This is a genomic window from Streptomyces sp. NPDC058796 (assembly GCF_042745235.1).
Lineage (GTDB): Bacteria > Actinomycetota > Actinomycetes > Streptomycetales > Streptomycetaceae > Streptomyces.
Window position 1 is genome coordinate 282639 of the sequence record NZ_JBHYOP010000006.1, and the last position, 168641, is coordinate 451279.

Consider the following 168641-nt stretch of genomic DNA (forward strand, 5'->3'; position numbering starts at 1 on the left):
GCCGGGTCGCGGTGACCGACCTGGACGCCGGGATCCTGGCGTCGGCCGGCGGCCCGGTGGACATGGACTCGGGGCCGGAGCACGTCCTGCGGGAGGTGGACCGGCATTTCACGGCCGTACTGGAGCGGTCGGGCAAGGCGGCCGGTGAGGCGCAGGCCATCGCCCTCGCTCTGCCGGGTCTCGTCGAGACGGCGGCGGGCCGCGTCAACTCGCCGACCATGATGGGCAAGTGGCACGAGTTCGAACTGCGCGCGTTCTTCGCGGAGCGCTTCGCGGAGGTGCCGGTCCATCTGGAGAACGGCGCGCATGTCATGGCCCTGGGCGAGCAGCGCAAGCAGTGGCCGGACACCCCAGACCTGCTCATGGTCGACGCCGGGATGAGCGTCGGCAGCGGTCTGGTCCTCGACGGACGGCTCTTCCGCGGCTCGCTCGGCGCGGCGGGGGACATCGGGCACCTCAATCGCGGCGGCAGCAGGGTCTGCCGGTGCGGCAGTGTCGGATGCCTGGAGACCGAGGCCGCCGGCTGGGCCATCGCCCGGGACCTGCGGAGCATGGACCGCGAGGCGCGCACGGCAGCGGACATCGTGGCGCTCACGCGCGAGGGCGACCCCGACGCGGTCGGGCTGGTACGTCAGGCGGGGCGGGTCATCGGGGGTATGGTCGCCGATCTCGTCGGCGTCCTCAACCCCTCCGTGGTGACCATCGGCGGAGCGCTCGCAGAGGCGCGCGAGACCCTGCTGGCGGGCATCCGCGAGGCCGTCTACGCCGGTTCCCACCCGTTGGCCACGCGCGATCTGCAGATCACCCACAGCCTCCTGGGCCGCGACGCCGGTCTGGTCGGCGCCGCAACCCTCGCCTCCGAGCAGCTCCTCGCGCCCGAAGCGATCGACGCCCAGCTCAGCAACCGCTGAAGCGAGCCTGGCCGTACGTGCCGACATGACTGGCCCCGTCAGTCCCGCGCGGCGGGGCCGGGTCCTTCGTGCCTGCTCTTGGACACCGCGGTCTCGAACAGGCGGCCGTACCCGTCCTGACTCAGAGCGCCGGTCATCAGGCCGACCACGTCCGTCATCGTGACGTCGCCGGGCCGCACGACGGCGGTGCGGCGGCCGAGCCGGTGCACATGGACACGGTCGGCCACCTCGAAGACCTGGGGCATGTCGTGGCTGATCAGGATGACGGGGACGCCTCGGTCGCGGATCCTCCGGATCAGCTCCAGGACCTGGTCGGACTCCCGGACGCCGAGCGCGGCCGTCGGCTCGTCCATGATGATCAACTCGGTGCCGAACATGGCGGCGCGCGCCACCGCCACCGCTTGGCGCTGCCCGCCCGACAGTGACCCGACCAGCTGGCCGATGTCCTGGAGCGTGGCGATGCCGAGCGCGTCCAGTTGGGCCGCCGCTTCCTCGCGCATGGCGCGGTGATCGAGGAGTCGCAGCCAGGAGCCGAGAACGCCAGGACGGCGGCGTGGCCGTCCGAGGAAGAGGTTGGTCGCGATGTCCAACTGCGGTGCGAGCGCAAGCGTCTGGTACACCGTCTCGATGCCCATCACTCGGGAGTCGCGCGGGGAATGGAAGTGCACCGGTTTCCCGTGCAGCGTCATGGTTCCGGCATCCGGAACGAGCGCGCCGGACAGTGCCTTGATGAGGCTGGACTTGCCCGCGCCGTTGTCACCGACCACGGCCAGGACCTCGCCCACACGGATGTCGAAGTCCGACTCCCGGATCGCCACAACGTTTCCGTAGCGCTTCACCAGGCCCTCGGCCCGCATCACGATCCTGGCCTCATCCTCCGCGATCGCGGAAGGGGACGGGGAGGAATGCGAGCCTGATCCGGCCGGCGTCTTGCTCTCCATTACGTACCTCCGTCGTCGGCACCGCCTGCGGTGCCGGTCCAGGATGCGTCGCGCCGCCTCGGGCAGAACCCTTGGCGATCCCCGACGCTACTCCGCCCCGCGCCCTCTGCAAAGCTTTTGCGCAAAGCTTTGCCCAGCAGGATGACGTCGGAGCCGGGCAGCATGAGGGGGGGCGTCGGAGACAGCTTTGTTTTCCTTTGCGCAACGGTTGTTACGATGCCCGGCATGGCAGGCAGACGGCCGCGGCAGACGGCAACCATGAGCGATGTGGCCCGGTTGGCGGGTGTCTCGGTCTCCACGGTCTCCCACGTGCTCAACAAGACCCGGCCGGTCGCCCCCGACACGGTCCGGCAGGTACACGAGGCAGTGGCCGCGTGCGGCTATGTGCCGGAGCAGGCCGCCCGGCGGCAGCAGGAGGGCTCCGGCATCATCGGCCTGGCGATGTCCGCCATCTCCAACCCCTACTTCGCCGATGTGGTGCACGGCCTGGACCGGCGTGCGTCGAAGGAGGGGTACTCCCTGCTGCTGGCCGAGACGCACGACGACCCCGACGGCGAACTGCGCGCCGTGAGCGAGCTGTTGCGGCGCAAGGTCAGTGCCATAGTCCTGGCGCCCTCCGGGAACACCGAGCGCACCTTGACCTACGCGCGGCAGGCCGGAGTCCCCGTGACGGTCCTCGACCGGGCCGTACGGCACGACACCGACCAGATCAGCGTCGAGAACGTCGAGTCGACGGCCCGGCTGGTCGATCACCTCGCCGAGACCGGCCACACCCGGATCGCGATGATCTCCGGCCGTCCCGGGCTCGCCACCACGGAGGAGCGCATCCAGGGCTACCGTCTCGGCCTGACCCGCCGCGGCCTCACCGAGCGCGAGGAGTACCTGGTCAGCGGAGGCTCGCAGGCCGCTCCCGCGCAGCAGGCGATAACCGGGCTGCTGGGCCTGAGTGAGCCGCCCACCGCGGTGGTGGTCGGCAACAACCAGATGACCATCGGCGCCATGCGCGGACTGCGGGAGGCCGGTGTGAAGGTGCCCGACGACATCGCACTGGTCGCCTTCGACGACTTCGAGTGGTCGGATCTGTTCCAGCCCCGGCTGACCGCGATCGCGCAGCCCACCTCGCTGATCGGTGAACAGGCCTTCGAGCTCGCCCTGTCGAGGATCGCCGACCCCGGCATCGCACCGCGCCGCGTCCTGGTCCAGCCGGCCTTCCAGCACCGCGAGTCGTGCGGCTGCGTCGCCGGGGCGAACTGAACTATCACAACTCGCGTTCACGCGTACCAGCCCTTCAGCACCCGTGGTGCGACGGCACCCCGGCTATGCGGGTCCGGGGCGCTTCCGAGCCCCGCTCGCTCAGGATCCGGTCGGCGAAGTGCGCGGTACGGCGGATCAGCGCGCTGGTCCGCTCGTCGACGCCCTCGGTCTTCAGCCGCGCGTGGTGCGGGCTGAAGCCGTATCGGATGTAACGGTCCATCAGACGCTGGCGGCGCTCCTCCGGTGCCGCGTCGAGGAACCAGGTCTCCGTGAGCAGCCCGCGCACCTCGCCCCAGGGCGGCTGGGTGGCCAGCAGGAAGTTGCCGTCCACGATCACCAGCCTGTGCCGGGGCGCCACCTCCAACGACTGCGCGACCGGGTCCTCGATCTCCCGGCTGAAGTCCGGCCACCAGACCGTGTGCTCGGTCTCGTCCCGCAGGCGGCGCAGCATGGCGACGAAGCCGTGGCCGTCGAAGGTCTCGATGGTGCCCTTGTTCCGCGCCATTCCCCTGTCGTCGATGACCTTCTGGGCGAGATGGAACCCGTCCATGGAGACCGCCGTGGCGATTCCGGGCCGCACCGCCTCGATCCGCGCGAGCAGTTGCTCGGCGAAGGTGGATTTTCCGGCTCCCGGCTCACCGACGATGCCGAGAAGGGCACGGCGCGGCCCGATAAGTCGCAGGGCGCTCTCGGCAAGATCGGGGAGCGGCGGGTCGTGGTAGATCGGCTCGATCTCGCCGGGGTTGCCGAAGTCGGTGAAGGCGTTGTTCATGTGTTCTCCAGAGGAACGAAGGCGAAAGGGGAAGGGCTCAGGGCCCGTGGTCTTGGTCGCGCGGGCGGGGCCGGAAGGCGCACCGCGCCTCCCGGCCCCGCCCGGGGGTATGGGCGCCGGGTCATGTCGCCCGGCCTCGGACCAACCGGTCAACGGCGACCGCGACGATGACGAGGACGCCCGTGGCCACCTGTTGGTAGAGGCTGTCGATGCCGGCCTGGGTGAGTCCGTTGGCGAGGACGGTGACCACCAGGGCTCCCAGGATGGTGCCCGGGATGCTGCCCCGCCCGCCAAAGAGGCTGGTCCCGCCGATGACGACGGCCGTGATGCTCTCCAGGTTGCCGAGTTGGAAGGCGTTGGGGTCGGCGTTGGGAATCCGGCCCAGCCCTTGCCAGGCGGCGATGCCGTAGGCGAAGCCCGCGAGCAGGTACACGCTCAGTACGACCCGCTTGGTGTTGACGCCGCTGAGGCGGGCGGCCTCCGCGTCGTCGCCGACGGCGTAGACGTTGCGCCCCCAGGAGGTCTGGGTCAGGGCGAACCAGACGCCGGCGGTCAGAAGGACCATCACGCTCATCCCGACGGTGACCTCGATCCGCCCGAACAGGTAGCGCTTCTCCCCCAGCCAGGTCAGCAGCGAGGGCGTGACGGGGAAGCTCTGGCCGCTCGCGTAGAGCTGCGAGGTGGCCGTGAGCACGCTGAGCACGCCGAGGGTGACGATGAACGGCGGCAGGGCGAGCCGGGTGACGAGGGTGCCGGACAGTCCGCCGAGCAGCGTGCAGAGCACGATACCGATCACCAGGGCGGCCAGGGGCGGCATTCCGCTCTCCCCGGCGAGTCTGGCGATCACCAGGGTGCCGAGCACCATGATGGCGGCGTTGGCGAGGTCGATGCCCGCCGTGAGGATCACCAGGGTCTGCCCGACGGCCAGGGTGCCGACGACCAGCACCTGCTGGACGATGAGCGAGCCGTTGTCCACAGTGAAGAAGGTGTCGGTCGTCAGGGCGAAGACAGTGATCGCGATCAGGAGTGCGAGCAGGGGGCCCGCGGCCGCACTGGCGACGAGCCACTTCATCAGGGCGCGGCCGGGCGCCGTCGCGTGCCGGTCCTGTGCGGTGGTGCCGGTCACTGCTCACCCCCAGCAGTTCTTCAGGCCCCAGGCGGTGTCCTTGCTGGGCACACCGGGCACGGGGTCGTCGGTGATGAGCTGGGAGCCGGTGTCGATGAAGCCGGACGGCTCGGAGCCGTTGTCGGCGTACTCGACGACGACGTCCACGCCCATCTGTGCCATCTTGGCCGGGAACTGCATCACCGTCGCGGCGAACCGGCCGTCCTTGACGTTGCGCACGCCGGTGCATGAACCGTCGATCGAGCCGATGACGACATCGTCGGCCCCCGCCTTTCCTGCCAGCGCCTTGGCGGCGCCCGCGGCGGCGGGCTCGTTGATGGTGTAGACGGCGTTGACGTCCGGGTTGCGCTGGATCAGGTTCTCCATCGCTGTCTGGGCCTTGGTCTGGTCGCCGTTGGTGACGGCCGTGCCCTTGATCTCTGGCGACTTCTCGGTGAGGCCCATGCCTTCGAGGAAGCCGGTGTGGCGCTGGTCGTCCACGGTGGAGCCCGGAGTGCCGTCCAGGAGAAGCACGTTGGGGTTCTTGGAGCCGAGCGCGGCGCGGACGTAGGTGCCCTGTGCGACACCGGCGGCCTTGTTGTCGGTGGCGAATGTGGCGTCGACCGCGTCGGCGGGATCGGTCGCGGTGTCGAGGGCGATCACCATGATGCCCTCCGACCGCGCCGCGGCGATGGCCCCGAGCACGCCTTCGGAGCTGCTGGGAGTGATCAGGATGCCCTTGACGTTCTGGGCGACCAGGTTGTTGATGGCGTCGACCTGGCCCTGGTTGTCGCCGTCGAACTTGCCCGCGAGTGCGATCAGCTTGGCGCCGCGCTTGTCGGCCTGGGCCAGGGCCGCCTCCCGGAGTTCGACGAAGTAGGGGTTGGTGTTGGTCTTGGTCACCAGCCCGATCGCGACCTCGTCACCGGAGGAGCCGGAGGAGACGCTGCCGACCTTCTCGGACGTACAGGCGGCACTCATCGCCCCGCAGGTGGCTGCCAGGACCAGGGCTGTGAAGCCGGCCCGCACCTTCTTCCAAGACATGGAATACCTCCTGTTTACGCCGCAATCGGGCGTGACGAATGCGACGATACCGCCCCATGTTCAAGGGCGTACAGCTATTGCGCAAAGCATTGCGCGACGCGAACTGCGCCGCCCCTTCCCCCGTAGCACGGAGTGGAGGACGTCCCCGGGCTCCTGAGTGCCTTCCACGTCGACCCCTGTGGCGACCAGTCCCACGGCGCAGGCGGCTGCCTGCCGACTCATCGATGACCGCTTCGACCAGATCGGCCCACAAACGAGGAGACCACCGTCTTGCTGGTCGAGCACTTCAGCGCTTTCGGCCACCGTGGGATCGAGTTGATCAGCGGTAAGTCCGGGCTGGGCACGAGCCAGGGGCGTCTCGTCGGCTACCGGCTGGGCCTGACCCGTAGCGGGCTGGACTACCACCCTTCCTTCGACCGCCTCGCGCATCCGGAGACGGCAGCGCGCGTCGAGCGGCTCGAGCACACGGGCGGGGGAGGCGCCCCTTCCGTTTCGCCGACAGCGAGCAGCCTCCCTCCCCCCCCCCCGTGACCACGCACTCCGTGTGAGCACCGTGTACATCTCTGCGCATGGGCGTTCGCCTGCCGAACTGCGAGACACTTCAGAGAGGGTCGATGGACTCGAGTTCCGCGTCGAACTCGAAGCACTGCGGTGCCGGCGCCGACACATCGATCTCGGCACAGACTTGCGTGCCCTTCGCCGAGGACTCGACCGTGCACCTCGTGGCGTACGCGCGAACGATGTTCAGCCCACGCCCGTGGATTTCGTCTGCTTCCTGCCGGACCTCCGCCGACGGCATGGACGGCATCCAGGTACCGCTGTCCTTCACCTGGATGATCGCTGTGGTTCCACGGAGACGCATCGCCACTTCGACGTCGTCGCTGCCACTGTGCAGAACGGCGTTCGTCACCAGCTCGGAGACGGCCACCCGCAACGCATAGATCCCTTCCTCGGCGACCCCCCATCGTCGCGCCGTGTCCCGGGCGAAGGCCCGCAGGGCCGGCACGGCCTCGCCGGACGCGGACATCGAACAGACAGCGTGTGCTCGTGAGGGCGTGGAAGCGGTGCGCCTGCCGACCTCCGCCCGGCGTGCCGCGGCGGTCTGGTGCCGGGAAGCGGACGATGGGCCGTTGGGCTCTGCACGTGCGGACAGACCGCTGGTCATTAGAGGCATGGCGTTTCCCGAGCTCGATCCGAGCTGCGTGTGGTGCGTGTCCGCTGCGGAGTGAGTACCGCGGCGGTTGACTGCAAGGACGGGAGCCTTCGTGATCATGGTGGCGACCTCCTCGCCTGTCTCCTGCCTGGCGGCTCACTGGGACGCTACAGCGGCTCGCAAGTCGCCGTAAAGCCTTTGCGCAAAGCTTTTCGCGACGCACGGAGCAGCGGCTTCAGAGCGCCCGGAAGATTCGACGGCGTGAGGCACTGGATCCTGGACGTACCACCGAAAGCGCCCCCCCCCAGCGAGCCGGGGTGCAGCACGCACACACCCCAGACCAGATCGGGTGCCTTTTGCGCAAATTTTGCTAGAATGCCTCCATGGCAGGGAGACGGCCACGACAGACAGCCACCATGAGTGACGTGGCAGAGCTGGCGGGCGTTTCGATCTCGACGGTCTCGCATGTGCTGAACAGGACCCGGGCGGTAGCCCCGGACACCGCCCGCCTCGTGCACGACGCGGTGGCCGCCTGTGGTTACGTTCCGGAGAAGCTGGCGCGGCAGCAGCGTGAGGAGTTCGGCACCATCGGGTTGGCGATGTCCGCGATCTCCAATCCGTATTTCGCCGATGTCGTGCACGGCCTGGATCGGCGGGCGACCAAGGAGGGCTACTCACTGCTGCTGGCCGAAACGCACGATGACGCGGACACCGAACTGCGCGCCGTGGGCGAGTTGCTCAGACGCAAGGTCAGCGCGATCGTCCTCGCCCCGTCGGGCGATGCCGCACGGACGTTGAGTTACACGCGGCAGGCAGGTCTGCCCGTGACCGTGGTCGACCGCTTCGTCAGGGAGGAGGTCGACCAGATCGGCGTCGAGAATATCGAGTCCACGGCCCGGCTCGTCGACCACCTCGCAGAGATCGGCCATACTCGGATCGCGATGATCTCCGGCCGTCCCGGGCTGGCTACGACGGAAGAGCGTACCCGCGGCTACCGACGAGGCCTGGAACGCAACAGCATCCCCAGACGGGACGAGTACCTCGTCTCGGGAGGCTCTCAGGCGACACCGGCCCAGCAAGCGATCGCCAAACTACTGGGCCTGGCCCAGCCCCCTACAGCGGTCGTCGTGGGCAACAACCAGATGACCATCGGGACGATGCGGGGATTGCGTACGATGGGCATACGCGTCCCCGACGACATCGCGCTGGTCGCCTTCGACGACTTCGAGTGGTCAGATCTCTTCCATCCACGGCTGACAGCCATCGCACAGCCCACCTTGATGATCGGCGAGCAGGCATTCGAGCTCGCGCTGTCGAGGATCTCCCATTCCGACCTGCCGCCACGTCGGGTTCTGATCCAGCCCACATTCCAGCACCGCGACTCATGCGGGTGCGCCTCTGCGCAGGACAGCACGGCTTCGTCCTGACCACGGAGCCCGGCGGCAGCCAGGCGCCGGTCGAGGTTGATCAGTCACCGCCGGCGCGCCGCCCTGCGCAACACCGACGCCATTCCCGTCTCGCTGCATGACAACCTCGTTCCGTCCCGGACCTCACGACAACGTCAGGGCACTGGAAACCAGGCCGACAGGCGCTTTGCAATGACCGGTAGATCGGCGTTGTCCCGCGCGACGTCCTCGACAAACGGTCCGGCAACGGAGTGCAGCAGCACCGCCGTCCTCTCGTGCAGCGTGGGATACCTCGGCCTCGAACACGTTCGTCCGGGGGGACGCTCGATCGCCGACACCAGAGGGCCCATGTCGCGCACGCTGTGCCCGGTGCCGTCGACCGTGCGGGCGATGGGCAGGATCTCGTCGATCTGGGCGTAGCGCACGTTCGTCACTTCAGGTGGTCCAGAATCTCCGCATCGCTGTCCCATCGCCCTCCCGACGAGCCTGCTCGGTGAGCTTCGCGTCAAGGTCGTCGGGGAGTCGGAGTGTCATCGCCATGCCGCCACGCGCAGGTCAGCAAGGTTGCGAGGGACGCCGTTCCCGCTCGATCCGCTGCACGGCGAGAAACAGGTCGATCGCTCCACCAGAGCAACAAAACCGCAGGTCAGGCAGCCTTCTCAGCTGGCTCCAGGATCGCCACGCACTCCACATGATGCGTCATCGAAAGGACGTCAGCCGGAACCGCATCCGGGAAACTGCAGGTCAGATAGGTTTTCCCGCCTCATCGGAGAGTCCACGCGCGCCGCGAGCGTCATGCGAGCGTCACGACCAACGGAATCTGACGACACAGCCGGACAGATCCGACATCAGATCGGAAGGTCGTCGGGCAGCACCCGGAACGCCTTGTGCCGGCCCAACGGGCGCACAGCCCGGAAATCGCGACGGTCGAGCGTGAGTACCGCGTCGGTGTCGTACTCAGCGGCAAGGGCCACGTTCACCGCATCCGCGAGGTCCAGGTCCAAGTCGCGATAGCGGGCGCGCACCGACTGGGCGACACCCAGGTGATCCTCCGTGATCTCGGGCAGAACGACACGGCCGCGGCCCACCCAGTGGCGGATGTCGTCGACCGCACTGAGGGCCGCTTCACGACCGAGCTCGCGCGTGGCGACGTGGTCGATCTCTGCGAGCAGCAGCGGGGACATCACCAGGAGCCCTGCAACCATGATGGCTTCGTTCGACGCCTGGTGCTCGGGGTGGCAGGAGTCGAGCGCCGCAAGCAGCCCGGAGGTGTCCGCGATGACGACGATCACGCAGCGGTCCCGGTCCCGGTCTCGCGGCGCACCGCGTCGGCGACAGCGTCACGCACGTCAGGCTTACCGGGAGTGCGTCCCGCTCCCCGGAAGGTGCGGGAGAAGAGAGGCTCGTCCCATACACGGTTGGCCATGGCCGCGAGATGGATGCCCTGGCGGATGATCTCGGCCTCGCTGATACCGCGCCGCTTCGCAGCCTCTTTGATGATCGCGAGGTCTTCCGGATCGGCGTAGACGTTAGTGCGCTTCATCGACATGTACCAAGACTAGCGTATGTACCACAATGATGTATGCCTATTGCGCCCGAGCGCTTCATGAGCGATGCATCCCGATCGTGCAGCAGAACCGGCCCCCCGCCTGACGCATCCAATGCCGCAGCACCCGGCCGGCACCGAGCGTAAGAACCTGCGCAGCACAGAGCCGGAGCACCACACGCCGCCCCAAGGCTCCGCCCCACACTGCACTGATGTATCTGGAGGTGAGTCTGCCGCCCTTGGCGATGTCGGCAGTGCAACGCGCAGGCATTCCGATGGCGCATCTTGCATGCCTACGCGCCTCTGCGCGCCCCCCCCATGCACCCTCGTTGCGCCCCACGCTCCCCTCCTACGGTCGTGGAAAGCGAGGGCTGGAATGAAGTCCGGCCCCGACGGGAGCAAGGTGCGGCAGATAACCGCACCGACCTGACGTCGGCCGGATCTGCCCGCCTTGGGGATGGGGCGGTATGAGTGCCCGACGCAGGATCCATGACAGCTTCGAGCAGGCAGTCCAATCCGCTGTGTCCGCGTTTGGAGCGGAGGTCACGCCGAAGCTGAGAGGCAGCGGGTGGCAGGAGGACCAGCTTCGGGGGCCGCTGGAGAACATGATCCGGTCCGTGTGCCGTGGCCTCGGTCTGGACGTCACCCTCATCGGCGAGGTTCCGCTCGTCGACATGGGAGCCCGCCCTGACTATGCGGTTGAGGTCGGCGGCGCTCTCGTCGGTTACATCGAGCTCAAGAAGCCGGGCAGCCAGGCCGACCCGTCCGTCTACACAGGCCGCAACGCCGAACAGTGGGCGAAACTGCGGCTGCTCAACAACGTACTGCTCTGTGACGGAAACGAGTTCTCCGTCCACCAGCAGGGCCAGCAGATTGGCGAAGTGGCCTACCTGCGCGGCTCGGTCCTCACCTCCGGCGCCCGGCTTACGCCCGCCGACGGGGCGCTTGCGCGGGTGTTGTACGACTTCCTGACCTGGGAGCCGCAGACACCCCGCACCACCAGTCAGCTCATCCGAGCAGTCGCCGGGCTATGCCAACTTCTGTCGGAAGAGGTCGGTGAGGCGATCGAGCAGGAAAAGAGCCGACGCCGTCTGCCGGCCTTCACGAAACTGGCCAAGGACTGGCGGCACTTGCTGTTCCCGGAGGCTACCGACGCCGAGTTCGTCGAACAGTACGGTCAAGCCGTCGTGTTCGCCCTTCTGCTGGCTCGGGTGGAGGAGATCACCTTCGAGGGCGAGACCATGCACACTATCGCCACGAAGCTGGGCAAGAAGCACTCGCTGATGGGCCAGGCACTGGACGCCCTCGCCGGAGACTCGGTCGCTGGGCTGTCCACCACACTCAACACACTGCTCCGTGTCATCGACGCGGTCAGATGGGACGTGCTGGACGACGGAACGGGCGACGCCTATTTCCTGCTCTACGAGCACTTCCTCCATATCTACGACCCTGATCTGCGGATACGCACTGGCTCGTACTACACACCGCGTGGTGTCGTCTCGGCCATGGCACGGCTGGTCGAGGACGTCCTGAGACGGGAGGGATTCCGTATTCCGTCCGGCTTCGCTTCTCCCGATGTGGTCCTTGTCGATCCGGCCATGGGTACCGGCACTTTCCTCTTGTCGGCGCTAGAGCTCGCTGCCGAGACCATCGCCGAAGAAGAGGGTCCGGGCGCGGTGGGACCGCGTCTGCGAGAAATGGTGGGACGTCGGCTGGTCGGTTTCGAGATGCAGGTCGGTCCGTTCGCCGTCGCAGAACTGCGTATGCACGCCATGCTCAAGCAGTACGGGTCCGCGGCCCCCTCCCAAGGTCTCAGACTGCTGGTGGCTGATGCTCTGGACAGCCCGACAGCCGAGTTCAACTGGATCCCTCATACCTACCGGGCGCTCGCCGAATCCCGCCGCCAGGCCAACCAGGTCAAGCGGGACGAGCGTGTCATGGTCGTCATGGGCAACCCCCCTCACGACGCTGTAAGTCGAGGCGCCGGCAAGTGGGTGGAACGGGGGGAACCCGAGGCGGACATCCCCGCCCCGCTGAGGGCCTTCCGGCAACCCGGTAACGGTAGGTACGAGTCGAAGATCGCCAACCTTTACGTCTACTTCTGGCGCTGGGCCACGTGGAAGGTCTTCGACGCACACGACGACGCGCCATTCGGTGTGGTCGCGCTGATCACACCGAAGGCATGGCTCAAGGGGCGGGCGTTCGCCGGAATGCGGCGTTACCTGCGTGAAACCGCCGATGAGGGCTGGATCATCGACCTGTCCCCCGAGGGCCACCGCGCAGATGGCGCGACCCGTATCTTCCCCGAGGTCGCCCAGGAGTTGTGCATCGCGATCTTCGTACGATGGCGGGACAGCCCCAGGCCGCGGACAGACCGGCGGGCCGCAGAAGTAAGACACCTCAAGATCGGCGGGCGCCGCGGCGAGAAGGTCGAACGCCTGACGACCCTCAGGCTCGATGACCCGGAATGGCGCGAGTGCGCCACAGGCGAGACAGACGCCTTCCTGCCACCCGGCAGCGACCTGTGGGAGTCCTGCCCGCAGCTGAGAGACCTGATGCCGTGGTCGTCGCGTGGCGTCACCCCCGGGCGCATGTGGGTCTATACACCGGACGAGGGCACGCTCCATGAACGGTGGCGGCGGTTTGTCGCCGCGGACACCGACCGGCGCACCGAGATGCTCGGACCCTCTGGCGAGCGAACGCCTGGAGACAATGTCCCGCCCCTGCCCGGGGTTGAATCCCACGGGCGGATACCACTCGCCGCCGAGCACAGGACAAACACTCAAACGGTGCGCATCGGGTTCCGGTCGTTCGACCGGCAGTATGTACTGCCGGACAGTCGATTGATGGAACGAGGCAGGGCAGACCTCTGGCGAGTCCGCAGCGACCGCCAGATCTACACCGTGGAGCAGAACGCCCACCCGGTGGCCAACGGTCCGGCACTGGTCTTCAGCGCCCTCATTCCCGACATGCACTACTTCAACAACCGCAGCGGTTGCGCCCGTCCTCTCCACCGCAACGCTGCCGGTACGCTGCCCAACGTCACGCCCGGTCTGCTCCCCCTGCTCGCCGGGCGGCTCGGCATACCGGTCGTCGCCGAAGACCTGCTGGCCTACATCGCCGCGATCGCGTCCCACCCGGAGTACACAGCTCGATTCCGGGAAGACCTCGAAGTCCCGGGCGCGCGGATACCCCTCACCGCCGCCCCTTGCCTGTGGGAGCGGGCGGTTGCCATCGGCCGCCGAGTTCTGTGGCTGCACACCTACGGCGAGCGGTACGCCGACGAGACGGCCGGGAGGCCGTACGGCAGAGTGTTGCTACCACACGACCGCCCTCGATGCGTCACGGAGATCCCAGACGATGTGGAAGCCATGCCGGAGAAGCTGGCATACGACCCCGTGACGCAGGACCTGTGCGTCGGCAGTGGACGGATCAGTCCGGTACCTCGCACGGTCCGGGAATACGAAGTGTCCGGGATGAACGTTCTCGACAAGTGGTTCGGCTACCGCCGGAGGAATCCCGCCGGCAAGCGACGCCTCGAACTGGACCACGTGGTGGCTACGCGCTGGCTTCCCTCATGGACCACGGAACTGCTGGAGTTGCTGAACGTCCTCGGCCTGCTCAAACGGGAGGAGCCAGCGCAGGCTGACCTCTTGAACGAGGTGTGCGCGGGCCCACTGATCACAGTGACGGACCTGACCACAGCGGGCATCCTTCCCGTGCCCACAGAGGCAACCAAGGCACTGCAGGCGAAGTCGGACGCGGGCGACGCACTATTCGACCTGTGAGCGAAGCAGCGGCTCGTCGGCAGTGGACCGCTGATCATTGACACATGAGCCGAATGCCCCTGACCGTCGCCCTCATACACATCTGACGCCCCGGCAGAACGAGCGTCGAGATTGTCTTGCGCTGGCTCCGCGGTAACCGGAGGACATCACTGCGATCCCCCCGTTCCCTGGTCGAAACCGCAGGTCAGATGTGTTGCCCGACAAGCGACGCACGTTCACGTCGTATGCCCATGGAAACATGTGGGCGCGACCCACCCGAAACTGGACAATCAGCAAACTAGCAGGTCATCGGCCCTTTTCAGCAGGCTCAAGAATCGCCACGCACTCCACGTGCGACGTCATCGGAAGGGTGTCGGTCCGGACAAGGCCCGAAAAACGGCAGGTCATAGGCGGTTTCACGGCTCATCGCCGCTACGCTGAGGCGCCCAGAGCGTCAAACGAGCGTCACGGGGTTCGAAGACGACATCGCCCGGAGTGAGCAGACCCCCTCCGGCGCCGGCGGCTTCCGATCCGATGCCGAAGGGGGGCAGCTGAACCCGGCAGCCGACGCTCCGTTCACCTGCATGCACGGGGAATGTTCGCGGAGAGACCGCCCCCGACCGAGTAAGACGCGCCCGGCTGGGAACCCGGCCGGTACGAGGGGCAGCGTCACGATGGGCCGACGCGGCACCTCTCCGGTCAGCGTCCGCGACCGCCACCAGAACTCACTGGGCGGCGGCCCGGAGCCGCCTGCGCAGCTAGCAGAGAGTTTACCCAATCATGACGAGTGTCACCGTCCGCGCTCCGCGTTCCGAGAGTTCCGGCAGCGACTTCGCCCGGCTGTCGAGGAAAATCGCGGATGCCGGACTGCTGGAACGCCGCCCCGGCTACTACACACTCCGGATCACCGCGGTGGCCGGGCTCTACGCCACCGGATGGATCGCCTTCGCACTCGTCGGCCGCTCATGGTGGACGTTGGCGGTCGCAGTCTTCCTGGCTGTCGTCTTCGGGCAGGTGGCCCTGGTCGCCCATGACGTGGCCCACCGTCAGGTGTTCCGCCGGCGCAGGGCCAGTGAGGTGTCCGGACGGATCGCCGGAGCGGGCATCGGGATGGGGTACGGCTGGTGGCAGGACAAGCACACCCGTCACCACGCCAACCCCAACAACGAGGACCTCGACCCCGACGTCGCCCCCGACCTGCTGGTCTGGTCCCAGGAGCAGGCCCGCGCCGCCACCGGACTCCCCCGTCTCATCGGTCGCTGGCAGGCGTTCCTGTTCTTTCCCCTCCTCACGCTGGAGGGCCTCAACCTGCACGTGTCGAGCGGTAGGGCGGTCGCCAACCGCTCGCTCAAGCACCGGGCCCTCGACGGCGTTCTGTTGGCCGCGCACTGCGCGGCGTACCTGACCGCCCTGTTCTGGGTCCTGCCGCCCGGCATGGCCATCGCCTTCCTCGCCGTCCACCAGGGCTTGTTCGGCCTCTACCTCGGCTCCCTCTTCGCCCCCAACCACAAGGGCATGCCGATCCTGAAAGGCGACGACCGCCCGGACTTCCTCCGCCGCCAAGTACTCACCTCACGCAACGTGAACGGCGGCTGGTTCACCGACATCGCCCTGGGCGGCCTGAACCACCAGATCGAACACCACCTCTTCCCCAGCATGCCCAGCCCCAACCTGCGCAAGGCACGGCCCCTCGTCCGGCGCTACTGCGAGGAACTGGGCGTGGACTACCTGGAGACCGGACTGATCGCCTCCTACCGACAGGCACTCACCAGCCTCCATAGGGCGGGAGCGCCCCTCCGGCACAACCGCCTCCCCGCCTAGAAACTCCCGGGCGCCCGCGGCCGACGCCGGTCGCGGGCGCAGTACCGGTCCGCCGAAGCCCTCTCCTGCGCAGGTCAGGGGCATCAACGGAGCACTCCCCCGACCTCATGGCTCCTGCCCGCCATCGAGCGGTCAGCCCACAGAGCCCTCCGCGGTGGCCGGAACGTCGTGGGGCGGTCTCGGGCCAGGGCGGACGAAGTGGAGCAGGAAACCGGAGCCGGTGATCTCGGTGATACGCACCAGGGACCGCGGAGGCCGGTGCAGGCGCATAAGTGCTCCCGAACGTCCGGTGAGCTGCGCCATCTCCAGGAAGAGGTTGAACCCGCTGACGTCACAGAAGGTGACTGCGGAGAGGTCGATGTCGACGGTGCGGGTGTGGTCGCCGAGACCCTCGACCAGCACGCTGCGCACCAGCGGGATCGTGGTCAGGTCGATCTCCCCGGACAGGGCGATCAGAGCGCGCGGGCCGCGGTCCCGGCGGGGGACGTCCGGCAGTGGAGGGGACATGGCTCCTCGTTCCGAGAATCGTTCGAAGACGCCGTGCGACAGACAGAACCAGCTGCCGCCGTCACGGCCTCTCCGACTGGTCCGCCTGCACAGCGGCGGCCGTCCGGCCCGGTGCGCGAGCAGCCGGGTCCGAGGCTTCGCGTCCGCCTTCGGACTCCCAGGCCGCCTGTGCGGTCCGGTCGTCCTCGGTCACCGGCCGCGGGGCGTCCGCCGTCAGCCGGCTCGCGGAATCGCTGCGCCGCGGGTCGCTCGCAGCGGCCATCAGCCACGCGGCCCGAACCGGATCCGTCCCCGGAGGAACGACCAGCAGGTTCCAGCGGCCCACGCGGTACGAGAGCAGCAGCAGCTCGTACGGGTCCTGCTCGGCCCGGAACCAGCCCACCTTCACCACGTGCCCGGCGACGGTGACCTTGCGCGGTACAACCGGCCACCGGGCGGGGTTCACCGTGATCCGGGTGATCCGCCCCCACAGCGGATCGAGCACGGCCGCCAGTGCGGGCAGTTCGGCGTGGAGGTCGGACGAGCGCGGCCACCAGGCGCCGTCCAGCAGTGCCGGCACGGAGCCGGCCGGTGCGAGAGCAAGGCGCGGACGAGAGGGGGCCGGCCGACCTTCGGATGTCGTCGGGCGGGAGATGGTCACATTCATGACGCCGACCCTGCCCCGGACCGGTCGTAGCCGGCCCGGCGTATTCGATCGCCGAAAACGACACAGGTACGGATGCCGGTGCCCCAAGGATTCTCGGTGCTCCCTACCGTACTCCCCGAAACACCCGAACGGGCGGCAGCACCCGCCCCCGGCCCTCCGGGACCTTCCCCGCACGGTGTCCTCAGACCACCCGGCCCGAGGAGAGGCGTCGAGGTCCGAGGCGGGTGATGTGTGCGACTAGAGTGATCGGCGCTCTGGTCCGATCACATCCAGCCGCGCAGTGAGGTCGCCATGGAGTCCCAGGAAGCGCCCTCGGCCGGGTATGCCGAGGTTCACGTCGTCGCCGCGTCGCCCGAGGACGCACGGCGGGTGGCGGAAGTTCTCCGTCGTTGCTTCGCCGCCACCGAACAGCGCAGTTATCCGGCGAACGGCGAGGGCGGCACCCGTCTCGAACTCACCGTGGACACCACCCGCGCGGCCGAGCCCGCCCGTTCGTGGCTGGAGTCCAGCCGGTCGACCGGACACACCGGTCAGGAGCCCGGGTGCGACTGATCGTCCGCCCACCCCGTGTCGGGACGGCGTACGGCCTCGACCCGGCTCAGGTCGGATCGTCTGCCCCGGGCGGGATGAGCGTCTGATGCCCCCCTCCTCACCTGCGTCGTTTCCATGTGCGTGTCACGCGGGGGATCTCCTCGTAGAACAATCGGCCGACCAGCGCGCCACCGAAGATCACGACTCCCACGCCGAGCAGCCAGGACTCGACGACCAGGAGGGTTCCGACGGGTCCGTAGGCGACGGCGTTGGATGCGATCAGCGGCGAGAAGACGAGGGCGGAGAAGATCCTCAGACCGAGCAGCCCGATCACGGTGGCCACGGCACCCGGCAGCAGGGCGCGCCAGCGGATGCGCCCGCCGAGCAGCAGGTGCTGGGACCACCAGAGAAACGGGACAGCGCTCAGCGATGCGACAGCCCCGCCTGCCAGCGGTTCCGGCCGTAGTGTGGTGGTGGCGGAGGCGAAGAGGAAGACGGTGAGGACGCTGAGCCAGACCACGTGCCGCCACCTGGCCCACCAGCGAGCCGGCGGCAGGTCCCAGACCTTCTCGTAGCCGGTCTGCACCGCTGCCCCGAAAGCCAGGCCGAACAGGGCGAGGGCGGCGATACCGAACACGGTCGTGCTCCGCAGCGCCTGGCCGGGCCGAGCGAACAACCTCTCGACCTGCTCCCTGGCGGCCGTCGACACGCCCAGCCCTTCGCCCAGCCACTGCGCGAACCCCCGGCCGTGCTCGGGATCGGCAGAGGAGACGATGATCAGCAAAGGCACCAGCGTGAGCAACCCCAGCGCCGAAAAGCCCAGCGAACGCGACCCCAGCTCCATCTGCGCGCCCCGTCGCCATCCGCGCCCGACCGGCGAACGGCTGACGGCGCGGCGCAGCCGCCCGAACCGAAACGAACGGTCCGCGGCCTCGGGGGACTTTTCAGGCATGTCTGTCGATTATCACGGGCGATGCCTTCAACGGGTGAGGGCGCGACATGAGGTTCCCCGACAGGCTGCCTGATGGACGAGCCCGCCGGTCCGGGAGTCGGGCCACGCGTCGGGCTTTCCGGCGCCCCGGCCGTCCCGGTCCACAGCACCGGTCTGCGCCATCCTGCGACGGGAAGTGTCACCACGGCTGGTACGGGCACTCGGCGAAGTGCCCGTTTCGGGTACACCGCCGCGCGAAGGGAAGCCGAAGGATGATCCACAGTGCGGACATCCGCGAGTGGCGCGCCCACGACGTCGTCGACGCGGGTGGCCACAAGATCGGCACGCTGGAGGCCGTCTACGTGGACACCAGCACCGACGAGCCGGCCATGGGCACCGTTCAGGTCGGACTGCCCACCCGCCGCCATTTGGTCTTCGTCCCCTTGCACGGCGCGGTCGTGGGACCGGGCTACGTGAAGGTCGCCTACGAACGGGCGCTGGTGAAGAAGTGCCCGGCGATCGGGACCGACGACGTGCTGCCCGTCGAGGACGAGGCGGCGGTGTTCGCGCACTACGGCCTGCCCTATCAGCCCGGTGCGAACGGTGAGCGGCAACTCGCCCGACGCTGACCGACCCCGCCGAATCGAAGAGGTGCATTACCTCATGAGGCTCTTCCTCCTCCTCGTCATCGCGGCCATCGTGCTGGGCATCATCGGCGTGGCCGCAGAAGGATTGTTCTACCTGCTCGTCATCGGCATCGTGGTGCTGGTCACGGCCCTGGTGTACCTGGGCATGCACATGCGAGGCTCCGGCCGGCACCAGCGCCTGCGCTGAACGTCCTGAGGCTGCCGGGCCGGGAGGGGGCCCAATGCCCACCGGCCCGGTTCAACAGCTCCGGGCAGGCTTCCATCTCACCATCCGCCATGACGGTACGCGCGATGTCGCCCCCCGTGGGGCCCAGCACGTCTTCCTTGACGTCGCCCTACCGACGAAGGCCGCCCCCGCGCTACGCCTCCCCCACCCTTCGGCCTCGGACCACCCGGCGACAGGTCCTGACATGTCATCAGAACGAGCGTCGGATGAGCGTCACGAGGGGCCACCTGCCGTCCATGCGAATATCACGTTCCAGACCCGGCGCCCTCTTGGCCGCTGGCCGAAACTGCAGGTCGGAAGCGGTCCCGGACATACGGCAAGTCTCCACACCATGCACTTCGGGAAACAGGTCGAGCACCACCGGCCGCATCTGGAAAAGAGAATAAAGCCGCAGGTCAGAGCCCCTTTGCAGTAGGCTCCAAAATCGCCACGCACTCCACATGCGCAGTCATCGGAAACAGATCGAACACCCGCAACATGCGCACCCGATACCCCCCGTCCCGGAAGTACCCGAGATCCCGCGCCAGTGCCGCCGGGTCGCACGCCACGTAGGCGATACGGCGCGCCCCCAGGGACGCGAGGTGCTGCACCGTCTTCCGTCCCGCCCCCGCGCGCGGCGGGTCCAGGACGATCAGGTCGACCTCGTCGATGCCCGTGCGCGGCAGGACGGACTCCACCTTGCCCTGCTCGATCCGCACCCGGTCGAAGCCGGCGAGGTTGTGCCGGGCGTCCTCGACCGCGCGCTTGCCGGACTCGATGCCGAGGACGGCGCCCTTGTCGCCGACCCGGTCGGCGAGGGCGCCGGCGAAGAGGCCGACTCCGCAGTACAGGTCCAGGGCCATGTCGCCCTTGCGCGGGAGCAGGCCCTGCATGACCGCCTTGACCAGGGTGTCGGCCGCCTTCGGGTGGACCTGCCAGAAGCCGCCGCTGCCGACACGGTAGGTGCGGTCGTCCGCGCGTTCGCGGACGAAGGGGCGGCCGTGGACGCGGTGGACGCCGCCGTCCTTCTCCCCGACGCGCATCACCGAGACCGGGCGGTCCAGTTCGACGATGGGGAGTCTCGCACCCGGCCGGGGGGTCAGGATGACCTGGCGGTCCTGTGATCCGGACGCCGCGATCGCCTCGACGGACTCCATGCCCGTCCAGTCCCGAGCCTCGATGCCCAGCTCGCTGACGCCCTCCGCGGCGATCATGCAGTGGTCGATCGGCTGGACCTCGTGCGAGCGGTGCTTGCGCAGCCCCGCGCGGCCCTCGGAGTCGACGGCGTACTGGACGCGGGTGCGCCATGACGGGACCTGGCCGGCGGGCACCTTGTCGCCCTCGGCCGGCATCACCGTGCCGTCCCAGCCGGCCTCCTCGGGGGTGAGGCCCGCCAGGCGCTCCAGCTGCTCGGCGACGACCTCGCCCTTCAGGCGGCGCTGGGCGCCCGGCTTGGCGTGCTGCCAGTCGCAGCCGCCGCAGCGGCCGGGGCCGGAGAAGGGACAGGGGGCCTCGATGCGGTCCTTGGAGGCGTCCAGGACCTCGACCGCGTCGGCGCGCAGGAAGCGGGCGCCCTCCTCGCCCTCGGTCACCCGGGCCACGACCCGCTCGCCGGGCAGCGCGTGCCGGACGAACAGCACCTGCCCCTCGGACGTACGGGCGATGCAGTGGCCGCCGTGGGCGACGGGGCCGATTTCGACCTCGTACTCCTCCCCCACCAGCGATTTCTTCGGTTCTGCCTGCATGGTGGGGTGACTCCAGAGAACGGGACGACAAGGCACGGTCGCCGGAAGGCGGGCGCCGAAGGACAACAGCCGTCCAGTCTACTTCGACGGCGAGGACTCCTTCGCCCGGTCGGGGCCCGCGGGGCCGCGCCGGACCGCGCCGGGCGCGTTCCAGTCCTGGCGCTTGCCCGCGCGCCGCTTGGCGGCCTCGGAGGACTGGAGCTGGTACGGGACCGAGGTGACCATGACGCCGGGGGTGAAGAGCAGGCGGCCCTTGAGGCGCAGGGCGCTCTGGTTGTGCAGCAGGTGTTCGTACCAGTGGCCGACCACGTACTCGGGGATGATCACCGAGACCGCGTCACGCGGGGACTCCTTGCGCAGACTCTTGACGTACTCGATGACCGGTCGCGTGATCTCGCGGTAGGGCGAGTCCAGCACCTTCAGCGGTACGGCGATGCCGCGCCGTTCCCATTCGTCGCGCAGGGCCTTGGTCTCGGCCGGGTCGACGTTGACGCTGAGCGCCTCCAGGGTGTCGGAGCGCATGAGCTTGGCGTAGGCGAGGGCTCGGAGCGTGGGGCGGTGGATCTTGGAGATGAGGACGACCGAGTGGACGCGGGACGGGCGGACCATGTCGTCGGACTGCGGCTCGTCGGGGTCCTCGGGAGCGGCGATCTCCTCGGCGACGCGGTCGTAGTGCTTGCGGATGGCCGTCATCGTCGCGAAGAAGATGCACATGCCGAGCAGCGCCACCCAGGCGCCGTGCGTGAACTTCGTGGCCAGTACGACGACCAGGACCAGGCCGGTGAAGAAGGCACCGAAGGCGTTGATCGCGCGGGAGCGGATCATGCGGCGGCGCGCGGCCGGGGCCTTCTCGGCGGCCAGGTGCCGGTTCCAGTGACGGACCATGCCGATCTGGCTGAGCGTGAAGGAGACGAAGACGCCGACGATGTAGAGCTGGATCAGGCGCGTCGAGTCGGCGCCGTAGATGAAGACCAGCAGCATCGCCGCGCCGGCCAGCAGCACGATGCCGTTGGAGAAGGCCAGGCGGTCGCCGCGGGTGTGCAGCTGGCGGGGCAGGTAGCGGTCCTGGGCGAGGATCGAGCCGAGCAGCGGGAAGCCGTTGTACGCCGTGTTCGCGGCGAGGAAGAGGACGAGTGCGGTGGCTGCGGCCAGGACGATGAAGAGGAAGCTGCCCTCCCCGAAGACCGCCTCGGCGACCTGCGAGATCACCGGGTGCTGCACGTAGTCCGAGCCGAGCGCGACGCCGTCGTGGAAGAGGTCGGTGGCCGGGTTCTCCGACATGCGGACGTCGGTGGCGGCGGCCAGGGCGATGATGCCGCAGAACATGGTGACGGCGAGCAGGCCCATCAGGGCGAGGGTGTTGCCCGCGTTCTTCGACTTGGGCTTGCGGAAGGCCGGGACGCCGTTGGAGATCGCCTCCACGCCGGTGAGGGCGGCGCAGCCGGAGGAGAAGGCGCGCAGAAGGAGGAAGACCAGCGCGAAGCCCGCGAGGCCGCCGTGTTCCGGTTTGATCTCGTAGTCCGCGGTGGGGGCGCGCATGGTGTCGTCCAGGACCAGGCCGCGGAAGGCGCCCCAGGCGATCATGATGAAGACGCCCGCGACGAAGACGTACGTCGGGATGGCGAAGAGCGTGCCCGACTCCTTGACGCCGCGCAGGTTCATCAGCGTCAGCAGCAGGATGACGGCGATGGCGCAGAGGACCTTGTGCTCGACCACGAAGGGGATCGCGGAACCGAGGTTCTCGATGCCGGAGGAGATGGAGACCGCGACGGTCAGCACGTAGTCGACCAGGAGTGCGCTCGCCACCGTCAGGCCGGCCTTCGGGCCGAGGTTGGTGTTCGCCACCTCGTAGTCGCCGCCGCCGCTCGGGTAGGCGTGCACGTTCTGCCGGTAGGAGGCGACCACGGTGAACATCAGCACGACGACCGCGACCGCGATCCAGGGGCTGAAGTGGTACGCCGACACGCCCGCGATGGACAGGACCAGCAGGACCTCGCCGGGCGCGTACGCCACGGAGGACAGCGGGTCGGAGGCGAAGACGGGGAGGGCGATGCGCTTCGGCAGGAGCGTTTCCCCCAGCCGGTCACTGCGCAGTGCGCGCCCGATCAGAATCCGTTTGGGCACGTCGGTCAGTTTGGACACAACAGAGGATCGTAAGCCTTCGAACGAGCGCCCGCCCAACCGCCACCCCCGGTCGGCCCGGCCTCTGCTCTACGGGTGAACTCGGGGGCCGGTACGGCTGCGGATTCCGCAGGTCGCGCGGTCGGCGTGCCTGAATGTCCGACTGTATGAGGAAGATGCCCGATTGCCGACCGCTCCCCGGCCGTTGCACCGCCCCCTGGAGGTCCCATGCACCTGAGCGACCTGAGCGCAGAGCTGATCGGCGGCGCCGCCACGCTCGTCGGCCTCGGAATCCTGACTCTCGCCAGCATTCGCAGCATCGGCCGGCGGGGGTCCTCGGCCCGAGGGTGAGACGGCCCCCTGCGGCCCCCTGAGGCTTGGCGCTACGTTGGGGGCGGACGACGGGGAGACCCGGCTTCTGTTCGGGGTTCCGGACTTCCCGGGGCCCCGAGCGGCGTCAGGGCCGGTGCGCACCGGCATGATGTTCCCCTGCGGCCCGCACACCGGCCGCGGACGTGTCGCCAGGCGAGCCGAAAGAGAGACATGAGCAGGACATCCACTAAGGCCGGCGGGCCCGCAGGAAGCGGGGTGTGAGGCGATGCACATCGTGATCATGGGCTGCGGGCGTGTGGGCTCGGCCCTCGCGCAGAATCTGGAGCAGCAGGGGCACACGGTCGCCGTGGTCGACCAGGACCCCACCGCTTTTCGCCGCCTCGGTTCCACGTTCGGCGGCCGCAGGGTCACCGGTATCGGTTTCGACCAGGACACCCTGCGCGAGGCGGGCATCGAGGAGGCCGGCGCCTTCGCCGCCGTCTCCAGCGGCGACAACTCGAACATCATCGCCGCCCGGGTGGCCCGTGAGATGTTCGGCGTGGAGAACGTCGCCGCCCGCATCTACGACCCCCGCCGCGCCGAGGTCTACCAGCGCCTGGGCATCCCCACGGTCGCCACCGTCCGCTGGACCGCCGACCAGATGCTGCGCCGGCTGCTCCCCTCGGGCGCCGAGCCGCTCTGGCGCGACCCGACCGGCGGTGTCCAGCTCGCCGAGGTGCACACCTCGGCGTCCTGGGTCGGCCACAAGATCAGCCGGCTCCAGGAGGAGACCGGGGTGCGGGTGGCGTTCCTCACCCGGCTCGGGGAGGCGATCCTGCCCTCCTCGCAGACGGTGCTGCAGGAGGGTGACCTGGTGCACGTGATGATGCGCACCGACGAGGTCGACAAGGTCGAGGCGGCGTTCGCCCAGGGTCCTGAAGAGGAGGGCGGTCACTGATGAGGGTCGCCATTGCCGGAGCCGGTGCGGTCGGCCGTTCGATCGCGGGCGAGCTGCTGGAGAACGGCCACGAGGTCCTGCTCATCGACAAGGCGCCGACCGCGATCTCGGTCGAGCGGGTGCCGATGGCGGAGTGGCTGCTCGCGGACGCGTGCGAGATCACGTCCCTGGACGAGGCGGCGCTCCAGCGCTGCAACGTCGTCATCGCCGCGACGGGCGACGACAAGGTCAACCTGGTCGTCTCCCTGCTGGCCAAGACCGAGTACGGCGTTCCGCGCGTCGTCGCCCGGGTGAACAACCCGAAGAACGAGTGGCTGTTCAACGAGTCCTGGGGCGTGGACGTCGCCGTCTCCACGCCGCGGCTGATGTCGGCCCTGGTCGAGGAGGCGGTGAGCGTCGGCGACCTGGTCCGGCTGCTGCGCTTCAGCCACGGCGACGCCAACCTGGTGGAGCTGACGCTGCCGGAGGAGTCGGCGCTGGCCGGCACGCAGGTCGGGGACGTGGAGTGGCCCGAGGACACCTCGCTGGTCACGATCATCCGCGGCACCCGGGTGCTGACGCCGTCCAAGGAGGACTCCCTGGAGGCCGGCGACGAGCTGCTGTTCGTGGCGGCGCAGGCCCGCGAGGAGCAGCTGGAGGACCTGCTGTCGGCACGCAAGGGCAGTACGGCGCGCTGACCCGGCGCACGGCCCGCGCACGGCCGCGCATACGACGGTGGGGCGCCCGGAGGTCTCCGGGCGCCCCACCGTCGTATGCCGTCACCCCTCGGGTGCGTCAGCCCTTGCGGTGCCTGCCGCCGGGCGCGGGGTCCAGGGTGTCTTCGCCCCGGGCCTCGCGCTCGGCCTTCGCGCGCTCCTCGCGCTCCTTCTCGGCCTGCTCCGCCGCCTCCATCTCCGCGAACACGTCGATGGGGGCCGGCGCCTTGGCCAGGAAGACCCAGGTCAGCCAGACGGCGAGCAGGAAGGGCGGGATCTTCAGGGTGACCAGGACCCAGCCGAGCTGCTCGGTGTCCGCCCACCAGTACAGCGGGAAGAGGATCGCGGACTTGGCGAGCAGGATGAAGCCCCAGGCGTAGCTGGCCTTGGTGTAGGCCTTCTTGCGTCCCGGGTTCCGGGTGCGCCAGGAGAGGTTCTCCTTGAAGACCGGGCCGAGGATCAGGCCGATCAGGGGCACCCCGGCCAGCGCGGTGACGATGTACGCCAGGGCCAGGCCCAGGGTGTAGAGCATGCCCGGAAGGTAGAAGTTCTTGGCGTTGTCGGTCATCATCGCGAAGACCACGCCGAAGGCCACGCCGAAGACGCCGCTGAAGGCGTGCTTGACGGTGTCCTTCATCGCCAGCCGGACCACGACCAGCACCAGCGACACGGCCAGCGCCGCGATCGCCGACATGTGCAGGTCGTTGTTGAGCGTGAAGATGGTGACGAAGAGCAGGCCCGGCAGCACCGTCTCGACCATGCCCCGCACGCCGCCGAACGCCTCGAACAGCGCGGCCTCCGTCACCGCCCGCGCGTCGCCGGCTTCCGTGTCCTGGGTGTCTTCGGTCGGCTTGTCGAGCGACGTCACCGGCTACTCCCGTCCGAGGGGTCTCAGTTCGTATTTCGGGTTGAAGAGCACCCGGCGGCCCCGGCTCATGGAGATCCGGCCCGATGCGATGAGCTTGCGCCCCGGCTCTATGCCCACGATGGCGCGTCTGCCCAGCCACACCACGTCCAGGGCGGCGGAACCGTCGAACAGCTCGGCCTCCAGGGCCGGGACGCCCGCGCGCGGTCGCAGGGTGACCGTGCGCAAGGTACCAGTAACAGAGACGATCTGGCGGTCCTGGCAGTCGCAGATGCGGGTGCAGCCGGCGGTGTCGGCGTCCTCGCGCAGTTCCTCGGACTCCAAGTCCTCCTGCGACGAGGAGAGCCGGTCGAACATGCGCCGGAACCGGCCCACCGGCTTGTCGGAACGCGGAGCAGCACTCATGTCTGAAGCGTACCGGGACGGGCCGACAGGCAGACACCCTCTCCGGACCGGTATCGCGAGGCTCACTTTCGCGGCCTCTCGGCCACCGCCCGCCTCCCGCTCACTTCTCGAAGCGGTACCCCATGCCCGGCTCCGTGATGAAGTGGCGGGGGTGCGCCGGATCCGTCTCCAGCTTGCGGCGCAGCTGCGCCATGTAGACCCGCAGGTAGTTCGTCTCCGTCCCGTACGACGGCCCCCACACCTCCTGCAGCAGCTGCTTCTGGCTGACCAGGCGCCCGGTGTTGCGCACCAGCACCTCCAGCAGGTGCCACTCGGTGGGCGTCAGCCGTACGTCCCTGCCGCCCCGGTTCACCTTCTTCGCGGCCAGGTCGACGGTGAACTCGGCGGTGTCGACGATCACGTCGTCCTCGCCTCCGGGGAGGGGTTCGGCCCGGCGGACGGCGGCACGCAGGCGGGCCAGCAGTTCGTCCATGCCGAAGGGCTTGGTGACGTAGTCGTCGGCGCCCGCGTCGAGCGCCTCGACCTTCTCGTCGGAGGAGTGCCGGGCGGAGAGCACCAGGATCGGCACCCGGGTCCAGCCGCGCAGGCCCCGGATCACCTCGACGCCGTCCATGTCGGGCAGGCCCAGGTCCAGCACCACCACGTCTGGGTGGCGGGCGGCGGCGAGCTGGAGGGCGGTGGCGCCGTCGTGGGCGGCGTCGACCTCGTAGTGCCGGGCCTTGAGGTTGATCACGAGGGCCCGCACGATCTGCGGTTCGTCGTCGATCACGAGCACCCGGGTCATCGGGCGGCCTGCCTTTCTGCTGACGTGACGGGGAGAGCGCCGGTGTGTGTGCCGGCCGCGCGGAGGGTGAGCACCATGGTGAGGCCGCCGCCAGGGGTGTCCTCGGCGTTCAGGGTGCCGGACATGGCCTCGGCGAAGCCCCGGGCCACGGCCAGGCCGAGGCCCACTCCGGAGCCGCGCGGGGCGTCGCCGTACCGCTGGAAGGGCTCGAAGATGCGCTCCTTGGCGTCGTCCGGCACGCCCGGCCCCCGGTCGACGACCCGCACCTCGACCCGGTCCGCGAGCGCGCTGGCGGCGACCAGGACGGCCCGGCCGGCGGGGCTGTACTTGACCGCGTTCTCGATCAGGTTGGCCATCGCCCGCTCCAGCAGCCCCGCGTCGACGGCGACCATGGGCAGCGTCTCGGGGACGTCCAGCTCGACGCTGCCCTCGGGGACGCCGCCGAGGGCCATCGGCACCACCTCGTCGACGTCGATCTCGCGGATCAGCGGCGTGACGGTGCCGGTCTGCAGGCGGGACATGTCGAGCAGGTTGCCCACCAGGTGGTCGAGGCGGTCGGCGCCCTCCTCGATGCCCTCCAGCAGCTCGGCCTGGTCCTCCTCGGACCACGACACGTCGTCGGAGCGCAGGCTGGTGACCGCGGCCTTGATCCCGGCGAGCGGTGTCCGCAGATCGTGGCTGACGGCGGCCAGCAGGGCGGTGCGGATGCGGTTGCCCTCGGCCAGCGCGCGGGCCCGGTCTGCCTCCTCGCGCAGGCGCCGCCGGTCCAGGACGACGGCTGCCTGGGCGGCGAAGGCGGCCAGCACCCGGCGGTCCTCGGCGGGCAGTACCCGGCCGGTCAGCGCGAGAGCCATGTGGTCCCCGACCGGCATGTCGACGTCCGCGTCCTCCGGGCGCTCCACCGGCGGGCCCGTTCCGGCCTGTCCGGCGCAGGTCCAGGGCGCCACGTCGCCCTCCCGTTCCAGCAGGGCGGCCGACTCCATGCCGAAGGTCTCGCGGACCCGCTCCAGCAGGGTCTCCAGGCTGGTCTCGCCGCGCAGGACGTCTCCGGCGAGGAAGGAGAGGATCTCCGACTCGGCGCGCAGCCGGGCGGCCTGGTGGGTGCGGCGGGCCGCGACGTCGACGACCGAGGCCACGGAGAGCGCGACGCCCACGAATATGGCGAGCGCGAGCATGTTCCGGGGGTCGGCGATGGTGATCCGGTTGACCGGGGGCGTGAAGAACCAGTTCAGCAGGAGGGACCCGACGGCGGCCGAGGCGAGCGCCGGGTAGAGGCCGCCGAGCAGAGCGGCGGCCACGGTCAGCGCAAGGTAGAACAGGACGTCGTTGGCGAGGCCGAGGTGGACGGTGTTCAGCAGCAGGGTGAGCAGGACCGGGCCGCCGAGACCGGTGAACCAGCCCCAGACGATCCGGGAGCGGCCGAGCCGCGCGCCCCTGGCCACGGGCAGTCCGCGTCCCTTGGCGACCTCCTCGTGGGTCACGATGTGGACGTCCAGGTCGGGGCCGGACTCGCGGGCCACCGTGGCGCCGACGCCGGGGCCGAAGACGTACTGCCAGGCCTTGCGGCGCGAGGAGCCGAGGACGATCTGGGTGGCGTTGCTGCCGCGCGCGAAGTCGAGCAGGGCGGCCGGTATGTCGTCCCCGAGCACGTGGTGGAAGGTGCCGCCCAGGTCCTCGACCAAGGTGCGCTGCACCGCCAGTTCCTTGGGGGAGGCAGCGGTGAGCCCGTCACTGCGGGCTATGTAGACGGCGAGTACCTCGCCGCCGGCGCCCTTCTCCGCGAGGCGCGCGGCCCGGCGTATCAGGGTCCGGCCCTCGGGGCCGCCGGTCAGGCCGACCACGATGCGCTCGCGCGAGCCCCAGATCTTCGAGACGCGGTGCTCGCTGCGGTACTGCTGGAGGTATTCGTCGACCCGGTCCGCCACCCACAGGAGGGCCAGCTCGCGCAGGGCGGTGAGGTTGCCGGGGCGGAAGTAGTTGGACAGCGCCGCGTCGACCTTGTCCGGCTGGTAGATGTTGCCGTGGGCCATGCGCCGGCGCAGTGCCTGCGGCGACATGTCCACGAGCTCGATCTGGTCGGCCCGCCGCACCACCTCGTCCGGCACGGTCTCCTGCTGCCGTACGCCCGTGATCGACTCGACGACGTCGCCGAGGGACTCCAGGTGCTGGATGTTGACGGTCGAGATCACGTCGACGCCGGCGGCCAGCAGCTCTTCCACGTCCTGCCACCGTTTGGTGTTGCGGGCGCCGGGGACGTTGGTGTGCGCGAGTTCGTCCACCAGGGCGACCCGGGGGGCGCGCTCCAGCACCGCGTCCAGGTCCAGTTCCGTGAAGACGGCGCCGCGGTGCGCCAGCTCTCGGCGCGGCACCTGCTCCAGGCCGTGCAGCAGCACCTCGGTCCGGGACCTGCCGTGGTGCTCCACGAAGGCCACGACGCAGTCCGTGCCCCGCTCCATGCGGCGGTGTGCCTCGGACAGCATCGCGTACGTCTTGCCGACGCCCGGTGCCGCACCGAGGTAGATCCGAAGCTTGCCGCGTCCCATGGCCTCATTGTCTTCCGGTCAGCGCTGGCTGCGCAGCGTCGACCTTACGGCCAGCAATCCCGACAAATCAGGGCGGGATACGGGACGCGGGCGCTCCTTGACGGAACTCTGACGCCCGCGCTGTCACTCCGCGACGATCTCCCCGTCACGGAGTTCGAGCACCCGGTCGGCCAGGTCGAGCAGCGTGGCGTCGTGGGTGGCGACGAGGGCGGTGACCTGCTCGCTGCGTACGACGGCCCGCAGCAGCTCCATCACGGCGCGCCCGGTCTCCGCGTCCAGCTGGCCGGTGGGCTCGTCGGCGATCAGGAGCGCCGGGTTGTTGGCGAGGGCACGGGCGACGGCGACCCGCTGCTGCTGCCCGCCGGACAGCTCTCCGGGACGCTGGGCGGCGTGGTCGGCCAGTCCGACCAGGGAGAGGAGCAGCTCTACACGTTCCTCGCGTTCGCGCGGTGCGGTACGGCGCAGCCGCAGCGGGACGCCGACGTTCTCGGCGGCGGTGAGGACCGGGATGAGCCCGAAGGACTGGAAGACGAACCCGACCCGGTCCCGGCGCAGGGAGAGCAGGCCGCCCTCGTCCAGTTCAGCGAGGTCCCGGCCGTCGACCTCGACCCGCCCGGCGTCGGCCGCGTCGAGCCCGCCGACGATGTTGAGCAGCGTGGTCTTCCCGGAACCCGACCGTCCCTTCAGGGCGACCAGCTCACCGCGCGGCACTTCGAAGGAGACGCCGCGCAGGGCGTGCACGGCGGCGGCCCCGTGACCGTACGCCTTGCGCACGCCCTCGACGCGCACCATGGTGTCGGCGACCACCTGGCCGTGGCTCATGTGCCCTCCCCCGCCGGAAACCGGGCGCCAGTATCACCGGACGGCACCGGAACGTTCAAGGTCCGGCCCGGCTCGGCACCGGGGGCGCCGTGCCGGTGTGGCCCGTCGGGGCGGGTTCTGCCCGGTCCTGGCCGGTGTGGCCGCCACGGCCGGTGCGACCCGTCATGGCCCGTGCGGACCACGGCCGTTGTGGCCCGGCAGCGAGCAACGGCCGGGGGCGACGGCCCGGGGCGAGCGTGACAGTCCGTCGGAGTGTGCGGTCCGGGCGCACGTGATTCTCCGGGCCGGCGTGACGATCCGTGCGGGGGTGGTTCGGTGCGGGCCGGGCCGCACCGTCCCGGCGGACTGCCCAGTCCGGGCTCACCACTCAGACCGCACCGATGGTGACGGTCCGGACGAAGCATGCCCTCCGGACCGCAGAACCACGCTCCAGGCCGCCCTGGCGATCCGGACGGTCAGCCTCGCTGCGGGCCGGGCCGCACCGTCCCGGCGCAATGCCGTTCGGGCTGCCACGACAGTCCACGCCGTCCGGGCTGCCGTGACGGCCCAGACCGCGTGACAGGCCGACCGGGTGTGACCGTGTGGCCCCGGCATGGCGGAAGGGCCGCCGCCCGTGCGGGACGCGGCCCTCCGTAGCGAGTGATCGTCTAGCGGACCTCAGTGATCTCCGGGCCCCGCTGGAGCTGGCCCATGCCGCCGGAGAAGCGGGAGCCCTCCTCCTGCTGGACGCCCTCGGGGACCATCTGCGCGTCGTTGGGGAGCTTGAGGACGATCGGGTCGCGGGGGGCCATCGGGCCCTCGCCGCGGACCACGACCGTGTCCCGGAAGATCTGCTCCAGCAGACCGGCGGCCTGCGGCTGCACCGCGCCCTGGCCGGAGATCACGCCGCGCAGGAACCAGCGGGGACCGTCCACGCCGACGAAGCGCACGACCTGGAAGCCGCCCGTGCCGTCCGGCAGCTGCACCGGGACCTGCGCCCGCAGCTCCCAGCCCAGCGGGCCCTCGACCTCGTCGATGATGCCGCCCTGCTGGGTGATGCCGGAGCCGATCTCCTCCCGGACCTCGGCCCAGATGCCCTCGCGCTTGGGCGCGGCGAAGCCCTGCAGCTGGATGGCGCTGTCGCGCAGCACGACGGTCGCGGCGACGATCGCGTCGCCCGCGACCTCCACCCGCAGTTCCATGCCCTCGACTCCGGGTACGAACAGACCGCCCAGGTCCACCCGGCCCTCGGCGGGGTCGCGGACCTCGGTGCTGTCCCAGGGCCCGTCGGGCCGCGGTCCGGGCTCGAGCCGCACGCGCTCGCGCTCTTCGTCCGCCTCGGTGTCGACGCTGTCGACGACCTGCTCGGCCTCGCCGGCCGCGTCCTCGGCGGCATCCCTCTTCTTGCGACGTCCGAACACGTCACTGTCCTTCCCGGTCGGATACGACCGAAGCGTATCGATTCCCACCCGTCGGGCCGCCCTCGGCGACCTGACCGCTTGTGCCGCTTGCGCGGTCCGTCCCGGCGTGGCCGCCGGTGGACCCGAAGCCCCCTCCGGCCCGCGCCGAGTCGGGAAGCTCCGCGACCTCGTGGAAGCGGACCCTCTCGACCTGCTGGACGACCAGTTGGGCAATCCGGTCGAAGCGCTCGAACCGCACACTCTCGCGCGGATCGAGATTCACCACGATCACCTTGATCTCCCCACGGTACCCGGCATCAATCGTCCCCGGGGCATTCACGAGGGCGACACCGAAGCGGGCTGCGAGCCCGGAACGCGGGTGCACGAAGGCCGCGTACCCCTCCGGGAGCGCCACAGACACGCCGGTGGGAAGTACGGCCCGCTCGCCGGGCTTCAGTTCGCAGTCGACGGTGGTGCGCAGGTCGGCGCCCGCGTCACCGGGCTGCGCGTACTCCGGAAGCGGTACGTCCGGGTCGACGCGGCGGATCAGGACGTCGAGGTCGGGGCGGGGCTCGCGGCGCCCGGGGTCCGGCAGACTCACGGGTTCACCTCGAAGGCGCGGGCCCGGCGGACCTGGTCGGGGTCGTCCATGGCGGCGCGGATCTCCTCCTCGCGGCCGTGGTTCACGAAGTGTTCGACCTTGACCTCGATGAAGAGGGCGTCGGCGCGCACGGCCACGGGCCCGTCGGGGCCGCCGATCCGGCCGGTGGCGGTGGAGTAGATCTTCCGGCCGGCCACCGCGGTCACCTCGGCCTCCAGGTGCAGCGTGGTGCCGACGGGCACCGGCCGCAGGAAGTCGGTCTCCAGCCGCCCGGTCACCGCGATGGTGCGCAGCAGCCAGTTGAGCGAACCGAGCGTCTCGTCCAGTGCGCTGGCCAGCACGCCGCCGTGGGCGAGACCTGGGGCGCCCTGGTGGGCGGACTGCACGGTGAACTCGGCGGTGATCGACACGCCTTCACCGGCCCGCGCCTGGAGGTGCAGCCCGTGGGGCTGGTCGCCCCCGCAGCCGAAGCACTGGCCGTAGTGGGCACCGAGCAGCTCGCCGGGGGCGGGCGCGTCGGGGTGCCGTACGGGTTTCACGGCGTCGGCGGGGGGCTGGAGACCTGGGGAAGTACCACTCACAGGCGCAGACCTTACCCGCGCGTCGGCCGAACACCGATACCGTGCCAAGCTTGGTGCATGCAGCTCTCGACCGCCCCGTACGAAGAACGCCTCACCGCGCCCCGCTCCTGGTGGCTGGGGTCCTTCCTGGTGGGGCTCTCGTTCGCCCTGATCCTGCTGCCCTTCGGCACGCTGCCGATGCTGGGCGGCCTGGCCGGCGGAACGGCGGTGGCGGCGGTCGCGGCCAGTTCGTACGGCGCGGTCCGCATCCGCGTCGTGGGGGACTCGCTGATCGCGGGCGAGGCGAGGGTGCCGCTCTCCGCCCTGGGCGAGGCGGAGATCCTCGACCCGGAGGAGGCCCGCGCCTGGCGGACACACAAGGCGGACACCCGCGCCTTCCTGCTGCTGCGGGCCTACATCCCGAGGGCCGTGCGGGTGCTGGTCACGGACCCGGAGGACCCGACTCCGTACCTGTACCTGTCGACCCGCGAGCCGGAGCGGCTGGTCGAGGCCCTGAAGGCGGCGAAGGCGGCGGCGTGACGCCGCCGCGGGCGGGGTGTCAGTGCCCGTCGTCCCCGTCCCCGTCGGAGCGGTGACCGAATCCCTTGCGGCCACCGAGACCCTTGGGGCCGAGCTCCTTGGTGAGGGCGCCCATGTCCAGCGCGTCCTGCGGTCCCTCCAGGGCCGGCAGCTCGTCGAGGGCGCTCCACGGCACCTGCCTCTTGCGCAGGTCCGCCCGGATCCTGTCGGCGAGCTTCTTGGTGTCGCGGCGGTTCATGACGGCGCCCACCGCGGCACCGACCATGAACGGCATGAGGTTCGGCAGGTTGCGCACCATGCGCTTCATGATCTGATGGCGCAGCTGGCGCTTCATGTGGCTGTTCATCGCCGAGCCGAGGGTCGACGGTTTGGACACGTCGACTCCGCGCTCGTCCGACCAGGAGTTCAGGTACGCGGTGCTGCGCTGCGCGAGGCCGCCCGGCGGGCGCAGGCCGTACACCTCGTGCAGTTCGGCGATCAGCTTGAGTTCGATCGCTGCCACACCGGTCACCTCGGCGGCCAGCTCCGCGGGCATCGCGGGCGGTACGGGCATCATCGCCGCCGCGCCGATCCCCGCGCCGACGGTCGCCGTGCCCTTGGTCGCACCCGCGACCAGCCGGTCGGCGATCTCCTCGGGACCGAGGCCGGGGAACTGTCCGCGCAACGTCGCCAGGTCCCGTACGGGCACGCGCGGCGCCAGTTCGATGATCCGGTCGGCGAGGTGTGCCAGGGCGGCCCTGGCGCGCTGGCCGCCATTGCGGACGCCCTGGCCGGCCCTGTGCCGGAACGCCGCTGCCCGGCGCCGGGCAGCGGGTGCCGGCGGCTGCGCGGTCGCCGGGAGGTCACCCCGGTCGGCCACTGAGTCGAGCGGGGCCGTCCCCGTGTCGGTCGGGCCCCGCTCGTCGTCACGCGCGCTGTAGGAACCGTCGAACGGCCCTTGGTCCGCTTCCCGCCTGTGGAAGCGGCGCTTCCAGGGAGGGGTCGAGCCAGTCACGGCCGACCCCGCCTCAGTCGCAGTCGCGGCAGATCGGCTGGCCGTTCTTCTCCCGGGCCAGCTGGCTGCGGTGGTGCACCAGGAAGCAGCTCATGCACGTGAACTCGTCCTGCTGCTTCGGCAGTACACGGACCGCCAGTTCCTCGTTCGAGAGGTCGGCGCCGGGAAGTTCGAGGCCTTCCGCGGCCTCGAACTCGTCGACGTCGACGGCCGAGGCGGACTTGTCGTTCCGCCTGGCCTTCAGCTCTTCGAGGCTGTCCGAGTCGACGTCGTCGTCGGTCTTGCGTGGAGTGTCGTAATCGGTTGCCATGGTCGCTCTCCCCCTCTGGGTGTCTGCGGGTGTCTCCAGCGCACGTAACGCGTGAGAGGCCGGACTTGTGCCCGACCCGAGGCGGAGATTTTGCCTCACATCAAGGTCTGTTACTCAATCGACACCCAACCGGACTCCTCATGAGTGATCGGCTTGGATGGCGATGGGGACCGTACACGGTCCGAATGTCGCACTTCAAAGGCGCCTCACCGTGTACTTCCCGTGATCAGGGCCCTTGAAAACCAGGACTTTCCCGGCCTTCCGACAGGGTGCATGATCACGGAGAGTAGATGGCGAGAAAGCCCGTGCTGTGATCGATCACACAGGCAACTCCGGGGCCGTCGGCCTGGAAATTCCGCTCAAAGCGAACATCCTCGGGTGTCGGTGAGATGTCGGGGTCATGATCTCAGACGGGGAGTGTCACTCGCATCACGAGCCCCCCGCCCTCGCGCGGCTGAGCGTAGATGTGCCCGCCGTGCGCCCGCGCCACCGACCGCGCGATGGACAGCCCGAGACCGACGCCCTTGTCGCTCCCCGTGCGCTCGGTGCGCAGGCGGCGGAACGGCTCGAAGAGGTTGTCGATCTCGTACGCCGGCACGACGGGGCCGGTGTTGGTGACCACCAGGACCGCCTGGCCGTTCTCGACCGAGGTGGTGACCTCCACCCAGCCCTGTTCCGCCACGTTGTAGCGGACGGCGTTCTGGACAAGGTTCAGGGCGATGCGCTCCAGCAGGACGCCGTTGCCCTGGACCACCGCCGGGTCCCGGGTGCCGCGGATCTGCACACCCTTGGTGTCCGCCTCGGCGTGCACCTGGTCGAGAGCCTGGCCGGCCACCTCGGCGAGGTCCACCGGTTTGCGCTCGACGATCTGGTTGTCGCTGCGGGCGAGCAGCAGCAGGCCCTCGACGAGTTGCTCGCTGCGTTCGTTGGTGGCCAGCAGGGTCTTGCCGAGCTGCTGGAGCTCCACCGGGGCATGGGGATCGGACAGGTGCACTTCCAGCAGGGTCCGGTTGATCGCCAGGGGCGTGCGCAGCTCGTGGGAGGCGTTGCCGACGAAGCGCTGCTGGGCGGTGAAGGCCCGCTGCAGCCGCTCCAGCATGTCGTCGAAGGTGTCCGCGAGCTCCTTCAGCTCGTCGTCCGGGCCGTCCAGCTCGATCCGGCGGGACAGGTCGGAGCCCGCCACCGCGCGCGCGGTGCGGGTGATCCGGCCCAGCGGGGACAGGACGCGTCCGGCCATCGCGTAGCCGAAGGCGAAGGCGATCACGGCAAGGCCCAGCAGGGCCAGCAGCGACCGGCTCAGCAGCCGGTCGAGGGCTTCCTGGCGCTGTCGGTCGATGCAGTCGCTGATCGCGGCGTTGAACTGCGACAGCGACAGGTTGCCGTCCGTGATGCCCGGGCAGTCGTTGCTGGCGACCTGGAGGTCCTGGAAGTCGACGATCTTGTAGAGCGGCTGGTTGCCGGTCCGTACCGCCTGGGCGGCGAGCAGGTAGATGATCGACAGCAGCAGGATGCCGGCGATGAGGAACATGCCGCCGTACAGCAGCGTGAGCCTTATCCGGATGGTGGGCCGCAGCCACGGCATCGGGGTCGCCGAGCGCGGGTCCCAGGTGGGCTTCGGGGGCGCCCCGGGGGGCGCGGGTGTCGTCGCCACGGCCGGTCAGATCCGGTACCCGGAGCCGGGGACGGTGACGATGACGGGCGGCTCGCCCAGCTTGCGGCGCAGGGTCATGACGGTCACTCGTACGACGTTGGTGAACGGGTCGGTGTTCTCGTCCCAGGCCTTCTCCAGCAGCTGCTCCGCCGAGACGACGGCGCCCTCGCTGCGCATGAGCACCTCCAGCACGGCGAACTCCTTGGGCGCGAGCTGCACCTCCTTGCCGTCGCGGAAGACCTCGCGGCGGTTCGGGTCGAGCTTGATGCCGGCGCGCTCCAGGACGGGTGGCAGGGGCACGCTCGTACGCCGGCCCAGGGCGCGCACGCGCGCGATGAGCTCGCTGAACGCGAAGGGCTTGGGCAGGTAGTCGTCGGCGCCGATCTCCAGTCCCTCGACCCGGTCGCTGACGTCGCCGGAGGCCGTGAGCATCAACACGCGCGTGGGCATGCCCAGCTCGACGATCTTGCGGCACACGTCGTCGCCGTGTACGAGGGGGAGGTCGCGGTCGAGGACGACCACGTCGTAGTCGTTGACGCCGATGCGCTCCAGGGCGGCCGCACCGTCGTACACGACGTCGACGGCCATGGCCTCCCGGCGCAGTCCGGTGGCCACCGCATCGGCGAGCAGCTGCTCGTCCTCGACGACGAGTACGCGCACGTCGCTTGTCCTTCCTGTGTCCACCCGCGTAGCGCTTCCGGGGCGCACGAGGGCAGGGGCCGGCGGGGTGTGTTGCCTCCATCCTGCCCTTTTCGGCCATAAGTCGGCTGTAAGACGAGTGAAGGTCCGGGAGGAACACCGGTACGCAAGCGGGAATGCGAGATTTTCTCGCGTGGTTGAGGTTTCCGCGGGAGAGAGCAGGGGGAGGACGGCTTTACACCCCGCGATCACGCTCTGCCTGTACCGCGTCACCGCGCGGTATGCCGCGGTCCGCTTCCGCAGAGCGGGCGTGGGTGTCCGGCACCGTCGCCGCCCGGCTGGGCAGCGCTGGGCACTCCACCGGAGACGTGATCGTCCCTTCCGAACGGCACACCCCCGTGCCACCGACCCACGACCCAGGACGAGGGGGCGCAGCATGGACGCTTTCACCGCAGGACTTCTGCAGCGCATAAAGACGACCGAGTCCGACCTGTCCCGGGCCCGCGACGAGGGGGACGAGTTCCTCGTCGAGGTGGAGCTGGGAGAGCTCGACGACCTGCGCCGTCTCGCTGCCGAGCACGGCGTGGAGGTCGGCACGACCAGCGTCTGACCAGCCCGTGAGAGTCAGGGCCCCGGCGGGATCCAGCGCCGGGGCCCTGTCGTGTGCGGTGCCGTCCGGCGGCGGGCAGCCGGCGTGTCGCCGCCGACCCGGACGACGTCGGCGCCGGTAACGGGCCGCGGCGGGGGGCGCGCACACCGCCCCTCCCTGCCCGCCCAACCCGCCGGAGGCCTACGCTCCGAAGTCCGTCAGGAGCCGCTGGAGGGGCGCGAAGACCTCCGGCGTCGCCGCGATCGTCAGGTCGGCGGACGGACGCTCACCGGGGCGTCCACCGGTCACCGCGCCCGCCTCCCGGGCGATCAGGTCCCCGGCCGCGAGGTCCCACGGGTGCAGCCCGCGCTCGTAGTAGCCGTCGAGGCGGCCGGCGGCCACGTCGCACAGGTCGATCGCGGCGGAACCGCCACGCCGGATGTCACGCACCAGCGGGATCAGCCGCCGCGCGATCTCGGCCTGCTCGGCGCGGACGTCGGCGACGTAGTTGAAGCCGGTGGAGACCAGGGCCTGGTCCAGCGGGGCCGGGCCGCGGCAGGCGAGCCGGCGTTCGCCGTCCCACGCTCCCGTCGCCCAGGCACCGCCGCCGAGCACCGCGTGGTACGACTCGCCCCGCATCGGGGCGACGACCACGCCGGCCACCCGCTCGCCGTTCTGCTCGGCGGCGATGGAGACCGCCCAGGTGGGCAGCCCGTACAGGTAGTTGACCGTGCCGTCGAGCGGGTCGACGACCCAGCGGACGCCGCTGGTGCCCTCGGTGGCGGAGCCCTCCTCGCCGAGGAAGCCGTCGTCCGGACGGCGGTCGGCGATCAGGCCGGTGACCAGCTTCTCCGCCGCGATGTCCATCTCGGTGACCACGTCGATCGGGCTGGACTTGGTGGCGGCGACCGCCAGGTCGGCCGGGCGGCCGTCGCGCAGCAGCTCGCCCGCGCGGTGGGCGGCCTCGCGGGCGATCTCCAGCAGCTCGGCATGGAGGGGGTCGGGCGTCACGTCGGTCACGGGGCTCCTCACGCGTAAGGGCTGTCGGCGCCCGCGGCGGCGGGGCGGGGGGCGCGGGCGGGGCAGCAGCCGACCGGGCACAGGTTGTGGCTCGCGCCGAGCGCGCCGAGGGCGCACGGTGCGACTTCCCGGCCTCGCTCGTCGCCGGCCCGCTCCAGCACGAGGTCGCGGACCGCGGCGGCGAACCGCGGGTCGGCGCCCACGGTGGCCGAGCGGCGCACCGGCAGCCCCAGCTCCTCCGCCTTGGCCGTGGCCTCCGTGTCAAGGTCGTACAGGACCTCCATGTGGTCGGAGACGAAGCCGATGGGTGCCATCACCACGGCGGGGGCGCCGGCCGCGCGGCGCTCCTCCAGGTGGTCGCAGATGTCGGGCTCCAGCCACGGGATGTGGGGGGCGCCGGACCGCGACTGGTACACGAGCTGCCACGGGTGGTCGACGCCGGTGCGCTCGCGGACGGCGTCGGCGATCACCTGGGCGACGTCCAGGTGCTGGCGTACGTACGCCCCGCCGTCCCCGTGGTCCTCGACCGGTCCGGAGGTGTCCGCGGCGGAGTTGGGGATCGAGTGGGTGCAGAAGGCGATGTGCGCGCCGTCCCGCACCTCCTCGGGCAGCTCGGCGAGGGACCGGACGACACCGTCGACCATGGGCTCGACGAAACCCGGGTGGTTGAAGTAGTGCCGCAGCTTGTCGATCCTCGGCAGCTCCAAGCCCTCGGCCTCCAGGGCGGCGAGCGCGTCCGCGAGGTTCTCGCGGTACTGGCGGCAGCCCGAGTACGAGGCGTAGGCGCTGGTGGTGAGGACCAGGACGCGGCGGCGTCCGTCGCGGACCATCTCGCGCAGGGTGTCCGTCAGGTACGGCGCCCAGTTGCGGTTGCCCCAGTAGACCGGCAGGTCCAGGCCGTGCTCGGCGAAGTCCTTGCGCAGGGCGTCCAGCAGGGCGCGGTTCTGGTCGTTGATGGGGCTGACCCCGCCGAAGAGGAAGTAGTGCTGGCCGACTTCCTTGAGGCGTTCCTTGGGGATGCCCCGCCCGCGGGTCACGTTCTCCAGGAACGGGACCACGTCGTCGGGGCCCTCCGGGCCGCCGAACGAGAGCAGGAGCAGGGAGTCGTAGGGGCTTGCGTCGAGCACGTCTGGCATGTCTCGATCCTGCCACCCGCCACTGACAACCGACCAACGGCGGGGCCCCGCCGCGCGTCTCGCAACGACCGTGGACGTGCTCCCGGACGTCCTGCGGCGTCTTCGCGGAGTCTTTCCGGGTGCCCTGCGAGGGTGTTTCCCGCGCGTCTGCACGAGTAATCTGTATCAACTGCGTTCGGACCTTACCGAGCACTCCACTGAGCCGTTCCCGGAGACCGCGTTGCCCAGTCCCTACCGCGCCCTGTTCGCCGCCCCCGGCACCAAGGCATTCTCGACCGCGGGCTTCCTCGGCAGGATGCCGCTGTCGATGATGGGCATCGGCGTGGTGACGATGATCTCGCAGCTCACCGGGCGGTACGGGCTGGCCGGTGCCCTGTCGGCCACCATCGCGCTCGCCGCCGCCGTGGCCGGACCGCAGGTCTCCCGCCTGGTCGACCGGTACGGCCAGCGGCGGGTGCTGCGCCCGGCGACCCTGGTGTCGCTGACCGCGGCGGCCGTGCTGCTGCCGGCCGCGCACTACGGGTGGCCGGACTGGGTGCTGTTCGTGGCCTGCGTCGGCATCGGCTGCGTGCCCAGCCTCGGCGCGATGGTCCGCGCCCGCTGGGCGGCGCTGTACCGGGGCACCCCGCGGCTGCACACCGCGTACTCGTTCGAGTCCGTGGTGGACGAGGTCTGCTTCATCTTCGGGCCGATCATCTCCATCGGGCTGTCCACGGCCTGGTTCCCGGAGGCCGGGCCGCTGCTGGCCGCCTGCTTCCTGGCGACGGGCGTCTTCTGGCTGACCTCGCAGCGCGCCACCGAGCCCGAGCCGCACCCGCGCGAGGAGAAGGGCGGCGGCACCGCGCTGCGCTCCCGGGGGCTCCAGGTCCTGGTCGCCACCTTCGTGGCGACGGGGACGATCTTCGGGTCCGTCGACGTGGTCACCGTCGCCTTCGCCGAGGAGGAGGGCCACAAGGCCGCCGCCAGTCTCGTACTCGCCCTGTACGCGGCGGGATCGTGCACCGCGGCCATGATCTTCGGGCTGCTGCGCTTCGCCGGACCGCCCGAGCGCCGCTGGCTCCTGGGCGTCTGTGCGATGGCCGTGAGTATGATCCCCCTCCTACTGGTCGGAAACCTGCTGTTTCTGGCCGCGGCGCTGTTCGTTGCGGGTCTGTCCATCGCTCCCACGATGATCACGACGATGTCCCTCATCGACCAGCACGTACCACGCACGCAGCTCACCGAGGGCATGACCTGGGTGAGCACCGGCCTGGCGGTCGGCGTCGCCCTCGGCTCCTCCGCGGGCGGCTGGGTGATCGACGCCTCCGGGGCGCGTGCCGGGTACGGGGTTCCGGCGGTGGCCGGTGCCGTCGCGGTCGCGGTCGGTTTCCTCGGGTACCGCCGGCTCAAGCGGCCGGCTCAGCGTCGGGGAGGGACCGTTGAGCAGCACACGCACGGCACGCGGGACGGCGAGCGGGAAGAACGGCACATGGCGTAACTGGGGCGGCAACGTCTCCGCGCGCCCCGCGCGGGAGGCCACTCCGGCCTCCGTCGAGGAACTGGCCGAGGCCGTCCGCGGGGCGGCCGCCGAGGGGCTGCGGGTCAAGGCCGTCGGCACCGGCCACTCCTTCACGTCCATAGCGGCCACGGACGGCGTGCTCATACGCCCGCACCTGCTGACCGGGATCCGCCGCATCGACCGCGAGGCGATGACCGTCACGGTCGAGGCCGGTACCCCGCTCAAGCGCCTCAACCTGGCCCTCGCTCGGGAGGGCCTGTCGCTGACGAACATGGGCGACATCATGGAGCAGACGGTGTCCGGGGCCACCAGCACCGGCACGCACGGCACCGGCCGCGACTCCGCCTCCGTCGCCGCCCAGATCCGGGGCCTGGAGATGGTCACCGCGGACGGGTCGGTGCTGACCTGTTCCGAGCGGGAGAACCCCGAGGTCTTCGCCGCCGCCCGGATCGGCCTGGGGGCGCTCGGCGTCGTCACCGCGATCACCTTCGCCGTCGAGCCGGTCTTCCTGCTCACGGCCCGCGAGGAACCGATGCCCTTCGAGCGGGTCCTGGCCGAGTTCGACGAACTGTGGGCCGAGAACGAGCACTTCGAGTTCTACTGGTTCCCGCACACCGGGAACACGAACACCAAGCGCAACAACCGCAGCGCGGGTCCCGAGCAGCCGGTGGGCCGGCTGAAGGGCTGGTTCGAGGACGAGTTCCTGTCCAACGGCGTCTTCCAGGCGGCCAACTGGGTCGGCCGCGCGGCGCCCGCCACCGTCCCGGCGATCGCCCGGATCTCCAGCAGGGCGCTCTCCGCGCGGACGTACACGGACACTCCCTACAAGGTCTTCACATCCCCGCGCCGGGTGCGGTTCGTGGAGATGGAGTACGCCGTTCCGCGCGAGGCCGTGGCCGAGACCCTGCGTGAACTGAAGACCATGGTGGACCGGTCACGCCTGAGGGTGAGCTTCCCGGTCGAGGTGCGCACGGCCCCGGCGGACGACATAACGCTGTCCACCGCCTCGGGCCGCGACAGCGCGTACATCGCCGTCCACATGTTCCGGGGGACGCCCTACCAGGCGTACTTCACCGCGGCCGAGCGCATCTTCACGGCCCACGAGGGCCGGCCTCACTGGGGCAAGCTGCACACCAGGGACGCCGAGTACTTCTCCCGGGTGTATCCGCGCTTCGGCGAGTTCACGGCGCTGCGGGACCGTCTTGACCCTGACCGGCTGTTCCGGAACGACTACTTGCGCCGGGTTCTGGGACCGTAGCCGAGGCGTCGGGGGCCGGGCTCGCGGCGTCGCCCGAGCCGTCGTCCCCGGTGGCGTCCGGGGTGGGTGTCGGGCTGGCCGCCGTACCGCCGTCCTCCTCGGAGGTACCGTCCGGCGAAGTGTCGCCGCCGGTGCCGCCCGGAGTTCCGGACGGGGTGGCCGCCGGGGTGTCGCCGCCGGAGCCCGACTTCCCCGGGTCACCGGAGCCGCCGGAGTCCTCGTGCTCCTGTCCGTCTCCGGAGCCGCCGCCGGAATCGTCCGGCTCCCCCGCGCCGGAACCGGCCTTGTTGTGGCCGGAGAAAGCGCTGCCGACGGTGGTGCTGTGGCCGCCGCTCAGGGTCTCGCCGGAGGCGAGTTCGTACGCGGTGATCCCGGCCATGGTGACGCCGAAGACGAGGGCCGCCGCGACCAGGGGGCGTTTCCAGCCTCGGGTCCGCGCGCGGTAGAGGGTGCCCGCGGTGAACTCTCCCTGGGCCATGGCAGGCCCGGCACCCGTCGCCGGTGCGGCCCGCAGGCCGACGGTGCGCTTGACCCGCAACTGCTCGCCGGTGCGCTTGAAGAAGTGCTGGAGGACCGAGCCTCCGCAGGTGGCGATGACGCTGATCAGTCCGGCTCCGAGGATGGTGCCGTACACGCCGAAGGAGGAGGCGAGTTTGGCGGCCACCACCGCGGCCAGTGCACTGCCCGCGACCTGGGGCACGCTCAGGTCGATTCGCCTGGATCGCACCTCCGTTCGCGCATCCGTCTCGCCTGCGACATCGGGCTTTTCACGCATTCCCGGACCTTGCCTGTCTTTCCCGTACGCGATCGATCAACTGCACGAGAAAGGGACGAGCGGTCGAAACCATTAGTTCCGTTTCTGGTGATTGCGTGAAGTACGCCACGCCAAGATCACGGAAAACCCGTCAGGGGCGGCCAAGCGTCACCTCTTGCCAGAAGTTGGGCGGCGCGCCAATCCACGCACGTGGCCCGAATGGAGTACTGTTGCGAGCCCTGGGTCCGGTCTCCCGTCAGGGGGTCCGGGACCGCGAAGGACCGCCGGGAGGGGGCTAGTTGCACAGGGTGACGAAAGTCGTCACTCAGCGTTGCGAACAGGTAACCGTGCCATAACGGCGATCCAGGGCCCGTGCCCGACACGCCGGGCAACTCGGCAAGGTTGTGGCAGGCTGCACCCGGGCAGGCCACACTCGACAGAGCGGAAGCAGCGACGCACGTGACGTCGGCAGGCACCACCCGGGAGGTCCCCATGCCCGAACTGCGTGTCGTGGCCGTCTCGAATGACGGCACACGGCTGGTGCTGAAGGCTGCGGACAGCACGGAGTACACGCTTCCGATCGACGAGCGGCTCCGGGCCGCCGTGCGCGGCGACCGTCCCCGCCTCGGCCAGATCGAGATCGAGGTGGAGAGCCATCTCCGCCCCCGCGACATCCAGGCGCGCATACGTGCCGGCGCGACCGCGGAAGAGGTCGCCCAGATGGCGGGCATCCCCGTCGACCGCGTACGGCGCTTCGAGGGTCCCGTGCTCGCCGAGCGCGCCTTCATGGCGGAGCGGGCCCGCAAGACCCCCGTCCGCCGTCCCGGCGAGAACTCGGGGCCGCCCCTCGGTGAGGCCGTCCAGGAGCGGCTGCTGCTGCGCGGCGCCGACAAGGACACGGTGCAGTGGGACTCCTGGCGCCGCGACGACGGCACCTGGGAGGTCCTGCTGGTCTACCTGGTGGCGGGCGAACCCCACTCGGCGAGCTGGACGTACGACCCGCCCAGACGCCTCGTCCAGGCCGTCGACGCGGAGGCGCGCACGCTGATCGGCGAGACCGACGACCTCGCCGCGCCCGAGCCGAGCTTCCCGTTCGTCCCGCGCATCGCCCGGCTGCCGCGCGACCGGCCGCTGGACCGCACGCTCGACCGGGAGCAGCGGGAGCGGCCGAGCCTGCCCCCGCCGTCGGAGCCGGCCGAGGAGACCGCGGCCACGGCCTCGGCCGAACGCGAGCGCGACTCGCTCACCAGTCTGCTGGAGGCGGTGCCCAGCTTCCGGGGCGACCTGGTGGTGCCCGAGCGCGCGCCCGAACCGGCTGAGGAGCCGGTCGAGGAGCCCGAGGTGGAGGAGCCTCCGGCCCCCGCCGCGTCGGCCGGTTCCGCCTACGCCGACGTGCTCATGCCCCGCTCCGTGGGCAGCCACCGCGACCGCCTCACCGGCTCCACCGACCGCCAGGCCGAGGCCGACGGAGTACGGCCGGGCCGCCGGGCGGCGGTTCCCAGCTGGGACGAGATCGTGTTCGGGACGCGGCGGAAGAAGCAGGAGTAGACGGGCCTCTCCGCCCGACGAGGCTCGACGAGTCAGGGGCGCACCCCGCGTGGGGTGCGCCCCTGACTCGTCGAGCGGTCTGCGCCGACCGTCCGGCCCGGCAGCCCTACTGAGGATCGGGTCCCACGGCAACCGGTCGCTCCGGGTCCGCCGACCACTGCGACCACGAGCCGACGTACAGCGCCGCCGGGATGCCCGCCACCGCCAGCGCCAGCACCTCGTGGGCGCCTGACACGCCCGAGCCGCAGTACACGCCCACCGCACCGTTCCCGTCGGCGCCGAGGGACTCGAAGCGTGCGCGGAGTTCGTCAGCCGGCAGGAAGCGGCCGTCAGCCGCCACGTTGTCCGTCGTGGGCGCCGACACGGCGCCCGGGATGTGACCTCCGACCGGGTCGATCGGCTCGACCTCGCCCCGGTACCGCTCCCCCGCGCGGGCGTCGAACAGCACGCCGGACCGGGCGAGTGCGGCCGCCCCGTCGGCGTCCAGCAGGCCCGCCGCGCCCGGTTGCGGCGTGAAGTCGCCTTCCGCGGGGACGGGGACCTCCGTCGACAACGGCGCCTCCCAGGCCGGCAACCCGCCGTCGAGGACCCGCACGTTCGGGTGACCCGTCCAGCGCAGCAGCCACCAGGCGCGGGCCGCCGCCCACCCCTGTCCGCCGTCGTACACGACGACGGGCCGGCCCGCCGAAACGCCCGCCCTGCGCATCGCCGCGCCGAACTCCGCCAGGTCCGGCAGCGGATGCCGGCCGCCGGCGCCCGGAGGGGAGGCGAGCTCCTTGTCCAGGTCGACGAAGACCGCACCTGGAAGGTGCCCGGCGGCGTACTCGGCCCGGCCGTCGAACGGCGGGGCACCGGCGGCCTTGGCCGTGCTCAGCTGCCAGCGGACGTCGAGCAGAGCGGGCGGGTCCCCGCCCGCCAGTTCGTCGGCGAGTTCGGATGCGGAGATGATGGCGTTCATGGCTCCATCCTGGCGTACCGAGTGGCCGCCGCGCCGCTGTCGGGCTACTCTGCCCGCCGGACAGCACCGATCACGAGGCGTACGGGTTCGAGCACATGCTGTACCACCCGGGACAGCCGGCCTGCCCCGGCGGGCACGCCTGAAAGCGCCCGGCACCGGGTGCGGTGCCGGCATCGGCGCGAAGGTCCGTCGGAGCGGAAGCGGACGCACGGCCCGCGAAGGGCCGAGAAGAGAGTGACGATGAGCGACGCACGGGGGTCGGCCGGCCGGAACGGCGAGACGAACGCCCGGCGCGCACCCGGCACACCCTGCTGGGTGAGTCTGATGGTGCACGGGCCGGCCGCGACCCACGACTTCTACGGAGCTCTGTTCGGCTGGGAGTTCCAGCCCGGCCCCCAGCAACTGGGCCCCTACGCACGGGCGCTGCTCGGCGGGCGTGAGGTGGCCGGCATCGGCCAACTGCCCCCGGACCGGCACCTCCCCATCGCCTGGACGCCCTACTTCGCCTCCGACGACGTCGACCGGACGGCCGAAACGGTACGCCTGTGCGGTGGCACCATCGGTGTGGGGCCGCTGGACGCGGGCGAGGCCGGCCGCCTGGCCATCGGCTCCGACCCCGCAGGGGCCGTCTTCGGCATCTGGCAGGCGGCGGCCCACCTCGGCACGGCCGTCACGGGAGTGCCCGGCACACCGGCGTGGAACGAGCTGATGACGTACGAGTCCGCGAGTGTCGCCAAGTTCTACGAGACCGTGTTCGGCTTCGAACTGGTCCCGGAGGACCCCGCCGACCGGGACTACGTGACCCTGCGGCTCGACGTCCGCCCCGTCGCCGGCATCCACGGCGTCGGGGGCGCCCTGCCGCGCGACCGGGGGCCGCACTGGGTGACGTACTTCCAGGTGGCCGACGCGGAGGAGTCGTTGGAGCACCTCACGGCGCTGGGCGGCCACGTCCTCGAACCGGCCGGGGGCACCGTCCACGGCCGGGTGGCGATGGTGGCGGATCCGGAGGGGGCGCGGTTCGCGGTGCTCCAGGGCGGGCCGCCCCGGGGCACGGACGCCCCGGACCACCACCGGGAACCACGCCCGCGTGGGTGACCGACAGGTGCTTTCGCGGCCGGAATAGCCCTGGACGGCCCGCTGTTGCCGCGAGCATGACGACGAATGCAACGCGGCCCGAGGTTCTTCGCTACACCGCCTTCTCCGGCACCCCCGACGGCGGGAACCCTGCCGGTGTCGTACTGGACGCCGCCGGCCTCGACGACGGCGACATGCTGGCCGTCGCCGCCGAACTCGGGTACTCGGAGAGCGCGTTCCTGACCGCGCCCCCGGAAGGGCTCGGTGGCCAGGAGGGGCGGGCGTACGGGATCCGCTACTTCAGTCCCAGGGCCGAGGTGCCGTTCTGCGGCCACGCCACCGTCGCGGCCGCCGTCGCGCTGGCCGAGCGGATCGGGCCCGGGGAGCTGGTGTTCGCGACGCGCGCCGGCACCGTACCGGTGGAGGTCACCGAGGAGGCCGGGGCGCTCCGCGCCACGCTCACCAGCGTGGCGCCGCACGTCGAGGAGATCGCCGACACCGACCTCGCGGAGGCGCTCGCGGCGCTCGGCTGGCCGGCCGTCGATCTCGACCCGGCGTTCCCGCCCCGGATCGCGTTCGCCGGCGCGCGCCATCTCGTGCTCGCGGCGGCGACGCGCGCCCGCCTCGCGGACCTGGCGTACGACTTCGCGCGTCTGGAAGCCCTGATGCACCGCCTGGACCTGACCACGGTCCAGCTGGTGTGGCGTGAGTCGGCCACCGTCTTCCACGTCCGTGACCCGTTCCCCGTCGGCGGCGTCGTCGAGGACCCGGCGACCGGCGCCGCGGCCGCCGCGTTCGGCGCGTACGCCCGGGAGCTCGGTCTCGTACCCGAGGACACCGTCCTCACCCTGTACCAGGGCGAGGACCTGGGCCGGCCCGGCGAGCTCACGGTCACGCTGCGCGCGGGTGACCGGCGGGTGCGGGTGAGCGGCGCGGGAACCCGAGTCGCCTGAGGCCTGGCGGTCGGGCGGTCAGGCGGAGGACACCGGCAGCACGTCCGGTGACAGCGCCGCCGCGCGGGACGTCGCCGCCGTCATCCGGCGCCGGTGGTGGCGGCGGCACAGCACCTCGTAGCCGACCTCGTCGGCGGACCGGGCGACGTCGCCGACGACCACCTGGGCACCCTCGACGACCATGACCCCGCCGACCGTCCGGGCGTTGTGCGTGGCACGGGCGCCGCACCAGCACAGGGCCTCGACCTGGAGCACCTCGACGCGGTCGGCGAGTTCGACCAGGCGCTGGGAGCCGGGGAACAGCTTGGAGCGGAAGTCGGTGGTGATGCCGAAGGCGTACACGTCGACGCCGAGGTCGTCGACCACGCGCGCGAGCTGGTCGATCTGCTCCGGCGCGAGGAACTGCGCCTCGTCCGCGATCACGTAGTCCGCACGTCCGCCCTGGGAGAGGTGGTCGACGAGGTAGGCGTACAGGTCCTGGCCGTCCTCGACCTCCACCGCGTCGGTGACCAGGCCGAGGCGCGAGGAGAGCTTGCCCTCGCCCGCACGGTCGTCCCGGGTGAAGATCATGCCGGCCAGGCCGCGTGCGGAGCGGTTGTGCTCGATCTGGAGAGCCAGTGTCGACTTCCCGCAGTCCATCGTTCCGGAGAAGAACACCAGCTCGGGCATGAGGGGTTGAGCACCTTTCGGCATCGGGGTCGGTGGAGCGGAGGCGAGGGGTCAGGAGCGTACTTCGAGCAGCGGGACGAGTTGCTCGGCGGGGGTCATCGACCCGTGGTTGCCGACCATCGAGGATTCCTTCGGCTCCCGTTCCGAGGCGATGAGCAGGACGTCGTCCCGCGCGGCGGCGATCACGTCGCCGATGCGGTCGTACACCCGGTCGTCGATGCGCGGGCCGAACCAGCCCGCCTCGATCGCCTCGTCCCTCGACGCCACCCAGAACTGCTCGCCGAGCACCTCGCGCCAGCAGGTCAGCACGTCGTTGTGCGCGCCCGGGACCGCGTACACGTGCCGGGCGCGGCCCTCGCCGCCGAGGAGGGCGACGCCTGCCTTCAGCTCCCAGTCCTCGTCGAAGTCGATGCGGTGGTCCTCGTCGAAGGGCACGTCGATCATGCCGTGGTCGGCGGTGACGTACAGGGCGCTGCGCGGCGGCAGCTGCTCGGCGAGGCGCTGCACGAGCCGGTCGACGTGGGCGAGCTGGCCGCGCCAGGTGTCGGAGTCGACGCCGAAGCGGTGTCCGGCGCCGTCGACCTCGGCGTAGTAGGTGTAGACGAGGGCGCGGTCGGCGCCGGCCAGCTGCTCGGCGGCGAGATCCATCCGGTCCTCGCCGGACAGCCGGCCGTGGAACGCGCCGCCGCTGAGCGCGACCTTGGTCAGCGGGGTGTTCGCGAAGGTCGGGGAGGAGACCTGGGCCGCGTGCACTCCCGCGCGGTGGGCGAGCTCGAAGACGGTGGGGTACGGCTGCCAGGCGCCCGGCGCCGTCCACGGCTGCCAGCGCAGCTGGTTCATCAGCTCGCCGGTGTCCGGATTGCGCACCGTGTAGCCGGGCAGGCCGTGGGCGCCCGGCGGCAGGCCGGTGCCGACGGAGGCGAGAGAGGTCGCGGTGGTCGCCGGGTAGCCGGCGGTGATCGGACGTCCGGTGCCGCCGCGTGAGCTGCTCAGGAGCGAGCTCATGAACGGGGCGTCCCCGGGGTGGGCACGCAGCTGCTCCCAGCCGAGGCCGTCGATCAGGAACACGCAGTTGCGGTCGGCGGGGGTCAGTTCGGTGATGCCCGCGGTCGTGCCGGGGACGCCGAGGCCGGCGGCCAGGGTGGGCAGCAGGTCGGCGAGGGATCCGCTGCCGTACTCGGGTACGGGGGCGGAGTCGACGGGGAGCGGTTCCGGGTCGGTGTCCCAGGCGGCGGGCTGGACCATCAGCGGGTGTCCGCCGTCGCCTCGGAGAGGGCCTGCGCGAAGGCGAGCGCCTGGCGCACCGTCTCGGGGCCGTCCCCGGCCTCGCTGACCCGCAGGCTCAGGTCGTCGGCGGTCGAGCTGCCGGTGTAGCCGTGGTCGGCCTCGCAGTTGGGGTCACCGCAGGCGGCGGGCTCCAGGTCGAGGCGGGAGACGGCGCCCCAGCCGATGGTGAGCACGATCTCGCGGGGCAGGGTGCCCGGCTTGTACTGCTCCGGGTTGGCGACCACGCGGCTGACGACGATGGACGAGATCCGGCCGAGCTTCACGGACTCCGTGGACGTCGTGGCGTACGGCGTCGGGGAGGTGTCGTCGGCGGCCTGCTCGTCGGTGTGGCTGACGATGAAGCGGTTGCCGGTGAGCACGAGCACGGTCACGTGCCGGCGCACCTCGTTCTGGTCGAATGTCGTCTCCTGGTGGACCAGGTACGACCGCACGGGCTCGCCGCCCACGGCGGCCTCCACCGCCTCGGCCACGAGGGCCGGGTAGTAGCCGCTGCGCTCGATCGCCGCTCGCAGCCCCTGGGTCGTCGTACTGGTCTTGGCCATGCCGTCCATCCTACGGGGGCCCACTGACTGCGCGGGACGCCTGTGCGGCACCCGTCCCGGGCGGTGCTCGGTCAGTACGCGGGCAGGGTGCGCGGGCCGAGGTCGTCCCTGGCGGGAGGGGGCGCGAGGCGGACGGAGGCGCTGAGGACGCTCAGGCCGCGCGGTGCGACCACGACCGGTTCCAGGGTGACCGCGACGACCTCCGGATGGTCGTCGACCAGCCGGGAGACCCGTAGCAGCAACTCCTCCAGGGCGGCGGAGTCCACCGGGGCCGAGCCTCGCCAGCCGAAGAGGAGGGGTGCCGTGCGGATCGAGCGGATGAGCGAGTTCGCCTCACGGTCGGTGACCGGGATCAGCCGGTGCGCCATGTCGCCGAGCAGCTGGGTGGCCGCCCCGGCGAGCCCGAAGGAGAGCGCGGCGCCGGCCGCCGGGTCGATGACGGCCCGTACGACGGTGTCGACACCGCGCGGGGCCATGCCCTGGACCACCGGGCGCAGCTCGGCGGGCGTTCCGAACAGCTCGGTCAACTCGGCGTACGCCCGGCGCAGTTGCTCCTCGTCCGCCAGATCGAGGCGTACGCCGCCCAGGTCGGCGCGGTGGCGCAGGTGCGGGGCGGTGGCTTTGAGGGCGACGGGGTAGCCGATGGTGCGCGCGGCGGCGACCGCGTCGTCGGGGGTGGGGGCGGGCAGGGCGCGGTGGACGTGGATGCCGTACCTGGCGAGCAGCTCGCAGGTCTCCGCGTCACCGAGGGTGAGCCCCTGCCCGCGCGCGAGGTGCCCGGCGATCAGTCCGGCTGCGCCCTTCTCGTCGATGTCCTCGTACTCCGGCACCTTGCCGGGGTCGGCGGCGTCGCGCCGCCACTGGCCGTAGGCGACGGCATGGGCGAGGGCCCGGACGGCGCGTTCGGCGGCGGGGTAGGCGGGGATGAGGCGGGTGCCGTGAGGAGGGGCGTCCGCCGGGAGGGGGCCCTGCGCAGAAGTGCCGGGCGCGGGCGGGGTGGGCGGCTGCGACCTGGCGGGCGGCGCGGGGGGTCGGGCAGTGGCGGCTCGTGGTTCGGCGGTGGGTGCAGGGGGGCGAGGCTCCGTGGACGCGGTGGTCCCGGGCTCGCCGGGGTGCGGGGCCGTGGATCCAGTCGTCCGGGGGGTCGTGGGCGCGGTGGTCTGCGGGTCCGCGGACGGGGTGGACCGCCGGTCCGAGGACGTGGTAGCCCCAGACTCACCCGGCCCGGCGGTCCCCGGGGCCGAGGAGCCAGTGGCCCGAGGCCCACCGCTCTGGGTGCCCGCGAGGTCGCCGGCCCCCGGTTCCGTGGGCCCCGTCCGCGGCTCCGTCGGCTGGAGCGCCTGCGGTGCCGTGCTCGCCGCTGCCGAGAGGGCCTCCGCCAGGCCGCCCAGTTCCACGTGGACCACGAGGACCGGCTTGGCCGGCACCGCGGCGGCCGCCGACCGCAGAGCCGCCGCCAGCGCGGCGTCCCCGGCCGATCCCTCCCCCACCGTCGGGATCGCGGTCACCACCACGGCGTCGCACGTGTCGTCGGCCAGGGCGCGGGACAGAGCCGCGTGGAAGTCGTCCGCCGAGGCGGCCGTCGTCAGGTCCAGCGGGGGGTGCGGGCGCAGCCCTTCGGAGAGACACGCGTCGTACGTGAGCAGGCCCAGGGACTCGGAGTTCCCCAGGATGGCCACCCTCGGCCCGGGCGGCAGCGGCTGGCGGGCGAGCAGCAGCCCCGCGTCGACCAGGTCGGTGATCGTGTCGACCCGGATCACACCCGCCTGCCGGAGCAGCGCGGAGACCGTCGCGTGCGGGAGCCGCGTCGCCCGTACGGCGTGTCCCTGGGGCGCCACGCCCCCGTGCCGGGCCCCCTGCACCACGACCAGGGGTTTGACGGCCGCCGTGCGCCGGGCGAGGCGGGTGAACTTGCGGGGGTTGCCGATGGACTCCAGGTACATCAGCGCGACGTCGGTCTCCGGGTCGTCGTACCAGTACTGGAGGACGTCGTTGCCGGAGACGTCGGCCCGGTTGCCCGAGGAGACGAAGGTCGACACCCCTGTGACGCCGGTGACTCCGCCGCCGCGCCGGTGCAGCCGGGAGAGCAGGGCGATGCCGATGGCCCCCGACTGGGCGAACAGGCCGATCCGGCCGGGGCGGGGCGTCTCGGGGGCGAGGGAGGCGTTCAGCCGCACGTCCGCGGAGGTGTTGATGATCCCGAAGGCGTTGGGTCCGATGATCCGCATGCCGTACGTGCGCGCCTGCCGCACGAGGGCCCGCTGGCGGTCGCGTCCCTCGGGGCCGCTGTCGGCGTACCCGGCGGAGATCACCACCAGGCCCTGCACGCCGTGCTCGCCGCACTCGGTGACGACCTCGGGGACACGCTCGGCGGGAACCGTGACGACGGCGAGGTCGACCGGCCCGTCGATGTCCCGCACCGAGCGGCACGCGGGCACCCCGTCGACCTCCTTCCGGTCCTCGGGGAAGGCCTTGTTCACGGCGTACAGCCGACCGGTGTAGCCCGCGTCCCGGATGTTGCCCAGAATGCTGCGGCCGACCCCGCCCGGCGTGCGGCCGGTGCCGACGACCGCCACCGAGCCCGGCCTCAGCAGCCGCTGCACGGAACGCGCCTCCGCGCGCTGCTCGCGCGCGTACTGCACGGCCAGCGAGCGGCCGGTCGGTTCGAGACCGAACTCCAGGCGGACCACGCCGTCCTCGAAGCTGCGCTTCTGGGTGTACCCGGCGTCCATGAACACCTTGATCATCTTGGTGTTGGCGGGCAGCACCTCGGCGGCGAAGCGACGGATGCCGCGCTCCCGGGCGACGGCGGCGATGTGCTCCAGCAGCGCGGAGGCCACGCCGCGCCCCTGGTGGGCGTCCTGGACGAGGAAGGCGACCTCGGCCTCGTCGGCGGGCGCGGTGGCGGGCGCTCCGCCGGCGCCGATCCGGTCGTAGCGTACGGTGGCGATGAACTCGCCGCCGACGGTGGCCGCGAGTCCCACCCGGTCCACAAAGTCGTGGTGCGTGAAGCGGTGGACGTCCTTGGCGGACAGGCGAGGGTACGGCGCGAAGAAGCGGTAGTACTTCGACTCGTCGGAGACCTGCTCGTAGAAGCTGACCAGGCGCTCGGCGTCATCAACGGTGATGGGGCGGACGCGCGCGGTGCCGCCGTCGCGCAGCACCACGTCGGCCTCCCAGTGGGCGGGATACTCGTGCCGGTCCGACGAGGTCTGCATGGGCCCCAGAGTACGGCTCGCGTACGACAACGGCGCGAGGCAGTCTGTGGAGGACGGAAGGTCGGGCCGAGGCCGCGGTCCGACGATCACGCGGGGCGGCGCGCGGTGCCGTCCCGGCACGCTTCACGATGTGGGAAACTGGTCTAGACAAGACTGGTCTAGACAACACGAAATCTTGAACACCTGAAGGGCAGCATCACATGGCTGAGCGCCGCGTCAACGTCGGCTGGGCCGAGGGCCTCCACGCCCGCCCCGCCTCCATCTTCGTCCGAGCCGCCACGGCCACAGGCGTCCCGGTCACGATCGCCAAGGCCGACGGTTCCCCCGTCAACGCGGCCTCCATGCTGGCCGTCCTCGGCCTCGGCGCCCAGGGCGGCGAGGAGATCGTCCTCGCGTCCGACGCCGAGGGCGCGGACGCCGCCCTGGACCGGCTGGCGAAGCTGGTCTCCGAGGGCCTCGAGGAGCTTCCCGAGACCGTCTGACCGACGGAAAGAGGAAGACCGAACGGCCCGCCCGGAGCACCGGGCGGGCCTTTCTCTTCCCATCCAGGGATCGCGCCACCGCTTTTCGAGGACATTCGGAGGCAACGGAAAACGCCTCCGATGAATACCTCTTGTATACGGGCCGCGTGTTAATACCGCGGGCTCGGCGTGTTTACGGCACGTTGCGAATTCCTCACACCCTCGGTCCGCTCGCCCTCGGGGGCGAACCGCAGTCGGTACGCGGGAGCGGACCGCTCGGTGTGCAGTGCCATGAGCGCCCGCGCGCGCTCGCCGTCCCCCCGGGCCACCGCGTCGGTGATCGCGCCGTGCTCCGCCCAGCAGCCCGCCTGATCAGCCGGCGCCGCCACGGAGTACATCCAGGCGATCTTGCGGCGCAACTGGGTCAGCAGGGATGCCAGGGAGGGACTGCCGGCGGCCTGGGCGAGGGTCTCGTGGAACCATCCGTCCAGTGCGCGCAAGTCCTCGCCGTGGCCCTGCCCGGCGCGTTCCTGACCCAGCCTGACCAGCCCGCGCAGGACCTTGAGGTGGGCCTCGGTGCGGCGCCGGGCGGCCCGTGCGGCACCCAGGGGTTCCAGGAGGGCACGGGTCTCCAGCAGGTCGGCGGCCTCCTGTTCGGTGGGTTCCGCGACGCACGCACCCGCGTGCCGCCGGGTCACCACGAAGCCCTCGGCCTCCAGCGTGCGCAGGGCCTCGCGGACGGGGACGCGGGAGACTCCGTAACGGCGGGCGAGGAGTTCCTCGGTGAGGCGGCCGCCGCGCGCGTGGACACCGGCGACGATGTCGTCCCGGATCGCCGTGCACACCGAGTGCGCCGGAATACGCATGCCCGACCTCCGCCTTAATCCCCGTGAGACGTCGACGATTGACGCGTGTTCGGTGACTCTAGGCCAGGCGGGCGGATATTCCGACGCCGGGTCGGATTTCATGGCCATTTTTTGGACAGCGGTCGTGTTCCGCGACCGCACGCGGAAATGGGAAAGGCCCCGGCTCGGGGAGCCGGGGCCTCTCCAGGACCTTGCCGTCAGCGGTCCGTCGTCAGACGTTGACGCCGTGGGAGCGGAGGTAGGCGACGGGGTCGATGTCCGAGCCGTACTCGGCGCCCGTACGGGCCTCGAAGTGCAGGTGCGGTCCCGTGACGTTGCCGGTGGCACCGGAGAGGCCGATCTGCTGGCCGGCGGAGACCGACTGGCCCACCGAGACGCCGATGGACGACAGATGGCCGTACTGCGTGTACGTGCCGTCGTGCATCTTGATCACGACCTGGTTGCCGTACGCCCCGCCCCAGCCGGCCTCGACGACGGTGCCAACGCCGACGGCGTGCACGGTGGTGCCGGTGGAGGCGTGGAAGTCGATGCCGGTGTGGCTGCCGGAGGACCACAGGGAGCTGCCGGCCCGGTAGGCGGTGGAGACGTACGAGGCGGTGATCGGCGACACGAAGGTGTTGAGTCGCTCGCGTTCGGCCTCCCGCGCGGCGCGCTCCTTGGCCTCGCGCGCCTCCTCGGCCGCTTCGGCGGCCCGCTCCCGCGCGGCCTCCTGGGCCGCCTCACGGGCGGCGGCGAGCTGGGCGGCCTGCTCCTGGGCGGCGGCCTGCGCGTCGATCTCGTCGGCTATGGAGTCGCCGATGGAGACGACCGGGGTGATCCCGGTCTGCTCCGCCTCGGACTCGGCGGCGAGCGCCGGTGCGGCGAGGGTGCCGACGACGCCGGTGGTGGCGAGGGCCGCGACTCCCGCCGCGCGGGCGGTGGTGCGGTGCATCCGGCTGGGACGGCGGTGCTTCCCGGTGGCGCGCGTGAACGCCATGTAGAGGCTGGTCCTTTCCTTCCCTCTCGCCTACCGGGTTAGCTGACGGGTTCGGAGGTGGAAGGTCTCCTACGGACCCCCTCGCTGCACGCGCGGGCGTCCGATTCACCCCAGGGACTGCGATGGGTCCCCGGCTCCCCTGGCTCGCGCCGTACGGGGACTCGGCGATGGCTGTCCGGTGCCGCGGGTGCGGCGTACTGCCTGACGAACAGCCCGGAAGACGCTAAGCGCGGTTGCCTTCAATCCTCAAACGCAACAGGCTTTTTGTAGCGCATGCCACAGGGCAGACAGGCTGTCTCTCCCTCAATTCGGACAAACGGTGGCCCTGGTGACACTCGGGTCACCAGGGCCACCACGCGCGCGCGGCGCTACTCGGCCGACACCACGGTGACTTCACCGATGCCGAGGGCCTCGACGGGCGCCTTGATCTGCGCGGCGTCGCCGACGAGCACCGTCACCAGGCGGTCCACCGGGAAGGCGTTCACGACCGCCGCCGTGGCCTCCACGGTGCCGGTGGCGGCGAGTTGGCGGTAGAGCGCGGCCTGGTAGTCGTCGGGCAGGTGCTGCTCGACCTGGTCGGCCAGCGTGCTCGCCACGGCCGCCGCCGTCTCGTACTTCAGCGGCGCCACACCCACCAGGTTCTGCACGGCGACGTCGCGTTCGGCGTCGGTGAGTCCGCCTTCCGCGAGCGTGCGCAGCACCGTCCACAGGTCCTGCAGCGCGGGGCCGGTGTTGGGGGTGTCGACGGATCCGCTGATGGCGAGCATGGCGGCACCGGTGCCGTCGGGCGCGGAGAGCAGGACCTGCCCGAACGCCCGCACGCCGTAGGTGTAGCCCTTCTCCTCGCGCAGCACGCGGTCCAGGCGGGAGGTGAGGGTGCCGCCGAGGCAGTAGGTGCCGAGCACCTGCGCGGGCCAGACCCGGTCGTGCCGGTCGGCACCGGTGCGGCCGATCAGCAGCTGCGTCTGGACGGCGCCGGGACGGTCCACGATGACGACCCGGCCCCGGTCGTCGGCGGTCACCGGGGGCACGGGGCGCGGTTCGGCGGCGGAACCGGTCCACCCGCCCAGGGTGTCGCCGAGCAGCGCGCCGAGGTCGATGCCGGTGAGGTCGCCGACGACCACCGCGGTGGCCGTGGCGGGACGCACGTGCTTCTCGTAGAAGGCCCGTACGGCGGCGGAGTCGACGTTCGCCACCGTTTCCTCGGTGCCCTGGCGCGGGCGCGACACGCGCGAGCCGGCCGGGAACAGCTCCTTGGAGAGTTCCTTGGCCGCGCGGCGGGCCGGGTTGGCCAGCTCGTGCGGGATCTCGTCGAGCCGGTTGCGGACCAGGCGTTCGACCTCACCGTCCGCGAACGCGGGCGCCCTGAGGGCGTCGGCGAGCAGGCCGAGCGCCTTGGCGAGGCGCGAGGCGGGCACCTCCAGGCTCAGCCGGACGCCGGGGTGGTCGGCGTGGGCGTCGAGGGTGGCGCCGCAACGCTCCAGCTCGGCGGCGAACTCCTCGGCGGAGTGCTTGTCGGTGCCCTCCGAGAAGGCGCGCGCCATGATGGTGGCGACGCCGTCGAGTCCGGCGGGCTCGGCGTCCAGGGGCGCGTCGAGGAGCACCTCCACGGCGACGACCTGCTGGCCGGGCCGGTGGCAGTGCAGCACGGTGAGGCCGTTGTCGAGGCTGCCGCGCTCGGGGGCCGGGAACGCCCACGGCTTGGGCTCGCCGCCCTGCGGCTGGGGGTGGAAGTCCATGGTGGCGAGCTCGGTCACTTGGCCGCCTCCTCGTTCTCGTCGGTGGCGTCGTCCGCGTCGGCGGGGGTCTCGTCGGCGGGGGCGGTGGGCTCGTAGACGAGCACCGCGCGGTTGTCGGGGCGCAGGCGGGCCTTGGCGACCTCCTGGACCTCCTCGGCCGTCACCTCGAGCACCCGCTGCACGGCGGTGAGGGCGAGCTGGGGGTCGCCGAACAGGACGGCGTACCGGCACAGTTCGTCGGCGCGGCCGGCGACGGTGCCCAGGCGGTCCAGCCACTCGCGCTCCAGCTGTGCCTGGGCGCGCTCCATCTCCTCGGCCGTCGGGCCCTCCTCGGCGAACCGGGCGAGCTCCTCGTCGATGGCGGTCTCGATGACCGGCACCTCCACGTCACCGGACGTCTTCACGTCCAGCCATCCCAGGGAGGGCGCTCCGGCGAGCCGCAGCAGGCCGAACCCGGCGGCGACGGCCGTGCGGTCGCGGCGCACCAGCCGGTTGTAGAGGCGGGAGGACTCGCCGCCGCCCAGGACGGTGAGGGCCAGGTCGGCGGCGTCGCACGCGCGCGTGCCGTCCTCCGGCAGGCGGTAGGCCGCCATCAGGGCGCGGGCCGGGACCTCCTCCTCGACGACCTCGCGCAGCTGCTCGCCCATGATGTCGGGCAGCGAGCCGTCGCGCGGGGGCTGCTTGCCGTCGTGCGAGGCGATGGATCCGAAGTACTTCTCGATCCAGGCGAGCGTCTGCTCGGGGTCAATGTCACCGACGACGGACAGCACCGCGTTGTTCGGCGCGTAGTACGTGCGGAAGAACGCCCGCGCGTCCTCCAGGGTCGCCGCGTCGAGGTCGGCCATCGAGCCGATCGGCGTGTGGTGGTAGGGGTGGCCCTCCGGGTAGGCGAGGGCGGTGAGCTTCTCGAAGGCGGTGCCGTAGGGGACGTTGTCGTAGCGCTGGCGGCGCTCGTTCTTGACGACGTCGCGCTGGTTCTCCATGGACTCGTCGTCCAGGGCGGCCAGCAGCGAACCCATGCGGTCGGCCTCCAGCCAGAGGGCGAGCTCCAGCTGGTGGGCGGGCATGGTCTCGAAGTAGTTGGTGCGCTCGAAGCTGGTGGTGCCGTTGAGCGAGCCGCCGGCGCCCTGCACCAGTTCGAAGTGGCCGTTGCCCTTGACCTGGGCGGAGCCCTGGAACATGAGGTGCTCGAAAAGGTGAGCCAGGCCGGTACGTCCCTTGACTTCGTGGCGCGAGCCGACGTCGTACCAGAGGCACACCGCCGCGACCGGGGTCAGGTGGTCCTCGGAGAGCACCACGCGCAGGCCGTTGGCCAGGCGGTGCTCGGTCGCTGTCAGGCCGCCGGAGTCTGCCTGGGCTGTGGCCGTGTGACCCATGGGCATGTACGTCCCTTCGATCGCGGAATGCTGAGTGGGATCAGCTGGGTGGAAACATTGGCCGGAACTGCGGAATTCCGCCGATCCTGCCGATCCTGCCACTGTATGCAAGCGTGCGGGCGGCCGGTGGAGTTCCCGGTCCGCGTACGCCGAGAGCGAGAACGGGGTCGGCGGCCCGGGGACGGGTGTGCGGGACGAGGGCGTACCCTGCGGGCAGCGCCGGGCCGGGCAGCCCGTGACGGGTCCTGGTCGGTCGCTGTCAGTGCCGCGGTCCACAATGGACCGCGTCAGATCACCGTTCACGCTTCAGCAAGGAGCCGGCAGCGATGGCCCGCCGTAGTACGAAGACCCCGCCGCCCGACGACTCGTACGAGGAGAAGATCCTCGACATCGACGTCGTCGACGAGATGCAGGGCTCCTTCCTCGAGTACGCGTACTCGGTCATCTACTCCCGTGCGCTGCCGGACGCCCGGGACGGCCTCAAGCCCGTGCACCGCCGCATCGTCTACCAGATGAACGAGATGGGCCTCAGGCCCGAGCGCGGTTACGTGAAGTGCGCCCGCGTCGTCGGCGAGGTCATGGGCAAGCTGCACCCGCACGGCGACGCGTCGATCTACGACGCCCTGGTGCGCATGGCCCAGTCCTTCTCGATGCGCGTGCCCCTGGTGGACGGCCACGGCAACTTCGGCTCGCTGGGCAACGACGACCCGCCGGCCGCCATGCGGTACACCGAGTGCCGGATGGCCGACGCCGCCGGCCTGATGACGGAGTCCATCGACGAGGACACCGTCGACTTCGGCCCGAACTACGACGGCCAGGAGCAGGAGCCGGTGGCGCTGCCCGCCGCCTTCCCCAACCTGCTGGTCAACGGCGCCTCCGGCATCGCGGTCGGCATGGCCACGAACATGCCGCCGCACAACCTGCGCGAGGTCATCGCGGCCGCCCGGCACCTCATCCGGTATCCGAACGCCGACCTGGACGCGCTGATGAAGCACGTGCCGGGCCCCGACCTGCCCACCGGCGGCCGGATCGTCGGCCTGCCCGGCATCCGGGACGCCTACGAGACCGGCCGCGGCACGTTCAAGATCCGCGCGACGGTGTCCGTGGAGACCGTCACCGCCCGCCGCAAGGGCCTCGTCGTCACCGAGCTGCCCTTCGCGGTCGGCCCCGAGAAGGTCATCGCGAAGATCAAGGACCTGGTCGGCTCGAAGAAGCTCCAGGGCATCGCGGACGTCAAGGACCTCACCGACCGCGAGCACGGTCTGCGCCTGGTCATCGAGATCAAGAACGGCTTCGTGCCCGAGGCGGTCCTCGAACAGCTCTACAAGCTGACGCCGATGGAAGAGTCCTTCGGCATCAACAACGTCGCCCTGGTGGACGGCCAGCCGCTCACCCTGGGCCTCAAGGAGCTGCTGGAGGTCTACCTCGACCACCGCTTCAACGTCGTACGGCGCCGCAGCGAGTTCCGCCGCGGCAAGCGCCGGGACCGCCTGCACCTGGTCGAGGGCCTGCTCGTCGCGCTGGTGGACATCGACGAGGTCATCCGCCTCATCCGCTCCAGCGAGAACTCCGCCGAGGCCAAGCAGCGCCTGATGGAGCGCTTCTCGCTGAGCGAGGTCCAGACCCAGTACATCCTGGACACACCGCTGCGCCGGCTCACCAAGTACGACCGCATCGAGCTGGAGGCCGAGAAGGACCGGCTCAACGCGGAGATCGAGGAGCTGACCCGGATCCTCGACTCGGACGCGGAGCTGCGCAAGCTGGTCTCGGCCGAACTGGCCGCCGTCGCCAAGAAGTTCGGCACCGACCGCCGCACGGTCCTGCTGGAGTCGTCCGGAGCCCCCGTGGCCGCCGTTCCGCTGCAGGTGGCGGACGACCCGTGCCGGGTGCTGCTGTCCTCGACCGGCCTGCTCGCCCGGACGGTGAACGACGAGCCCCTGGTCACGGACGCCAAGGCCAAGCGGGTCAAGCACGACCTGATCGTCTCGGCGGTGCCGGCCACGGCCCGCGGTGAGGTGGGCGTGGTGACCTCCGGCGGGCGGCTGCTGCGGGTGAACGTGGTGGACCTGCCCCAGCTCCCCGAGTCCATGCCGACACCGAACCTCTCGGGCGGCGCGCCGCTCGCGGAGTTCGTGTCCCTGGAGGACGACGAGACGGTCATCTGCCTGACCACGTTGGACGAGTCCTCACCGGGGCTGGCGCTCGGCACGGAACAGGGCGTGGTCAAGCGGGTGGTGCCCGACTACCCGTCCCACAAGGACGAGCTGGAGGTCATCACCCTCAGGGACGGCGACCGGATCGTCGGCGGTGCCGAGCTGCGCACCGGCGAGGAGGACCTGGTCTTCATCACCGACGACGCTCAACTGCTGCGCTACCAGGCCTCCCAGGTCCGTCCGCAGGGCCGTGCGGCGGGCGGCGTGGCGGGCATCAAGCTCGCCGAGGGCGCCAAGGTCATCTCCTTCACGGCGGTGGACCCGGCCGCGGACGCGGTGGTCTTCACGGTCGCCGGGTCGCGCGGCACGCTGGACGACTCCGTCCAGACCACGGCCAAGCTCACCCCCTTCGACCAGTACCCGCGCAAGGGCCGCGCCACGGGCGGCGTGCGCTGCCAGCGGTTCCTGAAGGGCGAGGACTGCCTGGCGTTCGCCTGGGCCGGCGCCGTCCCGGCGCTCGCCGCGCAGAAGAACGGCTCCCCGGCCCAGCTCCCGGAGATCGACCCGCGCCGCGACGGCTCGGGCGTGTCGCTGCCGAAGACGGTGTCGGTGGTGGCGGGTCCGGCCTGACGACGAGGCAGGGTGTGATCAGGGCGTGAGCGGCGGCTCCTCGCCGCTCTGCTCCGCTCCCTCGGGGTCCGGCACGTAGCGCAGGACGCCCCACATGCCGTGCTCGTCGGCCGGCGGGGCGTCGTCGCCCCTGCGGCACGCGTCGAGTTGCCCGTCCAGGGCGGGGGCGTCGACGCCCGAGCCGATGAGCACGAGCTGGGTGCGGCGGGGCTCGCCGGGGGGCCAGGGCTCCGGATAGAAGCGCAGGAAGCGCCCGACGGCGTGGACGGCGTAGCGGTTGCGCGAGTCGTACGGGCCGAAGTCGACGTAGCCCTTGATCCGGTACAGGCCCTCGGGACGGCTGTCGAGGAACCGCATGAGCCCGCGGGGGTCGAGCGGGAGGTCGGAGACGAACGACAGGGTGTCGTAGGCGGCGTGCAGGTGCTCGGCGTACGCGCCGTGCGCGGAGTGGTCGTGCAGGTCGTCGAAGGACAGTTGCCCCACGCGCTCCTCGCTCGGGCGGCAGTCGTAGAGGAACTCGGGATCGATACGGCCGTAGGTCGCGGGCACGACGGCGGCGCGGTCGGCGAGCGAGCGGACGAGCGCGAGCACGCGCTCGGCGTCCGGGGCCCGGTCGGTCTTGTTGACGACGACCAGGTCGGCGAGCGCCAGATGCCGGTCGATCTCGGGGTGCTTCGCGCGCGTGTCGTCGAACTCGGCGGCGTCGACGACCTCGACCAGCCCGCCGTAGACGACGCGAGGCTGGTCGCTGGCGAGCAGCATGCGCACGAGTTCCTGTGGCTCGGCGAGGCCGCTGGCCTCGACGACGATCACGTCGATGCCGGCCTCCGGCCGCGCGAGCCGCTCCAGGTACCCGTCGAGTTCCGTCGCGTCGACGGCGCAGCACAGGCAGCCGTTGCCGAGCGACACGGTGGAGTCGCCGAGTGCGCCGGCCACGGCCATCGCGTCGATCTCGATCGACCCGAAGTCGTTGACGATGGCGCCGATACGGCTGCCTCCGCTGCGGTGCAGGAGGTGGTTGAGGAGTGTCGTTTTCCCGGAGCCGAGGAATCCGGCGAGTACGACGACCGGGATCTGCTGCGGAGTCGGGCGCTGCCCCACCGTGCGACCTCTCTCTCCACCACGCGTACGCCGGCCCGTGGCAGGGCGTACACCCACGTACGGAATTGCCTGATCAGGATACGAGCCGCTGCGGCCGGCGCGGCGTGAACGATTGTTAGCGCCACTCGCTGGGCAGATGTCTGGACAAGGTGCCGGAGTGTGCGACCCTCGCTTCCCTCCGCGCGCCTCCTCTCCGCCTCCCCGCCGATCAGCGCGGCTCGGCACTCTGGAGGCGGCCGGCGCCGCCCATCGCTCGCCGGTCCCCGTCAGCCGTCCCGCACTCGACGACCGGCGGGCGGTCGTCTGATTCGGGTGTTGACATGGTCACACGGATAAGGATCACGGGGAGGTTCGGCTCCGCCGCGGCGGGCATGCTGTTCGCCACGGCACCGCCCCCACTCGGCGCCCCACGCTGAGGCCTGGCGCCCGAACGGCACCAGGCCGCTCGCCTGCTCAGCCCGCCGCGGGCACTCCAACCGGCGCGCCCGGCCCCACATACCGCGCCGCAGGGCGGATGATCTTCGAGTCCCGCGCCTGTTCCAGGATGTTCGCGCTCCAGCCCACCACGCGCGCCGCCGCGAAGGTCGGCGTGAACATCTCGCGCGGCAGACCGCACAGTTCCATGACCACGCCCGCGTAGAACTCGACGTTCGTGTGCAGCTCGCGCCCCGGTTTCAGTTCCGCGAGGATCGCCTCGACCCGCCGCTCCACCTCGACGGCGAACTCCACGCGCGGGCCGCCGAACCGGCGCGCCACCTCGCGGAGCATCCGCGAGCGTGGATCCTCCGTGCGGTAGACGGCGTGGCCGAAGCCCATGATGCGGTCGCCGGCGAGCACGCGTTCACGGATCCAGGAGTCGATGCGGTCGGGCGTGCCGATCGCGTCCAGGGTGTCCAGCGCGCGGCTGGGTGCCCCGCCGTGCAGTGGGCCGGACAGGGCCGCCACCGCGCCTGCCAGGCAGGCCGCGATGTCCGCCCCCGTCGAGGCGATGACCCGCGCGGTGAAGGTTGACGCGTTGAATCCGTGGTCAATGGTGGAGATCAAGTACTGTTCGATCGCGCGTGCCCGTTCCCGGTCCGGCTCGGAACCGGTCAGCATGTAGAGGTAGTTGGCGGCGTAGGGAAGGTCCTCGCGGGGCTCCACCGGCCGGAGCCCGCGTCCCAGCCGGTACAGCGCGGTGAGCAGCGTCGGTACGGCCGCGGCGGCCACCAGCGTGTCCTGGCGGCGCTGCTCGGCCGACAGGTCGTAGACGGGCCCGAAGCCCTGGGCCGCGCCCAGCAGCGACAGGGCGGTGCGCATCCCGGCGAGCGGACCGGAGCGCCCGCCGGCGGCCGCGATGGCGGGCAGTGCCGAGCGCACCGTCCCGGGGAGCCGCCGCAGCGCCGCGGTCTCGGCGGCGAACGCGGCGCCGCGCCGGGCGTCCGGCAGCTCACCGTGGACCAGGAGATGCCAGACGTCCTCGAAGGACCGGCGCTCGGCGAGCTCGACGGCCGAGTACTGGCGGTAGTGGTAGAAGCCCTCCCGCCCTCGCACATCACCGACCTCGGTGTCGGCCACCACGACACCCGCGAGCCCTCGCGGCACTTCCACGAGCGGAGCGTCGGGTGCGGTTCTGTTCACGGTCACGATTGCCTCCCTGGACTTGAGTTCACTGTCCATACTTGATGCAATGTCTGTCAACATTGATTGAATCAATGCACTGGTCAAGTCTTTTCCTTCGGAGTCGATACGGTGACCCCCATGCGCGATCACGAACCCGGCCGCCCCGCCGACGGCGAGCACCGCCTGACCACCAGGGAGGCGGCCGAACTGCTCGGGGTGAAACCCGAGACCGTCTACGCGTACGTCAGCCGCGGCCTGCTCGGCAGCCGGCGCGTGCCCGGGGGCCGGGGCAGCACGTTCGACGCCGAGGAGGTGCGGGCGCTCGCCCGCCGTCACCGGCGCGACAGCGGCACGGCTCCCGCCCCCGGCCACGAGCCGGCCGTCCGCACGCGCATCACGCTCATCGAGAAGGACCGGTTCTACTTCCGGGGCGTCGACGCGGTGGAGCTGGCCGCGCGTCACAGCTACGAGGAGGTCGCCGAGTGGCTGTGGACGGGCCGGATGCGCCCCGGTATGGAGTTCACCGCGCCCGAGGCGTCCATGGCGGCCGCCCGGCGAGCCGTCGACGCCCTGCCCGAGCACGCGGGCCCAGCCGACCGCCTGCGCGTCGCCGTCGTCGCCGCCGCGGCCGCTGACCCGCTCCGCTTCGACCTGTCCGAGGAAGCCGTGCTGGGCACCGCGCGCACCCTCATCCCCACCCTCGTCGCCGCCCTTCCCCCCGAGCGGCATGCCGGGCACGACCGGGGCCCGCTCTCCCATCGCCTGTGGACGCGGCTCAGCGGGCTCCCCGCGGACGAGGCGTCGCTGCGTGCCCTCGACACGGCGCTGTCGCTGCTCGTCGACCACGACCTGGCCGCCTCCACGCTCGCCGTGCGCGTGGCCGCGTCGGCCCGGGCGCATGCCTACGCGGCCGTGTCCGCGGGCCTCGGCGTGATCGAGGGCCCGCTGCACGGCGCGGCGGGCGGACTAGCCCACCGGCTGCTGCTGGAGGTGCTCGACCGGGGCAGCGCGGCGCCGGTGGTCGCGGAGGAGCTGCGGGCGGGGCGCCGCGTCCCCGGACTGGGGCACCGCCTGTACACCGGCGAGGACCCACGCGCGCGTGCGCTCTTCGCCCTCCTGGAGGACGTCCCCCGGGCGGCGCCCGCCCTGGCGGCGGCCCGCGACGTCCAGGTGACCGCCGCTCGTCACACCCCGCTGCACGCCAACGTCGATCTGGCACTCGGAGTGCTCACCGCGTCCTGCGGCATGTCCTCCACCGCGGCCGAGACGATCTTCGCCGTCGCCCGTACGGCGGGCTGGATCGCGCACGCGCTGGAGGAGTACGGGGAGCGCCCGCTGCGCATGCGGCCGAGCGGGCTCTACTCGGGTCCCCGGCCACCTCAGCCACTGCCGGAGTAGCGCCGAGCGCGGCTGGAAGTCGCGGGGGCGCAAGTCAGGTTAGGCTCACCTCTGTGAGTACGTGCTCATCCGTCTCCCGGAACCTCGACGAACCCGTCGCGGGCACCGCGCCCGTCGCGAGGACCTGGCTGCTCCTGGAGCAGCCCGGCCCGTGGGGCGCCAAGGCCCTGACGTCGAGCCACCTGGATCCCGCGCTGGGGCGCGCCCTGGAAGCGGCCGCGAAGGGCACGGGCGTACGCGTCGCGCTCATCCGCAGGCCCGGACGCCACGCGGACCGCCACACCCTTGCCGAGCGCCGGGTGTACGCGGCCCACACCGTGCCCGGGAACGTGTGGTTGCACGTCACCACGCTCACCGATCCCCGCAGGCTGCTCGACCTGGATTTCGCGGCGCTCGGCGAGGGCGACCGCCGCGCCTTCGACTCGGTGCTCGAAGCCGCTCCCCACCTGGGTGATCCGCTCGCCCTCGTCTGCACCAACGGCAAACGCGACCGGTGCTGCGCGCTCCTCGGACGGCCGCTCGCGGCGGAACTCGCCGCTTCCGGTGACGGGGACGTCTGGGAGGTGACCCATCTGGGTGGTCACCGCTTCTCGCCGACCGTACTGGTGCTGCCGCACGGCTACGCCTACGGGCGGGTCCAGGGGCACGCGGTCAAGGAGATCCTGCGGGGTGCGCGCCAGGGGCGGATCGTGGTCGAGGACTGCCGTGGGAACTCCGCGTGGGAGCGACCCGCGCAGGCCGCCGAACTGGCCGTGCGCGCGGCCGTCGGCGAGGAAGCGGCCCAGGCGCTGGACGTCGTACGGACGGACGGTGCGGCGTCCCGCTGGGAGGTGACCGTGGCCCACACCGACGGACGGCACTGGCGGATCACCGTCGTGCAGGGCGCGGCGGCACCGCCGCGTCCGGAGAGCTGCGCGTCGTCGGTGCTTGGCTCGCCCGCGCGGATGGAGGTCACGGCGGTACGCGAACTGTCGGTGACGGCGGCGCTCGCGAGCTGACGTCCCAGCGGGAGCGCGGGACACCGGCCGACCTCATACGCCCTGCCGGGACACGCACGCCGGGTGCCCGGGAGATCCGCGCCACACCGCTCTGCGACACGTCGCCACGCCCACGTACCGTCATGGGTATGAGTTCCGCTGCCCCCGCCCGCCGTCTGCGCCTCGGCCTGCCCCGGCGGGTGTTCTCGCAGGTGCTGCTGATGCAGCTGGCGATCGCCGCGGGGGTCGCCGTCCTCGCGACCGGTCTGTTCCTGGCGCCGCTCGGCGACCAGCTGGACGACCAGGCGATGCGCCGGGCCCTCGCGATCGCGCAGACCACCGCACAGCAGCCGCAGATCGTCCGGGACCTGCGCGACACCGCGCCTACCGCGAGCGGCCCGGTGCAGCGGGAGTCGGAGCGGATTCGTGAGGCCACGGGGGCGGAGTACGTCGTCGTGATGGACCGGCGGGGTGTGCGCTGGTCGCACACCGATCCGGGGCGGGTGGGCGAGGTCGTCTCCACCGATCCGGGGCAGGCCCTGGCCGGACGTGAGGTCATGGAGATCGACGACGGCACCTTGGGCCGCTCCGCGCGCGGCAAGGTGCCGCTCCGCGACGGCGGGGGCGGCATCGTCGGCGCGGTGTCGGTCGGCATCGCCTACGACAGTGTCCGGGCGCGGCTGATCCACGCCATTCCCGGGCTGTTCGCTTACGCCGGCGGCGCCCTGGCCGTCGGCGCGCTGGCCGCCTGGCTCATCTCGCGCCGGGTGCAGCGGCAGACCCGGGACCTGGCCTTCTCGGACATCGCGGGGCTGCTGGCGGAGCGCGAGGCGATGCTGCACGGCATCCGGGAGGGCGTCGTCGCCCTGGACCGGGGTGGCAGGGTGCGCCTGCTCAACGACGAGGCGCAGCGCCTGCTGGGCATCGGCGGGGAGGCCGTCGGCCACTCCCCCGACGAGGCGCTGGGCGCGGGGCGCACGGCCGACGTCCTGGCCGGCCGGGTGACCGGGACCGACCTGCTGACCGTGCGCGGCCAGCGGGTCCTCGTCGCCAACCGGATGCCGACCGGCGACGGGGGCGCCGTCGCCACCCTGCGCGACCGCACCGAACTGGAACAGCTCGGACGGGAGCTGGATTCGACGCGCGGCCTGATCGACGCCCTGCGCGCGCAGGACCACGAGCACGCCAACCGCATGCACACCCTGCTGGGACTGCTGGAACTGGAGATGTACGACGACGCCGTGGAGTTCGTCGGCGAGGTCGTGGGCGACCACCGGGTCACCGCGGAGCAGATCACTGAGCGCATCGAGGACCCGCTCCTCGCCGCGCTGCTGGTCGGCAAGGCGGCCGTGGCGACCGAACGCGGTGTCGCCCTGTGGGTGTCGGAGCGTACGCGCCTGCCGGACCGCCTGGTCGACTCACGGGGGCTCGTCACCATCGTCGGCAACCTGGTCGACAACGCGCTCGACGCGGTCGCGGGTACGCCGCACGCGCGCGTGGAGGTCGAGTTGCGAGCGCGGGGGCGTGCGGCCACGCTCCGGGTGCGCGACACCGGGCCCGGCGTACCCGCGGAACACCGCGAGCTCGTCTTCACGACGGGCTGGTCCACCAAGGAGCCCCCGGCACACCGGCAGCGGGGCATCGGCTTGTCGCTGGTCCGCAGGCTGGCCGAGCGCCAGGGCGGCAGTGCCGCCGTCGGCGAGGCCCACGGCGGTGGCGCGGAGTTCGTCGTCGTACTGCCCGAGGCCCTGACGGAACGGGACCTGGCCGAGCCGCTCCCGGCCCGGCCGGACGGCGGGCCCGCCCGGGCCGCCCCGGCCGTCGCCGCCCACGTGAACACCGCTGCCGAGGAGGAGTCCCGATGATCGAGGTCCTGGTCGTGGACGACGACACGCGGGTCGCGCGGGTCAACGCCGCCTACGTCGAGAAGGTGCCGGGCTTTCACGTCACCGGGCAGGCGCACAGCGCGCTGGAGGCCCTTCGGGGCGTGGAGACACTGCCCCGCGTGGACCTGATCCTGCTGGATCACTACCTGCCCGACCGCACCGGCCTGGAGGTCGTCCAGGAGATGCGGCGCCGCGGCCACCAGACGGACGTGATCATGGTGACGGCGGCACGGGACGTGTCGACGGTCCAGGCGGCGATGCGTCACGGTGCGCTGCAGTACCTGGTCAAACCGTTCGCCTTCGCGGGGCTGCGCGCCAAGCTGGAGGCGTACGCGGAGCTGCGGCGCACGCTCGACGGCGGGGGTGAGGCGGAACAGGCGGAGGTGGACCGGATCTTCGGCGCGCTGTCGGCGCCGTCGGAACCGGGACTGCCCAAGGGACACTCCCCCACCACCGCCGAGCTGGTGCGCCAGTGCCTGATGAAGGCCGACGGTGCGCTCTCCGCCCAGGAGATCGCCGAACGGACAGGGGTGAGCCGGCAGACCGCTCAGCGCTACCTGAAGCTCCTGGAGCGCACGGGGCGGGCCAGGCTGACCCTCAAATACGGCGACGCGGGCCGCCCGGAGCACCGCTACGTGTGGGCGACCCGCGCCTGAGGCAGGACGGTACCGCCGTCTCCTACACGGCCCCAGCCCCGGTCAGTGACCGCACCTCGGTCTCGGCGTGCTTGGTTTCGTCCGGGACCTCGGGTGAGGTGACCGTGCCGATCCAGCCGGCCAGGAAGCCCAGCGGGATCGACACCAGACCGGGGTTCTGCAGCGGGAAGTACTGGAAGTCGACGCCCGGGAACAGCGACTGCGGGCTGCCCGACACCACGGGTGACAGCAGGACCAGCACCACGGCGGGGACGAGGCCGCCGTAGACGGCCCATACGGCGCCGCGCGTGGTGAAGCCGCGCCAGAACAGCGAGTAGAGCAGCACCGGCAGGTTCGCGGACGCGGCGACGGCGAAGGCGAGGCCCACCAGGAACGCGACGTTGAGGTCGCGGGCGAGCAGACCGAGCGCGATCGCGATCGCGCCGATGACGACGGCGGCGACACGTGCCACGGCGACCTCGCTGCGCGGCTTGGCGTCCCGGCGCCGCAGGGACGCGTACAGGTCGTGGGCCACGGACGCCGAGGAGGCCAGGGTGATGCCCGCGACCACCGCGAGGATGGTGGCGAAGGCGACGGCGGCCACCACCGCGAACAGCACCGTGCCCCCGGTGGATCCCGCGCCGCCGCCCAGGTCCAGGGCGAGCAAGGGCACCGCCGTGTTCCCGGCCGCGTTCGAGGACCGTACGGCGTCCGTCCCGACCAGGGCCGCCGCGCCGAAGCCGAGCACGATCGTCATCAGGTAGAAGCCTCCGATGAGGCCGATCGACCAGACGACCGACCGCCTCGCGGCCCGGGCGGTGGGCACCGTGTAGAAGCGGGACAGGATGTGCGGCAGCCCCGCCGTGCCCAGCACCAGGGCGAGTCCCAGGCTGATGAAGTCGAAGCGCGAGGTCCAGTCGCCGCCGTACGCCAGCCCGGGTGCGAGGAACGCCTCGCCGTGACCGCTGCGTTCGGCCGCCGTGCGCAGCAGCCGGTCGACGTCGCCCTGGAAGCGCACCAGCACCAGCGTGGTCAGTGCCACGGTGCCGCCGAGCAGCAGCACCGCCTTCACGATCTGGATCCAGGTCGTGGCCCGCATCCCGCCCAGCGACACGTAGATCACCATCAGGGCGCCTACGCCGATGACGGTCCAGGTGCGCGCCGCCTCGCTCGTGCCGCCGAGCAGCAGGGCGACCAGGCTGCCGGCACCGACCATCTGTGCCACCAGGTACATGACGGACACGGTGACGGAGGACGTTCCGGCGGCGATCCGGACCGGCCGCTCGCGCATCCGTGCCGCCACGACGTCCGCGAGGGTGAACCTCCCGCAGTTGCGCACCAGTTCCGCGACGAGGAACAGCACGACGAGCCAGGCGACCAGGAAGCCCACGGAGTAGAGCATCCCGTCGTAGCCGTAGAGCGCGATGACTCCCGAGATACCGAGGAAGGAGGCCGCCGACATGTAGTCGCCGGCGATGGCAAAACCATTCTCCATCGGGGAGAACAAGCGACCGCCCGCGTAGAACTCCTCCGCCGAGCCGCGCCGATGGCGGCTCACCCACGTGGTGATGCCCAGAGTGACGGCCACGAAAGTGCTGAACAGCAGCAGGGCCAGCGTCTGGTGGTCACCCGTCACGACGCATCGCCCCGCACACCGCGTGTCAGTTCCTGGGTGTCCCAGCGCAGTTCGAGCGCGGCCCGGTCCCGGCGCAGCCTCGCGTGCCTGGCGTACGCCCAGGTGAGCAGGAAGGTGCTGAGGAACTGGCCGAGCCCGGCGAGCATCGCCACGTTGACCGCCCCCGCCACCGGCCGTGCCATCAGCGCGGGCGCCGCGGTGGCGGTCACCACGTAGGCCACGTACCAGGCGAGGAACGCGGCCACCGCCGGGACCACGAACCGCCGGTAGCGGCTGCGGACCTCCTGGAAGGCCGCGCTGCGCTGCACCTCCAGGTAGACGTCGGACACGGCCCGCGGCGACGCCTCGGCCGGTTCCGAGCGCATCGGCGGCAAAGCGACCGGCTCGGGGGCACCGGCGCCGGCCGACTCGCCCCAGCCGGAGGCGAGGGCGTCGTACCACGGGTCGTCGTAGCCCGGGCTCCGGGACGCCTCGGCGCAGGACGGGTCGTTGCTTGACTGCATGCCCAAGGATGGACAGAACGGGAAGATCCCCGACTCTTCTTCCCCCGGCACTTCACCCCATCAGGTGACTGCGCCTCCTGGATCCCGGCTCAGGAGGCACGCGTCACGCACGGTCACGCGTCGATGCGCGACCGGTCCAGCGTCGCCGCCGAGCTGGAGATGAACTCCTTCCGGGGAGCGACGTCGTTACCCATGAGCAGGTCGAAGACCTGCTCCGCGGATTCCAGATCGGTGAGGTTGATCCGGCGCAGGGTGCGGCGCCGCGGGTCCATGGTCGTCTCCGCCAGCTGGTCGGCGTCCATCTCGCCCAGGCCCTTGTAGCGCTGGATGGAGTCCTTGTAGCGGACGCCCTTGCTCTGGAACTCCATGAGCTTGTCGCGCAGCTCCCGGTCCGAGTACGTGTAGACGTACTTGTCCTGGCCCTTCTTCGGCTGGATGAGCTCGATGCGGTGCAGCGGGGGCACTGCGGCGAAGACCCGGCCCGACTCCACCATGGGCCGCATGTAGCGGTGGAACAGGGTCAGCAGGAGGGTGCGGATGTGGGAGCCGTCCACATCGGCGTCGGTCATCATGATGATCTTGCCGTAGCGGGCCGCGTCGATGTCGAAGGTACGGCCCGAACCGGCTCCTATGACCTGGATGATCGCGCCGCACTCGGCGTTCTTCAGCATGTCGGTCACGGACGACTTCTGGACGTTGAGGATCTTGCCGCGGATTGGCAGCAGGGCCTGGAACTCGGAGTTCCGGGCGAGCTTCGCCGTGCCCAGCGCGGAGTCCCCCTCGACGATGAACAGCTCGCTGCGGTCGACGTCGTCGCTGCGGCAGTCGGCGAGCTTCGCGGGCAGCGAGGACGACTCCAGGGCCGTCTTGCGGCGCTGGGCGTCCTTGTGCTGGCGGGCCGCGATACGGGTGCGGGCCGCGGCGACGGCCTTCTCCATGACCACGCGGGCCTGCTGGGCCGCGTCACGCTTGGTGGAGGTCAGGAACGCTTTCAGTTCCTTGCTGATGACGTTGTTCACGATGCGGCGGGCCGCCGAGGTGCCGAGGACCTCCTTGGTCTGCCCCTCGAACTGCGGCTCGGCGAGCCGGACCGTCACGACCGCCGTGAGGCCCTCCAGGGCGTCGTCCTTGACGATGTCATCCTCGGCCACCCGCAGCAGCTTCTTGGCCCGCAGGGCCTCGTTCATCGTCCTGGCCACCGCCTGCTCGAAGCCGGCGACGTGGGTGCCGCCCTTGGGCGTGGCGATGATGTTGACGAAGGACTTGAGGGTGGTGTCGTACCCGGTGCCCCAGCGCATCGCGACGTCGACGCCGAGCTCGCGCGTGACCTCGGTGGGTGTCATCTGGCCGTGCTCGTCGAGGACGGGGACCGTCTCCTTGAAGCTGCCCTGCCCACTGAAGCGGAGGACGTCGCAGACGGGCCTGTCACTGGCGAGGAACTCGCAGAACTCGCTGATGCCTCCGTCGAAGCGGAACGACTCCTCGCCCTTGCTTCCGCCGTCGCCGAGGCCGAACTCGTCCCGGACGACGATGGTCAGCCCCGGGACCAGGAAGGCGGTCTGGCGGGCCCGCTGGTGCAGGTTGTCCAGGGAGAGCTTGGCGTCCTTCAGGAAGATCTGCCGGTCGGCCCAGTACCGCACGCGCGTGCCGGTGCGGGTCTCGGGCATCTTCTTCCTGGTCTTGCGCAGTCCGCTCTTCGCCTCGAACTTGGCGTCCGGGCCCGTCCCCGTGAACGCGCCGGGGACACCGCGCCGAAAGCTGATGGCGTGCGTGTACCCCCCGCGGTCCACCTCGATGTCCAGCCGGCTGGACAGGGCGTTCACCACGGAGGCACCGACGCCGTGCAGGCCGCCGGAGGCTGCGTAGGAGCCGCCGCCGAACTTGCCTCCGGCGTGCAGCTTGGTCATGACGACCTCGACGCCGGACAGGCCGGTCTTCGGCTCGACGTCGACCGGGATGCCCCGGCCGTTGTCCCGGACCTCGACCGACGCGTCGTCGTGGAGGATGACCTCGATGTGGTCGCAGTATCCCCCGAGGGCCTCGTCGACGGAATTGTCGATGATCTCCCACAGGCAGTGCATCAGGCCACGGCTGTCGGTCGATCCGATGTACATGCCCGGACGCTTGCGCACGGCCTCGAGACCCTCGAGGACGAGCAGGTGCCGCGCGGTGTAATTGGATCCGTCCCGGTCTGCTCCTGCCAGCAGCGCAGTGGACGGCACGGATGTCTCGGCGGTCACGCGGTTCGCTCCTCGCTGAATTTCAGATGGGGCCCCGCTGGGTAAGGGCGCGGCTCGGTTCACCGGTCAGAGGGTACCGAGGCCTGGTAGAGCCGTTGTAACGCCACCCTCGTCGATGACTCACCCTAGTCCAGCGTCGCATGCTTGTTCGATCCCTCGATGGGGTGAAGTGCACATCACGTTCCCATCGAGGCATGAACCATTTAGGCTCCGGGCACGTCCTCATGAACAAACCGGCAACCCAGCCGGCGGGACCGACACTGACCGACTGCGCGAACCCGTACGACACACAGACACGCAATACGGCACATTCGCCGCCAACCGGCAACAGCCGGCCCCTCGGAAATTTTTTTCGAGGAAAAGCCACGAGCGGGAACGTTTTGGGGCTGGTTGGATGTTGACCCTGGTACGACAGCTCGTCGAGCTAGAGAAGAGGCGACGTGACTACTGTTCTGACTTCCGCAAGCCCGCTGACGGCCGCTGATCGCTGCGACCGCTGCGGCGCCCAGGCATACCTGCGCGTCGTCCTGCTGAGCGGCGGAGAACTGCTCTTCTGCGCCCACCACGGGCGCAAGTTCGAGCCGGAACTCAAGAAGATCGCCGCTGAGATACAGGACGAGACGGAGCGGCTCACGGCCGTTCCGGGATCCTCCACCGAGGAAGAGCGCTGACGCGACGCGCCCGACGACGAGCCGACCCGGCACAAGCCGGTCAACGGGCGGCCACCCCTCCAGCCGAGGGGTGGCCGCCCGTGCGCGTGCCCGGCGGGCTCCAGCAGGCCGTCAGGCGCCCTCGGACTGCCGCGCGGCCGGGTTGTCCCAGCCCAGTGTCCGCAGCACGGCGGAGACGCGTGTGTACACCCCGGGACTGCCCGGACGCCCGCAGCCGCTCCCCCAGGACACGAGCCCGATGAGCCTCCCCTGGGCGACCAGCGGTCCACCGCTGTCCCCCTGGCAGGCGTCGCGGCCGCCGGCGTCCTCACCGGCGCAGAGCATGGTGTCCGCGAGGTAACGTCCGTCGTCGCTCCCCGGATACGCCCGCTCACATGCCGCGTCGGGCAGTACCCGTACGCGCGCCGCCCGCAGGCTGTTGGCGTAGTCCCCGGCCCCAGACGTGTCCCCCCATCCGTAGACGAGCGCGCCCGTTTCGGGTCCGTAGACGGGGTCGCCCTCGGCCGCCATCCCTATGGCGGAGCCGGCGGGCAGGGCTTCCGCCAGGGTGAGCACCGCGAAGTCGCCGGCGTTGCTGACGTCGTCGTGCGCCGGGTTCACCCAGACGTCGCGGACGGGGATCTCACGGCCTTCGTCGGAGAGCAGGTCGGTGCGGCCGGCGATGACCCTCAGGTCGCGCACCTGCTCGGGTGGCGAGCCGAGAACCTGCTCGCTCAGGCAGTGGGCCGCCGTGAGGACGGTGGTGCGGCCGACTGCCACTCCCCCGCAGAATTGTCCCGCCCGCGTACCTCCGAACCGGTCACGGCTGGACAGGGCGACGGTCCACGGGCTGTCGGACACTTCGACCGGAAAGCCCCCGACGACGATGCTGTCGGCGGACGCGGGCGCGGCGGACGCGAGCGGTATCGCGGTTGCCGCGGCCGCCAGGACCAGCGGCCGGGCCAGCGCCCGGGCAAAGAGGCGACGCATGCAGGCTCCTCACTCCTGGTGGTGATGGAACACCCAGAGTGATCCAGCCCGCCCCGGCGCGCACCCGCTGTGCAAGGCGAAGGCCCGGTTCCCCACCTGGTGGAACCGGGCCCTTGTCGCTCTGCGACCGCGATCTAGTCGAGGTAGTCGCGCAGCACCTGGGAGCGCGACGGGTGACGCAGCTTCGACATCGTCTTCGACTCGATCTGACGGATCCGCTCACGCGTGACGCCGTACACCTTGCCGATCTCGTCGAGGGTCTTCGGCTGACCGTCGGTGAGGCCGAAGCGCATGGACACGACGCCCGCCTCGCGCTCGGACAGGGTGTCGAGGACGGAGTGCAGCTGCTCCTGAAGCAGCGTGAAGCTGACCGCGTCGGCCGGGACGACCGCCTCGGAGTCCTCGATGAGGTCTCCGAACTCGCTGTCGCCGTCCTCGCCCAGCGGGGTGTGCAGCGAGATGGGCTCGCGGCCGTACTTCTGGACCTCGATGACCTTCTCCGGGGTCATGTCGAGTTCCTTGGCCAGCTCCTCCGGGGTGGGCTCGCGGCCCAGGTCCTGGAGCATCTGGCGCTGCACACGCGCGAGCTTGTTGATGACCTCGACCATGTGCACCGGGATGCGGATGGTGCGGGCCTGGTCGGCCATCGCGCGGGTGATCGCCTGGCGGATCCACCAGGTGGCGTACGTGGAGAACTTGTAGCCCTTGGTGTAGTCGAACTTCTCCACCGCGCGGATCAGACCGAGGTTGCCCTCCTGGATGAGGTCCAGGAAGAGCATGCCGCGGCCGGTGTAGCGCTTGGCCAGGGAGACCACCAGGCGGAGGTTGGCCTCCAGGAGGTGGTTCTTGGCGCGGCGGCCGTCCTCGGCGATGATCTCCAGCTCGCGCTTGAGCTTGGGGGCGAGCTTGTCGGAGTTCGCCAGCTTGTCCTCGGCGAACAGACCCGCCTCGATGCGCTTGGCGAGCTCGACCTCCTGCTCGGCGTTGAGCAGGGGGACCTTGCCGATCTGCTTGAGGTAGTCCTTCACCGGGTCGGCGGTGGCGCCGGCCGCCGCGACCTGCTGGGCGGGAGCGTCGTCCTCGTCGTCGTCGGACAGCACGAAGCCCGCGTTCTCGGTGCCCTCGGGCTCCTCCGTCGCGGCCTTCGGCTCCTCGATCGCCTCGTCCTCGAGAAGCTCGGCGTCGTCCTTCTTGGCGGCGGTCTTCTTGGCCGCCGTCTTCTTGGCGGTCGCCTTCTTGGCGACCGCCTTCTTCGCGGTCGTCTTCTTGGCAGCCGTCTTCTTGACCGGCGCCTGAGCCTCTTCCTCGGCGACGGCACCGGTTTCGGCGGCAGGCGCGGCCGGGGCGGCGGGCGCGGTGGCCTTCCTGCTGGTCACCGGCTTCGCCGCGACCGTCTTGGTGGCGGTCCGCTTGGCGGGACTCTTCGCTGCGACGCTCTTACGGGTGCGCTTGGGCTCCGCGGCACTGACCATCAGCGTCACACCCTCTTCCTCGAGGATCTGGTTGAGGCTGCGCAGTACGTTCTTCCACTGAGTGGCCGGAATCTGGTCAGCTTCGAAGGCCCGACGCACGTCGTCGCCGGCGATCTGCCCCTCAGCCTTTCCCCGCTCAATGAGCGCCATGACAGAGACGGACTCGGCGATCTCCGGCGGGAGCGTACGGGATGTGCTGGCCGACACGAACAACCTCTCGGAACGTTGGAAAACGGCTTCCGGCCCCGTCCACGGCGGACAGGGGCCGACCGCCGGCTTGGAATGGGCCGACGGCGCGGGCGGAGGCCGGGGAGTTGCACAGCGCCGTGAACGGCGTCCGTATTCCCTCCGCGGCTGTCACCTCTTAGGTCATCGCGTTGTTCCCACGAGCGTTACGCCCAATCCGCGTGGCCCGAGTCACACCCCGTAAGCGTTCAAAACCGGTCAGATGCGAATAAGAAGGGTGACTGGAGCAGTCCGACCCGGCCGCACCGGAACGCTCAGTCTCTCATCGCACCGTCGGACCCCGTGGGATCGCGAGGGATTCCACGGGGTCCGGGGGGACGGCGGCGGGCCGGTCACTGCCGTAGGAGGGGTCTGGCGTGTCCGGCCCGCGCCGGTCCGGCGGGACGCGGTCAGTGCTCGCGCGGGGCGGGTACCACGCGCTCCACCTCGGGGTGGACGGTCAGAAGCTGGCGCATGGCCGCCTCGGCCGCCGCTCCGTCCCCGGTGGCGAGGGCGTCGACGATCCTCCCGTGCTGCGCCAGGGAGACGTCGTTCGGCCGGTCACAGCCCGTGACCGGGCCGCCGGAGACGTGCAGGGCCGCGGAGACGATTCCGGAGAGGTGGTCCAGCATGCGGTTGCCCGCGATCTGGATGAGGAGCGTGTGGAACTCGGCATCGGCGCGCGCGAACGTCAGGGCGTCGCCCTGCTGCATGGCGTGCCCCATGATCCCGACCATGTCGGACAGGCGCTGCTGCACCTCCTCGCGCCCGTGCCCGGCGGCCAGGCGCGCGGCGAGCGGTTCGATCGTCGAGCGCAGCTCGCTGAGCTCGCGGCGCTGATCGTCACGCTGCGGCCCGAAGGCGCGCCATTCGATGATGTCCGGGTCGAGCAGGTTCCAGTCACTGACGGGGCGCACGCGCGTGCCGACGTTCGGACGGGCGCTGACCAGGCCCTTGGCCTCCAGGACCCGGAGGGACTCGCGCACCACGGTGCGGGACACCTCGAAACGCTGACCGATCTCCTCGGGCACCAGCGGACGGTCGGCACCCAGGTCGCCCGAAACGATCATCTGTCCCAGCTGCTGGACAAGTTGTCCGTGCAGTCCGCGCCCACGGCTGCCCGTGGCACGCCGGCCCACGCGGCCCAGCTCGGGCTCCACCCCTTCCCAGGCGGGTGCCCCGACGCGGTCGACGGCGGGCGTCTCGGCGTAGGGGTAGCGGTCGAGTTCGCCCGGGTTCGTGAGGCCGGAGTCGGCGGAGCGGGCGGCGGTCATCATGGAGTGCGCAAGGGTAGTCACGCATCCTTTGTCGGCGTCGTTCCCAACTCCCTTGAGGTCTTTGGTGAAAAGCACACGAAAGGGTGATCGCTCACCCCGTCGCAATTGACGCCTTATCGGAAAGAAATGGGCTTTCCCCGGGGAGTTGCGCGCACGGTCGGACCGGAAGGGTATGGCGAATGTCATTGGGGTCTGCTGCGCAGGGTCATGAGCAGGTATGCGCAGAGCAGCGCGGTCAGGGACAACGTCAGTGCGCTGCCGACGGGTTGGGCGATCATGCGCAGCACTTCGGCCACATACCGCTCGCCTCCGAAGGGCCACGTCGTCAGGAGGAGCTCGCGCGTCCTCATCGGGAGACCGGCGGCGGTCCGCACGGACGGGCCGTCCCAGACCCTCTGTACGAGCGGCACGACGAGCACGGGTACGGCCACCACCGCGGCCAGCCCGGCCGTGGTGGACCGGAAGACACCGGCGGCGAGCACGCCCGCCCAGCCGCATCCGACGACGAGGGCGAGCCAACCGGCGGTCAGTGCGGGCCAGTCGGCGGGAACGCCGGCGAGTTCCGGTCCGTAGAACAGGTGGAGCACTTCGGCGTTGCAGCCCACCGTGAGAAGGGCCAGCACCAGCGCGGTGGCCGCGGAAACGAGGAGCTTCGCGGTCAGCAGCCCCAGCCGCCGGGGGACGGCACCGCGGTCCGCCGCCAGCGCGGGGTGGCGGAACTCGTCGCCGGAGGCGAGCGCCCCGAGCAGTCCCGCGCCGAGCGCCGCGGGTGGCAACGGGAGCTCGTGCGGCCACGCGGCCAGCAGGCGCGGCTGCGGTGTGTGGCCGACTCGTGCCAGGACCACGGCGGTGACGATGGAGAGCACGAGGACGATCGCGCCGGTGACGAAACCGGTCCTGATGCCGGCCGCGCGGCGGAGTTCGTAGCGGAGCGGTCGCAGTGGGCTGGGAGCGGCGTGGACGGCGACGGGGGGCGGCAGCGAGGAGGCCGCCTCCTTGGTGCGGGCCGGGGCGGGGGTGAGGGAGGCGTGGCGACGCGGGGAGGGGCGGGGGGCAATGGCGTCGGAACGGGTGGAGCGGGTGACCGGCGTGCGGGGGTGATGGGGCGCCGGGATGCCGGTGACTGCGTGCGGGACGGGGTTGGCCAGGGCGTCGCTGTCGGCGGTTTCACGGCCGCCGGGCGGATGCGCGGCGGCATCGGTCGCCGGCCGTGGTGCGCCCGGCTGGGGCTCGGCGGCGGCGGGCGGGGATTCCGGGTCGGCACCCGCCGACGGTGCTCCGTCCTCGGCCGCCTCCGGCAATCCCTCGCCGGCGGCGCCTACCGCCGGTTCCCCGACGGCGTCGACCGCCGGCAACGCCGCGACAGCCGGGGGCGGCGCTTCGGCGGCAGTGCCGGGCGCCGTCGGTTCCGGTGGCGGCTGCGGGGAGTCTGCCCCGGGGAGAGCCTTCCCGGGGACCGGCTGCGCCGCGGCGTCGGCCGACGGCCTGGGCTCGGCAGCCGGCACGGGGCCGCCCTCGTGCCGCCGGGGCGCGGGCTCCGTGCCGGCTCCCGGCCCCATGTCGCCGACCTCGTCGGCCAGTTGGTGTACGAGGATCCCGTGCCGGAACGCGGTGTCACCGATGTCGGCGCACGTACTGCCGTACACCGCCAGGCGATTGCCGCCCTCACGCACGACCTCGACGGAACGTCTGCCCGCACGGGCCTCTTTGACCAGGACGGCGGCCAGCCGGGCGGCGTGCGGAGTGCGCACGGCGACGCGGGGACGCAGCCGGGTGCGCGAGAACTCCGCCGCTTCCTGGTCGGCGACGACTCTGCCCCGCTCCAGCGTCACGACGTGATCGGCGGTCCGCGCGGCCTCCTTGGGATCGGCCGTGCTGAACAGGACGGTCCCGCCGAGGGACGCGTAGGCGCGCAGCGTGGAGTGCACCCAGCCGGCCTCGCGGGCGGACAGTGCTCCGGCGGGGTCGTCGAGCACCAGGGTGTGCGGGTCGGGAAGCAGTGCGCAAGCGAGTCCGAGACGTCGGTCCATGCCGCGGGAGAGGGTGCCCAGGCGTTCGTCGCGCATACTGACGAGGCCGACCGACTCGAGGACTTCGTCGGCCCGCCGGACGGGAACTCCGGCCGCCGCACAGAGCATGCGCAGATGGCCGCGAACCGTGCGGGCCGGGTGCCCGGGCACCTCTCCCAGCACTGTGCCGACCTCCCGCGCGGGATGGGCGATGCGGTGCAGCGGGCGGCCTCTGAAGTAAGTGAGGCCGCGGCCGCGCTGGAGTTCGAGCATGAGTCTGAGCGCCGTCGTCTTACCGGCGCCCGATGCTCCGAGCAGTGCGGTGACGCGGCCCGCGCGCGCCTCGAAGGAGACGTCGTCGACGGCGGGCGGGAGCTCCTTGCGGGGGTTGCTGGTCAGTCCGAAGGCCTCGATCACCCGTAGCAAGATAGCGTGCTATGTCCGGTTTTTTGGGCATCGTGCGGCCTGCCGGGGCGTGGGAGGCCGAGCCTTGTCGCTCCTTTGTTCGCCGTTCACTCCGGGATTCTTTCCCGCAGCGGCCTCACACCTCCGGACGCAGCATCGGGGGGTTGAGGAGAGTGGCACCGCCTGCCCGGAAGAGCTGGGCGGGGCGGCCGCCCTGGCGGGTGGTCGTACCGCCGGTGGGAACGAGGAAGCCCGGGGTACCCGTCACCTTGCGGTGGAAATTGCGCGGGTCGAGCGCCACGCTCCACACCGCCTCGTAGACGCGGCGCAGCTCACCGACGGTGAACTCCGGTGGGCAGAAGGCGGTGGCCAGCGACGAGTACTCGATCTTGGAGCGGGCGCGTTCCACACCGTCCGCCAGGATCTGGGTGTGGTCGAAGGCGAGGGGTGCCGGCGGTTCGCCGTCGCGACCGTGACCGGCCTGCTCGAGCAGCTCCTCGACCGGCGCCCAGCGTGCGTTGCTGGCGTCGCCGCCCGCCCGGGGCGCGGGCAGGTCCGGGGCGAGCGCGAGGTGGGCGACGCTCACCACCCGCATCCGGGGGTCCCGATCCGGGTCGCCGTACGTCGCGAGCTGCTCCAGGTGGGCGCCATTGTCCTGGGTGGGCGCGGCGGGGTCGTGGACGCACAGCCCCGTCTCCTCGACCAGCTCCCGCGCCGCCGCCTGTGCCAGGTCCTCGTCGGCCCGTACGAAGCCACCGGGCAGCGCCCAGCGGCCCTGGAACGGAGGCTCGCCCCTGCGCACCGCCAGCGCGCACAGGGAGTGGCTGCGTACGGTCAGTACGACCAGGTCCACAGTGACGGCGAAGGGCGGAAAGGCTGACGGGTCGTAGGGCATGCGGCGATCATAGTCGTCTGCCTGACGATAAACACTCCTCTCACCGGCCGCATCGACGACCTGGTCCGTCGCCGTCGGACCTTCTTGACACCGGCTGCCCCCTGTCGTCCGGCGAGGAAGGGTCCCGCCTGGTCAAGCGCCTAGCCGCAGCCCGTCGGCGGCTTCTTCGACCATGGCCAGGCCGAGGCGGCTGACCCGCACGGAGAAGGGCTCTCCCGCCACCCTCAGCCCGGTCAGACCAAGCTCCCCCAGGGGCGCACTGCGTACGGGACGCAGGGTGACGGTCCCGGCCGGTGCGTCGGGGCGGATGCCCGCGAGCGTCGTCAGCATCAGTACACCTGCGGCTGCCGCGGTGGCGGCGGGGCGGCAGGCGGCCGGGTGCGGCAGCGGAGCGCTCGTGTCGGTGCGCTGCTCCCCCGCGAACATCTCCGGCAGGCGGTGGCCGAAGGCGCCGGCCGCGGCCAGTACGCCGCGCAGCAGCGATCCTGCTTCCTTGTCGTGCCCGGCGGCGGCCAGACCCGCCACGGCGATCGCCGTCTCCTGCACGTGCACCGCCCCGGCGCGATGCCCGAGGGGGTTGTATCCCGCTTCCGTGGCCGCCAGGCCACGCAGCCCCCAGCCCGAGTCCATGACCGGGTTGCCCAGCAACCGGGCGAGCCGGCCGGTCTGGACCGGGTCGAGCAGGCCTGGTGCGACCGTGCCCCCGCCGAGCAGCCCGGTGTCGAGGAGGTGGGCGGCGGCCGCGCTCAGATGCGGCACGAGGCCTCCGTCCGGGCTGCGGGCCGCCGCGGGTCTTCCGCCCGTCGCGTCGTCGATCCAGAAGTCGCGCCGGAACGCCGTGCGCAGCCGCTGGGCCCACTGCCGCAGCCAGTCGCCGCCCGGCCTGCCGAAGTCGTCGAGCAGTTCGGCGCCGAGCAGGGCGGCGCGGTGGGCCTGGGCCTGGGTCTCGCAGCGGACGGGGCCGTGGGGGTGCGGGTCGGGTACGTACGTGCCGTCGCCCACGGTGGCCCGCAGCCAGGTCAGACACCCCTCGGCGGCGGGCAGCAGCTCCTGCGTCTCCTGTGCGCCGAGCCCCCAGCGGCGGGCCTCCGCGAGGACCACGGGAAAGAGCAGGGTGGCCTCCGTGCCGGTGCAGCCCGGCGGCAGGTGCGGACCGGTGCCGCGCCCTGGCCCGGGAATCATGCCGGACCTGGCTCCCGGGCCGGGCTGCTGGGTGCGCGCGAGGGCGCGCAGAGTACCCGCGGCGAGCCGGGTGCCGAGGGGAAGCGCCATCCGGGCCGCGGTGAGGGCCTCGGCGGGGGCCGGGCCGCAGCGCCAGGGAACGCCGGCAGCCGGGTGAACGTCGGCGGGATGCGCGGGATCGCGCACCAGGAGGGCCCTGAGGTCCTCGACGCTGGTCCGCAGAAGAGCGGAGACCACGGGGTCGTCACCGGTGGCCTGTGCGGAGGCCAGCGGATCGGCGGCCGTACGGCCCACTGCCCGGACCGGCCCGGCGCCGTCCGGCCGTACGCGCAGTTCGACGTCGGCGCTGCCGCCCGGGGGCAGGACGAACTCCCATCGCAGCAGTCCCGCGGAGGCCAGTGCCTCGGCGGGCGGTGGGACCGCCGTCACCGACGCGCCGCCCGTGCCGCGGGTCCACCGCAGCCCGGAGCCGTGAACGGTGGCCGGCAGGTCCGGCCCCGCTTCGCCCGCGGCGATCGCTCCAAGGCCGGCCAGGTCGCTACCGAGCACCACCTCGACCGGCAGGCGCAATGGGACGGACGCCCAACTGCGCAGCGTGATCCGCTCCGTGCCGTCGGCGTGGCGGCTCCGCTCGATCATCACGTCCGGGTCCGGTCCCGGCGCAATGGCCGTCCGAAGCGTGGCGACGAAGCGGGTACCGTCGGCGCCGGTCATCCGGGCCTGGGACGGAAGCGGTTCACGTCCGGCCACGCGAAGGCGGCACCGGGACAGCAGGCGCCGGCCCGCGCGGTAGAACCCCTCAAGGCCCAGGCCGTTCAGCTGGCCCTGCTCGGTGGAGATCACGAGGCCGGGGAGGGCCACGCCGATCATGGTCGTGTGGGTGGGCGGCAGTTCCCCGGGCCTGTGCGGCTTTCCGGACGGCGTGCGCCGAGCAGGGGGGCGGTCGGGGGGAACACGCGCAAGGCCGGTGCCCGCCGCCTCCCCACCGGACCGTGGGACCGACAACGCCGACGGTGGTCCGCCCCGGGCAGCCGGTACGCCGGGATTACGCCCCGGCCCCGGACCGCTGCTTCTGACCGGCACCGCGGGCCCGGCGAGTGACGGCACCTGGGTGCCTCGCCGGCCGCTCACGTTGAGGTCCGTGACGGCGGACGAGGACGGGATCGACTGGTGCACGGGAGACCTCCCTCTCTCTGCCTCGACGCCCCTCGAACGGAGCGACGCCGTGTGGTGGTTGCGACCGGACGGTGCGGTGCCCCGGCCGGTCCGGGCATTCGGCCACTCAGGTGAACGGGAGGGAGGACCTCCAGGTCACGCCAATGGGGCCGAGGCCGTGACGTCCCACCGCCCTGTGCGCGCTCAGAGTCGCTCGCCGCCCCCTTCGGCCCCGCGGTCTCCCGTGCGGGCGCCGCCCGCGCAGGTACCCGTCCGACCCACGCCCTTCTCCTCCACGGCCCGCGAACGCGCACGGGCCGTCCGCGCGGGCCCCGGACGCTCACCCGACCCCGGCGTGCGAGGCCGCACGAGCTTTCCGCCCGGTTCACGGCCACGCGCCGCCCTCACACGACGGGGGACTCCGCCGGCCGTCACGCCGGAGCGGGCGCGACGCCGTCGGCCGAGGGGTGCCCGCGGTGCCGGGGAAGGGTCTGACGGCTCGCGTTCCGCTGCCCCGTCTTGCTTCTCGCCGTCCGGCACGCCACCCTCCGGAGCCTCCCGACCTCCACGCTCCGCGCGCAGACAGCGACGGACCGACTCCGGGTCGAGCCCCTCGTTGCACGCCTGGTGCAGGAGCCGGGCGAAGAGGTAGTCCGGATCCGCGCCGAGTGCCATGGCCAAGGCCTCACGGGCCTCCAGTCCGTCCCCTGTGGACCAGGCGACCCATCCCGCGAGGGTGAGCGGTGCGGCCGCGTGTTCGCCGTACGATCCGACGCAGCGACGGGCCAGGGCCCGCCAGAGGCGCAGCGCGGGTGGTGCCTCGTCCCCCTCCATCCACTCTGCTGCCCGGTCACGGGTCGTACGGTCCTGGAGACCGAGGATCAGCGTCGCCGCCTCGTCGTGTCCGAGTAGTTGGTCGTCGCGCAGGTCCTCGGCGGCCGTTCCGGACACGGGCGGGGCTTCCGCGAGGCGTCGCATCACCCGCTGTGCCAGGTGCAGCGTCTCCTCCGCCACCTCCGAGCGGCCGGCGTCGTCGAGGATCCGCGTCACCAGCGGCACGGCCGCCGCGTCCAGGGCGGCCTCCTGTTCCAGGGCCACGTCGCTCTCATGGGGCAGGAGCCTGGCGCGCAGTTCACCGAGCGTGCCGCGCACCTGGATTCCTGCGTACGTGGCCGCCGCGGCCAGCACGGACGTACCTGGCAGCCCCATGGGCGTGCCTTCGGCCGGGCAGCAGGCACGGTCGTCGCAGACGTACGACCAGAAGCGTCCCGCCGAGACGCAGAGCGCCTCGACCACCGGCACGTCGAGGGCGCCGCACTCGACGCGCAGTCGCTGAGCCAGCGGCCGCAGCCGTTCCATCACGTCCCGGCCGGTCTCGCCCGGTGCCGGTTCCTGGCAGAGGTAGGCCACCATCTGCTCGACGCGGACCCCTCGGCGCTCGCTGCCGGTCACCAGGCCGTGGGCCAGCTGTCCGGCCGCGCCGGCCCAGTCGTCCGGGTTCGCGGGAATGCCGAGCCTGGCCCGGCCGCCGAAACGGCCACGTCCGTCCCGGTCGCGCAGGGCGACCAGGACGATGCTGTCCTCGGGGCGGTATCCGAGCAGGTACGGCAGGGCGTCGGCCAGTTCGGCAGGGGTGCGGAGGGTGACCTGGGGCTCGTCGTGGGGCTGGTCGTCCGGGAAGCGGGCCGTCCGGCCGGAGTGCTCGAATCCCTCGATGTCACCGTTGTCGGAGGGTCCGGTCGTTTCGCTGTGGTTCGTCATGGCCCGACGATCTCGCGGATCTTGAAGTTCCGCTTTGCCCTGTGGATAAGTCCGGTCAGGGACGCGTCACCGGACAATCGGCGACCGCGTCCCTTCCTCCCGCACGCCCGGCTGTCAGTCCCGTCCTGTTGTATGGAACGCATGGAGCACACGAGCAACGCGGATCTCCGGACAGCCGCCGACGCGGTCCTCGCCCGCCTCGTCGGGGACGCGTCCGGCGGCGCCCGGCTGCGGGACGACCAGTGGCGGGCGATCGAGGCGCTGGTCGCCGAAGGGCGCCGAGCCCTGGTCGTTCAGCGCACGGGGTGGGGCAAGTCCGCGGTCTACTTCGTGGCGACCGCCCTGCTGCGCGAGCGCGGCGCCGGTCCCACCGTGATCGTGTCCCCGCTGCTCGCGCTGATGCGCAACCAGGTCGAGGCGGCGGCGCGGGCGGGCATCCGCGCCCGTACGATCAACTCCTCCAACACCGAGGACTGGGACGCGATCCAGGACGAGATCGCCGCCGGTGAGGTCGACGTGCTGCTGGTGAGTCCCGAGCGGCTCAACAACCCGGACTTCCGTGACCAGGTGCTCCCCAAGCTCTCCGCCGCGACCGGGCTGCTCGTGGTGGACGAGGCCCACTGCATCTCCGACTGGGGCCACGACTTCCGTCCGGACTACCGGCGACTGCGCACGATGCTCACCGACCTCCCGCCCGGTGTACCGGTCCTGGCCACCACCGCCACGGCCAACGCCCGGGTGACCGCCGACGTGGCGGAGCAGCTCGGCACCGGAGGCACCTCGGACGCGCTGGTGCTGCGCGGCCCGCTGGACCGGGAGAGCCTCAGCCTCGGCGTGCTGCGGCTGTCCGACGCCGCGCACCGGATGGCATGGCTCGCCGACCACCTCCACCAGCTGCCCGGCTCCGGGATCATCTACACGCTCACCGTGGCCGCCGCCGAGGAGGTCACCGCCTTTCTCCGGCACCGCGGCCACACCGTCGCCTCCTACACCGGCAAGACCGAGAACGCGGACCGGCAGCAGGCCGAGGACGATCTGCTCGCCAACCGGGTCAAGGCACTGGTCGCCACGTCGGCGCTGGGCATGGGCTTCGACAAGCCCGACCTGGGTTTCGTGGTGCACCTGGGGTCGCCCTCCTCGCCCATCGCGTACTACCAGCAGGTCGGCCGTGCCGGGCGCGGTGTGGAGCACGCCGAGGTGCTCCTCCTGCCGGGGAAGGAGGACGAGGCGATCTGGGAGTACTTCGCCTCGCTGGCCTTTCCGTCGGAGGAGCTGGTGCGGCGCACCCTCGACATCCTCGCGCGCGCCGAGCGGCCGCTCTCCCTGCCTGCCCTGGAGCCGTTGGTGGAGCTGCGGCGCTCTCGTCTGGAGACCATGCTCAAGGTCCTCGACGTGGACGGCGCGGTCAAGCGGGTCAAGGGCGGCTGGATCGCGACCGGGCAGTCGTGGACGTACGACTCCGAGCGGTACGACTGGGTGGCGCGGCAGCGGAAGGCCGAGCAGCAGGCGATGCGCGACTACGCCTCGACGAGCGAGTGCCGGATGGAGTTCCTGCAACGCCAGTTGGACGACGAGGGGGCCAAGCCCTGCGGCCACTGCGACAACTGCGCGGGCCCGCGCTTCACCCCGGACACCTCCACCGACAGCCTCGACGCCGCGCGGGTCGATCTGGGCCGGGCGGGCGCGGAGGTGGAGCCGCGCCGCATGTGGCCGACCGGTCTGCCGGCGATCGGAGTGGACCTGAAGGGGCGCATTCCAGCCGGTGAACAGGCCTCGACAGGCCGGGCCCTGGGCCGGCTGTCCGACATCGGCTGGGGCAACCGGCTGCGACCGATGCTCTCGGCGCAGGCTCCGGACGGCCCGGTGCCGGACGATGTCGCCCAGGCCGTCGTGACCGTACTGGCCGACTGGGCCAAGGGGCCGGGCGGCTGGGCTCCGGGCGCCACCGAGGGACGGCCCCGTCCGGCCGGGGTGGTGACGATCGCCTCGCGGACCCGGCCTCAGCTGATCCACTCCCTGGGGGCACACATCGCCCAGGTCGGAAGGCTGCCGTTGCTCGGCTCGGTCGAGTACACGGGCGCGGCGCCCACGGCGTCCCGCAGCAACAGCGCGCAGCGGCTCAAGGCACTCGACGGCGCGTTGACGGTGCCGCCGGCCCTCGCCGCCACCCTGGACGGTCTTGACGGCCCGGTCCTGCTCGTGGACGACTGTACTGAGACCGGCTGGACCCTGGCGGTGGCGGCCCGACTGCTGCGCCGCGCGGGCGCTCAGGAGGTGTTGCCGCTGGTCCTGGCTGTGCAGGGGTGACACCCGCCGCGAGCGCGCTTCGCGGGGCCAGGGCCTCGCGCGGCTGCCGGTGGTGCGTTCCGCGCGTCACCCGCCCGCGCTCTGGGTAGGGATATAGGACGCGCATCATCCGATAACGGTCGTCGGCCCCAATTGCTCGTTGCCGCATCCCAGTTCGACAGGAAGAATTGAAGTCCGCTCCCCGCACGGCTCGTCCGTGATCCGGCAGGGCTTCACTGCGGTGCGCGCTCCCCCGAATCCGACCCCGCCCGCAGTGTGGGCGCGTAGCCGAAGGGAGGAACGTGACCTTCGGATTCGCTCCGTCCCCGGCGGCATCCTTGTCGTCGTCCGCCGCAACCGCCACTCGTATGCTCGAACCGGCGGAGTGGGCCGCCGCCGGAATCCCACTGCTGCGCAATCCGCGAGAGGTCGTCAGCGGACTCCATTCGCGACACCGCCCGGGGCCCGCGACCGCGATCGTGGCCGTGCTCGATCCCGACGAACGACTGCGTGCCAGCGCCTCGTTCACCAGCCGCCGGGCCGCGGCCGACGGCTGGATGTTCCGCAACGCGCTGCTCGCCCAGTTGCGTCGCGTCATCCCGCACGATCTGCGGCGCCGCACTCCGGTGCGCACCGCCGTGCTGCTCTACTGCCGTGAGGGCGACGCACGTTGGACGGAGGAGGACGGCGCGTGGATGTGGGGGTTGCGGGACGCGTGCACGTTGCACGGGCTGCGCTGCGGCGCGTACATCACGCTGACCCGGGACGGCTGGCAGGTCCTGGGCGAAGGCCGCGGCGGCCGTCGGCCCAACGCCGCCTCGGCACCGGAGCCGTTCGCCACGTCTCAGGCACCGCTCCCGCCACCGCGTACCGGCGGCGTCGCCTCGGACGTACTGCGTCGCGCGGCGGCCCGCTGACCCCCACGGGCACGGTGCACCCGAGCACCGCGCCACGGAGTGCTGTGCGGCGTCAGGTCCGTGGAAGAGACTGACAGCGGCCCTCGCGGTGCGAGGAGCACGGCGGCCACCCGGGCATGAGGAGCCCCGCACCGTGCGGGGCCGACGGAGCGGCCCCGCATCACACCGGTGTCCGGCACCCCCGGCCGAGCGGACTCAAACGCCCGCGCCCAGCACCGAGTTGATGCGCTGCGGGTCACCGCAGACGATCAGCAGGGCGCCGGCCCGGGCGTGTGCCGCGGACAGGGCGGTGACGGCGGAGGCCTCGGGACCGCCGTTGAGCGCCACCACGACCACCGGCCGCGACGTGGCACGGCTCGCGACGGCGGCGTCCGCGTAGAAGACGTCGTCGCCGGCGTCGTGCTGCGCCCAGTAGGCAGCGTCACCGAAGGAGAGTTCGTGGGCGGCCCACGGGTGCGGATCGCCAGTGGTGATCACCAGCACGTCACCGGGGGTGCGGCCCGAGTCCAGCAGCAGGTCCACGGCCTCCTCGGCCGCGTCGAGCGCGCCCTCGGGAGAAGCCGGGATCAGCTGGATCTGCACACTGGCCGGGGCGGCGGCCGGCGCAGCCGGGCCTGACGGGCCGGGCTTGGCGGCGGACGAGTCACGCGACGCGCGTTGCGCCGGCGGCGCCGGCCGCGCGGGACCGGGACGGCCGGGGCGCGGCGGAGCCGCGGGGCGGGGGCCGGGTACGGGGCGAGGGGTCGGCGCGGTGCGGCCGCTGGCCGGAGTGGCGCGGGGACCCTGGGCCTTCTCGTGAATCTGAGGCTCCTCGGGAATGAGAGGCATGGGCTGATATTTATCAAACGTTGGTGCGGCTCGCGTCGGCGGGTGGCACGTGCCTGCGAGCGGAGCGGTCAGAAATCGAATCCGAGCTGGCCCTCGATTTCCGGAACGCTTCCATCCACCCAACTGCGGACCTTCTTGAGGTGCCGCCACTGGGGCAGCGCATCAAGATACGCCCACGACAACCGGTGGTGCGGGGTGGGCCCCCGCTCCTCCAGTGCGGCCTTGTGCACGGGAGACGGGTATCCGGCGTTGTCCGCGAAAGCGAAGTCTGCATGGTCGATACCCAGTTCGGCCATCATTTTGTCGCGCTGGACCTTAGCGAGCACCGAGGCGGCCGCGACAGCCACACAGGACTGGTCGCCCTTGATCACCGTACGGACCTTCCAGGGCGCCCCGAGGTAGTCGTGCTTGCCGTCGAGGATGACGGCGTCGGGGCGGATCGGCAGACCCTCCAGAGCGCGCACCGCCGCCAGTCGAAGCGCGGCGGTCATCCCCATGGCGTCGATCTCTTCCGGCGAGGCGTGCCCGAGGGCGTGAGACGTCACCCAGGTCCGCAGTTCCTCGGCGAGTTCGGTGCGCCGCTTGATGGTGAGCAGCTTGGAGTCGGTGAGGCCAACCGGGGGCCGTCGCAAGCCGGTAACCGCGGCACAGACCGTGACCGGCCCGGCCCACGCGCCGCGCCCCACCTCGTCGACACCGGCAATGATCTTCGCTCCGGTCGTGGCGCGGAGTGAGCGCTCGACTGTGTGGGTAGGCGGTTCGTAGGGCATGACGCCCTTAGCCTACGCCGCCCCGAACCGCCGGCGACACCCCGGTTCCCCAAACTGGCCTGGGTCCGTGCCGCCCGGGGATCAGGTGCCGTCGGGCCGCAGCAGCGGCACCATCATCCGGTCGATCATTTCCTCGATCTCCTGGTCCGTCCATTCGCTTCCACAAACCTTGGAGCGGTACATCATCATTGCCGGGATGGCGTCGAAGACGTATGCGTTCGCTGCGTCGCGTCGCACTTCACCCCGCTCTATTCCACGGGTGATGACCTCGCGGAGCATCGCGAGGGTCGGCTCGATCACTCCCTTGAAGATCACCGCATGGAAGCGTTCCGCCTGCACGCTGTCGCATTCGTGAATGACTGACCGCAAGGCGAATCCCGGGCGCGAGAACATCGCGTCGCGCGCTCTGCGACAGAGCGCCAGCAGGTCGTCGCGCACACTCCCCAGGTCCGGCACCGTGTCGAAGCGCGGCAGCCCGGACCGCAGCGCGTCCGCGACGAGGTCCTCCTTGGACGGCCAGCGGCGGTAGACGGCCGCCTTGCCGGTCTGCGCGCCGGCGGCCACGCCCTCCATCGTCAGACCGTTCCAGCCGACGGTTCCGAGCTGCTCCAGCGCGGCGTCGAGGATCGCACGTTCCAGGACAGCACCACGCCGACGGGAGGGCGTCGTCCGGGCGGAGGCGGCCCCCCAGCGTGAAGCAACCATGTCGAAGGTCTCCAATGAGCGGGGACAACGGGTTTTCGGGGACGCAGAGCGCGCCGGGCGGCCACAGCGGGGGACGGACCGCACGACAGCCCAACAAGTGAACGCTTGCGTTCACTGTCCGGGAGTCACTAACGTTGAAGCAACAGTGAACGCGAGCGTTCACTAAATCGTTCGTGGGGGACACATAGTGACAACCTCTCTGATACCGGACCAGAAGCCGGGAGCTGCCCGCCGGGAGGGGCGCCCCGGCATCGCGCTCACGGTCATCGCGGCCTGCCAACTCATGGTGGTACTCGACGCGACGATTGTGAACATCGCCCTCCCGCACATTCAAGAAGCGCTCAGCTTCAGCACCACCGACCTCACCTGGGTCGTCAGCGCCTACACGCTCACCTTCGGCGGTCTGCTGCTGCTCGGCGGCCGGGCCGGTGACATCCTCGGCCGGCGCCGGGTCTTCATGACCGGCATCCTGCTGTTCACCTTCGCCTCGCTGCTCGGTGGCTTCGCCCAGGAACCCTGGCAGCTGCTGGCGGCTCGCGTCCTGCAGGGTGTGGGAGGCGCGATCGCGTCGCCCACGTCGCTGGCCCTCATCACCACCACCTTCCCCGAAGGACCGGAACGCAACCGGGCCTTCGGTGTCTTCGCTGCAGTGTCGGCGGGCGGTGGCGCCATCGGTCTGCTGGCGGGCGGCATGCTCACCGAGTGGCTCGACTGGCGCTGGGTCCTCTTCGTCAACGTGCCCATCGGCGTACTGATCGCCGTGCTCACCCCGCTGTACATCAACGAGTCCGAACGGCACTCCGGCCGTTTCGACATAGCCGGGGCGGTGACCTCGACGGCGGGTATGGCGTCCCTCGTCTACGGCTTCATCCGCGCCGCGGACGAGGGCTGGCGGGACAACCTGACCATCGGCTCCTTCGCGGCCGCCGTGGTCCTGCTGCTGGCCTTCGTGTTCATCGAGCGACGGGCCAAGGAGCCGATCACCCCGCTGAGGATGTTCGCCGACCGCAACCGCTCCGGCACGTACGTGATCATGCTGAGCCTGGCCGCGGCGATGTTCGGCATGTTCTTCTACATCGTGCTGTTCGTGCAGAACGTGCTGGGCTACACCCCCATCGAAGCCGGCCTGGCCTTCCTGCCGGTCACGGTGGTGATCGCGCTGGGTGCGGGCCTGTCCCAGCGGTTCCTGCCGGTCTTCGGCCCCAAGCCGTTCATGATCGCGGGCTCGACGCTCGCCGCGATCGGCCTCGGCTGGCAGGCCCTGATCAGCTCCGACAGCTCGTACGTCGGCGGCGTCCTCGGCCCGATGCTGATCTTCGGGTTCGGCATGGGGCTGAACTTCGTGACGCTGACACTGACCGCCGTCTCCGGGGTCGCCCCGCACGAGGCGGGCGCCGCGTCCGGTCTGCTCAACACGATGCAGCAGGTGGGCGGATCGATCGGTCTCGCCATCCTGACGACGGTCTTCGGCACGGCCAGCAGGAACGAGGCGGAGAAGCAGGTGCCGGACTTCCTCGCCGACGGCTCGGCGGAGCAGAAGGCGGAGTTCGCCCGGACACAGCAGCTGCCGGCACCCTGGGGGCACGACGTGCTGGCCCAGGGCATCTCGGCGGCCTTCGTCCCGGCCGCGGCCATGGCCGTCCTCGCCCTGGCCACGGCGTGGCTGGTGATCCGGGTACGCAGGAGCGACCTGGAGGCCCTGTCCGGCTCGGCCGGTCCGGGGATCGGCTGACTCCGGGGTACCGGCGGCCGGGCGGATCGCATCGGCGGGCGGCACGCCTGCCCCCCGATGCCCGGCCGGCCGGTGCCAGCCCGGTCCGCCCCCTCCCGCCCGCACGCCAGACCGCGCGCGGAACACCGAGAGCGGCAGCGCGACGAGCGGCATCCACAGCGCTTCCATCTCCCCCGCTTCCCCCTTCTCCGGCATCCCGGCCCCGTACGAGGCTGCCTGGCCTCGCACGGCGGATGTCATGAGAACGGACAGCGGTCACGCAGAGTTCCCGGCATGCACGGAGCGTGGCTACGGGGTCGTGGACATCCACCCGGGCAGAGCCTCGACCCGCTCCGCCCAGCCGGCCGGCGGAGCACCCGCCTCGCCCGCGGCGACCACGCCGCCCACGATGGCGCACGTGGTGTCCACGTCCCCGCCGACCTGGGCGGTCGTCCAGAAGGCACGCTCGTAGTCCCCGAGGGCCCGCGCGGCCGACCAGAGGGCGAAGGGAACGGTGTCGTGGGCGGTGGTACGCCTGCCGCAGCCCAGTACGGCCGCGACGGTCGCGGCATCGCCGTAGTCGAGCATGTCCCGGGCACGTCGCAGCCCGGCGGCGACCGCGCTCTTCGGCACCAGCGCGATCACGCCGTCCAGGAGCGCGTGCGCGGTGGGAGACCCGCCGGGGTCCGCGGCCAGCGCGGCGGCAGCGGCGACCGCCATGGCACCGACCACCGCCTCACGGTGCTGATGCGTGGGGTAGGCGGAGATCTCCGCCTGGTGGGTGGCCTGTTCCGGGTCGTCCGCGTACCAGGCACCCAACGGGGCGATGCGCATCGCCGCACCGTTGCCCCAGGATCCCTGGCCGTTGAACAGCGCGGCGGCGAGCTCCCGCCAGTCACCGCCCTCGCGGACCAGGCGCAGCAGCCGGTTGACCGCGGGACCGTAGCCGCGGTCGAAGTCGTGGTGGTGGGCGAAGGAGTGGGCCAGCGCGTCCTGGTCGATGCGGTGGTGGGTGGCCAGGACGGAGACCACGGAACAGGCCATTTCCGTGTCGTCCGTCCACTGCCAGGTGCCGGGCGGCAGCGCACGGTCCTTGAGCAGCGGGTAGTTGGCGGGCACGAAGAACTGTGATCCCAGCGCGTCCCCCACCGACAGTCCGCGCAGGCTGGAGAGGGCGCGGTCCAGGCGCCCGTCGGGAGTTGAATGAGCGGTCATCGCCTCGCCACTCTATCCGGTGGTCCCGTACGGTTCCGGATCTCGCCAGCGTTCGAAGGGCCGGTCAAGGCTGTACTTGCCGTCCTCACCGAGAACGAGCATCCGCATCTCGCCGTTCCCGGGGTTCGACAGCGACTCGAACTCCGCGACCGTCCAGTGGAACCACCGCATGCAGAACAGCCGCATGGCCAGACCGTGGGTGACCAGGAGCACGTTCGGCGGATGGTCGGGGTCCTCGAAACTGCGGAACAGGCTCTCCAGGAAGCCACCGACCCGGTCGTACACGTCGGCACCGGACTCGCCCTGGGCGAAGCGGTAGAAGAAGTGGCCGTAGGCGTCCCGGTAGGCCTTCTGCAGGCGCACGTCGTCACGGTCCTGCCAGTTCCCCCAGTCCTGCTCACGCAGCCGGGGCTCCTCCCGGATCCGTATCAGCCCAGGATCCAGGTGGAAGGCGTGCAGCGTCTGGTGCGTGCGGCGGTACGGGGAGACGTACACGCTGACCCGCTCACGGCCGAACACCTCGCGCAGCGCCTTCCCGGTCTCCTCCGCCTGCGCCCGGCCCTGCTCGGTGAGGGCGAGGGCGTGATCGGGTTCGCGCTCGTACACGGAGTCGTCGACGTTGCCGGTCGACTCGCCGTGCCGGACCAGAACGATGCGCCGTGGTCGTGCCATGCCTTGAACCCTAGATCGAGACGGGCGGAATTGAGCACTCGAGGGGGCCCCGTACGGCGTACGTCACATACTTCTCACACCTGGTGTCGTCACGGCTCGCACGTCGTCACCGGGGGTGCCGGCCGTACCCTCAGACGGTCCAGGAGGGTTCCAGCCGCACGATGTCCCCCGTCAGCGCCGCGATGTCGGCCTCCGTCTGGGCGCGCAGGGCGAGCCGCTCCACCCGCTCGGTGCGGTACTTGCCGTGCTCGGCGGCCGACCGCCACATGGACAGCACCAGGTACTCGTTCCCCGGCGCTTCGCCGAACATCCCGCGGATCATGCCGGGCGAGCCGGCCATCGCCGGGTTCCAGACCTTCTCCTGCATGAGGACGTAGTGCTCGGCCCGCTCCTCGTGCACGCGGCAGAGCGCCACCCGCAGCAGGTCGGCGTCCGCGAAGCGGGGTTCGAATCCGGTTTTCACGTCGAAGCGGTGGTCGAAGAGCCTGACCTGCGCGTCCTTGAAGGTGCCCGCCTGGGCCGAGGCGAGCCGGTCGTGGGAGCGGGCCATGAAGGAGTCGTAGAAGGCACGGCTCTCCCAGAAGGCGAAGACGTGCGCCACGTCCGGTCGTCCCCGGCTCCAGCCGCCCCCCTGCCCCCGAAAACCCGGCTCCCCCGGAAGCCCCGCCCACTTTCGCTGCCCCCGCTCGAACCCCCGGCGGTCCACCACGGTGCAGCGAATCCACTTGACCAGCACCGCGCCATCGTAAGGCCAGGAACGTGGCACCGGTCACTGTCCGGCGGACCGCTTGCCCGCACCGGCGTCGCCGTGCGTGGCAGGATGGACAACCGGCCGTCACCGCTCGGCAGTTGAGGTGGCCGGGCAGGGGCGGGGACCTGGAAGGGGAAGTCTGTGAACGGCCTCAGCAAAGGCATGGGCAAGGTCGAGGTCGCGCTGCGGTGGGATCCGAACCCGGCGGGGCAGCCACCCGCCGACCTGGATGTCGTCGCCGGGACCTACTTGGCCGACGACCCGTACGGTGCTCCCGCCTACGTGGTGCACCACGACAGCCGCTCCCCCGACGGCACCATCTATCTCAACCGGGACAGCCAGGACGGCAAGGGCTTCGGCTTCGACGAGGTCATGATCCTGGAGCTGGAGCGGCTCGACGCACGGTACGCGCGCGTGGTGGTCGGGGTCGCGATCCAGCAGCGCACCGAGGGCCGGACCTTCGGTGACGTGACCAACCCGGGCCTGCGCATCCGGGAGGGCTACACCGACCTGGCCACGGACGACTTCGGCGGAGTCCTGGGCGCGACCGCGGCGACGGTCGCGGAGTTCGTGCGGGGCGAGACGGGGGCGTGGGAGTTCCGGGCCGGCGTGCACGGCTTCGAGGGCGACCCCGCGGCCTTCGCCGCCACCATGGGCGCGATGCGCCGGTCCTGACGGCGCTGTGCATGTGTAAGGGGCGTCCACCGGGGTGGACGCCCCTTACACATCGCGCACTACAGGTCAGCTGCAGCCGCTCGTCGAGCCGCAGCCCTCGCAGATGTAGCAGGAACCGGCGCGCTGCATCTTCGTACCGCAGGAGAAGCACAGCGGGGCGTCGGCCTGGATGCCCAGCTGCATCTCCACCAGCTCGGCGCTGGTGTGCGCCTGCTGCGGAGCGGGCTTGGCCGCCTCGACCTCGGCCTTCGGCGTGACGACGGCCTTCAGCTCCTGGGCGCGCGGCGCCGACTGGGCCAGGCCCTCGACGTCGAGCTCGTCGTCGGACGGCTCGTACGAACCGGTCTCCAGGTGGCGCTGGCGCTCCTCGGCGGAGTGGATGCCGAGCGCGGACCGCGTCTCGAAGGGCAGGAAGTCCAGCGCCAGGCGGCGGAAGATGTAGTCGACGATCGACTGCGCCATCCGCACGTCCGGGTCGTCCGTCATGCCGGCCGGCTCGAAGCGCATGTTGGTGAACTTCGAGACATACGTCTCCAGCGGAACGCCGTACTGGAGGCCGACGGAGACCGCGATGGAGAAGGCGTCCATCATGCCCGCGAGGGTCGAGCCCTGCTTGGACATCTTCAGGAAGACCTCGCCGAGACCGTCGTCCGGGTAGGAGTTGGCGGTCATGTAGCCCTCGGCGCCGCCGACGGTGAAGGACGTGGTGATGCCGGGGCGTCCCTTCGGCAGGCGCTTGCGGACCGGGCGGTACTCGACGACCTTCTCGACCGTCTCGCGGATGGCCGCCTCGGTCTTCTCGGTGATCTCCGCCTTCTCCGTGTCCTTGACCGACTTGCTCTTGGCGGAGAGAGGCTGGCCGACCTTGCAGTTGTCGCGGTAGATGGCGAGCGCCTTGACGCCCATCTTCCACGCCTCGAAGTAGACCTCTTCGACGTCCTCGACGGTCGCCGACTCCGGCAGGTTGACCGTCTTGGACAGGGCACCGGAGATCCACGGCTGGATGGCGGCCATCATGCGGACGTGGCCCATCGCGGAGATGGAGCGCTCGCCCATGGCGCAGTCGAACACCTCGTAGTGCTCGTGCTTGAGGCCGGGGGCGTCGATCACGTTGCCGTGCTCGGCGATGTGGGCGACGATCGCCTCGATCTGCTCCTCCTGGTAGCCCAGGCGGCGCAGGGCCTGCGGGACGGTGCCGTTGACGATCTGCATCGAGCCGCCGCCGACCAGCTTCTTGAACTTGACCAGGGCGAGGTCGGGCTCGAGGCCGGTGGTGTCGCAGGACATCGCGAGACCGATGGTGCCGGTCGGGGCGATGACGGACGCCTGGGAGTTGCGGAAGCCGTTCTTCTCACCGAGGCGCAGCACGTCCTGCCAGGCCTCCGTGGCGGCGGCCCAGACCGGCGTGTCCAGGTCGTCCATGCGGACGGCCTTGGCGTTCTCGTCGGCGTGCTGCTTCATGACCCTCAGGTGCGGCTGCGCGTTGCGGGCGTAGCCGTCGTACGGGCCGACGATCGCGGCCAGTTCGGCGGAGCGCCTGTACGACGTGCCGGTCATCAGGGAGGTGATGGCGCCGGCCAGGGCGCGGCCGCCGTCGGAGTCGTACGCGTGGCCGGTCGCCATCAGCAGGGCGCCGAGGTTGGCGTAGCCGATGCCGAGCTGGCGGAAAGCGCGGGTGTTCTCGCCGATCTTCTGCGTCGGGAAGTCCGCGAAGCAGATGGAGATGTCCATCGCGGTGATGACGAGCTCGACGACCTTCGAGAAGCGCTCGACGTCGAAGGACTGGTTGCCCTTGCCGTCGTCCTTCAGGAACTTCATCAGGTTCAGCGAGGCGAGGTTGCAGGACGTGTTGTCCAGGTGCATGTACTCGCTGCAGGGGTTCGAGCCGTTGATGCGGCCGGACTCCGGGCAGGTGTGCCAGTGGTTGATGGTGTCGTCGTACTGGATGCCCGGGTCGGCGCAGGCCCAGGCGGCCTCGGCCATCTTGCGGAAGAGCGCCTTGGCGTCGACCTCCTCGATGACCTCGCCGGTCATGCGGGACGTGAGGCCGAACTTGCCGCCGTCCTGCACGGCCTTCATGAACGTGTCGTTCACGCGGACCGAGTTGTTGGCGTTCTGGTACTGGACGGACGTGATGTCGTCGCCGCCCAGGTCCATGTCGAAGCCCGCGTCGCGCAGGGCGCGGATCTTCTCCTCCTCCTTGACCTTGGTCTGGATGAAGTCCTCGATGTCGGGGTGGTCGACGTCGAGGATGACCATCTTCGCGGCGCGGCGGGTGGCACCACCGGACTTGATGGTGCCGGCGGAGGCGTCGGCGCCGCGCATGAAGGAGACCGGGCCGGAGGCGTTGCCGCCGGAGGAGAGCAGCTCCTTGGAGGAGCGGATGCGGGACAGGTTCAGGCCGGCGCCCGAGCCGCCCTTGAAGATCATGCCCTCTTCCTTGTACCAGTCGAGGATCGACTCCATGGAGTCGTCGACGGACAGGATGAAGCAGGCGGAGACCTGCTGCGGCTGGGGCGTGCCGACGTTGAACCAGACCGGGCTGTTGAAGCTGAAGATCTGGTGCAGGAGGGCGTAGGCCAGCTCGTGCTCGAAGATCTCGGCGTCGGCGGGCGAGGCGAAGTACTTGTGGTCCTCACCGGCCTTCCGGTACGTCTTCACGATGCGGTCGATGAGCTGCTTCAGGCTCACCTCGCGCTGCGGGGTGCCGACGGCGCCCCGGAAGTACTTGCTGGTGACGATGTTGACCGCGTTCACCGACCAGAATTCGGGGAACTCGACGCCACGCTGCTCGAAGTTGACCGAGCCGTCGCGCCAGTTGGTCATGACGACGTCACGACGCTCCCAGGCCACCTCGTCGTAGGGGTGGACGCCGGGAGTGGTGTGGACGCGCTCGACGCGGAGTCCCTTGCCCGCCTTGGTGGCCTTGGCGCGGGAACTCCGTGCCGGACCGCTCGCCGTCTCTGTCATGCCGCCTCCCTGTACGGGCGAAAACGCCCTGAAGTGCCCCGATTGTTCCCGTGGCACGGTGTTCTGTCTGGTGTCGCGGGCGTCTCTCGCTCCGCCCGCGACAGGTCTTCTCATTCGCCGCCGACCGGCCGGGCCCGGGCGCCGAAGTCCGGGTCCGGCCCGCCGGTCAGTCGGCGGCGCCTGCGGGCTCGGGGACCTGTGCCGCCCCCGTGGACCCGCGGTCGTTCTCCTGGCTCCCCGCACCGGCGTCGCCGTCGCCGTCCGCGCCGGGACGCCCAGTCGCCGCCCTGAGCTCCGCGATCGCCGCCTCGAAGTCGTCGAGCGAGTCGAACGCCCGGTAGACGGAGGCGAATCGCAGATAGGCGACCAGATCGAGTTCCTGCAGTGGGCCGAGGATGGCCAGCCCCACGTCGTGGGTGGTCAGCTCGGCACTTCCGGTGGCCCGCACCGCCTCTTCGACCCGCTGGCCGAGCTGCGCGAGCGCGTCCTCGGTGACGGGCCGGCCCTGGCAGGCCTTGCGCACGCCGTTGATCACCTTGGTGCGGCTGAACGGTTCGGTGACCCCGGACCGCTTCACCACCATGAGCGAGCACGTCTCCACGGTCGTGAAACGACGGGAGCAGTCGGGACACTGGCGGCGCCTGCGGATCGACGTGCCGTCGTCGGTGGTGCGGCTGTCGACGACACGACTGTCGGGGTGCCTGCAGAAGGGGCAGTGCATGAACTCCGAACCCTCCTCACAGCAGACCCAATAGCCACGAAGGACCTTTCAGGCCCCTCGAAGCAGCCCCAAGCATAGGCGATCGCGGCGGGCTCGAAGACCCGGGGGACCACAACTTGTGGGCTGCTCCCGCAATCCAACCACTAGATGTGGGGATTGGCTCATACATACACGCCCTGCACGCGTGTCGCGCCGACCCGCACGGACCCGCACGGGCGCGACGACCCCGCGGCCGTACACACGCACCTGCGCGCACACGCACACACATGCACACGCACGGCCGTATCCGGCGAGGGCATGCGGAGATACCGTGGCCGCCACGGGGAGGGGGCGTGGGACTACCGCACAGATGGAGGGACCCGCACCGTCGAACGGGATGCCGGATGGCAGACTGGAGCGACATCCCCGAGGTTGTCACCACGGCGGTGAAGAGTACAGCAATGAGCGCTTTTGTCCGTCGGGCATCGCGGTAGCCATACACCCAGACACGCAATACAGGCGAGCGATTCGCGTTTTTTCACTCGAACGTGTGTTTGGCGCAACCTTTCGAAAGCTACTACCGTTGGGCAGCAGGGAGACCATCGAGAGGGGCCGACGTGACCACCACCGCCGACAGTGCCGCCATCACTGCCCAGGACCGCCCCCAGGGCCGACCTGAGCCGATGCACGCGATGAGCGACGCCGCGAGTCCAGAGGCGCACAAGCGCTCCCTGCCGGGCCGACCTCCCGGCATCCGGGCGGACAGCTCGGGACTGACCGACCGGCAACGCAGGGTGATCGAAGTCATCCGCGACTCCGTGCAGCGGCGCGGCTACCCCCCGTCGATGCGCGAGATCGGCCAGGCCGTCGGCCTTTCCAGTACCTCATCCGTCGCGCACCAGCTGATGGCACTCGAGCGCAAGGGTTTCCTGCGTCGCGACCCGCACCGCCCGCGCGCCTACGAGGTTCGCGGCTCCGACCAGGCCGCCCCCGTGCAGCCCACGGACACCGCCGGCAAGCCCGCCGCGTCGTACGTGCCGCTCGTCGGACGCATCGCCGCCGGTGGCCCGATCCTCGCCGAGGAGTCCGTCGAGGACGTCTTCCCTCTGCCCCGGCAGCTGGTCGGCGACGGCGAGCTGTTCGTCCTGAAGGTCGTCGGCGACTCGATGATCGAGGCCGCCATCTGTGACGGCGACTGGGTCACGGTCCGCCGCCAGCCGGTCGCCGAGAACGGCGACATCGTGGCCGCGATGCTCGACGGTGAAGCCACCGTCAAGCGCTTCAAGCGGGAGGACGGCCACGTGTGGCTGCTCCCGCACAACGCGGCGTACGAGCCGATCCCGGGTGACGACGCGACCATCCTCGGCAAGGTGGTGGCCGTACTGCGTCGCGTCTGAGCGCCACGGCGGGCGGGTACGCGAGACAGCGACCCGCCGACCCGACCGGGCCCCGGAACCTCTGCGCCGGTTCCGGGGCCCCGCGCTGTGCGGGCGCCCGTCCGGCCTCCGCACAGCGCACGGCCCGGTACTCAGTCGCCCTCCGACTCCGTCCGCCGGGCCGCCGCGTCGATCGCGGCGAGCGACTTGCGGACCTGATTGCGGTCCGTGGTGAACCAGAAGTCGGGCAGTGAGGCCTTCAGATAGCTCCCGTACCGCGCCGTGGCCAGTCGCTGGTCCAGTACGGCGACCACACCGCGGTCGCCCGACGCCCGTACGAGACGCCCCGCGCCCTGCGCCATCAGCAGCGCGGCGTGCGTGGCGGCGACCGCCATGAAGCCGTTGCCGCCGGCCTCCTCCACCGCCTTCTGGCGGGCGCTCATCAAGGGGTCGTCCGGCCGCGGGAACGGGATCTTGTCCATCACGACCAGCTGACAGCTCGGCCCGGGGACGTCCACGCCCTGCCAGAGCGACAGCGTGCCGAAGAGACAGGTCTCCGGGTCGGCGGCGAAGTTCTTGATCAGCTCGCCGAGCGTCTCCTCGCCCTGGAGCAGGATCGGGTACTCCGGGATGCGGGAGCGCAGCTCCTCGGCGGCCAGCTGGGCCGCACGCATCGAGGAGAACAGGCCCAGCGTGCGTCCGCCGGCCGCCTGGATCAGCTCGGTGAGCTCGTCGAGCATGTCACCGCGGTCACCGTCCCGGGCGGGGCGGGCCAGGTGTTTGGCGACGTACAGGATGCCCTGCTTGGGGTAGTCGAAGGGCGAGCCGACGTCGACGCCCTTCCACTGGGGCACGTCCTCGCCCTCGGTGCCCTCGGGGGCGAGGCCCAGTGAGGCCCCGACGCCGTTGAAGTCGCCCCCCAGCTTCAGGGTGGCGGAGGTCAGGATGACCGAGCGGTCCGCGAAGAGCTTCTCCCGCAGCAGGCCCGCCACGGACATGGGGGCGACGCGCAGGGAGGCGCCGAAGCGGTCGTGCCGCTCGTACCAGACGACGTCCCACTCGGAGCCGTTCGTGATGCGCTCCGCCACGTCGTGCACGGACTCCACGGAGGCGAGTGCCTGCTTGCGCACGGCGTCCTCGTCCTGCACGGACTTGTCCCGGGTCGCGCCGATCGCGGAGATGACCGTACGGCAGGCGTCACGCAGCGCCATCAGCGCGTAGCCGAGGTCCTCCGGGATCTCCTCCAGGCGGCCGGGCAGCGCCAGCTCCATCAGCCGCTCGAAGCCCTCGGCGGCGGTCTGGAGCTGGTCGGCGGCCTTCTCGTTGACCAGCTTCGCGGCCCGGCGCACCGCCCGGTTGACCTGGCCGGGGGTCAGTTCACCGGTGGCGACCCCGGTGACCCGGGAGACCAGTTCGTGTGCCTCGTCGACGATCAGCACCTCGTGCTGCGGCAGGACCGGGGCGCCCTCGATGGCGTCGATGGCGAGGAGGGCGTGGTTGGTGACGACGACCTCGGACAGCTTGGCGCGCTCCCGGGCCATCTCGGCGAAGCACTCCGCGCCGTACGCGCACTTCGAGGCGCCCAGACACTCCCGGGAGGACACCGAGACCTGCGACCAGGCCCGGTCGGAGACGCCGGGCGTCAGGTCGTCGCGGTCGCCGGTCTCGGTCTCGTCCGCCCAGTCGCGCATCCGCAGCAGGTCCTGGCCCAGCCTGCTGGTGGGCGCGGCGGCCTCGAACTGGTCGAAGAGACCCTCCTCCTCGTCCTGCGGCACTCCCTCGTGGAGCCGGTGCAGACACAGGTAGTTCGACCGGCCCTTGAGCATCGCGAACTCCGGGCGGCGGCGCAGCTGCGGGTGGAGCGCGTCGACCGTGCGGGGCAGGTCGCGCTCGACCAGCTGGCGCTGCAGGGCCAGGGTCGCCGTGGCCACGACGACCCGCTGCCCCTGGGCCAGCGCGGGCACCAGGTACCCCAGCGACTTGCCGGTGCCGGTGCCGGCCTGGACCAGCAGATGGGAGCCGCCGTCGATGGCTTCCTCGACGGCTTCGGCCATGGCCACCTGGCCGGGACGCTCCGTACCGCCGACGGCGGTGACGGCGGCGTGCAGGAGTTCGGGGAGAGAGGGCTTCGTCATAGCGCGACCACCCTACGGCCCGGGACTGACAAACGGGTGCGGAAGGCGGCTGCGAGGGGCGGGTGGGGCGGTGGGGACGGCGGCGGCACGGGTGGCTCCTGGGCGGAATGGTCGGCGAGCGGGCTGCGCGGCGTTACGGCACCTCCCGCGGGGACCGGTCGCGGATCATCAGGGCGGCACGCTTGGCGGGCAGGTCGATCTCGCCGGACAACCGGAAGCCGGCGCCGAGGAACGCGGCAACGGACGGACGGTTGCGGACGTCGGGTTCGGCGAGCACGCGCGTGCAGGCGGGCCGCCTGCCGAGGACGAGCTCGGCGACGGCCCTGATCAGGGCGGTCCCGATGCCCCGGCCGCGGTCGGCGGCATCGCCGATCAGCAGGTGGAGGCCGGTGTCGTGCGGTCGTACGGGAAAGTACCGGGCCAGCGGGTCGAGGTCGGCGCGGTACAGCTCCCAGTAGCTCATCGGCACCCCCTCCAGCAGGCCGAGGCACGGGACGCTGCGGCCGTCACCGGCCAGCTGGGCCCGTACGTGGTCCTCGGTCACACGCTGCGGTCCGGTCAGCTCCCAGAACTCGGCGACGGCGGGGTCGTTCATCCAGCGGCCGATGAGCGGCAGGTCCCGCTCGGCGTGGACGGGCACCAGGTGGAACTCGCCCGCCGCGGTGGCGACCGGGCCCCAGTCGGTGACGCGGTCGAGCAGGTCGCCGCCGGTCCGCCGGGGCGGCGTCTCGTCGGGCGCGCGCCTCCCGTCCTTCTCCTTCCCGTCCTTCCCGATGAGGGCGATGAACTCCGCGGGCAGGTGCAGGTCCAGGGTGTCGTCGGCGCTCGCGTCGGTGGAAGTCACGGTGTCGCTCTTTCGGGGGACGGGGACGAGGAGGGGAGGCGCAACGGCTTGCTCAGGCGTGCAGCGGGTTGGCGATGGTGACGTAGACGGACTGGGTGTCCACCGGCCCGACCAGCTCGTCGAGGCCCTGCAACCGGGTGAGCAGGTTGGCCTTGCAGCGGAGTACGGGCGAGTCGAGGAGCAGTGCGGGCAACGGACTGCCCAGTGGGCCGGGACCGGAGGCGGCGTCTTCGAGGAAGAGGCGGAAGGCCGCGAGCAGCAGTCGTTCGTCGGCGAGTCGCTGGGAGCCGAAGGCGCCGATGAGGCCGAACACGTTGTTGATGGCGAGGTAGTACGCGAAGCGTTCGTCGGTGACCTGGTCGGCGACGAACGTGTCGCTGTGCTCACCGATGCCGGGCAGCCGGGCGTCGAGTTCCGCGCGGCGCGACTCGCGGAAGTAGTAGCCCTGGTTGTCGCGGTAGCGGCCGCCGGCGGGCCAGCCGTCTGCGTCCAACAGGAGCAGCGTGTTCTGCTGGTGCGCCTCCAGGGCGATCCCGGCGTGGGCGTCCAGCCACAGGACGGGCCGCACGACGTGGTGGAGGTACCGCAGGAACCACTCGGCGGCGACCGCGTCGCGGGCACGGCCGGTCCGCCCCGCCACCCGGGTGACGAGCTCGGCCAGCCGGGAACGCGGGACGCGGGTGGTGGGCCCGTCGCGGCCGGCCGGCCGGGGCGCGACGAGACCCGCCACGCAGCAGACGTCGTCCGAGGGCCGGAACGGGTTGTGCCGCACAACGACGTCGAGTCCTCGGACGGGCCTGCCGTCCGGTCCGTCGACGGCGAGCCAGGCCGGGTCCCGGACGATGTCGAAGCACGGATGGGCGGCCCGCCACTGAACGGACAGGCCCCTGCGCAGCAGACGGTGCACCTCGACGCCGCGGTGGAGTTCCTTGCGGAGGTTCTCCCGGCGTGAGTTGGTGATGTGCAGGGCCAGGGAGAGCTTGAGCATGGCGGGGGCGCCGGTGCGGTGGACGGTCCGCAGGGAGGAGGTGGGGTACCAGGGGACGCCCTGGACGCCGAGGTCCCTGAGCAGCCCCGCGTCCAGCAGTGCCTCGGTCTCCGGCCGGTGCCGTACGGCGCGGAACTGCCAGGGGTGCAGGGGCAGGACGGCGTGTCCGTCCGGCGGTGCCGCCCCGTTGCCGAGGAGGCGCGCGGTGAGCCGGGGCGCGGCGACCGGGCGGCCCCCTTCCGTCCACGCGGAGTCGGTGGCGAGGACGGAGGGGGCGACGGCCAACCAGTGCAGGGGGAAGGCGCCGCGCAGTTCGGGTGCGTACTGCCGCGCTTCCGCCTCGGTGAGGCCCTCCCGGCTCTTCGGCGCGGGGTGCAGCGGATGGCCGAGGACGAGGGCTTGTTCGGCGGCGAGGAAGAGGTCCGGGGCGGCAAGGGTGCCCGCGGTGTCGCGGGCGCCGGGGGCGTGCGTCGGGCCCTTCGGCCGTTCGCGGAGGATCGCGGCGGTACGACGGACGGAGTCCGCGACGCGGGCCACGAGGTCGGTTCCGTCGGCCTCCCGGCCGTCGGCCCTCTCCCGTGCGAGCAGCGCGGCGACGGTGACGGCGTCGACGGGTGGGGCCGAGGCGGGCGCGTCGGCCAGGCGCGGGAGGCCGAAGCGGTGCCATCCCGTCGGCGACCAGTAGAGGACGGGAACGGCCAGGGCGGTACCGCTCGACGGCAGCGGTACGTCGAGGTCGCCGTTGTCGGGAGCACGGGCGTCGGTCTCGCGCGCCCAGCAGCGCAGCAGGTTCTCCACGGCCGCGGCCTGCGCCTCGGCGTACGGGTCCGGACCGCTTGACGCGTCGGCGGGGGTCGCGGGCGCGGGAACGACGCCGGAAGCCGGCCCGGAGGAGGACAGGGCGCCGGAGGGCGTCGCGTGGGCGGCGGCGGACGGACCGGCGTCCGTGGTGGCGGCCGGTTCCGGTGGGGGGGTGGTGTGCAACGCGGTTCCTCGTGACGTGCGGGGGCCTGGGCTGCGGGTCGCTACAGCCGGCGTGCGGCGTGCACCCCGTGCGGTGGGGCGTGACCGCTCGGGCCGCGCTGCACCGCCTGCACCGCGTCGGCGAGGCGGTCCAGCACCGCCGACATCTGCTCCTCGGTGACGATCAGCGGCGGCAGCAGTCGTACGACGTTCCCGGACGGGCCCGCGAGGTCGACGATCAGTCCTCGGCGCAGGCACTCCCGCTGGACGGCGGCGGCGGCATTGAGGCGGGTGCCGCGCGGGGCGGCGTCGGCCGTACCGTCCGGTGCCGTCAGCTCGATGCCGATCATCAGACCGAGCCCCCGCACGTCGCCCACGCACGGGAAGTCATCCGCCAGGCCGCGCAGCCGGGCCAGCGTCCGGCCGCCCAGGGCCGCGGCGTGTTCGGCGAGACCGTGCTCGCGGACGTGGGCGAGAGTGGCGGCGCCCGCGGCCATGGCGAGCTGATTGCCGCGGAACGCGCTCCCCTCTTCCGTGTGCAGGTCGTCGCGGTACACCACGGCGGCGAGGGGCAGTCCGCCGCCGATGGCCTTGGAGAGGACCAGGACGTCGGGGACGACACCGCTGTGTCCGACCGCCCAGAAGGCCCCGGTCCGCCCGACACCGGTCTCGGTCTCGTCGACGATCAGCGGAACGGACCGCTCGGCCGTGCCGTGGCGCAGGCGGCGCAGCACGGCGTCCGGTGTGGGGAGCACGCCGTCCCGGCCCCGGACCGGTTCCAGGAGCATTCCGGCGGGCAGCGCCTCTCCCGGCCTCGGGTCGGCGAGACCGGTCCCGGCCGCCCGGTCCGCGTCGGTGGAGTGGATCACCCGGGTTCGGCCGGTGGCCGCACGGACCAGTCCGGCGGCGGTGGCGACCGGGTTCTTCCCGGCCGGATCGCAGAACCGCACCCGCGCGCGGTCGGCCAGTCCGGGCGGCAACGTACGCATCAGTTCGGTGACGAAGGCCTCCTCGACCGGAGTGGTGAGGCCGGCGACCTGCAAGGGGGCGCCCGCGTCCAGGACTTCGCGGATCGCCCGCAGGGCGACCGGGTGGTTGTGCCCCAGCGGCAGAGCCCCCGCCCCGGACACACAGTCGAGGTAACGGCGGCCGTCGGCGCCCTCGATGGTGAGCCCCCGGGCCCGGACCGGTACGACCGGAAGGACGCTCGCCCCGGTGCGTGCCGCGGCGTCGCGCACCGGCCCGCGTCCCGGAGCACACTCCCGCGCGGTTCCCCTGCGTACTGCGCTCTTCGCCACGGCTGCGACCTCCCGCTGTCCCCGCGCGTCCGGCTCGCCGGCCGCTCTCGGCACGGGGGCCGCGCCCGGACAGCGGGCCCCCCACCGCTACAACCGCGGACGGTCGGCCGGGTTACGGGTGATCGTCCGGCTCCTCGCCGCAACGGGCGTTCCAGGTCAGGCCGCTTGTGTCCGAACCGTTGCCGTACCGTCGGAACTCCCCCACAGCGACCGCATAGTGTGTGGCCCGTTCTTATGCAGTTCACACCAGGGGGAGTCACCACCATGCGATCCATACGGCCGTCGTTCACCACGCGCGGACACGAGCGCGGGCGGCGCAGGACCTCCCCCGCACCGATCGCCGTCGCGCTCGTCTCGGCGCTCGCGCTCACCGCCACCGCGTGTGAGTCCGGCGACCCCGAGGCGGGCGGCGACGCCTCGGCCTCCGCGTCCGCCGCGGACGCGGGCAACGGCGAGATCCGGATCCCGGACCACATCAAGGACAAGCTCAAGGAACACGGCATCGACGTCGACAAGTGGCGGGACGGCGCCTGGAAGGACTGGAGCAAGGACGACTGGCTGCGCGAGGCGCAGGACTTCGTCAACCCGATCATCGAGGACCTGTGGGACCCGGACCGGATGCGGGACGCCGAGGAGCCGGACCAGGAGGTCGACGAGAACGACCTCACGGGTGACCAGGGCGTCACCGACCCGGAGCCGGCGCCCGTCCAGGCGGCGGCCGTGCCGCCGAAGTACCACGACAGCGCCGCCACGGCCGGCAAGCTGCTCTTCGACTCGCCCAAGGGCTCGATGGTCTGCTCGGCCACCGTCGTGAAGGACCCGGCCAACCCCGGCAAGTCGAACCTGGTGTGGACCGCGGGACACTGCGTGCACGCCGGCAAGAACGGCGGCTGGTACCGCAACATCGCCTTCGTGCCGTCGTACAACGACGCGGGCATGTCGACCGAGGAACTGCAGAACGCCACCAAGGAGGACGTCGCTCCCTACGGCGTCTGGTGGGGCGACTGGGCGCAGACCTCGGACCAGTGGATCGAGCAGGGCGGAGCGACCGGTGGCGACGGTGCCTCGTACGACTTCGCCGTCATCCATGTGACGCCGGAGAAGGGCGGCGACGGCAGGTCGCTGGAGGAGACGGTCGGTGCGGCGCTTCCGGTCGACTTCGACGCGCCCGCCGTGCCGGAGATCGAGAGCATGAAGGCGATCGGCTACCCGGCCGCCCCGCCGTACGACGGTCAGAAGCTGTTCCAGTGCGAGGACAAGCCCGGACGGCTGTCGATCAGCGCCTCGGACCCGACGATGTACCGCATCGGATGCACCATGACCGGCGGTTCCTCCGGCGGCGGCTGGGTCGCGAACGGTTCCGACGGCGAGCCGGCGCTGGTGTCCAACACCTCGATCGGCCCGGTGACGGCGGGCTGGCTGGCCGGTCCGCGGCTGGGCGAGGAGGCCAAGGGCGTGTTCGACGCGGTGAGCGGCAAGTTCGCCGGTCAGTGAGCGCGGGCTGAGCGCGGCACTCGACGACATCTGCACGTTCCACAACCACACGTTCCAACGGGGGTCGATCCACCATGCGTTCCGTACCCATGCCCGCCGCGCCACGTCGGCGGCGCACCGTCCTCGCCGCCACCGGCCTGGTCACCGCCCTGGCGCTGACCGCCACCGCGTGCGGCGGTTCGGAGAAGGACGAGGCCGACGCGAAGCCCAGCGGCGGCACTTCCCAGGCGGCCGGCACCGGCGACACCGGTGGCGGCGGGGTCCAGCTCCCGGGCGATCTCGCGGACCGGCTCAAGGAGCACGGCATCGACGTCGACCGGTGGAAGGACGGCGGCTGGAAGGACTGGGACAAGGACAAGTGGCTCAGTGAGGCCAAGGACTTCGTCAATCCGGTGATCGAGGGCCTGTGGAAGCCGGACCGGATGCGGTCCGCGAAGGAGGCCGACAAGACGGTCACCACCAAGGACACCGCCGCCGACCGGGGCGCCACCGATCCGGAGCCGGCACCCGTCGAGGCCGTGGCCGAGAAGACGCCGTACCACGACAACGCGGCGCCGGTCGGCAAGGTGTTCTTCGACTCCCCCGAGGGGTCGATGGTCTGCTCCGGCACCGTCATCAAGGACGTGAACAACCCGGGCAAGTCCAATCTGGTGTGGACCGCGGGACACTGCGTGCACGCCGGCGGCAGCGGCGGCTGGTACCGCAACATCGCCTTCGTGCCCTCGTACAACGACCTCGGCAAGTCCGAGGCGGAGCTGGCGGGCGCGACGACCACCGAGATGGCCCCGTACGGCACCTGGTGGGCCGACTGGGCCTCGACGTCGAACCAGTGGATCCAGGGCGGCGCGGAGGACGGCGGTGACGGCGCCGCGCACGACTACTCCGTGCTGCACGTGAAGCCGGAGCAGGGCAGCAAGTCCCTGGAGGAGACGGTCGGCGCGGCGCTGGAGGTGGACTTCTCCGCACCCTCCGCGACCGAGGTCAACAGCATGGGCGCCTGGGGTTACCCGGCGGCCCCGCCGTACAACGGCCTGAAGATGTTCAAGTGCGTCGACCGGCCCGGCCGGCTGTCGCTGAGCCCGTCGCTGCCCACTATGTACCGCATCGGCTGCACCATGACCGGCGGTTCCTCCGGCGGTGGCTGGTTCCGGGTGGTGGACGGCGAGACGAAGCTGGTCTCGAACACGTCGATCGGCCCGCTCGACAACACCTGGCTGGCGGGCCCGCAGCTCGGCCCGGAGGCCGAGGCGATGTACCAGAACATGAGCCGGGCGTACGGCGGGCAGTGACCCGCGGCGAGCAGTGATCAGCACATGACGAGGGCCCGTCCCCTGCCAGGCAGGGGCGGGCCCTCGGTCGTCGTACCGTGCCGGAACCTCAGGCGAGCGGCGCGGGAACGTACGGCGTGAGCTCCGCCGCCAGTTCCTCGTGCACGCGCACCTTGAGCAGGGTGCCCTCCGGGGTGTGCTCCTCGGAGATCACCTCACCCTCGTCATGGGCGCGGGCGACCAGCTTGCCGTGGGTGTACGGCACGAGCGCCTCGATCTCGACCGACGGGCGCGGCAGATCGTTGTCGATCAGGGCGAGCAGCTCGTCGATGCCCTGGCCGGTGCGTGCCGAGACCGCGATGGACCGCTTCTCGACCCGCAGCAGCCGCTGGAGCACCAGCGGGTCGGCCATGTCGGCCTTGTTGACCACGACGATCTCGGGTACGTCGGTGGCGCCGACGTCCCTGATCACCTCGCGCACGGCGGCCAGCTGCTCCTCCGGAGCCGGGTGCGAACCGTCCACCACGTGGAGGATCAGGTCGGAGTCGCCGACCTCCTCCATCGTGGAGCGGAACGCCTCGACCAGGTGGTGCGGGAGGTGCCGGACGAAGCCGACGGTGTCCGCCAGCGTGTACAGGCGGCCGCTCGGCGTCTCGGCGCGGCGCACGGTCGGGTCGAGGGTGGCGAACAGCGCGTTCTCCACCAGCACTCCCGCGCCCGTGAGGCGGTTCAGCAGCGAGGACTTGCCGGCGTTGGTGTAGCCCGCGATGGCCACGGACGGCACCTTGTGACGCCGGCGCTCCTGGCGCTTGATCTCGCGGCCGGTCTTCATCTCCGCGATCTCCCGGCGCATCTTCGCCATCTTCTCGCGGATCCGGCGCCGGTCCGTCTCGATCTTGGTCTCACCGGGACCACGGGTGGCGAGGCCGCCGCCCTTGCCGCCGCCCATCTGCCGGGACAGCGACTGACCCCAGCCGCGCAGCCTCGGCAGCATGTACTGCATCTGCGCGAGCGCTACCTGCGCCTTGCCCTCTCGGGACTTGGCGTGCTGGGCGAAGATGTCCAGGATCAGGGCCGTGCGGTCGATGACCTTGACCTTGACGACGTCCTCGAGGTGGATCAGCTGGCCCGGGCTGAGCTCACCGTCGCAGATGACGGTGTCCGCGCCCGTTTCGAGGACGACGTCCCGCAGCTCCTCGGCCTTGCCGGAGCCGATGTAGGTGGCGGCGTCGGGCTTGTCGCGGCGCTGGACGACGCCGTCGAGCACGAGCGCACCGGCGGTCTCCGCGAGGGCGGCCAGCTCGGCAAGCGAGTTCTCCGCGTCCTGCACGGTGCCCGAGGTCCAGACGCCGACGAGGACGACCCGCTCCAGGCGGAGCTGGCGGTACTCGACCTCGGTGACGTCCTCGAGTTCGGTGGAGAGGCCCGCCACCCGGCGCAGAGCCGCGCGGTCGGAGCGGTCGAACTGCTCGCCGTCCCACTCCGAGTCGATCTCGTGGCTCCAGGCGACGTCCTCTTCCATCAGGGCATCGGCCCGAAGGCCCTCGGGGTAGGTCTGCGCGAGACGCTTGGTGTCCTGGGAAGGGGAAGAAGAGGAGGTCATTGGATCCTTACGTAGCTGGGGAAACGAATCGCGCGGCGATGCTGCTGCGACACTCTTCACAACGCACGAACCACCGGGGAGATTCCCGCGGCCCGTACCGCGCCGTCCCCAAGATGGTCGCACGGCACGGGCCGTCTCGTCATCGGCTTATTCCCCGGCCACCGGCTTCCAGTCGGGGTGTCCGGGCATCGGCGGGGTCTTCGCTCCGTACAGCCAGCCGTGGAGGAAGTCGCCCAGGTCGCGGCCGGCGGTCTCGGAGGCGAGCCGGACGAAGTCGGCGGTCGTCGCCGTGCCGTCCCGGTGGCGGGTGACCCAGGCCCGCTCCAGGCGCTCGAAGGCGGGGCGGCCGATCTCCTGGCGCAGGGCGTAGAGGACGAGGGCCGCGCCGTCGTAGACGTTGGCGCGGAAGATGCCGGTCTTGCTGCCTGAAGTGGGCGGCTTCGGGGCGGCGGGCGGTCCGCCCTTGGCGCGCCAGCCGTCGGAGGCGCCGTAGGCGGCCCTCATCCGTGCCTGAAGGGGCTTGTCGGCCGTCTCCTCCGCGTAGAGGGCCTCGTACCAGGTGGCGTGGCCCTCGTTGAGCCACAGGTCGGACCAGGTGGCCGGGCCGACACTGTTGCCGAACCACTGGTGGGCCAGCTCGTGCACCATGATCGACTCGACGTACCACTTCGGGTAGCCCGGCTCGGTGAACAGCTCCCGTTCGAACAGGGAGAGCGTCTGGGTCTCCAGCTCGTAGCCGGTGGTGGCGTCGGCCATGAGCAGCCCGTAGGTCTCGAAGGGGTAGCGCCCGACCTTCTCCTCCATCCAGGCGATCTGGTCAGGCGTCTTCTCCAGCCACGGTTCGAGCGCCGCGCGGTGCTCGGTCGGCACGACGTCCCGTACGGGCAGCCCGTGCGGGCCGGTGCGGTGCAGCACCGTGGAGCGGCCGATGGACACCTGAGCCAGTTCGGTGGCCATGGGGTGCGCGGTCCGGTACGTCCACGTGGTGGTTCCGTCCGTCCGGTCGACGCCCGTCGGCAGGCCGTTCGCGACGGCGGTGAGGCCTTCCGGGGCGGTGACGCGGAAGGTGAAGCTCGCCTTGTCGGAGGGGTGGTCGTTGCAGGGGAACACCAGGTGGGCGACGTCCGCCTGGTTGGCCATGGCGAGCCCGTCCGAGGTGCGCACCCAGCCGCCCTCGCGGTCCTCCGGGTACACCGGGTCGCTGGTGTGCCGCACGGTGATCCGCGTCCACTCGTCCTCGTCGAGCGGGTCCTCGGGCGTGACGACGAGGTCCTCACCGGCGGTGGCGAAGGCCGCGGGCTCACCGTCGACCTCGACGGAGTCGACCTTGCCGTGGGCGAAGTCGAGGTTGACCCGGTCCAGGCCGGCCGTCGTCCGGGCGTCGATGACGGTGACGGCCTGCAACGGCTCGCTGTTGCTGCCGGAGTAGGTGAAGGAGAGGTCGTACGCCACCACGTCGTACCCGGGGTTGCCCAGGTGCGGGTAGAGGCGGTCGCCGACGCCCAGGGGGGTCGGCGGGGCGCTCGCGGCGACCAGGCATACGGAGACTGCCGAGGCGAGCAGCGCGGCGGCCCTGAGCCGACGGCGGGCTCGCGCGCGGGGGCGGGAAGCCGGGGGGTGCGGGGTGTGCAGCATGCCCCACGGCTATCAGCGCACACCCTGGCCGCGACGCCGACGCGCGCCCGGGGCACCCGAACGGGTGCGTTCCGGCCGGGGGGCGGAGATGCCGACCCGGCGGCGCCGGGGGGAACGGCGAGGCGATGGCCGACCGTGCGGGCACGCCCCGGCCGTCGGCCGGTCGGGGCGGTGCGGCTCAGACCGCCGTGGTCTGCGGCTGCGCCCGGCTCACGTCGTACACCCCGGGCACGTCCCGCATCGCGCGCATGAGGCCGGGCAGCCGTGCCGCGTCGGGCAGCAGGACGGTGTAGGTGTGGCGGACCCGCTGCCGGTCGGGCGGCTCGATGGTCGCGGAGACGATCTCGGCGCCTTCGACGGCCATCGCCTCGGTGAGATCGGCCAGCAGATGCGGCCGGCCGAACGATTCGGCGAGCAGGGTGACCCGGCACTGGCTGCTCTCCCCCCAGCGCACGCCGATCTCCGGTCGCCCCGCGCCCTTCATGCGCGCCACCACGGCGCACTCCGCGCGGTGCACGGTCACCACTCCCCCGCGCACGGCGAAACCGGTGATCTCGTCGGGCGGTACGGGAGTGCAGCAGCCGGCCAGCCGTACGGCCGCCCCCGGCCGGTCGGCGAGGACGTCGGCGGAGGCGGGGCGGGGTGCCGGTCCGTCGGACGCCGGGCGGGCGGCGGGTGCGTCACCGGTCGGAGAGGTGCGGGGCGCGTCCGCCGGTTCGGCGGACGTCTGCTCCGGGCGGGCCGCGAGCCGGCGTTGGATGGCGATCCGCGCGGCCGGTGTGCGGGCGTGCTCCAGCCACTCCCTGGAGGGCTCGGAGGCGGGGTCCTGCCCCATCAGGAGCTGCACGGTGTCGCCGTCCCGCAGCACCGTGCTCATGGTCGCCAGACGGCCGTTGACCCGCGCGCCCATGGCCGCGTGCGCGTCCTCGCCGTACTGGGCGTAGGCGGCGTCCACGCAGGTCGCGCCGTCGGGCAGGCCGAGGGTGCCGCCGTCGGGGCGGAAGACGGTGATCTCACGGTCCTGGGCGAGGTCCTCGCGGAGGGTGGACCAGAAGGTGTCCGGGTCGGGAGCGCCGCGCTGCCAGTCGAGCAGCCGCGACAGCCAGCCGGGCCGGGTCGGGTCGGCACGCTCCCCGTCGCCCGTGCTCTGGTCCTCCGTCGGCTGGGCGTAGGGGTTGCCGAGGGCGACGACGCCGGCCTCGGCGACCTTGTGCATCTGGTGGGTGCGGACGAGGACCTCGACGACCTGGCCGTCCTGCGGGCGGGCGAGGGCGGTGTGCAGCGACTGGTACAGGTTGAACTTGGGTACGGCGATGAAGTCCTTGAACTCCGAGACCACCGGGGTCATGCAGGTGTGCAGTTCACCGAGGACGGCGTAGCAGTCGGCGTCGTCCTGCACCAGCACCAGGAGGCGGCCGAAGTCGGCGCCGCGCAGCGGGTCGCGTTTGCGGGAGACGCGGTGCAGGGAGACGAAGTGGCGGGGCCGGATGAGGACTTCGGCGTTGATGTCGGCCTCGCGCAGCACTTCGCGCACGTCCTCGGCGACCTCGGCCAGCGGGTCGTGGGCGCGGGCGGCGTTCGCGGCGACGAGCTCACGCGTGTGCTCGTACTCCTCGGGGTGCATGACCGCGAAGACCAGGTCCTCGAGCTCGGACTTGAGCGCCTGGACGCCGAGCCGTTCGGCGAGCGGGATGAGGACGTCGCGGGTGACCTTGGCGATGCGCTCCTGCTTCTCGCGGCGCATGACGCCGAGGGTGCGCATGTTGTGCAGCCGGTCGGCGAGTTTGATCGACATCACGCGGACGTCGTTGCCGGTGGCGAGGAGCATCTTGCGGAAGGTCTCGGGCTCGGCGGCGGCGCCGTAGTCGACCTTCTCCAGTTTGGTGACGCCGTCGACGAGGTAGCGGACCTCCGCGCCGAACTCCTCGCCGACCTGGTCCAGGGTGACGTCGGTGTCCTCGACGGTGTCGTGGAGGAGGGACGCGGTCAGGGTGGTGGTCTCGGCGCCTAGCTCGGCGAGGATCAGGGTGACGGCGAGGGGGTGGGTGATGTACGGCTCGCCGCTCTTGCGCATCTGCCCGCGGTGCGAGGACTCGGCCAGCACGTAGGCGCGGCGGAGCGGGTCGAGGTCGGCGTCGGGGTGGTGGGCGCGGTGTGCCTCGACGACGTGGCCGATGGCGTCGGGCAGCCGGCCACGGGCGGTGGAGCCGAGCAGTGCGGCGCGGCCCAGGCGGCGCAGGTCGATCCGGGGGCGGGCCTTCCTGCGGGGCGCGGACGGAGCGACGGCGCCGGTGGTCGCGGGCGGCACCGGTCCCGGGCTCGCTGGATTCACGGCCTCCGCGTTCATGGGCACCTCCGGCTGCGTGGACCGGCGGACGGGGCATCCCGGGGCGGACGCGGCTCAAGGGATGGTGTCGTTCCCCCGTCCGGGCCGGTGCTTGATGCTATCGAGCCCATCATGTGCGGCCGACCGCCTCTCGCGGAGCGTGAAACGGATCACCCATTCGAGCGATGGACCGAGGGTTTACGTTTTCGCACTGAGTGTCATGGACCGGGCTGTGGTTCAGGCGAGCACCCCCTCGAGCCATTCCGCGTCGAACTCGCCCTCGGCGACGATCACCGCGGGTCCGGTCATCTCGATCTCGCCGTCGGGGTGCTCGGTGATCACCAGAGTGCCGCCCGGCACGTCGACCGTGTACGTCACCGGGGTGCCCGTGACGGCCGGGTCGGCGCCGTCCCGGCGGGCGGTGGCGACGGCGACGGCGCAGGCGCCGGTACCGCAGGAACGGGTCTCCCCGGAGCCGCGCTCGTGCACGCGCATGGCGACGTGGCGCGGGCCGCGGTCGACGACGAACTCGACGTTCACCCCGTCCGGGTAGGCGGTGGCCGGCCGGAACGGCGGCGCGGTGTACAGGTCGCCCGCGTGGTCGAGGTCGGCGACGAAAGCCACCGCGTGCGGGTTGCCCATGTTCACGTTCCGCGCGGGCCAGCCGCGCTCGCCGACGCTCACCTCGACGTCGCCCTCGGGGAGCAGCGCGCGGCCCATGCCGACGGTGACGTCTCCGTTCTTGGCGAGGTGGACGGTCTTCACGCCGCCGCGCGTGGCGACGGCGAGGTCTCCCTCGGTGGCGTACCCGGCGCGCTGGAGGTAGCGGGCGAAGACGCGTACGCCGTTGCCGCACATCTCGGCGACCGAGCCGTCGCCGTTGCGGTAGTCCATGAACCACTCCGCCTCGGCCGCCATGTGCCGGGCCTCTGGGTGCGCAGCGGACCGCACGACGTGCAGCAGACCGTCTCCGCCGATGCCCGCGCGGCGGTCGCACAGGGCGGCTGCGGCAGCGGGGGGCAGTTCGACGGCGTTCTCCGGGTCCGGGACGATCACGAAGTCGTTCTCGGTGCCGTGGCCCTTGAGGAAGGCGATCCGCGTGCTCATTCCTCGATCGTACGGGGTGGGCGCGGCGTGCCGTCGTGGGCGGGCGCCTGGGCACGGTCCGGCCGGGTGGCGGTGGACCCGGATCGATGGGGCCGGGTGGCGGTGGACCCGGGTCAGTGGGGCCGGTGGGCCCGTGTCCCGTGTGCCGGTGAGCTCCTGTTCACCCGCGCAGACGGGCGACCCGCCACACGGCCAGGACGACGACGGCGGCGACCGCCAGGGCGTACACGAGGATCATCCGCCAGTCGGCACGGCGTCCCGAGCCGCGCTGCGGCAGCCCCGGCAGGCTGTAGCCGACGCGGCGGGCGGCCATCATGCCCCAGCCGGCCGCGCAGGAGCAGATCAGCAGACCCAGCATCGCGATCACGGCACCGCTGTCGCCGAAGTCGAAGGCGAGCGGGAAGGCGAACATCAGGGAGCCGACCGCGGCCAGGCCCACGATGGGCGCGAGCTGCCAGATGCGCAGCCGTCGCTGCGGGCGCAGCTCGACCTCGACCTCGTCGCCGTACATCTCGGCGGGTTCGGGGCCGTCCGTCGTCACGCCCTCCGGCGCCTCGTCGGGGCCGTCGGGGCTCAGGGCGGCTCCGTCCGGCTCCGGGCCGCCGCCGTCGGCGGCGCCGTGCTCGGTGCTCGGTGCGGTGTCGCGAGGGCCGGCCTCCATCGCCACGCGCCCTCCCAACTAGGACTCACTCGGTCGATCGAAGCTCGATGATGGCACGCCGTCGAAGGCCCGGATGACGGCCGGGGCGTCCCGATGCCATCACGTGATCAGGCTGTAACCGGTCGTTCGACCAACGACAGCGCGAGCTGCGGAAGTTCCGTGCGATCCGCCACAGCCCCACTCAACCAGTGCACCCGCGGGTCGCGCCTGAACCATGAATCCTGGCGGCGCGCGAAGCGTTTGGTGGCACGGACGGTCTCGCTCCGCGCCTCCTCCATGGTGCACTCGCCGGCGAGCGCCGCGAGCACCTGCTGGTAGCCGAGCGCGCGCGACGCCGTACGCCCCCCGCGCAGCCCACGCGCCTCCAGGGACCGCACCTCGTCCACCAGACCGTCCTCCCACATCCGGTCGACGCGGCGGGCGATGCGCTCGTCCAGCTCGGGGCGCGCCACGTCCACGCCGATCTGGACCGTGTCGTAGACGGAGTCGTGTCCGGGGAGGTTGGCGGTGAAGGGCCTGCCGGTGATCTCGATCACCTCGAGGGCTCGTACGATCCGGCGTCCGTTGCTGGGCAGGATGGCCCGGCCCGCCTCCGGGTCGGCCGCGGCCAGCCGGGCGTGCAGCGCGCCCGGACCGTGCACGGCGAGCTCCTCCTCCAGCCGGGCCCTGACCTCGGGGTCGGTACCGGGGAACTCCAGGTTGTCGACGGCCCCGCGGACGTACAGGCCGGAGCCGCCGACGAGGACCGGCCAGCGCCCCTCGGCGAGCAGCGCGTCGATCCGCTCGCGGGCCAGCCGCTGGTACTCGGCGACGGAGGCCGTGACCGTCACGTCCCAGATGTCGAGCAGATGGTGCGGGATTCCGCCGCGCTCGTCCGGCGTCAGCTTCGCGGTGCCGATGTCCATCCCGCGGTAGAGCTGCATGGAGTCGGCGTTGACGACCTCGCCGCCGAGCCGCTGGGCCAGGAATACGCCCAGATCGGACTTTCCGGCTGCGGTGGGTCCGACTACGGCGATGACGCGGGGGGCGGAGGGTGTGCTGCTCACCGCACCAGTCTCCCAAACCTCTCGCCCTGCCCTCGAACGAGTTACGTGACGGCGCGGGACCGGAGTCGTTGCCCGTTGCGAAGTCCCCGCTCCCCGGGCCACCGGGGCCACGGCCCCGGCCGCGCAAACGGACGCACCGGATGCCGCGGGATTTCGCCCGCACGAGTAACGTATGGAGTTGATATGGGCGTTTTTGCACGGCTTCTTCGGAGGTCGAAGACCACCGAGGAGGCGTCGGCCGAGGAGGCACGGACCGGCACCCCGGACACCGGGCGGGCTGCGGCGGAGACGGCACCGGCCGGGGAGACGGCCGATTCCGGCCCCCGGAACGCGCCGGACTCCGCGGAGGCCGACGAGCCCGCCGAGGCCGCCGACGCGGAGGGCGTCGGCATCCCCAAGCAGCAGTCCGCCGGGGAGGCCGTCGACAACGAGGCCGACAAGGGCGCCCGCACCTGACCGCCCCGTGAGGGAAGGCGAACCATGGGTCTGATGGACAACTTGAAGGCCAGACTGGGACCGGCGAAGGGCAAGGTCTCCGACCTCGCGCAGCAGCACGGGGACAAGATCGATCGCGGTCTCGACAAGGTGGCGAGGACCGTCGACGAGAGGACCAAGGGCAAGTACAGCGACCGGATCCAGACGGGCACCGGCAAGGCCAAGGGCGCCATGGAACGCCTCGCCCACAAGGACGACGACGGCCCGCCCGGAGGCGGAGGCACACCGGGAACCACCCCGGGCGGCCCCCCGCCCGCCGGTCCCCCGCCGGCTTCCTGAGAGTCATCCGTCGCCGCGCGGACGGCCGCACGCGCGTCGGCAGACGGTCACGAGCCACCCGGCTCCGGGCCGTCCGCCGGCGCGCGTGCGGCCGGTCGCGGCGGACGCGACCAGGCGACGGCCGCCGCTACGACCAGGCCGCCGCCACGTACCCCACCCCGTACGGCGCGTCCTCGTACAGCAGCGCTCCCGCGAGGCCCGCGTCCTCGGCCGCGCCCGCGAGGACCTGCCACGGTGCCCTGCCGGATGCCTTCAGCTCGCGCGACAGCGACACGTCCAGCGCCGTCAGGGCAGCCGTGTCCGCCGTCGCCAGCGCCCGCGCGACCTCGGCGTCGAAGGGCGCCGCCCGTTCGTCGAGGTAACCGGGGGCCTTGAGGGTGCGGCACGCACTGGCGTCGCCCAGCACCAGCAGCGCGAGCCGTCCGGGCCGGGCGGCGAGGTCCCGTCCGACGGCGGCACAGCGCTCGGCGGGCAGTCCCTCCCCCACGCCGACCCCTTCGACGGGGCTGTCGGCCCATCCGGCGCGCCCGAGCAGCCAGGCACCGACGGCCAGCCCGTACGGCAGCTCGTGTCCGGTCCCCTCCGTCCCGAGGCCACGCCCAGTGCCCAGGCGGACGTCCACGCCCACCCCGAAACCCCGGAAGGACCCCGGGGTGCCCTGCGGATAGATCTCGGGCCCGGCGTCGTCGGCGGGCCCGACGACCACCAGCCGGTCGGGCCGCGCGGCGGCGAGCACGCCCAACGCGTCCGTGCACGCGGCACGCGCGGCATCCAGCTCGGGTGCGGCGCCCGCGGCGATCTGCGGCACGAGGAGCGGCGGGCAGGGACAGACGGCGGCTGCGACAAGCATGATCGGCAGCGTATCCCCGGACCGCCCGCCGCAACCGCACGCCCTGCGGTCAGTCGCAGCCGCAGCCGCTCGCCACGGCCGGCTGGGGCTCGGGGACACCGATCTTCGGCAGGCCCAGCATCACGCCGGCGGGCTTGGCCTGCTCGGCCGCGTTGCGCTTCTCCCAGGCGTCGCCCGCGCGGGTGCGGCGAACGCCGAGCACCGCGCCCTCGGCGAGGAGGTGGTGCGGGGCGGCATAGGTGACCTCGACGGTCACCACGTCGCCCGGGCGGACCTCCTGGTCGGGCTTGGTGAAGTGCACCAGCCGGTTGTCCGGGGCGCGGCCGGAGAGGCGGTGGGTGGTGCCGTCCTTGCGGCCCTCGCCCTCGGCGACCATCAGCTCCAGGATGCGGCCGACCTGCTTCTTGTTCTCCTCCCAGGAGATCTCCTCCTGGAGGGCGACGAGACGCTCGTAGCGCTCCTGGACGACCGCCTTGGGGATCTGGCCGTCCATCTCGGCGGCCGGGGTGCCGGGCCGCTTGGAGTACTGGAAGGTGAAGGCCTGGGCGAACCGGGCCTCGCGCACCACGTGCAGGGTCTGCTCGAAGTCCTCCTCGGTCTCGCCGGGGAAGCCCACGATGATGTCGGTGGTGATCGCCGCGTGCGGGATGGCGGCCCGCACCTTCTCGATGATGCCCAGGTAGCGCTCCTGCCGGTAGGAGCGGCGCATCGCCTTCAGCACCGGGTCGGACCCGGACTGGAGCGGCATGTGGAGCTGCGGCATGGCGTTCGGTGTCTCGGCCATGGCGGCGATGACGTCGTCGGTGAAGTCGCGCGGGTGCGGGGAGGTGAAGCGCACGCGCTCCAGGCCGTCGATCTTCCCGCAGGCCCGCAGCAGCTTGCTGAACGCCTCGCGGTCGCCGATGTCGGAGCCGTAGGCGTTGACGTTCTGCCCGAGGAGGGTGATCTCGGAGACGCCCTCGGCGACCAGGGCCTCGACCTCGGCGAGGATGTCGCCGGGGCGACGGTCCTTCTCCTTGCCGCGCAGCGCCGGGACGATGCAGAAGGTGCACGTGTTGTTGCAGCCGACGGAGATGGAGACCCAGGCCGCGTAGGCGCTCTCGCGCCGGGTGGGCAGCGTGGACGGGAACGCCTCCAGCGACTCGGCGATCTCCACCTGCGCCTCCTCCTGGACGCGGGCGCGCTCCAGGAGGACCGGCAGCTTGCCGATGTTGTGCGTGCCGAAGACGACGTCCACCCAGGGCGCCCGCTTCACGATGGTGTCGCGGTCCTTCTGCGCCAGGCAGCCGCCGACCGCGATCTGCATCCCGGGGCGGCTCGCCTTCTTCGGGGCGAGGTGGCCGAGGTTGCCGTACAGCTTGTTGTCGGCGTTCTCCCGGACGGCGCAGGTGTTGAAGACGACGACGTCCGCGTCGCCGTCGGCGCTCTCGGGGGCGCGGACGTAGCCCGCGTCCTCCAGCAGACCGGACAATCGCTCGGAGTCGTGGACGTTCATCTGGCACCCGTAGGTGCGTACTTCATAGGTGCGTGGGCCGCCCACTGACTGGCTCCGGTCGATGCTGCTCATGGCAATAAGGGTAGGCGGTCGGCGGCGGTGTCCCGGGCCGCCTGTGGACAACCGGGGCCACCCCCAGCCGCACAGGTCGAGCGGGTCAGGCAGGTCAGGGTTCGATGAGGCCGGCGCGGATCGCGTACCGGGTGAGCTCCAGACGGTCGCGGACGCCGAGCTTCTGCAGGAGGTTCGCCCGGTGGCGCTCCACGGTCTTGGCACTGATGAACAGCAGCTCGCCGATCTCCTTGGAGGTGTGGCCCTCGGCGACCAGCTTGAGGATCTCCTCCTCGCGTTCGGTGATGGGCCGGTCGGGCAGGCCGCCACCGCCGTGCAGGCGGTCCAGGTACGAGCGGACCAGGGCCCGCTCGGCACCCGGATAGATGAACGGCTCGTCGCGTACGGCCGCCCGGCACGCCTCCACCAGGTCGCGGTCGGCGACGGACTTGAGTACGTAACCGCAGGCTCCGGCCTTGAGCGCCTCGAAGAAGTACTGCTCGTTGTCGTACATGGTCAGGATGAGGATGCGCAGCTCGGGCAGGCGGCGGGAGAGCTCGCGCGCCGCCTGCAGGCCCGTCATGCGGGGCATGGCGACGTCCAGGACGGCGAGGTCGACCTCGGTGGTCCGGGCCGCCGCGACCGCCTCGGCCCCGTCCCCGGCCTCGGCGACGACCGTCAGGTCCGGTTCACCGTCCAGGATGAGCCGGACTCCCCGGCGTACGAGGGTGTGGTCGTCGGCGAGCAGGACGCGGATCGGTGGCCGTGCGGACGTCAAGGGCGGTCTCCGGGGCGGTCTGTATGTCGGCGTGCGGGTCGGACTGTGCAGGGGGCTGCGTCTTCGTCTGTGTGCTGGTCTGCGAGTCGGTCCCTCGGTCGGTCTTCCTGCCGGGCCCCGTCGTCACCTCGGCTCCCGAGCGGGACCGGGACGCGCAGCCGTACCTCGGTGCCGCCGCCAGGAGCCGGTTCCAGGTGGATCTCGGCCCCCACCAGCAGGGCCCGCTCCCGCATGCCGCGGATGCCGGCGCCCTCGGCGGCCGACCCCAGACCGGTGCCGTTGTCGCGGACGAGCAGTTCGACGCCGTCGGGCAGCGGGCGGAGGTGGAGCTCCGCGCGGTCGGCGGCGGCATGGCGGGCGGTGTTGGTCAGGCCCTCCTGGGCGACCCGGTAGATGACGAGTTCCACCTCCGGGGCGAGCGGGGGCGGGTCCCCGGGCACGTGGTGCTGGACGGTGAGACCGTGGTGCGTGAACTCGGCGGCGAGCGAACGCAGCGCGCTGGTGAGACCGAGTTCCTCCAGGACGCCGGGGCGCAGGCGGCGGGCGATGCGGCGGATCTCGTCCAGCCCGGCCCGGGTGGCCTCCTGCGCCAGGGACACCTCCTCGCGCAGCTCCCCGGGCACCCGGTCGGCGACGCGCTTGAGCTGGAGGAGTACGGCGGTGAGGGTCTGGCCGACCTCGTCGTGGAGCTCGCGGGCGATGCGGTGGCGTTCGCGTTCCTGGGCGTGCAGCGCCCGGCCGGCGCCCGCCGCGCGTTCGGCCTGGAGCCGGTCGAGCATCGTGTTGTACGTCGCGATCAGCTCCGCCGCCTCGGCCGGTCCGGCGACCGTCGGACGGGCGCCGGGCACCAGCAGGTCGGCGGTGGCCATCGCGCGCCCCAGCCGTTGCAGCGGGGTGAGTCCTATGCGCAGGACGAACGCGTTCCCGGCCAGCAGCGCCACGAGACCCGCGAGCAGCATCAGGGCTTCGTGCCGCAGGACGGGGGTCGAGACGGTGACCGGACCGAGCAGCAGGGCGGTGGCGACGACCAGGCCCGCGGCGTTGAGTGAGAAGATCCGCCAGAAAAGCGACACGGTCCTCTTCCCGCTCCTCCCGGCCCTCGCGCACGACACCGCCTCGACCAGCTTCGCCGACCGTGCGCGGCTGCGTATATCCGTCACGACACCCATATCGCCACCGTACGTGCGGATGACAGCATGGCGAGGCCGTGAGCACGTCACGCACGTGCGCGAAGTGCGGCAAGGAAAGCAAGACGAATGAGGGGAAGGCTCGTGTCAGCTCCACGCCTGAGGGCGACGCCGCTGCCGGGTATCGGGGTCCAGTACGACCTGGTGACCCGCGAACACCGCCATCTGTCGGTGGTGGCACACCGCGACGGCACCCGGACGGTGAACATGTACCGGGCCGACGACCCCGATTCCTGCGCCCACTCGCTTCGGCTGGCCGGCCCGGAGGCGGGCGCGCTGATCGACGCGCTCAAGCCCTCCCATCACAGCGCGAACCTGCTCTACACCACCGACCTGGGACTGGTCGCCGAGCGGATCGAGGTGGCCGCGACCTCCCGTTGGAACGGCCGGCTGCTGGGCGAGACCTGCATGCGCACCGAGACCGGTGCCTCGATCGTCGCCGTGCTCCGCCGGGCCGAGGCGATTCCGTCGCCGGCGCCGGACTTCCGGCTGGTGGGTGGTGACACGTTGATCGTCATCGGCACCCGTGAGGGCGTCGACGCCGCCGCGGCGATACTCGGGCAGGAGTGAGCCGGTGCACTCCGCGGTTCTGCTGATCGAGTTCGGTTCCATCATTCTGGGGCTCGGGCTGCTGGGCCGGTTCGCCGGCCGCTACCGCCTGTCCCCCATCCCGCTGTACCTGCTGGCCGGTCTGGCGTTCGGCGAGGGCGGGCTGCTGCCGCTGGGCGCGAGCGAGGAGTTCGTGGCCATCGGCGCCGAGATCGGCGTCATCCTGCTGCTGCTGATGCTCGGCCTCGAGTACACGGCGGGCGATCTGGTCACCAACCTGAAGTCCCACTATCCGGCCGGTCTCGTGGACTGCGCGTTCAACGCGGTGCCGGGTGCGGTGGCCGCGCTGCTGCTGGGCTGGGGTCCGGTGGCCGCCGTGGTCCTGGCGGGCGTGACCTGGATCTCGTCGTCCGGTGTCATCGCCAAGGTGCTCGGCGACCTCGGCCGGGTCGGCAACCGCGAGACACCGGTGATCCTGAGCGTGCTGGTCCTGGAGGACCTGGCGATGGCGGTGTACCTGCCGATCGTCACGGCTCTGGTGGCCGGTGCCGGTCTGATGACGGGGAGCATCACGCTGGCGGTCGCGCTCGCGGCGGCCGGGGCGGTGCTGTTCGTGGCGGTGCGTTACGGCCGCCTGATCTCGCGGTTCGTCTCGAGCGACGACCCGGAGAAGCTGCTCCTCGTGGTGCTGGGCCTGACGATCCTGGTCGCCGGTGTCGCGCAGCAGCTCCAGGTGTCGGCGGCGGTGGGCGCCTTCCTGGTGGGCATCGCGCTGTCCGGGGAGGTCGCCGAGGGCGCGCACACGCTGCTGAGCCCGCTGCGTGACCTGTTCGCCGCCGTCTTCTTCGTCTTCTTCGGGCTGCACACCGACCCGGCGAGCATCCCGCCCGTGCTGCTGCCCGCGCTCGCGCTGGCCCTGCTCACCGCGGTGACCAAGATCGCCACCGGTTACTGGGCGGCGCGGCGGGCCGGGATCTCCGTGAAGGGCCGCTGGCGGGCCGGCGGGGCGCTGGTGGCGCGCGGCGAGTTCTCGATCGTCATCGCGGGCCTCGCGGTCTCGGCCGGCATCGAACCGTCCCTGGGCCCGCTGGCCACGGCCTACGTCCTCATCCTGGTCGTCCTCGGCCCGCTCACCGCCCGCTTCACCGAACCGCTGGCCATGCGCCTGTTCCGCCGCCGCGACAATCCCGACCGTCCCGCCGGCTCCGGCGCTCTGCCCGGCGGGGCCGACGGGGCGCCTCGCCCGACGGGGGCGGAGGCGTCGGTGGGCGACTGACGCGGCGGCCTCCGGCGGGCGCTGCACGACGCGACTGGCCCCGGTACCGGTACGCAGGTGCCGGGGCCACCGCACGTCGGGCGCCGGCTTCAGGTGCCCCGCACCTCCCCGGCGACCGCCGCCCGCGGCGTCCATCCCTGTCTGCGCAGGACGCCGGAGACGTCCGGTGCCTCGTAGTGATCGCCCTTGAGTACCTTGCCGTCGGCCCTGCGGCTGATGTGGCCGTCCGGGCCCACCTTGGTCATGTTGGAGCGGTGGATCTCGGCGATCACCTCGTCGAGGTCGATGCCGTGGACGAGGGCCGTGCCGTAGGCGACGTAGACCACGTCGGCGAGCTCGTGCGCGAGCCGGTCCAGCGGTCCCGTCACCGACACCTCGGCGACCTCGGCGGCCTCCTCGGCGAGCAGCTCGCCTCTGTGCGCGGCCAGCTCGGGCGGCACCTCGGCCGGGACGCCGCGGATGTCGAGCCCGAAGGCGTGGTGGAAGGCGCGGACCAGGTCGGCGGGCGAAGAGCTCATACCACCGACTGTAGCGATCACCACTGACAGCCGGCCCCGGGCGTCACGACGCCCCCTCGTGTGAGCACGGCCCTGGTCAGCCGGGGTGCGGGCTGGCAGGATCGCGCACATGTCCTCGCTGTTCTCCCGCATCGGCGGACGCCGCGCCGCCCAGGGCGCGGTCGCCGGTGCCGTCGCCCTCGGGCTGCTGCTGTGGTGGCTGCTGCCCCTGGGCGAGGAGCCGCCGGGCGGGACGATCACGTTCAGCACGGGCACCCGCGCGGGGGTCTACCAGAAGTACGGCGAGCTGCTGCGCACCGAGCTGCGCAAGGACATGCCGGACCTGGACGTACGGCTGATGACGAGCGCGGGCTCCCAGGAGAACGTCGAGCGGGTGGCGTCCGGGGAGGCCGACTTCACGATCGCCGCTGCCGACGCCGTGGAGACGTACAAGCTCGCCGGCCGGCCCGGGGCCGAGGCGCTGCGCGGTGTCACCCGCCTCTACGACGACTACGTGCAGCTCGTGGTGCCCAGCGACTCGGACATCCAGTCCGTCGCCGACCTGCGCGGCAAGCGGGTGGCCATAGGGCCGCCGAACTCGGGCGTCCGGCTGATCGCCACCCGGTTGCTGAAGGCCGTGGGCATCGATCCGGAGACGGACATCAGGCCCAGCGCGGACGGCATCGACACCGGGCCGGGACGGCTGGGCGAGGAGCTGGACGCGTTCTTCTGGTCGGGCGGCGTGCCGACGGACGGGCTGCGGGAGATAGCGGAGACCTCGGCCTTCCGGTTCGTGCCCGTCACCGAGGACCTCGTCACCAAGCTGCACGAGTCCGGCGGCGCGACCCGCTACTACCGCACCACCAACATGCCGGAGTCGGCCTATCCGACCGTGCAGAACGGCGCCGTTGTGCCCACCATGGCGGTGTCCAACCTGCTGGTCACCCGCGCGGACACGGATCCTCGGCTCACCGAGTGGCTGACCAGGACGGTCCTCGACAGCCGCGACGGCATCGGGGCACACGTCCACTCCGCGCAGCTCGTGGACCTGCGCACGGCGATCTACACCGACCCGCTTGAGCTGCACGAGGGCGCCCGTCGCTACTACCGGTCGGTCAAGCCGTAGGACTCCGCCGGCTCCCCGCGGTTGCCCGACCGCGGCACCGTGACCGTCACCGCCAGGCCGTGCGGCTCGTGGTGGGCGAAGGTGATCGAGCCGTCGCCCGCCGCGAGCAGCGCCCGGCAGATGGACAGGCCGAGGCCGGAGCCCTTGATGTTCTGGTGCCGGCCGCTGCGCCAGAAACGGTCCCCCACGCGCGCGAGTTCGTCGTCGGTCAGCCCGGGGCCCTCGTCGGTGACTACGACGGTCGCCGAGTCCCCGGTGGAGGCGACCGTGACGCGTACCGTCTCGTCGGCGGGCGTGAACTTCACCGCGTTGTCGATCACCGCGTCCAGGGCGCTGGAGAGCGCCACCGGGTCGGCCCACCCGGTGGTCGGCGGGCAGTCCCCCACCAGCCGTACGCCCTTGGCCCCGGCCGTCGGTGCCCAGGCGGCCACCCGCTCGGCGGCCAGCGCGCCGATGTCGGTGACCGCCAGGTCCGCCTGTGTGTGCTCGGCCAGTGCCAGGTCGAGCAGGTCGTCCAGGACCCGGGCCAGGCGTTTGCCCTCGGTCTGCACCGAGGCGATCTCCTCGTTGCCCTCGGGCAGCTCCAGGGCGAGCAGTTCGATGCGCAGCAGTAGTGCCGCGAGGGGGTTGCGCAGTTGGTGCGAGGCGTCGGCGACGAAGGCGCGCTGCTGCTCCAGCACGTCCTCCACGTGGTCGGCCATCTCGTTGAACGACCGGGCCAGCCGCCTGAGCTCCGGCGGCCCGCCGGCAGGCGCGACCCGGGACTTGAGCCGTCCGGTGGCGATGTCGTGCGTCGTGGCGTCCAGGACACGCACCGGCCTGAGCACCCAGCCCGTCAGCCGGAGCGCGGCGCCGACGGCGAGCAGCATCGCCGCCGTCTCGCCGGCGGCGATGATCAGCCAGCCGCGCAGGGTGCGCGACGCCATCGAGTCGGTGGGCGACTCGGTGACCACGACGGCGACGACGTCCCCGTCCCGGATGACCGGCGAGGCGACCACCAGGGTGCCGTCCTGCCAGGGCCACACCTGCCGGGGGTCGTGACTGCGGCGGCTGAGCAGTGCCTCGTCGAAGGCTTCGCGCACGTCGCCCGTCTGCGGCAGGAACCAGGTCGTCGGCGCGTTGGCCATCGGGATGTGGTTGCGGTGGAAGACGCCCGCCTTGATGCCGTACACCTCGTGGTAACTGGTCAGCTCGGTCTGCAGGGTCTCCAGGCGCTCGTCCGTGCCGGTGGGGCGGGAGCCGCCCGGTGCCTCCTCGGTGACGAACTGGGCGAGCGCCGCGAAGCGCGCGGTGTCGTCCATACGGTCGATGACGACCTTCTGCTGCTCCGCGCGGGCGACGCTCACGCCCAGGGGCACCCCCAGCGCGAGGAGTACGGCCGCCATCAGGACGATGAGCAGCGGGAGCAGACGTGTGCTCACCCGGCCCCGCTACGCGCCGGGGGCGACGAGGCGGTAGCCGACGCCGCGGACGGTCTCGATGAGCGCCGGCATGCGCAGCTTGGCGCGCAGCGAGGCGACGTGCACCTCCAGGGTGCGCCCGGTGCCCTCCCAGCTGGTGCGCCAGACCTCGCTGATGATCTGCTCCCGGCGGAAGACCACCCCGGGGCGCTGGGCGAGCAGGGCGAGCAGGTCGAACTCCTTGCGGGTGAGCTGGACGGCCGCACCGTCCACGCTGACCTGGCGGGTCGGCAGCTCGATGCGCACGGCTCCCAGACGCACCACGGTCTCGGTGCTCCCCGTGGCGTCCTCGTGGGCGGTGCGCCGGCTGACGGCGTGGATGCGGGCGAGCAGCTCTCCGGTGTCGTAGGGCTTGACCACGTAGTCGTCGGCGCCGAGGTTCAGGCCGTGGATGCGGGAGCGGACGTCGGAGCGGGCGGTGACCATGATGACCGGGGTGGCGGTGAGCTTGCGGATCTTGCCGCAGACCTCGTAGCCGTCCTGGTCGGGCAGGCCGAGGTCGAGCAGGACGACGCCGAAGCAGTCGCCGTCGGGGACAAGCGCCTGGAGCGCCTCCTCGCCGCTGCGCGCGTGGGTGACGTCGAAGCCGTGCCGAGCCAGGATCGCGGACAGGGCGGCGGCCACGTGGTTGTCGTCCTCGACGAGCAGCAGTCTCATCCGGGCTCCCTTCGGTTCATCGGCCGTACGTCTGGAGGGTTGATCGTCATGGTGGGCGGGCATCGGGCGACTGCGGAACCGCAGGCACGCGCGCGTGCGTCCTGTGCAGTGACGCCGATGGAAGGGGACGGCGTCAAGAGGGTTCCGGTTGCGGCCGCTCGAAGTTATCCGGCCGATATGCGCCCTGCTCACAAGTGCTACGACTCGTGTCCGATTGCTATCGGATCGTGATGCTCAGATTCCCCTCAGATGTAGAGACGCAGGTCGATCGGCGTTACTACTGTCCTCCGAAACCGAGGAGGACGGAGTCCGAGAGCGATGACCGAAGTATCGGTGGCCAAGGAAGACAAGGCCTCGACCGGCGAACTGGTCGTCCTGAAGAGTGTCAACAAGCACTTCGGCGCGTTGCACGTGCTCCAGGACATCGACCTGACGATCACCCGCGGCGAGGTCGTCGTGGTCATCGGACCCTCCGGGTCCGGTAAGTCCACCCTGTGCCGCACCATCAACCGCCTGGAGACCATCGACTCGGGTTCGATCGCGATCGACGGCAAGCCCCTGCCCGCCGAGGGCAAGGAGCTCGCCAGGCTGCGGGCCGACGTCGGCATGGTCTTCCAGTCCTTCAATCTCTTCGCGCACAAGACCGTGCTCGAGAACGTCACCCTCGGCCAGCTCAAGGTCCGCAAGGTCGACGCCAAGAAGGCCGAGGAGAAGGCGCGCGCCCTCCTCGACCGGGTCGGCGTGGGCGCCCAGGCGGACAAGTACCCCGCCCAGCTCTCCGGTGGCCAGCAGCAGCGGGTCGCCATCGCGCGGGCGCTGGCCATGGACCCGAAGGTCATGCTCTTCGACGAGCCGACTTCGGCTCTCGACCCCGAGATGATCAACGAGGTCCTGGAGGTCATGAAGCAGCTCGCCGAGGACGGCATGACCATGATCGTGGTCACCCACGAGATGGGCTTCGCCCGGTCGGCGGCCAACCGCGTGGTGTTCATGGCGGACGGCCGGATCGTCGAAGAGGCCACGCCGGACCAGTTCTTCAGCAACCCGCGCAGTGACCGTGCCAAGGACTTCCTGTCGAAGATCCTGCACCACTGACCCGGTGCGGCTCCGGCGCCCCGCGTCACCCGCATCCGATCACCTGAACCTCTGATCGCCCGATCATCCGATCGCCCGATCGCCGTTCGATCACAGCCAAAGGATGTTCATCATGAAGCTCCGCAAGGTCACCGCCGCCTCGGCCACCGTACTCGCCCTCGCCCTGACCGCCACCGCGTGCGGCTCCGACGACGGGGACAGCGGCTCCTCCGGCGGCGGCAAGAAGATCACCATCGGCATCAAGTTCGACCAGCCGGGCCTCGGCCAGAAGACCCCGGACGGCTACGAGGGCTTCGACGTCGACGTCGCCACGTACGTCGCCAAGAAGCTCGGCTACTCCGAGGACCAGATCGAGTGGAAGGAGTCGAAGAGCGCCGACCGCGAGACCATGCTGCAGCGCGGTGACGTGGACTTCATCGCCGCGACGTACTCGATCACCCCCAGCCGCCAGGAGAAGGTCGACTTCGCCGGCCCCTACCTGCTCGCCCACCAGGACGTCCTGCTCCGCGCCGACGACGACAAGATCAAGTCGCCGGAGGACCTGAACGACGCCAAGCTCTGCTCCGTCACCGGTTCGACCTCGGCCCAGAACGTCAAGGACAAGCTGGCCCCCAAGGCGCAGCTGCAGAACTACCCGACGTACTCCGCCTGCCTCACCGGCCTGCAGAACGGCGCCATCGACGCGCTGACCACCGACGACTCGATCCTCGCCGGCTACGCCTCGCAGGACCAGTTCAAGGGCAAGTTCAAGCTCGGCGGCTTCAAGATGACCAACGAGAACTACGGCATCGGCGTCAAGAAGGGCAGCGACCTCAAGGCCAAGATCAACGACGCGCTCGAGGCCATGGTCGCCGACGGTGCCTGGGACAAGGCCGTCAAGGACAACTTCGGCCCGGCCAACTACAAGAACGAGCCGGCGCCGAAGATCGGCGACGTCAAGAGCTGAGGCCGGGCCTGACCAGGTGCGCCGCCCTCCGGAAGGGGCGGCGCGCCCTGGCGGGCGTCCCTACACGCGGAAGCGCGGGAGATCGTGTTCGACTTTCTTCAGGATTACGACCTGGCGGGAGCCATCTGGACGACAGTGCAGCTCGCTGTGCTCTCGGCCGTCGGCTCCCTGATCTGGGGCACCATACTGGCCGCCATGCGGGTCGGCCCGGTGCCGTTGATGCGCGGCTTCGGGACCGCGTACGTGAACATCGTGCGGAACATCCCGCTGACCGTGATCATCCTGTTCGCGTCCCTGGGACTGAACCAGACGCTGCGGATCACGATGGGCGCCGAAGGCGACTTCGAGACGATCAACTTCCGGCTCGCCGTCCTCGGTCTGGTCCTCTACACTGCGGCCTTCGTCTGTGAGGCGCTGCGCTCCGGCATCAACACGGTGCCGGTCGGCCAGGCAGAGGCGGCCAGGGCGATCGGACTCAGTTTCGGTCAGGTGCTGCGCTACGTGGTACTGCCCCAGGCGTTCCGTTCCTCCGTAGGCCCCCTGGCGAACGTACTCATCGCACTCATCAAGAACACCACGGTGGCCGCCGCCATCGGTGTGGCCGAGACGGCGCTGCTGATGAAGGAGATGATCGAGAACGAGGCTCAGCTGCTCCTGATCTCCGCGATCATCGCCCTCGTGTTCGTGGTCCTGACGCTGCCGACCGGCCTGATTCTCGGCTGGGTGGGCAAGAAGGTGGCGGTGAAGCGATGAGCTCCGTTCTCTACGACGCCCAGGGGCCCCGTGCCAAGCGGCGCAACATCCTGCTCACTGTCGCCTTCTTCGCGGCCTTCGCGGCTGTGCTCTGGTGGGTCATCAGCACCCTCGCCGACAAGGGCCAGCTCGACTGGGCCAAGTGGGAGATGTTCTTCACCAGCAGCGAACCCTGGTCGACGTACATCTGGCCGGGTCTGCAGAACACGCTGAAGGCCGCCGCTCTCTCTGTGATCATCGCACTGCCGCTCGGTGCCGTTCTGGGCATCGCCCGGCTGTCGGACCACGCGTGGGTCCGTGTTCCGGCCGCGATCGTGGTCGAGTTCTTCAGGTCCATCCCCGTGCTGGTCCTGATGATCTTCGGTCTCGCCCTGTTCTCCGAGTACACCAGCGTCAGCTCCGACGACCGTCCCCTGTACGCCGTTGTCACGGGCCTGGTGCTCTACAACGCCTCCGTCCTCGCTGAGATCGTCCGTGCGGGCATCCTGGCTCTGCCCAAGGGGCAGGCCGAGGGAGCGAAGGCGATCGGCCTCCGCAAGGGCCAGGTCATGCGGCTGATCCTGCTGCCGCAGGCGGTCACCACGATGCTGCCGGCCATCGTCAGCCAGCTCGTGGTGATCGTGAAGGACACCGCGCTCGGCGGCGCTGTCCTGACCTTCGGCGAGACACTCGCCGCCGCCAACACCATGAGCGCCTACTACGGTGCCAACACCATCGCCAGCTTCACGGTGGTGGCCGTCATCTTCATCGCGATCAACTTCGCCCTCACCAGCTTCGCGAGCTGGCTGGAGCGCCGGCTGCGGCGGGGCAAGAAGTCGACCGGTGCGGTCCTCAAGGCGGACGACGCCGGAATCGCCGGAACGTCGGCGACCGGCGCCGGTGGCGCCAACGCCTGACACTCGGTCACCCCGCATGACACCAACGGAGGCAGTGGCATGATCGCCACTGCCTCCGTCGCTTGACGCAAGCAGCGCCAATGGGTTGCATACGTTCTGTGACCGTGCACCCTGCTCCAACGTCCTGTTCACCTACGTCCCCCGGGACACCGCCACGGGCAGGGGGCGCCGCACCGTGGACCCGGTGATCGTCACCGGAGCGGGGCCCGTCGGGCTCACGCTCGCCCTGGCACTGGCGCGGCAGGAAGTGCCCTGCGTCGTCCTTGACGAAGGGCCGGGCAAGGACGAACCGCGCCCCGCGCGCACCGTCGTCCTGCGCGAGGACACCGTCGCCCTCGTCGAGCGGCTCACCGGAACACGCTTGACGGGGCTGGGTTCCCGTTGGGCCGGATGGCGGTCGATGCGGCGCAAGCAGGTGACGCGCGAGGTCGAATTCGGCGACGCCGACCCCGCGCCGCTGCACATCGCCCAGCACGAACTGACCGGCGTCCTGCGCGCCGCGCTCGCCCGTGAAACGCTCGCGAAGGTCGCCGTCGACAGCCGTCTCGACGGCATCGAGCAGGAGGGTTCCGGCGTCAACGCCCACACCCGCAGGCCCGCCGGCACCTGGTGGCGCGGCAGTTACCTGGTCGGCTGCGACGGCCCCCGCTCCACCGTCCGCAAACTCCAGGACATCCGCTTCCCCGGCCGTACGGCGGTGGAACGATACGCCGTGGCCACGCTGCGTACGGAACTCCCGTGGACCGACGAGGCACTGCTCCACCGGATGCCGCCGTGGCGGACGTCGGGCCCGTCGGCCGGAGAGATCGTCGGCCGCCCCCTGCCGGACGGTGTCTGGCGCCTGGACTGGCTGTTGCCGCCCGGGAAGGACCTGGTCACACCGGAACTGCTGGTGAACCGCGTCCGCGAGACGCTCACCGGCTGGGCCGAGGGGGTGACTCCGTCGTACGAACTCCTCGACACCGGCGTCCACACCGTCCACCACCGGCTGGCCCGCCGCTGGCGGGTGGGACGCGTCTTCCTCGCCGGGGACTCGGCCCACCTCCTGGGCGCGCTGGGCACGCAGGGCCTGGAGGAAGGGCTGCGGGACGCCGACAACCTCGCCTGGAAACTGGCCCTGGCCTGGCATCACGGGCCGCGTGACGCGCTGCTCGACAGTTACCAGGAGGAGCGGCGCGCGGCGATCGCCGCGCGGCTGCGCGCTGCCGACCAGGTGCTCCCGCTGCTGCGTGGCGGCGGGGGCCTGCGTGCCTACGTGCCCGGCTCGTCACGGGGCAATGACGCGCTGCTCGCCGACGGCCACCTGGGGCGCGGTGCCCTGGGCGCGCCGGGAGCGTACGCCGGCTCGCCGCTCATGCCCGGGCAACTCGCGGGAGAGACGGTCGTGGGCACTGCGCCCGGTTCGCCCGTCACCGATGTGCGGGTCACGGCCGAGGACGGCACGTTCGTACGGCTGCGCGACCGGCTCGGGCGCGGGGCGCTGCTGGTGGTGCTGGTCGCGCCGGGTACGGGGGTGTGGGACCGGAAGCACTGGGTGACCGCCGGGATCATGCCCCGGCTGGCGGCCGCGGTGACGGCGCTGCCGCACCGCGCCGAGCTGCTCGTCGCCGAGGCGTACCCGGGTGCCGCGGCCCACACCGTGCTGCTCGTGCGGCCCGACGGTCACCTGGTCTCGGCGCTGGGCGGCGTGCGTCCGGCCGACCTGTACGCAGCGGCGGAGACCGCGCTGGGCGGGCCGGCGGCGAGCGCGACGGCCGCGGAGGACGAGGCGGGGGCGAGCGCGACGGCCGGGTCCCGCCGCTGACCGGCGGGCGCGGTCCGTGTCGATGACTCGGGTCAGAATCCCTCCTCGCCGAGGAACTCCGAGTCCTCGCCCTCCTCCTCCAACGCCTGGCGGACCACCCGCAGGGCCATGCCCTCGGGATAGCCCTTGCGGGCGAGCATGCCCGCGAGGCGGCGCAGTCTCTTGTCGCGGTCGAGGCCCCGGGTGGCGCGCAGCTTCCGGGCGACCAGCTCGCGTGCGGTCTCCTCTTCCTGCTCGGAGTCCAGCTGGGAGACCGCCGCGTCGATGAGCGTGGCGTCCACGCCCTTGGTCCGCAGCTCCCTGGCGAGGGCACGCCGGGCCAGCCCGCGGCCGTGGTGCCGGGACTCCACCCAGGCGTCCGCGAAGGCGCTGTCGTTGATCAGTCCGACCTCCTCGAACCGGGACAGCACCTCCTCGGCGGCCTCGTCGGGGATTTCTCGTTGGCGCAACGCGTCGGCGAGCTGCTTGCGGGTGCGCGGGGTCCCGGTGAGCAGGCGCAGGCAGATCGCCCGTGCCTGCTCCACCGGGTCCCGCGGAGGCTCCGCCTTCTCGGCCCTCGACGAGGAGGTGGCGCCTCCGTCCTCCGTGAACTGCTCCGCGCGCTCGCGCCGCCGCCGTCCGCGCCCGCTGCCCGTCGTCCCCCGGCCCCGTCCGGCCGCGCGGCGCGCCTCGCCGTCACTGTGGCGCGCCTCGCCTCCGCCACCGGCGTCGACGTCGAACGAATCCGTCTCGTACGAGGTCACCGCCCAGTCGGTTCGTCGCGTCACGGGTCAGCTCTTGGCTGCCGCGGCCTTGGACTTGGTGGCCTTGGCGGTCGCGGGGGCGGGCACCTCAGGTGCGGGGTCGGCCGCGGCGGCGTCCGGTCCCGGCTCGGTGGCCGCCGGCTCCTCGGGGCGTACCCCGACGCCCAGCTTCTCCTTGATCTTCTTCTCGATCTCGTTGGCGAGGTCGGGGTTGTCCTTCAGGAAGTTGCGCGCGTTCTCCTTGCCCTGGCCCAGCTGGTCGCCCTCGTACGTGTACCAGGCGCCGGCCTTGCGGACGAAGCCGTGCTCCACGCCCATGTCGATCAGGCCGCCCTCGCGGCTGATGCCCTGGCCGTAGAGGATGTCGAACTCGGCCTGCTTGAAGGGCGGCGCGACCTTGTTCTTGACGACCTTGCAGCGGGTGCGGTTGCCGACCGCTTCCGTGCCGTCCTTCAGGGTCTCGATGCGGCGGATGTCGATGCGCACCGAGGCGTAGAACTTCAGCGCCCGGCCACCGGTCGTGGTCTCCGGGGAGCCGAACATGACGCCGATCTTCTCGCGGAGCTGGTTGATGAAGATCGCGGTCGTCTTGGACTGGTTGAGCGCGCTGGTGATCTTCCGGAGGGCCTGGCTCATCAGCCGGGCCTGGAGTCCGACGTGGCTGTCGCCCATCTCGCCCTCGATCTCCGCACGCGGCACGAGCGCGGCGACGGAGTCGATGACGATGAGGTCGAGGGCACCGGAGCGGACCAGCATGTCCACGATCTCCAGGGCCTGCTCGCCGTTGTCCGGCTGGGACAGGATCAGGTTGTCGATGTCGACGCCGAGCTTCTGCGCGTACTCGGGGTCGAGGGCGTGCTCCGCGTCCACGAACGCGACCTGGCCGCCGGCCTTCTGCGCGTTCGCCACGGCGTGCAGGGTCAGGGTCGTCTTGCCCGAGGACTCGGGGCCGTAGATCTCCACGACACGGCCGCGCGGGATGCCGCCGACACCGAGGGCCACGTCGAGCGCGGTCGAGCCGGTCGAGATGACCTCGATGGGCTCCCTCGACCGCTCACCCATGCGCATGACCGCGCCCTTGCCGAATTGCCGTTCAATCTGTGCGAGCGCGGCGTCCAGGGCCTTCTCGCGGTCGGTTCCTGCCATGGGTTCCACCCGGTTTGCTTGATTCGATCGCTTCACGTCAAAGACGCTAATGCCTGCCACTGACAATGCGCCCCGATGCGGGTCCGGCCTGTGGATAACTCGGGCACTTCTCCGTCCAAACCCAGTCGAATCGCCCGTCACGAGCCTCGCCGGAGCCTCCATGAGAATGGATGTTCGATTTTCGTGTCAAGCGCACCACACGGCCCCTCCGAGCGTACTGTCCTGCGCCACCGAACCTTGATCATCGCCATCGAGGGTTGATGATCACTGGTTTGTCCCGACCAATCCGAGCGGGCAGGCGGGTTCTATGATCCGCGCATGCCGAACATCTGGGGGCGGGCGGTCCTTCTGGCGGTGCTGACAGGAGTCACCGGCTTGGGCATCGCGCGGCTTCTGGTCGTGGAATGCGTACGAGTGCCTGCTGGAGGGGGCAGCCGGTGCGGCCCGTTCGTCCATGCGTACGACTACCTGGCCATCGTCGCGTTCATCGGCGGTTGGGCTTGCGTCCAAGTCATTCTTCGGAGCAAGCGCCACCGGGCCGACTGGCGTCCTGCCCTGGGCGTGACCGCCGGCGCGCTCATCAGCGCTGGCGTCATCATGGCGGTCGCCCCCTCAGCCGCCGCAGGCGTGATGCTCGTTCTCGGGCTCGTCGCACCGCAGTTGGCTCGCCGGTACGGGCGCGAACCACAGCCTGAGAGCCATCGCCGCCGAATGGAGCGACGCAACGAGTAGACGGGCACCGACTGCCGCACACGAGCCAGTACCCAGGAGTGCCGTCTCCTTCGTGATGCCAGCCGCCCGCCAAGGGAGACACGGTCTGAAGGCAGCCACCGACCACTCGAACTTCGACGGCACCCGCTCAAGGTTCGATGCCACGGGACGCGTACGTCTGCCGGTCCGGCGGCCACCGTGGCTAGAGTGCGATCTCGACGTGCAGAGGGGGACACCGTGGCCAAGATCAACGTCAGTCTTGACGCCGAACTGGTGGTGGAGGTGATGGTCCTGGCCGGCATCGGCTCGCCGCAGGACGCCGTCGAGGCGGTGGTGCGGGACTACATCGCCCGCGGTCACCGCACGGAGACCCGCACCGGCGGCACGGACCTCGGACTGCGGGAGGTCGACGCCAAGCCGCAGGAGCCGCAGGGCTGATTCCCCCTAGGAGCCGTCCCCGTCCGTCCCGGAGCCACCGGAACGGCTGGAACCCCCGGGCTCCGGCCTCCTGGCCCACAGTCTCCGCAGGCGCGTGGAGTCTCCGGCCCCGGCCGGCCGGCGGATCCGGCGACCGTGGACGCGCGGGTCGTCCGTGACGTCGTAGCGCCTGACGTACGCCCCCAGGAACGCCTGCAGCGTGGCGATCGCCGGAATGGCGATCAGCGCGCCGACCGCGCCGAGCAGGGCGGTGCCCGCGACGACCGAGCCGAAGGCGACCGCGGGGTGGATGTCCACGGTCTTGGACGTCAGCTTGGGCTGCAGCATGTAGTTCTCGAACTGCTGGTAGATCACCACGAAGACCAGCACCCACAGCGCGTACCAGGGGTTGACCGTGAAGGCGATCAGCATCGGCAGGGCACCCGCGAGATAGGTGCCGATGGTGGGGATGAACTGCGACACCAGTCCCACCCACACGGCGAGCGCGGGGGCGTACGGCACCTCCAGGAACTCCAGCAGGATGTAGTGCGCGACACCGGACACCAACGCCATCAGGCCGCGCGAGTACAGATAGCCGCCCGTCTTGTCGACGGCGATCTCCCACGCCCGCAGCACCTCGGCCTGCCGGGCGGGCGGCAGGACGGAACAGAGCGCGCGTCGCAGCCGGGGACCGTCGGCGGCGAAGTAGAAGGAGAACAGCAGGATCGTCAGCAGCTGGAAGAGCCCGCCGAGGACCTGGGCCGACACGTCCAGGACGCCGGTGGCGCTGTTCTGCACGTAGTTGCGCAGCCAGTCGGAGCGGAGCAGGCCCTCCTGGATGTCGACCCGTCTCAGCTCGGTGTGGAAGTGGCCGTTGACCCAGTTGATGACGGAGTCGAGGTACTCCGGGAAGTCCTCGACCATCTTGACGATCTGGCCCGCGAGCATGGAGCCGAGCAGTGTGACGAACCCGGCGGCGGCGATCAGTACGAGGAGGAACACGAAGAAGGTGGCCAGTCCGCGGCGCATGCCGCGAGTGGCCATCCAGCTCACCGCGGGTTCGATGGCGAGGGCCAGGAAGAACGCGATAAGGATGTTGATCAGCAGGCCGGTGAGCTGGTGGAAGGCCCAGCTGCCCAGCTGGAAGACGGCGATGAGCGCGAGAGCGAGCACCATGGCGCGCGGCAGCCATCGCGGCATGCGCGCGCCCGGCCCGGCGGCGTCCTCGGACGGGGGCGGGCCGGGCGGCGTCGAGCCGGTCGTGGATGCGTGCCGGGTCGCCTGCCCGGTCTCGTCAGTGGGTGCCACGGACCAAGTCTCGCCCACGCCGCGGACGGCGGAGTCCCGTTCGGTGATCTTCGGGCGCGGTCAGCGCTGCTCCCGCGGCACGTTCATGACCGTGCAGACCACCCGCCACACGTCCTTGGCGTCCCAGCCCGCGTCCAGCGCCTCGTGCACCGTACGCCCGCCCAGCTCCGCCATCACGTGATCGCGCGCGAAGGTGTCGGCGTAGCCCGGACCGAAGTGATCCGTCATCCGCTCCCAGAAGACCGTCAACCGCATGACTCCAGTATCCCGCCCCTGAGGGTGGGCCCCGTGCCGGGACCACGTACCGGGACCGCTTTCCGTCCTACGGTCTGACCATGGCTGAAAACGGAGCTTCCCCACTCCCCACGACACCCCCGCCTCCCGCGGGACTCTCTCCGCTCGCACGCGCGGAGCACTTCGTCTGGCTCACCGCGCGAGTGCTGGAACAGCGCCTGTTCGCGTACCACTTCCGCCACGGCGACGCCGGTCCGGTGGAGAGCGCCCTGGACGCCTACCGCAACGAGGACGGCGGGTACGGTCACGGGCTGGAACCCGATCTGCGCGGCCCGGTCAGCCAGCCTCTGCACACCGCGCGTGCGCTGCGCGTCCTGGACGCCGTCGGCGGCTGCGGCGGACAGCGCGTGGAACGGATGTGCCGCTATCTGACCTCCGTGTCCACGCGGGAAGGCGCCCTGCCCGCGGTCCATCCCAGTCAGCGCGGGTTCCCGGCGGCCCCGTTCGTGCCGGTCGTGGACGACCCTCCCGGCGAGCTGCTCGCCACGGGGCCGGTGGTCGGCCTGCTGCACCGCAACGACGTCTGGCACGCCTGGCTGTTCCGGGCGACGGACTTCTGCTGGCAGGCGGCGGAGTCGCTGGAGACCTCTCACCCCTACGAGATCGAGGCCGCCGTGGCCTTCCTGGACAGCGCTCCCGACCGCCCCCGCGCGGAGGCGGCCGCCGACCGGCTGGGCCGCCTCGTGCGCGGACAGCGCCTCGCGGTGCTGGACCCGGACGACCGCGACACGTACCCGGTCTCCCCCGGCTACGCCCCGGGCGAGCACCACTTTCCCCACGACTACGCGGGCCACCCGCACTCCCTCGCGCGCGCGTGGTTCACGGACGACGAGATGGCCCGCTCCCTCGACTTCCTCACCTCGGAGCAGGAGGAGGACGGCGGCTGGCCGGTCCGTTGGCGCCGCTGGGCACCCGCGCCCGCCCTGGAGGCCCGTCCCGGGGTCACGCTCGAGGCCCTGCGCACACTCCGCGCGTACGGCCGCCCGATCGGCTGACCGGCCGGCCGGGCTCGTCAGCCGCCCATGGCCCGTACGCCCGCGGTCACCACCACGGCCGCCGCGACGACGAGCAGGAACGGCGCGCGCAGGACCAGCGCCAAGGCGGCCGCGGCGACCCCCGCGGCCCGCGCGTCCAGCACCAGCGCCTGCCCGTCGGCGAAGGTCTGCTGCGCGGTGAGCGCGGCGAGGAGCGCCACAGGCAGCAGGGCGGCCAGGCGCCGGACCAGGGGCCGCTCCAGCGCACCCGCGGGCACCAGCAGCCCGATGAGTTTGACGGCGTAGCACCCCACCGCGGTCACGCCGATCGCGATCCAGACGCTCAACGGTCCTCCTTTCGCGCCAAGTCCTGACCGGCCCCGCTCCCGCGGCGTCCGCGCGCCCAGAGGACGACCGGGGCCGCCAGGGCGGCCACCAGAACGGGCACACCGGCGGGCAGGACGGGGAGCAGGGCGAGCCCCAGGACGACGGCCAGGGCGGCGACCACCCGTTCCGTGGTGCTCCTCAGCATCGGCGCGAGCAGCGCCAGGAAGACCGCGGGCCCGGCGGCGTCGAGCCCCCAGGCGTCGGTGTCCCCGATGGCCTCCGCACCCAGCGCGCCCAGCAGGGTGGTGAGGTTCCACAGCAGGTACAGGGTGAGTCCGGTGACCGTGAACCCGATCCGGACGCTGCGCCGCGTGGGCTGGGCGAGGGCCACGGCCGTCGTCTCGTCGATCACCCACTGCGCCGCGAACGGGCGCACCGCGCGCGGGAGGGCCAGCAACTGCGACAGCCGCAGCCCGTAGAAGGCGTTGCGCACCCCCAGGAAGAAGGCCCCCGCCGCGGCGGTGAGCGGATTGCCGCCGGCCGCGAGCGCCCCCACGAGCGCGAACTGGGACGCCCCGGTGAACACCAGGAGGCTGAGCGCGCAGGTCTGCGCCAGTGTCAGTCCGCTGCCGGCCGAGGTCACCCCGAAGGCGAACCCGGACAGTCCGACCGCGACTCCGACACCGAGGGCGTCCCGTACGACGGCGGCGTCCGGCTTGCCCTCCACGTTCGTTTCCGGGACTACTGTCTGATCTGTCACTCCTCGGACGGTAGGAGTCGTCGCCGCCGCTCGTCTTGTACGTTCTTGCGCTCCCGCTGGTAGGCGCCGGGCGGCACACCCACGATCCGCGCGAAGTGCCGGTTCAGGTGCGGCTGGTCGGTGAAGCCCACGGCGACGGCGGCCTCGGCCGGTGACGTCCCGGCGTCCAGCAGCCGCCGTGCCCGGCGCACCCGGGCGTCCGTCAGCCAGGTGTGGGGCGGCATCCCATAGGCGTCCCGGAAGGCGCGCAGCAACGCGAAGGGACTGCTGCCCAGCTCGGCGGCGAGCCGCTCCAGACTCGGCGGGCCGGCCATGTGCTCCTCCAGCACGGCACGCGCGCGTGCCGCGATCCGCGCCCCGGCCGTCCGCACCTCCCGGCGCGGCAGCGCACCGCCGTTCAGCCGCAGCAGCCGGGTGACGGCCACGCGCAGCAGGGTGTCGGCGGCGAGCGCGTTCCCCTCGTCGGCGGCCCGCAGCACGCGGTGCACCAGCTCGACGGTGTACGGGTCGTCGAGCACCGGCCTGACGAATCCGGGCGTCCCGCGCAGTGTGGTCGTCTCCGCCGCGATGCCGGCCACGAGCTCGGGCGCCGGGTAGACGGCCCCGTAGCGCCAGCCCTCCGGTACGCCGGCCCGGCCCGTGTGCGGGGTGTCCGGGTTGACGAGGGCGAGCGATCCGGCCCCCGCGTACTGGTCGCTCCCGCCGTGGTGGAAGATCTCCACGCCGTCGGCGATGGCGGCGATGACGAAGTGCTCGTGCGTGTGGCGGATGAAGGTCTTCCGTATGTACTGGGCCCGGAGCAGGTCGACGCCGGGCAGCTCCGGGTACCGCCAGTGCCGCGCCCGCTCACTCGATCCCGCCATGCGCCCATTCTCCGTCACCGCTTCCGCGCAGCCCCCGTCGGTCGGCAGTGGTCACCCGCAGCGCCCGTCTCGCCACCGCAGCCGCAGCCGCAGGCGCCCCGCATCCGCCCGGCTCAGGCCGATTGTCAGTGCTCGGGTGCACGATGGATCCATGGTCAGCTCCGCACACCGAGCCCTGGACGGCTTCTCCCCCGCGACCCGCGGCTGGTTCACGGGGGCCTTCTCCGCGCCCACCGCCGCCCAGGCGGGGGCGTGGCAGGCCATCTCGGAGGGGTCCGACGTCCTGGTGGTCGCCCCCACCGGCTCCGGCAAGACGCTGGCCGCCTTCCTCGCCGCCCTGGACCAGCTGGCCTCGACGCCGCCGCCCGCCGACCCCAAGAAGCGCTGCCGGGTCCTTTACGTGTCTCCGCTCAAGGCCCTGGCCGTCGACGTCGAGCGCAACCTCCGCAGTCCGCTGACCGGCATCCGCCAGGAATCCGTGCGCCTCGGTCTGCCCGAGCCCGAGGTCAAGGTCGGTATCCGCTCCGGCGACACCCCGGCCGCCGAGCGCCGTGCCCTGTCCACCCGTCCGCCGGACATCCTGATCACCACCCCGGAGTCCCTGTTCCTGATGCTGACGTCGGCCACGCGCGACGCGCTGACCGGCGTCAAGACGGTGATCCTGGACGAGGTGCACGCGGTGGCGGGCACCAAGCGCGGCGCCCATCTCGCCCTCACCCTGGAGCGGCTGGACGAGCTGCTGCCGAAGCCGGCCCGCCGCATCGGACTGTCGGCGACGGTCCGCCCCGTGGACGAGGTCGCCCGGTTCCTGGCACCGCGCGGCAAGGTGGAGGTGGTCCAGCCGGAGTCGGGCAAGGAGTTCGACCTGTCCGTCGTCGTCCCGGTCGAGGACCTGGGCGAGCTGGGCGGCTCCCCGGTCGCGGACGGCAACGAGGGCGCGGAGCGACCGTCGATCTGGCCGCACGTCGAGGAGCGCATCACCGACCTCGTCCAGTCGCACCGCTCCACGATCGTCTTCGCCAACTCCCGGCGTCTGGCGGAACGCCTGTGCAACAGGCTCAACGAGATCGCGTACGAGCGGGCCACCGGCGAGCCGCTGGGCGAGCAGCACTCCCCCGCGGAGCTGATGGGCGGGTCGGGTGCCGCGCAGGGCGCCCCGCCCGTGATCGCCCGCGCCCACCACGGCTCGGTCTCCAAGGAGCAGCGCGCCCTGGTCGAGGAGGACCTCAAGGCGGGCCGCCTGCCCGCGGTGGTGGCGACGTCCAGCCTGGAGCTGGGCATCGACATGGGCGCCGTCGACCTGGTCGTCCAGGTCGAGTCGCCGCCCTCCGTGGCCTCCGGCCTCCAGCGCGTCGGCCGCGCGGGACACCAGGTCGGCGCCGTCTCCACGGGCGTGGTCTTCCCCAAGTACCGCGGGGACCTGGTGCAGGCGGCCGTGGTCACCGAGCGGATGCGCGACGGCGCCATCGAGGCGCTCAGGATCCCGGCCAACCCGCTGGACGTCCTGGCGCAGCAGATCGTGGCGATGACGGCCCTGGACACCTGGCAGGTCGACGACCTGCTCGCCACCGTCCGCCGCGCCGCCCCGTTCGCCTCGCTGCCGGAGTCGGCCTTCACGGCGGTCCTGGACATGCTCGCGGGCCGCTATCCGTCCGACGCCTTCGCGGAGCTGCGCCCGCGCGTGGTCTGGGACCGGGTGGCCGGGACGGTCACCGGCCGGCCGGGAGCGCAGCGCCTCGCGGTCACCTCCGGCGGCACGATCCCCGACCGCGGGCTCTTCGGTGTCTTCCTCGCCGGAGCCGACCCGAAGAAGGGCGGCGGCCGGGTCGGCGAGCTCGACGAGGAGATGGTGTACGAGTCCCGCGTGGGGGACGTCTTCACGCTCGGCACCAGCTCCTGGCGGATCGAGGACATCACCCGCGACCGGGTGCTGGTCTCCCCGGCTCCGGGCGTGCCGGGTCGGCTGCCGTTCTGGAAGGGCGACCAGCTGGGCCGCCCCCTGGAGCTGGGCCGCGCGCTCGGCGCGTTCCTGCGCGAGGTCGGCTCCCTCGCCAGGGAGGACGCCCGGCTGCGCCTGGTCACCGCCGGGCTGGACGCCTGGGCGGCGGACAACGTGCTGGCGTACCTGGACGAACAGCGCGAGGCCTGCGGGCACGTCCCGGACGACCGCACCATCGTGGTCGAGCGGTTCCGGGACGAGCTGGGCGACTGGCGGGTCGTGGTCCACTCCCCCTTCGGCGCACAGGTCCACGCCCCGTGGGCGCTGGCGCTCGGCGCCAGGCTGACCGAGCGGTACGGCATGGACGCGCAGGTCATGCACGCCGACGACGGCATCGTGCTGCGCCTGCCGGACGCCGACCTCATGGGCCTGGACTTCCTCGACCAGGACCCCGCGAAGCCGGGCCTCGAGTACGACGCCGAGAAGGCACCCGTCGGCGCCGCCGACGTCGTCTTCGACAAGAGTGAGGTCGACCGGGTCGTCACCGACCAGGTGGGCGGCTCCGCCCTGTTCGCGTCCCGGTTCCGCGAGTGTGCCGCCCGTGCGCTGCTGCTGCCGCGACGCAGCCCCGGCAAGCGCACCCCGTTGTGGCAGCAGCGCCAGCGCGCCGCGCAGCTGCTGGAGGTGGCGAGCGAGTACGGCTCGTTCCCGATCGTCCTGGAGGCGATCCGCGAATGCCTCCAGGACGTCTTCGACGTGCCCGGACTGGTCGAGCTGATGGGCGACCTGGAATCGCGCAAGGTGCGGCTGGTCGAGGTCACCACCCCGGAGCCGTCGCCGTTCGCCCGCTCGCTGCTCTTCGGCTACGTCGCGCAGTTCCTGTACGAGGGCGACTCGCCCCTCGCCGAGCGCCGGGCCGCCGCCCTGTCCCTGGACTCCCGGCTGCTGGCCGAACTGCTCGGCCAGGCGGAGCTGCGCGAGCTGCTCGACGCGGAGGTGCTGACCGAGCTGGAGCGCGAGCTGCAATGGCTCACCGACGACCGCCGGGTGAAGGACCCGGAGGGCGTCGCGGACCTGCTGCGGCTGCTCGGCCCGCTCACCGACGCCGAGCTGGCCGAGCGGGGGGCCGAGCCCCGGTGGGCGCCGGAGCTGGCCGCCGCCCGGCGCGCGATCAAGGTGCGGATCGCCGGGGCCGACCACTGGGCGGCGATCGAGGACGCGGGGCGGCTGCGCGACGCACTGGGCACGGCTCTGCCCGTAGGTGTGCCGGAGGCCTTCACCGAGCCGGTCAAGGACCCACTCGGCGACCTCCTGGCCCGTCATGCCCGCACCCACGGCCCGTTCACCTCGGTCACCGCGGCGGCCCGCTTCGGCCTGGGCGTCGCGGTCACCGAGGGCGCACTGCAACGGCTCGCGGCGGCGGGCCGGGTCGTGCAGGGCGAGTTCCATCCGGCCGGCATCGGCCAGGAGTGGTGCGACGCGACCGTCCTGCGCCGACTGCGGCGCCGTTCTCTGGCCGCGCTCCGGCACGAACTGGAGCCGGTGCCGCCGGCCGCGCTCGGGCAGTTCCTCCCCCAGTGGCAGCACATCGGCAAGGGCCACGCGCTGCGCGGCATCGACGGGCTGGTCCGCGCGGTCGAGCAGTTGCAGGGCGCTTCGGTGCCCGCCTCCGCCCTGGAGAAGCTGGTCCTGCCGTCGCGGGTGGCGCACTACAACCCGGCGATGCTGGACGAGCTCACGGCCGCCGGAGAGGTGGTGTGGGCCGGAGCCGGCTCGCTCCCCGGCAAGGACGGCTGGGTCTCCCTCTACCTCGCGGACGCGGCCCCCGTGCTCCTGCCGCCTCCGCACCCCCTGGAAACGACCGCTCTGCACGAGTCCGTCCTGAGCGCCCTCTCGGGCGGGTACGGCCTCTTCTTCCGCCAGATCGCCGACCAGGTCCGTGCGACCACCCACCCGGACGTCACCGATCCACAGCTGGCCGACACCCTGTGGGAGCTGGCGTGGTCCGGACGGCTGACCAACGACACGCTCGCGCCCCTGCGCTCCCTGCTGGGCTCCGGCCGGACCGCGGGATCCACCGCCCACCGCGCCAAGCGGTCCGTCCCACGCGGACGCTACGGCTCGCTCACGGCCGCCGCCCGGCCCGCCTCCCGCGGCGGCCCGCCGACCGTCGCCGGACGATGGTCGCTGCTGCCGGCCCGGGAGCCGGACGCGACGGTGCGCGCGCACGCGCTGGCCCGCACGCTCCTCGACCGGCACGGCGTGGTGACCAGGGGCGCGGTCGCCGCCGAGGGCGTCGAGGGGGGTTTCTCTGCGGTGTACCGCATTCTGGCCGCCTTCGAGGAGAGCGGGCAGGCCCGGCGAGGTTACGTCGTGGAAGGGCTCGGAGCGGCGCAGTTCGCCATGGAGGGCGCCGTGGACCGGTTGCGCGCGGTGGCGAACGCCCGGGAGCGCGGCGAGGGCCCGCCGGGACCGGTGCCCTTCGCCGGTGGTCCCGACAGCCCGCCGGCACCCGACGGCTTCCCCGTCCCAGTTCCCGGCTCTCCCTGGGCCGGCCCCCGCGACGGCTCGTTCGACGCCCCGTCCGACGGTTTCCCGCCCGGCGGCCACGGGTCGCCCGGTGCTTCCGGCACCCCGGACCCCTCGGACGACGTCTTCGCGGACCCGGACGGGCTGGGCCGGTCCCCGTCCCGTGGTGACTACATCTCACCGCGCGACTACGCCGAGCCAGGCGCCGGCGGCCCGCGCGGCGGCGCACAGGGCGGTCCCGGCGGCTTCGGAGGGCCACCCGGTGGCGCTGACGGCGGCTTCGACGGCCGGCGCGGTTCGTCGGGCACCGGTTTCGCCGACCGCCGCGGCCGTGCTCCCGCAGGACCGCCCGCCGTCGTACTGGCCGCCGCCGACCCGGCGAACGCGTACGGCGCCGCGCTCCCCTGGCCCGAGCCCCCGGCCGGCTCCACGCACAAACCCGGCCGCAAGGCGGGGTCCCTGGTGGTGCTGGTCGAGGGCGAGCCCGCGCTCTACATGGAGCGCGGCGGCAAGACACTTCTGCTGTGGCCTTCCGCCCCCGACGGTCCGCCCACGGACGATCCCCGCCTGCGCGCGGCGACTGAGGCGCTCGCCGAGGCCGCCCGTGCCGGATCCCTCGGCACGGTCACTGTGGAGCGTGTCAACGGCGCGGCGGCTCTGACCTCCCCGTTCGACCCGCTGCTGGAGAACGCGGGGTTCGTCGCCACCCCCCGCGGCCTGCGCATCCGCGCCTGAGCCTGCCACTCTTGACCCATGCCCGAAGGAGACACGGTCTGGCAGGCCGCGCGGCGGTTGCACGACGCCCTCGCGGGCAAGGTGCTGACGCGCAGCGACTTCCGCGTCCCCCGCTACGCCACGGCCGACCTCACCGGCCGCACGGTCCTGGACGTCACCCCGCGCGGCAAGCACCTGCTGGCCCGTGTGGAGGGCGGTCTGACGGTGCACTCGCATCTGCGGATGGACGGCTCGTGGAAGGTGTTCGCCGCCGGCCGGCGCTGGAGCGGCGGTCCGGCGCACCAGATCCGCGCCGTGCTCGGCACCGTCGACCGCACGGCCGTCGGCTACCGCCTCCCGGTGCTGGAGATCCTCCGCACGGCCGACGAGGGGCGCGCCGTCGGCCACCTCGGCCCCGACCTGCTGGGCCTTGACTGGGACCCCGACCAGGCCTTGGCCAACCTGCTCGGTGACCCCGCCCGTCCCCTCGGCGAGGCCCTGCTGGACCAGCGCAACCTCGCCGGTATCGGCAATGTCTACAAGTGCGAGCTGTGTTTCCTGCTCGGCGTCACTCCGTGGCTGCCCGTCGGGGAGCTGCCCGCCCCGCACGCCGCGAAGGTGCCCGCGCTGGCGAAGCGGCTGCTGGAGGCCAACCGCGACCGCCCGGTCCGCCGCACGACGGGGCGGGCACCGCGGGGCCCGGACCTGTTCGTGTACGGCCGGGCGCCCCGGCCCTGCCTGCGCTGCGGCACCGCGGTCCGGGTGGCGGACCAGGGCGACGGCTCGCGTGAGCGTCCCACGTACTGGTGCCCGGTCTGCCAGGCCGGCCCCGCCCCCGTTCGCTCCGCCACCGGACCGCGGGGCGAGCCCGGGTGGCAGCGCGGGCCGCGCTGACTCAGCCGACGAGCAGGCCGTCCATCTGCCCGGCCGCTTCGCGCAGACCCTCCTCCATGCCCATCTTCATCAGCTGGTCCATCTGGTCCCGGCTGTCGAAGACCGACAGCATCTCCATGCGGCTGCCGCCGTCGCGCTCGGTGAGCGTCACCCTGGTCGTGGTCGTCGGCATGTCGGCGTTGGGCACACCGTCCTGGTCGGCGAACCCGTCGGTGAATTCCAGGGACGTCGGCGCGTCCACCGTGGCGACCCGCCACCAGCCGCGGTACTTGTCCCCCTCCGGTCCGGTCATGAAGTACGTGACGTCTCCGCCCGGGGTCAGGTCGTGCTGCTCCACCTTCGCCGGGTAGGTCGGCGGGCCCCACCAGCGCTCCAGCTGCCGGGGGTCGGACCACAGCTCCCACACCCGTTCCACGGGAGCGGAGAAGTCGGCGATCAGGGTGAGGCTCAGGTTTTCGAGGTCCTTGTCCAGACTGGTGACGCTCATCGTTCCGGTCCTTCCAGCGGGTTGGGCACATCGGGATCCGCCGCTCCGGTGAGCAGACGGGACATCCGCTCCACCCGGCCGCGCCAGGCGGTCTCGAGCTCGTCCAGTGCCTGACGGGCCCGGCCCACGGCGTCGGGGTCGGTGCGCACGAGCTGCTCCCGTCCGCGCCGCTGCTTGACCACCAGGCCGGCCCGCTCCAGCACCGCGACGTGTTTCTGCACCGCGGCGAAGCTCATCGGGTAGGCCCTGGCCAGTCGCGACACCGACAGGTCGTCCCGTACGCAGCGACGCAGGATGTCGCGGCGCGTCGTGTCGGCCAAGGCGTGGAACAGCCGGTCCACGCCTTCTTCGGTTTCTTCCGTTCCTCCGGAAACTCCATCCACAACCATTTGGTTGTACGTTATCTCCGTCACAAGACCTTGTAAAGCGCTGCCGGCCGAAGTCCTCGAACCACCGGGTCACGCCCCCGCCCGGCCGGGCCCCTCCGGACCCCGGCCCCCGCCCGCGCGGCCCTTCAGCGCCTCCGGGCCGCACACGGCGGCGAACAGGGCCCGTCGCCACCGCCCCGCACCCATCGCACCCACCGCCTGCCGCCTGGGCACGCAGTGCACCGGCAGCACGCTCAGCCCCCAGCCACCGACCGCGACCGCCCCTTCGAGCACCCCGGCCCCGGGTTCGAGCGCCAGGCGCAGCACGGCCCACCACCACAGCGCGCCGGCCCCCAGCGCGGCCGCCCGGCGAGCGGCCCGCGCCGACACCATGGCCGCGTCAGCCGTTCCCGGCCTGGAACATCCAATGCTGCTTCTCGAGATCGGCGGTGATCTGGATGAAGATGTCCTGGCTCACTGGGTCGGGATCCCCGGTCGCCGCGATCCGCTCCCGCATCCGCGTGATCACCGCGCCCAGCGCGTCCACGATCGTCTGCACCGCGGTGTTGTCGTCGACCCATCCGTCCGGCGTCACGTCGATGCCGCTGCCGACGGCCACGGTCGCGGCACGCCCGTCAGGGGAGACTCCCAGCGCCGAGGCGCGTTCGGCCACGGTGTCCGAGTGAGCGCGCGCGGTCTCGACGAGTTCGTCGAGCTGGAGGTGGACGGAGCGGAACCGCGGGCCGACCACGTTCCAGTGGATCTGCTTGGCCACCAGGGCCAGGTCCACCAGGTCCACGAGGCCGCCCTGGAGCGCCTCGGAGACGGTCTTCAGGTTCGCGTCGGACAACGGGCTCTTCACGACGTACATCCACACCTCCGTCGGTCGGCCCCCCGGCCGCTCCCGCCACGGCCAGTCCCTCCACGATGACCGCACCGCCGAAGACCGGCAAACCGGGCACGACCGACCGTCACCACCGGCGCTCCTGCCGCCGAGCACGCAAAAACCCCGACCGCACCTCTCCGGCTTCCCGGAGAAGCCCCGGCCGGGGCCTCACACGCACACGTTCGCAGCGCTCAGGCGGCGACGACGTCCACCGCCTCCGCGGGCGCCTTGATGGTCACCCGTTCCGGTGGCACACCGGTCACCGACACGGAACCAAGCATCGGGCGAACCGGCGCGGGAACGGTCTCGCTGGGCGTGGCCGCAGCGGACTGGGCCAGCTCGGCGAGCGCGAGCTCGTCGCTCACTTCCCGCATGAGTTCGGACATCCGTACGTCCAGCGCGTCGCAGATGGCGGAGAGCAGTTCGGAAGAGGCCTCCTTCTGCCCCCGCTCCACCTCGGAGAGATAGCCGAGTGAGACTCGGGCGGACGAGGAGACTTCGCGCAGAGTACGGCCCTGGCGTTGGCGCTGCCGACGCAGCACGTCACCCAGCAGGCGACGGAGCAGAATCATCGGTGGCTCCCTCCTCGGACCGTGTAACCGCATCCTTCACGCCCCACCGTACCGCCTCGCGCCGCGGCCGTGCGGGGAGCGATGTCGTGTTCACTCAGGGCTGCAAACATCAAAACCCCCCGTTCCGTTCCGTATCCTGTGCCCGCTCATTCCCGGTCTGTTCGCCCGCAAGCTCACTCAAGAGGAGTGCGAGTACGCTCCGTACACTCTCCATACGAATTTCCGCGCGATCGCCGTTCAACCGCAGCGCCTCCACTTTTCCGCCACGGGCGGAACCACCGTCTCCCTCGACGGGCCCGTCCACGGCCACGAAGACCGTGCCGACCGGCTGTCCGTCCTGCGGATCAGGGCCGGCCACACCCGTCGTCGCTATGCCCCAGTCGGCGCCCAGCGCTTTCCGCACGCCTGCGGCCATCTGGGCGGCGACCTGCGGATCCACCGCTCCGCGCGCCGTGAGCAGTTCCCCGTCGACACCGAGCAGGTCCCGCTTCAGCTCCGTCGCGTAGGCGGTGACCGATCCCGTGAACGCCTTGGAGGCGCCGGGGACCGAAGTGATCCCGGCCGCCACCAGTCCACCGGTCAGTGACTCGGCGACCGCGAGGGTCTCGCCCCTGACCGTGAGTAGCCGCACCACGTCGGCGGCCGTGGAACTCAAACTTCCGTCTCCTTCAACGCCGCTCTGCGCTCGGCGATTCCCCGGCGGCGCAGCACAATGGCCTGTTTCACGTAGTCCAGACCGGTCGCCACGGTCAGGACGACCGCCGCAGCCATCACCCAGAACCTCAGGGTCGCCAAGGGGCCCGTCAGCGCCAGGACGTACATGCCGACGGCCACGCCCTGGGTGAGGGTCTTGAGCTTGCCGCCCCGGCTCGCGGGGATGACGCCGTACCGGATGACTACGAAACGCAGCACGGTGATGCCGAGTTCCCGGCCGAGGATCAGGGCCGTCACCCACCACGGCAGGTCACCCAGGGCGGACAGACAGATGAGCGCCGCCCCCATGATCGCCTTGTCGGCGATGGGGTCGGCGATCTTCCCGAAGTCGGTGACGAGGTTGTAGGTGCGCGCCAGGTGGCCGTCGAACAGGTCGGTGATCATGGCGATGGCGAACGCGGCCCAGGCAAAGGAGCGCCAGGCCGGGTCGTACCCGCCGTTGCCGAGCATCAGGGCGACGAAGGCCGGCACGAGGAGCAGCCGGAGCATCGTCAGCAGATTGGCGACGTTCCAGACGCTCGCCTGGTTGACGGCGGCGGCCGCGATCTTGCCACCGCGCCCGGCGGCTCCGCCCTCGGTGGCACCGCCGGTCCTGCGCGCACCGGAGGAGCCGCCCGCCGCGGACGCCGGGGCTCCCGTCATCTGCCGGCCTCCTCACTCCACGCGGACGACCCCGGCAGCGGCTCGGCCACCAGGTCGACACCCTCCGTACCGACCACCTTCGCCTCGACCATACTTCCGACCCGCAGGCCTTCGCCGCTCGTGAGCAGCACCTGGCCGTCGGTCTCGGGCGCCTGGTGCTCGGCGCGGCCCCGGACACCGTCCCCCTCGCCGGCGGAGTCGGCGGACTCCACGGACTCGACGAGGACCCGCACGGTCGCCCCCACCCGCTCCTCGGCCCGCTGCGAGACCAGTTCCTCGGCGAGGCGGGAGACGCGTGCCAGCCGCTCGGCGACGACGTCCTCCTCCAGCTTGCCGTCGTAGGTCGCCGCCTCGGTGCCCTCCTCGTCGGAGTAGCCGAAGACGCCGATGGCGTCCAGCCGCGCGTGGTTCAGGAACCGCTCCAGCTCGGCGAGGTCGGAGGCGGACTCGCCGGGGAAGCCCACGATGAAGTTGGAGCGCACACCGGCCTCGGGGGCCTTGCTCCGGATGGTGTCCAGCAGCTCCAGGAAGCGGTCGGTGTCGCCGAAGCGTCGCATCGCGCGGAGCACGTTCGGCGCGGAGTGCTGGAAGGAGAGGTCGAAGTAGGGCACGACCTTCTCGGTGGAGGTCAGGACGTCGATCAGGCCGGGGCGCATCTCGGCGGGCTGGAGGTAGCTGACGCGCACCCGTTCGATGCCGTCGACCTCGGCGAGGTTCGGCAGCAGGGACTCCAGCAGGCGGATGTCGCCGAGGTCCTTGCCGTAGGAGGTGTTGTTCTCGGAGACCAGCATGATCTCCTTGACGCCCTGCTCGGCCAGCCACCGCGTCTCGTTCAGCACGTCGCTCGGCCGACGGGAGATGAAGGAGCCGCGGAAGGACGGGATGGCGCAGAAGGAGCATCGCCGGTCGCAGCCGGAGGCCAGCTTCACCGAGGCGACCGGGGAGCCGTCCAGGCGGCGGCGCAGGGGCGCCCGGGGCCCGGAGGCGGGAGCGACGCCCTCGGGGAGGTCGGCCGGGGCGTGCCCGGGCAGGGCGACGGAGGCGCCGGCCTCCTGGCGCTCGGCGGGGCTGATCGGCAGCAGCTTGCGCCGGTCGCGCGGGGTGTGGGCGGCGTGGATGCCGCCGTTCAGGATGGTCTGCAGGCGGTCGGAGATGTCGGCGTAGTCGTCGAAGCCGAGGACGCCGTCGGCCTCCGGAAGGGCCTCGGCCAGCTCCTTGCCGTACCGCTCGGCCATGCAGCCCACGGCCACGACGGCCTGCGTTCTGCCGTGGCCCTTGAGGTCGTTGGCCTCCAGGAGGGCGTCGACGGAGTCCTTCTTGGCGGCCTCGACAAAGCCGCACGTGTTCACGACGGCGACGTCCGCTTCCTCGGCGTCGTCGACGAGCTTCCAGCCGTCCGCCTCCAGACGGCCTGCGAGCTCCTCCGAGTCCACCTCGTTACGGGCGCAGCCAAGGGTGACGAGTGCGACGGTACGGCTTTCAGGCATGGGCTCAAGAGTACTTCGTCCCGGCGGCAGCCCACGTCGACGGGGTTGGCCGATCCCGGCCAACCCCGTGGTGACGCGTCCCCCCGGTCTCCTATCCGACCTGCGGGTCGCCCTTCGTGTACGTCAGGCGTTCCACCGCGCCCGGCTGGAAGTCGTCCTCGATCTTCTTGCCGTTGACGTAGAGCTCGATGGCGCCGGCGTCGCCGAGGACGAGCTTGATCTTCTCGTTGTCCTGGAAGGTCTTGGAGTCGCCCTTCTCGAGGATGTCGTCGAAGAGCAGCCGGCCGTTGTGGTCCGTGGCGGAGATCCAGCTGCGTCCGTCGGCGGCGGTGACCTTGACGGTCACCTTGTCCCGGGGCGCGGCGGCGATGGCGCTGTCGGTCGGGTCCGGCTTCGGGTCGGCGGGCTTCTTCGGCTTGGCGCTCGGTGAGGCGGACTCGCCGGCCGACGGCTGGGCGCCCTCGGCGACGCTCGCCTCGTTGGCGGCGTCGTCGCCGCCCTTGACGAACGTGAAGGCGACGAAGCCGATCACGGCGACGATCGCGGCGACCATGGCGGCGGTCCAGTTGGGTCCGCGCCGCTCCGGACGGATGCGTTCCGCCTCGAACAGGGGCGCGGCCGGAGTCGGCGCCGGTCGGCCGCCGTGCTCGGCGTCGAACTGCGCGAGCAGTTCCGCCGGATCCAGCCCGACGGCTTTCGCGAGGGTTCTGATGTGCCCGCGCGCGTACACGTCCCCGCCGCACGGAGCGAAGTCGTCCGCCTCGATGGCGTGCACGATGGCGATCCGGACCCGGGTGGCGGTGGTGATGTCGTCGACGGTCAGCCCGGCGGCGATCCGTGCCTGCTGCAGGGCGCGGCCGACGGAGGGGCGGGATTCCTGAGGGGCGACTTCGGAAACCTCGTCAGGAACGTCTGGGGACACGTCTGCGATCGGACGCTCGTCTTCAGGGGAGTTGCCGATGGACACGGGGGCGCCTTTCGAGCGTTTAGCCGCCTGTGCTGGACGTTCAGTCTAGGGGGGGTGCAAACGGGTGGGGCAACCGGGCGGTACGACTTTGTACGCCATCGGTATGGCCCGGCATCCCGATGGTGGACTATCTGTTTGTCGTTTCCCTCAACTTGACGTACGCCATGAGGAAACGGTTGCTCAACGATCCCTAACGGGTGAGTCACGATCGGCCGGCCGCCGTGACCCTCCGTGCGGGGAATCCCTCGCCTACCGTTCCCTACCCCTCAGACTCCCCCCGGATCACGGCGAGCACGCCGTCCAGCTCGTCAGGCTTCACAAGAACGTCACGAGCCTTTGAGCCTTCGCTCGGTCCGACGATGCTGCGCGACTCCATCAGGTCCATCAGCCGCCCGGCCTTGGCGAAGCCGACGCGCAGCTTGCGCTGGAGCATGGAGGTCGACCCGAACTGCGTGGAGACGACCAGCTCGGCCGCCTGGCACAGCAGGTCGAGGTCGTCGCCGATGTCCTCGTCGATCTCCTTCTTCTGCTTGGTCCCGACGGTGACGTCGTCCCGGAAGACGGGCGCCATCTGGTCCTTGCAATGCCGGACGACCGCCTGGACCTCCTCCTCGGTGACGAAGGCGCCCTGCATGCGGGTCGGCTTGTTCGCGCCCATCGGCAGGAAGAGGCCGTCGCCCTTGCCGATCAGCTTCTCGGCACCGGGCTGGTCCAGGATGACCCGCGAGTCGGCGAGCGAGGAGGTGGCGAAGGCGAGCCGCGAGGGCACGTTCGCCTTGATCAGGCCGGTGACGACGTCGACGGACGGCCGCTGGGTGGCGAGCACCAGGTGGATGCCGGCCGCGCGCGCGAGCTGCGTGATGCGCACGATGGCGTCCTCGACGTCACGGGGCGCCACCATCATCAGGTCGGCCAGCTCGTCCACGATCACCAGCAGGTACGGGTACGGCTGGAGCTCGCGCTCACTGCCCTCGGGCGGCTTGACCTTGCCCTCGCGCACGGCGCGGTTGAAGTCGTCGATGTGCCGGTAGCCGTAGGCCGCCAAGTCGTCGTACCGGAGGTCCATCTCCCGTACGACCCACTGGAGCGCCTCGGCGGCCCGCTTCGGGTTGGTGATGATCGGCGTGATCAGGTGCGGGATGCCCTCGTACGCGGTCAGCTCGACGCGCTTGGGGTCGACCAGGATCATCCGGACGTCCTCCGGGGTCGCCCGCATCATGATCGAAGTGATCAAACAGTTGATGCAGGACGACTTGCCGGAACCGGTGGCGCCCGCGACCAGCATGTGCGGCATCTTCGCCAGCGAGTGCATGACGTAGCCGCCCTCGACGTCCTTGCCGAAGGCGACCAGCATCGGGTCGTCGTCCTCGGCGGACTCGGCCAGCCTCAGCACGTCGCCGAGGTTGACCATCTCCCGGTCGGTGTTGGGGATCTCGATGCCGACCGCGGACTTGCCGGGGATCGGGCTGATGATCCGCACGTCGGGGCTGGCGACGGCGTAGGCGATGTTCTTGGCCAGCGCGGTGATCCGCTCGACCTTCACGGCGGGCCCGAGCTCCACCTCGTAGCGCGTGACCGTCGGGCCGCGGGTGAAGCCGGTGACGGCGGCGTCGACCTTGAACTCGGTGAAGACGGTGGTCAGGGAGGCGACTATGGCGTCGTTGGCGGCGCTGCGCGCCTTGCCGGGGCCGCCGCGCGTGAGGAGGTCGAGGGCCGGCAGCGAGTAGGTGATGTCGCCGGAGAGCTGGAGCTGCTCGGCGCGCGGCGGAAGCTCCCGCTCCTGCGGGACCGGCGTCTTGGTGAGGTCCGGGACGCCTGACTTCTCCTCGGGACCGTCCTTCTTGAGCTTCCCCGGCTGCGGACGCGCCGCCGGGACCGGCGTCGGGGCCGGCGCCGACGAGTCCCGCTCGCCCGTGCTCACGCCCTGGGTGAGGTCGGCGACCAGCGGGGAGGGCGGCATTCCGTGCAGTACGGCGCCGTCGAGGGCGGCGGCTGCGGCGGCGGCGACGTCCACGGCGTCCATCGGGCGGTTCATGTCGGGCTGCGGCACGGCGGACCGCCGGGGCCTGGTGCGGCGCCGGGCGAGCGCTTCCTGCTCCGCCCCGTCGGTGTCGTACGGCTCGGCGGCCGGCCCCCCGCGCTTGCGCGACCGCGCGGGCAGCGCCTCGCGCCACTGTTCCTCGTACCGCTCGTCGTCCTCGCCGAACTCGTCGGCCGCCGGGTCACGGACGAGGCCGAGCCGTACGCCGAGCTGCCGCAGCCGCTGCGGGACGGCGTTGACCGGGGTGGCCGTGACGACCAGCAGCCCGAAGACGGTGAGCAGCACGAGCAGCGGTACGGCCAGGACGTCGGTCATGGTGTACGACAGCGGGGTCGCCGCGCCCCAGCCGATGAGGCCGCCGGCGTCCCTTATGGCGTGCATGCCCTCCCCGCGGACCGGTGAGCCGCAGGCGATGTGGACTTGGCCGAGGACCCCGACGACGAGCGCGGAGAGGCCGATCACGATCCGGCCGTTGGCCTCCGGCTTCTCCGGGTGCCGGATCAGGCGTACGGCGATGGCGCCGAGCAGGATCGGGACCAGCAGGTCGAGCCGGCCGAACGCGCCGGTGACGAGGATCTCGACGAGGTCGCCGACGGGACCCTTGAGGTCGGCCCAGGTGCCCGCGGCGACGATCAGCGCGACGCCGAGCAGCAGCAGGGCGACACCGTCCTTGCGGTGCGCCGGGTCGAGGTTCTTCGCGCCCTGGCCCATGCCGCGGAAGACGGCGCCGACGGCGTGGGCGATGCCCAGCCACAGGGCGCGCACGACCCGGTAGACGCCTCCTGTGGGGCTGGGCGCCGGCTTGGGCGCGGGCTTCTTCGCCGCGGCCTTCTTGGCGGGTGCCTTCTTTGCCGCGGCCTTCTTGGCAGGGGCCTTCTTCGCCGGGCCCTTCGCGGGAGCGGCCGCCTTCTTCGCGGGCTGCTTCTTGGCTGCGGAGGGACGTGAGGCCATAGGTGTGAGGTTACCGGGGGAGACGGCGGTCGACACGTGTGCCCACCGCTTCACCCGTTCGTGTCGCCTCCGGGCAGAAGCGGAACTGACGTCTCCGGAACTGCCCCTGACGTGCCCTCACGGCACGCGACGCGGGTACGGCGCCGCCCACGACGCTCAGTTGACCGCGGCCTGCCCTCCGGACGAGCCCGGCTCCAGGGCGTCCAGCGCCCGCCGCAGCCCGGTGAGCTTGCGCTCCAGATGGGCCGCCGTCGCCACCGCCGCCGCGTCCGTCGAGTCGTCGCCCAGCTGCTTGGAGAGCGCCTCGGCCTGCTCCTCGACGGCCGCCAGCCGCGCCGACAGCTCGGCGAGCAGCCCCGCCGGCTCCTTGGCCTCGCCGGCCACCGCCTTGCCGCCGCCCTCCAACTGGAGCCGCAGCAGCGCCGCCTGCTCGCGCAGCTGGCAGTTCTTCATGTAGAGCTCGACGAAGACGGAGACCTTCGCGCGCAGCACCCACGGGTCGAACGGCTTGGAGATGTAGTCCACCGCGCCCGCCGCGTACCCGCGGAAGGTGTGGTGCGGACCGTGGTTGATCGCGGTGAGGAAGATGATCGGGATGTCCCGGGTCCGTTCCCGCCGCTTGATGTGGGCGGCGGTCTCGAAACCGTCCATGCCCGGCATCTGGACGTCCAGCAGAATGACCGCGAAGTCGTCCGTGAGCAGTGCTTTGAGCGCTTCCTCCCCGGACGATGCCCGCACCAGCGTCTGATCGAGCGCCGAGAGGATCGCCTCCAGCGCCAGCAGATTCTCCGGCCGGTCATCGACCAGGAGGATCTTGGCCTTCTGCACCATGGCCCGCCCTCCTCGCCCCGGCGTGGGGCCTCCCCTGTCCGCAGGACTTGGAGCAGCACCGGCGGGTGCCGCCCCAGGGGACGACTCCCTTGCGCCGCCCGTCCTTGTGCCGGTCATCGTAGCCGCACCCCGCCTGTCGCCACACCCTGTCACCGCGATGTCACTGTGCACGTAGCAGAAACGCGGCGGGGGACCAGAAGGTTCCCCGAATCCCGCGCTTCTACACGGCTCCGGGCACACTGAGTCAGCGACCCGGCGTGAACTCCGGAGCTTCCCGCCACGTGCGTACACCCACGTTCGCACACCGTCCGGGGGTGCGGTGCGGACGGCCCCCGTTCACACCCCGGGCACCGTGCCCGACGGGGCCTCGGGCACAGTGCCCGAAAGCACCCGCCCCGTGCCCGCGAGTACCCGGCCCCGGCCTGCGGCCCTCACTCCTCCCGCATCCACTGCTGCATCACCGTCAGCAGGTGATCGGGGTCGACCGGCTTGGTCACGTAGTCGGAGGCGCCCGACTCGATGGCCTTCTCCCGGTCGCCCTTCATCGCCTTCGCGGTCAGCGCGATGATCGGCAGACCGGCGAACTGGGGCATCCGGCGGATCGCCGTGGTCGTCGCGTACCCGTCCATCTCGGGCATCATGATGTCCATCAGGACGACCGCCACGTCCTCGTGCTGCTCCAGCACCTCGATGCCCTCGCGCCCGTTCTCGGCGTACAGCACGGACAGGCCGTGCTGTTCCAGGACGCTGGTGAGCGCGAACACGTTGCGGATGTCGTCGTCTACGATCAGCACCTTCTGCCCGCCGAACCGGATGCCGCGGCTCGCATGCGGCGCCGGGTCCTGCCCGGCGGACGGCTGCTGCTCCGGCCGCCTGGCCTCCGCGGCCTCCGATCCGGCCCGGCGCCGGCGCCGGAAGAGGGAGGCGGCACCGTTCTGGACGTCCTGGTACGCCTTCGCCTCGGCGGGCAGGTCGGCCTGCGCCCCCGGCAGCGCGACATCGGCGCCCGGCGTGGCGAGCGCCCCGCCGGGCTCCAGTGCCGGCAGGGGCTGCTGGTAGCCGTGCGCGGGCAGCTCACTCGGGTGCAGCGGCAGGTACAGCGTGAACGTCGACCCGCGGCCCGGCTCGCTCTGCGCGTGGATCTCGCCGCCCAGCAGCTGCGCGATCTCCCGTGAGATGGACAGCCCGAGGCCCGTACCGCCGTACTTGCGGCTGGTGGTGCCGTCGGCCTGCTTGAACGCCTCGAAGATCACCCGCATCTTGCTGGCCGCGATGCCGATGCCGGTGTCGCTCACCGAGAACGCGATCAGTTCCGCGTCCGGGTCGGTCATCGAACCGGCCTCCAGCAACTGCTCCCGGATGGCCTGCGGGACGTCGTCCCGGGCCGGCCGGATGACCAGCTCGACCGCTCCCGAGTCGGTGAACTTCACCGCGTTGGACAGCAGGTTGCGCAGCACCTGGAGGAGCCGCTGCTCGTCGGTGTGCAGCGTGGCGGGCAGCTCCGGCGACACCCGCACCGACAGGTCCAGGCCCTTCTCCGCGGTCAGCGGCCGGAAGGTGGCCTCCACGTAGTCGACGAGCTGGACGAGCGCGATGCGCGTCGGCGAGACGTCCATCTTGCCCGCCTCGACCTTCGACAGGTCGAGGATGTCGTTGATGAGCTGGAGCAGGTCGGAGCCGGCGCCGTGGATCGTCTCGGCGAACTCGACCTGCTTCGGGGAGAGGTTGGCGTCCGCGTTGTCGGCGAGCAGCTTGGCCAGGATCAGCAGCGAGTTGAGCGGCGTACGCAGCTCGTGCGACATGTTGGCCAGGAACTCGCTCTTGTAGCGCATGGAGACCGCGAGTTGCTCCGCGCGCTCCTCCAGGACCTGCCGCGCCTCCTCGATCTCGGTGTTCTTCACCTCGATGTCGCGGTTCTGCTGCGCCAGCAGCTCGGCCTTCTCCTCCAACTCGGCGTTGGACGACTGCAGCGCCTTCTGCCGCTGCTCCAACTCCTCGGACCGCTCGCGCAGTTGCTCGGTCAGCTCCTGCGACTGCTTCAGCAGCACCTCGGTCTTGGTGTTGACGGAGATGGTGTTGACGCTGGTCGCGATCATCTCGGCGATCTGGTTGAGGAAGTCCTTCTGGATCTGTGTGAACGGGGTGAAGGACGCCAGCTCGATGACTCCGAGCACCTGGCCTTCGAACAGCACCGGCAGGACGATCACCTGGGCGGGCGGGGCCTCCCCGAGCCCGGAGGAGATCTTCAGGTAGCCGCTCGGCGCGTTCTCCACGAGGATCGTGCGCTTCTCCTGCGCCGCCGTTCCGACCAGCGCCTCCCCCGGCCGGAACGAGGTCGGCATGGAACCCATCGAGTAGCCGTACGAGCCGAGCATGCGCAGTTCGTACTGGTCGCCGTCGGCGCCGGCCTGTTCCTGGCCGTCGACGTGCGGCATGGCGAGGAAGAACGCGCCGTGCTGCGCGGAGACCACCGGGGTGAGCTCGCTCATGATCAGCGAGGCCACGTCCTGGAGGTCCCGGCGGCCCTGCATCAGCGCGGAGATCCGGGCGAGGTTGCCCTTGAGCCAGTCCTGCTCCTTGTTGGCGATCGTGGTGTCGCGCAGGTTGGCGATCATCTTGTTGATGTAGTCCTGCAGCTCGGAGATCTCACCCGAGGCGTCCACGTCGATCTTCAGGTTCAGGTCGCCGCGGGTCACCGCGGTCGCCACGCGCGCGATGGCGCGCACCTGCCGGGTCAGGTTCCCGGCCATCTCGTTCACGGACTCCGTCAGGTCCCGCCAGGTGCCGTCGACGTCCCGCACGCGTGCCTGACCGCCGAGCTGCCCCTCGGTGCCCACCTCGCGGGCGACGCGGGTGACCTCCTCGGCGAAGGAGGACAGCTGGTCGACCATCGTGTTGATGGTCGTCTTCAGCTCCAGGATCTCGCCGCGCGCGTCGATGTCGATCTTCTTGGTGAGGTCGCCCTTGGCGATCGCGGTGGTGACCATGGCGATGTTGCGCACCTGACCGGTCAGGTTGGACGCCATCTGGTTCACCGACTCGGTGAGGTCCTTCCAGGTGCCCGCGACGCCCGGGACGTGCGCCTGGCCGCCCAGGATGCCGTCCGTGCCCACCTCGCGGGCCACCTTCGTGACCTGGTCGGCGAACGAACTCAGCGTCTTGACCATGGTGTTGAAGGTGTCGGCGAGCTGAGCGACCTCACCGCGCGCCTCGATCGTCACCGTCCGCGTCAGGTCGCCGTTGGCGACGGCGGCGGCCACCTGGGAGATGTTCCGCACCTGCACGGTGAGGTTCTTCGCCATCAGGTTGACGTTGTCGCTGAGGTCCTTCCAGATGCCCACCACGCCGGGCACGTGCGCCTGACCGCCCAGGATGCCCTCGGTGCCCACCTCACGCGCCACGCGCGTGACCTGCTCCGCGAAGGACGACAGCTGGTCGACCATCGTGTTGACGGTCGTGACGAGCTCCAGGATCTCGCCCTTGGCGTCGACGGTGATCTTCTTCGACAGGTCGCCCTTGGCGACGGCCGTCGTCACCTCGGCGATGTTGCGGACCTGCATGGTCAGGTTGTTGGCCATGCCGTTCACGGACTGCGTGAGGTCCTTCCAGGTACCGGAGACGCCCTGCACCTCCGCCTGGCCGCCGAGGATGCCCTCGGTGCCCACCTCACGCGCGACGCGCGTGACCTCCTGGGCGAACGACGACAGCTGGTCCACCATCGTGTTCAGCGTGTTCTTCAGCTCCAGGATCTCCCCGCGCGCGTCCACGGTGATCTTCTGGGACAGGTCACCGCGCGCCACCGCCGTCGCGACCTGTGCGATGTTGCGCACCTGCGCGGTCAGATTTCCGGCCATGCCGTTCACCGAGTCGGTGAGGTCCCGCCACACACCGGCCACGCCCGGCACCTGCGCCTGACCACCGAGACGGCCCTCCGTGCCCACCTCGCGCGCGACGCGCGTGACCTGCTCGGCGAAGGACGACAGCTGGTCCACCATCGTGTTGATGGTGTTCTTCAGCTCCAGGATCTCGCCGCGCGCGTCGACGTCGATCTTCTGGGACAGGTCACCGCGCGCCACCGCCGTCGTCACCTGGGCGATGTTCCTCACCTGACCCGTCAGGTTGGACGCCATCGAGTTGACGGAGTCCGTCAGCTCCTTCCAGGTGCCCGACACCCCGTCGACCCGCGCCTGACCGCCGAGGCGGCCCTCCGTGCCCACGTCCCGGGCCATCCGCGTCACCTGGTCGGCGAAGCTGGACAGCTGGTCCACCATCGTGTTCACGGTGTTCTTCAGCTGGAGCATCTCGCCGGATACGTCCACGGTGACCTTCTGCGACAGGTCGCCGTTGGCCACCGCCGTCGTCACCTGGGCGATGTTCCTCACCTGTCCCGTGAGGTTCCGGAACGCCGTGTTGACGGAGTCCGTCAGGTCCTTCCAGGTCCCCGCCGCCCCGGGCACCTGCGCCTGGCCGCCCAGCTCACCCTCGACACCGACCTCGCGGGCCACCCGCGTGACCTCGGCACCGAAGGCGGACAGCTGGTCGACCATCGTGTTGACGGTGTTCTTCAGCTCCAGCATCTCGCCGGCCACGTCCACGGTGACCTTCTGCGACAGGTCACCGCTGGCCACCGCCGTCGTCACCGCGGCGATGTCGCGCACCTGAGTGGTCAGGTTCCGGAAGACCGTGTTGACGGAGTCCGTCAGGTCCTTCCAGATCCCCGCCGCACCCGGCACGTTCGCCTGGCCGCCGAGCTGCCCCTCGCCACCGGTCTCGTTGGCCACCCGCGTGACCTCGTCCGCGAAGATCCGCAGCGTCTCGGTCATCTGGTTGATCGTCTCGGCGAGCTGCGCGACCTCACCGCGGGCCGGCACCGTCACCTTCTTCGACAGGTCACCGTTGGCGACCGCCGTCGTCACGTGGGAGATCTCCCGCACCTGGGCCGTCAGGTTCCCGGCCATGGTGTTGACGGAGTCGGTCAGCTCCTTCCACACCCCGGCCACGCCCGGCACCTGGGCCTGCCCGCCCAGGGCGCCCTCGGTGCCCACCTCCCGGGCGACGCGCGTCACCTCGGAGGAGAACGCGGAAAGCTGGTCCACCATCGTGTTGACGGTGTTCTTCAGCTCCAGCATCTCGCCGGCCACGTGCACCGTGACCTTCCGGGACAGGTCACCCTTGGCAACCGCCGTCGTCACCAGGGCGATGTCACGCACCTGAGCGGTGAGCCGGTACGCCATCGTGTTGACGGAGTCCGTCAGGTCCTTCCACGAACCCGACATACCGCGCACCCGGGCCTGTCCGCCGAGCTTGCCCTCGGTGCCGACCTCACTGGCGACCCGCGTGACCTCGTCCGTGAACGTCGACAACTGGTCGACCAGGTTGTTCACCGTCCGGCCGACCTTCAGGAACTCCCCGCGCAGCGGCTGCCCGGCGCCCTCCGCCGACTGGGTCCGCAGCTCCATGCGCGGCGACAGATCACCGTCCGCGACCGCCGACAGCACCCGGCTGACCTCGGAGACCGGCCGTACGAGATCGTCGACCAGCGCGTTCGAGTTGTCGATGGCGGCCGCCCAGGAGCCCTCACAGGCCCCCGTCTCCAGCCGCTCGGTGAGCTTTCCCTCACGTCCGACCACCCGCCGCACCCGGGCCAGCTCGCCCGTGAGGTGCAGATTGCGGTCGGCGACCTCGTTGAAGACCGCCGCGATCTCCGACATCACGCCGTCGCCGGACACCGTGAGCCGCTTGCGGAAGTTGCCCTCCCGCATCGCTACCAGCGCCGCCAGCAGCCGGTTCAGCGCGGCCGTGTCCACCGTCGTACTGCCACCCCGCGTTTTGCCCTGGTTACTCAGGGACTGTCCGCCTTTCGCGCGCGCCTTTGTGCCCCGCGTCGCTGCGCCAGACTCCACTGTGTCCCTCCCGCAGGGGTCGACCGTTACTGCTGTGCCCGGCCGCCACCTCTCGGCGGACCGGTTACTGCCGCGTACTGCCTGTGCTGCCGCGCGGTCCGCACGGGTTCGCCGGACCGCTCCCGGGGCTGCTGCCCGCCGCACTGGGTGCGCATTCAACCTGCCCGGACCTTCACTGGAAGCTTGCCCAGTGTTTCACCCCTGCCGAACCAGGCCATAACAGTTCGGCAGCTTCGCACATCGTCCGCACACCCTCTGGGCGGAAACACTGCAGACCGGCATCCGCATGGACGGCGAAGGTAAGTAACCTTGCATACGGCTGTCCAGCCACGCCGGTCCGTCCGGCCTGGGCGGTGGCACGGAGACGAGCGGGCATCGGAGGGGCGGCCGGAATGACCACCGGACTGATCCCGGGGGAGCAGCCCCCGGATCCCGGGCCGACGGGTGGACTGCCGCAGCAGCGGCGCGAGCCGGTCGGCCATGAGGCCGTGCACGGGGAGAGAGGGTCGAGGAGTTCTGTGATCACCGCGCGCGCGGCCGCCAGCTTCGAGCCCGTCGGACGATCGGTGGCGAGCGCCCGGTCCTTCGTCCGGGACACTCTGCAGGGCTGGGGCCATGCCGACATCGTCGACGACGCCGTGGTGCTCACCAGCGAGCTGGTGACCAACGCCGTGGTGCACGCCGGGACCACCGCCGACGTCGTCTGCCTGCGCAGCGACGACGGCGTACGGATCGAGGTCGCCGACCACTACCCCGAGCGCGAGGTCCCGCTCCAGGGCTCCCCCGCCACCATGGGCAGCCTCGACCGCGAGGGTGGCCGCGGACTCCAGCTGTGCGCTGCCCTGGCCGACCGCTGGGGCGTCGAGTACACGCCCACGCTGAAGAACGTCTGGTTCCACCTCCACCTGCCCGAGCGCCCGGTCGGCACCCGCGCCGCGGGCCCCTCGCTCCCCGCCGACCTGCTCCCGCTCGCCGACGGCCGCGTCCGCGTCGCCGTCGTCCAGATCGACCGCACCGGTGCCGTCACCTCCTGGAACGAGGACGCCGGGGAACTCTTCGGCTACACCGCCGAGCAGGTCGTGGGCAAGCCGCTGACCGACCTCGCCGCCTGGCCGCACACCCCGGGCACCAGCACCGGCATCGCCGAGGCGCTCCAGCTCTCCCGCTGGGAGGGCAGCTACGGCATAAGGGGCGCCAACGGCCGCGTCACCCCGGTCTACGCCTCCCACCTCCGCGTCCGCGACGCCGGCGGCGAGCCCTCCACGGTCTGCCTCCTCGTCCGCGACCACGAACGCGCCGTCCTGCAGACCCCGTTGCGCGTCCCGGCCTCCGACACCGGAGCCTCCTCCGAGGGCCAGAGCACCGACCCCTTCGAGGTGTTCATCGGCTCCCCCGCCCCGGACGACCTCGACGGCCTGCTCCAGCGCACCGTCGAGCGCGCCCGCGACATGCTCGACGCCGACGCCGCCTTCCTGCTCCTGGCGACAGACGACGAGACGGAGCTGGAGGTCCGCGCCTCCACCGGCCTGCCCTCCGCCCGCCAGCGCTTCGCCCGCGTCCCCGTCGAGGCCGGCCCGGGCCGATACGGCTCCGCCCGCATGCCCGCCGTCCACGACGACCTGGCCGCTGTCCCCGGCGCCGTCCCGCTGCTCAACGGCACCGGCATGCGCTCCGTCGTCACCGTCCCGCTCAAGGTCGAGGGCCGCCTCACCGGCTCCCTCGGCGTCGCCGCGGAGGCCGCCGGCCGGTACTCCAACGAGGAGGCGCTGCGCCTTCAGTTCGCCGCCGACCGCATCGCCCTGGCCGTCGAGTCCGCCCGCCTGGGCGAGCTGGAGCGCCTGCGCCGCGGCTCGCTCAGCTTCCTCGTCGAGGCCTCCGACCTCCTCGCCGGCACCCTGGACCGCGACCAGACCCTGGCCCTGATGGCCCAGATGACGGTCCCGACCCTGGCCACCTGGTGCGCCGTCTACACCATCGCCGACCAGGCCTCGGAGCCGTACCTCTCCTACGTGCTGCACGAGGACGAGGAACTCATCGACGGCATCAAGTCCCTCCTCTCGAAGATCGCCCCGCCCGACCCGGTTCCCACCCCCGGCGCCCGCGTCTGGTCGGCCCCCGGCCAACTGGCCCACCAGGCAGCCCTGCGCACCTCCATGCGCGACCTGGGCCTGAACAGCGGTACGACGCCCCAGCTGAGCACCGGCATCGGCCCCACGCTCGCCACGTCGGCCGCGGTCGGCGGCGAGACCGTGGTCCTCCCCCTGGTCGCCCGCAACCGCGTCATCGGCATGCTGACGCTCGGCAAGCCGACCGACGAACACTTCCGCCAGGAGATCCTGGAACTGGCCGAGGACCTCTCCCGCCGGGCCGCCCTGGCCCTGGACAACGCCCGCCTGTACTCGGAGCGCACGGCCATCAGCCAGTCCCTCCAGCGCAGCCTGCTGCCTCCGGAGCTCCCCGTCATCGACGGCGTCGAGGTCGAGGTCATCTACCGCGCGGCCGGCGAGGGCAACGAGGTCGGCGGCGACTTCTACGACCTCTTCCCCATCAGCGACGACGCGTACGGCTTCGCCATCGGCGACGTCTGCGGTACTGGGCCCAACGCGGCAGCCGTCACCGGCCTGGCGCGGCACGCCCTGCGCCTGCTCGCCCGCGAGGGCCTCAGCGGCCCCGCGGTCCTGGAGCGCCTCAACTCCGCCATCCTCGACGAGGGCGCCCGCAGCCGCTTCCTCACCCTCCTGTACGGCGAGATGCGCCCCCAGGAGGACGGCAGCGCCGAGCTGAAGGTGGTCTGCGCCGGCCACCCGCTCCCTCTCCGCCTGCGCCAGAACGGCACGGTGGAGCCCGCCGCCGAACCCCAGCCGCTCCTCGGCGTCATCGAGGACCTCGAGCTCTACGAGCAGACCGTCACCCTCGACCCGGGAGACGTCCTGCTCTGCGTCACGGACGGTGTCACGGAACGCCGGGAGGGCACGCGCATGCTGGGCGACGACGGCCTCGCCGACGTCCTCACCACTTGCACCGGGCTCACGGCGGGTGCGGTGGCGGCCCGCATCATGCGCGCGGTCGAGCGCTTCGCCTCGGACGCGCCGTCCGACGACATGGCGATCCTGGCGATGCGCGTCCCGGAGCCGCACGCGGACTGACCGGCCGCATCGGGCATGCGAAAGGCCCCGCCCGATTGGGCGGGGCCTTTCGTGGTGGAGCCCCCAAACGGAATCGAACCGTTGACCTTCTCCTTACCATGGAGACGCTCTACCGACTGAGCTATAGGGGCCTGTCGCTTTTTCGAGGTTTCCCTCGCGGCAACGGAATAGATCATACCCCGAACAGACCGGTGCTCCCAACCACGCCTTCAGAAGGCCGGCTGCAGAAGCCCGCCCAGGGCATTGCAGGCGGACACGATCCGCTGCATGTCCCTCTTGGTCAGCGCGGCGTCGACCGGCAGGCCGAGCGTCTCGTCGGCCGCCCGCTCCGTCTCGGGCAGCGACACGCACCGGCGGAAGCCCGGCATCCGGTGCACAGGCGTCTTCACCGGCACCCAGCACCCGACCCCGCGCCCCCGCACGGCCCGGGCGAAGGCGTCCCGGTCCGGACGCCCATTGCCCGGCACTCGCACGACGTACTGCTGGTAGGTGTGCCCGTCTCCCCAGTCCGGGGTGCGCACGCCCTTCAACTTCCCGTCCAGGTAGGCCGCCCGCTGCCGCCGCTGCGCTATCTCGTCGTACGGCGCCTCGGACTCGCCGTGCTCCAGCACGAGCAGCCCGTGCCGCCTGCCGACCGCGTGCAGCGGCCCCAGGTCCGCCGGCCTCCCGAAGCGGTGCACCACGATGACGGCGACAGTGCGGGACGTCAGCGCCGCCTCCACCGCCGAGGCGTCCAGGCAGTACGAGCCAGGATCTATGTCGGCGAACACCGGCAGAGCGCCGGCCAGAGTCACGGCCTCGGCGACTTCCACGTTCCCGAAGGCAGGTACGACGACCTCGTCGCCGACTCCTATGCCGGCGGCCCTGAGCATTGCTGCGGTACCCATACGACAGATGCTCGTAGCGCAACGTGAACTTCAAGTGACGGAAAACGAAAAAGGGTTGGACCCGGAACCGAAGTTCGGGGTCCAACCCTTTGAATAATTGTTCGGCGGCGTCCTACTCTCCCACAGGGTCCCCCCTGCAGTACCATCGGCGCTGTAAGGCTTAGCTTCCGGGTTCGGAATGTAACCG

At 71.4% G+C, this 168641-nt stretch carries 141 protein-coding genes, 1 tRNA gene, 1 rRNA gene and 1 riboswitch (1 of these 144 only partly in view); of the genes, 47 read left to right on the plus strand and 96 right to left on the minus strand.

Annotated elements, in window-relative coordinates; translation table 11 throughout:
* Positions 1-911: the 3' portion of an ROK family protein gene (locus ACFW47_RS17625; RefSeq protein WP_386306232.1), read on the plus strand. 274 nt of this gene lie to the left of the window's left edge; 911 of the gene's 1185 nt are visible here — the last part of the coding sequence; the start codon falls outside the window, past its left edge; the stop codon is at positions 909-911.
* A 38-nt stretch (positions 912-949) separates the two neighbouring features.
* Here ACFW47_RS17625 and ACFW47_RS17630 read toward each other — a convergent pair whose 3' ends face one another.
* Positions 950-1768: an ATP-binding cassette domain-containing protein gene (locus ACFW47_RS17630; RefSeq protein ID WP_386306331.1), complete on the minus strand. Its 819-nt coding sequence runs from the start codon at positions 1766-1768 to the stop codon at positions 950-952.
* 309 nt (positions 1769-2077) lie between these two features.
* On the opposite strand from ACFW47_RS17630, the gene ACFW47_RS17635 reads away from it, so the two are divergent.
* Positions 2078-3106, plus strand: a complete 1029-nt coding sequence (locus tag ACFW47_RS17635) for a LacI family DNA-binding transcriptional regulator (RefSeq protein WP_386306234.1) — start codon at positions 2078-2080, stop codon at positions 3104-3106.
* A 34-nt stretch (positions 3107-3140) separates the two neighbouring features.
* Here the strand turns inward: ACFW47_RS17635 and ACFW47_RS17640 are convergent, their stop codons facing one another.
* From ACFW47_RS17640 to ACFW47_RS17655, 4 genes are all read right to left on the minus strand, one after another.
* The gene (locus ACFW47_RS17640) at positions 3141-3878 is read right to left on the minus strand and encodes a nucleoside/nucleotide kinase family protein (protein WP_386306236.1); all 738 of its coding nucleotides are present in this window, start codon (positions 3876-3878) and stop codon (positions 3141-3143) included.
* A 121-nt stretch (positions 3879-3999) separates the two neighbouring features.
* Positions 4000-5004, minus strand: coding sequence for an ABC transporter permease (locus ACFW47_RS17645; protein ID WP_386306239.1), 1005 nt, complete (start codon positions 5002-5004; stop codon positions 4000-4002).
* Positions 5005-5007: 3 nt separating this feature from the next.
* Positions 5008-6027, minus strand: coding sequence for a substrate-binding domain-containing protein (locus ACFW47_RS17650; RefSeq protein WP_386306241.1), 1020 nt, complete (start codon positions 6025-6027; stop codon positions 5008-5010).
* A 601-nt stretch (positions 6028-6628) separates the two neighbouring features.
* Positions 6629-7054, minus strand: a complete 426-nt coding sequence (locus ACFW47_RS17655; RefSeq protein ID WP_386306243.1) for an ATP-binding protein — start codon at positions 7052-7054, stop codon at positions 6629-6631.
* A gap of 542 nt (positions 7055-7596) precedes the next feature.
* Between ACFW47_RS17655 and ACFW47_RS17660 the strand changes: the two genes are divergently transcribed.
* Complete coding sequence (locus ACFW47_RS17660) at positions 7597-8607, plus strand: LacI family DNA-binding transcriptional regulator (RefSeq protein ID WP_386306245.1); 1011 nt, start codon at positions 7597-7599, stop codon at positions 8605-8607.
* A 134-nt stretch (positions 8608-8741) separates the two neighbouring features.
* On the opposite strand, the gene ACFW47_RS17665 is transcribed toward ACFW47_RS17660, so the two are convergent.
* The 3 genes from ACFW47_RS17665 to ACFW47_RS17675 form a co-directional block, all read right to left on the minus strand.
* On the minus strand, positions 8742-9020 hold the full coding sequence (locus ACFW47_RS17665; RefSeq protein WP_386276813.1) for a toxin: 279 nt from the start codon (positions 9018-9020) through the stop codon (positions 8742-8744).
* 414 nt (positions 9021-9434) lie between these two features.
* Positions 9435-9878, minus strand: coding sequence for a PIN domain-containing protein (locus ACFW47_RS17670; protein WP_346152487.1), 444 nt, complete (start codon positions 9876-9878; stop codon positions 9435-9437).
* A complete protein-coding gene (locus ACFW47_RS17675; RefSeq protein ID WP_109296451.1) occupies positions 9875-10135 on the minus strand; it encodes a CopG family transcriptional regulator in 261 nt (86 codons plus the stop codon). Before ACFW47_RS17675 ends, ACFW47_RS17670 begins: the two co-directional genes overlap by 4 nt.
* Before the next feature lie 464 nt (positions 10136-10599).
* On the opposite strand from ACFW47_RS17675, the gene ACFW47_RS17680 reads away from it, so the two are divergent.
* Positions 10600-13920 carry a type ISP restriction/modification enzyme gene (locus ACFW47_RS17680; protein ID WP_386276895.1) on the plus strand — a complete coding sequence of 1107 codons (3321 nt, stop codon included), beginning with the start codon at positions 10600-10602 and terminating at the stop codon, positions 13918-13920.
* Between the two features lie 759 nt (positions 13921-14679).
* Positions 14680-15720, plus strand: coding sequence for an acyl-CoA desaturase (locus ACFW47_RS17685; protein ID WP_244789656.1), 1041 nt, complete (start codon positions 14680-14682; stop codon positions 15718-15720).
* A 132-nt stretch (positions 15721-15852) separates the two neighbouring features.
* Here ACFW47_RS17685 and ACFW47_RS17690 read toward each other — a convergent pair whose 3' ends face one another.
* Positions 15853-16227 carry an STAS domain-containing protein gene (locus tag ACFW47_RS17690; protein ID WP_125503735.1) on the minus strand — a complete coding sequence of 125 codons (375 nt, stop codon included), beginning with the start codon at positions 16225-16227 and terminating at the stop codon, positions 15853-15855.
* A gap of 61 nt (positions 16228-16288) precedes the next feature.
* On the minus strand, positions 16289-16873 hold the full coding sequence (locus ACFW47_RS17695; RefSeq protein WP_244789655.1) for a DUF5994 family protein: 585 nt from the start codon (positions 16871-16873) through the stop codon (positions 16289-16291).
* Positions 16874-17164: 291 nt separating this feature from the next.
* Here ACFW47_RS17695 and ACFW47_RS17700 point away from each other — a divergent pair, with 291 nt between their 5' ends.
* Complete coding sequence (locus ACFW47_RS17700; protein ID WP_024885574.1) at positions 17165-17425, plus strand: hypothetical protein; 261 nt, start codon at positions 17165-17167, stop codon at positions 17423-17425.
* A gap of 97 nt (positions 17426-17522) precedes the next feature.
* On the opposite strand, the gene ACFW47_RS17705 is transcribed toward ACFW47_RS17700, so the two are convergent.
* Positions 17523-18356: a YhjD/YihY/BrkB family envelope integrity protein gene (locus tag ACFW47_RS17705; protein ID WP_125503738.1), complete on the minus strand. Its 834-nt coding sequence runs from the start codon at positions 18354-18356 to the stop codon at positions 17523-17525.
* A gap of 251 nt (positions 18357-18607) precedes the next feature.
* On the opposite strand from ACFW47_RS17705, the gene ACFW47_RS17710 reads away from it, so the two are divergent.
* Together ACFW47_RS17710 and ACFW47_RS17715 are read left to right on the plus strand one after the other, a co-directional pair.
* Positions 18608-18964: a PRC-barrel domain-containing protein gene (locus ACFW47_RS17710; RefSeq protein WP_125503740.1), complete on the plus strand. Its 357-nt coding sequence runs from the start codon at positions 18608-18610 to the stop codon at positions 18962-18964.
* A 34-nt stretch (positions 18965-18998) separates the two neighbouring features.
* The gene (locus ACFW47_RS17715; RefSeq protein ID WP_244789654.1) at positions 18999-19169 is read left to right on the plus strand and encodes a hypothetical protein; all 171 of its coding nucleotides are present in this window, start codon (positions 18999-19001) and stop codon (positions 19167-19169) included.
* A 434-nt stretch (positions 19170-19603) separates the two neighbouring features.
* On the opposite strand, the gene ACFW47_RS17720 is transcribed toward ACFW47_RS17715, so the two are convergent.
* Together ACFW47_RS17720 and ACFW47_RS17725 are read right to left on the minus strand one after the other, a co-directional pair.
* The gene (locus ACFW47_RS17720; RefSeq protein ID WP_386306247.1) at positions 19604-20932 is read right to left on the minus strand and encodes a class I SAM-dependent RNA methyltransferase; all 1329 of its coding nucleotides are present in this window, start codon (positions 20930-20932) and stop codon (positions 19604-19606) included.
* A gap of 78 nt (positions 20933-21010) precedes the next feature.
* On the minus strand, positions 21011-23074 hold the full coding sequence (locus ACFW47_RS17725; protein ID WP_386306249.1) for an APC family permease: 2064 nt from the start codon (positions 23072-23074) through the stop codon (positions 21011-21013).
* Positions 23075-23651: 577 nt separating this feature from the next.
* Here ACFW47_RS17725 and ACFW47_RS17730 point away from each other — a divergent pair.
* Both ACFW47_RS17730 and ACFW47_RS17735 read left to right on the plus strand, forming a co-directional pair.
* The gene (locus tag ACFW47_RS17730; protein ID WP_386276928.1) at positions 23652-24323 is read left to right on the plus strand and encodes a potassium channel family protein; all 672 of its coding nucleotides are present in this window, start codon (positions 23652-23654) and stop codon (positions 24321-24323) included.
* The gene (locus ACFW47_RS17735) at positions 24323-25000 is read left to right on the plus strand and encodes a potassium channel family protein (protein ID WP_386276930.1); all 678 of its coding nucleotides are present in this window, start codon (positions 24323-24325) and stop codon (positions 24998-25000) included. The genes ACFW47_RS17730 and ACFW47_RS17735 overlap by 1 nt, the downstream gene beginning before the upstream one ends.
* Before the next feature lie 97 nt (positions 25001-25097).
* On the opposite strand, the gene ACFW47_RS17740 is transcribed toward ACFW47_RS17735, so the two are convergent.
* The 8 genes from ACFW47_RS17740 to ACFW47_RS17775 all read right to left on the minus strand — a co-directional run bounded on the left by ACFW47_RS17740 (position 25098) and on the right by ACFW47_RS17775 (position 32998).
* A complete protein-coding gene (locus ACFW47_RS17740; RefSeq protein WP_386306252.1) occupies positions 25098-25886 on the minus strand; it encodes a DUF3159 domain-containing protein in 789 nt (262 codons plus the stop codon).
* A 3-nt stretch (positions 25887-25889) separates the two neighbouring features.
* Positions 25890-26288, minus strand: coding sequence for an OB-fold nucleic acid binding domain-containing protein (locus tag ACFW47_RS17745; RefSeq protein ID WP_386276934.1), 399 nt, complete (start codon positions 26286-26288; stop codon positions 25890-25892).
* Between the two features lie 100 nt (positions 26289-26388).
* Complete coding sequence (locus ACFW47_RS17750) at positions 26389-27072, minus strand: response regulator (protein WP_386276936.1); 684 nt, start codon at positions 27070-27072, stop codon at positions 26389-26391.
* Positions 27069-29615 (minus strand): ATP-binding protein, encoded by a 2547-nt coding sequence (locus ACFW47_RS17755; RefSeq protein WP_386306254.1) that lies wholly within the window; start codon positions 29613-29615, stop codon positions 27069-27071. Before ACFW47_RS17755 ends, ACFW47_RS17750 begins: the two co-directional genes overlap by 4 nt.
* A 123-nt stretch (positions 29616-29738) precedes the next feature.
* Positions 29739-30437 (minus strand): ABC transporter ATP-binding protein, encoded by a 699-nt coding sequence (locus ACFW47_RS17760; protein ID WP_386306256.1) that lies wholly within the window; start codon positions 30435-30437, stop codon positions 29739-29741.
* A 647-nt stretch (positions 30438-31084) separates the two neighbouring features.
* Positions 31085-31837, minus strand: a complete 753-nt coding sequence (locus ACFW47_RS17765) for a DUF3710 domain-containing protein (protein WP_386276942.1) — start codon at positions 31835-31837, stop codon at positions 31085-31087.
* A gap of 1 nt (position 31838) precedes the next feature.
* On the minus strand, positions 31839-32417 hold the full coding sequence (gene dut, locus ACFW47_RS17770; RefSeq protein ID WP_386276944.1) for a dUTP diphosphatase: 579 nt from the start codon (positions 32415-32417) through the stop codon (positions 31839-31841).
* Positions 32414-32998, minus strand: coding sequence for a PaaI family thioesterase (locus ACFW47_RS17775; RefSeq protein WP_386276947.1), 585 nt, complete (start codon positions 32996-32998; stop codon positions 32414-32416). Before ACFW47_RS17775 ends, dut begins: the two co-directional genes overlap by 4 nt.
* A 57-nt stretch (positions 32999-33055) precedes the next feature.
* Here ACFW47_RS17775 and ACFW47_RS17780 point away from each other — a divergent pair, with 57 nt between their 5' ends.
* Complete coding sequence (locus tag ACFW47_RS17780; RefSeq protein ID WP_073731794.1) at positions 33056-33517, plus strand: DUF3093 domain-containing protein; 462 nt, start codon at positions 33056-33058, stop codon at positions 33515-33517.
* A 19-nt stretch (positions 33518-33536) separates the two neighbouring features.
* Here ACFW47_RS17780 and ACFW47_RS17785 read toward each other — a convergent pair whose 3' ends face one another.
* From ACFW47_RS17785 to ACFW47_RS17800, 4 genes are all read right to left on the minus strand, one after another.
* Positions 33537-34511 (minus strand): hypothetical protein, encoded by a 975-nt coding sequence (locus ACFW47_RS17785; protein ID WP_386306258.1) that lies wholly within the window; start codon positions 34509-34511, stop codon positions 33537-33539.
* Between the two features lie 13 nt (positions 34512-34524).
* Positions 34525-34821, minus strand: coding sequence for a DUF4193 domain-containing protein (locus ACFW47_RS17790; RefSeq protein WP_003993510.1), 297 nt, complete (start codon positions 34819-34821; stop codon positions 34525-34527).
* A 406-nt stretch (positions 34822-35227) separates the two neighbouring features.
* Positions 35228-36472 (minus strand): sensor histidine kinase, encoded by a 1245-nt coding sequence (locus ACFW47_RS17795; RefSeq protein ID WP_386276954.1) that lies wholly within the window; start codon positions 36470-36472, stop codon positions 35228-35230.
* Positions 36473-36478: 6 nt separating this feature from the next.
* Positions 36479-37132 carry a response regulator transcription factor gene (locus ACFW47_RS17800; RefSeq protein WP_003993508.1) on the minus strand — a complete coding sequence of 218 codons (654 nt, stop codon included), beginning with the start codon at positions 37130-37132 and terminating at the stop codon, positions 36479-36481.
* Between the two features lie 415 nt (positions 37133-37547).
* Here ACFW47_RS17800 and ACFW47_RS17805 point away from each other — a divergent pair, with 415 nt between their 5' ends.
* Positions 37548-37721, plus strand: coding sequence for a hypothetical protein (locus ACFW47_RS17805; RefSeq protein ID WP_019325850.1), 174 nt, complete (start codon positions 37548-37550; stop codon positions 37719-37721).
* Between the two features lie 180 nt (positions 37722-37901).
* On the opposite strand, the gene ACFW47_RS17810 is transcribed toward ACFW47_RS17805, so the two are convergent.
* A complete protein-coding gene (locus ACFW47_RS17810) occupies positions 37902-38720 on the minus strand; it encodes an inositol monophosphatase family protein (RefSeq protein ID WP_386276957.1) in 819 nt (272 codons plus the stop codon).
* 8 nt (positions 38721-38728) lie between these two features.
* A complete protein-coding gene (locus ACFW47_RS17815) occupies positions 38729-39856 on the minus strand; it encodes a ferrochelatase (RefSeq protein WP_386276959.1) in 1128 nt (375 codons plus the stop codon).
* Positions 39857-40076: 220 nt separating this feature from the next.
* Here ACFW47_RS17815 and ACFW47_RS17820 point away from each other — a divergent pair, with 220 nt between their 5' ends.
* Together ACFW47_RS17820 and ACFW47_RS17825 are read left to right on the plus strand one after the other, a co-directional pair.
* A complete protein-coding gene (locus ACFW47_RS17820) occupies positions 40077-41333 on the plus strand; it encodes an MFS transporter (RefSeq protein ID WP_386276962.1) in 1257 nt (418 codons plus the stop codon).
* Positions 41275-42612, plus strand: a complete 1338-nt coding sequence (locus tag ACFW47_RS17825; RefSeq protein ID WP_386276964.1) for a D-arabinono-1,4-lactone oxidase — start codon at positions 41275-41277, stop codon at positions 42610-42612. The genes ACFW47_RS17820 and ACFW47_RS17825 overlap by 59 nt, the downstream gene beginning before the upstream one ends.
* Here the strand turns inward: ACFW47_RS17825 and ACFW47_RS17830 are convergent.
* Positions 42536-43387, minus strand: coding sequence for a hypothetical protein (locus ACFW47_RS17830; RefSeq protein ID WP_386276966.1), 852 nt, complete (start codon positions 43385-43387; stop codon positions 42536-42538). The genes ACFW47_RS17825 and ACFW47_RS17830 overlap by 77 nt on opposite strands.
* A gap of 471 nt (positions 43388-43858) precedes the next feature.
* On the opposite strand from ACFW47_RS17830, the gene sepH reads away from it, so the two are divergent.
* A complete protein-coding gene (sepH, locus tag ACFW47_RS17835) occupies positions 43859-44914 on the plus strand; it encodes a septation protein SepH (protein WP_386276968.1) in 1056 nt (351 codons plus the stop codon).
* A 106-nt stretch (positions 44915-45020) separates the two neighbouring features.
* On the opposite strand, the gene ACFW47_RS17840 is transcribed toward sepH, so the two are convergent.
* On the minus strand, positions 45021-45872 hold the full coding sequence (locus ACFW47_RS17840; protein WP_386276970.1) for a sulfurtransferase: 852 nt from the start codon (positions 45870-45872) through the stop codon (positions 45021-45023).
* Positions 45873-46112: 240 nt separating this feature from the next.
* Here ACFW47_RS17840 and ACFW47_RS17845 point away from each other — a divergent pair, with 240 nt between their 5' ends.
* Positions 46113-46967, plus strand: a complete 855-nt coding sequence (locus ACFW47_RS17845) for a VOC family protein (protein WP_386306260.1) — start codon at positions 46113-46115, stop codon at positions 46965-46967.
* 56 nt (positions 46968-47023) lie between these two features.
* A complete protein-coding gene (locus ACFW47_RS17850; protein ID WP_386306262.1) occupies positions 47024-47899 on the plus strand; it encodes a PhzF family phenazine biosynthesis protein in 876 nt (291 codons plus the stop codon).
* Between the two features lie 18 nt (positions 47900-47917).
* Here the strand turns inward: ACFW47_RS17850 and ACFW47_RS17855 are convergent, their stop codons facing one another.
* From ACFW47_RS17855 to ACFW47_RS17870, 4 genes are all read right to left on the minus strand, one after another.
* Positions 47918-48568, minus strand: coding sequence for a thymidine kinase (locus ACFW47_RS17855; protein WP_386276976.1), 651 nt, complete (start codon positions 48566-48568; stop codon positions 47918-47920).
* Between the two features lie 51 nt (positions 48569-48619).
* Positions 48620-49813 (minus strand): alkaline phosphatase family protein, encoded by a 1194-nt coding sequence (locus ACFW47_RS17860; protein ID WP_386276978.1) that lies wholly within the window; start codon positions 49811-49813, stop codon positions 48620-48622.
* The gene (locus ACFW47_RS17865) at positions 49813-50406 is read right to left on the minus strand and encodes a DUF5998 family protein (RefSeq protein WP_019325839.1); all 594 of its coding nucleotides are present in this window, start codon (positions 50404-50406) and stop codon (positions 49813-49815) included. The genes ACFW47_RS17860 and ACFW47_RS17865 overlap by 1 nt, the downstream gene beginning before the upstream one ends.
* 62 nt (positions 50407-50468) lie before the next feature.
* A complete protein-coding gene (locus tag ACFW47_RS17870; RefSeq protein WP_386306264.1) occupies positions 50469-53615 on the minus strand; it encodes a GNAT family N-acetyltransferase in 3147 nt (1048 codons plus the stop codon).
* Positions 53616-53815: 200 nt separating this feature from the next.
* Here ACFW47_RS17870 and ACFW47_RS17875 point away from each other — a divergent pair, with 200 nt between their 5' ends.
* The gene (locus tag ACFW47_RS17875) at positions 53816-54097 is read left to right on the plus strand and encodes an HPr family phosphocarrier protein (protein ID WP_019325837.1); all 282 of its coding nucleotides are present in this window, start codon (positions 53816-53818) and stop codon (positions 54095-54097) included.
* A 149-nt stretch (positions 54098-54246) separates the two neighbouring features.
* Here ACFW47_RS17875 and ACFW47_RS17880 read toward each other — a convergent pair whose 3' ends face one another.
* The 4 genes from ACFW47_RS17880 to ACFW47_RS17895 form a co-directional block, all read right to left on the minus strand.
* The gene (locus tag ACFW47_RS17880) at positions 54247-54942 is read right to left on the minus strand and encodes a GntR family transcriptional regulator (protein WP_386276984.1); all 696 of its coding nucleotides are present in this window, start codon (positions 54940-54942) and stop codon (positions 54247-54249) included.
* A 211-nt stretch (positions 54943-55153) separates the two neighbouring features.
* Complete coding sequence (locus tag ACFW47_RS17885; protein WP_386276986.1) at positions 55154-55918, minus strand: M23 family metallopeptidase; 765 nt, start codon at positions 55916-55918, stop codon at positions 55154-55156.
* 12 nt (positions 55919-55930) lie between these two features.
* A riboswitch (cyclic di-AMP (ydaO/yuaA leader) is annotated at positions 55931-56095 on the minus strand.
* A 191-nt stretch (positions 56096-56286) separates the two neighbouring features.
* Positions 56287-57675 carry a M16 family metallopeptidase gene (locus tag ACFW47_RS17890; RefSeq protein ID WP_386276989.1) on the minus strand — a complete coding sequence of 463 codons (1389 nt, stop codon included), beginning with the start codon at positions 57673-57675 and terminating at the stop codon, positions 56287-56289.
* A complete protein-coding gene (locus ACFW47_RS17895) occupies positions 57672-59039 on the minus strand; it encodes a M16 family metallopeptidase (RefSeq protein ID WP_386276991.1) in 1368 nt (455 codons plus the stop codon). Before ACFW47_RS17895 ends, ACFW47_RS17890 begins: the two co-directional genes overlap by 4 nt.
* A 320-nt stretch (positions 59040-59359) precedes the next feature.
* On the opposite strand from ACFW47_RS17895, the gene ACFW47_RS17900 reads away from it, so the two are divergent.
* A complete protein-coding gene (locus ACFW47_RS17900) occupies positions 59360-61816 on the plus strand; it encodes a DNA topoisomerase (ATP-hydrolyzing) subunit A (protein WP_386276993.1) in 2457 nt (818 codons plus the stop codon).
* 18 nt (positions 61817-61834) lie between these two features.
* Here the strand turns inward: ACFW47_RS17900 and ACFW47_RS17905 are convergent, their stop codons facing one another.
* Both ACFW47_RS17905 and ACFW47_RS17910 read right to left on the minus strand, forming a co-directional pair.
* Entirely contained in the window at positions 61835-62917 is a 1083-nt protein-coding gene (locus ACFW47_RS17905; protein WP_386306266.1) for a CobW family GTP-binding protein, read from the minus strand.
* A gap of 453 nt (positions 62918-63370) precedes the next feature.
* A complete protein-coding gene (locus tag ACFW47_RS17910; protein WP_386276997.1) occupies positions 63371-64543 on the minus strand; it encodes a citrate synthase/methylcitrate synthase in 1173 nt (390 codons plus the stop codon).
* A gap of 114 nt (positions 64544-64657) precedes the next feature.
* On the opposite strand from ACFW47_RS17910, the gene ACFW47_RS17915 reads away from it, so the two are divergent.
* The 4 genes from ACFW47_RS17915 to ACFW47_RS17930 all read left to right on the plus strand — a co-directional run bounded on the left by ACFW47_RS17915 (position 64658) and on the right by ACFW47_RS17930 (position 69436).
* Positions 64658-65917, plus strand: a complete 1260-nt coding sequence (locus ACFW47_RS17915) for a citrate synthase (RefSeq protein ID WP_386306268.1) — start codon at positions 64658-64660, stop codon at positions 65915-65917.
* Positions 65918-65970: 53 nt separating this feature from the next.
* Positions 65971-66915, plus strand: coding sequence for a sucrase ferredoxin (locus ACFW47_RS17920; protein WP_386306270.1), 945 nt, complete (start codon positions 65971-65973; stop codon positions 66913-66915).
* 128 nt (positions 66916-67043) lie between these two features.
* On the plus strand, positions 67044-68759 hold the full coding sequence (locus ACFW47_RS17925) for an ATP-binding protein (protein WP_386306273.1): 1716 nt from the start codon (positions 67044-67046) through the stop codon (positions 68757-68759).
* Positions 68756-69436 carry a response regulator gene (locus tag ACFW47_RS17930; RefSeq protein WP_386277006.1) on the plus strand — a complete coding sequence of 227 codons (681 nt, stop codon included), beginning with the start codon at positions 68756-68758 and terminating at the stop codon, positions 69434-69436. Before ACFW47_RS17925 ends, ACFW47_RS17930 begins: the two co-directional genes overlap by 4 nt.
* 22 nt (positions 69437-69458) lie before the next feature.
* On the opposite strand, the gene ACFW47_RS17935 is transcribed toward ACFW47_RS17930, so the two are convergent.
* The 3 genes from ACFW47_RS17935 to ACFW47_RS17945 all read right to left on the minus strand — a co-directional run bounded on the left by ACFW47_RS17935 (position 69459) and on the right by ACFW47_RS17945 (position 73794).
* Positions 69459-71051 (minus strand): cation acetate symporter, encoded by a 1593-nt coding sequence (locus ACFW47_RS17935; protein ID WP_386306275.1) that lies wholly within the window; start codon positions 71049-71051, stop codon positions 69459-69461.
* Entirely contained in the window at positions 71048-71554 is a 507-nt protein-coding gene (locus ACFW47_RS17940) for a DUF485 domain-containing protein (RefSeq protein WP_386277010.1), read from the minus strand. The genes ACFW47_RS17935 and ACFW47_RS17940 overlap by 4 nt, the downstream gene beginning before the upstream one ends.
* 113 nt (positions 71555-71667) lie before the next feature.
* Positions 71668-73794 (minus strand): type IIA DNA topoisomerase subunit B, encoded by a 2127-nt coding sequence (locus ACFW47_RS17945; RefSeq protein ID WP_386306277.1) that lies wholly within the window; start codon positions 73792-73794, stop codon positions 71668-71670.
* Between the two features lie 440 nt (positions 73795-74234).
* Here ACFW47_RS17945 and ACFW47_RS17950 point away from each other — a divergent pair, with 440 nt between their 5' ends.
* Positions 74235-74465, plus strand: a complete 231-nt coding sequence (locus ACFW47_RS17950; protein ID WP_386277014.1) for a hypothetical protein — start codon at positions 74235-74237, stop codon at positions 74463-74465.
* A 111-nt stretch (positions 74466-74576) separates the two neighbouring features.
* On the opposite strand, the gene ACFW47_RS17955 is transcribed toward ACFW47_RS17950, so the two are convergent.
* The 7 genes from ACFW47_RS17955 to ACFW47_RS17985 all read right to left on the minus strand — a co-directional run bounded on the left by ACFW47_RS17955 (position 74577) and on the right by ACFW47_RS17985 (position 85815).
* The gene (locus tag ACFW47_RS17955) at positions 74577-75434 is read right to left on the minus strand and encodes a S1 family peptidase (protein ID WP_386277016.1); all 858 of its coding nucleotides are present in this window, start codon (positions 75432-75434) and stop codon (positions 74577-74579) included.
* Positions 75435-75568: 134 nt separating this feature from the next.
* Complete coding sequence (locus ACFW47_RS17960; RefSeq protein WP_386277018.1) at positions 75569-77113, minus strand: RNA polymerase sigma factor; 1545 nt, start codon at positions 77111-77113, stop codon at positions 75569-75571.
* A 428-nt stretch (positions 77114-77541) separates the two neighbouring features.
* Positions 77542-78429, minus strand: a complete 888-nt coding sequence (whiH, locus tag ACFW47_RS17965; protein ID WP_386277021.1) for a sporulation transcriptional regulator WhiH — start codon at positions 78427-78429, stop codon at positions 77542-77544.
* A gap of 161 nt (positions 78430-78590) precedes the next feature.
* Positions 78591-80834 (minus strand): ATP-binding cassette domain-containing protein, encoded by a 2244-nt coding sequence (locus ACFW47_RS17970; protein ID WP_386306279.1) that lies wholly within the window; start codon positions 80832-80834, stop codon positions 78591-78593.
* A 124-nt stretch (positions 80835-80958) separates the two neighbouring features.
* Positions 80959-81717: an NUDIX domain-containing protein gene (locus ACFW47_RS17975; protein WP_386277026.1), complete on the minus strand. Its 759-nt coding sequence runs from the start codon at positions 81715-81717 to the stop codon at positions 80959-80961.
* A 132-nt stretch (positions 81718-81849) separates the two neighbouring features.
* Positions 81850-83769, minus strand: coding sequence for a glycogen debranching N-terminal domain-containing protein (locus tag ACFW47_RS17980; protein ID WP_386306281.1), 1920 nt, complete (start codon positions 83767-83769; stop codon positions 81850-81852).
* A gap of 489 nt (positions 83770-84258) precedes the next feature.
* Positions 84259-85815 carry a DUF4192 domain-containing protein gene (locus tag ACFW47_RS17985; RefSeq protein ID WP_386306283.1) on the minus strand — a complete coding sequence of 519 codons (1557 nt, stop codon included), beginning with the start codon at positions 85813-85815 and terminating at the stop codon, positions 84259-84261.
* A gap of 141 nt (positions 85816-85956) precedes the next feature.
* Between ACFW47_RS17985 and ACFW47_RS17990 the strand changes: the two genes are divergently transcribed.
* Positions 85957-88122: a RecQ family ATP-dependent DNA helicase gene (locus tag ACFW47_RS17990; protein ID WP_386277032.1), complete on the plus strand. Its 2166-nt coding sequence runs from the start codon at positions 85957-85959 to the stop codon at positions 88120-88122.
* A 281-nt stretch (positions 88123-88403) separates the two neighbouring features.
* The gene (locus ACFW47_RS17995; RefSeq protein ID WP_386277034.1) at positions 88404-89018 is read left to right on the plus strand and encodes a hypothetical protein; all 615 of its coding nucleotides are present in this window, start codon (positions 88404-88406) and stop codon (positions 89016-89018) included.
* A 195-nt stretch (positions 89019-89213) separates the two neighbouring features.
* Here the strand turns inward: ACFW47_RS17995 and ACFW47_RS18000 are convergent, their stop codons facing one another.
* From ACFW47_RS18000 to ACFW47_RS18010, 3 genes are all read right to left on the minus strand, one after another.
* The gene (locus ACFW47_RS18000; RefSeq protein WP_386277036.1) at positions 89214-89846 is read right to left on the minus strand and encodes a hypothetical protein; all 633 of its coding nucleotides are present in this window, start codon (positions 89844-89846) and stop codon (positions 89214-89216) included.
* 68 nt (positions 89847-89914) lie between these two features.
* A complete protein-coding gene (locus ACFW47_RS18005; protein WP_386277038.1) occupies positions 89915-90616 on the minus strand; it encodes a ribonuclease HII in 702 nt (233 codons plus the stop codon).
* Between the two features lie 81 nt (positions 90617-90697).
* Positions 90698-91321 carry a TetR/AcrR family transcriptional regulator gene (locus ACFW47_RS18010; protein ID WP_386277195.1) on the minus strand — a complete coding sequence of 208 codons (624 nt, stop codon included), beginning with the start codon at positions 91319-91321 and terminating at the stop codon, positions 90698-90700.
* 184 nt (positions 91322-91505) lie between these two features.
* Between ACFW47_RS18010 and ACFW47_RS18015 the strand changes: the two genes are divergently transcribed.
* A complete protein-coding gene (locus ACFW47_RS18015) occupies positions 91506-93053 on the plus strand; it encodes an MFS transporter (protein WP_386277197.1) in 1548 nt (515 codons plus the stop codon).
* A 288-nt stretch (positions 93054-93341) separates the two neighbouring features.
* On the opposite strand, the gene ACFW47_RS18020 is transcribed toward ACFW47_RS18015, so the two are convergent.
* The 3 genes from ACFW47_RS18020 to ACFW47_RS18030 all read right to left on the minus strand — a co-directional run bounded on the left by ACFW47_RS18020 (position 93342) and on the right by ACFW47_RS18030 (position 95655).
* Positions 93342-94247 (minus strand): ADP-ribosylglycohydrolase family protein, encoded by a 906-nt coding sequence (locus ACFW47_RS18020; protein WP_386277040.1) that lies wholly within the window; start codon positions 94245-94247, stop codon positions 93342-93344.
* Between the two features lie 12 nt (positions 94248-94259).
* A complete protein-coding gene (locus ACFW47_RS18025; RefSeq protein WP_386277042.1) occupies positions 94260-94919 on the minus strand; it encodes a histidine phosphatase family protein in 660 nt (219 codons plus the stop codon).
* Positions 94920-95049: 130 nt separating this feature from the next.
* Entirely contained in the window at positions 95050-95655 is a 606-nt protein-coding gene (locus ACFW47_RS18030) for a YdbC family protein (protein ID WP_386277044.1), read from the minus strand.
* 156 nt (positions 95656-95811) lie between these two features.
* On the opposite strand from ACFW47_RS18030, the gene ACFW47_RS18035 reads away from it, so the two are divergent.
* Positions 95812-96345: a TerD family protein gene (locus ACFW47_RS18035; RefSeq protein ID WP_386277046.1), complete on the plus strand. Its 534-nt coding sequence runs from the start codon at positions 95812-95814 to the stop codon at positions 96343-96345.
* A gap of 66 nt (positions 96346-96411) precedes the next feature.
* On the opposite strand, the gene ACFW47_RS18040 is transcribed toward ACFW47_RS18035, so the two are convergent.
* Positions 96412-99315, minus strand: a complete 2904-nt coding sequence (locus tag ACFW47_RS18040) for a vitamin B12-dependent ribonucleotide reductase (protein ID WP_386277048.1) — start codon at positions 99313-99315, stop codon at positions 96412-96414.
* Positions 99316-99481: 166 nt separating this feature from the next.
* Positions 99482-100036: a transcriptional regulator NrdR gene (nrdR, locus tag ACFW47_RS18045; protein ID WP_386277050.1), complete on the minus strand. Its 555-nt coding sequence runs from the start codon at positions 100034-100036 to the stop codon at positions 99482-99484.
* Positions 100037-100632: 596 nt separating this feature from the next.
* Here nrdR and lexA point away from each other — a divergent pair.
* Entirely contained in the window at positions 100633-101412 is a 780-nt protein-coding gene (gene lexA, locus ACFW47_RS18050; protein WP_386277053.1) for a transcriptional repressor LexA, read from the plus strand.
* Positions 101413-101543: 131 nt separating this feature from the next.
* Here the strand turns inward: lexA and ACFW47_RS18055 are convergent, their stop codons facing one another.
* The 4 genes from ACFW47_RS18055 to ACFW47_RS18070 form a co-directional block, all read right to left on the minus strand.
* Entirely contained in the window at positions 101544-103526 is a 1983-nt protein-coding gene (locus ACFW47_RS18055; protein WP_386277055.1) for an ATP-dependent DNA helicase, read from the minus strand.
* 133 nt (positions 103527-103659) lie between these two features.
* Positions 103660-104370: a GNAT family N-acetyltransferase gene (locus ACFW47_RS18060; protein WP_386306286.1), complete on the minus strand. Its 711-nt coding sequence runs from the start codon at positions 104368-104370 to the stop codon at positions 103660-103662.
* Between the two features lie 52 nt (positions 104371-104422).
* Complete coding sequence (locus ACFW47_RS18065; RefSeq protein WP_386306288.1) at positions 104423-106342, minus strand: IucA/IucC family protein; 1920 nt, start codon at positions 106340-106342, stop codon at positions 104423-104425.
* Positions 106343-106383: 41 nt separating this feature from the next.
* Positions 106384-107559 (minus strand): aminotransferase class III-fold pyridoxal phosphate-dependent enzyme, encoded by a 1176-nt coding sequence (locus ACFW47_RS18070; protein WP_386277061.1) that lies wholly within the window; start codon positions 107557-107559, stop codon positions 106384-106386.
* A gap of 324 nt (positions 107560-107883) precedes the next feature.
* Between ACFW47_RS18070 and ACFW47_RS18075 the strand changes: the two genes are divergently transcribed.
* Together ACFW47_RS18075 and ACFW47_RS18080 are read left to right on the plus strand one after the other, a co-directional pair.
* Positions 107884-109113 carry a trypsin-like serine peptidase gene (locus tag ACFW47_RS18075; RefSeq protein ID WP_386306290.1) on the plus strand — a complete coding sequence of 410 codons (1230 nt, stop codon included), beginning with the start codon at positions 107884-107886 and terminating at the stop codon, positions 109111-109113.
* Positions 109114-109187: 74 nt separating this feature from the next.
* Positions 109188-110402, plus strand: a complete 1215-nt coding sequence (locus tag ACFW47_RS18080; RefSeq protein WP_386277066.1) for a trypsin-like serine peptidase — start codon at positions 109188-109190, stop codon at positions 110400-110402.
* Positions 110403-110490: 88 nt separating this feature from the next.
* Here the strand turns inward: ACFW47_RS18080 and hflX are convergent, their stop codons facing one another.
* The 6 genes from hflX to miaA all read right to left on the minus strand — a co-directional run bounded on the left by hflX (position 110491) and on the right by miaA (position 118759).
* Positions 110491-111984, minus strand: a complete 1494-nt coding sequence (hflX, locus tag ACFW47_RS18085; protein WP_386306292.1) for a GTPase HflX — start codon at positions 111982-111984, stop codon at positions 110491-110493.
* A 147-nt stretch (positions 111985-112131) separates the two neighbouring features.
* A complete protein-coding gene (locus ACFW47_RS18090; RefSeq protein ID WP_386306294.1) occupies positions 112132-113619 on the minus strand; it encodes a M1 family metallopeptidase in 1488 nt (495 codons plus the stop codon).
* Between the two features lie 178 nt (positions 113620-113797).
* Complete coding sequence (locus ACFW47_RS18095; RefSeq protein WP_386306296.1) at positions 113798-115966, minus strand: RelA/SpoT family protein; 2169 nt, start codon at positions 115964-115966, stop codon at positions 113798-113800.
* Between the two features lie 216 nt (positions 115967-116182).
* Positions 116183-117052: a diaminopimelate epimerase gene (gene dapF / locus ACFW47_RS18100; protein WP_386306298.1), complete on the minus strand. Its 870-nt coding sequence runs from the start codon at positions 117050-117052 to the stop codon at positions 116183-116185.
* A gap of 160 nt (positions 117053-117212) precedes the next feature.
* On the minus strand, positions 117213-117713 hold the full coding sequence (locus ACFW47_RS18105) for a hypothetical protein (RefSeq protein WP_386277199.1): 501 nt from the start codon (positions 117711-117713) through the stop codon (positions 117213-117215).
* Between the two features lie 107 nt (positions 117714-117820).
* On the minus strand, positions 117821-118759 hold the full coding sequence (gene miaA, locus ACFW47_RS18110; RefSeq protein WP_386306301.1) for a tRNA (adenosine(37)-N6)-dimethylallyltransferase MiaA: 939 nt from the start codon (positions 118757-118759) through the stop codon (positions 117821-117823).
* 183 nt (positions 118760-118942) lie between these two features.
* On the opposite strand from miaA, the gene ACFW47_RS18115 reads away from it, so the two are divergent.
* Together ACFW47_RS18115 and ACFW47_RS18120 are read left to right on the plus strand one after the other, a co-directional pair.
* Positions 118943-119215 carry a hypothetical protein gene (locus ACFW47_RS18115; RefSeq protein WP_386306303.1) on the plus strand — a complete coding sequence of 91 codons (273 nt, stop codon included), beginning with the start codon at positions 118943-118945 and terminating at the stop codon, positions 119213-119215.
* A 24-nt stretch (positions 119216-119239) separates the two neighbouring features.
* Complete coding sequence (locus ACFW47_RS18120; protein WP_386277081.1) at positions 119240-119533, plus strand: antitoxin; 294 nt, start codon at positions 119240-119242, stop codon at positions 119531-119533.
* A gap of 127 nt (positions 119534-119660) precedes the next feature.
* On the opposite strand, the gene ACFW47_RS18125 is transcribed toward ACFW47_RS18120, so the two are convergent.
* From ACFW47_RS18125 to ACFW47_RS18140, 4 genes are all read right to left on the minus strand, one after another.
* A complete protein-coding gene (locus ACFW47_RS18125) occupies positions 119661-120383 on the minus strand; it encodes a class III extradiol dioxygenase subunit B-like domain-containing protein (protein ID WP_386306305.1) in 723 nt (240 codons plus the stop codon).
* 49 nt (positions 120384-120432) lie between these two features.
* Complete coding sequence (gene miaB, locus ACFW47_RS18130; protein ID WP_386306307.1) at positions 120433-121950, minus strand: tRNA (N6-isopentenyl adenosine(37)-C2)-methylthiotransferase MiaB; 1518 nt, start codon at positions 121948-121950, stop codon at positions 120433-120435.
* A 94-nt stretch (positions 121951-122044) separates the two neighbouring features.
* Positions 122045-122707 (minus strand): response regulator transcription factor, encoded by a 663-nt coding sequence (locus ACFW47_RS18135; RefSeq protein WP_217246314.1) that lies wholly within the window; start codon positions 122705-122707, stop codon positions 122045-122047.
* Entirely contained in the window at positions 122704-123780 is a 1077-nt protein-coding gene (locus ACFW47_RS18140) for a sensor histidine kinase (RefSeq protein WP_386306309.1), read from the minus strand. The genes ACFW47_RS18135 and ACFW47_RS18140 overlap by 4 nt, the downstream gene beginning before the upstream one ends.
* A 198-nt stretch (positions 123781-123978) precedes the next feature.
* Between ACFW47_RS18140 and ACFW47_RS18145 the strand changes: the two genes are divergently transcribed.
* Together ACFW47_RS18145 and ACFW47_RS18150 are read left to right on the plus strand one after the other, a co-directional pair.
* Positions 123979-124464: a cation:proton antiporter regulatory subunit gene (locus tag ACFW47_RS18145; protein ID WP_073731731.1), complete on the plus strand. Its 486-nt coding sequence runs from the start codon at positions 123979-123981 to the stop codon at positions 124462-124464.
* A gap of 4 nt (positions 124465-124468) precedes the next feature.
* Positions 124469-125719: a cation:proton antiporter gene (locus ACFW47_RS18150; RefSeq protein ID WP_386277091.1), complete on the plus strand. Its 1251-nt coding sequence runs from the start codon at positions 124469-124471 to the stop codon at positions 125717-125719.
* A gap of 89 nt (positions 125720-125808) precedes the next feature.
* On the opposite strand, the gene ACFW47_RS18155 is transcribed toward ACFW47_RS18150, so the two are convergent.
* The gene (locus ACFW47_RS18155) at positions 125809-126237 is read right to left on the minus strand and encodes a MazG nucleotide pyrophosphohydrolase domain-containing protein (protein ID WP_386277094.1); all 429 of its coding nucleotides are present in this window, start codon (positions 126235-126237) and stop codon (positions 125809-125811) included.
* Positions 126238-126346: 109 nt separating this feature from the next.
* Here ACFW47_RS18155 and ACFW47_RS18160 point away from each other — a divergent pair, with 109 nt between their 5' ends.
* The gene (locus ACFW47_RS18160) at positions 126347-127342 is read left to right on the plus strand and encodes a TAXI family TRAP transporter solute-binding subunit (RefSeq protein WP_386277096.1); all 996 of its coding nucleotides are present in this window, start codon (positions 126347-126349) and stop codon (positions 127340-127342) included.
* Here the strand turns inward: ACFW47_RS18160 and ACFW47_RS18165 are convergent.
* Together ACFW47_RS18165 and ACFW47_RS18170 are read right to left on the minus strand one after the other, a co-directional pair.
* Positions 127321-128763 carry an ATP-binding protein gene (locus tag ACFW47_RS18165; RefSeq protein WP_386277098.1) on the minus strand — a complete coding sequence of 481 codons (1443 nt, stop codon included), beginning with the start codon at positions 128761-128763 and terminating at the stop codon, positions 127321-127323. The genes ACFW47_RS18160 and ACFW47_RS18165 overlap by 22 nt on opposite strands.
* Before the next feature lie 9 nt (positions 128764-128772).
* Positions 128773-129459, minus strand: a complete 687-nt coding sequence (locus ACFW47_RS18170) for a response regulator transcription factor (protein ID WP_217246308.1) — start codon at positions 129457-129459, stop codon at positions 128773-128775.
* 318 nt (positions 129460-129777) lie between these two features.
* Here ACFW47_RS18170 and ACFW47_RS18175 point away from each other — a divergent pair, with 318 nt between their 5' ends.
* The 5 genes from ACFW47_RS18175 (at position 129778) to ACFW47_RS18195 (ending at position 134953) form a co-directional block, all read left to right on the plus strand.
* On the plus strand, positions 129778-130554 hold the full coding sequence (locus tag ACFW47_RS18175) for an amino acid ABC transporter ATP-binding protein (protein WP_386277101.1): 777 nt from the start codon (positions 129778-129780) through the stop codon (positions 130552-130554).
* Positions 130555-130666: 112 nt separating this feature from the next.
* Positions 130667-131500 (plus strand): glutamate ABC transporter substrate-binding protein, encoded by an 834-nt coding sequence (locus ACFW47_RS18180; protein WP_386277103.1) that lies wholly within the window; start codon positions 130667-130669, stop codon positions 131498-131500.
* 84 nt (positions 131501-131584) lie between these two features.
* Positions 131585-132253, plus strand: coding sequence for an amino acid ABC transporter permease (locus ACFW47_RS18185; protein ID WP_386277105.1), 669 nt, complete (start codon positions 131585-131587; stop codon positions 132251-132253).
* The gene (locus tag ACFW47_RS18190; protein ID WP_386277107.1) at positions 132250-133149 is read left to right on the plus strand and encodes an amino acid ABC transporter permease; all 900 of its coding nucleotides are present in this window, start codon (positions 132250-132252) and stop codon (positions 133147-133149) included. Before ACFW47_RS18185 ends, ACFW47_RS18190 begins: the two co-directional genes overlap by 4 nt.
* A 175-nt stretch (positions 133150-133324) precedes the next feature.
* Positions 133325-134953 carry an FAD-dependent monooxygenase gene (locus ACFW47_RS18195; protein ID WP_386277201.1) on the plus strand — a complete coding sequence of 543 codons (1629 nt, stop codon included), beginning with the start codon at positions 133325-133327 and terminating at the stop codon, positions 134951-134953.
* A 32-nt stretch (positions 134954-134985) separates the two neighbouring features.
* Here the strand turns inward: ACFW47_RS18195 and recX are convergent, their stop codons facing one another.
* Together recX and recA are read right to left on the minus strand one after the other, a co-directional pair.
* Positions 134986-135720: a recombination regulator RecX gene (gene recX, locus ACFW47_RS18200; protein ID WP_386277109.1), complete on the minus strand. Its 735-nt coding sequence runs from the start codon at positions 135718-135720 to the stop codon at positions 134986-134988.
* Between the two features lie 3 nt (positions 135721-135723).
* Positions 135724-136842: a recombinase RecA gene (recA, locus tag ACFW47_RS18205; protein ID WP_386306312.1), complete on the minus strand. Its 1119-nt coding sequence runs from the start codon at positions 136840-136842 to the stop codon at positions 135724-135726.
* A 318-nt stretch (positions 136843-137160) separates the two neighbouring features.
* Here recA and ACFW47_RS18210 point away from each other — a divergent pair, with 318 nt between their 5' ends.
* Both ACFW47_RS18210 and ACFW47_RS18215 read left to right on the plus strand, forming a co-directional pair.
* Positions 137161-137574, plus strand: coding sequence for a hypothetical protein (locus ACFW47_RS18210; RefSeq protein WP_386277113.1), 414 nt, complete (start codon positions 137161-137163; stop codon positions 137572-137574).
* Between the two features lie 216 nt (positions 137575-137790).
* Positions 137791-137991, plus strand: a complete 201-nt coding sequence (locus ACFW47_RS18215) for a DUF2191 domain-containing protein (RefSeq protein ID WP_386277115.1) — start codon at positions 137791-137793, stop codon at positions 137989-137991.
* A 6-nt stretch (positions 137992-137997) separates the two neighbouring features.
* Here ACFW47_RS18215 and ACFW47_RS18220 read toward each other — a convergent pair whose 3' ends face one another.
* Together ACFW47_RS18220 and ACFW47_RS18225 are read right to left on the minus strand one after the other, a co-directional pair.
* Positions 137998-139278, minus strand: a complete 1281-nt coding sequence (locus ACFW47_RS18220) for an AI-2E family transporter (protein WP_386277117.1) — start codon at positions 139276-139278, stop codon at positions 137998-138000.
* Between the two features lie 60 nt (positions 139279-139338).
* Positions 139339-139533 (minus strand): DUF3046 domain-containing protein, encoded by a 195-nt coding sequence (locus ACFW47_RS18225; protein ID WP_007445009.1) that lies wholly within the window; start codon positions 139531-139533, stop codon positions 139339-139341.
* Between the two features lie 80 nt (positions 139534-139613).
* Between ACFW47_RS18225 and ACFW47_RS18230 the strand changes: the two genes are divergently transcribed.
* Positions 139614-140567: a hypothetical protein gene (locus tag ACFW47_RS18230; RefSeq protein WP_386306314.1), complete on the plus strand. Its 954-nt coding sequence runs from the start codon at positions 139614-139616 to the stop codon at positions 140565-140567.
* A 17-nt stretch (positions 140568-140584) separates the two neighbouring features.
* Here ACFW47_RS18230 and ACFW47_RS18235 read toward each other — a convergent pair whose 3' ends face one another.
* The 3 genes from ACFW47_RS18235 to ACFW47_RS18245 are packed head-to-tail and all read right to left on the minus strand — an operon-like array spanning position 140585 to position 142496.
* Positions 140585-140893: an AzlD domain-containing protein gene (locus ACFW47_RS18235; RefSeq protein WP_386277122.1), complete on the minus strand. Its 309-nt coding sequence runs from the start codon at positions 140891-140893 to the stop codon at positions 140585-140587.
* Complete coding sequence (locus ACFW47_RS18240; RefSeq protein ID WP_386277124.1) at positions 140890-141633, minus strand: AzlC family ABC transporter permease; 744 nt, start codon at positions 141631-141633, stop codon at positions 140890-140892. The genes ACFW47_RS18235 and ACFW47_RS18240 overlap by 4 nt, the downstream gene beginning before the upstream one ends.
* Entirely contained in the window at positions 141630-142496 is an 867-nt protein-coding gene (locus ACFW47_RS18245) for an AraC family transcriptional regulator (protein WP_386277127.1), read from the minus strand. The genes ACFW47_RS18240 and ACFW47_RS18245 overlap by 4 nt, the downstream gene beginning before the upstream one ends.
* A gap of 151 nt (positions 142497-142647) precedes the next feature.
* Here ACFW47_RS18245 and ACFW47_RS18250 point away from each other — a divergent pair, with 151 nt between their 5' ends.
* Both ACFW47_RS18250 and ACFW47_RS18255 read left to right on the plus strand, forming a co-directional pair.
* A complete protein-coding gene (locus tag ACFW47_RS18250; RefSeq protein ID WP_386306316.1) occupies positions 142648-147699 on the plus strand; it encodes an ATP-dependent helicase in 5052 nt (1683 codons plus the stop codon).
* An 18-nt stretch (positions 147700-147717) separates the two neighbouring features.
* Positions 147718-148572, plus strand: a complete 855-nt coding sequence (locus ACFW47_RS18255) for a DNA-formamidopyrimidine glycosylase family protein (protein ID WP_386306318.1) — start codon at positions 147718-147720, stop codon at positions 148570-148572.
* 1 nt (position 148573) lies between these two features.
* Here the strand turns inward: ACFW47_RS18255 and ACFW47_RS18260 are convergent, their stop codons facing one another.
* From ACFW47_RS18260 to ACFW47_RS18315, 12 genes are all read right to left on the minus strand, one after another.
* Positions 148574-149059 carry an SRPBCC domain-containing protein gene (locus ACFW47_RS18260; protein ID WP_386306320.1) on the minus strand — a complete coding sequence of 162 codons (486 nt, stop codon included), beginning with the start codon at positions 149057-149059 and terminating at the stop codon, positions 148574-148576.
* Positions 149056-149448 carry an ArsR/SmtB family transcription factor gene (locus ACFW47_RS18265; RefSeq protein WP_386277203.1) on the minus strand — a complete coding sequence of 131 codons (393 nt, stop codon included), beginning with the start codon at positions 149446-149448 and terminating at the stop codon, positions 149056-149058. Before ACFW47_RS18265 ends, ACFW47_RS18260 begins: the two co-directional genes overlap by 4 nt.
* A 69-nt stretch (positions 149449-149517) precedes the next feature.
* Positions 149518-149820: a hypothetical protein gene (locus ACFW47_RS18270; protein WP_386277136.1), complete on the minus strand. Its 303-nt coding sequence runs from the start codon at positions 149818-149820 to the stop codon at positions 149518-149520.
* A gap of 7 nt (positions 149821-149827) precedes the next feature.
* Positions 149828-150298, minus strand: a complete 471-nt coding sequence (locus tag ACFW47_RS18275; protein ID WP_386277138.1) for a Dps family protein — start codon at positions 150296-150298, stop codon at positions 149828-149830.
* A gap of 206 nt (positions 150299-150504) precedes the next feature.
* Positions 150505-150885, minus strand: coding sequence for a helix-turn-helix domain-containing protein (locus ACFW47_RS18280; protein WP_007387871.1), 381 nt, complete (start codon positions 150883-150885; stop codon positions 150505-150507).
* A gap of 109 nt (positions 150886-150994) precedes the next feature.
* On the minus strand, positions 150995-151540 hold the full coding sequence (locus tag ACFW47_RS18285; RefSeq protein WP_386306322.1) for a CinA family protein: 546 nt from the start codon (positions 151538-151540) through the stop codon (positions 150995-150997).
* Positions 151537-152241 carry a CDP-diacylglycerol--glycerol-3-phosphate 3-phosphatidyltransferase gene (gene pgsA / locus ACFW47_RS18290; RefSeq protein ID WP_386277144.1) on the minus strand — a complete coding sequence of 235 codons (705 nt, stop codon included), beginning with the start codon at positions 152239-152241 and terminating at the stop codon, positions 151537-151539. The genes ACFW47_RS18285 and pgsA overlap by 4 nt, the downstream gene beginning before the upstream one ends.
* Positions 152238-153728 (minus strand): 30S ribosomal protein S12 methylthiotransferase RimO, encoded by a 1491-nt coding sequence (gene rimO, locus ACFW47_RS18295; RefSeq protein ID WP_386277146.1) that lies wholly within the window; start codon positions 153726-153728, stop codon positions 152238-152240. The genes pgsA and rimO overlap by 4 nt, the downstream gene beginning before the upstream one ends.
* A 91-nt stretch (positions 153729-153819) precedes the next feature.
* Positions 153820-154695 carry a helix-turn-helix domain-containing protein gene (locus ACFW47_RS18300; protein WP_386277148.1) on the minus strand — a complete coding sequence of 292 codons (876 nt, stop codon included), beginning with the start codon at positions 154693-154695 and terminating at the stop codon, positions 153820-153822.
* 259 nt (positions 154696-154954) lie between these two features.
* Positions 154955-157687 (minus strand): DNA translocase FtsK, encoded by a 2733-nt coding sequence (locus tag ACFW47_RS18305; RefSeq protein ID WP_386306324.1) that lies wholly within the window; start codon positions 157685-157687, stop codon positions 154955-154957.
* A 156-nt stretch (positions 157688-157843) separates the two neighbouring features.
* A complete protein-coding gene (locus ACFW47_RS18310; protein WP_386306326.1) occupies positions 157844-158518 on the minus strand; it encodes a two-component system response regulator in 675 nt (224 codons plus the stop codon).
* Between the two features lie 431 nt (positions 158519-158949).
* On the minus strand, positions 158950-164421 hold the full coding sequence (locus ACFW47_RS18315; protein WP_386306327.1) for a HAMP domain-containing protein: 5472 nt from the start codon (positions 164419-164421) through the stop codon (positions 158950-158952).
* 392 nt (positions 164422-164813) lie between these two features.
* Between ACFW47_RS18315 and ACFW47_RS18320 the strand changes: the two genes are divergently transcribed.
* The gene (locus ACFW47_RS18320; protein WP_386306328.1) at positions 164814-167567 is read left to right on the plus strand and encodes a SpoIIE family protein phosphatase; all 2754 of its coding nucleotides are present in this window, start codon (positions 164814-164816) and stop codon (positions 167565-167567) included.
* 55 nt (positions 167568-167622) lie between these two features.
* Here the strand turns inward: ACFW47_RS18320 and ACFW47_RS18325 are convergent.
* The 3 genes from ACFW47_RS18325 to rrf form a co-directional block, all read right to left on the minus strand.
* Positions 167623-167698: transfer RNA gene (locus tag ACFW47_RS18325), tRNA-Thr, on the minus strand.
* A gap of 78 nt (positions 167699-167776) precedes the next feature.
* Complete coding sequence (locus ACFW47_RS18330) at positions 167777-168439, minus strand: DegT/DnrJ/EryC1/StrS family aminotransferase (RefSeq protein ID WP_386277205.1); 663 nt, start codon at positions 168437-168439, stop codon at positions 167777-167779.
* Between the two features lie 114 nt (positions 168440-168553).
* Positions 168554-168641 (minus strand): 5S ribosomal RNA (gene rrf / locus ACFW47_RS18335); the annotation flags it as partial.

What these genes read in the sequence shown, in the direction of transcription:
- ACFW47_RS17630 (WP_386306331.1), bottom strand. Translation starts at nt 1,768, where the DNA reads ATGCGGGCCGAGGGCCTGGTGAAGCGCTACGGAAACGTTGTGGCGATC.
- ACFW47_RS17635 (WP_386306234.1), top strand. Translation starts at nt 2,078, where the DNA reads ATGGCAGGCAGACGGCCGCGGCAGACGGCAACCATGAGCGATGTGGCC.
- ACFW47_RS17640 (WP_386306236.1), bottom strand. Translation starts at nt 3,878, where the DNA reads ATGAACAACGCCTTCACCGACTTCGGCAACCCCGGCGAGATCGAGCCG.
- ACFW47_RS17650 (WP_386306241.1), bottom strand. Translation starts at nt 6,027, where the DNA reads ATGTCTTGGAAGAAGGTGCGGGCCGGCTTCACAGCCCTGGTCCTGGCA.
- ACFW47_RS17655 (WP_386306243.1), bottom strand. Translation starts at nt 7,054, where the DNA reads ATGTCCGCGTCCGGCGAGGCCGTGCCGGCCCTGCGGGCCTTCGCCCGG.
- ACFW47_RS17660 (WP_386306245.1), top strand. Translation starts at nt 7,597, where the DNA reads ATGAGTGACGTGGCAGAGCTGGCGGGCGTTTCGATCTCGACGGTCTCG.
- ACFW47_RS17675 (WP_109296451.1), bottom strand. Translation starts at nt 10,135, where the DNA reads ATGTCGATGAAGCGCACTAACGTCTACGCCGATCCGGAAGACCTCGCG.
- ACFW47_RS17680 (WP_386276895.1), top strand. Translation starts at nt 10,600, where the DNA reads ATGAGTGCCCGACGCAGGATCCATGACAGCTTCGAGCAGGCAGTCCAA.
- ACFW47_RS17685 (WP_244789656.1), top strand. Translation starts at nt 14,680, where the DNA reads ATGACGAGTGTCACCGTCCGCGCTCCGCGTTCCGAGAGTTCCGGCAGC.
- ACFW47_RS17690 (WP_125503735.1), bottom strand. Translation starts at nt 16,227, where the DNA reads ATGTCCCCTCCACTGCCGGACGTCCCCCGCCGGGACCGCGGCCCGCGC.
- ACFW47_RS17695 (WP_244789655.1), bottom strand. Translation starts at nt 16,873, where the DNA reads ATGAATGTGACCATCTCCCGCCCGACGACATCCGAAGGTCGGCCGGCC.
- ACFW47_RS17700 (WP_024885574.1), top strand. Translation starts at nt 17,165, where the DNA reads ATGGAGTCCCAGGAAGCGCCCTCGGCCGGGTATGCCGAGGTTCACGTC.
- ACFW47_RS17705 (WP_125503738.1), bottom strand. Translation starts at nt 18,356, where the DNA reads ATGCCTGAAAAGTCCCCCGAGGCCGCGGACCGTTCGTTTCGGTTCGGG.
- ACFW47_RS17710 (WP_125503740.1), top strand. Translation starts at nt 18,608, where the DNA reads ATGATCCACAGTGCGGACATCCGCGAGTGGCGCGCCCACGACGTCGTC.
- ACFW47_RS17715 (WP_244789654.1), top strand. Translation starts at nt 18,999, where the DNA reads ATGAGGCTCTTCCTCCTCCTCGTCATCGCGGCCATCGTGCTGGGCATC.
- ACFW47_RS17720 (WP_386306247.1), bottom strand. Translation starts at nt 20,932, where the DNA reads ATGCAGGCAGAACCGAAGAAATCGCTGGTGGGGGAGGAGTACGAGGTC.
- ACFW47_RS17730 (WP_386276928.1), top strand. Translation starts at nt 23,652, where the DNA reads ATGCACATCGTGATCATGGGCTGCGGGCGTGTGGGCTCGGCCCTCGCG.
- ACFW47_RS17735 (WP_386276930.1), top strand. Translation starts at nt 24,323, where the DNA reads ATGAGGGTCGCCATTGCCGGAGCCGGTGCGGTCGGCCGTTCGATCGCG.
- ACFW47_RS17745 (WP_386276934.1), bottom strand. Translation starts at nt 26,288, where the DNA reads ATGAGTGCTGCTCCGCGTTCCGACAAGCCGGTGGGCCGGTTCCGGCGC.
- ACFW47_RS17750 (WP_386276936.1), bottom strand. Translation starts at nt 27,072, where the DNA reads ATGACCCGGGTGCTCGTGATCGACGACGAACCGCAGATCGTGCGGGCC.
- ACFW47_RS17755 (WP_386306254.1), bottom strand. Translation starts at nt 29,615, where the DNA reads ATGGGACGCGGCAAGCTTCGGATCTACCTCGGTGCGGCACCGGGCGTC.
- ACFW47_RS17760 (WP_386306256.1), bottom strand. Translation starts at nt 30,437, where the DNA reads ATGAGCCACGGCCAGGTGGTCGCCGACACCATGGTGCGCGTCGAGGGC.
- ACFW47_RS17780 (WP_073731794.1), top strand. Translation starts at nt 33,056, where the DNA reads ATGCAGCTCTCGACCGCCCCGTACGAAGAACGCCTCACCGCGCCCCGC.
- ACFW47_RS17790 (WP_003993510.1), bottom strand. Translation starts at nt 34,821, where the DNA reads ATGGCAACCGATTACGACACTCCACGCAAGACCGACGACGACGTCGAC.
- ACFW47_RS17805 (WP_019325850.1), top strand. Translation starts at nt 37,548, where the DNA reads ATGGACGCTTTCACCGCAGGACTTCTGCAGCGCATAAAGACGACCGAG.
- ACFW47_RS17815 (WP_386276959.1), bottom strand. Translation starts at nt 39,856, where the DNA reads ATGCCAGACGTGCTCGACGCAAGCCCCTACGACTCCCTGCTCCTGCTC.
- ACFW47_RS17830 (WP_386276966.1), bottom strand. Translation starts at nt 43,387, where the DNA reads ATGCGTGAAAAGCCCGATGTCGCAGGCGAGACGGATGCGCGAACGGAG.
- sepH (WP_386276968.1), top strand. Translation starts at nt 43,859, where the DNA reads ATGCCCGAACTGCGTGTCGTGGCCGTCTCGAATGACGGCACACGGCTG.
- ACFW47_RS17840 (WP_386276970.1), bottom strand. Translation starts at nt 45,872, where the DNA reads ATGAACGCCATCATCTCCGCATCCGAACTCGCCGACGAACTGGCGGGC.
- ACFW47_RS17845 (WP_386306260.1), top strand. Translation starts at nt 46,113, where the DNA reads ATGAGCGACGCACGGGGGTCGGCCGGCCGGAACGGCGAGACGAACGCC.
- ACFW47_RS17850 (WP_386306262.1), top strand. Translation starts at nt 47,024, where the DNA reads ATGACGACGAATGCAACGCGGCCCGAGGTTCTTCGCTACACCGCCTTC.
- ACFW47_RS17855 (WP_386276976.1), bottom strand. Translation starts at nt 48,568, where the DNA reads ATGCCCGAGCTGGTGTTCTTCTCCGGAACGATGGACTGCGGGAAGTCG.
- ACFW47_RS17860 (WP_386276978.1), bottom strand. Translation starts at nt 49,813, where the DNA reads ATGGTCCAGCCCGCCGCCTGGGACACCGACCCGGAACCGCTCCCCGTC.
- ACFW47_RS17865 (WP_019325839.1), bottom strand. Translation starts at nt 50,406, where the DNA reads ATGGACGGCATGGCCAAGACCAGTACGACGACCCAGGGGCTGCGAGCG.
- ACFW47_RS17870 (WP_386306264.1), bottom strand. Translation starts at nt 53,615, where the DNA reads ATGCAGACCTCGTCGGACCGGCACGAGTATCCCGCCCACTGGGAGGCC.
- ACFW47_RS17875 (WP_019325837.1), top strand. Translation starts at nt 53,816, where the DNA reads ATGGCTGAGCGCCGCGTCAACGTCGGCTGGGCCGAGGGCCTCCACGCC.
- ACFW47_RS17880 (WP_386276984.1), bottom strand. Translation starts at nt 54,942, where the DNA reads ATGCGTATTCCGGCGCACTCGGTGTGCACGGCGATCCGGGACGACATC.
- ACFW47_RS17885 (WP_386276986.1), bottom strand. Translation starts at nt 55,918, where the DNA reads ATGGCGTTCACGCGCGCCACCGGGAAGCACCGCCGTCCCAGCCGGATG.
- ACFW47_RS17895 (WP_386276991.1), bottom strand. Translation starts at nt 59,039, where the DNA reads ATGCCCATGGGTCACACGGCCACAGCCCAGGCAGACTCCGGCGGCCTG.
- ACFW47_RS17900 (WP_386276993.1), top strand. Translation starts at nt 59,360, where the DNA reads ATGGCCCGCCGTAGTACGAAGACCCCGCCGCCCGACGACTCGTACGAG.
- ACFW47_RS17915 (WP_386306268.1), top strand. Translation starts at nt 64,658, where the DNA reads ATGCGCGATCACGAACCCGGCCGCCCCGCCGACGGCGAGCACCGCCTG.
- ACFW47_RS17925 (WP_386306273.1), top strand. Translation starts at nt 67,044, where the DNA reads ATGAGTTCCGCTGCCCCCGCCCGCCGTCTGCGCCTCGGCCTGCCCCGG.
- ACFW47_RS17930 (WP_386277006.1), top strand. Translation starts at nt 68,756, where the DNA reads ATGATCGAGGTCCTGGTCGTGGACGACGACACGCGGGTCGCGCGGGTC.
- ACFW47_RS17940 (WP_386277010.1), bottom strand. Translation starts at nt 71,554, where the DNA reads ATGCAGTCAAGCAACGACCCGTCCTGCGCCGAGGCGTCCCGGAGCCCG.
- ACFW47_RS17955 (WP_386277016.1), bottom strand. Translation starts at nt 75,434, where the DNA reads ATGCGTCGCCTCTTTGCCCGGGCGCTGGCCCGGCCGCTGGTCCTGGCG.
- ACFW47_RS17975 (WP_386277026.1), bottom strand. Translation starts at nt 81,717, where the DNA reads ATGCCCTACGACCCGTCAGCCTTTCCGCCCTTCGCCGTCACTGTGGAC.
- ACFW47_RS17980 (WP_386306281.1), bottom strand. Translation starts at nt 83,769, where the DNA reads ATGATCGGCGTGGCCCTCCCCGGCCTCGTGATCTCCACCGAGCAGGGC.
- ACFW47_RS17985 (WP_386306283.1), bottom strand. Translation starts at nt 85,815, where the DNA reads ATGACGAACCACAGCGAAACGACCGGACCCTCCGACAACGGTGACATC.
- ACFW47_RS17990 (WP_386277032.1), top strand. Translation starts at nt 85,957, where the DNA reads ATGGAGCACACGAGCAACGCGGATCTCCGGACAGCCGCCGACGCGGTC.
- ACFW47_RS18000 (WP_386277036.1), bottom strand. Translation starts at nt 89,846, where the DNA reads ATGCCTCTCATTCCCGAGGAGCCTCAGATTCACGAGAAGGCCCAGGGT.
- ACFW47_RS18005 (WP_386277038.1), bottom strand. Translation starts at nt 90,616, where the DNA reads ATGCCCTACGAACCGCCTACCCACACAGTCGAGCGCTCACTCCGCGCC.
- ACFW47_RS18010 (WP_386277195.1), bottom strand. Translation starts at nt 91,321, where the DNA reads ATGGTTGCTTCACGCTGGGGGGCCGCCTCCGCCCGGACGACGCCCTCC.
- ACFW47_RS18020 (WP_386277040.1), bottom strand. Translation starts at nt 94,247, where the DNA reads ATGACCGCTCATTCAACTCCCGACGGGCGCCTGGACCGCGCCCTCTCC.
- ACFW47_RS18025 (WP_386277042.1), bottom strand. Translation starts at nt 94,919, where the DNA reads ATGGCACGACCACGGCGCATCGTTCTGGTCCGGCACGGCGAGTCGACC.
- ACFW47_RS18040 (WP_386277048.1), bottom strand. Translation starts at nt 99,315, where the DNA reads ATGACAGAGACGGCGAGCGGTCCGGCACGGAGTTCCCGCGCCAAGGCC.
- nrdR (WP_386277050.1), bottom strand. Translation starts at nt 100,036, where the DNA reads ATGCACTGCCCCTTCTGCAGGCACCCCGACAGTCGTGTCGTCGACAGC.
- ACFW47_RS18055 (WP_386277055.1), bottom strand. Translation starts at nt 103,526, where the DNA reads ATGACGAAGCCCTCTCTCCCCGAACTCCTGCACGCCGCCGTCACCGCC.
- ACFW47_RS18075 (WP_386306290.1), top strand. Translation starts at nt 107,884, where the DNA reads ATGCGATCCATACGGCCGTCGTTCACCACGCGCGGACACGAGCGCGGG.
- ACFW47_RS18080 (WP_386277066.1), top strand. Translation starts at nt 109,188, where the DNA reads ATGCGTTCCGTACCCATGCCCGCCGCGCCACGTCGGCGGCGCACCGTC.
- hflX (WP_386306292.1), bottom strand. Translation starts at nt 111,984, where the DNA reads ATGACCTCCTCTTCTTCCCCTTCCCAGGACACCAAGCGTCTCGCGCAG.
- ACFW47_RS18090 (WP_386306294.1), bottom strand. Translation starts at nt 113,619, where the DNA reads ATGCTGCACACCCCGCACCCCCCGGCTTCCCGCCCCCGCGCGCGAGCC.
- ACFW47_RS18095 (WP_386306296.1), bottom strand. Translation starts at nt 115,966, where the DNA reads ATGAACGCGGAGGCCGTGAATCCAGCGAGCCCGGGACCGGTGCCGCCC.
- dapF (WP_386306298.1), bottom strand. Translation starts at nt 117,052, where the DNA reads ATGAGCACGCGGATCGCCTTCCTCAAGGGCCACGGCACCGAGAACGAC.
- ACFW47_RS18105 (WP_386277199.1), bottom strand. Translation starts at nt 117,713, where the DNA reads ATGGAGGCCGGCCCTCGCGACACCGCACCGAGCACCGAGCACGGCGCC.
- ACFW47_RS18115 (WP_386306303.1), top strand. Translation starts at nt 118,943, where the DNA reads ATGGGCGTTTTTGCACGGCTTCTTCGGAGGTCGAAGACCACCGAGGAG.
- ACFW47_RS18120 (WP_386277081.1), top strand. Translation starts at nt 119,240, where the DNA reads ATGGGTCTGATGGACAACTTGAAGGCCAGACTGGGACCGGCGAAGGGC.
- ACFW47_RS18125 (WP_386306305.1), bottom strand. Translation starts at nt 120,383, where the DNA reads ATGCTTGTCGCAGCCGCCGTCTGTCCCTGCCCGCCGCTCCTCGTGCCG.
- miaB (WP_386306307.1), bottom strand. Translation starts at nt 121,950, where the DNA reads ATGAGCAGCATCGACCGGAGCCAGTCAGTGGGCGGCCCACGCACCTAT.
- ACFW47_RS18155 (WP_386277094.1), bottom strand. Translation starts at nt 126,237, where the DNA reads ATGAGCTCTTCGCCCGCCGACCTGGTCCGCGCCTTCCACCACGCCTTC.
- ACFW47_RS18160 (WP_386277096.1), top strand. Translation starts at nt 126,347, where the DNA reads ATGTCCTCGCTGTTCTCCCGCATCGGCGGACGCCGCGCCGCCCAGGGC.
- ACFW47_RS18170 (WP_217246308.1), bottom strand. Translation starts at nt 129,459, where the DNA reads ATGAGACTGCTGCTCGTCGAGGACGACAACCACGTGGCCGCCGCCCTG.
- ACFW47_RS18175 (WP_386277101.1), top strand. Translation starts at nt 129,778, where the DNA reads ATGACCGAAGTATCGGTGGCCAAGGAAGACAAGGCCTCGACCGGCGAA.
- ACFW47_RS18180 (WP_386277103.1), top strand. Translation starts at nt 130,667, where the DNA reads ATGAAGCTCCGCAAGGTCACCGCCGCCTCGGCCACCGTACTCGCCCTC.
- ACFW47_RS18190 (WP_386277107.1), top strand. Translation starts at nt 132,250, where the DNA reads ATGAGCTCCGTTCTCTACGACGCCCAGGGGCCCCGTGCCAAGCGGCGC.
- recA (WP_386306312.1), bottom strand. Translation starts at nt 136,842, where the DNA reads ATGGCAGGAACCGACCGCGAGAAGGCCCTGGACGCCGCGCTCGCACAG.
- ACFW47_RS18210 (WP_386277113.1), top strand. Translation starts at nt 137,161, where the DNA reads ATGCCGAACATCTGGGGGCGGGCGGTCCTTCTGGCGGTGCTGACAGGA.
- ACFW47_RS18225 (WP_007445009.1), bottom strand. Translation starts at nt 139,533, where the DNA reads ATGCGGTTGACGGTCTTCTGGGAGCGGATGACGGATCACTTCGGTCCG.
- ACFW47_RS18230 (WP_386306314.1), top strand. Translation starts at nt 139,614, where the DNA reads ATGGCTGAAAACGGAGCTTCCCCACTCCCCACGACACCCCCGCCTCCC.
- ACFW47_RS18245 (WP_386277127.1), bottom strand. Translation starts at nt 142,496, where the DNA reads ATGGCGGGATCGAGTGAGCGGGCGCGGCACTGGCGGTACCCGGAGCTG.
- ACFW47_RS18250 (WP_386306316.1), top strand. Translation starts at nt 142,648, where the DNA reads ATGGTCAGCTCCGCACACCGAGCCCTGGACGGCTTCTCCCCCGCGACC.
- ACFW47_RS18255 (WP_386306318.1), top strand. Translation starts at nt 147,718, where the DNA reads ATGCCCGAAGGAGACACGGTCTGGCAGGCCGCGCGGCGGTTGCACGAC.
- ACFW47_RS18260 (WP_386306320.1), bottom strand. Translation starts at nt 149,059, where the DNA reads ATGAGCGTCACCAGTCTGGACAAGGACCTCGAAAACCTGAGCCTCACC.
- ACFW47_RS18265 (WP_386277203.1), bottom strand. Translation starts at nt 149,448, where the DNA reads ATGGTTGTGGATGGAGTTTCCGGAGGAACGGAAGAAACCGAAGAAGGC.
- ACFW47_RS18270 (WP_386277136.1), bottom strand. Translation starts at nt 149,820, where the DNA reads ATGGTGTCGGCGCGGGCCGCTCGCCGGGCGGCCGCGCTGGGGGCCGGC.
- ACFW47_RS18275 (WP_386277138.1), bottom strand. Translation starts at nt 150,298, where the DNA reads ATGTACGTCGTGAAGAGCCCGTTGTCCGACGCGAACCTGAAGACCGTC.
- ACFW47_RS18280 (WP_007387871.1), bottom strand. Translation starts at nt 150,885, where the DNA reads ATGATTCTGCTCCGTCGCCTGCTGGGTGACGTGCTGCGTCGGCAGCGC.
- pgsA (WP_386277144.1), bottom strand. Translation starts at nt 152,241, where the DNA reads ATGACGGGAGCCCCGGCGTCCGCGGCGGGCGGCTCCTCCGGTGCGCGC.
- rimO (WP_386277146.1), bottom strand. Translation starts at nt 153,728, where the DNA reads ATGCCTGAAAGCCGTACCGTCGCACTCGTCACCCTTGGCTGCGCCCGT.
- ACFW47_RS18305 (WP_386306324.1), bottom strand. Translation starts at nt 157,687, where the DNA reads ATGGCCTCACGTCCCTCCGCAGCCAAGAAGCAGCCCGCGAAGAAGGCG.
- ACFW47_RS18310 (WP_386306326.1), bottom strand. Translation starts at nt 158,518, where the DNA reads ATGGTGCAGAAGGCCAAGATCCTCCTGGTCGATGACCGGCCGGAGAAT.
- ACFW47_RS18320 (WP_386306328.1), top strand. Translation starts at nt 164,814, where the DNA reads ATGACCACCGGACTGATCCCGGGGGAGCAGCCCCCGGATCCCGGGCCG.
- ACFW47_RS18330 (WP_386277205.1), bottom strand. Translation starts at nt 168,439, where the DNA reads ATGCTCAGGGCCGCCGGCATAGGAGTCGGCGACGAGGTCGTCGTACCT.